The sequence below is a fragment of the Pseudomonas marginalis genome, assembly GCF_024169655.1.
Classification (GTDB): domain Bacteria; phylum Pseudomonadota; class Gammaproteobacteria; order Pseudomonadales; family Pseudomonadaceae; genus Aquipseudomonas; species Aquipseudomonas paraveronii.
The window spans coordinates 693,505-918,256 of record NZ_JALJWV010000001.1; the positions used below are offsets into that span (position 1 = coordinate 693,505).

Consider the following 224,752-nt stretch of genomic DNA (forward strand, 5'->3'; position numbering starts at 1 on the left):
TTGAAATCTTAAAATTCAGCAGAGGTTTGTGTGGGCTCAGTTTTCACGTAGCGACGTACAGAAAAGGTGTTTTCATCAGTCACTATTGGGACAGTTCGGGCAAAGCGACTTTTTCAACAGAATCGGCCGATTTCTGCCGGTCATGCCCACGAATCGTACTGGTCAAATCCGATGCAAATGACTGGTCCGGTCGAATGCAAATAGGTGGGCAAGTCCGTGCACTAACCCAGCTCAGCAATGATCGCCGTTATTTTTGCAGCATGGCCGGATAGGGGGAGACAGAGGTGAACAGCCAGAAACAAGAAAGCCCGCACTAGGCGGGCTTCTTGAGGTGATTCATAGACTGCTGTAGACGTCTATGGATCGGTACTTGGTGGTACACAGTCATTTGAACTGGCCTTGTAGCGCTCTGTATTTAAAGGGTTTTGTATTGTGTCTGTCAGTTAGGCATACATGTAGGCATACACGCTGCTTGCTTCTGCCTACGGATGTAGTGGTATTCCCGCTAGGTAAAGCACCACCAGGTGGTAGGTGATGTGTAGCCATTCGGCCAGGTAGTCACTTCTTTGCCCGACCTTCTGCCGACAGTGAGGCGAGGGCAAGGGTGATGAATCCTGCATTCCCATCCAGGGTTTCTAGTGCGCCTCGGATGTTCTGTGCCACTTCTGTAGATCCTCTTTGCTCAACCCAGTTTGACAGTTCCTCGATAGCTGCACCCAGCGCCAGTTGGTTTTCATTCATGCGCTTGAGTAATGACGCAAGCAAAGGGGTGTCTTCCATGATGTTCTCCCGCCGTGTTGTCAGGTAATCAATCTACCTCGAGCCAGTGGCATTGCATATCAGATGTCCTCACCACCTGGTGATCGGAAATCACTCTGGTCATCTGGATTCCCTAGGTGCGTAGTTGCATGGACTTGACCACCCATTTGCATTCGACTTGACCAGTCGATTGCATCGGATTTGACCAGCACACTGGGTGGCCTTGATCGGCAAAAAACGGCCAACAAATGACGATCCTGTGATGCATTGATAGTCTGTATACGCGCTCAGCCGGCTAGGCCTTTTCCGCTTAAACTAAATCAGGCTCAACACCCAAAACCGAACGCATGACACAAGGATATCCCGATGACCCTAGCTGACTTGCAACGGCTATCAGTATCTCAAAGCGAACTGGTTCTTCCTTATCCTCACGCGATCACAGCTTTGCAACTCCTGGAGGCAACCGGCGCCATCCTGATGGGGTGGGAGGGATGGTTACGCTATCCAGACGGCAGGTTGGGACATTCAGACATGCACCAAGGCACCACTGACACTTCAGCGCTTTCTTCATCAGAGGCGTATAGCTGGACCAAAGCCTCCATGACCCTGGCGCAAAATGAACACGAACTCCAAAACGAAACTACCGATATCAAGCTGCTTTTTTGCATCGTGGTGTAGGGCCAATTTGGAAAGGTAGTGTGAGAGCACATATCCAGCCCCCCTCCAAAACTGGTGTAACCGGTGTTACGAGTGTAACGCCCTTCACCAAACGCCCGGATTCATTGGCCTTCATGCCTGTTACACAGTTGAGCGACATAGCGTACCCCCGATGTAACGCTGCCCCTGCGTGTAACGCTAAAGTCAGCATCCGGGTGTTGTGGGCAGGCGCTTTGTGCTCGAGCCTACCAAGCGAATTTCGCTGGATTCGCCTTTCGATGAGAGGAAATCACGCTGGGGACCCTGAGAGGTTTCGCGTTACACGGGGCATGAAACCCGCGGGATCGAGTTAGTGGGAGGTGCCGGAAGTTACTGAAATTTCAATCGTTGAAATTGAAAGGATCTTGAAGAAAAAGGGCCATCGTTACAGCTTCGGTAAAGGTGGCTGTATTTGTTGCGGATAGTGAACACCTTCATTGCGTCAACCATGGTGATGGGTGTCAACCACGTCAACCTGTCAACCAACTTAAAAAATCCAGCCGCTAACACGAACGCGCGGGTTCTTTGCCCCGTGCGTTAACGACATGGCCAGGGGCCCCATGAGATCCAGATTCATGGGGCTTGATTTTGGCTTCGGATAGACCGGGCTATGACCTTTATCGCTGAGGGTTTATCCACTCAAGGGGCTAGGGGCTCATAGTGAGTATCACAGGGGATACATGTATTGCGTTGAAATTTATCCTATTGATTTATATGGATTTTAATCAATTCTTGTTCGCTATTTTCTTATGAGGTCTTGCGTTCAACTGCATACTTGAAAGAATGGCAGTTCGATATTACGTTTCCGTTGAGACAACGAGCTTTTAACGATGTCGAACGTATGCTGTGTTTAGATCTGAAAAGCAGAATCGCTAAAGGCCGGGTGAGGACCGCTGATTTAAGAGCTTAGCGTGTGTGGCAACGGTCTCACCCCATCACCCTGAGGCGGCTGAGGTGATCAAGAAATGCGGGGGGCTGGGGGCATTGTGGTAGAATTTGCCCTAAGGTGAAAAGAATTGGTCTGTATGTATACAGTTCTACACGAGCCAATCTGGAGAATGAACATGTTTGGACTGCTTTTTAAGGCTAGCAAGCAAGAGAAGGAGATCCTTGACTCGCTGCGCGAGCTGAAGACGTTGCGCGTCACCGATCGCGGTGGAATGTCAATCGACTCCAGAGAAATTTTGATGAATGAGCGATTCATTGAAGCTAGCAAAAAAGCTAAGAAAACCGTGGCTAATGGCTGATGGGGCTTCTTCTCATTCTGCCAATTTTGGTTAGCGGATATCTATTCTGCAACGGAAGTATTTATCGTCAGGCCACCATGAGCCGTTACGACGGTCAGCTTTTGTATATGCTTATCGCTAAGACTGGCGTTATCATTTTTGCCTTTGCTTGTCTTGCGAGCTTTGGGCTGATGTACGCGAGTAAGTATAAGTTACTTCTGCCTGTGCTTGGCGAGTACAGTGATTACATAAAGTACGTTAAAGGCTTTCTCACACATAACGAGATAACTGATGCTAAAGGGGCTCCAGTATGGGCCTTTCTTGCACAAGCATCCGTACTTTCATTTTTACTGGCTTGGTTATTCCCGCGTTTATTCACTCTGCTGCTCATGCTGCGGTATCTCGCGCCGGCGACATCCATCAGGGGGCTAATTTTAGCTTCAAAGGTTCCCTCTCGGCCGCTGACGCGTCAACTTATGAAATCTATGCGAGATGAAGACAATCTCTATATGTTTTCAATGGATGATCGTAAGGTGTACGTCGGACGTGTATCTGATATTGGCGATCTGCATGAAGCAGGTGGGATGGATGAGGATTTTGAAATTGTACCAACTATGAGTGGGTATAGAGACAAGGATACCCTCAAAGTGACATACACTACGGACTATTCCGCAGTGATTGAGGATATGATGTTAAAAAACCGAGAAATCGGGTTTACGATTGTGCTGTCTCAGAAAAATATTGTTTCGATGAGCCGGTTTGAAGACGAGATTTGGAATCAGTTTAAAGTTCGCCAAGAACTCACTGATAAGCAGGGTGAGAAGCAGCAAGATGGATTTTTAGAGCGGCTTTCTAAATTCCTAGAAAGACTTTGAGTATATGTTTCAGCAAACAGTCTAGTCCCGTCTATAAAATCCTCCATTACAGAACAGTTTGTTGCCAGAGCGACTTCAGTTTGGTTACTGTACGAAATCAATCTAGCAGCTTAAATTTGTAAATAGGCGCATGCCTTTCGGTTTTGCCCCAATTAGACCACCCGGTTAAATTTGCGAATCAATCTAGGCTCTTCAGTGGCGGACAAGTCAGCGATGGCCTGAAGACATCCTGTCGGCATTCCCCAATTGATTATGTTCATCGTCGTCCTGAATATTACGATGCATTTAGAGACGAGTCTGATGGGCCCGGGAGAGCGCTTCGATTTGACGAAGCGCCCGCGGCATGTATGACAAAGTGATTTCAGCTCATCAAGAAGTACTACATCAAGTTTCTCTTTGAGTAATATTCTGACGACATCATAGAAACTTCAACCTCGTAAAATCTATCGTTCATTATCCATTTGGCGAACCCTAAAAAATCTTCAGTACAATTTACTTCAAAGAGACGCTCTAGTTTAGAACGTCGAATGCAATTCACTTGAAATTCTGCATGTTCGAAATAATGGCTCATCACTACAAAAAAATAATAGGCGCCTATTTTGAAACTGACTGTAGGAATGGGAAGAGGTGTCATCATAAAGCCGTGTTTACTGTCATACAAAGAGTGAGCTTTTAGGCCATGAGAAACAGAATAATTTAGTAAATTTTCTTTAATTCGCCCCGCATCAACGGTTTTAAAAATTTGCTCAGCGGACAATATGTATACATCAAGTTCAGGTTTTTTACTCGTATCTAGCAAATACGCACGCGCCCTCTGCTCCATTCCCCCATAGCTTTGAGCGAACTCGTCCTGGGCAGTACTTTTCAATCTTTCCGTTGAGACTATTAGACGCCATGCCACTGAAACTGCAAAATAATAGACCTCGTCCGTAAACTGCTCCACCTTCTTACGACGGTAGTAACGTTTGTAGTAGTTGTCTGTGAAGTGCTTCTCGAAAAGAGAAACCTTATCCTCGCAGGCCGTACACATAATTTTGAGCGCAGGCGTATCTGAAACTTTGAGCAAAGGATCATTGTTTAAAAAGAATTCGTTCTTGTTGCTGGCTTTTTTTAGCCAGCGCATGACAAATTTAGGGATGATATGACCTTTTTCTTCTAATTCACCTGTACCACAGAGAAGACATTTATCTGGCATCCTCCCCTGTACAAATAAGGTGTCATAAATTCTGTTATTAGTAAATTTGCTCAAACGCTACCTCCTTCTTCAATGCATGTGCGCACTTCATAGAGTATGCACCGCGAACAGAATGGATTCGATCCGTTCTACGATGAAAGCTACTACTTTCCGAGTTTCTAGACTTTATTTACCTTAACAGTATCGCTCTTGCATCGTCAGATACCTGGGGATGTTACGCTAGCCACGCAAGGCCACCCAAATGTTGACCACTTCCGTTGATCTACTATGCAACCCCCTAAGGTCGCTCAGCGCGTCTAAAGCTCCCATAGCGGCTGAAAGATAAGCTTTGTGAGTCCACGTGTGTTTCACTCTCGGCCCGCCGTAGCTGTTGGCGAATTAGGTTGAGGAGAGGAACTGAGGTCAGGTACACAGAGTGTGCGCAATTTTTGATTCTAGATGTGAGAAAGAGCGGTATTCACCACCCTCGGAGAGAGGGCTGTAACGTCAATCTCTTGCCCTACGCCGCCAGTCTATGACGGTGATTGACTCCGACTCTGTCGTCATCGATGATTGGGCATTACAGACACATAAGGATGATGGGCATGTATTGGATCGAACGAGGCGCAGACGGTAGCTATCTCCATGATGGGCGAGAGTACCCCCTACTGACGGAAAACCTCGTAGGGCTTGATAGCTATGAGGTTGAGCGTTCAGAGAACGATTGGGTGAGGATAGTGTTTCCATTTGAGCTGGAAACTGAGCATGGATCATTTGCGTGGGACGTTGAGATCATTGAGTATCTGAAAATTGATGCGGCAAGCTTGATAGGTTTTATGATCAGCAGCTTCCCGACAGGCGTTATCCTCAAGGATGAAGTCGAGCTCCGCCTGCAGGATGGGTGGGCTTAGCAACACAAATTTGCTTTCCCCACTCGACATGACGCCGCGCATGATTAAAATGCGCCTCGCTTGAAAGAAGACAGTCCCGATGATCGATGCAGTAGACCTTTTCTGTGGTGCCGGTGGCCTAACCGCTGGCATGCTCAATGCCGGTATCTCAGTAAGGGCCGGTTACGACATTGAGACCCAGTGCGAATATGCTTACCGGGAGAACAATGGAGCCGCATTTATAGCCGGCGATGTCAAGGACGTTACAGCCGAGGAATTGCTGGCCTGGTACCGTCCGGAGCGCTATCGGTTGCTAGCTGGCTGCGCGCCTTGCCAGCCGTTCTCCACTTACAATCAGGGGCGTGATACCCGCACTGATCGAAAATGGCCGTTGCTCTACCATTTCGCTAGATTGATCGAAGAAACTGAGCCTCATCTTGTCACGATGGAAAATGTGCCTGATGTGACTAAGCACCAGGTCTATCGGGATTTTGTGAAAAGCATTGAGGATAAGGGTTACGAAATCTGGGACGGGCGAGTTTCTTGCGTGGATTATGGGCTGCCACAGAAGCGGCGGCGGCACGTTTTGCTGGCATCAAAGCTGGGCTTCCCAATCAGCCTTATTCCACCTACTCACAAGGACGCGCCTGTCACGGTTGATAGTGTCATCGGGCACTTGCCGCATATTGCCGCAGGGCAATGTGATCCTAACGATCCTCTTCATCGTTCTGCCACGCTTTCGCCGCTCAACTTGAAACGCATCATTCATTCAAGGCCAGGTGGAACTTGGAAGGACTGGCCAAAAGAGTTGGTCGCGGAGTGCCATCGTAAAGAGAGCGGCAAGACTTACGCTAATGTTTACGGCCGCATGCGTGCGGATGAGCCAAGCCCAACAATGACAACACTCTGCTTCGGTTTCGGTAATGGCCGTTTTGGCCATCCAGAACAGGCGAGGGCGCTATCATTGCGAGAGGCGGCAATTCTGCAGTCCTTTCCTGATGATTACGTTTTCATGGCGCCGGACCAGATTACTTTCAAGGCAGTAGGCCGCATGATCGGTAACGCTGTGCCTGTGCGATTGGGAGAGGTGATCGGTGAAAGCCTGATGAGCCACGTTAGGGAGTATGAGCTTCAGCGAGTTGCATGCCGAACTCAACTCTGAGGCGCGCCTCCAAGGTATCTAGGGCCCTCGTTTCGCACTCCCAAACAACTAATACTTTCCAGCCCAACTCTTGGAGTTGGGCTTCCTTTCGTTCATCGCGATTCATATTAGCCTCGAATTTTGAAAGCCAGAACTCTTGGCGTGTTTTGGGGGGGGTAGTGTATTCGCAGTTGGTATGCCGGTGCCAAAAGCAGCCATGTACAAAAATAGCAGTACGATATTTTGATAGCACTCTGTCTGGCGATCCTGGTAAGTCTCTTCTGTGGAGACGGAACCGCAATCCCAGTGCGTGCAGCCTTGATCGAACGATCAACTCAGGCTTGGTATTTTGTCTCCCGACGCGCCTCATGATGGCGGATCGGGAGAGTGAAACACTAGTTTCTTTAAATATTTTCAATGATCTCCCTAATGCGTCCGACCTTTTGTGATGCTTGTAAATAGTCCTCGTAAGCTGAATTGGCTTGCACAACTAGGTCTTTATATGTGGTGATACGGCCGCTCATGTTGCGAAGCCTTCCTCGATGTATCTCATGCAAAATTGGGGCTTTATCAACGATGAAAACCACATCAATTGATGGGGATTGACCCTGGATTGGTGAGGAGTCCGGATTCCTCTCAAAATAATCACTTAACGCCATTACATATTTTTCGCCCTGATCTAGTAAAGAGCTAGCCGAGACAGTCAAGCCGGGCTTCTTTAGCTCAATGACTATATATCTACCTGCGGTGGTCCTGTAACCAATGTCGAGCCTTGCGCCTTCGGTTGTGTCGGGGCAGGCTGCGCGGAGATGAGCAGTTAATCTAAGCTCCCAATCAGTTGCGCTCTCTTTGTATTCCCATTTTGAGTCAACGAGCCATAGATGGTTATATATGTGCTCCTGTACCACTACTTCACGTACTTTATTCTGCTGATCATCATCAAGCTTCTTTATTACCGCTAATCGCTGAGAAATAATATCTCTATGGAGCGAGGCTTCCAAATCCTCGACTGTAATCATTATTTCTCGAAACTCGGATACATTTCGCTCTACGTCAATATTAGCGATAGCGTCTAGGTTGTCCTGAAGTCTAAGTTTTTCAAAGGCTAAGACTTGTGCTTTAACCACTTCTCGTCTTTGGGTTTTCTGATATTCTTCTGTGCCATTGAAGCGTATGGTGTTAATTTTATTTATAAGCTGTTGAGCTTTTGACTTATGCCTCTTCGAAAGAGTGTCAAGCCACTCTTGGAGCTTTGGAAATTCTGCAACCATCTGGGCGCCACCAATCTCGCGTCGCCATGTGTCCCAATTGCCAGCAATATCACTTAGGCGTGATTTAATGTAGCCTATAAAATCTTGATAGCGTGGATCATCTTCTTGAACTCCTTGACGGCTACTTACCGCTATATCAGGACGATCATTCAAGTCAAGATCATTGACTTCTAGCTCGCCAACTAGATAGCTGTTAAAAACCTTTGAGTCATCAATACGTTTCTGTAAGTCTTCTTCGAATAGGCGTCCATTAGCTAAAAGTGTAATGGTGTTGTTGTTATCACCATCCTTCTTGAGCTGTTCGGGCTTAACTACACTGCCGATAAAGCCATCTACCGACATGCCGCCAGATGTCTTGCCCTCAAAGTGCCAATGGTATTTTTCTTTTAGGTTTCTACAAGCAGCTCTGGTTATTGCCGCTTTCTTTTCGTCGCCAAAGGTCCAAAGAAATTGAATGTCTGGATAGAACTCCCGATCTGCTAGTCCAATGGAAGTGTTGTTGACCTGTACGTTGAAGTTGTTAGTTGCACCTATAACACTGAACCGACGTGCAATTCTACGCCGCAAAAATGATTCGGTCCTATTTACTCTTTGTTGAAGATTGATAAGTTTGATTATTGTGCCGCTTGCTGGGATTTCATATTTGGAAAAATCCGAAACTCTCGTTGGTATATATTCTTTCTTGTCCTTAATCTTCTCTTTGAGATCTTCAACTGAGAAAATTAACCCATACGGGTTTGAGCCGGATTTCTTGGTGATAACGACAATATTTTTTGCTAGGGAGAACATGGCGAGCTTGCCAATTCCTTTCCTTCCCATGCACTGTCTACCACTGGGTGTTTGAGTTTCACCATAATCCCTCCTGGGGTAGCCCACAGTTAGGAATTTCGTCTTAAGATCAACATAGTCCATCCCGATGCCGTCATCGGTGATGGTAATCGTATTCAAACTGCTATCAATGACCACATCAACATTGTTGGCGTCCGCGTCCCATGCGTTCGCAACAATTTCCGTAAGAACTGCAGGCGTGTTACTGTATAGGTTAATGCCGAGATGATTTAAAACGTTCAAGTCAAGCTCTAACTTTAGCGGATGTTCTTCGTTGTCGTTTTCGTTGCTCATGGATCTTCATTCCCTTGTAAGATTTTTTATGCCGCTATTTCATGCCGCTAAAGGTGCTAAAAATTTTAAATTGGTGGTTCGCTTTTTTAGTTCCTTTTGAGGAGGTGAATATAGATTCTCTAAAACTTTGATTCGGTGAGCATTATGTTTTTTATGTGAAAGTAAGCTGTACGGCCACTTAGCCAGCAGTCGCTCAAAATTTAAATTTTCGCAAGATAACGTGAATGTCATCATGGTTTTGGGTAAGCCAGGGGTAAGAGAGTCGCTTTCAATAGTGCCTCCTACTACGAAAATTGAGGCGTCTTTCTGAAAGGCATAGAAAGTTCTCCTCCATACCGGGAGATTTATGCCTGGCAGTTCCAACCCTCCCCAGAGCTCCTCCATCAATAGAATCCTTCCGTTCGTGATGGAGCGGATAATGCCAGCCTTTTGGCATCAGCGACAACTGCCTGCCAACCTGCGCGTAGGGATTGAAATTGCACGGCATTTCTTTTGCCCAAAGAGTCCTTGGATCGTGATATGCGTGTTCACCCTAGCTTTTCTGGAAAAGCAGTTGCGGGTGTCATCAATCACCTCTAGTGAGTTCTCTGAGCGCTGTGCGTGGCCGATAGACCGAGGGGAAGGGGCAGAATAGGGTGAAACAGCCCGCGAGAGCGGGCTACTTCGGGGATTACGCGTCCAGTAATTCCTCTAGGGAGATGTTACGGGCGACCGCTGCCAAATCGGAGCGCTCAAGTCTCGAATGGAAGGGACCGAAGCGGGGCACCTCAAGCCCAGACAACGCATCACCCATTCCGCCTTTTTGATAGCTGACGGCAAGTATTCGTGCGCCTACAGCGAGCAGTTGCTCGGTCGCCGCGTTCCACTCCTCATCCAATGCAAACCCAACCGCGCTCAATGCTGCTGTCTTGGCTTCATCTCCATGTTGGCGTGCATTCGTGATTTGGATTTCGAGGGTATCAAGCTCGACTTGCAGAGCACCGAGAATCAGGTCTTGCCTTCTGACCTGCTCGTCCGTCGTTGTCAATTGCTTAGCCGCCTTTTGCATTTCGCTGCTTGCTGATTTTTCCCCTTCGGCATCGCCGCTTGCGAGGCTTTTAGCGTAGGACGTTGCCGCGTCACGCTCGGCCTGTTGCGCTTTTTCCAGGGCTTGATCGGCTTCCGATTGAATAGTCTGAAACCGCTCACTCAGGTGCGCTTTTTTTCGTTCAAGCGCTTCGATTTCAACGGTTACATCGGTCATTGCTTGAATAGCGTCAGCTTTGATCTGATCAATTTTTTCCAAGCGCTCCAGGTGTTGGATCTTCCGATCAATTGTTGCGAGTTCGCCTGGAATTGCATGTATGCGGGCTTTGACGCTTGATGATTTTTCCATAGCCTCGCGGCTCTCAGGGCTTCCAATTACGTTGCCATTAGCACTGTATCCGCTTGGTGCATTGCGCCACTCGGCCTCCAGTTGCGGCAGGCTTTCTTCCAGGGTTTCCAGTTCTTGAATCAAGGCGACTTGTTGCTGTTTTAGCTGGTTCATGATGGGATCCTAAAGGCGAAAGGTTGATTGGTTTTTTTCGCTGGCGGGCCAGGCCAAGGTGAGCCTGCATTCCTCATGGCATGGCCGTTGTTAGGCCGCCTGGGCGCCGTGATCACCTTGTTCTGGCACTGCGACAACTACATAGCAGCGCTGCAAGCCCAGCCCCGGTAGTCGCACTGCGGTCGAAGCTTTGCCATCCCTTCCTGGCTCTAAAACGCCTCGTCGCAGGAGCTCTTTGTTAACCGCACTCAGGTTCATGCCTCGGAAGATTTCGGAGCGCCACGCTTCGGGCAACACGTAGTAGGTGTTGGTGGTGTGCAGGGCGTCGCCCATGCCATGTTCCATCGTCTTGCGAAAGCCCAACCGATCAATCGTGCGTGGGCCGTGTTCATCGATCTTGGCGGCGGCAGATTCCCAACGGGTAAAGCGGCTTTCTCCAAATCGCTCGATGACTTGGCGTAGCCGGGCCAAGATCGCGTCACCCTCGAAGTTACCGGCGCCGCCGCGTTCGGCCAGCCACGCATGCAGGCACACACGTGCGGCGGTCGTGGCCGTACCGTCCGGCCAGCCGGTGACGCCGAAGGCGGTAGCCAACTCTCCGGCTGCTGCCGCGAGGCCGAAGCGAAGCGCGGCGCGCTGGGCTTGTCCGCTGGCCGAGGCGGGCAGGTTTTGGGTGATGAACTGCTCCACCGTATGGCGAACGATCACCGACCACCTGAGCATTTCGCCAGGCGCACACAGTGCGTGCAGGAAGGCAGCAAGGGGCGTGCCGTAGTATTTGGCTACACGCGCCTTGAGCGCATCGGAGAGGGCGGCAGCGTCCTCAAAACCGTTCAGCACATCGAACATGCCGAGACCTTTACTCGCATCCGCAGGTACTGCGAGCATGCGCACCTCCATACCCGCTTTCAGCTCCTTGTTGGCATCCGCCATGTGCTGCGCCAACGTCTTCTCGCCGGTCGAGAGAAACAGCAAGCGCCATTCCTGCACCTGTCGGCCCGCTTGTCCTCGGTCATTCGCCCGGGCTTTGCCGGTGCCATTGCCGAGCATGTACACCGTTTCGCCAATGATGCGCGGGTCACACATACCGATTTCATCAAGCACCAGGAGGCCGTCTGAGTGTGCGGCGGCAATGGACTCCAGGGCGTTATCCGTGGAGCGCCACGAACGCACCAGACGCGGCCCGCCATAGACCGAGGCAGCGACCTGCAAGTGGGTGGTCTTGCCGCCGGAGCTGTCGCCGTAGAGGTGGAAGCCGCCCGACTCATGCCCAAGCAGGTTCAGCAGAGGCCCCGCAAAGGCCACAGAGACGACAAACGCCAATCGGTGGTTGCCAACGCACAACGCGCCGATTTGCTGCTGCCATTGCTCCAGAGATCCTGCCTCGCTGATCGGTGGCAACTGGGCACCGGCTTCATAAAAATGCAGGTGTTCGGCGTGTGAGCCGATCTGTTGTTCGGGCAATAGAAACGCGTTGTCGTGCCAGCCCAAACGCGTTACCAAGCGTGCGCGCTGGGCGCTGTCGAAGCCGCCGAGATAGCTTTGCAGGTCATTGCGGGCATTGCGCCCTGATCGACTTCCGGCAAGGCGCAGGCCCATGTCTACCAGTGGACCAAGTACGTCCTTACCGAAGTCGCCGGTCATGGTTCGGGCCGGAATGTTCCAGCGTTTTTTGGCGCCGTCCGGGTCATCAAACTCGACCAACAAACCCCAGTTGTGGCCCTTGTCGTCGCGAGTGCGAGCGATGATTTCGAGAGGCGAACACACGGGGCGCGCCTCACCATCATCGCCGGAATAAAACACCCCTTCAGGCGTCAGCCGAAAGCCGCCCGGCAACAGATCATTTTTCGATTTCGCAGGGCGTTTGGCGGGGACCTTGGTCTTTGGTTCTTGAGGCTCAGTGGGCTCAGCAACACTGCCGAAAAACTCGCCGTTGTGCACCAGCTCGGCGACGTGGCCAGCGGTCCAGCCTTTGGCTAACGCATCCGCTGCATCGTCTCCGTCCGCCCATTTTCCACCCTTGATGAGCGTCGGTTTGCCGCCTTTGCTGCTTGGCTTGAGCTTGAACACGTCGAGCGAGATTCGTTGCATTGAAGCGGCGCCCAGCTCAGTCAGCTTGAGCTCGATGGAGTCCATGCAGGTCTTGCCGCTGGCATCGTTATCCGGCCACAGCACCACAGCGCGCCCTTTGAGGGGCGTCAGATCGGCCTTGTGCCAGGAGTTCGAGCCGTTCGGCCAGCAGGTGGCTACGTGGTTGGGCATCAGTTCAGCGGCGGCGTCAGCAGCCTTTTCGCCTTCACATAACACCACTGGCGCATCGGCCCGCTGTGCCAGTTCATGCAGGCGCAGCAATGGCCGAGGCTCCGGCAACCCTTGCCAGCGCCATTGTGTGGTTTGCCCATCGGAGCGCTTGCACCAGGTCAACGGCGCAAAGACCTTTCGCGGCTTGCCGTCTTCATCTGGGTCCAGGTCGAAGCGATACAGCGCCATGACCGGCTGGCCCTGGGCATCACGATAGATCCACACCTTGGACGGAACACCGTGTTGCCGGTGTTTGGCAGGGCACTTGTTCATGGCCTCGGCCGGGATCGGTTGAATCGCAATCCACTCCGGCGTTGCGCTCTTGGCTGGTGTGCTTTTGGTGGTTGCAGATCCTGCGGAAACGCTGAGCAGATCTGCCAGTTTTTTACAGGCATCAACGTCCGTGCCGCCGTCGATGTAACGCACCAGGTCGATCAGGTCGCCGCCCTTATCGCCGGTGGCAAAATCCGCCCAGGTGCCTTTGCTCAAATTGATCTTGAGCGAGCCAGCGCGCTTGTCTGAACGCGTCGGATTAGGTGCGGTGTATTCCTTGCCTCCATCAACGCGTTTGCCGTTCGGCAGCCAGTGAGCAAGCACACGGTCGATGTTCTTCAGTGCGGCACTTTTTACGTCGGCAAAGCTCGGACGTTTTGAGGTGTTGCCGGTGCGCTGATTCATGGTGCGGTCCTCGACTCAAGCAGCGCCTCGTTCACGTCGTCGATCAGCGCCTTGGCCATCTCGCCGAGGTAGAACGCAGGCCAGCTAAAACGCTCGCCCGCATCGCTGATGGCGGCATCGAGGATCAGTTGATTGGCGTGGTGCAGAATCTGGGAGACGGCTTCAAGTGCGTCCTCCAGCGGGATACCGGCATTTACCCGAAACAGGTTTTGGCCGTTACCGTTGGCAGGGGAAAACTCGGAGCGTCCACGCGTGCTGGAGTGGGTCATAGCGCACCGCCTTTCTGGTCCATCGGCACAGAAGAGGCATCACCGTACATGGTGAGTGTTTTGATCAAACCCAAGGTGCCGCGAACGTCCCAAATAACAGACGACAGCACGCGGTTGGATAGCAGGGGTTTATCGCCGTCCAAGTGATCTTCCAACAGCATGAGAACTGAATCGGCACGGTCGAGCGCACAGGTGATGGCGTCGATAGGCAGACCGGCTTCGGCGTCTTGGCTGACGCAGAGCAGATCCTCGGGTAGTGCAAAGCCTGGGAGCATGCTCATTGGGCACCCCCTGCGGCTTCCAGGGCGCGAGCCTTGGACATATGGGCGTTGTAACGGGAAAGGCGTGTAGCGAGGCTGGAGTTGGCGTGTAAAGCCGCGAGAGCCATTGCTCGATGAGCGGCTGCGCGAATTTTGGACGGATTGAGGGCGTGCATGTGGTGTAGCTCCTTTTCTGTGTAGGAGCTGCCACTGATCGTCGCCAAACGAATTAGGGTGGCAGCTGTGCGCAGGTTGGCGAACCGGGGAAAAGGAACCCGGCAGACCCGAAGGTCTCCCACGCACAGCCACCATAAAATAGGAATGCGGGCACAAAAAAAGCGCCTGCAATCGGTATGGGGGCGCCTGTGCGCCTTTTCTATCCGGGTCGCCAAACCCGGTCGCTGAATTTGCAGCGACAGCCAGAGAGTAACGCCCGGTTTTTGAAAGTGCAACTGTGCGGATCACTTGCGGATTTTTTCGATGCGGCATAAATTGATCAGGCATGTAGATTTACCTCAACGCCTCCGGTTGCCGCCGGGGGCGTTTTCATTTCAGGCATGGATTTCCCAGCTCAGGGAAACAAAGGGCAAGAAGTCGCTATCGAGGCAAGCGCGTGCATCCTCGTAGGCGTATATCTGTTGGCCTTCGTCGACGATGATTGCTTGCGGGGCTTGGCAAGGAACTGACAATACGCACCAGATGCCGTCTGCCCAGCGCATCACCAAAACGTCCCGGCTCAGGCGTTTTTGCTCTGTACGGTAGCGTTCGAAGCGTTGCATCCACCGAGGGGTAAATCCGACTGTTCTGAGTACAGAAAAGGGCTGCAAGATGGCCCTATTGGCGACACGATTTTTCATGCCGCCACCCTGTCTCGAGCTGCGATTCGTGCACGCGTCCAATCTAAAACTTCAGCCAGTACCCATGCGACGGGAGCGCTACGGGCGCTACTACCGCTTAGTTTTACTGGAAGTGGGAAGCCGCTATCCGCTTGCTGCATAAGTTTGTAAATCGTTGGACGTGCTAACCCGACTATGCCCATTACTTCCGGCATACGGATCAAAATCGCTGAAGGATCTGCAGCAGGATGACTGGTTCGCTTGGCGCTCAGATTGCTCGTTTCGTAAGAGCGGATTTCGGTGGGATTTGCGTACTTGCGGGTGTGGTCTTTCATGGATAACCCCTGGTTATGGATACAGGGGTATCTATCTATACATTTATCTAGACGAAGAAAACCACTTTTCCCCTAGACCGATCAATGTGTAGTCAATATGGGGGCAACGCAGGGTGAACGCGGCGGTTTAGTAATTGCGCAGCTAGCACTGGTCGATCAGGTGGCAGGCGTCAGCGACCTGTCCACGGCAGAGATCATAGAGCGGTTGCGCTGAGAGAGATTTGAGCAGGCCGCTGCTTCGCGCCGAATGCAGTACGGTTTGGCGATCAGTCATTGCCAAGTGTCTCAGGCGCGGTGTAACCGAAAGTCCCACGCCCTGCGCTTGAAGGGCGGAGCCAGCGAAGGTCGCTTGGTAGGCTCGGGCGAAAAACGCCTGCCCGCAGCACCTGAGCGCTGACTTTTGCGTTACACGTTGGGGTAGCGTTACATCGGATGTACGCTATGTCGCTCAACTGTGTAACGGGCGTGAAAGCCAATGAATCCGGGCACTTGGCGAATGGCGTTACACGAGTAACACGCGTTACACCGGATTTAGAGGGGGGCATGGTAAGTGCTCTCACACTGCCTTCCCAAATTGACCCTGCACTACATTCCCGGCTTCTAGGGAATCGAGATGATCGGCGTACCACTGCATCATCTGTGTGCGTTGCTCAAGGTACTGAGCCTTGTTGTAAATCCCTCGAACGCCTTGTGCCTTGTGGCTGAGTTGGGCCTCGATATGGTCAGCTGGATATCCGTGCTCGTTGAGGATCGTGCTGGCGATGTGGCGGAAGCCATGGCCGGTCTGGCGGCCCTCGTAACCAAGGCGTCTGAGTGCCATTAGGAATACGGTATCGCTGCGGGGTTTAGTGCGGTCGCTTCTACCTGGAAACAGGAGTGGGTAAGCGCCGGTTATTTGCCGAAGCTCTACTAGTGCTTCCACTGCTTGAGTGCATAGTGGCACCAGGTGCTCACGACCTTTCTTGCGACCCTTGCGCTCGACTGGAACGGTCCACAGCCTCTTGTCGAAATCGAACTCTACCCAATGTGCTTCTCGGAGTTCGCTGGGGCGTACAGCCATCAGGGTCAACAGCCTTAGGCCAAGCTGAACATCTTTGGCGTGGGGATAGGAGCGTATCGCTCGGAGTAACCCTGGAAGCTCATCGGGGGAGACGTGTGCGTAGTTCTCTGCCTTTCCCGAGGACAGAAATTTATGCACACCCTCCAAAGGATTGTTGACGGCTCTGCCCGTCACGCGAGCCAGGTCATAAATATCTTTGCAGTAAGCCCTCACACGGCTCATCTGTTCCAGAATCCCCTGACGTTCAAGACCTCTCAATAGCTCCATCCACTCCATTGACATGATTGAGGTGTAGGGACGTTTACCGAGCGAGGGGAATACATGGCGTTCGAGTGCGCCAAGTATCCTTTTGGCCGTACCAGCATCCCAGCCGCTCAGGCGAGACGTGTGCCACTCCCTTGCCATTGCTTCAAAGGTGTCGTTGGCCGCATCGATCTCGGCGGCTTGGCGAGCTTTCTTGGAGGTGATCGGGTTCTTACCTTCCGATGCGTCTGCGCGTAGATCAGCTGCTTTCTGTCGAGCGAAAGCGCCGCCCACTTCTGGGTAGCCACCAAGACCAAGCCATGACCATTTTCCGTCCGGCTTCTTGTAGCGTAACTCCCAGGACTTTTGGCCGTTTGGCTTGACCCTGAAATACAGCCCTGGGCTGTCTAGTTCGCGGTATGCCCCGGCCTCAGGCTCCAGGCTGGAAAGTGTAGTGTCAGCGAGAGGGCGCCGCTTGATGTCGGTGCGTTTCATCCTTGTATGCCTTCAGTTCAATTATTTATGAATCATACACGTGGGCATACACGGTGGGGAAGGATAGGGGTAGATAGAGGTGGACAGCCAGAAACAAGAAAGCCCGCACGAGGCGGGCTTCTTGAGGTGATTCATAGACTGCTGTAGACATCTATGGATCGGTACTTGGTGGCTACACAGGGACTTGAACCCCGGACCCCAGCATTATGAATGCTATGCTCTAACCAACTGAGCTATGTAGCCAAGTGGCGCGCATTATTCGCGGAGAACGACAAAGCGTCAAGCGTTTTTATTGAATTTTTATCTACGCTTTCAACTGTTTAACGAAAAGCCCCGGCTGGGCCGACGGGTGGCGGGGGATTTGCAGGTCTCCCGCAGTTGATCGGCGTTGACGGTCAGGACGTGCGGGGCATGCAGTCGATGGAGCGGTCGACCACGGTTTTGGCCATTTCCAGCAGGTGCCACACGGCGTGGATTTTGGCGCGGTCGTGGGGGGGCAGGTGGTCGCCGCAGTCCAGCACGGTGGCCGAGGCGCTGTGGATCAGGTGGGCGATGTAGAGCTGGGCGTCTTCGAAGCTGAGGTGTTCGTTGACGGCGAGGCAGTCGATGGGCGGATCGGGGAGTGCTTTGGTCATGGTGTAACTCCTATTGAACGAGAGAGCGACCCCCCACGCTGCTAAACGAGGGGTGGTAGCTGTACGCGGGTTAGCAGACCGGTCAATAGGAAAACCAGCGCACCCGAAGGTGCCCCACGCACAGCCACCATAAGCGGTGACATGAACCGTGCGTCTATTGAAACGGGCTGCTAAACCCGATCACTGATTCCAGTGACGGATCGAAGACTAGCCAGCGGTTTCCACAGGCACAAGGCGCCGGGGATTGTCTAGGAAACGTCCTTCAAATTAAAGCGATCCACCCTGCTGGCCTTTTACAAAGCATGACCGCAACCTCGTTAGCTCCCTAACGGGATAGCCTTGCTGCGTGTAAAAGTGGCACATTGTCGCACCTGCACCTGTGCATTCCCCCGCTGTACGGAACCCTCTTATGGCTCTTGGCAATTCCCCCGCCGCCGGGCAAACCAGCCCGCTGGTCATGCGGATCATCGGCGCGGTGGCGCTGGCGCATTTGATCAATGACTTGATCCAGTCAGTGCTGCCCTCGATCTATCCGATGCTCAAGGCCAGCTATGGCCTGACGTTCACCCAGGTCGGGCTGATTACCCTGACGTTCCAGCTCACCGCTTCGCTGTTGCAGCCGTGGGTGGGTTATTACACCGATCGGCATCCCCAGCCGTTTCTGTTGCCGTGCGGGATGGTCTGCACCCTGGTGGGGATTGTGATGATGTCCCAGGTCGGCAGCTTCCCGCTGATTTTGCTGGCGGCGGCGTTGATCGGGATCGGTTCGTCGACCTTTCACCCGGAGGCGTCCCGCGTGGCGCGGCTGGCGTCGGGCGGGCGCTATGGCCTGGCACAGTCGACGTTCCAGGTCGGCGGCAACGCGGGCTCGGCGTTCGGCCCGTTGCTGGCGGCGGCGATCATCATTCCGTTCGGCCAGGGCAATGTGGCCTGGTTCGGTCTGTTCGCGGTCTTTGCGCTGGTGCTGCTGTATGCGATCAGCCGTTGGTATCGCACGCACTTGAGCCTGTTCAAGCTCAAGGCCGGTCAGGCGGCGACCCATGGGCTGTCGAAGCAACGCGTGATGGCGGCGCTGGTGGTGCTGGGGCTGCTGGTGTTTTCCAAGTACTTCTACATGGCGAGCATCACCAGTTACTTCACGTTTTACCTGATCGAGAAGTTCGACCTGTCGGTGGCCAGTTCGCAGTTGCACCTGTTCCTGTTCCTCGGCGCGGTGGCGGCGGGGACGTTCTTTGGCGGGCCGATTGGCGACCGGATCGGGCGTAAGGCGGTGATCTGGTTTTCGATCCTTGGCGCGGCGCCGTTCACGTTGTTGATGCCCCATGTGGACCTGTTCTGGACCAGCGTGCTCAGCGTGATCATCGGCTTCGTGCTGGCCTCGGCGTTCTCGGCGATTGTGGTGTACGCGCAGGAGTTGGTGCCGGGCAATGTGGGAATGATCGCCGGGGTGTTCTTCGGGCTGATGTTCGGTTTTGGCGGGATCGGTGCGGCGCTGCTGGGGCACCTGGCGGATAGTCGCGGCATCGAGTACGTGTACCGGCTATGCGCGTTCTTGCCGCTGTTCGGGCTGCTGGCGATCTTGCTGCCGCGCACGAAAAAGGTCTGATACGGTTGGGCAGATATCCCTCTCGCCCAACGGTTGCCAGCTAGGCTGGGCTACGGTTGCAACGGGGTGCGCGTGGCGCGCTTAAGGTGTTCGCGCGCCCGTGACAGGCGTGAGCGCACGGTGCCGATGGGGATGTCCAGTGCATCGGCGGTGTCTTGATAGCTGCCGTCGGTTTCCAGCGAGGCGTACAGCGTTTTACGCATCTCGGTGGGCAGGTCCTTGATGGCGACCAGGGTTTTTTCCAGGCGGCGGTTGACCTCGAATTCCCAATCCAGATTCTGGCTGTCTTCCTGGCCGTGCCACAGCGCTTCATCGAATTCGCAATGTACCGGTTTGGCGTACATGCGCCGGAAGTGGTTGCGGATCAGGTTCTGCGCAATGCCGCACATCCAGGTGCTAAGGGTTGCCTGGCCACTGAAACGCTCTCTGTTGCGCCAGGCCTCCAGGTACGTCAACTGCAGAATATCGTCCGCATCTTCCGGGTTGAGCACGCGCTTGTGTATGAAACGCCGGAGCTTCTTTTGCTGGTCGTCCGTCAGGTGGAGCATGAATTGAGGCGAGCCGCCAACAAGGTGAGCTAAAGCACCAATAGGGATATCCATGATTTTTTCCTCAGGGTGGACGCGATCGAAATGGTTTCGACGGGAACCCCTTTTGCACCGGCTGTGCCAACCAGAAAAAAATCACAAGACGTTGATTTATATAAATAAATATTTTTTATTCAGAGAATTCTGTGCGGTTTTTTGCAAAAGCCCAGGCGGGTTTGTGCCGGTAATTTCAAAATACCGCAGAGGGGAAATTTGTTGGAACCGTAAAGCCTGCGTTTGCCACATAGGGACACAAACTCTACGTCCTGGCCCGCCCCATGAAAGTCGAATCGCTCAACGATGTGCAACAGCTCCAACGCGTGGACCCACCCCGCGTCAGCCCTGACAAAACAGCGGCCACGGCGACAGGTTTCGATGACATTGCGCAGGTTTTCAATCAAGAGGTCGCGCTCAATAATCAGGCGCTGAGCCGGCGCTCGATGGGCCTGACGGTACCTGCCGTCGAGCAGCTCGTGCGGCTCTATGATCAGCTCGGCCATCCGGCCCAGGAGCCCCTCGCGTCAATGGCGCGCCGGGTGCGTTCGCAACTGGCGCACAACGTCAGCACGGACAAGTGGCTGGCGCTGACCGGCGGCGACTCGGCCCGCGCGTTCGTGGTGCTCAAGTATGTGGCAGCGCAAGCCGAGGCACACGCCACCGAGGTGGCCTTGGCGCAAGAGGCGATCGATCGGTTGCAGGTGCGCTACAGGGGCGAGATCCAGGCCGGCCTGAACATTGCCTCCGCGCTGGAGCAGGCCGCCGGCGACCCGCAAGAGCGCCAGGCCGTGCGAGGGCTGTATTACGCCAGTGTGGTCACGCGCCAATCCTTGGCAACGATGATGCAATCGTTGTTGGGCCTGTTCGGCGGTGACCGCTTCGCTGACGGCCTCAAAGTGATGCGCCGCGCCCTGGCCGATGACATCGCCGCGCATTCGCCCTCGGTGCCCACGGCGCGTTTGCGCACGTTGCTGCTGGGGCTGCAAAGCTGCGCTCAGTTGGGCGGGGTGTTAGCCAATTGCCAGGCATTGCTGGAGCGCCTGAGCACCGATGAGGATTCGGTGAGTCTGTTGCAGCGCCTGTTGGGATATACCTCCACGGGTGTCGATTCGGGCGAGGTCTTGCGCCTGGCCGAAGACCTCGGTGGCGAGCTGGCGAGCGGCCAACTGGTGTCCCTCAACGGCCTGTACCCGGTGATCCAGCGCCTGCCTCAGACCTTGTGGCGTGACAGCCGCGGGCGCCAGGAGGCCTTGCACAAATTCTTGTTGGTGATGGACGAGTTCACACGAGTGGAGCGGGGCAACACCCACATTGCCAGCGAATTGAGGGGCAGCGCATGAAGGTGCTGGCGACCATCAACGCTGTGCTGCTCAAGGTGGCGCGGCGTGCCGAAGTATTGGGCGCGGTGGTGGTCATGGCCATTGTGTTCATCTTCATCGTGCCGTTGCCGACCTGGCTGGTGGATATTCTGATTGCGCTGAATATCTGTATTTCCTGCCTGTTGATCGTGCTGGCGCTGTATTTGCCCGGGCCGTTGGCGTTCTCTTCCTTCCCCTCGATTTTGCTGCTGACCACCATGTTTCGTCTGGCGCTGTCGATTGCCACCACGCGTTTGATCCTGTTGGAGCAGGACGCGGGCGACATCGTGGAAGCGTTCGGCAACTTCGTGGTGGGCGGTAACCTGGCGGTGGGGCTGGTGATTTTCATGATCCTGACGCTCGTCAACTTCCTGGTGATTACCAAGGGCTCGGAGCGGGTGGCCGAAGTGGCGGCGCGCTTCAGTCTCGATGCGATGCCGGGCAAGCAGATGTCCATCGACAGCGACCTGCGTGCCGGTTTGATCGACGGCGGCCAGGCGCGTGACAAGCGTGAGCAGTTGGGTCGCGAGAGCCAGTTGTTCGGCGCAATGGACGGCGCGATGAAGTTCGTTAAAGGCGATGCGATTGCCGGGCTGGTCATTGTGGTGATCAACCTGTTGGGCGGTTTTTCCACCGGGATGTTCCAGCACGGCATGAGCGCTGGCGACTCGATGGCGTTGTATTCGGTGCTGACCATCGGTGACGGCCTGATTGCGCAAATTCCCGCGCTGCTGATCTCGCTGACCGCCGGCATGATCATCACCCGTGCGGCGCCGGATGGGCGCAAGGGTGCCAATAACATGGGCGCGGAAATTGCCCGGCAGATGACCAGCGAACCCAAGAGCTGGATGATCGCGTCGGTGGGCATGCTGGCTTTTGCCGCCTTGCCTGGCATGCCTACGTTGGTATTCATCCTCATTTCGATGATGACGGGCAGCCTCGGTTATTACCTGGCGCGTCAACGCCAGCGCGAGGAAGAGCCGCAAGCGGAAGCCACCGATGTGGTTCGCCCTGAAGACAACGGCGAGGAAGATTTGCGCGGGTTCGATCCGTCGCGTCCCTACCTGTTGCAGTTTTCACCGGTTCTGCAAGGCTCCCCCGAGGTCACGGAACTCATCCACGGGATTCGCCAGGCGCGCAATGCGATGGTCGCCAACATTGGCCTGACGCTGCCGCCGTTCGAAGTCGAACTCGATGCTTCGCTGGCCGACGATGAGATGCGTTTTTGCGTCCACGAAGTGCCGATGATCAAGGCGTCGGTGGTCATGCTGGTGGCGGTGGAACGCAAGGCGCTGGCAGACGAGCCGGCCCACGCGGTGCAGGGGTTGGCCGAGCGCGACGAGCAGGACTGGCTGTGGCTGCCGCCCGACGATCCGCTGCTGGATGACCCGCAGTTGGAACGCTTCAGCGCGACCAGCCTGATCATCGACCGCATGAAGCAGGCCATGATGCTCAGCGGCCCGCAGTTTCTTGGGATTCAGGAGAGCAAGGCGATCCTCGGCTGGCTTGAGCACAACCAGCCGGAGCTGGTGCAGGAGCTGCAGCGGATCATGCCGCTGTCGCGCTTCTCGGCGGTGCTGCAGCGCCTCGCGGGTGAAGGTGTGCCGTTGCGTGCCGTGCGCCTGATCGTCGAGTCGTTGATCGAGTACGGCCAGCATGAACGTGAGCCGGACGCCTTGGCGGACTACGCGCGCATTGCGCTTAAATCGCAGATTTTCCACCAGTACAGCGAGGCGGACGGCCTGCATGCCTGGCTGTTGTCGCCGCAGACCGAAAACGTGCTGCGCGAGGCGCTGCGCCAGACCCAGACCGGGGTGTTCTTCGCCCTCGATAGCGACAGCGGCGCTTCGTTGGTCAACCTGCTTAACCAAGCGTTTTCCGTGCGGCCCAAAAGCAAGAGTGTGATGTTGGTGGCCCAGGACCTGCGCAGCCCCTTGCGCACGTTACTGATTGAAGAGTTCAGCCATGTGCCGGTGCTGTCGTTTGCTGAGCTGGGGAGCGCCTCCAAGGTCAAGGTGCTGGGGCGCTTTGACCTTGGCCAGGAAGAGCTGATGCGAGGAGCGGCGGCATGAGCGCAACCTATATAACCGCGCCGGGGAGGACGTGCTGATGTTTGAGCTGCGCGTGCTGGAAGGTTTGAATCAGGGCGCTGCGTTGCCGTTGTTTGGCGAGCAGTGGAGCCTGGGTTGCCACGCTGACGCGGATCTGCTGCTGACCGACGCGGGAGTGGTCGAGTATCACGCGCAGTTGCGGCTGACCGACGGGTTCTGGTCGGTGCAGGCTGAAGCCGGGCTGTTGCAAAGCAGCAGCGGGCAGGCGCTGGCACAGATCGCCGACCTGGCGCTCAATACGCCGTTTTCGCTGGGCAGCATTCGCCTGTGCGTCGCCTTGGCCGATCAGCCTTGGCCCCGGGCAGCGGCCCCGCAGGCCCCCCCGGCAGCCGAGCCGCGCCGCGAGGTGCCGGCAACGCTGGTGTTGTCGGCCATCCCGCCGTTTCAGCAGAAGCGCCTGATCAGCCTGGTGCTGGCGTGCGCGGTCATCATCGTGGCGGTCGGCATGGCGTCCACCGGCGAGCATGAGGCCCAGGCATCGCTGATGCCCGTCGTGCCGCAAAAGCCCAACCTCGCTTCGCCGTTCGAGGTGCGCCAGCAGTTGCTCAAGATGCTCGGCGAGCGCGAGCTGGACCATCGGATCAGCTTGCAGGTGATCAATGGGCAGATCGCCCTCAATGGCGATGTGTCCCAGGAGGAGGTGGAGCTCGTCGCGCGCATGCTCAGCCGGTTTGGTGAACAGTTCGACACCGCCGTGCCGGTGATCAGCCGTGTGCGGGTGCGTGACAACGTCCTGCCGTTCAAGATTTTGCAGATCGTCGGCGGGCCGAGCGGCCATGTGGTGCTGGAACACGGCGATCGTTTGTTCGTCGGCGATGAAGTGGATGGCCTGCGGTTGGTGTTGATCGACAACAGCAAGGTGGTGTTCGACGGCACGCAACGCTTTGAGGTGAGCTGGTGAGCGGCACGGTGCAGGAGCGTCTCGACGCGTGGCAATTGATTCAGTCCCAGGGGCTGGCCCGTTTTGCGCCGGTGTCGATGCGCGGTCGTATCCAGCGCGTCAACGGCATGCTGCTGCAGTGCCGGCTGCCACAGGCGCGTATCGGTGATCTGTGCCAGGTCGAAAAGAACCCCGGCGATTACATGCTGGCCGAAATCATCGGGTTTGATCAGCAGGATGCGGTGCTCAGTGCCCTGGGCAATCTGGAGGGCGTGCGCGTCGGCGCCGCCGTGGAGCGCCTGGGGGTGCCGCACCGGGTGCGGGTCAGTGATGAACTGTTGGGCCAGGTGCTGGATGGTTTTGGTCGCCCGATCGCAGGCGAGGGCCCGAGTGCGTTTGTCGAAGCGGATACGCCCGACGCGACTGCAGTGTTGTGCGAGGCGCCATTGCCCACGGAGCGCCCGCGCATCAGCCGCGCGTTGGCCACTGGCGTGCGCTCGATCGATGGTCTGCTGACGTTGGGCGAGGGTCAGCGCGTCGGGCTGTTTGCCGGCGCCGGTTGCGGCAAAACCACGTTGTTGGCCGAGATCGCCCGTAACGTGGAGTGCGATGTGATTGTGTTCGGCTTGATCGGTGAGCGGGGCCGTGAATTGCGCGAGTTCCTCGATCACGAACTGGATGACCAATTGCGCGCCAAGGCCGTGCTGGTGTGCGCCACGTCCGACCGCTCCAGCATGGAACGGGCGCGGGCCGCGTTCACGGCGACCGCACTGGCCGAAGGTTTCCGGCGCAAGGGCAAGCGCGTGTTGTTGCTGATCGACTCCTTGACCCGTTTCGCCAGGGCCCAGCGCGAAATCGGCCTGGCCGCTGGCGAACCCTTGGGCCGCGGTGGTTTGCCGCCCTCGGTGTACAGCTTGTTGCCGCGCTTGGTGGAGCGCGCCGGGTTAACGCGCGAAGGCGTGATCACCGCGATCTACACCGTGCTGATCGAGCAGGACTCGATGAGCGATCCGGTGGCCGATGAAGTTCGTTCGCTGCTCGACGGCCATATCGTGCTGTCCCGCAAGCTGGCCGAGCGTGGCCACTACCCGGCGGTGGATGTGTTGGCCAGCCTTTCGCGAATTTTGAGCAACGTTGCCGAGCCTGGGCACATCCAGGCCGGTACGGCGTTGCGTCGTCTGTTGTCGGCTTACCAGCAGATCGAGCTGATGCTCAAGTTGGGCGAGTACCAGCCCGGTAACGATGAGCTGACCGATCTGGCCGTGGACAGCCGCCAGGCGGTGGATGGTTTCTTGCGCCAGGACTTACGTGAGCCCTCGCCGATCGCCACGACCCTGGATCACTTGATGGAGCTGACTGCCTATGTCCCTTTCTGAAGTCTTGTCGGGTGAAATCGACACCTTGCGGCGTTTGCGTCGCTACCGCGCAGACCGCGCCGAACGTGCGCTGCGCGAGGCCAAGCGAGCGCAGCAAGCGCTGGTCGCGCATATCCAGCAGGCCCAGGCGACGCTTGAGCAAACGCGCCTGGAAGAGGCCCGACAATGCGCGCAGTTGTTGAGTGAACACCAGGGGCAGGTGGTGACCTTCAAGGCGCTGAAAACCTGGAGCGCCAAGGAACACCACTTGTCGGCCGGCACCCGCCGCGAAGAAAGCCAGTTGAAGGACCTGCAAGGGCAGCGCGAAGAGCAGGCGGCGCAGGTCGGCAGTGCGCAAAAACAGGTGACGTTGTGTCTGCGCCAGGTGGAAAAAATCCAGGAGCTCTCCCATTTGCTGACGCAGGAACCGCTATGAACCCCGTTTCCGCCATCTCGCCTGAACGCCTGAACCTGCGTGAGTTTCGGCTAGATCGTGTACCGGTGATCGACGCCTTGGTGCCGTGGGAGGACCGGCGACTGTTTGCCCAGTTGTTGAATGATGACAGCCACGACGCAGGTCAATGGCCGTCCCTGGCCGGAATCAAGGCTTCAGGCGATATCTCCCTGGTCGATGCGTTGAGCGAGCGCCTGGTTTCGCGGATTGACGGCGCTTCGCAGTGGCCGCTGACGGCGGTCTTGTACTTGCCGCACCTGGGGCGGATCGACAGCAGCATCGGTCGAGAGCAGGGCGCCTGGACGATTGAGTTGCAGGCCGAGCGCGAGAGCACGACGCGCTGGCTCAGCGGGGTACGGCAGCAGTGTGAGCAAAGGCTTGCCGAGAGCCTCGCGCGGCCTGTCAGCCTGCGCTTAACCCCCACGGCGCGGGCATGATGATGCCCGCTCTGGCGTTGCCCTCGGTCAAGGGCGATGTGGCGGCGGCCCGTCTGCGGTTGGGGCGCGGATTGCGTATGCCGTATCAGGTGGGCGAGCTGCGTGGCGAGTTACGGCTGGAGCCCGGCGCTGCCCCCGTGGGCATCCAGCCGCTGTGTTTCGAAACCGCCTGCGGCGTATTGGGGTTCAGTGAGCCGGGGCCGCAATTCAGCTTGCTGGGTGAATGCCCGGTGACGTTGGCACAGGCGGGCAACGATCCGGACTCCTGGTTCTGGGCCTTGTTTCAGCATCATTTGAGCGCCCAGGTGCGGGCGCTGTTGGGGCATTTGCGGCTACTGCCCTCTGCGCGGCCATTGAACTTCGGTTGCCGGCTGTGCGTGACGCTCGGCGCGTCCCACGTCGTGGGTTACCTGTGGCTGTCGGCGCAGAGCTTTCTGGCGTTGTGCGAGGCCGGGGCGTGGCGCCGCATGGCCAGCCCGATGCCGGCGCGTTTTCAGTTGGCGCTGCCCGTGACGATCGGGCGCCTGCGCGTCCCCCTCAGCCAATTGCGCGGTCTGCGGGCCGGCGACGTGCTGGTGTTCGAACAGGCGTTTTTCCAAGCCCATGGCGAGGGTCATGTGCAGGTCGGCGGGCACCGTCTGTGTGTGTTTATTGATGATGAATCCGGGCCTATCTGCCTGACCCTTACTTCGATCGAGGAAGCGCCTTTGGACGACGATTTTGCAACACCGCCCTACTCGGGACATGAAGACGACACGCCGGTGATGGATGTCTTTGGGCATGAGCCGTTCGATGAACTGAGCATGGCGCTCAATGTGCGATGCGGCACGCTCAACCTGACCCTCGGCGAGCTGCGCAACCTGGCGCCCGGCGCGGTGCTGGGCATTTCCGGGTATGCACCGGGCATGGCCGGGTTGTATTACGGCGACCGCCCGCTGGGCGTGGGGCAATTGGTGGAAGTGGACGGGCGCTTGGGGTTGCAGATGTCTCGTGTGATCTTTTCCCGATGAGTTTTCAAGGGATAGACCCGATTGTTCTGGCCATGTTCGTGGGCGCATTGTCGTTGATGCCCATGCTGTTGATCGTCTGCACCGCGTTCTTGAAGATCGTGATTGTGCTGATGATCACCCGCAACGCGATCGGTGTGCAGCAGGTGCCGCCGAGCATGGCCATCAACGGCATCGCGTTGGCGGCGACCCTGTTCATCATGGCGCCCGTGGGGTATGAGATCGCGGAGGTCGTCAAGGTGACGCCCCTGGACTTGAGCAGTGTGAGCACGCTGCAACAGACCGGGCTTGAAGCGGTGCAGCCGTTGCGGGCTTTTATGGTGCGTAACAGTGACCCGGACATCCTCACCCACCTGCTGGAAAACACCGCGCGCATGTGGCCGCCGGCCATGGCGCAGGAGGTCCAGCGTGAAGACCTGATCCTGCTGGTCCCGGCGTATGTGTTGTCGCAGTTGCAGGCGGGGTTCGAGATCGGGTTCCTGATCTACATCCCCTTTATCGTGATTGACCTGATTGTCTCCAACCTGCTGCTGGCGCTGGGTATGCAAATGGTCTCGCCCATGACCATTTCGCTGCCGCTCAAATTACTGCTGTTTGTGATGGTGTCCGGCTGGTCGCGGCTGCTGGACAGCCTGTTCCTTTCCTATCTCTGAGCTGCCTATGGAACCGATCGTACTGTTCAAGCAGGGCATGCTGCTGGTGGTGGTGCTGACGGCGCCGCCGCTGATTGTCGCGGTGATCGTGGGCGTCCTGACGTCGCTGATCCAGGCGTTGATGCAGATACAAGACCAGACGCTGCCCTTCGGTATCAAGCTGGTCGCCGTTGGCATCACGCTGGTGGTGACCGGGCGCTGGATTGGCCTGGAGTTGGTCCAGTTGATCAACCTGACGTTCGACATGATCGCCCGTTCGGCTTTGAATTGAGGCGTGCCCATGCTGCTCTATCTTGATTTTATGCCGAGCCTGCTGATTGGCATGGCTCGCATTTACCCCTGCGCTTTTCTCGTCGCGGCGTTCTGTTTCCAGCACATCCGCGGCATGCCCAGGCACGCCGTGGTGATGGTCATGGCATTGATGCCGGCGCCGGGTATTCACGCGGCGCTGGCGGGCCAGGAGCTCTCCGCGATGATGTTGGGCGCGCTGGTGTTCAAGGAGGCGATCCTCGGCTTTTTGCTGGGCGTGTTGCTATCGATGCCGTTCTGGATGTTCGAGTCGGTCGGGGCGCTGCTGGATAACCAGCGGGGGGCTTTGGCCGGTGGGCAGCTCAACCCGTCGCTGGGTCCCGACGCAACGCCGATAGGGCACATGTTCAAGCAACTGGCGATTTTTTTATTGATGGTCAGCCTGGGCCTGGGCGCGCTGACTCAGGTGATCTGGGACAGCTACCTGATCTGGCCGCCTACGGTGTGGTTTCCATTGCCGGCGGCCAATGGCTTCAGTGTGTTTGTCGAGCTGGTCGGCGACACCTTCACCCACATGATGCTGTACGCCGCGCCCTTTATCGCCGTGCTGCTGTTGCTCGAGTTCGGCGTCGCGCTACTGGGGATCTACAGCCCGCAACTGCAGGTGAGTACGCTGGCCCCGCCGATCAAGTGCCTGGCCGGCATCGGTATTTTGCTGCTGTATTTCGCGCTGCTGCAGGACTTGATCGTCGGACGCATGGCGCTGCTCGGTGACCTCAAGCACTTCCTGGGCCTGCTGTTCAAGGGGCCTTGGACATGAGTGACTCGGGGGAAAAAAAACACCCCGCCAGTGCCAAGAAACTGCGTGACCAGCGCAAGAAAGGCCAGGTCGCGCAGAGCCAGGACGTGCCCAAGTTGCTGGTGCTGACGGCCTTGAGCGAGATCGCCTTGTTCACGGCCGACACCAGCATGCAGCGCTTCCAGCAGATGATGGCGCTGCCGATAGCGCGAATCGGGCAACCGTTTGTGCGTGCCCTGGAAGAGGTGCTGACGGAGGCGTTGGTGTTGTTTTTCTCCTTCGGCCTGATGATGGTCGGGGTCGCGATCGGGGTGAAGTTGATCAGCAGTTGGATGCAGTTCGGGCTGCTGTTCGCCCCCGAGTCCCTGAAGCTGGACTTCAATCGCGTGAACCCGCTTACCCAGCTCAAGCAGATGTTCTCCGCCCAGTCCCTGATGAACTTGTTGATGGGCATCGGCAAGTCATTGCTCCTGGGCTTGATACTCTACGTGGTGATTGGCCCGTCACTGGGGCCCCTGATCAACCTTGCCAACAGCGATCTGCAAACCTACATCCTCGCGCTGATCACACTCTTTCGGCACTTGTTGCATGCGTGTCTGGGGGTGCTGTTGGTGCTGGCGCTGATCGACCTGACGTTGCAGAAATACTTTTTTGCCAAGCGCATGCGTATGACCCAGGTCGAGGTGGTCAAAGAGTACAAAGACATGGAGGGCGACCCCCACGTCAAAGGCCAACGGCGCTCGTTGGCCTATCAATTGGCCCAGGAAGAACCCAAGAAAAAGCTGCCCAAGCTGGAGGAGTCGGACATGCTGGTGGTCAACCCGACGCACTTTGCCGTCGCGTTGTATTACCGCCCCGGCCAAACGCCGCTGCCGAAATTGGTGGCCAAGGGCACGGACGCGAATGCGCGTAAGCTGATCGATCGAGCCAAGGCGGCGGATGTCCCGGTGATTCAATGCGTATGGTTGGCCCGCACGCTGTACGAGGCAAAACTGGGGGCGAGCATTCCGCGCGAGACCTTGCACGCGGTGGCGTTGATCTACCGGACCTTGCGCGACCTTGACGATGAGGCCAAGCGTGAAACCCTTGAGTTGCCGGAGTTGGAGCAGCGCTGATCAGCGGCTGGCGAACCCATCCAAGGCTTCAAGGTCGGCCAGCGACAGCATCCGGCTGAGGATTTGATCCACGGCCTCACGCTGGGCAGGCAGGGCGTGCCAGATGAGCAGTGCGCCCTGGGTATCGAGGCAGATATAGCAGCCGTCAAACGCCATTGCCTGATCGAAGCGGCGCTCCAGCACGCGTTGCAGTTGCCCGGCGCGCAAGGCCGCCTGGGTGATTTTCAAGGCCAACCCCGGGCGGGCGTTGGCATGCTGTGTGTGCAGGGAGATGCCCTGGCACAACGGCAGATGAGCGGCATCGCCGCTCACCAGGCTATCGAAGAATGCCCGCCGATGCCGCTCATCGTCAGGCACCCTCCCGGTGTTCATCGCTCCAGCGACACCGTTTGATAGTCCGAACGCTCCCCGGACGGGCCGGGTTCGACGCGCATCTGTGGCGGCCACCAGATCACCATCTTATCGCTGGTCGATTGTGGGCGTGAGCAGGAGTCCCCTTTGCAGGTCGGGGTGCAACCGCTGATGAACAACACGGCAGTCATCAGGGTGGCGCACAACAGTCTTGGGTTCATGGCGTGGTCTTCCGGGTTGGCGTGAGCAGGGATGGGCGCGGCACATTCAGGTGTTCATCCTTCACCACGGGGCGCATGGCGATAAACACTTCGGCTTCTTCACCCGGCCTGAGCCAGGCGCGCGGCCAAACGGTGACCGCCAGGGTCTGGCTGTTGCTGCATTCCTTTTCATCGATGCGCACATTGCGCTTGTACTGATTGCGCAGCACCACGACGGCCACATTGAACTGCGGCCCGGTGTACCACTGGCTGCGCTCGCTATTGAGCGCCAACAGCTCGCGAGGGGCACACAACGTGTTCAACGCCAGCGGCATCGCTGCGGCCTTGAAGGCCTTGGGCACTTGGCCGCTGACCAGGTGCGCCAGGGTGCTGGTGATTTCGTTGCGGTTGATCACCGGCTGATGCGGCTCCAGGCGTCGTGCCAAGGGTTTTAGCGCGGCTTGCAACTCGCGTTGGTCGGCTTGAGGCAAATAACGTGACGGGTCGGACTGATCGCCGATCACGCGTGGGGTGAGAATGAACAACCGTTCGCGCCGGTTGTTCTGGCGCTCCGTCGAGGAGAACAGCGCTTTGCCCAGCAACGGAATATCCCCCAGCAAGGGGATCTTGTTTTGCCTGTCCGCACTATTCGTCACATGGAACCCGCCCACCACCAGTGAGCGTTTTTCCGCCATGACGGCCTGGGTGCTGATCTTGCCTCGACGCACATCGGGGCCGAAGCGTTCGGGGTTGGACTCGTCGAAGTTACCGTCTTCGATATCCACCGCCAGATGGATCTGATGGCCGCCGCGGCTGGTGATGACGCGGGGCACGACCTGGAAACTGGTGCCGACGGTGATGGGCAAGATGGTCGCGTTTTCGGTGCCGGCCGTCAGGTATTGGGTGCGGTTGAAATCAATCACCGCCGGTTGGTTTTCCAGGGTGAGCACTGACGGGTTGGAAACCATGGTTGCCAGCCCGCGAGCTTCCAGGGCGCGCACGTCGGCGTAAAAACGCTCGCGATTTTCGATCGACAATTGTGATGAGGTGCCGGGTGCCATGTTGACGGCGCCGCGGAAGCGACTGTTTTGAAACCCCCAGTTGACGCCGAATTCGCTTAATTGCGAGCGTTCGATGTCGAGGATGATTGCGTCGATTTCCACCAGCTTGCGCGCCACATCGAGCTGACTGATCAGGTCGCGGTACATCCCCTGACGCTCCGGCAGGTCATAAATCAGAACCGCGTTGTTGCGCACGTCGGCCTCGACGCGGATTCGGCTGGGGTTGACCGGCGCCCGGGAAGTCACCGATATGCCGGCGTCCACCGGCCCGGTGGGCGCGGGTGTGCTGAGCATTTGCCCCAGCAGCGGGTTGCTCAGGCGCGGGAACGCAGGCGCCAGCGGCGCGGGCTGGGACTGCGCGGCGGAGCGTTGAGCCATGCCCGTGAGCATCGTGGGATTACGCGGGTCCAGCAGCCCGCGCAGCATGGTGGCGACGCCTGGGAGGGTGATTCTTTCGTTGCGGTATTCAATTTGGCGGTCTGCGGCATTGGCGAACTTGAGCGGGTAGCTCAACACGCTCTGCTTTTCGTCCGGGGAGCGGCGCTGGCTGCTGAACTGCTTGATCTGTTCGATATAGCGCCGGGGACCGGAGACCAGGACGACGCCGTCCTCCGGCAATTCACCCCAGCCAAAACGACTGTCGAGCAGGCCGATATCGGTCAGTGCTTGCTTGAGGTCGGCAATGGTTTCGGACGACACCTCCAGGCGTGCGGACTCCTGCTGATCAAGGGTGCTGATGTGCAGGGTGTTGTTGTAGAGATACCACTGGAAGCGGTGTTCTACGCCAAGCCTGTCGAGCAGCGACTGCGGGGTATTGGCGCGTATCTTGCCATTGACGTTGCCCTCCAGCAGGCCCTCGATCTGGAGTTGGGTGCCAAATGTCTGGGCAAAATCCTCGAGGACTTCACGCAGTGGCTTGTACTGGGCTTCATAGGCGTATGCCGTGTTCTTCCATTCTGCGGGGATGGCGGCGAGGGCGTCTTGCGCCGGGGCCAGCAAACAGGTCAGGGCGATCAGGTACCGCCAATCGGCTCGTCGTGATGAAGTTTCAGGCGGGTCAATGCGCAAGCTGTCGCGCTTGTGGATCTTGTTGTGCATAGAGGCTTCTCTGATTAGTACAGCAACGAACGTAGGGAGGTGGGGTTGCGTTGAGGCGCCGCTCTGTGAAGGCGCGCGACGGTGGCGCGCCAGGTATCGCGTTGGTTGAGCAGGGACTCGAGACAGCGCTGCAGCAGCTGTTCGTCGTGCTTGTCATGCAGGCAATGCAGCAGCCAGAGCGCGCCACTGGCTGGCGCCTGAGCGAGAGCGCCCTGAAAGTGATCCAGGCTGACCTCGCCCAGTCGCAGCCAGGTCATCAGCAGTGATTTATCTGGGCGAAGTGGGGTCAGCTGAACACTTAGCAGCAGGCTGTTCGAACAATGACGCAGGACAATTTCGTCATTGTTTTCGAATAACCTTAACTCTCCAGTGCCGCGTCTCAAGCACTCGGCCAGCAGCGCTTTCAATTTACTGTCCGCTGTCCAGGCCGGACTTCAGGAGCATATGTTTTACGCGGGTGTGTTCGTTGAAGACGTATTCGGATGTTCGATGCTTGGCGACGAGATCGAAAAAAAACGCCATGTCTTCGTCCGCCCCGGAATTGCTTTCTGCTGCTTGGGTGAGGTCTCTTTTAACCACCCGTGCGTCGTTTAGAAGCCGATTGGTATAACCGTCGTAATAGTTCATGGATTCACTCCGTTGGGATGTTCTCCTTTTTGGTTTGTATGTCGAATTGGTTCCATGTGTGGCAATTTATATTTCATTAAGTGTGTTTAAAGCCCATCGTTTGAATGGCTGTCGTCAGGCTTCAGGAATAGGTTGACCAAGGACGTCCAGTCGATCCGAAAGTCCCCCTCTTCGGTATTCAATATGAGCGATTGCGGTTTGATCGTATTGTCCGCGCGCAGTGTCCAGTGCGTACTGCCGCGGTTGGCCAGGCAGGCCCGCACGGCCTCCAATTCGAGCGGATGGCAAACCAGTGCGGCCTTGACCGCTGGCACATGGCTCGCCAGCAACTGCTTGATCAGGGCAGCCATGCGTTGGGGGGCGGGGGTGTCTTCAAGCAGCAGGTGAATGGCCTGGTTGGCGATGGCGGTGGCGTATCGTTCAAGGTTGTCACACAAGGCCTGACGCTCGACTTCCCAGCGTTTGAGTTGCGCGTTGGCACGTTGCCATACTTCCAGGCTGGCTTTTTCGAGCAGCTCTTCGCGCTGGGCGTGTGCCGCCTTCAGCAATTGCCTGGCCTCGGCCTTTGCCTGATCCACCACACTGCTGGCCTGTGTGTAGCTCGCCAGTGTTTCGCAAGAGATCATGCTCCCCGGCAGGGGCGGCGCGCCGCCTGGCGAGTTGATTTTATATCGACATAACATCGTTAATCTCCGTGCTCCTTTGAGGCAGCAGCACTACCGTTCCTGTTCATTGCGCCAATACGCCACACCACCGCATGCCAAAGGGTGTCGAGGCGGCTATGGGAGTCACCGAGCGAAAGCGCCTTTTCTTCCAGATCCAAAATGCGCCGGCGGGGAAAGCGCAACCTGATGCGCTGCCAGGTGGCCGGTGTGACCCAGGCGCAGAGCAATTGCAGCGGGTCATTGTCGGGCTGCACCATATCCAGAGGCAGGGCCTTGGACAGCCTGTTGCACCACTGTCGATGGTTGTCATCGAGTGTTGTTGCATAGGCGGGACGGCAGATGCCGTCAATCAGTGCGAGCCCCAGGTCGAGTTGATTCGCTGAGGCGAGTGCCAGTTGCAGGAGTGCGGGATCGGGCATTGGCGGCAGGCACGGGGCAACACCATAAGGTGCGCCCGCGACGACCTGCCGGCTGCGATGCAGCTCAGTTAGCGCGGCGTGTTGATCGGGGGTTTTCCAGTCTTCGTGGGCACACAACCAAGGCGTGGCCCACCATTGGGCCCATGAGAGATTACTCATTGCGTGCATGGACAGGCGCATCCAGGGATGGGCCGTCCGGCAGCGCGTCTGCGGCTCTTTGTGTGCGTCTATGCCAGAACACGCCCCCAGCAACCATCAGCACCAAGGCGATCAGTGCGAATATCACGCTGGCCCGCCAAAAACCGATGTCATCTCCGGGCACCAGGAAAGGCCCGAAGTAAGCCAGTTTTTGCTGCTCCAAATAGGCGGTCGCAGGTACGAAGACGACGGTCAGTTTTTGCGGGTTTTCCACTGCGGCGGTCATCCCCGGGATACTGCTCGCAACCATCCTGCGCACACGGGCCCTGATGTTGTCGGGGTCGAGTCGGGGATCATGTTTGATGAACACCGAGGCGGACGCCGGTTGTACGGGTTCTCCCGGAGCGACGCGCTCGGGCAGCACCACGTGTACGCGAGCGACGATGACGCCATCGATGTTCGATAACGTGGTTTCCAGCTCTTGGGACAAGGCATAGATGTAGCGTGCGCGTTCTTCAAGCGGCGTAGAGATCACGCCTTCTTTGCGAAAGGTGTCGCCCAGCGTCGCGCGCGCGACCCGAGGGAGGCCGGCGGCCTCCAGCGTTCGCACGGCGCGGCCGATATCGGTGGCGTTGACCACCACGACAACGCCATCTTTCGCGGGAACTTTGGTGGCGCGGATATGTTTGTCTGCCAGTTCGGCAACGACCTCATTGGCCTCCTGTTCGGTTAACTGACGATGAAGTTCGACACGATCACTGCAGGCATTGAGCAAGAATGAGAGCGACAGGATTACCAGGATAAGCAGCGGGCGAGTCATGTTGGCCTACTGCAGGTTGCTGATTTTATCGATGCACTGCGCGGTTTTACCGACGCTCTTCGATAACATATGCGTCAGCAGGAGGGCATCGGAAAGTTGGCCGGGATATTTTCGCGCCTCGTCCAGTTTGTTCTTGCTGCTTAATGCACGCAGGCTTTTGGTCATACGCTCAGTCACGGAATTCAGCTTGCCTGCGGCCTCGGAAAGCATGCTCTGTGGCATCGCATGATTGATCGCCGTACTCGGGAGTGAGGACGGCGTGAGAGTTGAGTTGAAAAAGTTTACATCGGTGGCCGAGGTGGATGCCTCCTGTGTTCCGGAGGCGCCAGGGAGTTGATTGGTTTCAGTCGAGCGGATGCTTCCTATCATCATGTTGCCCCTGTTAGATAAGGGTTAGAAGATGAGCGTGTTTAGGGTTGTTGCTGACAACGCTCGTGGCGGCGTGACCTTCCCGGCATAGCCTGTCGGGAAGGTCAGCAAAGGTTCAGCTATTACAGACGGAGCATGTCAGCAGCTGCTTTAATACCGTTGGTATTAGCGTTCTCTGCTGCTTTAAATGCGTTTTTTACGCCGTCTATGCGCTTCTTTGATTCTGCAGCCTCCATACCTGCATCTGCCTCTTCAGCAGACATGTCGCCACCCATAGATGAAGCTGCATTGGCCATAGCTGAATAGCCCCCACCGATCGCACCAATAGTCATGTTTTTTTCTCCATGCTTAATGTTAGTTCACTGGGTTCAGCGATGCATCAAACGACGCGATTGCACACTTGCACCGCTGTTCCATAACTTATGTGGTTGATGTTTTTTATGCGTTCCATGGATGGCGGGTGGGTATGTTTCAAAAAGTGTATTTACGTTCGGCAAGGTTGTCATGTCTCAGCTTAGTGATATTCCCAAATGCTTTATTCGGTGGTAGAGCGTTCGCTTGGCGACGCCTAACGCTATTGCCACACTGTCCACACAGTGGTCGTGTTGACGAAGCGACTCTTCAATCAGCGATTTCTCCATCTGTTGCAGTCGCGTCTTCAGGTTCATTTCAAGTTCATGTCGGGTTATCACCGCCGTTGATAACGGCGGCAGGCCCAACACGAAGCGCTTGGCCGTCGAGCGCAGTTCGCGCACATTGCCCTTCCACGGGTGGCACAGCAGTTGTTGTAATAGCTGCTTGCCGGGGGGCGAAGGTGCGGCGAGCCGGAAGTGCTCGGCCTCTTGCTCAATCATGCTCAGGAACAAGGGAATGATCCGCTCTCGCCGATCCCGCAAGGCTGGCAGGTGGATATTGACGACATTCAGACGGAAGTAGAGGTCGCGTCGGAAAGTGCCTTGCTCGACCATTTCGTGCAAGGCGTGCTGGGCCGAGGCGATCACGCGCATGTCTACCGGGATAAAGCGTGTGGAACCCAGGCGTTCGACCCCGCGCGATTCCAATACACGTAACAGCTTGGCTTGCAGTGACAGCGGCATGCTGTCGATTTCGTCGAGGTACAGGGTGCCCAGATGGGCGGCTTCGACAAACCCCGCCCGCGATTGCATGGCGCCCGTATAGGCGCCGCTGTTGACGCCGAACAATTGGCTTTCCGCAAGGGTTTCCGGGATGGCAGCACAGTTAACTGCAACGAAGTTTCCTTTGCGACGGGACAGGTGGTGTATGCGTTGCGCCAACGTATCTTTACCTGTGCCGGTTTCTCCCAATAGCAGAATGTCGATATCGAGAACGGCCGTGTTGTTGACCGTCATTTCGATGACCGGGCAATCGCTAAAGGCCATGTCCGTTATAGGACCGTTTTCGCAGAGCGTCGACATAGTGTTGTGCTCCGATACTGTTGCCACTTCAGGGGGGCAATTAACCTATGGTCCGGCGCGCAGTTAAACAGGAAACCTTAGTGTTGTCATGATGCGCTGCTTGAGCTGTAGAGACGCTCGGGTATTTGAACCGCAAGAACTATAAAGTTGCAAGTGCTGCTTGGGCTAGTTGCCCGTGGTTAGTGTAAGACAAATCTTAGAGTGATGAAGAATAGTTGGGGAGTCTGATGAGGGGGCAGATATGTTGCGGTGTGTGTTCTAGAATGCCTGTTATTTTATAATGTGTGGCGATGTTTCACTCTCTTGATGCATCGCCCTTTTATCGTGCGGCTTCTACCGCAATCTACGTTTGCACGTTAAATGAGCCGGCTAGACAGCCCACTACCCGCACAAAAAGCCGCCAGGGTTGCCCCCCTCACTCCGCACATTGATAGCCATTAAAAAAAGCAGCCCTTTGGCACCGATAACATCGTTTCTCGGGCGCACGGGTTTTCAATATATTGGCCGCCAGATCCGATTAATGACTCAACATTCACCACACTCAGTGCGAGTAGTCTTAATGAATAATAAACCTGACAGCACAAGGCTTGATAACGCCGGAGCGGGGACCCGAGCGGTCTGGGGTGGGGAGCAAGTCAGGCACCCCTACAATGCCACTCAAACACCTATCGTGGTCAGTGCCGCTTACGGTTACGACGACATCGACGTCTGGTACGACGTTGCTCTGGGCAACGCTCCGGGCTTTATCTACAGCCGCATGAGCAACCCGACGGTCGAGACCCTCGAAGCAAAAATCCGCGAGTTGGAAAATGCCGAGTCCGCCGTGGCCTTCAGCAGTGGCATGGCGGCGATCAGCAGTGTGCTTTACACCTTCCTGGCCCACGGTAATCGTGTGGTGTCCACTAAGGACAGCTATGGCGGCACCAACAAGATTTTCGAAGAGTTCCTGCCGCGCATGGGTGTGGAGGTGAGCTTGTGCGAGACGTTCGATCACGAGGAGATCGAGCGTGAAATCGCCAAAGGCTGCCAGTTGGTGTACCTGGAAACACCGACCAACCCGACCCTGAAAATCCTCGATATCCAGCGTCTGGTGGCTGCGGCCAAGCGCGTCGGTGCCGTGGTGGTGGCGGATAACACCTTCGCCACGCCGCTGAATCAAAACCCGCTGGCGCTGGGCGTGGACGTGGTCATCCACAGCGCGACCAAGTTTCTCAGTGGTCATGGCGATGTGCTCGGCGGCCTGGTATGCGGCAGCGAATCGTTGATGGAAAAGGTGCGGCATTACCGCGAAATCAACGGTGCGACGCTCGATCCCTTCTCGGCCTACATGATCATCCGCGGCATGAAGACGCTGGTGCTGCGTCTGCGTCAGCAGCAACACAGTGCCCGCGCCCTGGCAGAGTTTCTCTGCACCGAACCGTTGGTGGCGTCGGTGAATTATCCCGGCTTGACCAGTCACCCGAACCACGCGGTGGCGTGTGCGCAAATGTCCGGTTTCGGCGCCATCGTCAGTTTTGTTCTGGTCGGTGGCATGGACACGGTCAAGGTGCTGTTGCCGCGCCTGCGCTTTGCTCACTGCGCGGGCAATCTTGGCGCGGTGGAAACCATTTACGGGCCGGCTCGGACCACCAGCCATGTGGAAAACACGCTGGAGGAACGTCTGGCCCTGGGTATCTCCGAAGGGCTGGTACGCGTCTCCGTCGGCATCGAAGACACCGATGATTTGCTCGACGATCTGCAGCAGGCGTTTGCCTTTGTCAGGCATTCACGGGGTGAACAGCTACCCGCAAGCAAACAGCCCTCAATCAATCAAACGTGCACTGAGGTAGCCAGTTGAAGTTTTAACGTTACTCCCTCACGACAGGGCCGTTAGTGAGGCGTTCATGAAGCGGAATAATAATAAAACCCAGTGGCGACATTTTTTGACTCTGCCCAATCACTCAGCGCAGACGTTAATGCGTGCCCCGCCAACTTTCATGAGAACAACCATGTCCATACAAGAACAGCAACTCAACCCGCGTGCCGGTTTCAAACAGGAAATGCAGACGCGCCATATTGTCATGTTGGCATTGGGCGGCGTGATTGGTACCGGGCTGTTTCTCACGTCCGGATACACCGTTAACCAGGCCGGTCCGTTAGGTGCGGTCATTGCTTACATCATCGGCGCGCTCATGGTCTACATGGTCATGATGTGCCTGGGCGAGTTGGCGGTGCAGATGCCGGAAACCGGCTCCTTCAGCACCTACGCCACGCGCTTTCTCGGCCCGGGTACCGGCTACACCGTGGCCTGGCTGTATTGGCTGACGTGGACCGTGGCCATCGGCTCGGAATTCACCGCCGCCGGTATCCTCATGGTGCGCTGGTTCCCGGACACGCCGGTGTGGATCTGGAGTGCGCTGTTCGCTGGCGTGGTGTTCCTGACCAACGTGATCTCGGTGCGTTTGTTTGCCGAGACCGAGTTCTGGTTGTCCTTGATCAAAGTAGTGACGGTGGTGGTGTTCCTGATAATCGGCGGCGCGGCGATTCTTGGCCTGTTGCATATCGATCAGGCGCACAGTGCCGGCCTGGGTAACTTCACCCGCGAGGGCTTGTTCCCCACCGGTTTCATGTCGATTGCCATGACCCTGTTGGCGGTGTCCTTCGCCTTCTCCGGTACGGAGTTGATCGGTATCGCTGCCGGTGAAACCAAGGACCCTCAGCGCAATGTGCCACGGGCCATTCGCACGACTGTGTTGCGTCTGGCGATCTTTTTCGTCGGCACCATTTTTGTCCTGGCGACGCTGTTGCCCCGCGAGCAGGCCGGGTTGGTGGAGAGTCCGTTTGTCACTGTGTTCAGCTACATCGGCATTCCTTACTCCGCCGACATCATGAACTTCGTGATCATCACGGCGCTGTTGTCTGCGGCCAACTCCGGGTTGTACGCGGCCTCGCGGATGCTCTGGACCTTAAGCGACCAGGGACACCTGCCTAAGCAGTTCTCTAACCTGACCCGCACGGGGACGCCGTTGAATGCCATCGTATTGAGCATGTTCGGCGGCGGCGCCTCGTTGCTCAGTAGTGTGTTTGCCGCTGACACCGTCTACCTGGCGCTGGTGTCGATTTCCGGGCTGGCGGTCGTGGTGGTGTGGATGAGCATCGCTGCGAGCCAGATCGCATTCCGCCGTCACTATGTGGCCAATGGCGGTGATGTCCGCGACCTCAAATTCCGCGTCCGGGGTTATCCGTGGGTGCCTCTGGGAGCGCTGGCCTGCTGCAGCCTGGCCTGCGTCGGGATCGCTTTCGACCCCGAGCAGCGGGTGGCGCTGTACTTCGGTTTGCCATTCATCGCCTGGTGCTACTTCGTGTATTACATTACCCGCAAGAGCCGCGAGCGACGCTTGTCGCTTGCCCCCTTGGCACAACCGTCCGATGCATTCTAGACAGGGTGGGCAAGCGTGCTCGGTGCGGGGGGCGTCAATGAGGTCCAGACCATGAAGCAAAAGCCGTTACCCCCATTGAACTGGCTGCGGGCATTCGAGGTGTCTGCCCGCTGTCTGAACTTTACCCACGCCGCCGAGGAACTGTTTTTGACCCAGGGCGCGGTCAGCCAGCAGATCCGCCAATTGGAAAGCCATCTGGGGGTGGCGCTGTTCAAGCGCTTGCCCCGTGGCTTGGGGCTGACCGAGGAAGGCCAAGCCTATCTGCCGGTGGTGCAGGATGCGATCACTCGGCTGGCGGTGGGGACCAACGAGATTTTTGGCCAGCACAAACGCCGGCCGATCAAGGTGCGTGGCAGCCTGGCGTTTTTCGTCCATTGGCTGGCGCCCAAACTGGTCGACTTTCGTCAGGCCCATCCCCATGTCTACATCCGCTATATCAGCAACATTTGGGTCAAGGAGCTGGATGGCGAAGACGATATGGAAATTCGTTGGGGGCATGGTCAATGGCCCGGCCTGGTCTCGCAACGGCTGACCTGGGACACCTTGTTTCCGGTCTGCTCGCCCGCCCTGATGGCGCGCTCGCCGCTGAAGGTCGCAGCCGATGTGGCCCACCATCCGTTGCTGCATGTTCTGGGTTACGAAGAGGGCTGGGGTTACTGGTTGAACATGGTCGGAGCGGACACTGTCGATTCGTCGACCGGCATGCAGTTCGACACGCTGATCTGCACCTTGCGCATGGCCGAGTTGGGGCAGGGGATTGCCCTGGCCCGCTCCTCGATGGTCGACGAAATGCTCCAGGACGGGCGTCTGGTTGAACCCTTCGCCCAGCGCATCGAAGCCAGCGAATCGTTTTATCTGGTCCGCGGTTCGGGGGCCGACCAGCATCCCGACGCGGTCATGTTTTCTACCTGGCTGGTCGAGCAGGCACATCGTTACAAATGAATGGCCGGGGTCAACCATGCACTATGTGAGTACACGAAGTTCGGCCATCCAGGTCGATTTCGAAAAAGTCGTGTTATCCGGCATTGCCGAGGACGGCGGACTGTTCGTGCCCTTCGAGTTACCGCTGTTCGAACCCCAGGACATGGCCAATTGGTCGATCTTGCCGTATGACGAACTGGCCTATCGGGTCATGAGTCCGTTTGTGGGTGGGGCCATCCCTGAGGTGGATCTCAAACGCATGCTCAAAGAGGCGAGCCGCCGCTTCAGTCATCGCTCCGTGGCGCCCTTGCATCAGGTCGACCGCAACGAGTGGGTGCTGGAGCTGTTCCACGGACCTACCCGTTCCTCGAAGGATTTTGCCGCCCAGTTGCAGGCGCAGTTGGTGCAGTATTTTCTGCACAAACGCCAGCGACGCGCGGTGCTGCTCGGCGCTACCAACGGTGATACCGGGCTGGCGGCCATCGAGGCGTTCAAGCACTGTGACGACGCCGTCGTGGTGGTGTTCTATCCGGCGTCCGGCGTACCACAGCATCAGTTGCAGCATCTGCAGGCGGTGGCTCACCCGAATGTCCACACGTTCGCGGTCAACGGTAGCTTCGATGAGTGCCAGACCATCGTGAACCGGCTGTTCCGGCAGTGGCCATGCACGCAGCACGAGGCAGTCAGTTTCAACTCCAGCAACTGGGTCAGTGTGTTGGCGCAACTGGTGTTTTATTTCCACGCCGTGCTGCAACTGGGAGGCGCTCAGCGTCTGATTGGTTTCAGCGTGCCCGCCGCGAGTTTTGCCGAGGTCTATGCCGGTTACATTGCGCAGAAAATGGGCCTGCCGATCACCCAGATGATCGTTGCGACCAATCAGAACGACGCATTGCATCAGTTGTTTCTGAAGAACCACTACTCCAGGTTGCGAACCAACAAGACGCTGTCGCCGGCCATGGACCTGTCGATTTTTTCCAACCTTGAACGTTTCCTCTGGGAGCTCTACGGGCATGACGATCAGGCGGTGAGCGCGCTGATGGCCGCGTTCGAATCCAGCGGCGAGATGACCATCGCCAACGAGTGCTGGTTGCAGGCGCGGATGATCATCGACTCCTACGCGGTCAGCGATGACGAAACCCTGCAGGAAATGACCTCGCTGTACCGTGACACCGGTTACGTCATTGATCCTCACACCGCCACCGGCGTCCTGGCAGCTCGACTGTACCGGCGCAGCCTGGTCGCGCCGATGGTCACCCTGGGGGAAATCTCACCGGCCAAATCGGCCGTGCTGCTCGGCGAACTGGGGATCGGTGCGCCGGCGCCACACAGCCCGCTCGCAGAGCCGCGACCGGCACAGCATTACCGAATTCAACCGGACGACCTCGACACCCTCCATCAGCTGCTCGGCGCGCTGTGACGGCGTTGCAATAGGAGGTCACGTGAAGCGCATTCTGGACCCGCTCGATGAACGTATCATCGCCGAGCTGCGGCTCAATGCCCGGGCGGCCCACGCCGAGCTGGCGACCAAGGTCAATCTGTCGCGCAATGCCGTGCGCCAACGGATCGAACGGCTCGAGCGCGACGGTGCGATACAGGGGTATACGGTGCGCACGGGGGAGGGGCGACAAGCCTCTTCGAGCATCAATGCGGTGATTTTTGTCTATCGCTACGACCGCATGCGCGGCGCGGATGTGCTGCAGGCTTTGCGGGCAATACCGGAAGTCATCGCGTGCGATGTCATGAGCGGCGAGTTTGACCTGATGCTGCGCGTCGGCGCTGCGAGCCCGGAGCGGGTGCATAAGGTCTGGAATGAAATCTCCGCGCTGCCGGGAGTGGAAAACACGGTGACTTCATTCGTTTTATCGTCTGTCGTCTAGCCGGTTTTTTGCTGTGAAAAAGTCAACCTCGGTTGGCTTTTTTTATGCCCGGACGCTTTGCCCAGGCACTGGTCAAAACGCCCATGAAATAGAGCAAATTGGCATATTTCACTGCCCAGGACGCGTCCCTAATCTAGTGCCCAACAACCCATCACTCAGATCAAGGGCAATAAAAATATGACTGAATACAAACTGGCGCTGGTCGGCTTCGGTGGTGTCAACCGGGCGTTGGCTCAGCTGATTGCCGAGCGTAACGAAAGCTGGAAAAACGAACTGGGTTTTACCCTGAAAATCGTCGGCGTCACTGATCTGTTCCTCGGTTCGGTGATCGGTCTCGACGGCTTGGATGCGGCGTTGCTGGCCCATCTTCCGGCGGTCAAGGGTGCCTTTGCGCAACTGCCGGGTGGCGAAGCCGTAGCCCTCAACGAAGCGGTGATCAAAGCGTCCGGTGCGGACATCATTGCCGAAGCGACCTTTACCAACCCGGTGGATGGCGAGCCGGCGACTTCGTTCTGCCGCTGGGCGCTGGAGAACGGCAAACATGTGGTCACCACCAACAAGGGGCCGATTGCCCTGCACGGTGGCGAGCTGAAAGACCTGGCCCAGCGCAATAACGTCGCCTTTGAATACGAAGGTTCGGTGATGAGCGGCACACCAGTGATCCGCCTCGCCAGGCAGTTGCTGGCGGGCAGTTCGGTTGTCGGTTTCGAGGGGATTCTCAACGGCACGTCCAACTTCGTCCTGACCCGCATGGAAGGCGGCCTGGGTTTCGCCGAGGCGGTCAGTGAGGCACAGGCATTGGGGTATGCCGAAGCCGACCCAACGGCGGATGTCGAGGGGCATGATGTCCGTCTGAAGGTGGTAATTCTGGCCAACGAACTGCTGGACGCCAAGCTGAACGTCAACGATGTCAGTTGCCGCGGTATTGCCTCACTCGGCCTTGGTGACATCGAAAAAGCCCGGCAGGACGGGGCACGCTGGAAGCTGATCGGCGCGGTCACGCGGCATGCCGATGGTTCGGTCAGTGCCAGTGTCGAGCCGCGCCTGTTGAACCATGATCATCCGCTGGCCGGTATCTGCGGCGCCACCAATGCTGTGTCGTTCGCCACCGATCTGCTCGGTGCGGTGACGGTTTCGGGGCCGGGAGCTGGGCGCACGGAAACAGCGTTTGCGTTGCTGTCGGACATCATCAGCATCCATCAGTCTGTTGCGCACAACTAGGAGAACGCCTGTGAAACGATCGAGTCTTGCGCTGGCTGCCGTGGCGCCGCACATCGAAGTCTTCAACCCCTTTGACGGGACTGTTATCGGGACCGTCGCGGATGTCTGTGCATCGCAGGTGCCGCAGTTGCTGGTGCGGGGTCGCAGCGGTGCGCAAGCCTGCGCCGAACTGCCGCGTCATCGTCGGGCACGCATTCTCGAACAGGCCGCCTTGCACATCGAACGCGATGCCCCGGCATTTGCCCGGCTGATTGTCGAAGAAGCCGGCAAGCCCCTTAAACAGGCGGAAAAAGAGGTCAAGCGCTGCGTCAACACCCTCAAGCTTTCTGCCGAAGAGGCCAGGCGCAATGCCGGGGAAGTGGTGCCGTTCGATGCCTATGAGGGCTCCGAGTCGCGCCAGGGCTGGTTCTCCCGCGAGCCGCTGGGCCTGATCGTGGCGATCACCCCGTACAACGATCCATTGAATCTGGTGGCGCACAAGCTCGGTCCGGCCATTGCCGGCGGCAACGCGGTGATTCTCAAACCGTCTGAGCTGGCGCCGTTGTCGGCGATCAAATTGGTCTCGTATCTGGTTGAGGCCGGGTTGCCCGAGTCGGTGGTCACTGTCGCCACCGGCGGCGCGGAACTGGGCAAGGCCTTGGTCGCCTGCCGTGAGGTGCGGATGATTTCCTTTACTGGCGGCTTCGTCACCGGCGAGCAAATTGCCCGCACGGCCGGCCTGAAGAAGCTCGCCATGGACTTGGGCGGCAATGCGCCGGTGATCGTCATGGCGGACTGCAACCTTGCGGCCGCCGTCGACAGTTGCCTGTCCGGGGCCTTCTGGGCGGCGGGACAGAACTGCATCGGCACTCAGCGCCTGCTGATCCAGGCCTCGATCTACGAGCTGTTCCGCGAGCACTTCGTCAGCCTGGCGCAGAAACTGGTGACCGGCGACCCATGGCTTGCCAGCACCGACATCGGCCCGATGATTACCCCCCAAGCGGCGCAGAACGCCGAGCAGGTGGTAAACGAAGCGTTGAAGGACGGTGCCCGGTTACTTTGCGGCCACCGGCGCCAGGGTTCGTGCTACGCCGCGACCGTGCTGGAAAACGTCGATCATGCCAGCCGCCTGTGGCGCAACGAAGTGTTTGCCCCAGTGGTGGTGTTGCAGCCTTTCGAAACCTTCGACGAGGCCATCTCGTTGGCCAATGAACCCGAATACAGCCTGCACGCGGGGATCTTCACCAATGATCTGGCGACGGCGATGAGTGCGGCGCGGCGGATCGAGGCGGGTGGCGTGATGATCAACGACTCGTCCGACTATCGTTTCGATGCGATGCCGTTTGGCGGCTCCAAGTACGGCAGCCTCGGCCGGGAAGGGGTGCGCTTTGCCTATGAGGAAATGACCCAGCCCAAAGTGGTGTGTCTGAACACCCTGGGTTAAGCGATTCAAGGCAAATAAAACCAGGTCGTTTGGCATTGGGAAGGTCTGGTCACCCGCCCAATGCTCTTTTCTAGCATCAGCCGTGCATTATCTGCCGCGTCGCACAGGCACCTCCCGGTGGTTCTTGTTATCCTGACCGGCCTCTTTCATGGACGAATACCGAGACAAGCCATGGCTAACCTCACCCCGTCACGCCTCGGGACGATGCTTCAGGGGCTGCTCTTTGCCCTGATTGGTATCGTCTTGTTGGGCATTGCCGTCAATCTCACGCTTGAACGACGCGAATTCCTCGCCCACGCACAGACCGCCGATGGCATCGTCAGCCGCTTGAATGCCGGTGGTTCGCATCCCGAGATCGCCTTCACCACCCGCAGTGGTGAAAAGATTTCCTACCCCCAGGGCGGCTTTATTTTTGGCTATCAGCAGGGTCAGCCGGTGCGGGTGTATTACCTGCCCGAGCAGCCGGCCAGTAGCGCCGTGGTCGATACCCCTGCCGCACTGTGGGCCACTCCCGGGTTACTCGGTTGTATGGGGCTGTTGTTCACCCTTGCCGGCCTGTTAAGGGGCATCGGTCAGCGCGGTCGCGGCGCAGTTCATTCACATAAAGGACTTTGAACGATGAGCTACAACATCCCGATCCCGCTCAATGCCAGTCGCTGGCAGTATCAGACCGCCAGCGGTGGCGGTCTGACCATCGCCCTGGTGGCGGGCAGTGGCGGTTCGATCATCCTGCGTTCGCCCCAGGGCGAGAACGTCAGCTACCGCTACGGCGGCGTCGGGGTGGGGCTCGGATTTGGCGCGCGCCTGCCGCGTTTCGGCAAGATCAATATTCAAGTCAAGGGTAAGAGCGTAGGGGCAGCCGGTGCGGCGGAGGCTTTTCCTAGCACTGGCATGGTGTTTGTCAGCGACGCCCTGGTCGGCCGTGACCTGACCAGTGACGACATCACCGGGCCTTGCCTGTATACCGAAGTGGGGGCGGGGCTGGTGGTCGGCGGTTCGGCCATGGCGCTTTTGTTCGGGCTTGATCCCAAGCTGCTGGCGTTGGCGGCGGTTCTAAGCGCCAACCCGGCGACCTCGCTCATTGCCTCCGCCACGGTCAACCGGCAGTTGCTGCAGTCGGCCAAGGGCGCGGTGGTCATGGCCGGCATGAACGCTGGCGTGCAGGCCGGTGGTGGCGCCGTGATCAGCATGGGCTATCTGTTCTAGTCGTGCAGAGCGGGTCGATATAGCGCCCACAAAAAAGCCGCGAATAAACGCGGCTTCTTTGATTCCGACAACGCTTACACGTTGAAGCGGAAGTGCATCACATCGCCATCTTTGACGATATATTCCTTACCTTCCAGGCGCCATTTACCGGCCTCTTTCGCACCGGCTTCACCCTTGTACTGGATGAAGTCGTTGTAGGCGATCACTTCGGCGCGGATAAAGCCTTTTTCGAAGTCGGTGTGGATCACGCCGGCAGCCTGTGGCGCGGTGGCGCCGACCTTGACGGTCCAGGCGCGGACTTCTTCGACACCGGCGGTGAAGTAGGTCTGCAGGCTGAGCATTTCGTAACCGGCGCGGATCACGCGATTCAGGCCAGGCTCTTCCAGGCCCAGGGCCTCGAGGAACATGTCCTTTTCTTCGCCGTCATCGAGCTCGGCGATTTCCGCTTCGATCTTGTTGCACACCGGAACCACGATCGCGCCTTCTTCGTCGGCGATGGCCTTGACCACGTCGAGCAGCGGGTTGTTCTCGAAGCCGTCTTCGGCGACGTTGGCGATGTACATCACCGGCTTGGTGGTCAGCAGGTGGAAGCCCTTGACCGCGGCCTTCTCGTCAGCGCTCATGGTCTTCATCAGGCTGCGTGCCGGCTTGCCCACGGTGAAGTGAGCGATCAGTTGCTCCAGCAGGCCTTTCTGGACCACGGCGTCCTTGTCACCACCCTTGGCGTTACGCGCAACTTTCTGCAGTTGCTTCTCGCAGCTGTCGAGGTCGGCGAAGATCAGTTCCAGGTCGATGATCTCGATGTCGCGTTTCGGGTCGACGCTGTTGGAGACGTGAATCACGTTCTCGTCTTCAAAGCAGCGGACCACGTGGGCGATGGCATCGGTTTCGCGGATGTTGGCCAGGAACTTGTTACCCAGGCCTTCACCTTTCGACGCACCGGCCACCAGGCCGGCGATGTCGACGAACTCCATGGTGGTCGGCAGGATGCGCTTGGGGTTGACGATCAGCGCCAGTGCATCCAGGCGCGTGTCCGGCATCGGCACGATACCCGTGTTGGGTTCGATGGTGCAGAAGGGGAAGTTCTCCGCCGCAATACCGGACTTGGTCAGCGCGTTGAACAGGGTGGATTTGCCGACGTTGGGCAGGCCGACGATGCCGCAATTGAATCCCATGGTGTTTCCCCTCGGAAAAGAGTCAGGCCTTCTGGCTGTGCAGGTTTTTCATCGCACGGTTCCATTCCCCGGCGAGGATATCCGGCAGCACGCCGAGGGCAAAGTCGATGCAGGCATCGAGTTTTTCCTGTTCGGCGCGTGGCGCACGACCCAGGACGAAATTTGAAACCATACTGGCAACGCCTGGGTGGCCAATGCCGAGCCGCAGACGGTAAAAGGTATTCTGATTGCCCAACTGCGCGATGATGTCGCGCAGGCCATTGTGCCCGCCATGCCCGCCGCCTTGCTTGAGCTTGGCAACGCCGGGTGGCAGGTCCAGTTCGTCATGGGCCACCAGGATTTCTTCGGGTTTGATCCGGAAGAACCCCGCAAGCGCCGCGACAGCCTGGCCGCTGCGGTTCATGTAGGTGGTGGGAATCAACAGACGAACATCCTGACCCTGATGCGAAAAGCGTCCGGTCAGGCCAAAATACTTGCGATCGGCCACCAGGTTTACACCTTGGGCGTGGGCGATGCGCTCAACAAAAAGGGCCCCCGCGTTATGCCGGGTCTGTTCGTATTCGGCGCCTGGATTTCCCAGGCCAACGATCAGTTTAATGGCAGTCACGACAGGGGCCCTTCCTTTGGAGTTGTGGATAACATTGCCGACCTGAGTGCGGCGAAAGTGGACGACAAGAGATCATTTACCCAAGAGTAAACGCCGCGTTATCGCCCGCTTTCTCGCTACGTTTCGGTCCGCGATGTTTCCTCAAGCTCCGGCAATACAGAGTGAATTACTCTGCAGCGCCTTCTTCAGCTTCTGGAGCAACGCGTGGAGCGTGAACGTTGGCAACCGCTTTGTCATCACCGTGAACCAGTGCGACAAACTCAACGCCTTTAGGGGCTTTGAGGTCGGACAGGTGGATGATTTCGCCGATTTCCATGGCCGACAGGTCGACTTCGATGAACTCAGGCAGGTCTTTCGGCAGGCAGGTCACTTCGATCTCGGCAACAACGTGCGAAACTTCGCCGCCTTTCTTGATCGGAGCTTCTTCACCAACAAAGTGCACAGGCACGATGGCGGTCAGTTTCTGGCCGGCAACGACGCGAACGAAGTCAGCGTGCAGCACGTGGCCTTTAGCTGGGTGACGTTGCAGCGCCTTGATGATGACGTTCTGCTTGGTGCCGCCGATGTTCAGCGAGATGATGTGGCTGTAGGCCGCATCGTTTTCCAGCAGTTTGGCAACTTCTTTAGCCAGCATGCTGATGGATTCAGGGGCTTTTTCGCCACCGTAAACTACAGCTGGAACCAGGCTTGCGAGACGACGCAGGCGGCGGCTCGCACCTTTCCCCAGGTCGGAACGCACTTCAGCATTCAGAATAAATTCGTTCATGTTGTATCTCCAAAATAACCACATTCGCCCCAGCGTTTGCGACCAGCGCTAAAGGCGATATGGGCAAAAAAGCCCCGCCCCAACAATATGCTGGGGCGGGGCGCTTTTCGTCAGTGAGGTGATCCGTTGGTTTGACCCTTAACGGAACATCGCGCTGATCGATTCTTCGTTACTGATGCGGCGAACCGCTTCGGCAACTACCGGTGCGATATCCAGTTGACGGATACGCGAACAGGCTTGAGCTGCAGCGGACAACGGGATGGTGTTGGTCACCACCAGTTCGTCCAGCATTGAGTTCTCGATGTTCTCGATCGCTCGGCCCGACAGCACAGGGTGTGTGCAGTAGGCGAAGACTTTTGCCGCACCGTGCTCTTTCAAGGCTTTAGCCGCGTGGCACAGGGTGCCGGCGGTGTCGACCATGTCATCAACCAGAATACAGGTACGCCCTTCGACATCACCGATGATATGCATCACTTCAGAGTGATTGGCTTTCTCGCGGCGTTTGTCGATGATCCCGAGATCAACGCCCAGGGATTTGGCAACAGCCCGTGCACGCACGACGCCACCAATGTCCGGGGACACGATCATCAGGTTTTCAAAGCGCTGGTCTTCGATGTCATCCACCAATACGGGGGAGCCGTAGATGTTATCTACCGGAATATCGAAGAACCCCTGGATTTGGTCAGCGTGCAGGTCAACCGTGAGAACACGGTCGATGCCTACCACGGTGAGCATGTCAGCCACGACTTTCGCGCTGATAGCTACACGTGCGGAACGCGGACGGCGATCCTGACGGGCATAACCAAAGTAAGGGATTACAGCTGTGATTCGAGTCGCTGAGGAGCGGCGGAAGGCATCAGCCATCACGACGAGTTCCATCAGGTTATCGTTGGTCGGAGCGCAGGTCGGCTGAATAATGAAGACGTCTTTACCGCGAACGTTTTCATTGATCTCGGCGGTAATTTCGCCGTCGGAAAATTTCCCGACAGAGATGTCACCGAGAGGGATATGCAGCTGACGAACGACACGTCGAGCCAGATCGGGGTTGGCGTTCCCCGTAAAGACCATCATCTTGGACACGCGCAGTACCTAGAGGCTGAGGGTAACCTGGATGAGTAAAGGAAAATGGCAGGGGCGGCTGGATTCGAACCAACGCATGGCAGGATCAAAACCTGCTGCCTTACCGCTTGGCGACGCCCCTGTATCTGTTGCAACGAGTACCCAGTACTCGGTTCCTTTTAGAGCAGACTTTGCAGCTTGCGATGCAACATCGAAACGTTGCTTCCCTTTGCTACAAACCCTGTAAGGGTCTCTGTAAGAAGGGCCGAGACTTTATCAGCTTCAGCTTTGTTTGGGAAGCCCCCAAACACACAACTTCCAGTGCCGGTTAATTTTGCTTCGGTAAATTTACCTAACAAATTCAAAGCGTTACGTACTTCTGGGTAACGCCTTGCTACAACCGGTAAGCAGTCATTTCGACTGTTTCCCTTGGGAACGGGGCGCACTTTAATGGGAGGAGAGTTACGTGTCAACAGTGGATCTGAAAAAATTTCTGCTGTACTTACAGATACTTGCGGGACAAGCACGACATACCACGGCTCTTCCGGGTATTCAGGGGTGAGTTTTTCCCCCACACCCTCGGCAAAAGCAGCGTGTCCGCGCACGAAAACCGGGACGTCGGCACCCAGGGTCAGGCCCAGCGTGGCCAGGCGATCGAGGTCCCAGCCGAGCTTCCACAAGTGGTTCAGACCCAGCAGTGTGGTCGCGGCATTCGAGCTGCCGCCACCGATGCCGCCGCCCATGGGCAGGACTTTATCGATCCAGATGTCGATGCCGAGCGTGCAGCCGGATTGTGCCTGAAGTTTTTTCGCGGCCTTCACGATCAGGTTGCTGTCGTGGGGCACGCCTTCGAGTTCGGTGTGCAGTCGGATCACGCCATCGTCGCGTATGGCGAACGTCAGTTCATCGCCGTAGTCGAGAAATTGAAACAGCGTCTGCAACTCGTGGTAGCCGTCTTCACGGCGACCCAGAATGTGCAGCATCAGATTGAGTTTGGCCGGGGAGGGCAGGGTCAGTTTCTCTACGCTCACGTTATTGCCCCAGCTTGCGCGGTTGCCAGTCCTTGATCACCAGCGTGACGTCAAGGTCGGTGCCGTGCAGTTTGATCCGCTCAGGCAGCCAATAACCGCTCTGTTGCACGTAGCTCAGGTATTCGACCTTCCAGCCGTCCTGTTCCAGGGACGCCAGGCGGCTATCGCCATTGAGGCTCAGGCGGCTTTTGCTGTCAGGTGCGGGCAAACCGCGTACCCACCAGACCAGGTGCGACACCGGCAACTTCCAGCCGATCTGTTCTTCCAGCAGCGCCTCCGGGGAGGCGGCTTCGTAGCGACCCTGGTTGGCCACTTCGAGGCTGACTTGCCCCGGTCGGCCGGTCAGGCGGGCGGCGCCTCGACCCAGCGGGCCGGACAGGCGGATATCGTAGTAATCCTGGCGTTGCAGCCAGAACAAGGTGCCGCTGCCGGAATCTTTCGGCGCGCGTACCCCGACTTTGCCTTCGATCTGCCAGCCATCAATGCTGCTGAGCTGTGCCTTGTGCTGTTTCCATTGCGCCGGGCTGCCCTGGCCTTCAACGGATTCGCGGGCGCCAAAGCCCGCACAACCGGCGAGCAAGGCGATGAAGCTGAAAACAATAAAGTGGCGCAAGAACATAAACTTAAAGGGTCTCGGAACCGGTCAGGCGCTTGATGGTGCTGCGCAGGATGGGGCTTTCGGGTTGTTCCTTGAGGAACTTTTCCCAGATTTGTCGGGCTTCGCGCTGTTTGCCGTTGGCCCAGAGCACTTCGCCCAGGTGTGCAGCGACTTCCTGGTCGGGGAAGCGCTCCAGCGCCATGCGCAGCAGGCGCTCAGCCTCGTCCAGGTTGCCCAGGCGGTAATTCACCCAGCCCAGGCTGTCGAGTACGGCCGGGTCTTCCGGGTTGAGCGTGTGGGCCTGTTCGATCAGCACCTTGGCTTCGGCGTAACGCGTGGTGCGGTCGGACAAGGTGTAACCCAGGGCATTGAGCGCCATGGCGTTTTCCGGGTCGCGCTTGATGATCAGGCGCAGGTCTTTTTCCATCTGTGCCAGGTCATTGCGTTTTTCCGCCTGCATCGCGCGGGTGTAGAGCAGGTTCAGATCGTCGGGGTATTGCAGCAAGGCTTGTTGCAAGACTTTCCAGGCGCGCTCGCCCTGATTGTTGGCCGACAAGGTCTCGGCCTGGATCAGGTACAACTGGATCGCGTAGTCCGGCTCAGCCTCGCGGGCCGCGGCCAGGCGTTTTTCCGCCTCGTCGGTGCGCCCGTTGCTCATCAGGATGTCGGCCTGGCGCAACTGGGCGGGTAGGTAATCGTTGCCGGGACCGACCTGGGCGTATTCGAGCAGGGCGGCCTGGGGGTCGTTGTTTTCTTCGGCGATGCGGCCGAGGTTCAGGTGCGCCGAGTCCACGTGGCTTTCGCGCTCGATCAGCTCTTCCAGGTAGCCCTTGGCCTCGTCCCAGGCCTTGGCTTCCAGGCACACCAGCGCCAGGGAGTAGCGCAATTCGTCATCGTCCGGGTATTGCTGGACCAGGTTGGCGAACTGCACTTTGGCGTCCTCCATGCGGTCCTGCTCCACCAACATACGCGCGTAAGTCAGGCGCAGACGCTTGTCGTCCGGGTATTTCTTGATGCTTTTTTCCAGCAGCGGAATCGCTTCCTTGCCGCGATTGAGGTTCTGCAACAGGCGGGCGCGCAGCAGGATCGGCGCAATCTCGCCTTCTTCCGGCGGGTTCTGTTCGAGCAGCTTCAGCGCGGCTTCGGCTTCGTCGTCCTGTTGCAGCAGTAAGGCCTTGCCGAACACGAGCTGGCTGTTCTTCGGGTGTTTTTGCAGCAGGCGGTCGAAACTCTTCATCAGTCCGTTGCGCGTGTCCGGGTCGGTGTCGGCCGCCGACAGCGCAAGAAAGTCGAAATGCGTGTCGCCCTTGCCCTGCAGGACTTTCTCCATATAGGCCATGGAGTCGTCGTAGCGCCCGGAGCGCGCCAATTGAATGGCCGCCGCCCGTTGGGCTTCCAGATCGTCCGGCGCGTTTTTCGCCCAGATCAGCGAGGTGTCCAGCGCAGCCTGGTCGGCCCCCAGGTACTCGGCGATGCGAAACGCCCGCTCCGAGATGCCCGGATCTTGCGTATTGATGGCCTGGGTCACGTAATTATCCAGCGCAATATCGAAACGATTGCGCTGGCCGGCCAGTTCTGCGGTCAGCAGGCTGTACACCGTTTCTTCGCTGAACGAGGAGTAAACCTTGGGCTTTTCAGGGGCTGGGGTGCTCTCTTCCACCGGCGGTGTACCGTCCGGCGACACGGGGGCCATGGCCTGGCAGCCGTTGAGGAAGACAAAAGCAAGGAGCAACGCGGAGGATCTATTCATATAGGAAGAGGACGACTAACCTGCGGTCGGATCATCATGACACAAGCCTTCGGCCAAACATAACCGAGTCTCAATGGATGCCTTTATAGGCACAACGCATAGGGACAATAGACGACGGTGGTTGTTCTGAATCTATCGAAGTAGGACAATTGTCGGCTTTCCGACATCATCAGCGATATTGAATGGCCTTCCTTGCACTCGGTATTAACCACAAAACTGCCTCCGTAGACGTGCGCGAGCGCGTGGCGTTTACGCCTGAGCAGTTGGTTGAGGCCTTGCAGCAGCTCTGCCGACTCACCGACAGCCGCGAAGCTGCGATCCTTTCGACCTGTAATCGCAGCGAGCTTTATATAGAGCAGGAGCATCTTTCAGCGGATGCCGTACTGCGCTGGCTGGCCGATTACCACCATTTGGACGTCAACGACCTGCGCGCGAGCGCCTATGTGCATGAGGACGATGCGGCAGTTCGTCACATGATGCGTGTGGCGTCCGGTCTCGATTCGCTGGTATTGGGCGAGCCGCAGATCCTCGGCCAGATGAAGTCCGCCTACGCCGTGGCGCGTGAGGCGGGCACTGTGGGGCCGCTGCTGGGGCGCCTGTTCCAGGCCACGTTCAATTCCGCCAAGCAGGTGCGTACCGACACTGCCATCGGGGAAAACCCGGTGTCCGTGGCATTTGCCGCCGTCAGCCTGGCCAAGCAGATTTTCAGCGACTTGCAGCGCAGCCAGGCCTTGCTGATCGGTGCCGGTGAGACCATCACCCTGGTCGCCCGTCACCTGCACGACCTCGGCGTGAAGCGTATTGTCGTCGCCAACCGTACCCTGGAGCGTGCCAGCATCCTGGCCGAACAGTTCGGCGCCCACGCTGTGCTGTTGGCGGATATCCCGGCCGAACTGGTGCGCAGCGACATCGTCATCAGTTCTACCGCCAGCCAGTTGCCGATCCTGGGTAAGGGCGCGGTGGAAAGCGCGCTGAAGCTGCGCAAGCACAAGCCGATCTTCATGGTAGATATTGCCGTTCCGCGCGATATCGAGCCGGAAGTCGGCGAGTTGGACGACGTTTACCTGTATAGCGTCGACGATCTGCACGAAGTGGTCGCCGAAAACCTCAAGAGTCGCCAGGGCGCGGCCCAGGCCGCCGAGGAAATGGTCAGCGTCGGCGCCGAAGATTTCATGGTGCGCCTGCGCGAACTGGCAGCGGTGGACGTGCTCAAGGCGTATCGTCAACAAGGCGAACGCCTGCGCGACGAGGAGTTGAGCAAGGCCCAGCGTTTGTTGGCCAATGGTGGCAACGCCGAAGACGTGCTGATGCAACTGGCCCGTGGCTTGACCAACAAATTGCTGCACGCCCCCAGCGTACAACTGAAAAAACTCACTGCCGAAGGCCGCCTCGATGCGCTGGCCATGGCGCAGGAACTCTTTGCCCTCGGTGAGGGCGCGTCAGATAGCTCTTCGGATAAAAAACCGCAATGAAAGCGTCACTGCTCAACAAACTGGACGTGCTCCAGGACCGTTTCGAAGAACTGACCGCCTTGCTCGGCGACGGCGAGGTCATCTCCGATCAGGCCAAGTTCCGTGCTTATTCCAAGGAATACGCCGAAGTTGAGCCCATTGTGGTCACCTACCAGAACCTGTTGAAAGTACAGGCCGACCTGGAGGGCGCCCAGGCGCTGCTCAAGGACAGCGACCCGGACATGCGTGAAATGGCCGTGGAAGAAGTCCGTGAAGCCAAAGACAAACTGGCCGAACTCGAAGGCGACCTGCAACGCATGCTGCTGCCCAAGGACCCCAACGACGGGCGTAACGTCTTCCTCGAAATCCGCGCCGGCACTGGCGGCGACGAGGCGGCGATTTTCTCCGGCGACCTGTTCCGCATGTATTCGCGCTATGCCGAACGTCGCGGCTGGCGCGTCGAGATCCTGTCCGAGAACGAGGGCGAACACGGTGGCTATAAAGAAGTCATCGCCCGCGTCGAAGGCGACAACGTGTACGGCAAGCTGAAATTCGAATCCGGCGCGCATCGCGTACAGCGGGTGCCGGCCACCGAATCCCAAGGCCGTATCCACACCTCGGCATGTACCGTGGCGGTGTTGCCCGAGCCGGACGAGCAGGAAGCCATCGAGATCAACCCGGCGGACCTGCGCGTCGACACCTACCGTTCATCCGGTGCCGGCGGTCAGCACATCAACAAGACCGACTCGGCGATCCGCATCACGCACTTGCCGTCGGGCATCGTGGTGGAGTGCCAGGAAGAGCGTTCCCAGCACAAGAACCGGGCGCGGGCCATGTCCTGGCTGTCGGCCAAGCTGAATGACCAGCAGACCAGCGCCGCCGCCAACGCGATTGCCAGTGAGCGCAAACTGCTGGTGGGTTCGGGCGACCGTTCCGAGCGCATCCGCACCTACAACTTTGCCCAGGGCCGGGTCACCGACCACCGGGTCAACCTCACGCTCTACTCCCTGGACGAGATTCTCGCCGGTGGCATCGACGCGGTGATCGAGCCATTGCTCGTCGAATACCAGGCCGACCAATTGGCGGCGATAGGTGAATAAATGACCATCATCGCCAGCCTGCTCCGCGCCGCCGAGCTGCCCGACTCGCCCACCGCACGCCTGGACGTGGAGCTGTTGCTCGCGGCTGCCCTGGGCAAGTCCCGCAGTTACCTGCACACCTGGCCGGAAAAAATCGTCAGCAGCGAAGCTGCGCTGACCTTCGCCGATTACCTGCAACGCCGCCGCGCCGGTGAGCCGGTGGCCTACATCCTCGGCCAGCAAGGCTTCTGGAAGCTGGACCTGGAGGTCGCGCCCCACACGCTGATTCCGCGCCCGGACACCGAACTGCTGGTCGAGGCGGCCCTGGAATTGTTACCCGCAACGCCGGCCAAGGTGCTCGACCTCGGCACTGGCAGCGGTGCCATCGCCCTGGCCCTGGCCAGTGAACGCCCGGCCTGGCACGTCACCGCCGTCGACCGCGTACTCGAAGCCGTGGCCCTGGCCGAACGCAATCGCCAACGCCTGAACCTGCACAACGCCAGCGTGCTCAACAGCCATTGGTTCAGCGCGTTGCAGGGTCACACCTACGATCTGATCATCAGCAACCCGCCCTACATCGCCGCCAACGACCCGCATCTGGTGGCTGGCGATGTGCGCTTTGAACCGGCCAGCGCGCTGGTCGCCGGTCATGATGGGTTGGACGACCTGCGCCTGATCATCGCCGAAGCGTCAGCGCACCTCGTTGCTGGCGGTTGGTTGTTGCTGGAACACGGTTACGACCAGGCCGCGGCGGTGCGTGACCTGTTGCTGAGCCAAGGCTTTGAAGGCGTACACAGCCGCATCGACCTCGGCGGCCACGAACGCATCAGCCTGGGACACCGGCCGTGCTGACCGATCAGGAGCTGTTGCGCTATAGCCGACAGATTCTGTTGCAGCAGGTCGACATCGACGGCCAATTGCGCCTGAAAAACGCCCGCGCCTTGATCGTCGGCCTCGGCGGCCTGGGCGCGCCTGTGGCGCTGTACCTGGCGGCGGCCGGTGTCGGCGAGTTGCACCTGGCGGATTTCGACACCGTCGACCTGACCAACCTGCAACGCCAGATCATCCATGACACGGACAGCGTCGGCCTGAGCAAGGTCGATTCGGCCATCCGTCGTCTGAGCGCGATCAACCCTGAGGTCAAACTGCTCACTCACCGGACTGCGCTGGATGCCGATTCCCTGGCGGCGGCAGTGGCGGCGGTGGATGTAGTGCTCGATTGCAGCGACAATTTTTCCACCCGCGAAGCGGTCAACGCCGCCTGCGTGGCCGCCGACAAACCGTTGGTCAGCGGCGCGGCGATCCGCCTGGACGGGCAACTGTCGGTGTTCGACCCGCGCCGCGCCGACAGCCCGTGTTACCACTGTTTATACGGGCACGGCAGCGACACCGAACTGACCTGCAGCGAAGCCGGCGTGGTCGGCCCGCTGGTCGGTCTGGTGGGCAGCTTACAGGCGCTTGAAGCGTTGAAATTGCTCGCCGGTTTCGGCGAGCCCTTGGTCGGACGCTTGTTGCTGATCGATGGCTTGACCACACGTTTCCGTGAGTTGCGCGTCAAACGCGACCCCGGTTGCAGCGTGTGTGGGACACACCATGGTTAAGGATGCACCGATCGGTGTGTTCGACTCCGGCATCGGCGGGTTGACGGTGCTGGAGGAAATCCAGCAACTGTTGCCCCATGAGTCGCTGCTGTACGTCGCCGATTGCGGGCATATCCCCTACGGCGAGAAAACCCCTGCCTTTATTTACGAGCGTTCGCACCGGGTCGCCGAGTTTTTCCGCGAGCAGGGCGCCAAGGCCTTTGTGATTGCCTGCAACACGGCGACCGTCGCCGCCGTGGCTGATTTGCGCCAGGACTACCCCGACTGGCCGCTGGTGGGCATGGAGCCCGCCGTCAAACCCGCCGCCGCCGCGACCCGCAGTGGCGTGGTCGGTGTGCTCGCCACCACCGGCACCCTGCAAAGCGCCAAGTTCGCCGCGTTACTCGACCGTTTTGCCACCGATGTGCGGGTGATTACCCAGCCGTGCCCGGGCCTGGTAGAACTGATTGAAACCGGCGACCTGGGCAGCCCGACCCTGCGCCAGCTATTGCAAGGCTATATCGACCCGCTGCTCAGCGCCGGCTGCGACACTATTATCCTCGGCTGCACCCACTACCCCTTCCTCAAGCCGCTCCTGGCGCAGATGCTGCCCCCCAGCATCAGCCTGATCGACACCGGCGCCGCCGTGGCCCGCCAACTCAAGCGCCTGCTGGGCGAACGCGATCTGCTGGCCACCGGCAATCCGGATCCTGCCCAGTTCTGGACCAGCGGCGACGTGTATCACCTAAGAAATATCTTACCGACACTATGGAAACATCCTGGAGTTGTGAGAAGCTTCGGCTCGTGAAAATTTCGTGAATTTTCGCCGTTAGACGCTGAACGTCTGACACTGCGTTGGCTTCTATAGGCGAGATTGTTTGTGTAAAACCCGATAACTTCGTTCGGAAGGGATGTTTCTTATGAAGCGCTTGTTCTGTTTGACCGCGATTGCGGCCGTTGTGGTGGGACACTCTTTTTCGGCGCAGGCCGCCGGCCTTGAGTTTGGCCTGGGGGCCACCAGTGATTCGACGCTCACCTATCGATTGGGACTGACGTCGGATTGGGACAAGAGCTGGATGCAGAGCGACGTCGGTCGCCTGACCGGCTATTGGAGTGGCGCTTACACCTATTGGGAAGGTGATCACCGTGCAGGCGCGAGCAGCCTGTCGTTCTCGCCGGTGTTTGTGTACGAGTTCGCTGGGGAATCGGTAAAACCTTACATCGAGGCCGGGATCGGGGTGGCGGCGTTTTCCCGCACGCGCCTGGAAGACAACAACCTCGGCCAGGCCTTCCAGTTCGAAGACCGCCTGGGCTTCGGTTTGCGCTTTAACGGCGGGCATGAAGTGGGCATTCGGGCGTTGCATTATTCCAACGCCGGGCTCAGCGACCATAACGACGGCGTAGAAAGCTACTCGTTGCACTACACGATGCCGCTGTAACTTCAGAACCCTGCAAAACCCTGTGGGAGGGGGCTTGCCCCCGATAGCGCAGTGTCAGTCGCAGAATTTGCCAACTGACCCACTGCTATCGGGGGCAAGCCCCCTCCCACATTGAGATATTCGTCGGCCTGAGATCAGCGGTAAGCGGTCGCGAATCCCTTCGCGTTCGGTGGCATCGAAAACTACTCGTTGCCCTGCAAAACCCTGTGGGAGGGGGCTTGCTCCCGATAGCGCAGTGTCAGTCGCAGAATTTGCCAACTGACCCACTGCTATCGGGGGCAAGCTCCCTCCCACATTGAGATCAGCGGTAAGCGGTCGCAATCCCTTCGCGTTCGGTCAGGCATTCCGGCGCGCCCATCTCGAACTCTCGGCAGATCAGCGGCCGACGCGTATAAATCGTACACATCATCGTGTCCCGGTCCAGCGCCGCGCACCAGCCGTCGTCCAGGCGCAGCATGACTTCACCGCCCCAATCGTCGGTGTCGATATAGCGCTCGGGCACGCCCGTGTCGGTGATCAGCATGACTTCCAGCTGGCAGCAGCAGGCCGCGCACGTCGAGCAGGTGACGGCGGGGGTGGTGATTTGGGTGTGGGGGATGTTGGTCATAGGCGCGCAGTGTAAGGCAAGCGGGTGATACAGGTGTGAAAGGGCTGACAGACGTTAGCGTACCAGCCGCATTGGTTAAGCACTGAAACGCCCGAGCAACGGCGGGTTGATGGCTGCCGGCTTGGCCAGCAGTAACTGCGCGGTGCCGATGGTGCGCTCCATAAAGCCGCCTTCGCAGTAGCACAGGTAAAACTCCCACAACCGCAGGAAGTATTCGTCGTAGCCCAATTCCATGAGGCGGCCGTGGGCACGGCGAAAGTTCTCATGCCACAAGCGCAGGGTTCGCGCGTAATGCAGGCCGAAATCTTCCATGTGCAGCAGGTTCATATCGGTGTCGCGGCTGATGATCTGCAGCATGTTCTGCACACAGGGCAGGGCGCCGCCGGGGAAGATATAGCGCTGGATGAAGTCGACGCTGTTCTTGGCCTGTTCAAAGCGTTGCTCGCGGATGGTGATGGCTTGCAGCAGCATCAGGCCATCGCTCTTGAGCAGGTGGGCGCACTGTTTGAAGTAGATCGGCAGGAAGCGATGGCCCACCGCTTCGATCATTTCGATGGACACCAGCTTGTCGTATTGGCCGCTCAGGTCGCGGTAGTCCTGCAACAGCAGCGTCACCTGGTCTTGCAGCCCCATGGCGGCGATGCGTTGCTGGGTGTAGGCAAACTGTTCCCTGGACAAGGTCGTCGTGGTGACTTTGCAGCCATAGTGCCGCGCCGCGTACAACGCCATGCTGCCCCAGCCGGTGCCGATCTCCAGCAGATGGTCGGTGGGTTTAAGCGCGAGTTTCTGGCAGATGCGCTCCAGTTTGTTCAGTTGCGCCTGTTCCAGGGTGTCTTCGGCGCTCAGGAACTGCGCCGCCGAATACATCATGGTCGGGTCGAGGAATTCTTCGAACAGATCGTTGCCCAGGTCATAGTGAGCGGCGATGTTTTTCTGCGAGCCCTTGCGTGTATTGCGGTTGAGCCAATGCAAGCCTTGGGTGAACGGCCGCGCCAGTTTGGCCAGGCCACCCTCCAGTGCGTCGAGCACCTCCAGGTTGCTGACCATTACACGCACCACCGCAGTCAGGTCCGGGCTGCTCCAATACCCGTGGATAAACGCTTCGCCCGCACCGATTGAACCGTTGGCCGCCACCAGCCCCCACACCGCCGAATCGAGGATCTGGATTTCCCCCAGCAGGTGCGCTTCGCGGGCGCCGAACACTTGGCGTTCGCCGTCCTCGATCAGCACCAACTGACCGTGGCGCAATTGGCTGAGTTGACGCAACACGGCCTTGCGCAGCAGTGCGGTGGTCACGCCGTTGACGTTCAGGCGGTTGGCCTTGACCGATAAGTTAGGGGATTTCATGGCGGCGATCCTTGGTGTACCCGACTGCAGTGCGAGAGGCGCCATCGGCGGCCTGATGGGGAAAAATCGGTGTGCGTTTGAGCAACAGGCGCAGGGCCTGCCAATAAATCGCCAGGCAGGTCTTGGCGGTCATCCAGGGGAAGCGCCACAGGTAACGGTGCAGGGCGGCGCGGTTGAGCGTTTCCTTGTGCAGGCTCAAGGTGGCGTCGAAGACTTTTTGATCGCCCTGCCAATCGGCCATGTGTACGCCAAGCCTGGCTGCGGGCGGGCTGAAGCTCATGCGGTATTCCAAGTCGCGCGGCAGAAACGGCGACACATGAAACGCCTTGGTCACGGCGAAATGCTGATGCTCGTCGGCGCCTTGCGTCAGGGCCGGCAGCACATAGTGATAGCGTTCGCGCCATGGGGTGTTGGTCACTTCACACAGGATCGCGGCCAATTGTCCGTCGGCCTCGAAGCAGTAGAAGAAACTCACCGGGTTAAAAGCCAGGCCCCAACTGCGGGCCTGGGTCAGTAGGCAGATAACGCCCTGGGGTGTGCGCCCCAGCGCCTTGCCGACTTCCTGGCGCACGGCATCGGTCAAGCTCATACCGTGGCGCGTGAATTCACGCAGGTAATCCTGCTGGCGAAAGCCGAAGGCGGCCAGGCGACCGGCGCCGGCCAGGGGCGAGAGCCCGAGCACTTCGTCCTGTTCGCTTAAGTCCAGGTACAGCAAGCCGATGCGGTAGCGAAAGGCATGGGCCTTGGGCGCAAACCGTCTATGGGCGATCCAGCCGCTGTACAGCGCGCTGTTCACAGGGCTTCTCCAAACGCTCGGGCCACGCGCAAGGCGCTGACCACGCCGTCTTCATGGAAACCGTTGGCCCAATAGGCGCCGCAATAGTAGGTGTGCTGCGCACCGCACAACTCTTCCCAGCGCGCTTGCGCGGCCACGGCCGCCAGGCTGTATTGCGGATGGGCGTAGGTGTAGCGGGCGAGGATCTTCAGCGGGTTGATCATTGACGTCTGGTTGAGGCTGACGCAAAAGGTCGTGGCGCTGTCGATGCCTTGCAGGATGTTCATGTCATAGGTCACCGCCGCCTGGGTCTGCGGGTTGCCGCTGAGCCGGTAGTTCCAGCTGGCCCAGGCCCGTTGGCGGTCGGGCAGCAGGCGCGTGTCGGTGTGCAGCACCACGTCGTTGTCGGCGTAGGGCAGGGCGCCGAGGATCTGCTGCTCGGCACTGCTCGGGTCGCCCAGCAGTGCCAGCGCCTGGTCGCTGTGGCAGGCGAACACGACTTTGTCGAAGGCTTCGGTGCCGGCGGCGCTGTGGATAATCACGCCGTCTGCGGCGCGCTCGACCCGATGCACGGGGCAGTCGAGGCGAATCTGTTCACGAAAGCCGCGGGTCAACGGTTCGATATAGCTGCTTGAGCCGCCCTCGATCACGCACCATTGCGGGCGGTTGCTCACCGACAGCAAACCGTGGTTCTTGAAGAAGCGCACAAAGAACTGCAAGGGGAAACCGAGCATGTCCGCCAGGGACATCGACCAGATCGCCGCGCCCATCGGCACGATGTAATGCCGGATGAATCGCGGGCCGTAGCCGCCGGCGTCGAGGTAGTCGCCCAGGGTCATGTCGGCGCTGATGCGTTGCGCTTGCAGGTCCGCCGGCGCCTCGCGGTTGAAGCGCAGAATATCGCGCAACATGCCCCAGAACCCTGGCGACAGCAGATTGCGCCGCTGGGCAAACAGGCTGTTGAGGGTGTTGCCGTTGTACTCGAACCCGCTGCTGCGGTCGCACACCGAAAAACTCATCTCGGTGGGTTTGAACGTCACGCCGATCTGCCCCAGCAGGCGGATGAAGTTGGGGTAGGTCCAGTCGTTGAACACGATAAAGCCGGTGTCCACCGCATAGCGTTTACCCTCGACGGTCACGTTGACCGTGTGGGTGTGCCCGCCGATGCGGTCGCCCGCTTCGAACAGGGTGATGTCGTGGCGACGGTTGAGCAGGTAGGCGCTGGTCAGTCCGGCAATGCCGCTGCCGATAATGGCGATCTTCACAGGTCGTCCTTTTTCGGCGGCGGGCTGCGCAGCATGCGTTTGCCGATGATCAGTTGCGCGCGATTCGGCAGCTTCGACAGCGGCCACAGGGTGGCGATGAGCATCGCCGGGAAGGCGATCTCCAGCGGACGCTTGTTCAGCTTGGCGAAGATATACCGTGCCGCCTTGTCGGCAGACCAGCTCATGGGCATCGGGAAGTCATTGCGCTCGGTCAGCGGCGTGTCGACAAAACCCGGGCTGATCACGGTGACGTCGATGTTTTCCGGCGACAGGCTGATGCGCAGGGAGTCGAACAGGTAGCGCAAGCCGGCCTTGGACGCGCCATAGGCTTCGGCGCGCGGCATCGGCAGGTAGGTCACGGCGCTGGCCACGCCCACCAGGTGCGGCGTGCGCCCGGCGCGCAACAGCGGCAGCGCGGCTTCGATGCAATAACTGCTGGCGAGCAGGTTGGTGCGTACCACGTGCTCGATGATCGACGCGTCGAATTGCTTGGCATCGACATATTCACAGGTGCCAGCGTTGAGGATCACCGTGTCCAGTGCCCCCCAGACCTGGGCGATGTGTTCGCCGATTTCGCGCACGGTCTGGCTGTTGGTCAAGTCGCCCGCCACGACCAGTACTTGGCCGGGAAAGCGTTGGGCGAGCGCTTGCAGCGGGCCTTTGGTGCGCGAGCTGAGGGCCACGTGGGCGCCGCTGTTGAGCAGTTCCACGGCGAGGGAGGCACCGATGCCACTGCTGGCGCCGGTCAGCCAATAACGACGGGCTGGTGTGAGGCTCATCCGATTCTCCTTTTCAGCCAACTGACCACACGGCCGACGACGGGCAAGTGTTCGTAAAGCATCGCGCCGGCATCGAAATAATCCCGATGGCGGTACACCTTGTCGCGCCACATCAGGTGCGAGCAGCCTTCCACCCGGATGACCTTGCCCTTGGCCAGGCGCGGGTGGCAAAAGCTCATTTTCCAGCGCAGGTAACCTTCGCCTTCGGCCACCTGGTCGAAGCCGTGGAAGTCGAAGCGCAACTGGCTGACATTACCGTATAGCTGCGCGAAATAGTGGTGCAGCGCCGTGAGCCCATGCACTTCGTGCAGCGGGTCGGTGAAGGCGATGTCCTTGCTGTACAGGCTGTCGAGCAGGTGCAGGTTGTGCTTGTCCAGAGAGGCAAAGGCCTGGGCGAAGCGGCGCAGGAAGTCACTCATATTCGGCTCCCACTGCCTGGCGCGACGGCAGGCTGCGGAATGCCGCCAATGCCCGTTCGCGGGAGTGTTTCAGGTCGACAATCGAACGCGGGTAATCGGCCACGCCGAACAAGCCGCCGGCAGCCTGCGGGTCGTGTACGTCCTTTTTATTCAGCGCCGCCAGTTGCGGCAGCCAGTGCTTGATGAACACGCCGTCGCCGTCGAATTTTTGCGACTGGCTCAGCGGGCTGAAAATCCGGAAATACGGCGCCGAATCGGTGCCGGTGGACGAACTCCACTGCCAGCCGCCGTTGTTGGCCGCCAGGTCGCCGTCGATCAGGTGGCGCATGAAGAAGCGCTCGCCTTCGCGCCAGTCGATCAACAGGTTCTTGGTCAGGAACATCGCCACCACCATGCGCAGGCGGTTGTGCATCCAGCCGGTGTCCAGCAGTTGGCGCATGGCGGCGTCGATGATCGGCAAACCGGTGCGTGCCTGCTGCCAGGCGGCGAGGTCCTCGGGCGCGTTGCGCCAGGCCACCGCCTCGGTTTCGGGGCGGAAGGCGCGGTGACGGGACACGCGCGGGTAGCCCACCAGGATGTGCTTGTAGAACTCACGCCAGAGCAGTTCGTTGATCCAGGTGATTGTGCCGATGTCGCCGCTTTCGAACTCGCCCTGGTTGCCCTGCAACGCAGCATGCAGGCACTGGCGCGGCGAAACCACGCCCGCCGCGAGGTACGCGGAAAGCTGGCTGGTGCCGGGCTTGGCCGGGAAGTCGCGCTCGTCCTTGTAATAGCTGATCTGCTGCTCGGCGAACGTGTCGAGGCGGCGGTGCGCTTCGTCTTCACCGGCGGGCCAGAGGGCGCGCAGCGTCTCACTCGGCGCTTCGAAACCGTCGACCTGTTGCGGCACCGGGTCGCTGTTCAGCGCGAGGGCCGCTTGAGCCTTGGGCGTGGCCACCCGGCGCGGCAGGGCGCTGTGCAGGCGGGCATAGCAGACCTTGCGGAACTGGCTGAATACCTGGAAGTAGGTGCCGGTCTTGGTCAGCACGCTGCCGGGCTGGAAAAGCAATTGGTCCAGGTAACGGTGCAAGCTCACGCCTTCGGCTTCCAGGGCCTTGGCCACCGCCGCATCGCGACGGCTTTCGTGGATGCCGTATTCCTCGTTGACGTGTACCGACTCGACCGACAGCTCCCGACACAACTGACCGAGCACGGCCGGCGCCTGGTCCCAGGTCGCGGCAGAGCGGATCAGCAAGGGAATATTCAGTGCGCCGAGGGCCTGGCTCAAGTGCTGCAGGTTGCGCAGCCAGAAGTCGACCTTGCACGGTGCGTCGTCGTGGGCCAGCCATTGCTGCGGGGTAATCAGGTATACGGCCGCCACCGGGCCGCGCTGGCTCGCAGCGAGCAGGGCGGTGTTGTCATGCAGGCGCAGGTCGGTGCGCAGCCAGATCAAATGCATTTAAAGAAGTCCACGCTGGATCAGTATCTGGTGAGCCGACAATGGGTCTTCGGCGACGAACAATTCAGGGATTTCGCCGGTCAATACCGTCAACTCGGCCTGGTGGATGCATACCGTTGGCCCGACGATCAACTTTGGGCAAGCGATGCCGCCCAGAAGTTTGGCGAGTGCCGACAAATGGAGTGCCTGGCTCGAATACAGCAGCACCGCCCTTGGTTGCAGGTGTTCCACCGCCAGCGCCAGTTCGCCGGCTGGCAGCGGCCAGTCGAAGACTTCCACCGGGCAATCGGCGCTGCTGGCCAGCCACGCGCTGAGCCACAGGTGCGGCTCCAGCGGCAGGTCGGAATGATTCACCAGCAGCAGCGGCGCACCGTGCAGTTGGCGATTGTTGTGATAGATCCGCGCGCCGAACTTGCTGCGCAACCAGGACAGGAAGAACACCCGTTCCATCTGCGCGCCGAATTGGCCCTGCCAGCGTTGCTCCAGTTCGCGGAGCAGCGGCAGCAGCAGTTGTTCGCACAGGGTGCGCGGCGGGTAGAGCGCCATGGCCTGGTTGAAGGCATCGTCGACCCGGCGTTCGGCCAGTTCGCTGATGGCCTGCACCAGGGTCTGGCGCAGGGTCTGCCATTCGTTTTCGATGGCGTCGGGGGCGACGTGCGCGGAGTCGATCAGGTTTTTCACCTGACTGACCGGCACGCCGCGATTGAGCCAGGTGAGGATGGTGTGGATGCGTTGCACATGGTCGTGGCTGAACAGCCGGTGGCCCTTGGGCGTGCGCTGCGGCACGATCAGGCCATAGCGGCGTTCCCAGGCGCGCAGGGTCACGGCGTTGACGCCGGTCTGGCGCGCCACTTCACGAATCGGCAGCCAGCCGTCTTCGAGGGCTTGGACGAGATCTTCGCCGGGGTCGTCTTGCAAGGCTGCTGTCGTGAGGCTTTTCATGGTTCAGATCGCATTACGCAGGCTGAGATTTTCCGGGTGCGGCTGCAAGTAGGCCTGCTGCGCGATGTAGCGGTCCGGGTGGAGGCGAAAGTGGTGCTTGAGCAAGGTCAGCGGCACCACCAGCGGCACGATGCCTTGGCGGTATTGGCCGATCACGGTTTGCATTTCCTGCTTATCGTCGGCGCTGATGGCCTGCTTGAGGTAACCGCTGATGTGTTGCAGCACATTGGTGTGCGTGCCGCGGGTGGCGCACTTTTTCAGCCCGCTCATCAGCGCGCTGAAATAGTCGGCGCCCAACGCGTCGAGGTCTTCGCCCCTGGCCATGCTGCCGAGCAGGTTGCCGAGGCTTTTGTAATGCGCCGGGCTGTGGGCCATCAGCAGGTATTTGTAGCGCGCGTGAAAGGCCAGCAGGCGATGGCGGGTCAGGCCTTCGCCGAGCAATTGTTGCCAACTGGCGTAGACGAAGACGCGGGTCAGGAAGTTTTCCCGCAGCACCGGGTCATTCAGGCGACCGTCTTCTTCCACGGGCAGGTTGGGGTGGCGTGCGCAAAAGGCCTGGGCATAGATGCCGCGCCCGCCGCCGTCCACCGGTGCGCCGTTTTCACGGTAGACCTTGACCCGTTCCAGGCCGCAGGACGGCGATTTCTGCATAAAGATGTAGCCGCTCAGGTCGGTGTGCTCGGCGGCCATTTTTTGGCCGTATTCGCCCAGCGGCGCGGTGACATTCAGTTCGCGATGCACGGTGCCGACGGCTTGAGGGGCTGCGGCATCGCCCACCAGGCGAATGGTTTCCCGAGGAATACCCAGGCCGATCGCCACTTCCGGACACAGCGGCAAAAAGTCGAAGTACTCGGCGAGCACTTCGCTGCAGAGTTGCGATTGCTTATGGCCGCCGTTAAAACGCACGTTTTCGCCCAGCAGGCAGGCGCTGATACCAATCTTCGGCTTGATGGACGTGGTGCTGGACATGGCCAACCCTCTGCAAGATTCCTGTACAAATGAATAATCGTGTACAGCTAAATCTCATCATAGAGCTGATGCTGTACAAGTCAAATATTCTGTACAAGTATTTGCGTGAGGGCTATTTCCAGCCGATTCGCCAGTCCTCGGCGTTTTGCAGGGTTTGCCAGGGCAGGCGTTCACCGCGCTGGGTCATGACAGCTTGTAGCTCGATGTCGAGCACGGTGCCTTCTTCATCACAAAACAGTTCGGTGACCAGGAAGTGTTTTTCCTTGTTGCGAGGGTGTGCTGCTGTCCACTTCGACAGCAGCAATTTGGTCGGGTTGATGCGGTTCATTGCAGGTGCTCGATCAAGCGCCGCGCGGCTTCCTGGCCGCTGAGCCAGGCACCTTCGACCCGGCCCGACAGGCACCAGTCGCCACAGACGTACAGGCCCAGGTCGGCGTCGGCCAGCACGCCGAATTCATGCGCGCTGGACGGTCGTGCGTAAAGCCAGCGGTGCGCCAGGCTGAACGAAGGCGCGGGCATGGCGCTGTGCAGCAGTTCGGCGAAGGCGCCGTGCAGGTGCTCGATCACCGCTTCCTTGGACAGGTCCAGGTGCTCCTTGCTCCAGGCGCTGGTCGCGTGCAGCACCCAGGTGTCGAGGGAGGCATCGCGCCCCGGTTTGCTGCGGTTGCGCGCCAGCCAATCGAGCGGGCTGTCTTGCACGAAGCAGCCTTCCATCGGGGTTTCCAGCGGCTTGTCAAAGGCCAGGGCGATGGCCCAGGTCGGGTCCATCTTCACGCCGGCAGCGGCACTTGCCAGTTTCGGTGCGGCGGCCAGCAGGGCGGTTGCTTGCGGGGCGGGCGTGGCGATGATGACGTGGCTGAACGGGCCGTGGTTGCCGCCGTCGGCGTCCAGCAGGTTCCAGTGGTGTTTGCCTTGGAACACTTCGGTGATACGGCAGCCGAACTGCACCGGCAGGTCGTCGAGCAGGGCGCGGGTGATGGCGCTCATGCGCGGCGTGCCGACCCAGCGAATCTGTTCATCGGGGGAGGGCGTGAGTTGGCCGGACTTGAAGTTATACAGCTGCGGCTTCCATTGCTCGGCCCAGCCGTTGCTTTGCCAGCGTTGCACTTCGTTGACGAAGCGCCGGTCGCGGGCGGTGAAGTACTGGGCGCCCATGTCCAGTGCGCCGGCGTCGCTGCGCTGGCTGGACATGCGGCCACCACTGCCGCGGCTTTTATCGAAGAGTTGTACAACGTGCCCGGCGTCTCGTAACGCTCGGGCGGCGGAGAGACCGGCGATGCCGGTGCCAATGATCGCGATGGGGACAGTCATGGGAGGCCTCGTTTTACCGTTGGGTACAGACTACGCCGACACCAATAGCTGTACAATATTGTTTTTTGGTATAAGTTTTGGCGTACCTGATCGTTTGGCATGACCTATGGTTAAAGCTGAGGCTTAAATCAATGTCACGCCCGATTGCAAATGATCCCTGCTTATAAAATAGACCAGTGATCGGTGGCGAACGTTACATGAGGAAGATCCCATGCACATTTTGCTGACCGGCGGTACCGGCCTGATCGGCCGTCAACTTTGCCAACATTGGCTGGCGCAAGGGCATCGCCTGACGGTGTGGAGCCGTCACCCTGAACAGGTCGCCAGGTTGTGTGGCGATGCGGTGCGCGGTGTTGCCAGCCTGCAAGAGGTTATCGGCCCGGTGGACGCGGTCATTAATCTGGCCGGCGCGCCGATCGCCGATCGCCCCTGGACGCATAAACGCAAGGCGCTGCTGTGGAGCAGCCGCATCAGCCTGACCGAAACCCTGCTGGTATGGCTGGAAAGCCTGGCGGAGAAACCGGCGGTGTTGATTTCCGGTTCTGCCGTGGGCTGGTACGGCGACGGCGGCGAGCGCGAACTGACCGAAGCCAGCGGCCCGGTGCAGGACGATTTTCCCAGCCAGTTGTGCGTCGCCTGGGAAGAAACCGCCCAGCGCGCCGAAGCCCTGGGCATTCGCGTGGTGCTGGTGCGTACCGGGCTGGTGCTGGCGGCCGAGGGCGGCTTTTTGTCGCGGCTGTTGCTGCCGTTCAAGCTGGCACTGGGCGGGCCGATCGGTAATGGTCGGCAGTGGATGCCGTGGGTGCATATCAATGATCAAATCGCGCTGATAGATTTTCTTCTGCACCAGCGCGACGCCAGCGGTCCCTATAATGCCTGCGCGCCGCACCCGGTGCGTAACCGCGAGTTTGCCAAGACGTTGGGCGAGGTGCTGCACCGCCCGGCGTTCATGCCCATGCCGGCCTTCGTGTTGAAGGTTGGGTTGGGTGAGTTGTCCGGCTTGTTGCTGGGCGGCCAGAAGGCTTTGCCCGAGCGCCTGTTGGCGGCCGGTTTCACTTTCCAGTTCACTGAGTTGAAGGCGGCCTTGGACGACTTGTCCGGCCGCCTCTAGAGATAGGATGTTGCATGACGGATCACGCGTTGTTACTGGTCAACCTGGGGTCACCGGCGTCTACTTCGGTGGCCGATGTGCGCAGCTACCTCAATCAGTTCCTGATGGACCCTTACGTGATCGACCTGCCGTGGCCGGTGCGGCGTTTGTTGGTGTCGCTGATCCTGATCAAGCGCCCCGAGCAGTCGGCCCATGCCTATGCCTCGATCTGGTGGGAAGAGGGCTCGCCGCTGGTGGTGCTCAGCCAGCGCCTGCAGCAGCAAATGACCGCGCAGTGGACCCAGGGTCCGGTGGAGCTGGCGATGCGTTACGGCGAGCCATCCCTTGAAACGACCCTGGTGCGCCTGGCCGCCCAGGGCATTCAGAAAATCACCCTGGCGCCGTTGTACCCGCAGTTCGCCGACAGCACCGTGACCACGGTGATTGAAGAAGCCAAGCGGGTGGTGCGCGACAAGAAGCTCAAGGTGCAGTTCTCGATCCTGCAACCGTTCTACGATCAGCCGGAATACCTCGATGCGCTGGTGGCGAGCGTGCGGCCCTATGTGGCGCAGGACTACGATCACCTGCTCCTGAGTTTCCACGGCCTGCCCGAGCGCCATCTGACCAAGCTCGATCCTACGGGCGCGCATTGCTTCAAGGATGTCGATTGCTGCAAGAAGGCCTCGCCGGAGGTGCTTGCCACCTGCTATCGCGCGCAATGCTTCAGCGTCGCGCGCAATTTTGCCGAGCGCATGGGCCTGCCGGAGGGCAAATGGTCGGTGGCGTTCCAGTCGCGCCTGGGCCGGGCGAAGTGGATCGAACCCTACACCGAGGCGCGCCTGGACGCGCTGGCCAAGCAAGGCGTGAAAAAGCTGCTGGTGATGTGCCCGGCGTTCGTCGCCGACTGCATTGAGACGCTGGAAGAGATCGGCGATCGCGGCCGCGAGCAATTTCGCGCAGCGGGCGGCGAGGAGTTGGTGCTGGTGCCGTGCTTGAATGACAGCGAGCAGTGGGCGGCGGCGCTTAACACCCTGTGCGAGCGGGCGCCCGTGGCACTGTGATGTGGGAGGGGGCAAGCCCCCTCCCACAGGTGTGACCGTGTTACAGGTTGAGGGTCAAGTTGACCGTGAGGTTGCGCGGTTCACCGGGGCTGACCCAGTAATTGCTGTAGGAGCGTTCGTAGTACTTTTCATCAAACAGGTTGTTAAGGTTCAAACCCACGGTGACGTTGTCCGTGGCCTTGTAATGTGTCAGCAGGTCCACGGTGTGATAGGCGGGCAGTTCGAAGCTGCCGCCGGCTTCACCGGAGCGATCACCGACATAGGTGAACGCCACGCCCACGTCTGAACCGCGCAACGCGCCGTCCTGGAATTCATACACCCCCAACAGGCTGCCGCTGCGCTTGGCCACGCCGAGAATGCGGCTGCCGGTGGGGATGGCTTTATCGCCCTTGGTCACTTCGGCGTCGATGTAGGCGAACGCGCCGATCATGCGCACCGCCTCGCTCAGTTGCCCGCTCAGTTGCAGGTCAGCCCCTCGGCTGCGTGCCTTGCCCATGGCGCGTTGGGTGTCGGTGGCCGGGTCCACGGCCAGCACGTTTTCCTTCTCGATGTGGAACGCGGCGAGCGTGGCGCTGAGGCGCTCGTCGAACAGCTCGCTCTTGATCCCCACTTCATACCCCACGCCTTCTTCAGGCTTGAAGGATTTGCCGCCAGCGTCCAGGCCGTTGTTCGGCTTGAATGAGGTCGAGGCGTTGGCGAACACCCCGACTTCAGGTGTGAGCTGGTAGAGCAGGCCGGCGCGTTGCGTCAGGGCGTCGTGGGTCTGGCGGTGCTTGGCGTGGTGGCGGGTGAAGTCGTCGGTGCGTTGTTCGAAGTGCTCGACGCGCGCGCCGAGCATGCCGCGCAGGCGCTCGGTGAAGATGATCTGGTCTTGCAGGTTCAGTGCCTGGCTTTTTACCTGTTCGGAGAAATCGGTGCCGGAGCGCTCGCCATTGGGTTTGGGCTGGCCGTAGACCGGGTTGTAGATGTCGATCGCGTAGGGGCTGCCGGCGATGGCGGTCACGCGCTCCTTCTTGCGGTAGTCCTCGTACTCGGTGCCGATCAGCAACTCGTGTTGCCAACGGCCGATGTCGAACAGGCCGCGCAGTTCCAGCTGGGTGATGCTGTCGTGCCAACCCATGGAGCGTTCGCGGTAGCGGCGGTCGACGGTGTGGCCGTCGCTGTTCAGCGCGCGGTTTTCCGACGCGTCGCCCCACAGGCTGCCTTGTTTGTAATGGCTGGCCAGGCGCAGTGCCCACGTGTCGTTGAGGTGATGCTCAAGGGTGGCCTGGAGGCGGTTGTTGTGGTTGTTGATGTCGCCGTCGTTGGGCTCGCCGAGGAAGGTAGCGCGCGACATGCCGCGAGGCGCGACGATGCCACGGTCGAAGGTGGAGCGGTGACGCACGAATTCGCTTTCCACCAGCAGGTGCGTGTCGGGGGCCAGTTGCCAACTGAAGGATGGCGCGACGAACACTCGCTTGGCGTCTACGTGATCGCGGAAACTATGGTTGTCTTCCACCGCCAGATTGACCCGTGTCAGCACCTGCCCTTCGCTGTCCAGCGGGGTGTTCACGTCCAGCGCGGTGCGATAGCGGTCCCAACTGCCGGCGCTGGTTTGCAGGGTGGTGAATGCGTCGGGCTGGGGTTTTTTGGTGACGATATTCACCGTGCCGCCCGGATCGCCGCGCCCGTACAGGCTGGCGGCGGGGCCTTTGAGCACTTCGATGCGTTCGAGATTGGCGGCGTCCGGCGTGCTCGGGTAACCGCGGTTGGCGCTGAAGCCGTCCTGGTAGAACTCCGACGTGGTGAAGCCGCGCACGCTGTATTCGTAGAGGGTGAGGCCGCCAAAATTGTTCTGCTTGGAGACGCCGCCGGCAAATTCCAGGGCGCGTTCCACGTCGGTGCTGCCCAGGTCCTTGAGCACGCTGGCGGGAATCACGCTGATGGATTGGGGGATGTCGCGCAGCGCGGTGTCGGTCTTGGTTGCGCTGGCAGAGCGGGTGGCGCGATAGCCATTGACCGGGCCAGTGGCGGATTCGTAGGCGTCGGTGGTGACGCTGATGGTGTCCAGTTCTATGCGAGTGTCTTCGGCGTAGGCGGGGTCCAGCAGCAAACCCAGGGCCAGGCCGGCCAAGGGGGGAAACGTGCGAGGCGGCATGATAGAGCGTTCCAATAGCGGTATTGAAACAATATAACATGTCGTTATGTGGGCGGTTCGGTTCTGAAATATATGCTTACAGGTGCCCGCGAACGGGCACCTGGGGCGCGGGTCATTCCTCTTCCTTCACCGGCGCAGGCGGTGGGCGCAGGCCGATTTCCGCCGACAGATTGAGCTCTTTACCGTTGCGCATCACCTGGATCGTGACCTTGTCGGTCGGCTTGATCCGCGCCACCTGGTTCATCGACTTGCGGCCATCACCGGCCGGTTCGCCGTCGATGTTGAGGATCACATCCCCCAATTGCAGGCCGGCCTTCTGTGCCGGGCCATCGCGGAAGATCCCGGCGACCACGATGCCCGGGCGCCCGGTCAGGCCAAACGACTCGGCCAGTTCCTTGCTCAGCGGCTGCACTTCGATCCCCAGCCAGCCGCGGATCACCTGGCCGTGCTCGACGATCGACTTCATCACTTCCATCGCCAGCTTGACCGGGATCGCAAAACCGATGCCTTGGGAGCCGCCGGACTTGGAGAAAATCGCCGTGTTGATGCCGGTCAGGTTGCCGTTGGCATCCACCAGCGCACCGCCGGAGTTGCCGGGGTTGATCGCGGCGTCGGTCTGGATGAAGTCTTCGTAGCTGTTGAGGCCCAACTGGTTACGCCCGGTGGCGCTGATGATGCCCATGGTGACTGTCTGGCCGACGCCGAACGGGTTGCCGATGGCCAGCGCGACATCGCCGACCCGCAGTCCTTCGGAGCGGCCGATGGTGATGGCGGGCAGGCTTTTCAGGTCGATCTTCAACACGGCGAGGTCGGTTTCCGGGTCGCTGCCGACCACGCGGGCCAAGGTTTCGCGGCCGTCGCGCAGGGCCACTACAATCTGGTCGGCACCGGTGGTCACGTGGTTGTTGGTGAGGATGTAGCCTTCCGGGCTCATGATCACCCCGGACCCCAGGCTCGATTCCATGCGCCGCTGCTTGGGGCTGTTGTCGCCGAAATAGCGGCGGAACTGCGGGTCTTCGAACAGCGGGTGCGCCGGCTTGTTGATGACCTTGGTGGTGTACAGGTTGACCACCGCAGGGGCGGCGATGACCACGGCGTCGGCATAGGTCACCGGGCCTTGCACCATCGTGTTGGTTTGCGGGGCCTGTTGCAGGTTCACATCAAGGCTCGGTAAGCCCACCCACTGGGGGAAACGCTGAATAATCAACATCGCGATCAGCACGCCAGCCAGCAATGGCCATCCAAAAAAACGCAGTGCCTTGAGCATCAAGTAAGTCCTGACAGGTTGCAGGGGGCGGGAGAGCGCCCATAATGTCGCGCATTATACGAGGCTGCGAGCGCCTCGGAACGGGATATTTAGGAGTCTTTTATGGCCGTTGCTTTGAGCACTCTCGTCGAGGAAGCGGACCGCTACCTTGGCAGCGCAAAAATTGCCGATTACTGCCCCAACGGCCTGCAGGTCGAGGGGCGCCCGCAGGTGATGCGCATCGTCAGCGGCGTCACCGCCAGCCAGGCATTGCTGGACGCCGCCGTTGAAGCCCAGGCCGATCTGGTGCTGGTCCACCACGGTTATTTCTGGAAGGGCGAAAACCCGTGCATCACTGGCATGAAGCAGCGCCGCCTGAAGACCCTGCTCAAGCACGACATCAGCCTGCTGGCCTACCACTTGCCGCTGGACCTGCACGCCGAGGTCGGCAACAACGTCCAGCTGGCGCGGCAGTTGGATATCACTGTCGAAGGCCCGCTGGACCCGGCCGACCTCAAGATCGTCGGCCTGGTCGGCTCCCTCGCCGAACCGCTGTCGCCGCGTGACTTCGCCCACCGCGTGCAGAGCGTCTTGGGGCGCGAGCCGCTGTTGATCGAAGGCAGCGAGATGATCCGCCGCGTCGGCTGGTGTACCGGCGGTGGCCAGGGCTACATCGACCAGGCGATTGCGGCCGGCGTCGACCTCTACCTGAGCGGCGAAGCCTCCGAGCAGACCTTCCACAGCGCCCGCGAAAACGACATCAGCTTTATCGCCGCCGGCCATCACGCCACCGAGCGTTACGGTGTGCAGGCATTGGGGGACTACCTGGCGCGGCGTTTCGCCCTGGAGCATTTGTTCATCGATTGTCCCAACCCGATCTAACGCACACCACCCTCCCACATTTGGGAGGGTTCGGCCGGCCATCGCCGCCAAACCTCGGGGCATATCCATATACCGTTTCGATCTAGCTGGCGCCCTGAATAGAAGCAGGTGCTGTGCTAGCATGCCTCGCTCGAACACGGCCCGCTGGCCGTCCATAAGATCGTTTTTCCGTGAGTAGCCATGGTCGACAAACTGACGCATCTGAAACAGCTGGAGGCGGAAAGCATCCACATCATCCGCGAGGTCGCCGCCGAGTTCGACAACCCGGTGATGCTCTACTCGATCGGTAAAGACTCCGCCGTGATGCTGCACCTGGCACGCAAGGCGTTCTTCCCGGGCAAGCTGCCGTTCCCGGTGATGCACGTCGACACCCAGTGGAAATTCCAGGAGATGTACACGTTCCGCGACCGCATGGTTGAAGAACTGGGCCTGGACCTGATCACCCACGTCAACCCGGACGGTGTGGCACAGGGCATCAACCCGTTCACCCACGGCAGCGCCAAGCACACCGACATCATGAAGACCGAAGGCCTCAAGCAGGCCTTGGACAAGTATGGTTTCGACGCCGCGTTTGGTGGTGCCCGTCGCGATGAAGAAAAGTCCCGCGCCAAAGAGCGCGTGTACTCGTTCCGCGACAGCAAGCACCGCTGGGACCCGAAAAACCAGCGCCCGGAGCTGTGGAACGTCTACAACGGCAACGTCAACAAGGGTGAGTCGATCCGTGTGTTCCCGCTGTCCAACTGGACCGAGCTGGACATCTGGCAGTACATCTACCTGGAAGGCATCCCGATCGTACCGCTGTACTTCGCCGCCGAGCGCGATGTGATCGAGAAGAACGGCACGTTGATCATGATCGACGACGACCGCATCCTCGAGCACCTGTCCGACGAAGACAAAGCCCGAATCGTCAAAAAGAAAGTACGTTTCCGTACCCTTGGCTGCTACCCGTTGACGGGCGCGGTGGAGTCCGAAGCCGAGACGCTGACGGACATCATTCAGGAAATGCTCCTGACGCGAACTTCCGAGCGCCAGGGCCGGGTCATCGACCACGATGGTGCCGGCTCGATGGAAGATAAAAAACGTCAAGGCTATTTCTAAGGGGCTGTCATGTCGCATCAATCTGATTTGATCAGCGAGGACATCCTCGCCTACCTGGGCCAGCACGAGCGCAAGGAAATGTTGCGCTTCCTGACCTGTGGCAACGTCGACGACGGCAAGAGCACCCTGATCGGGCGCCTGCTGCACGACTCCAAGATGATCTACGAAGATCACCTGGAAGCCATTACCCGCGATTCGAAGAAAGTCGGCACCACCGGTGACGACATCGACCTGGCGTTGCTGGTCGACGGCCTGCAGGCCGAGCGTGAGCAGGGCATCACCATCGATGTCGCCTACCGCTACTTCTCCACCGCCAAGCGTAAATTCATCATCGCCGATACCCCTGGCCATGAGCAGTACACCCGCAACATGGCCACCGGTGCCTCTACCTGTGACCTGGCGATCATCCTGGTCGACGCACGCTACGGCGTGCAGACCCAGACCCGTCGCCACAGCTTCATTGCCTCGTTGCTGGGCATCAAGCACATCGTCGTCGCCATCAACAAGATGGACCTCAACGGTTTCGACGAAGGTGTGTTCGAGCAGATCAAGGCCGACTACCTGAAGTTCGCCGACGGTATCGCCTTCAAGCCGAGCACCATGGCGTTTGTGCCGATGTCGGCGCTCAAGGGCGACAACGTGGTGAACAAAAGCGAGCGTTCGCCGTGGTACACCGGCCAGTCGCTGATGGAGATCCTCGAAACCGTCGAGATCGCCAACGACCGCAACTACACCGACCTGCGTTTCCCGGTGCAGTACGTCAACCGTCCGAACCTGAACTTCCGCGGTTTTGCCGGCACCCTGGCCAGCGGCATCGTGCACAAGGGCGACGAAGTCGTGGTGTTGCCGTCGGGCAAGAGCAGCCGCGTCAAATCCATCGTCACCTTCGACGGTGAACTGGAGCACGCTGGCCCAGGCCAGGCCGTGACCCTGACCATGGAAGACGAGATCGACATCTCCCGTGGCGACCTGCTGGTGCATGCCGATAGCGTGCCGCAAGTGACCGACGCCTTCGACGCCATGCTGGTGTGGATGGCCGAAGAACCGATGCTGCCGGGCAAGAAATACGACATCAAACGCGCCACCAGCTACGTGCCGGGTTCCATCACCAGCATCGTGCATCGCGTGGACGTGAACACCCTGGCCGAAGGCCCGGCGAGTTCGCTGCAGTTGAACGAGATCGGCCGGGTCAAGGTCAGCCTCGACGCCGCCATCGCCCTGGACGGTTACGCGAGCAACCGCACCACCGGCGCGTTCATCGTCATCGACCGCTTGACCAATGGCACCGTGGCCGCGGGCATGATCATCGCGCCGCCGGTTGTCCACGGCAGCGCCGCGCAGCACGGCAAGTTGGCCCATGTGGCCACCGAAGAGCGTGCCCAGCGTTTCGGCCAGCAGCCGGCAACCGTGTTGTTCAGCGGCCTGTCGGGCGCCGGTAAAAGCACCTTGGCCTACGCGGTTGAGCGCAAGCTGTTCGACATGGGCCGCGCGGTGTTTGTGCTGGATGGCCAGAACCTGCGCCACGACCTGAACAAAGGCTTGCCGCAGGACCGTGTCGGGCGTACCGAGAACTGGCGTCGTGCGGCTCACGTCGCGCGCCAGTTCAACGAAGCCGGCCTGCTGACCCTGGCCGCGTTTGTTGCGCCGGATGCCGAAGGGCGTGAACAGGCCAAGGCGCTGATCGGTGCTGATCGCTTGCTGACGGTCTACGTGCAGGCTTCGCCGCTGGTGTGCGCCGAGCGTGATCCGCAAGGCCTGTACGCGGCCGGTGGGGATAACATCCCTGGCGAGTCCTTCCCCTACGACGTGCCGTTGAATGCCGATCTGGTGATCGACACCCAGGCCCTGTCGCTGGAAGACAGCGTCAAGCAAGTGCTGGAGCTGTTGCGTCAGCGCGGCGCGATCTAAACCTCGCCGCTACAAAAAGCCCGCCACCGAGTGATCGGTGGCGGGCTTTTTACATTCTCAAGATCGGGCTCGGTTAAATGTGGGAGGGGGCTTGCCCCCGATTGCAGAGTGTCAGTCAGAGCATCGGGTGGCTGAACCACCGCTATCGGGGGCAAGCCCCCTCCCACATTTTGTATCAGTGGCGGTCTGGATAATCTGTGTGAAGTTGGCTGAGCAGCGCATCCTTGTCTTCCCACAACCGATTGATCCAGCCCTGGAACGCCAGCCGATACTCGCCATCCTGCTCGTAATTCTTGCCAATGAACTCAGGCGGGATCGGCACTTCTTCGAACCGCACCACCACGTCCTGCACATTCCCGCACAACAAGTCCCAGTAGCCGGGGCGCCCGGCGGGGTAGTGGATGGTCACATTGACCAATGACTTCAACTGCTCACCCATGGCATCCAACACAAACGCAATACCGCCGGCCTTGGGCTTGAGCAAGTAGCGAAAGGGCGAGTGCTGCTGCGCATGCTTGCCCGGCGTAAAGCGCGTGCCTTCGGCAAAGTTGAAAATCCCCACCGGGTTGGCGCGAAACTTCGCGCAGGTCTTGCGGGTGGTTTCCAGGTCCTTGCCTTTCTTCTCCGGGTGTTTTTCCAGGTAGGCCTTGGAGTAGCGCTTCATGAACGGAAAGCCCAATGCCCACCAGGCCAGGCCAATCACCGGTACCCAGATCAATTCCTGCTTGAGAAAGAACTTCAGCGGGCGAATCCGTCGATTGAGCACGTATTGCAGCACCATGATGTCGACCCAGCTCTGGTGGTTGCTGGTCACCAGATAAGAGTGCTGGTAGTCCAGCCCTTCCAGGCCTTTAAGGTGCCAGCGGGTGCGCCGCACCAGGTTCATCCACGCCTTGTTGTTGCTGATCCAGGCTTCATGGGTGTGGTTCATCAGCCATTCGCTGAAGCGCTTGGCGAACGGCAGTGCCTTGAACAGCGCGACGATGAACAGGAACGAACACAGCAGGATCGTGTTCAGCGCCAGCAGCAACGACGCGATCACCCCGCGCACGGCGGCAGGTAGAAAATCCAGCATTTAGATCTCCATAGGTCGGTTGGCGGCTTGAATCGCGGTCAGCGCGATGGTGTACACAATGTCGTCGACCTGGGCGCCGCGCGGCAGGTCGTTCACCGGTTTGCGCAGGCCCTGGAGCATCGGCCCGAGGCTGACGCAATCGGCGCTGCGTTGTACCGCCTTGTGGGTGGTATTGCCGGTGTTCAGGTCGGGGAACACGAAGACCGTGGCCTTGCCCGCCACCAGGCTGTTGGGCGCCAGTTGCCGGGCGACGGTTTCGTTGGCGGCGGCATCGTATTGCAACGGGCCGTCGATCAGCAGCGAGCTTTGTTGTTCATGGGCGAGCAGGGTGGCTTCGCGGACTTTTTCCACTTCTTCGCCGCTGGCCGATTCACCGCTGGAATAGCTGATCATCGCCACCCGTGGCGTGATGCCGAACGCAGCCGCCGAGTCGGCGCTTTGCAAGGCGATTTCCGCCAGCTCGGCGGCGCTCGGGTGCGGGTTCATCACACAGTCGCCGTACACCAACACCTGTTCGGGGAACAACATGAAGAACACCGACGACACCAAGGTGCAGCCCGGCGCGGTCTTGATCAGTTGCAGGGCCGGGCGGATGGTATTCGCGGTGGAGTGGATAACCCCGGAGACCAGGCCGTCGACTTCATCGAGCGCGAGCATCATGGTGGCGATCACCACGGTGTCTTCGAGCTGCTGTTCGGCCATCGGCGCGTTGAGGCTCTTGCTCTTGCGCAATGCGACCATTGGTTCGACATAGCGCTCGCGAATCAGGTCCGGGTCGAGAATTTCCAGGCCTTCGGGCAATTCGATGCCGTGGGCGCGGGCGACCGCTTCCACGTCCGCCGGCTTGGCCAGCAACACACAACGGGCAATGCCGCGGGCCTGGCAGATCGCGGCGGCTTGCACGGTCAACGGCTCGCTGCCTTCGGGCAGGACGATGCGCTTGTTGGCGGCCTGGGCGCGCTGGATCAACTGGTAGCGGAACACCGCTGGCGACAGGCGCATCTCCCGTGGCGTGCCGCAGCGTTGGTGCAGCCAGCGCGCATCGAGGTGGCTGGCGACGAAATCGGTGATGATCTCGGCGCGCTCGCGGTCATCGATGGGGATTTCCTTGTTCAGGCTGTTGAGCAGGTTCGCTGTCTCGTAGGAGCCGGTACTTACCGACAGCACCGGCAGCCCGGCCTGAAAGGCGCCTCGGCAGAGGTCCATGATGCGCGGGTCGGGCAGGGTGTCGCTGGTCAGCAGCAGGCCGGCCAGGGGCACGCCGTTGATCGCGGCCAGGCTGACGGCGAGGATGATGTCGTCGCGGTCCCCCGGCGTCACCACCAGCACGCCCGGCTTGAGCAGTTCCACGGTGTTGCGCATGGTGCGGGCGCAGATGATGATTTTGGACATGCGCCGGGTTTCATAATCGCCGGCGTTGAGGATCTGCGCGCCCATCAGGTCGGCGACGTCGCGGGTACGTGGCGCGTTGAGTTCGGGCTGGAAAGGAATGCAGCCGAGCAGGCGGAAATCCCCGCTGCGCAGCAACGGCGAATGCTCCTTGAGGCGCGCCGAGAAGGCTTCCATGCTTTCATCGGTGCGCACCTTGTTGAGGATCACACCGAGCACTTTCGGGTCTTTCGGGCCGCCGAACAACTGGGCCTGCAATTCCACGCGGCCGGAGAGTTCGGTGAGCACTTCGTTTTCCGGCGCCGAAACCAGGATCACTTCCGCGTCCAGGCTCTTGGCCAGGTGCAGGTTGACCCGCGCTGCATAGCTGGCGCTGCGGGTCGGCACCATGCCTTCGACGATCAGCACGTCCTTGCCCACGGCGGCCTGTTGATACAGGGTGATGATTTCTTCGAGCAATTCGTCGAGCTGGCCGTCGCCGAGCATCCGCTCGACATGGGCCAGGCCCAGAGGCTGCGGCGGTTTGAGGCCGTGGGTGCGAGCGACCAGCTCGGTGGAACGTTCGGGGCCGGTGTCGCCGGGGTGCGGCTGGGCAATCGGTTTGAAGAAGCCGACTTTCAACCCGGCACGTTCAAGGGTGCGCACCAGCCCAAGGCTGATGGAGGTCAGACCCACACCAAAATCGGTGGGCGCGATAAAAAAAGTCTGCATGCGAATTCTCTGGAGGTGCATGGCTTCGGTGGCGCTCTATGGTTGAGTGCCTACCGGGAATCAGGCGCCAAGGTTATCGTTATTCGCGCTCCTGCGCACACCAGCCGCAGGCAAAGGGCTGGCCTATTTTTTCCAGGCGCTGTGCGGGGTCGAGTACCCAGGCGCGCGATTGCCAGGGCGGCTGGTGGCGCAGGTGTTGGGTGTGGCCGCAGGACAGCTCGGCAACCCAGTGCCGGTCGTCGTCCTGGTGGAATCCGAGGATGACGGCGACCGTTGATCGACCCCGTCCGTCCGGGTTCTGTTCGCTTTCGGGCAAATCCTTGTTTAGACTTGTCCGTTCTTCATTCTTATGCAAAAGGTCTCGCCCCATGACGATCGCCGCTAACAAGGCTGTCTCCATCGACTATACCCTGACCAACGACGCTGGTGAGGTCATCGACAGCTCAGCCGGCGGCGCGCCGCTGGTCTACCTGCAAGGCGCAGGCAACATTATCCCGGGCCTGGAAAACGCCCTGGTCGGCAAGAGCGTCGGTGATGAACTGACCGTTGTCGTAGAGCCTGAAAATGCTTACGGCGAATACTCCGCCGAACTGGTCAGCACCCTGAGCCGCAGCATGTTCGAAGGTGTCGACGAACTGGAAGTGGGCATGCAGTTCCACGCTTCCGCGCCGGACGGCCAAATGCAGATCGTCACCATCCGTGATCTGGACGGCGACGACGTCACCGTCGACGGTAACCACCCTCTGGCAGGCCAGCGCCTGAACTTCCAAGTGAAGATCGTGGCCATCCGCGACGCTTCCCAGGAAGAAGTCGCTCACGGCCACGTGCACGGTGAAGGCGGTCATCACCATTGATCGATGTTTTGATCAGGTGGTAGTAAAAACGCCCCGACTGGTTCGGGGCGTTTTTTTGTGCGTGCAATAAAGATTTATGGCGCCCAAACAAAAATGCCCCGGACCTTTCGGTACGGGGCATTTCTTAACTGTTACGCAGGTAAACCTGCGTGGCAGTTTATCGCTTAGGCTGCAGCAGCAAGGTTCAGAGCCTTGATGTGGCCATTCAGACGACCTTTATGGCGAGCAGCTTTGTTCTTGTGGATGATGCCTTTATCGGCCATACGGTCGATAACTGGCACAGCCAGAACGTAAGCAGCTTGAGCTTTTTCAGCGTCTTTTGCGTCAATGGCCTTAACTACATTCTTGATGTAGGTACGAACCATGGAACGCAGGCTGGCGTTGTGGCTGCGACGCTTCTCAGCCTGTTTTGCACGTTTTTTGGCGGAAGGTGTGTTGGCCACCGTCGAGCTCCTCGAAAGACTTTTTAGGAAATAGCAAACAAAATAGGCCGCGAATCATGCCGATGAGTTGATGGGTTGTCAAGGGCGGTTGATGCGAACTGCTGAGTGGTCGATCTGAAGAGGCGGGTGATTTATTTCCGGCGCTTGACCTGTAAACTCGCGAGCTTTGGCGCTGTGCTGTTGCAGGCGCGCAGTATCGCATAAGTAGGCGCGTAGTTCGCCTGCTCTTTATCTATAGGCGCAAACTCTTTCAATGAATCTGCTCAAATCGTTGGCTGCCGTCAGCTCGATCACGATGATCTCCCGGGTTTTGGGGTTTGTACGTGACACCCTGTTGGCGCGCATTTTTGGCGCCAGCATGGCCACGGACGCGTTCTTTATTGCCTTTAAATTGCCCAACCTGTTGCGGCGGATCTTCGCCGAGGGCGCGTTTTCCCAGGCGTTCGTGCCGATTCTGGCGGAATACAAGACGCAGCAGGGCGAGGAGGCGACCCGCACATTCATTGCCTATGTCTCGGGCTTGCTGACCCTGGTGCTGATGCTGGTGACTGTGATCGGCATGCTCGCCGCGCCGTGGGTGATCTGGGCCACGGCGCCCGGGTTTGCCAATACGCCGGAAAAATTCGCGCTGACCACTGATCTGCTGCGGGTGACTTTCCCCTACATATTGCTGATCTCCCTGTCATCCCTGGCCGGCGCCATCCTCAATACCTGGAACCGTTTCTCGGTGCCGGCATTCGTGCCGACCCTGCTTAACGTCAGCATGATTATTTTCGCGCTGTTCCTCACGCCCTACTTCGATCCGCCGGTCATGGCCCTGGGCTGGGCGGTATTGGCCGGTGGCCTGGCGCAATTGCTCTACCAACTGCCGCACCTGAAAAAGATCGGCATGCTCGTGTTGCCGCGCCTGAACCTCAAGGACACCGGCGTCTGGCGCGTGATGCGCAATATGCTGCCGGCGATCCTCGGGGTGTCGGTCAGCCAGATTTCCCTGATCATCAACACAGCGTTTGCGTCGCTGCTGGTGTCCGGTTCGGTGTCGTGGATGTACTACGCCGATCGCTTGATGGAGCTGCCGTCCGGCGTCCTCGGCGTGGCCCTGGGCACGATTTTGCTGCCGACGCTGGCGCGTACCTACGCGAGCAAGGACCGCCATGAATACTCGCGCATTCTCGATTGGGGTTTGCGCCTGTGCTTCGTGCTGGTGTTGCCGTGTTCCCTGGCGCTGGGAATCCTGGCTGAGCCACTGACGGTGTCACTATTCCAGTACGGGCAATTCAGCGCGCACGATGCCTTGATGACCCAGCATGCGCTGATCGCCTACTCCGTCGGTCTGCTCGGCATCATCGTGATCAAAGTGCTGGCGCCGGGTTTCTACGCCCAGCAAAACATCCGCACGCCGGTGAAGATCGCGATCTTCACGCTGATCGTCACGCAATTGCTCAACTTGGTGTTTATCGGTCCGCTGGCTCACGCCGGCCTGGCTTTGGCCATCAGCGCCGGTGCCTGCATCAATGCCGGCCTGCTGTTTTACCAACTGCGCAAACAGCAGATGTTCCAGCCGCAGCCTGGCTGGGGGATGTTTGCCCTCAAGCTGCTGGTGGCGGTGGCGATGATGTCGGCGGTATTGCTGGGCCTGATGCACTTCATGCCGGCCTGGGATCAAGGCCATATGCTCGAGCGTTTCCTGCGCCTGGGCGTGCTGGTGGTGGCGGGCGTGGTGGTGTACTTCGGCATGTTGCTGCTGCAAGGTTTCCGCCTGCGGGATTTCAATCGCAAGACGCTGGGTTAGAGGGTTTGCCGCGATAAAACCGGTGTTTTATCGATTCCATCCGTTTTGCCCTGCGCTGTTGCCTGTGATCCGGGGCCGGGTGTGGTTATAATCGACCACTTTATGAGCAAGAAGCGCGTTATGCAGCTGGTTCGAGGTCTCCACAACCTGCGCCCCCAGCATCGGGGCTGCGTCGCCACTATTGGCAACTTTGACGGTGTACACCGTGGCCACCAGGCTATCCTGGCCCGGCTGCGCGAGCGTGCGGTCGAGTTGGGCGTGCCCAGCTGCGTGGTGATTTTTGAGCCACAGCCGCGGGAATTCTTTACCCCGGAAACGGCACCGGCGCGCCTGGCCCGGTTGCGCGACAAGCTGCAACTGTTGGCGGAGGAGGGTGTGGACCGTGTGCTGTGCCTGGCCTTCAACCAGCGTTTGCGCAGCCTCAGCGCCGCCGAGTTCGTCGACCGTATCCTGGTGGATGGCTTGGGCGTGCAGCATCTGGAGGTCGGCGACGACTTCCGTTTTGGGTGTGACCGGGTCGGCGATTTCGATTTTCTGCAACACGCTGGCGTGACCCAGGGTTTTACCGTCGAAGCCGCGCAAACCGTCGAACTGGACGGCCTGCGCGTGAGCAGTACCCAGGTGCGTAATGCCTTGGCTGCCGCCGACTTCGCCTTGGCCGAGCGTTTGCTCGGTCGTCCGTTCCGCATTGCCGGACGGGTATTGCACGGCCAGAAGCTGGCGCGCCAACTGGGCACGCCAACCGCTAACGTGCAGCTCAAGCGCCGTCGTGTGCCGCTGACCGGGGTTTACCTGGTGAGTGTCGACATCGACGGCCAATCGTGGCCGGGAGTCGCCAATATAGGCGTCAGGCCCACGGTTGCAGGTGATGGCAAGGCCCACCTGGAAGTTCACCTTTTGGATTTTGCCGGTGATCTGTATGACCGGCGTTTGACGGTGGTTTTCCACCAAAAGCTGCGTGAAGAGCAGCGTTTCGCCTCCCTTGAGGCGTTGAAAACGGCGATCAATGCGGATGTCGCCGCCGCCCGTGCCCTAGCCGCACCTAGCGCCCATCGCTAACCGAAGAGCCTTAAATGACCGACTATAAAGCCACGCTAAACCTTCCGGACACCGCCTTCCCAATGAAGGCCGGCCTGCCACAGCGCGAACCGCAGATCCTGCAGCGCTGGGACAGTATTGGCCTGTACGGAAAGTTGCGCGAGATTGGCAAGGATCGTCCGAAATTCGTCCTGCACGACGGCCCTCCTTATGCCAACGGCACGATTCACATCGGTCATGCGCTGAACAAGATTCTCAAGGACATGATCGTCCGCTCGAAGACCCTGTCGGGTTTCGACGCGCCGTATGTCCCGGGTTGGGATTGCCACGGCCTGCCGATCGAACACAAAGTCGAAGTGACCCACGGCAAGAACCTGGGCGCCGATAAAACCCGCGAACTGTGCCGTGCCTACGCCACCGAGCAGATCGAAGGGCAGAAGTCCGAGTTCATCCGCCTGGGCGTCCTGGGCGACTGGGCCAACCCGTACAAAACCATGGACTTCAAGAACGAGGCCGGTGAAATCCGCGCCTTGGCCGAAATCGTCAAGGGCGGTTTCGTGTTCAAGGGCCTCAAACCCGTGAACTGGTGCTTCGACTGCGGTTCGGCCCTGGCTGAGGCGGAAGTCGAGTACGAAGACAAGAAGTCCTCGACCATCGACGTGGCCTTCCCGATCGCCGACGACGCCAAGCTGGCCGCGGCCTTTGGCCTGGCAAGCCTGGCCAAGCCGGCCGCCATCGTGATCTGGACCACCACCCCGTGGACCATCCCCGCCAACCAGGCGCTGAACGTCCACCCGGAATTCACCTACGCCCTGGTGGATGTTGGTGATCGCCTGCTGGTGCTGGCCGAAGAGATGGTCGAAGCCTGCCTGGCGCGTTACGCGCTGGAAGGTTCGGTGATCGCCACCACCACCGGTACCGCGCTGGAACTGATCAACTTCCGTCACCCGTTCTACGACCGCCTGTCGCCGGTGTACCTGGCTGACTACGTTGAACTGGGCGCCGGTACCGGCATCGTTCACTCCGCTCCTGCTTACGGCGTAGACGACTTCGTGACCTGCAAAGCCTATGGCATGGTCAACGACGACATCTTGAACCCGGTGCAGAGCAACGGTGTTTATGCGCCGTCTCTGGAGTTCTTCGGCGGCCAGTTCATCTTCAAGGCCAACCAGCCGATCATCGACAAGCTGTCGGAAGTCGGCGCGCTGTTGCACACCGAGACCATCAGCCACAGCTACATGCACTGCTGGCGCCACAAGACCCCGCTGATCTACCGCGCCACCGCGCAGTGGTTCATCGGTATGGATAAAGAACCGGCCAGTGGCGAAACGCTGCGTAACCGCGCGATCAAAGCCATCGAGGACACCAAGTTCGTCCCGGCCTGGGGCCAGGCGCGCCTGCACTCGATGATCGCCAACCGTCCGGACTGGTGCATCTCCCGCCAGCGCAACTGGGGCGTGCCGATCCCGTTCTTCCTTAACAAGGAAAGCGGCGAGCTGCACCCGCGTACCGTCGAACTGATGGAAGTCGTGGCCCAGCGCGTTGAGCAGGAAGGCATCGAAGCCTGGTTCAAGCTGGACGCCGCCGAGCTGCTGGGCGACGAAGCGCCGCTGTACGACAAGATCAGCGACACCCTTGATGTGTGGTTCGACTCCGGCACCACCCATTGGCACGTGCTGCGCGGTTCGCACCCGATGGGTCACGAAACCGGCCCGCGCGCCGACCTGTACCTGGAAGGTTCGGACCAGCACCGTGGCTGGTTCCACTCGTCGCTTTTGACCGGTTGCGCCATCGACGACCACGCACCGTACCGCGAACTGCTGACCCACGGTTTCACCGTCGACGAAAACGGCCGCAAGATGTCCAAGTCCCTGGGCAACGTGATCGCGCCGCAAAAGGTCAACGACACCCTGGGCGCCGACATCATGCGCCTGTGGGTCGCCTCGACCGATTATTCGGGCGAGATGGCCGTGTCGGAGCAGATCCTGCAGCGCAGCGCCGATGCCTACCGTCGTATCCGTAATACCGCACGCTTCATGCTGTCGAACCTGACCGGTTTCAACCCGGCCACCGACATCCTCCCGGCCGAGGACATGCTCGCCCTGGACCGTTGGGCCGTGGACCGTACCCTGTTGCTGCAACGCGAATTGCAGGAGCACTACGGTGAATACCGCTTCTGGAACGTCTATTCGAAGATTCACAACTTCTGCGTGCAGGAGCTGGGCGGTTTCTACCTCGACATCATCAAGGACCGCCAGTACACCACCGGCGCCAACAGCAAGGCGCGCCGCTCGGCGCAGACCGCGCTGTATCACATCTCCGAAGCGTTGGTGCGCTGGATCGCGCCGATCCTGGCCTTCACCGCCGACGAACTGTGGGAATACCTGCCGGGCGAGCGCAACGAGTCCGTGATGCTCAACACCTGGTACGAAGGCCTGACCGAACTGCCGGCCGACTTCGAACTGGGCCGCGCATACTGGGAAGGCGTGATGGCGGTGAAAGTGGCCGTGAACAAGGAGCTGGAAGTCCAGCGTGCGGCCAAGGCCGTCGGTGGCAACCTGCAAGCCGAAGTCACCCTGTTTGCCGAGGAAGGCCTGAGCGCCGACCTGGCCAAGCTGAGCAACGAACTGCGCTTCGTGCTGATCACCTCCACCGCGAGCCTGGCGCCATTCGCCCAGGCCCCGGCGGACGCCGTGGCCACCGAGGTGCCTGGCCTCAAGCTCAAAGTCGTCAAGTCGGCCTTCCCTAAGTGCGCCCGTTGCTGGCACTGCCGTGAAGATGTTGGCGTGAACCCTGAGCATCCGGAAATCTGCGGTCGTTGCGTCGACAACATCAGCGGTGCCGGTGAGGTTCGTCACTATGCCTAATGCCAGTCGTTTCGGACGTCTTGGCTGGCTCGTATTGAGCGTGCTGGTCCTGGTCATCGACCAGGTCAGCAAGGCTCACTTCGAGGGCACCCTGGAGATGTTCCAGCAAATCGTGGTGATCCCGGATTACTTCAGTTGGACCCTGGCCTATAACACCGGCGCGGCGTTCAGCTTCCTTGCCGATGGCGGCGGCTGGCAGCGCTGGTTGTTCGCCCTGATCGCCGTGGTGGTCAGTGCGGTGCTGGTGGTCTGGCTCAAGCGCCTGGGGCGCGATGACACCTGGCTGGCCATCGCCTTGGCACTGGTGCTGGGCGGCGCGCTGGGCAACCTGTACGACCGCATCGCCTTGGGCCATGTGATCGATTTCATTCTGGTGCATTGGCAGAATCGCCATTACTTCCCGGCGTTCAATTTTGCTGACAGCGCCATCACCGTCGGTGCAATCATGCTGGCACTCGATATGTTCAAAAGTAAGAAAACCGGAGAGACCGTTCATGACTGATCAGGTATTGGCTGAACAACGCATCGGCCAGAACACGGAAGTCACCTTGCATTTCGCATTGCGCCTGGAGAATGGCGACACGGTCGACAGCACGTTCGACAAATCCCCGGCAACCTTCAAGGTGGGCGACGGCAACCTGCTGCCGGGTTTTGAAGCGGCCCTGTTCGGCTTCAAGGCGGGCGACAAGCGCACCCTGCAGATCCTGCCGGAAAACGCCTTTGGCCAGCCCAACCCGCAGAACGTACAGATCATCCCGCGTTCACAGTTCCAGGACATGGACCTGTCGGAAGGCCTGCTGGTGATTTTTAACGATGCGGCGAATACCGAGCTGCCGGGTGTGGTCAAAGCCTTCGATGATGCGCAAGTGACCATCGACTTCAACCACCCGTTGTCCGGTAAAACCTTGACGTTTGACGTAGAAATCTTCGACGTTAAAGCGCTCTAACTGACAGAACCGGCTCCTGCGGGCGCTGGCTTGTGTGGGAGCTGGCTTGCCTGCGATGGCATCACCTCGGTGTACCTGATACACCGAGTCGACCGCATCGCAGGCAAGCCAGCTCCCACAAAGACACGAGGCACAGCATGCAAATCAAACTCGCCAACCCCCGTGGCTTCTGCGCCGGCGTGGACCGGGCGATCGAAATCGTCAACCGCGCCCTGGAAGTCTTCGGGCCGCCGATTTACGTGCGCCATGAAGTCGTCCACAACAAATTCGTGGTCGAAGACTTGCGCGCTCGCGGCGCCATCTTTGTCGAAGAACTCGACCAGGTGCCGGACGACGTCATCGTAATCTTCAGTGCCCATGGTGTATCCCAGGCTGTACGTACCGAAGCGGCAGGCCGTGGCCTGAAAGTGTTCGATGCCACCTGCCCGTTGGTCACCAAGGTGCATATCGAGGTCGCGCGCTACAGCCGCGATGGCCGTGAATGCATCCTGATCGGCCACGCCGGCCACCCGGAAGTCGAAGGCACCATGGGCCAGTACGACGGCGGCAACGGTGGCGCGATCTACCTGGTGGAAGACGAGAAAGACGTCGCCAACTTGCAGGTACACAACCCGGAGCGTTTGGCCTTCGTCACCCAGACCACCTTGTCCATGGATGACACCAGCCGGGTGATCGATGCCCTGCGCACACGCTTCCCAGCGATTGGCGGCCCGCGCAAGGACGACATCTGCTACGCCACGCAAAACCGCCAGGATGCGGTCAAGCAACTGGCCGATGAATGTGATGTGGTGCTGGTCGTCGGCAGCCCTAACAGCTCCAACTCCAACCGCCTGCGTGAACTGGCTGAACGCATGGCCACGCCGGCGTACCTGATCGACGGCGCCGAGGACATGCAGCGCAGCTGGTTCGATGGCGTCGAGCGTATCGGCATCACGGCGGGCGCCTCGGCGCCGGAAGTCCTGGTGCGCGGTGTGATCCAACAGTTGCAGGCCTGGGGTGCCACAGGTGCCGATGAGTTGGCCGGTCGTGAGGAGAACATCACTTTCTCCATGCCCAAGGAGCTGCGGGTTCGTTCGCTGCTCTGAGTCCCAGGGTGTTGAGCGAGCCTCGGCATAATGCCTGCTCGGTTTTATCTCGGCGCAGGCTGATGCGCCCGCTGGGGGCCAGCACCACTTGAAACAGGCTTTGTGCCTGGTCCGTGGCGCATACATGCACGGTGCCAGCACGAAAGCCCCCGCCAGCAAAGACCGGCTCGCCCAGCCCGCTGAAGCGTACCTGGCTCCTGACCGGTCCATTGCCCACGATCTGCACGCGCCCATTGTCCTGGTGCTCCAGCAGCACGGGATTATCGTCGTCCAGATGGCCGTGCCCGTTCAGATCCACGATCACCCGCCAGCCCCGGCTCCAATCATCGTCCACGGCATGCATGACTACCGCCCGGTTGCGCGCGATGGCTTCGGTGCGCGCATAGCGCAGGCCGCCAGCCAACGACTGGGCAGCGCTTTGTCGCTGCTGGGATTCCAGCAAACCCTTGAAACTGGGTACCGCCAGTTGCGCAAGGATGCCGCTCAGGATAAGCCCGAGCAGTAGTTCGATCAGGGTGAAACCTCGCTGTGTCATGTGCCGTCCCTCCGTGGACGTGATGGATACTCAGATGGCATGCCTAGGTATAGCGTCCGGCTCGTGGTGTTGAATGCTGGCCTTTATGTCCAAAGTATTTCCCTTTGTTCCGGGAGCAGCGCAGGCCAAAAACCGGCGCTAGTCTTGGGCCGCACAGCAGGGTTTTCCTGCTTTTTTCCGGCCTTCGACAGGGATGACGACGGTAATGCTTGCTTGCCCGACTGCCTTTTTTCGACCTTTAACTTTCCGCCACCAAACCGGCATGACCCTGATCGAGGTGGTGGTGGCGGTGCTGATTCTCGTGATCGGCCTGTTGGGGGTCGCGGTGGTCCAGCTCAATGCACTCAAGTACACCGACAGCTCGCGGATGACCAGCCAGGCGAGCTTTATCGCCTACGACATGCTGGACCGCATTCGCGCCAACTCCGGCGCCGACTACTCGTGGGCGCGAAGCGAGCGCGCACCACCGTTCACGTCGACGGCCAGTGTGCGTGACCTCGACCTGCACGATTTCGAGGCCAACATCCTCGGTTTCGCCGGTGACAGCGGCAGTGGCTCGGTGGTCGTTCGTGCCAATGAAGTGATCGTCAGCATCAGTTGGGATGACGCCAGGGGGGCAAAAAACGCTGGGGCGAGGGAAATATTCACACTCACCAGTCGCGTCGCCGACGAATCGCAGGTGGTGCAATGAAGCGACGGGAGCAGGGTTTCAGCTTGCTGGAGTTGCTGCTGGCATTGACGCTTGGGCTGGTGCTGAGCCTCGGGGTCAGCCAAGTCGCCATCAGCGCTCGAACGACCCATGCCAGCCAGCAGGCCGCCATGCTGCTGCAGGATGATGCGCGGTTTGCGCTCGGCAAACTGATTCAGGACATTCGTCTGGCGGGCATGTTGGGTTGCCTGGATACGGCATTGATCGAAGGTGCGCCGTTGGCCTTCGAACGGCCCATCAGTTGGAGTGTCGCGGATGCTTCAATGTCTCTGACCCTGGTTAGCGCAGAGGTCGGCGCGGACGGCGGCAAGCCGGATTGGACTGTGTTGTCCGACTGCACCGGTTCTGCCCACGCTTATGCTGGCATCCCACCCCCTGCTGCGCCGGGGCAGATACGCTTTGCGATACGTCAGCTTACCTACACCTTCGAGGCCGGCCAGTTGAAAGTCAGCACCCCGGCAGCCCCGGCCAAGACAGTACTGGTGGACAACGTGCAGGCGTTCGAGATCAGTTTCGGCGTGGCGGCCAAGCCTGATTCGACACATGTGGTGCGCTATGACCCTGGCCCTGCCGACGAATCGCTGATACGCAGTGTGCGCATCCTGTTGACGCTGCAAGACCCGGCAGGGTTGGTGAAGGCGCAAACCTGGAGCGTGGTTGCGGCGCTGCGTAACCGGCTGGGGTAGAGCGATCATGACGCTGTTTCGCATTGTTGAACGACGGCAGGCGGGCATGGTGCTGCTGATCAGTCTGGTGTTCCTGTTGTTGCTATCGATGATCGGATTGTCTTCGATGCAAGGTGCGGTGTCCCAGCAGAAGGTCGCCAGCAGTGTCTGGCACCGTAACCAGTCGCTGCAAAGTGCCGAAAGTGGCCTGAGGCTGGGGGAGGCGAGTGTGCGTCAGGCCGGTGGTGCGCGGCCTGTGTGCTCGTCGATCATCACCTGTGCGCCGCCGCGCGAATCGTCTTCGGTGATAAGTCCTGGAACCCATCCCGTTTCGACGGTGAACTGGGTTGCCATGAGCGGCGGTCTCTACGCTGTTCAAGCGCTCGGGCCGGCGGTGGGGCTGGTTCACTTGCCCCCGCAGATGCCGGCAATGGTGTATCGGGTCACGGCGGTGGGGTTCAGTGGCCAGTCGCGCACGGTGCTGGAGGCCATGTATGCACGGGTGGACGAAGGCGGGCGCTCGCGGTTTCGGCGAGTGATGTGGCGACAACTTTATTAAGGAGCAGTGCAATGGGCATGGATAGCCAGGGTTTTACGTTGATTGAATTACTGATCGCCGTAGCGATCATCGCTGTGCTGGCCGGTATCGCTTATCCGGGGTATGTCGGCCATGTAAACAGGGCCTACCGCGCGGAAATTGTCGTGCTGTTGACCGAGCACGCTCAGCATCTGGAGCGGTATTACACGAAGAACGGCAGTTTTATTGATGCAAGCGGCGTCAGCGTTGGCAATGATCGCTATAGAATCGCTGCAGTATTGAACCCTCAGGATTTCAGCCTGCTGGCCACACCTGGCGTCGACTCTGTCATGGCGGGCGACGCTTGCGGGGCATTCAGCCTGACCAGTTCCGGTGTGCGAACCAATCCGGGAGCGGCGCCGGGAATGTCACGCAAGGCGTGCTGGGGGCAGTGATGGGTGTGCTGAATGAGTGGGCGCCGAGTGCGCTTTTCCCTTTTTATCGGCTGGATCAAATGATGGCTAAGCAACAGCGAGTGGTGGTTGTCGGTGGCGGAGTAATCGGCTTGTTGACGGCGTTCAATCTGGCGACCCAGGGGCAGGCGGTCGTACTGCTGGAGCGCTCGGGGCTTGGGCAGGAGTCCTCGTGGGCAGGTGGCGGCATTGTCTCGCCCCTGTATCCGTGGCGCTACAGCCCGGCGGTCACGGCTTTGGCCCATTGGTCCCAGGACTTTTATCCACAACTGGCCGAGCGCTTGTTTGCTGATACCGGCGTTGACCCGCAGGTTCACACCACCGGCCTCTACTGGCTGGACCTGGAAGATGAAGCCGACGCGCTGGCCTGGGCCGCGCGCGAAGGGCGACCGTTGAGCAAGGTGGCTGTGTCGGCCGTCCATGATGCGGTTCCGGTGCTCGGCGGTGGGTACTCCCAGGCGATCTACATGGAAAATGTGGCGAATGTGCGCAACCCGCGCCTGATCAAATCTCTCAAGGCGGCGCTGTTGGCGCTCCCTGGCGTGACGGTTCACGAGCAGTGCGAAGTTGACGGGTTTGTGTTGGACGGCGACAACGTCGTCGGGGTGAATACGCCCACTGGGCCGGTTCTTGGTGATCAGGTCGTGCTTGCGGCGGGTGCCTGGAGTGGAGAATTGCTGGGCAAACTGGGATTGTCACTGCCGGTTGAGCCGGTCAAAGGCCAGATGATTCTGTACAAATGCGCCTCGGATTTTCTGTCGAGCATGGTCCTGGCCAAGGGGCGTTATGCGATCCCCCGGCGTGACGGGCACATTCTGATTGGCAGTACCCTGGAACATGAAGGGTTCGACAAGACGCCGACCGAGTCGGCGCTGGAGAGCCTGAAGGCTTCGGCCGTGGAGTTGATTCCCGCCTTGGCGGATGCCGAGGTGGTGGGCCATTGGGCGGGCCTGCGGCCAGGCTCGCCGGAAGGTATTCCCTACATCGGCCCGGTCCCTGGTTTCAACGGGCTGTGGCTCAATTGCGGGCATTATCGCAACGGCCTCGTGCTGGCACCGGCGTCCTGCCAGTTATTCGCCGATTTGCTGCTGGAGTGCACGCCGATCATCGACCCGGCACCCTATGCGCCGGCAGGTCGGATCAACGTTGGATAGCTTTCGGCCCTTGTTCCAGGTGCGCCTGGGTGCAATACCATTCTTGCCGTGAGCTCAGTGCCCGGTCCTGCGGCAGATGCACGCCGCAGTGAGCGCAGCGCACCATCGGCGTGGCGTCGGGTTCGCCGGAGCGCTGCTGTTTGATGGCCGGGTTTTTGAATTTGCGCCAGAACCATACCGCGGCAGCAATGACGGCAATCCAGAACAGTAGACGAACCATGATGGGTAGTTTCTCGACAAGGAATGCGCCAGTTTAGCCAAGGACGTGGCAGGCGCACAGCGCAATAATGCTTGCGCATAAAAAAGGGAGCCCCGAAGGGCTCCCTTTTTACGTTGCGTCGAATGATCAGTCGAACACGCCGAAGGTCATGTAGCTGAACCACGAGCGGTCCTGGTTGTTGCCCAGGGCTTGCGGCGCTTCCTCTTCGATCACATCGCCATTTTCATCATGGGGCTTGAGGTCCGCAGGGATGGCTTCCTTGGCGTCCTGGAACTGCTTGACCACGTCCTGGTTGGCGCGGGTTTCTCCCGGCGGCAGCGGTGGACGGGACTCGATCAGGCCCAGGGTGTACTTGCTCAGCCACGAACGGTTGTCGGCTTCGGCAACCTGAGGCACGAACTGGCCGTCTTTCAGGCTAGGGTGGTCCGGGTAGTTGAGCTTCAGGGTTTCCAGGCTGGTGGTCGCCAGGGCGTCCAGGTGCAGGCGCTGGTAAGCCTCGGTCATCACCGCCAGGCCGTCACCCACGGAAGGGGTTTCCTGGAAGTTTTCCACGACATAACGGCCGCGGTTGGCAGCGGCCACGTAGGCCTGACGGGTCAGGTAGTAATGGGCTACGTGGATTTCGTAGGCGGCCAGCAGGTTGCGCAGGTAGATCATGCGCTGCTTGGCGTCCGGCGCGTAGCGGCTGTTGGGGTAGCGGCTGGTCAACTGGGCGAACTCGTTGTAGGAGTCGCGGGCAGCGCCCGGGTCACGCTTGGTCATGTCCAGCGGCAGGAAGCGCGCCAGCAGGCCCACGTCCTGGTCGAACGAGGTCAGGCCCTTGAGGTAGTAGGCGTAGTCCACGTTCGGGTGCTGCGGGTGCAGGCGGATAAAACGCTCGGCGGCGGACTTGGCAGCTTCCGGCTCGGCGTTCTTGTAGTTGGCGTAGATCAGCTCGAGCTGGGCCTGGTCGGCATAGCGCCCGAACGGATAGCGCGACTCCAGGGCCTTCAGCTTGGCTGTGGCGCTGGTGTAGCTATTATTGTCCAAGTCTTTTTGAGCTTGTTGATACAGCTCGACTTCGCTCAGGTTTTCGTCGACGACTTCCTTTGTTGACGAGCAAGCAGCAGTCATGGCGAGGATGGCGATCAGCAGCAGGTGTTTCACTTGCATGGCGGCTTGCGTCCCTATGACGGCCGCTGTCTTGGGCGGGGCCGTCCTGTTATGATGAGCGCCCCGTTGAAAGCATCGGGGCAAAAGACGCCGTATTTAACCACAAGCGCGCAGCCGAAACCAAAGGCTGTGCCACGCCTAGTCTGAGCATGTCCGATAAAATTGAACTTCGCGCAGAGGTGCCGTCCGAATTGGGCGGCCAACGCCTCGATCAAGTCGCCGCACAATTATTCGCTGAGCACTCGCGCTCGCGCCTTTCCGCCTGGATCAAAGACGGCCGCCTGACTGTGGATGGAGCGGTTATCCGCCCGCGAGACATAGTCCATGGCGGTGCGATTCTTGAGCTGACTGCCGAGCAGGAAGCCCAGGGAGAATGGGTCGCCCAGGACATCGAGCTGGACATCGTCTATGAAGACGACGACATCCTGGTCATCAACAAACCCGCAGGCCTGGTGGTACACCCGGCGGCCGGGCACGCTGATGGCACCTTGCTCAATGCCCTGTTGCACCACGTGCCGGACATCATCAATGTCCCGCGCTGCGGCATCGTACACCGCCTGGACAAGGACACGACCGGCTTGATGGTGGTGGCCAAGACCATTCAAGCCCAGACGCAGCTGGTTACACAGTTGCAGAGCCGCAGCGTCAGCCGGATCTACGAGTGCATCGTGATCGGCGTCGTGGTGGCGGGTGGCAAAATCAACGCGCCTATCGGCCGGCACGGCCAGCAGCGCCAGCGTATGGCGGTGATGGAAGGCGGCAAACAGGCCGTTAGCCACTACCGTGTGCTGGAGCGTTTCCGCTCCCACACCCATGTGCGGGTCAAGCTGGAAACCGGCCGTACCCACCAGATTCGCGTACACATGGCGCACATCAACTTCCCGTTGGTCGGAGATCCTGCCTACGGTGGTCGCTTCCGTATTCCGCCAGCGGCCAGTGCCACCATGGTTGAATCGCTGAAATCCTTCCCGCGCCAGGCGCTGCATGCGCGTTTCCTGGAGCTGGATCATCCGACGAGCGGTAAGCGGATGAGCTGGGAATCGCCTCTGCCGGACGATCTGGTCTGGTTGCTGTCGCTGCTCAAGCAGGATCGCGAGGCATTTGTCGGGTGAGTGACTGGCTGATTCCTGACTGGCCCGCGCCGGCTCAGGTCAAGGCCTGCGTCACTACCCGTGCGGGCGGCGTCAGCCTGGCGCCGTTCGACAGCCTCAACCTGGGCGATCACGTCGAGGACAGCCCTGAGGCTGTGCTTGAGAATCGCCGTCGCCTCACCGAAGCCTTTCATATCCAGCCGGCCTGGCTGCGCCAAGTCCACGGAGTAAGCGTGGTCGAAGCCGACCCCGGGCGTATTGCCGAAGCCGATGGCAGTTGGACCAGTACGCCGGGCATCGCCTGCACCTCCATGACTGCTGATTGCTTGCCTGCGCTGTTCTGCAACCGCGCCGGCACGCGCGTCGCCGCTGCTCATGCGGGTTGGCGTGGCTTGGCCGCAGGCGTGCTCGAAGCCGCAGTCGAAAGCCTGGAAACCGAGCCTGCTGACGTATTGGTCTGGTTGGGCCCGGCCATTGGCCCGCAAGCCTTCGAAGTCGGCCCGGAAGTGCGGGAAGCATTCGTGCAGCAACTGCCGAGCACCGCCCAAGCCTTTGTGCCCAGCCGCAATCCCGGCAAGTTCATGGCCGACATCTACCAACTGGCTCGTCTGCGCCTGGCCGCACGCGGTATCACCGCCGTTTACGGCGGCGGGTACTGCACCGTGAGCGATCCGCGCTTTTTTTCTTACCGTCGCAGTCCACGCACGGGTCGGTTCGCCTCCCTTATTTGGCTGGAGCGCTAGACTCTTCTGATCTACGTCAACTGTCCGACGCTTGAATCTCCCAGAATCGACCACATCTATAGGGCTATCTGGCAGGTTTCTTCATTTAGGATGTGTTTGTAGCTCCGGCCTGCTCAAAAGGAAGGTGACTAATGCGTATTGATCGTTTAACCAGTAAATTGCAATTGGCCTTATCTGACTCCCAATCCCTGGCGGTCGGCCTCGACCACCCGGCCATTGAGCCTGCACACTTGATGCAGGCGCTCCTGGAACAGCAAGGTGGTTCTATCAAGCCCTTGCTGATGCAGGTGGGCTTCGACGTCAACAGCCTGCGCAAGGAGTTGAGCAAAGAGCTCGACCAACTGCCGAAAATCCAGAATCCTACCGGCGACGTGAATATGTCCCAGGATTTGGCGCGCCTGCTCAATCAAGCGGACCGTCTGGCCCAGCAGAAGGGCGACCAGTTCATCTCCAGCGAGCTGGTGCTGCTCGCCGCCATGGACGAAAACAGCAAGCTCGGCAAATTGTTGCTGGGCCAGGGCGTGAGCAAAAAAGCCCTGGAAAACGCCATCAACAACCTGCGTGGCGGCGAAGCGGTGAACGACCCCAACCACGAGGAGTCGCGCCAGGCCCTGGATAAATACACTGTCGACCTGACCAAGCGTGCCGAAGAAGGCAAGCTTGACCCGGTGATCGGCCGTGACGACGAAATTCGTCGCACCATCCAGGTTCTGCAGCGTCGCACCAAGAACAACCCCGTGCTGATCGGTGAGCCAGGCGTGGGTAAAACCGCGATCGCAGAGGGCTTGGCCCAGCGCATCATCAACGGTGAAGTACCGGACGGCCTGAAAGGCAAGCGTTTGCTGTCGCTGGACATGGGATCGCTGATCGCCGGCGCCAAATTCCGTGGCGAGTTCGAAGAGCGCCTCAAGTCCCTGCTTAACGAGCTGTCGAAGCAGGAAGGGCAGATCATTCTGTTTATCGACGAGCTGCACACCATGGTCGGCGCCGGTAAAGGCGAAGGCTCGATGGACGCTGGCAACATGCTCAAGCCTGCCTTGGCGCGGGGCGAGTTGCACTGTGTGGGTGCAACTACGCTCAACGAATACCGCCAGTACATCGAGAAGGATGCGGCCCTAGAGCGGCGTTTCCAGAAAGTGTTGGTGGAAGAGCCGAGCGAAGAAGACACCATCGCGATCCTGCGGGGCCTGAAAGAACGCTATGAGGTCCACCATAAGGTGGCGATCACTGACGGCGCGATCATTGCGGCGGCCAAATTGAGCCATCGCTATATCACCGACCGGCAACTGCCCGACAAAGCCATCGACCTGATCGACGAAGCGGCCAGCCGTATCCGTATGGAGATCGATTCCAAGCCGGAAGTGCTCGACCGTCTGGATCGGCGCCTGATTCAACTGAAAGTCGAATCCCAGGCACTGAAAAAAGAAGAGGACGAAGCGGCGAAAAAACGCCTGGAAAAACTCCAGGAAGAAATCCTTCGTCTGGAACGCGAGTATTCGGACCTCGAAGAAATCTGGAACGCGGAAAAAGCCGAAGTGCAGGGTTCGGCGCAGATCCAGCAAAAGATCGAGCAGTCGCGCCAGGAGCTGGAAGCCGCACGCCGTAAGGGCGACCTGAACCGCATGGCCGAGTTGCAGTACGGGGTGATCCCGGACCTGGAGCGCAGCCTGCAGATGGTCGACCAGCATGGTCACAGCGAGAACCAATTGCTGCGCAGCAAGGTGACCGAGGAAGAAATTGCCGAGGTCGTCTCGAAGTGGACCGGTATCCCTGTGTCGAAAATGCTCGAAGGTGAGCGCGACAAGCTGATGAAGATGGAAAGCCTGTTGCACCAGCGCGTGATCGGCCAGGAAGAGGCGGTGGTGGCAGTGTCCAACGCGGTGCGGCGTTCCCGTGCCGGGTTGTCCGATCCGAATCGTCCGAGTGGCTCGTTCATGTTCCTCGGCCCGACCGGTGTGGGTAAGACCGAGCTGTGCAAGGCCTTGGCCGAGTTCCTCTTCGATACCGAAGAGGCCATGGTACGGATCGATATGTCCGAGTTCATGGAGAAACATTCCGTGGCTCGCCTGATCGGGGCGCCACCGGGCTACGTAGGCTACGAGGAAGGCGGTTACCTGACCGAAGCGGTACGGCGCAAGCCTTACTCGGTGATCCTGCTGGATGAGGTCGAGAAGGCCCACCCGGATGTGTTCAACATCTTGCTGCAGGTGCTGGAAGACGGCCGGTTGACGGACAGCCACGGGCGTACTGTGGATTTCCGCAACACGGTGATCGTGATGACCTCCAACCTGGGGTCGGTGCAGATCCAGGAACTGGTGGGCGATCGTGAAGCGCAGCGCGCCGCGGTGATGGATGCGCTGACCACGCACTTCCGCCCGGAATTCATCAACCGGGTCGATGAAGTGGTGATCTTCGAGCCGTTGGCACGGGATCAGATTGCGGGTATCACCGAGATCCAGTTGGGCCGCCTGCGCAGCCGTCTGGCCGAGCGCGAGCTGTCGCTGGAGCTGAGCCGCGAGGCGTTGGACAAGCTGATCGCAGTCGGTTACGACCCGGTGTATGGCGCACGGCCATTGAAGCGTGCGATTCAGCGCTGGATCGAAAACCCGCTGGCCCAGTTGATTCTGTCGGGCAGCTTTATGCCAGGCACCAGCGTCAAGGCCACGGTGGAGAACGACGAAATCGTCTTCCACTGAGTCCAGTCAGTAGGGCTATAAAGTGAAGGCCTCGCATTGCGAGGCCTTTTTTTTCGATAGGGCGTTGAACTGTAAGGCAAAGGCTTGTAAAGTGCGCCCCGCAGCAACGTCAGCCCACGGGTTTCTTCTCCCCAAGAAGAAATCAGAAAGAAGCGCAAATCATTGTCTTAAAAGCAATTTAAGGGGTTGACAGGGGTTTTTAAGATTGTAGAATAGCGCGCCTCAGAGACGCTAACGTAGCGATACGGAAGGGTCGAAGAGAAGGTTACATCGCAGTAAAAGTTGTACATTTGAAATGTGTAGTTCCGTGATAGCTCAGTCGGTAGAGCAAATGACTGTTAATCATTGGGTCCCAGGTTCGAGTCCTGGTCACGGAGCCAATTTCAAAACCGGGGTATAGCGCAGTCCGGTAGCGCGCCTGCTTTGGGAGCAGGATGTCAGGAGTTCGAATCCCCTTACCCCGACCATTTTTGGGTCGTTAGCTCAGTTGGTAGAGCAGTTGGCTTTTAACCAATTGGTCGTAGGTTCGAATCCCACACGACCCACCATTTTTGAAACCAGTTAACGCTGGAATCAGATCTTAAGATCAGCGGCCAAAAGCTCTGATCGAAGAAGGCGGCTGAGAGGTCGCCTTTTTTTACCGGGGTATAGCGCAGTCCGGTAGCGCGCCTGCTTTGGGAGCAGGATGTCAGGAGTTCGAATCCCCTTACCCCGACCATATTAAAAATCCTCGTATCGAAAGATACGGGGATTTTTTTTGTGCCCAAAACGTGAGAGCACTGAAAATAAAATGTGGGAGGGGACTTGCCCCCGATAGCGGTGGGTCAGTCAAAGATGCTCCAACTGCTCCGCTTTCGGGAGCAAGCCCCCTCCCACATGGACTGCGTGTTTAGTGAAGTTTGAGCCGCGGCTCAGTTCCGCGCCCAATCCTGCTGCCCAGCATCAGCATCGCCGTGCGGAAGACGCCATACAGCGCCATTTGGTGCATGCGGTACAGCGACACATAGAACATCCGCGCCAGCCAGCCCTCCAGCATCACGCTGCCTGTCAGGTTGCCCATCAAGTTACCCACCGCCGAGAAACGCGACAGCGAGATCAGCGAGCCATAGTCGGTGTACTTGTACGACGGCAGGTCCTTGCCGTCGATCCGCAGCTTCAACGATTTGGCCAGCAATGAAGCCTGCTGGTGCGCAGCCTGGGCCCGTGGCGGTACGTTGCGGTCGGTGCCGGGTTGCGGGCAGGCGGCGCAGTCACCGAAGGCGAAGATGTTTTCATCGCGGGTGGTTTGCAGCGTCGGCAGCACCTGCAGTTGATTGATGCGGTTGGTTTCCAGACCGTCGATGTCCTTGAGGAAGCCTGGTGCGCGGATGCCGGCGGCCCACACTTTCAGGCTGGCCGGGATCACTTGGCCGCTGCTGGTGATCAATGCGTCGGCCGTCACTTCGCTGACCGCGGAGTTGGTCAGCACCGTCACGCCGAGCTTCTCGAGGGTTTTATGCACAGGCCCGCCGATCCGCTCCGGCAGGGCAGGCAAGACCCGTGGGCCGGCTTCGATCAGGGTGATGTGCATGTTTTCCGGTTTGATCCGGTCCAGGCCATAGGCCGCCAGTTCATGGGCGGCGTTATGCAGTTCGGCCGCCAGCTCAACCCCGGTGGCGCCGGCACCGACGATGGCGACGCTGATTTTTTCCACCGCGTCGGTTTGCCCGGCATGGGCGCGCAGATAGTGATTGAGCAGTTGCTGATGGAAGCGCTCCGCCTGTTTGCGCGTGTCGAGGAACAGGCAGTGTTGTGCCGCGCCTTCGGTGCCGAAATCGTTGGTGGTACTGCCGACTGCGATCACCAGGCTGTCGTAGTCGAGCACGCGTGCAGGCACTAGCTCGCGGCCTTCTTCGTCGAGGGTCGCGGCCAGTTGGATTTTCTTCTGTTCCCGGTCGAGCCCGCTCATGCGCCCCAGTTGGAACTCGAAGTGGTTCCATTTCGCCTGGGCGACATAATTGAGTTCGTCTTCCGAAGAGTTCAGCGAACCGGCGGCCACTTCGTGTAGCAGCGGTTTCCAGATATGGGTCAGGTTGGTGTCCACCAGCGTGATGCTGGCGCTGCCGCGCTTGCCCAGAGTGTTACCCAGGCGGGTAGCCAACTCCAGGCCGCCGGCACCGCCGCCGACGACAATAATACGATGGGTCATGGGGATATCTCGCAAGGCTAAAAAAAATCGGAGCAGTTACCCCCGCGAGCGCCAGGCAGCTCATAGCGTCAGGTAACTCAAAAGGCGGCTCAGCAGGCCGAGCCCGATCACCACCACCAGCACCAGGCCAAGGAGCAGCCACGGCCGGAAAGGCTTGCGCTCGACTCGGTTCTGGGAGAGTTGCAGGTACTCTTCGACATGCTGTTGGTCGTCGGGGTTCAGGCGGCTGGTCATATAAGGCCTCGTCAGGTAGACGTTGCAAAAGGGCGCCACATTACAGTCAGGCGGTTGGCGATATCGCCATAAGCGTAGCCTGTGCCCGAGTCATAGGCTGATGCCTACGTCGAACACGATGCTGCGCCCCAGATTGTTGCGCAAGAAATCCGGCGCGTCCGGGTGGGCGAACAGCACCCGGGCAAACGTCGGCCCCACCAGCGACAGCGAGCGCCAGCCCTGGCGCAGGTATTCAGTGGGCGGCGGGAAATGACTGTTGAGGTCCAACACCTCGCGTTTAAGGCTGGCGAAGGCGACGATATCCAGTTCGCCCAAGTCCATCCCGCGTTCCTTGTAGTTGTGCGCTTTTTTGCGCAGGGTCGGCGCCAGGCGCAGCAGGAATTCATGGGCCGGAATCCGTCGTGGCTTGGCTTCGCGCCTGACCAGTTGGCTGAGGGAGAACGCACTGCGTCGGCGCAGCAATTCGTCGCGCCATTCATCGTTCAGGCGGCGTCCCTCGTCCAGCACGAAAAACACCTCGAAACTGGCGTCACGAAACAGCACGTCCGGCGGTTCTTGCCCGGCGGCATGAAACTCTTCGGCGCGGTACGGCACGTTCAGGCCTTGCAGCAGGCGCTGGCAGACCCAGCGCTCACGCTCCCATTTGCGGGCATTGGACAGGAACGCATTGGCTTGTTCGGCTGCTACGGTGAGCAGGCGCAAATAATCTGAGTCATCCATGCGTGCAGCTTAGCGCCCAAATGTGATCTTAAAAACAAACTCTATCGCGAAAGGAGAAAGTCTACTGGTCGCCATTTTGTATCCTGTTGTCATGGGAAACAATCATGCTAAGCTGATGCACGAATTTCAGAGCGCGCGCTCCTATCAACGTCAGCGGTGTTCTCTAGATCCCATCATTGTTTGGCAGGATGCCCTGATGAGTTTTGAGTCGGCCCACTTCGTCCAGGTGCCTCCAGAGAAATTGCGCGGCTTCTTCGCGGCGGCCGGACTCGATGAGGTCGAGCAGATGGATGTGTTCCTGACATTGCGTCACAAGGCGACTGCGATCGATATTCGCTTTGTAGCCCATGAAGCGCCGGAGCTGGTTCTGCTGGCGCAGGGCATCAATGAAAAAGACATTCCCCGAGCACTGCACGATCAGTTCGTGAAACTGGGCGCCGATCTGGAACAGTTGGGCACGGGACAGCGTGTTGATCCCCCCATCAATCAGGGCCTGTTGCTGCTGCCTGGCGCTGGCAAACGCGGCTTGGTTTACCTGATAGCCGGGTTCGAGCAGGGCGGCCGGCTCGATAGCCATGCGAAAGCGGTAGCTCTGGATGTGAGCCTTCGTGTTATGCACGAAGTCTTTGAGCTCCCATCCTTGCCCCGGTTTGCGCTCCACCATGGCTTCGCCAGCCAGTCTGTTCAACACCTTGAGCAATTGCCCTCGGGGCACTTCGTAACGCCGCAACAGCTGCGCTTCGAAAAAGTGGCTAGGTATTTCGCCAGCCAAAATGTCGTCGACTACGCGAAGATAAAAGTCTTCGAAAGGGTCGCTGGCGAGAGGGAATGCGGATGCCTGGATCTCCCCGGCGTCTTGTTTCAGAAAGTAGCCGCGATTGGGCTCTTGGGTCGCAAGATTCCACTCGGCAAGCAAGGCAAACACTCGTCGGATAGGCGAGCGCGAAACACCCAGCGCTTGCGCGAACGTCTGCTCGCGCAAGGGCTCACCGGCCCGCATCGACCGGGCGCGAACCATGTCGATGACCTGCGGCGCCAACTGCAAGGCAAGGTCTTTCTTGATCACAGGCTCTCTCTCGAATGGTCGGTGTCAGTCTGTTCCTATCGGGGCCGGCCCCCCAATCGAACTGGGGTGGGAAAATACCATACCAAGCAGCGCCGAGTGTCTGCGCCAAAGGCGCAGGCACGTGTTGAACAACCTTTTGAAGCTCCTTTCCAGGACGGATACCTGCCCTATGCTTAAATTCAACGCTCACCTTGGCTTTCAATTCAATGAATTGCCATTCCTGCAACGCATCGAAGCCGCCGCCGCTGCTGGTTTTCGCGCGGTTGAATTCCCGTCGCCTTATGCGTTCGACGCGAGCCTGCTTGCAGATCATTTGGCGCAACACAACCTGCCGTTGATTCAATTTGCTGCGCCGACCGGCGTGACCAAAGGCATCGCGGCGTTGCATGGCAAGGAAGATGATTTTCGCAGCGGCTTGCTCCAGGCCGCCAGCTATGCAAAGGCACTGGCGTGTTCGGACGTCCACATCATGTCGGGCGTTACCACTCAGGATGACGCGGCGCTCGTGTACGGCGGAAACCTGGAATACGCGGTGAAATACCTTGAAGACCAGGGTTTGCGTCCACTGATCGAAGTCATCTGCGTGCAGGAAATGCCGGGCTATTACATGTCCGACTTCAGCAAGGCGCAGCTAGTCCTGGAGACTTTCCCGAGTGTCGGGCTGATTCTTGATCTGTACCACGCCCAGCTCCTGACGGGAGACGCGGCTGATGTCCTGGCTCGTTTTTACGAACGAACCGTTCATGTGCAAATCGCCGACTGTCCGGGTCGTCACCAGCCGGGGACGGGGAGCATGGACGTCTGCGCCTTGTTCACTGCACTAGAGCAACGCGGTTATCAGGGATGGATCGGCTGTGAATACCGGCCTACCGGCCTCACGGTTGAAAGCCTGGATTGGATCAAGCGGTTCAGTGCTTAGTTAGCGATGCGTGGAAGACGCGACTAAAGGCGGCGAGTGTGTCCTCTTGCCGCCTGCGTTGTCGTTTTATCGGAATGCGCTGATCGAGTTTTCCACGCCAGATATCTCCGGGCGGGCAGATTTTTGGGCCGTCATCATTGAACATATAGTGACTGCTACCGTTTTCCCACATCCATTCAGGCCGTAGAAAGTCCCTGCGCTAAAGCCCGGTGTAGACTGTCGACTCGACTTTCTCCCAAGCATGAGGTGTGCAGTGAAGTTTTTCGCAGTGCTGTTGTTGAGCCTGTTGCCCGTGTGGGCCCAGGCGGTAGAAGTGGGTGAGCGTGTGGCACCCTGGACGCTGCTGGATCAGTTCGACCAGGCTTACACCCTGGATGACCAGGCACAGATCCTGTTGGTGGCCCGCGGCATGGATGCCGCCAAGCTGGTGGACGCGGCCCTGCAGGGCCAGCCCAAAGGCTATCTTGAAGCGCGGCATGGGGTGTTTGTCGCGGATATCCAGCGTATGCCTCGGCTGGTCGCCAAGCTGTTCGCGGTGCCGGCCATGCAGTCCTACAACTACCGAGTCATGCTGGACCGGGACGCACGCATCGCTCCGCGATATCCCGCGCCGGTGGATAAGGTGCTGTGGCTGCAATTGGATAACGGCAAACTGACAGCACGCCACGAGTACGGCTCTGCTGCTGAGCTGCGTGAGGCACTGGAGCAGGTGAAACCGTGATCAGTGCGGCGGTGCTGGCGCCGCAAACCCTCAGCATCGGCTGGCTGTTGTACGCGCCAGTGCTGCTATGGGCGATCCTGCGTTCGCCATGGGTCGAGCTGTTTGCTGACCGGCGGCGTCAGCACTTGCTGTTCGGTACGGTGTTTGCGTTATTCATGTTGTGGTTGGTGAGGCGCGACTTCGATACGGGGGTCTCCTACCACTTTATCGGTATGACGGCCGTGACCCTGCTGCTCGACTGGCCGCTGGCAATCGTCGGCGGTTTTGCCGCGCAACTGGGCTTGCTGTTACTGGGCCGCCAGGACCTGGCTGCGATGGGTATCAACGGTCTGCTGTTGATCGTGCTGCCGGTGCTGGTCACTGAAACCTGCGCGGTGTTTGTCGAGCGGGCACAACCGCGCAACCCTTTCGTCTACATCTTCTGTTCCGGTTTTTTCGCCGCCGCATTGTCGGCGTTGCTCTGCCTGTTGGCTGGGCTGGGGTTGCTGTGGTTCGACGGGCGTTTCGCGATGCCGGAATGGCTCGAGGATTTTGTCGGCTACCTGTGGCTGATCATCTTTCCCGAGGCCTTCATCAACGGCATGGTGATCAGCGCCCTGGTGGTGTTTTGCCCGGAATGGCTGGAGACATTCAACCGCACTCGCTACCTCTCGGCGCCCTGGAAAGATGACGATTCGCAGACTTGACCCAGATCAAATCGCGCCCAGCTTGGCTGGCCCATGCTTTGTGAAACTTTTCCTGAGCAAGGCGGGAGCGCGGATCATGAGTGTGTATGAATGGGCACGTCAGGAGTTGCACAGAAGCCAGGACGCGGCACAAGAAATCGGTTTTGACCCAGGCTTGACCTTGCGCGCGATGCTCAGCGCGGTGGTGCAGCAGAGCAAGGGTGTGCGCAGTTTCGAAGACCTGGCCGACGAGCTGCAATACCTTGCAGAGAACCTCGACGACCAGCAGGAATATGCCTTTATGCGGCCTTAATGGCGCGGTGGCAGTTCTTCGGAAAACAGCTCGTCTTCGGCGTCCTGAGTCACGGGGATCTTATGTTCCTCCGCGGCCCAGGCCCCCAGGTCGATGAGTTTGCAACGGTCCGAGCAGAACGGCCGGTTGAGGTTGGTCGCTTTCCATTCCACGGGTGCGCCGCAGGTTGGGCATTCGACGGTCAAGGGTTGGCTCATGATCGGCCTCCACGCAAAGTAAGGTAAAAGTGGTGCAGTCGCTCGACCTCGCTGTGCAACCAGGCGAGGTCGCGGTCATTGACCAGCACGTCATCGGCATGGCTCAGGCGGTCTTCGCGGCTGGACTGGGCCTTGAGTATCGCCTGCACCTGTTGTTCGCTGATGCCGTCGCGCTGCAGGGTACGCTGAATCTGCACGGATTGCGGCACGTCGATCACCAGGATGCGCTGGGTCATGCGGTACTGGCCGGATTCGATCAGCAGCGGCGACACCAGGATCGCGTAAGGCGAGCGCGCTCGCGCCAGGTGGTTGCGAATCTCCTCGCCAATCAACGGGTGCAGCAAGGCTTCCAGCCAGCGGCGCTCTTGCGGCACTTCAAAGATCAGCTTGCGCAATGCGGCGCGGTCCAACTGGCCGTCGGGCTGCAGCACGCCGGCACCGAAGTGTTCGACAATACTGGCGAGTGCCGGCCGGCCAGGCTCGACCACCCAGCGGGCGGCGTGATCGGCATCTACCAGGTCTACGCCGAGGTCGCTGAAGTGCTGGGCCGCAGCGCTTTTGCCGCTGCCGATGCCGCCCGTAAGGCCAAGAATCCAGGGTGTTGCAACAGGAGTGGTCATCTGAAACCGACAGACTGCAAATAGAAGTCGGTTATTTGACCACCCCAGAGCACGGCAATCCAGCCGGCAATTGCCAGATAGGGACCAAACGGCATCGGCGCGGAGGTCTGGGTCTTGCTCCGGCGCAGCAGGATCAGCCCGCCGCACACGCCCACCAGCGATGAGATCAGCAACGTCATCGGCAGGATTTGCCAGCCGCCCCAGGCGCCGAGCAGCGCCAACAACTTGAAGTCGCCGTAGCCCATGCCGTCCTTGCCGGTGGCCAGCTTGAACAGCCAGAACACCGTCCACAGGCTCATGTACCCGATCACCGCGCCCCACAGTGCGTCGGGCAGGGGCACCAGCAACCCGATACTGTTAAGCATCAGCCCCAGCCACAACAGCGGCAGGACCAGCACGTCGGGCAGCAGTTGGTGGTCCACGTCGATCAAGCTCATTGCCAGTAAGCCCCAGCTCAACAGCATCACCGCGCCGGCTTGCCAGCCAAAGCCGAAATGCCAGGCCACCACGGCCGAGATCACTGCGCACGCCAGTTCGGTAAAGGGATAACGCACGCTGATCGCTTCGCGGCAATGCGTACAACGGCCCCGGAGCATCAGGTAGCTGAGCAGCGGGATGTTTTCCCAGGGCCGAATCGGCTGATTGCAGTGTGGGCAGCAGGAATTGGGCTGCATCAGGTTGTATCTCGGCCCGACGGGATCGCCGGGCAAACCGAGCACCTCATGGGCCTGCGCGCGCCATTCGCGTTCGAGCATTTTCGGCAGGCGCCACACCAGCACGTTGAGGAAGCTGCCCACGATCAGGCCCAGCACCAGAGCCATGACGACAAAGGCCCACGGCTGCTGGCTCAGCAGCAGGTTCAAAATGCCGTACCGAGTTGGAAGACCGGCAGGTACAGGGCGATTACCAAGGCGCCGACAATCCCTCCGAGCACCACCATGATCAGCGGTTCCATCAGGCTGGTGAGGTGGTCGACCAGGTTGTCGACGTCAGACTCGTAGTGGCTCGCGACCTTTTCCAGCATGTGCTCCAGGGTGCCGGATTCTTCGCCAATCGCCGTCATCTGGATCGCCATGCCGGGAAACAGGCCGCTGGAGGCCATGGATCGGTTCAACGGCATGCCTGTGGATACATCGTGACGCATATGCTCGATAGCCTGTTTGAATAGCTGGTTGCCGGCAGCGGCGGCCACTGAGTCCAGGGCCTGCACCAACGGCACTCCGGCCGCGAACGTAGTCGAAAGCGTGCGGGCGTAGCGGGCGACTGCCGACTTTTTCAGCAGTGTGCCTGCCAGGGGCGCTTTCAACAAACCGGCATCCAGCCAATGGCGAAAACCGGGCGATGCGCGATAGGCCTGGCGCACCCCGAAACCTCCCGCACCGAGGCTGAGCGCCAGCATCCACCAGGCTTGTTGCAGGAACTCGGACAAGGCAATCACATGCAGGGTAAAACCGGGCAGCTTGCTGTCGACTCCGGCGAACAGGTTCTGGAACTGCGGCACCACATGGATCAGCAAGAGACTGCTGACAAGGCTGGCGACGGCGATGACGGCGATGGGGTAGGTCATGGCTTTCTTGATCCTGGCCTTGAGCCGTTCGCTCTTTTCCAGGTGAACCGCCACTCGCTCCAACAGGGTTTCCAGGGCACCGGCCTGCTCACCCGCGGCCACCAGGTTGCAGTACAAGTCATTGAAGTAACGCGGCTGTTTGCGCAATGCCGACGCCAGGTTATTGCCGGCGCCGATCTCCTGTTTCAAGCCATTTACCAGCTTGCACATGTGGCGGTTGTCGAAGCCTTCGCTGATGACGTCGAAGGCTTGCAGTAACGGAATGCCGGCCTTCAGCAGCGTCGCCAACTGGCGGGTGAACAGGGCAATATCCGCCGGTTTGATCGGTGGAGTGAGGCTCGGCAGGCCGCGAGATTGCTTGCGCACGCAGCCTGGGCAAATCCCTTGCTGACGCAGTTGTGCCTTGATCAGCGCGAGGTCGTGGCCGATGGCTTGCCCGCTCACCCTGCGTCCCTGGCGGTTGATGCCTTCCCAGGCGTATGTCGTGGAAGCGTTGTTCATGTCTCTGTTCCGCACACAGGTTGTCGAATCTTTATAGCGTAGTCAGGTGACGGATTCGGACTGCTCGGCGTTCAACGATAAAATGTCAGATTGTGCGTCTTGTACGCGATTGGCCGCTCGCGGGTGAGTACACTGGCGCGGCTGCACAATACGGGGCGCAGGACGCGCCTTGTCATGGGTTTTATTCTGGAGAGCAATGTGATGCGTCAGAAAGGTTTTACTTTGATCGAGTTGTTGATCGTCGTGGCAATCATCGGCATTTTGGCCACCATTGGCTTGCCCATGTACACCACGCACCAGGCCAAGGCCAAGTTCACGGCGGGGCTGGCTGAAATCACGGCGTTGAAAGCCGGCTATGAGGATGTATTCAACCAAGGCACGCCGCCTACCGTGCCATTGATCGGTGGCACCAGCCCGACGGCCAACTGCAAAATCGATGTGACTGGGGATGTCGCCACCGGCGCCGGTTCCATCGGTTGCGAAATACTCGACGCCCCGGCACCGGTACTGGGCAAGACCATCACCCTGACGCGCAGCGCCACCACCGGCTGGAAATGCACCACGACGGCAGAGGCCAAGTACGCCGCCAAAGGGTGTGGCGCCGACGGGGCATGACTGCCAAACCCTCCACACGGACGTAAAGGTGGCTGATGTCGTTATCCCCGCAGCAGCGCGACACTATTTTCCTGGTGATTGCGGCGTGCTTGCTCACGCTGGGTATCTGCGCACCGTTCAGCGGGCATGATTGGCAGCGCGCGATGCAGGTGGCCATGGGCCTGTGCGCGGTGGTGTATGGGCTGACGGTCGTTCCCGTCGAGCGTCTGGTGGACCGGCCGACGGCGCTGGGCCTGGCGCTGATCGTTGTGCTGGGCCTGGTGTCATCGGCACTGGCCCATCAGCCGCTCTGGGCCTTCACCGAGGTTGCGCTGTTCATCAGTTGTGGGGCGATCGCCGTCGCGGTTGCCCTGCTGCGCCGGCACGCGGGTGAGCCTTTGGACCGCGTGCTGATCCTGATTGTGCTGCTGCTGTGCCTGATCAAGTCGATCCAATACCTGTACGCAGGCGCGCTCGCCTTCACCAGTGGCGCGCGGGTTGTTGATCCGGATGCGCTGCTGTCCGGGTTTTCCAACAAGCGTTTCTACGGTCAATTCCAGACCTTCACCCTGCCGTTGCTGGCGCTGCCCTTGCTGATGCCCAAGGTCTCCCGCTCGGTGCGCGGCGCTGCGTTTGCGTTGCTGTGTATCTGGTGGTTGATTGCGATCAGCGGCGGTACTCGTGGTACCTGGCTCGGCATGGCGGTGGCGGGTGTGGCGTTGGCACTGCTCGGGCCCTGGGGGCGACGCTGGTTGGCGTGGCAATTGGCCGCGGTGTGCGGCGGCTTGTTGCTGTATGGGACGTTTTTCACGTTGTTGGCGGGCGTGCTGGGCGTTGAGGTCGGGAGTGGCGTCAGCGATCGCCTCACCACTTCGCTGTCGGGGCGTGGCCCGATCTGGTTGCAGGCCTGGCACATGATCGTCGAGCGTCCGTGGCTGGGGTTTGGGCCGATGCACTTCGCGGATATCGCCAACCCGATCGCCGCGCATCCGCACCAGGCGATCCTGCAATGGGCCAGCGAGTGGGGTGTCCCATCGGCCCTGTGCGTGGCTGTTTTGGCGTGGCGCGGCGGCTGGGCCACCCTCGGCGTACTGCGGGCGCGTGCCTGTTCCACAGAGCGTGCGGACGTGCTGCGTGGGTGCCTGTTCGCGGCGTTGCTCGGTGCGCTCACGCAAGCGATGGTCGACGGCGTCATCGTGATGCCCAACTCGCAGGTCTGGTTGGCGCTGGTGGTGGGCTGGTTGATGGCACTGCACGTGTGGCGCGCCGCACCTGGCGCGTCGCTGCCATGGGCCTGGCGAGGGTGGCGAGTGGCGGGTGTGCTGTCCGTTGGGTTGCTGGTGTGGGTCGTGATGCGTGATGCGCCGCACATCGAGCAAGCCCAGCAAGATTATCTTGAGGACGGCAACCAGCACCTGCAGCCGCGCTTCTGGGCTCAAGGGGTGATTGCCCTGCGACGTCAGTGAGTTGCCGGACGCCCGATGCGGTGCTAGCTTTAGCCCACCGCCCGTGTAGCTCAGCCGGTAGAGCAGCGCACTCGTAACGCGAAGGTCGCAGGTTCGATTCCTGTCTCGGGCACCAAGGCAACACCGTTTTCAGATGATCCCAGAATGGTTCTGAAGGCCAGGCGAGTCGGCATTCGTGCCCGCTCTTTTGTATCTGCGCAACCTTGATGACCCAGATGCATCCCCATTCCTAGATCTAAGAGAACAACATGACCACGACTGAAATGACCCAAGAAGTTCGGCACCAAGCAGCCCTCGACAAATACCTCGGGGAATCGTCGCAACTTAAAGAAGAGATCAAGGACCTGAGCGCTGACGATCAGCGCGACCAGATTCAGTGGGCATTTGAGGACGAGGCCGAGAGTCAGGGCCTTCAGCCATGGGAGCTGACCCTCAAGTACACCTCGACCGCGGACGAGTTCGAAGCCGCACGGCTGGTCTTGCACAAAGAGGCGGCTGAAGTGCTCGGCGTCGAATGGGAAGAGTATTGCGAGATGAATAACCTGGTGGTCTGAACGGCTGTTGCGGGAGCCGGCAACCCGGCTCCTGCAACGAGCTTCAGAGGCTGAGGCGCATCGACAAGTCCACCGCCTTCACATCCTTGGTCATCGCGCCGATGGAGATGTAGTCCACCCCGGTTTCAGCGATGGGCAGCAGGGTTTTTTCGTTGATCCCGCCGCTGGCTTCCAGCTTGGCCTTGCCGCCGTTCAGGCGCACGGCTTCACGCATGTCGTCCAGGCTCAGTTCGTCGAGCATGATGATATCGGCGCCCGCCGCCAACGCTTCGCGTAATTCGTCCAGGCTTTCCACTTCGACTTCCACCGGCTTGCCCGGGGCGATCTTGTGCGCGGCCGAAATCGCCTGGGCAATGCCACCACAGGCGGCGATATGGTTTTCCTTGATCAGGAACGCGTCATACAAACCGATGCGATGGTTGTGGCAACCGCCGCAGGTCACGGCGTATTTCTGCGCCAGGCGCAGGCCCGGTAGTGTCTTGCGTGTGTCCAGCAGCTTGACCTGAGTGCTCGCGACGAAATCCGCCAGGTACTGGGCGCGCGTGGCCACGCCGGAGAGCATCTGCAGAAAGTTCAGTGCGCTGCGTTCGCCGCTGAGCAGCGAACGTGCCGGGCCTTCGAGGTGAAACAGTGCCTGGTTGGGGCTGACGCGTTCACCGTCGGCCACCTGCCAATGCACTGCGACTTGTGGGTCCAGTTGGCGGAACACCGCGTCCACCCAGGCCGTGCCGGCGATCACAGCCGCATCGCGGGTAATGATCGTGGCCTTGGCCAGCCGTTCGGCCGGGATCAATTGCGCGGTGATGTCGCCGCTGCCGATGTCTTCCAGCAGTGCGCGGCGCACGTTGGCTTCGATTTCGGCGGTGAGGTCGGCAAGACGGAGATTCGGCATAACAGGCTCCACAAACAAAGTGCGGCGATTATAGGGGCAGTGTGCGTTTGAACCCAGTGGCCTGCTCATTTACATCGTTATGACAGAGTTCACTGGCGCAACTCCCCTCATTTGCAAGATAATCTCGCGCCTTGCAATTGGCGTCATAGCTTTGACGTCCTGGTGAACACCGGGTATACGCAGTGCCCAGAGGGGCCTGTCGCCGATCTTTGCCCAACCCACACCGCGGTTTCAGGAGGCCAGGATGCACAATGATGGAAAGGTGGTGCCGATCAATAAGGCACAGACCGCGCCATCGCCGCTCGCGCGGCTGCCGGTGGTGTTGCTGCAGGTTCGCGACAAGGCTGCGCAGCAACTGCAACAAGGTCTGCAGGAGCTGTTCGATAACGCTGACGACAGCCTGTTCGAAATGGCCGACAAGGCTCGTAACAACGTCGACCATCCTATTTTCTTTGAAGCCATGCGCGACCTGCGGCTCAAGCGCAAGAATTTCGAACGCGTGTTCATGGAGCAGCTCTTCAAGGCCTTCGCTAACCTGGGCGTGGCGCGGTGCAGTGAGCTGCAGATGGTGCCGGTGGTGTCCTACGAGGCGGTCTCGGGCACTTCACGTGATGATCTGGAAAAAAAACTGGCGCTGGACGCCATGCTCGGGCGGGTACGGCAACGCGACGGCCTGGCCCTGGAGCAACTGACTGCTCGTCTGAGTGCCTTGCTGGGCAGGTACATGGATGACCGTGAGAACCCCCTGGGCCCGGCGCGGTTGTGCGAATTCTTTCTGCGCGCGGGACGCAGCCTGGGCGTGGAGATTCGCGTCAAACTGATCATGCTCAAACTTTTTGAGAAATACGTGCTCAGCGACGCCGACCACCTGTACGCAGACGCCAATCAGTTGCTGGTCGCTACGGGCGTACTGCCTGAACTCAAGGTGGTGCCGGCCCGCCGCCCCGGTGGGCGCGTGGCGCGCGAGCATCAGCGTTCAGAGCGCTTGCCGGCGGCGGATCAACCGGTCGATGAAAACGGCCAGCACGCCTTTGCCGAACTGCGGGAACTGCTGGCGGCTGTGCGGGGCAGCGTAGCGCCCACCCTGGAAGCCAGCGCCGAGCTCCAGCCCATCGCCACCCGCGACCTACTGCGCCTGCTGTCCCATTTGCAGCAATACGTGCCGGAGCCGGGCGTCGAGGATGACTTCGATCTGCGCAACCAACTGAAGCAACTGCTGACGCGTGTCAGCGTCAAGAGCGGCAAATCCAGAATCGTGGAAGCGTGCGACGAAGACGTGATCAATCTGGTCGCGCTGTTGTTCGAATTTATCCTCCATGACCACGCCGTCCCGCACGCCTTCAAGGCCTTGATCGCCCGCCTGCAGATCCCGATGCTGAAATTGGCGGTGCTGGACAAGAGCCTTTTCAGCCGCGCCAGCCATCCGGCGCGGCGGCTGCTCAACGAAATCGGCAGCGCCGCCATCGGTTGGAGCCCGGCTGAGGATTATTCGCGTGACGGCGTGTACCTGCGCATCGAGCAGGTGGTGCAGCGTCTGCTGAATGACTTTGCCGAAGATCCGGCGATTTTTTCCGAACTGCTGTCGGAGTTCTCCGCGTTTACCGCTGACGAGCGCCGGCGCAGTGCGTTGCTCGAACAGCACACCCGCGACGCCGAGGCCGCACGCCTGCGTACCGACGCTGCCCGCCAGCGCGTGGCCGACGTGCTGAACCGGCGCTTGCTGGGCAAGGTCCTGCCACGGGCGGTGGTGCAGTTTGTGCAGCAGGCCTGGAGCCAGGTGCTGTTGCTGGCCAGTCTCAAGCACGGCGAGCAATCGGTGCAGTGGCAGACGGAGCTGCGCACCCTCGACGAGTTGATCTGGAGCGTGAGCCTGCGGGACGACACTGAGGCCGGACGGCATTTGCTGGCGCAGTTGCCGGGTTTGCTCAAGGCGTTGCGCAACGGTTTGACCGGCGCGGCGTTCGATCCCTTCAGCACCCGTGAGTTCTTTGTTCGGTTGCAGGCCCTGCATGTTCAGGCGTTCGCAGGTATCGAGACGTTGATCGAGGTGCGCGAGCCCTTCGTATTTGACCCAGGCTTGCCCGATGCTGCGCAAGACCTGGCGGCGGATGACCCGGACTTGCTCAAAGCGCGCCAATTGCGCATCGGCGTTTGGCTGGAGTTAGAGGAATCCCCGGAAACCATCCTGCGCTGCAAACTGAACACGATCATGGCGCCGGCCGATCGCTATGTTTTCGTCAACCGCAGCGGGCTCAAGGTGCTTGAGCACAGCGCCGGCCAACTGGCCCTGGCGTTCAAGCGTGGCGCGCTGCGTATCCTGGACGATGCCCCGCTGTTCGAGCGTGCGCTGGCGACGGTGACGGGTAACCTGAGTCAATTCAATCGCGGCAAGTGATCGCAACCACAGGGCCGAACGCGGCATACTGGCCACAATTGGTCACACTCAAGGAACCTGTATGCAGTTGGACCCCGTCAGCGGTTGGTGCCAGGGTGTTCGTCATTGCCCTTCGCCCAACTTCAACGAGCGACCCGCAGGCGAAGTTTCGCTGTTGGTGGTGCATAACATCAGCCTGCCGCCGGCGCAGTTCGCCACCGGCAAGGTGCAGGAATTTTTCCAGAATCGCCTGGATGTCACGGAACATCCTTACTATGAAGGGATTGTTGACCTACGCGTGTCAGCGCATTTTCTGATTGAGCGCGACGGAGCGGTGACGCAGTTTGTGTCCTGCCTCGACCGCGCCTGGCACGCCGGGGTTTCCAGCTTCGAGGGGCGCGAAACGTGCAATGACTTTTCCCTGGGGATCGAACTGGAAGGCACGGATGACCTGCCATTTACCGATGCCCAATATGCGTCACTGATCGACCTGACACGTCAGTTGCTGGCGACTTACCCGGGCATCACCCGTCAGCGCATTTGTGGTCACAGCGATATCGCCCCGGGGCGCAAGACCGATCCCGGGCCCGCTTTTGATTGGGTGCGCTTTCGCAGCGCCCTGCAGGATGGAGAACACGCACAATGAGTTTCCTGGTATTGGTGCTGGCGGTCTGGATCGAGAAGTTCTCGGCCTTGCGCCAAAAATTGCAGCGCGACGGCGGATGGCTGCGCGAACTGGCGAGATTGGAATCGAGCCCGCGCCTCGGCAAACAGCCCTGGTTGATTCTGGCGCTGCTGGTGTTGCTGCCGGTGGCCGTGCTGGCTTTGTTGCTGCTGGTGCTGGAACCCGTGGCATACGGCCTGTTGGCGCTGCCGGTACACCTGCTGGTGCTGATCTACAGCCTGGGGCGCGGTGATCTGCTGGCGGGGCTCGGCCCATTCCGCGATGCCTGGCGGCGCGGCGACCTGCAAGCCGCCGAGCATGTGGCCGAGCGTGACCTGAAGGTCGGTGCCGACAGTGGCGAGCAATTGCTGGCGCGTGTTCAGGGGCATCTCTTGTGGCAAGCCTTCCAGAGCTTTTTTGCGGTGATTTTCTGGTATTTCCTGTTGGGCCCGGTCGCGGCCTTGGCCTATCGCCTGCTGGCGTTGGCCAGTGAACACAGCCAGAACCCTCTGGTGGTCGAGCGTGCCGGGCAACTGCGGCATGCCTTTGACTGGTTGCCGGTGCGCTTGCTGGCGGCCAGTTTTGCCTTGGTGGGCAACTTTGTCGCGGTCAGCCGTGTGATGCTCCACGAGTTGTTGAGCTGGGACATCAGTGCCGCGCAACTGGTGGAAAAAGTCGGCTTGGTGGCCGCTGAAATCCCGCCACCGGTGGTGGGTGCCGACGGCATCAACAGCCTGGATCGCCTGTGGGAACTGCTGCTGCGCGCGGCGGTGCTGTGGTATGCCGGTTTCGCCATCTGGACCGTGTTGCCCTAGCGCTCACGGTCAATCCCTGTGGGAGCAAGCCTGCTCCCACAGCTCGTTAACTTTACGTTACAAAACTCCCTTTCGATTTGAGCTATACAAGCAGAGCGCCAAATAGTGGCTATCTGCCGCCGCCCTGCGCCTCAAATAAAAATAATAGGAAGGGAGTTCACCTGTGAAGAGCTTGCTCTATCCCGCCGTCGCGCTGATGAACCGCCTGAGCTTCGGCATGAAGTTCAGTTTGATCAGCGTGTTGTTCCTGCTGCCGATGCTGGCGACCAACTATTTCCTGGTGCGCGACTCCTGGCGTGAGTTCCAGGGCACTCGCATCGAACTGCAAAGCCTGGATTTGCTCGGCAGCAGCCTGGCCTTGCGCCGTGACCTGGAAACCCTCAACAACCAGGTGCAGATCAACGCGACCCTCGGCCAAGCCGGCAAGGCGGGCGATCTGGAAAGCAGCATCAATACCCTGGAACACAGCGTGCTGGCGCGCCTGCAAGACCTGCGCGCGATGGCCACCGACCCCGAACAAGTCGCCGCGTTCGACGCCAAGCGCGACGAGCTGGTCGCCGCCTTCAAGGCCCAGCAACAGGAGTCGTCGCTGCTGAGCAAAAGTGCGCTGATCGGCAAGTTGCTGAACAAGGCGCAGATGCTCAGCCAGATCATCGCCAGCCAATCCGGCTTGAGCCGCGACCCGCAGAGCGATCTACGCCAGCTCAGCGAGCTGATCACCAGCGTCACCCCGCAGGTCACTCAGACCTTGGGCGAAGGGCGCGCAATGGGCGCGTACTCCCTCGGCCAGGGTTTTCTCAACTCGTCCTCCAGCACGCGTTTCGACGAGCTGTTGCAGCAGTTGGAAAAACTCCAGGCCGAATACGGCTTGAAGCTGCAGGACGCCCTGGGTTCCAGCAAACCTGCCCACGCGGCGCTCGACAGCCTGGCCAAGGCCAGCAACGCGAGCCTCAAACAAGGCAGTGAACTGTTTGAAGAGCAGGTGGTGATGGCCGAGACCCTCGACGCACCGTGGCAGCGCTTCTACGAAGACGTGAGTCAGTTGATGGCCCAGACCTACCAGCTCAATGAGGCCACCCTGGGTTTTCTCGGACAGCAGTTGGAACAACGGCTGACGCAAAACCGCACGCACATGCTGATGCTGGTGTCGGCCCTGGCGGCGGTGTTTTTGCTGATTTTTTATCTGTACGCCGGTTTCTATGCCTCGACGCGCACGACGTTGCGGCGCCTGGGGGCGATGATGGACAAGGTGGCGGCGGGCGATATGACGGTCACGTTTGTCGCCCAAAGCCGCGACGAGTTGGGCGACCTGGGCCAAGTGTTCAATGGCACCGTGGCCAAGATCCACGACCTGATCGAGCGCGTCGGGCACACTGTCAGCCAGGTCGAATTGCAGGCCGGCCAGGTCGAGGCAGTCTCGGCCCGAAGCAACCAGGCGGTATCCGGGCAGCGCAGCCAGATCGAACAGGTGGCGACGGCCATGAACCAGATGTCCTCCACCGCCCAGGAAGTCGCACGCAGCGCGGCGGCGGCGGTCAGCAGCGCCCATAGCGTCAACGATGAAACCGTCAGCGGCCGTGGCCTGGTACAGTCCCAGCAAGGCAGCATTGCGCGGTTGGCGTCGGAGATCGACGAGTCGGTACGCGTGATCAATCAACTGGCCACCGACAGCCAATCCATCAGCAGTGTGCTGGAAGTGATCAAGAGCATCGCCGAGCAAACCAACCTGCTGGCGCTCAACGCTGCGATCGAAGCAGCCCGCGCCGGGGAGCAGGGCCGGGGGTTTGCGGTGGTGGCCGATGAAGTGCGCACGTTGGCCCGGCGCACCCAGCACTCCACCGAAGAGATCGAGCAGATGATCAGTCGACTGCACAGCGGTGTGGGCGCGGCGGTCAAGGCCATGGGCACCAGCCATGCCATGGCTGAAGGCACGGTGGGCCAGTCGGAAAAGGTCCAGCAGGCCCTGGAAAATATTCTCGGCGCCGTCGGCATGATCGTGGATCAGAACCAGCAGATTGCCGCCGCCGTGGAGCAGCAAACCGCTGTCGCCCACGATATCGACCGCAACATCGTCGAAATCAACCGCGCCGGCGAACATGCGGCCGACGGCGCGCACCAGACCGAAGCGGCCAGCCGGCAGTTGTCGCAGCAGGTGATCGAGCTGAAGCAACTGATCGGCGCGTTTCGGGTGTAGGGCTGATTAGTAGGATTTTTCCTCTATTGTCGTAGCGTTTGTCTTTATTTTGCGACGTATCTTTTCTCGCGGCGTGAATGGGTGAAAATTTGTTTCATCTGGTCACAGTCCCAAGGAGGCACGGCGATGATCGCTGCATTCGGTATCAGAGGGCACTGCGCCCGATGCGACATGACGTTTGAACTCAAGCCTTGGCAGTTGAACGCGATTGCCATCGACGAACCGTTCGAGTGCGCGTATTGCCAGTCGGGCCTGCAGTTGCGGTGTCGCAAACAGCAGCGTCAATTTCGCGCCCTGGACCAGTGGGCGCTGGTGCGCCCGAGCATGATCATCCTGACCTGCGCGACCTTGCTGGTGGCACTGGTGGCAGAGTGGGTGGGTTTGCTCAGTATGATCGAGCAGCTCAACCTTTCGCTGGTGGCGGTGCTGATCCATTTCCTGGTGTTGCGCTATGCCCGCCATCGGCAACGCATGACCCTGGACCTGCAGGCCGTCAGCCCGCTACCAATTGAACAGCTCGCACGCGTTGCGTGTACTCGCCTGCGCCAGCGATAACGGGCTCAGGCCCATGTGCTCGGCCAGCGCGGCGCAGATCTCGGGCAGGTGTTCCGGGCTGTTGCGCTGGCCGGGGTGCATGACGGGCGCCATGTCCGGCGCATCGGTTTCCAGCACCACGGCCTCCAGAGGCAATTGCGCGAGTACTTTGTGCATGCGCAGCGCTTGCGGCCAGGTAGCGGCGCCACCCAGGCCCAACTTGAAACCCAGCTTGATGTACTCACGCGCTTCTTCGCGGCTGCCGGCGAAGGCATGGATGATGCCGCCCCGTGGCAGGCGGATGCGCTTGAGGGTGGCGATCACGGCGGCATGGCTGCGGCGCACATGCAGCAGGGCCGGCAGTTGGAAATCCACGGCCAGCTTGAGTTGGGCTTCGAACAGTTGCTGCTGGCGTTCGCGGTCGAGGTGTTCGAGGAAGTAATCCAGGCCGATCTCGCCCACCGCGCACAATTGCCGGTGGCCCCGCAGGCGGGTCAGCCAGTCGCCCAGGGCCGTCAGGTCGGCGGGGCGATGCTCGTCGAGGTACACCGGGTGCAGGCCGAAAGCTGCGAACAAGCCTTCATCGTCTTGCACCAGATCCCACAGCCGTTGCCAATTTTGCTGATACACCCCCAACACCACCATGCGCTGCACGCCGAGTTGGCGGCTGTGCGCGAGGACTTGCCGGCGATCATTGTCGAAGTCCGGGAAGTCCAGGTGGGTGTGGGTGTCGATCAGCTCCACGCTCACACCTCGTGAATACGCTGCTTGAAGGTTCGGCCGATGGCGTTTACGCCGGGTTGATACTGCTGTTCTTCAATTGCGGCGAGGGCCAGGCGCAGCGCGGTGTCGGCGATCAGTTGATGTTGCTGGGCCATCGCATTGACCGGCAGCGGCAGGAAATCCAGCAACTGGGTATCGCCGAACGTGCCCAGGCGCAGCGGCCGCGACTTGAGCGGGAAGTCGTGCAGTGCGTCGAACACGCCTTGCAGCAGCACGTAGGACGTGGTCACCAGTGCGTCAGGCAAATGCCCCAGGCGCTGCAGCAATTGCTCCATCAGTTGCCGGCCGCAGTCGCGGCTGAACGCTTCGCCGTGTTCAACGATCACTTCACCGCCAAACCCTTGCAGCGCTTCACGGAAACCGGCGGCGCGCGCTTGGCTGATGCTCAGCTCGGGCCGCGCACCGATCAGCGCGATCTGCTTGGGCAACGGTTGCAGCAGGCTGCTGGTCAGTTGCTGGCAGGCCTGGCGGTCGTCGCTGACCACCGAGCAGAATTGCGCGGGGTCCATCTCGCGGTCGATGGCGATGACCGGCAAACCCTTGGCTTGCAGCTCGCGATAACTGTCATCGCTGGCCGGCAGGCAACTGGCAACGAACAGCGCGTCGCAGCGTCGGGCGCGGAACAGTTGCAGCAACTGGCGCTCGCTATTGGCGTCGTCGTCGGAGCTGGCGATCAGCAATTGATAGCCGCGCGCGCGCGCGCCCTGTTCCAACAACTTGGCAATCCGTGCGTAACTGGGGTTTTCCAGGTCCGGCAGGATGAAACCCAAGGTGCGCGTATGCCGACTGCGCAGCCCGGCAGCCTGAGGGTTGGGGGTGAAGCCATGGGCTTGGACCACCGCACGCACACGCTCGACGGTTGCGCTGCTGATGCGTTGCTGTTCGGCTTTGCCATTGATGACATAGCTGGCGGTGGTCACGGACACACCGGCGAGACGGGCGATATCACTGAGTTTCAAACCGGGATTTCCTTGTTTTTTAGAGCTTGCCCCGACAGTTTGTCCAATCGTAACCGATTACTGCAGACGACCAATGTCTCAGCTCAGGTGCCGAGAGGGTCTTCAAGGATGCGCAATTAACGCGTAATCTGCCATGCATTCTAGATTAAACGTTTCAGCAAGCGTATTTTTGCGATGTTCGCCACTGAGTGATTACTGCCAAGCGACTGCTCAGTCAGTTTATGCGTGAACGACTTTAGACTGATTTATTCAAAACAATACCTAGTGCGCCCGCCGCACTAACTAGGAGAACGGCATGCTTGAGCTCACCATAGAGCAGATATCCATGGGCCAGACGGCTGTGGATAAATCTGCTGCCTTGCACCTGCTCGCTGACAAACTGGTGGCCGGCGGCCTGGTCGCAGAGGGTTATCTCAGCGGCTTGCAAGGCCGTGAAGCCCAAGGCTCGACCTTTCTCGGCCAAGGTATTGCGATCCCCCACGGCACGCCCGAAACCCGCGACCAGGTGTTTTCCACCGGCGTGCGCCTGCTGCAGTTCCCCGAAGGGGTGGACTGGGGCGATGGCCAGATCGTCTACCTGGCGATCGGTATTGCCGCCAAATCCGATGAGCACCTGCGCCTGCTGCAACTGCTGACCCGCGCCCTCGGTGAAACCGACCTGGGCCAGGCGCTGCGCCGCGCCGCTTCCGCCGAAGCGTTGCTGAAACTGCTGCAGGGCGCGCCGCAGGAATTGGCGCTGGACGCGCAAATGATTGGGCTCGGTGTGTCCGCCGATGACTTTGAAGAACTGGTGTGGCGCGGCGCCCGCCTGCTGCGCCAGGCCGATTGTGTGAGCAATGGTTTTGCCGCCGTGTTGCAGCAGGTCGATGCGCTGCCCCTGGGCGATGGCCTGTGGTGGTTGCACAGCGAGCAGACCGTCAAGCGCCCGGGGCTGGCGTTTGTCACCCCGGACAAACCCATGCGTTACCTCGGCCAGCCGCTCAACGGCCTGTTCTGCCTGGCCAGCCTCGGCGAAGCGCACCAGACCTTGCTCGAACGCCTGTGTGCGTTGTTGATTGAAGGGCGTGGCCAGGAACTCGGCCGCGCCACCAGCAGCCGCGCGGTGCTTGAAGTGTTGGGCGGCGAGTTGCCGCCCGACTGGCCCAGCGCACGCATCGCCCTGGCCAACGCCCACGGCCTGCACGCACGGCCGGCGAAGATCCTCGCGCAACTGGCGAAGAGTTTTGACGGCGATATTCGCGTGCGCATCGTCGATGGCGCAGTGGGCGCCGTGTCGGTGAAAAGCCTGAGCAAGCTGCTCAGCCTCGGCGCCCGGCGTGGCCAGGTGTTGGAGTTTGTCGCGGAGCCGGCGATTGCCGGCGATGCGCTGCTCGCGTTATTGGCGGCGGTGCAAGAGGGGCTCGGCGAAGAGGTCGAGCCGCTGCCTGCCACGAGTGCGCAAGCCGTCGTCGTGGACCTCGAACCGGCGCTCAGCGCGCCGCTGGCCGGCAGCCAGATCCAGGCCATCGCCGCCGCCCCCGGCATCGCCATCGGCCCGGCGCATATCCAGGTGCTGCAACCGTTTGACTATCCGCTGCGGGGCGAGTCCTCGAGCATCGAACGCCAGCGCCTGCACGCCTCACTGGCGGACGTGCGCCGCGATATCCAGGGCTTGATCGAACGCAGCCAGGCCAAGGCGATCCGCGAGATTTTCATCACCCACCAAGAGATGCTCGACGACCCGGAACTGACCGACGACGTCGACACCCGCCTCAAACAGGGTGAAAGCGCCGAAGCCGCCTGGATGAGCGTGATCGAAGCCGCCGCCAAACAGCAGGAGTCGTTGCAGGACGCCCTGCTCGCCGAGCGCGCCGCCGACCTGCGCGACATCGGTCGCCGCGTGCTGGCGCAGTTGTGCGGTGTTGAAACCGCCCAGGAACCGAGCGAACCCTACATTTTGGTGATGGACGAAGTCGGCCCGTCGGATGTCGCACGCCTCGACCCGGCTCGCGTCGCTGGCATTCTCACCGCCCGTGGCGGCGCCACGGCCCACAGCGCCATCGTCGCCCGCGCCCTGGGCATTCCCGCGTTGGTGGGCGCCGGCCCGGCCGTGTTGCTGCTGGCCGCCGGTACGCCGTTGTTGCTCGACGGCCAGCGTGGCCGCCTGCATGTCGACGCCGACGCCGCGACCCTGCAACGCGCTACCGTCGAACGCGACACCCGTGAACAACGCCTGCAAGCCGCCTCGGCGCAGCGCCATCAGCCGGCCCTGACCCGCGATGGTCACGCCGTGGAAGTGTTCGCCAATATCGGCGAAAGCGCCGGCGTGGCGAGCGCGGTGGAGCAGGGCGCCGAAGGCATTGGCCTGCTGCGCACCGAACTGATTTTCATGGCCCACCCCCAGGCGCCGGACGAAGCGACCCAGGAAGCCGAATACCGCCGCGTACTCGACGGCCTCGGCGGTCGCCCGTTGGTGGTCCGCACCCTGGATGTGGGCGGCGACAAACCGCTGCCGTATTGGCCGATCGCCAAGGAAGAAAACCCCTTCCTCGGTGTGCGCGGCATTCGCCTCACGCTGCAACGCCCGCAGATCATGGAAGCGCAGTTGCGCGCGCTGCTGCGCTCGGCGGATAACCGGGCGCTGCGCATCATGTTCCCCATGGTCGGCAGCGTCGATGAGTGGCGCGCGGCACGGGACATGACGGAGCGCTTGCGCCTGGAAATCCCGGTGGCCGACCTGCAACTGGGGATCATGATCGAAGTGCCGTCCGCCGCATTGCTCGCGCCGGTGCTGGCCAAGGAAGTCGATTTCTTCAGCGTCGGCACCAACGACCTGACCCAGTACACCCTGGCCATCGACCGTGGCCACCCGACGCTGTCGGCCCAGGCCGATGGCCTGCACCCGGCGGTGTTGCAACTGATCGACATCACCGTGCGCGCCGCCCATGCCCATGGTAAATGGGTCGGCGTGTGCGGTGAGCTGGCCGCCGACCCGCTGGCGGTGCCGGTGCTGATCGGCCTCGGCGTGGATGAGTTGAGCGTGTCGGCCCGCAGCATTCCCGAGGTGAAGGCGCGGGTGCGTGAATTCAGTCTGAGCGAGGCCCAGAGCCTGGCCCAACAAGCACTCGCGGTGGGTTCGCCCGCCGAAGTGCGAGCCCTTGTGGAGGCCGTGTAGATGGCAAGGATTTTGACCCTGACGCTGAACCCGGCGTTGGACCTCACGGTACGCCTGGCGCGCCTGGAACCCGGTGAAGTCAATCGTAGCGAGGCGATGCTGACCCACGCCGCCGGCAAGGGCGTGAATGTCGCCCAAGTGCTGGCTGACCTCGGTCATCACGTCACCGTCGGCGGTTTTCTCGGCGCGGACAACCCCCAGGCCTTTGAGGCGCTGATCGCTCGCCGTGGGTTTGTCGATGCGTTCATCCGCGTGCCCGGCGAGACCCGTAGCAATATCAAGATTGCCGAACAGGGTGGCCGCGTCACCGACATCAATGCGCCGGGGCCGCAGGTCAGCGAGCAGGCACAGCAAGCGTTGCTCAATCAACTCACGTTGATTGCCCCGGGGCACGATGCGGTGGTGGTCGCCGGTAGTTTGCCGCGCGGCGTCAGCCCGCTGTGGTTCCAAGGCTTATTGGAACAACTGAAAAACCTCGGCTTGAAGGTCGCCCTGGACACCAGCGGCGAAGCCCTGCGCGCCGGGTTGAAGGCCAGCCCGTGGTTGATCAAGCCCAATACCGAAGAACTCGCCGAGGCCCTGGATTGCCCGACGGACTCCGTCGACCAACAGGCCCAGGCCGCCGAGCGTTTGCATGCCGAGGGCATCGAGCATGTGGTGATTTCCCACGGTGCCGACGGCGTGAACTGGTTCAGCCCCGGCACGGCGCTGCACGCCACGCCGCCGAAGGTCAGCGTCGCCAGCACCGTCGGCGCAGGTGATTCGCTGCTGGCCGGGATGCTCCACGGTTTGCTCGGTTTCGATGTGCCCGAAACGACCTTGCGCCGCGCCACGGCAATTGCCGCGATGGCCGTCACGCAGATCGGTTTTGGCATCAGCGATGACGCGCAGTTGGCGCGTCTCGAAAGCGGCGTCCATGTGCGCCCGCTGACAGAACAATAAGAGGGTTTGTGATGAATTTAGCCATTGTTACCGCCTGCCCGAACGGCATGGTCACCAGTGTGCTCTGTGCCCGTTTGCTTGACGCCGCCGCGCAGCGCCAGGGCTGGAGCACCAGCGTCGAAGTGGTGGACGTGCAGCACCCGGAACGCCAGCTGTCCCAGGCCACGCTCGATGCCGCCGAGTGGGTGTTGCTGGTCAGCAGCACGCCGGTGGAGATGCAGCGGTTTGTCGGCAAGCGCGTGTTCCAGAGCACCCCGGCCCAGGCCTTGCAGGACGTCGAGGCCGTGTTGCGCCGTGGCGCCGAAGAGGCCCAGGTGTATGTCGCCAGCCAAGCCCCGGCGGCAACGAAACAGGCCCCGCGGATTGTCGCGATTACCGCCTGCCCGACTGGCGTAGCCCACACCTTCATGGCCGCCGAAGCGTTGCAGCAGACCGCCAAGCGCCTGGGCTATGACTTGCAGGTGGAAACCCAGGGTTCGGTCGGCGCACGCACACCGTTGAGCCCGCAAGCGATTGCCGAGGCCGACGTGGTGTTGCTGGCGGCGGATATCGAAGTCGCCACCGAGCGCTTCGCCGGCAAGAAGATCTACCGCTGCGGCACCGGCATTGCCCTCAAGCAAGCCGAAGCGACTCTCAACAAGGCCCTGGCCGAAGGCGTCGTGGAAAGCGCGGCGAGCGGGGCGGTGGCCAAGTCGGAAAAAACCGGGGTCTACAAACACCTGTTGACCGGCGTGTCGTTCATGTTGCCGATGGTGGTGGCGGGCGGTTTGTTGATCGCCTTGTCGTTCGTGTTCGGCATCCATGCCTTTGAAGAAAAAGGCACCCTGGCGGCGGCGCTGAAAACCGTCGGTGACCAGGCCTTCATGCTGATGGTGCCGCTGCTCGCTGGCTATATCGCCTACTCGATTGCCGACCGCCCTGGCCTGGCGCCCGGCATGATCGGCGGGTTGTTGGCCGGTACGTTGGGCGCGGGCTTTATCGGCGGGATTGTTGCCGGTTTCCTTGCCGGTTACTGCGTCAAGCTGATCACCCGCGCGGTGCGCCTGCCGCAAAGCCTGGAGCCGCTCAAGCCGATCCTGATCATCCCATTGCTGGCGAGCCTGTTCACGGGCCTGGCGATGATCTATCTGGTGGGCCCGCCGGTGGCGCGGCTGCTCACCGGCCTGACCGACTTCCTCAGCACGATGGGCACCACCAATGCCGTGCTGCTTGGCATCCTGCTCGGCGGCATGATGTGCGTTGACCTGGGCGGGCCGATCAACAAGGCCGCGTATGCGTTCTCCGTCGGCTTGCTGGCGGCGTCCAGCGGTGCGCCGATGGCCGCCACCATGGCGGCCGGTATGGTGCCGCCGATTGGGATGGGCATCGCGACCTTCCTGGCCCGGCGCAAGTTTGCCCAGACCGAACGCGAGGCCGGCAAGGCCGCGATGATTCTGGGCCTGTGCTTTATCTCCGAAGGCGCGATTCCGTTTGCCGCCAAGGACCCGCTGCGGGTGATCCCGGCCAGCATCGCCGGCGGCGCGTTGACCGGTGCGCTGTCGATGTACTTCGGCTGCAAACTGGCGGCGCCCCATGGCGGCTTGTTTGTGCTGATCATTCCGAATGCGATGAACCATGCGCTGCTGTACTTGCTGGCGATAGTCGCCGGTAGCGTGTTGACGGGGCTGGTGTACGCGCTGATCAAACGCCCGGAAGCGGTGGAACTGGCGGTCACCGCAGTCAAGGCCTGACACTGTTGAAAATGTCGGAGGGGGCTTGCCCCCGATGGCGATGTGTCAGTCACCCATGAATTGACTGATCCACCGCCATCGGGGGTAAGCCCCCTCACACATTTAGATTTGTGAGGCCTTGAAGGCGGTGTCATATCGGCTTCATCCCCGCGTGTTCAAATTTCCCTTTTGATACTCAAGAGGGCACTTGTATGAGCCACTTCGATCTCAGCCGCCGCCGCGTGATGCAAGCCGTCGGCGCCGGTCTGTTGCTGCCGGGGCTGGCGCCGGCGGTGATCGCGTCGGTCAAGGACCGGCCGCAACTCACCGATGGCGTGCAGTCCGGCGACCTGCTCGGCGACCGCGCAATGATCTGGAGCCGCAGCGACCGCCCGGCGCGGATGGTGGTGGAGTGGGACACCCGCAGTGTGTTCAGCAACCCCCGTCGATTCGTCTCGCCGCTGGCCGACAACCGCAGCGACTTTACCGCCCGCGTCGAACTCACCGGGCTGCCCGCCGACCAGGCGATTTTCTACCGCGTGCAGTTCGAAGATGCCCAGACCGGCGTCGCCAGCGAGCCCTGGTTCGGCCACCTGCGCAGCGTGCCGCAACAGCGTCGTGACATTCGTTTTGTGTGGAGCGGCGACACCGTCGGCCAAGGTTTCGGCATCAACCCGGACATCGGCGGCATGCGCATCTACGAAGCCATGCGTCTGCGCCTGCCGGACTTTTTTATCCACAGCGGCGACACCATCTACGCTGACGGCCCGGTGCCGGCGCAACTGACCACCGAAGGCGGGCGCATCTGGCGCAACATCACCACCGAGGCCAAGAGCAAAGTCGCTGAAACCCTCGATGAGTATCGCGGCAATTACCGCTACAACCTGCTGGATGAAAACGTGCGGCGCTTCAACGCCGAAGTGCCGCAGATCTGGCAGTGGGACGACCACGAGGTGGTGAACAACTGGTCGCCGAGCAAGCAGCTCGATGAGCGTTACCAGACCCGGGACATCAACACCCTGGTCGGCCATGCGCGTCAGGCCTGGCTGGAATATTCACCCATGCGTCGGCAAAGCGCCGACGGCGGCGGGCGGATCTATCGCAAGCTCAGTTACGGCCCGCTGCTGGATGTGTTCGTGCTCGACATGCGCAGCTATCGCGGGCCCAACGATGACAACCTGGGCGGCGCAAAACCGTTCCTCGGCCGAGAGCAACTGGACTGGCTCAAGCGCGAACTCAAGGCCTCCCAGGCCCGATGGAAGGTGATCGCCGCCGACATGCCCATCGGCCTCGGCGTGCCCGACGGCGAAGTCAGCCCAGGCGTGCCGCGCTGGGAAGCGATCGCCAACAACGACCCCGGCCCGGCCCAGGGCCGCGAATTGGAAATCGCCGAGCTGCTCGGGTTTCTGCGCGCGCAGCAGGTGCGCAACCATGTGTGGTTGACGGCGGATGTGCATTACTGCGCGGCGCATCACTACCACCCGGATCGGGCGGCGTTCCAGGACTTCGAGCCGTTCTGGGAGTTTGTCGCAGGGCCGCTGAATGCGGGGAGCTTCGGGCCTAATCCGCTGGATAAAACCTTTGGCCCGCAGGTGGTGTTCGAGAAAGCACCGCCGGCGCAGAACACCTCGCCGTTTGCCGGGTTCCAGTTTTTTGGCGAAGTGCAGATCGATGGGCAGACGGCGGAGTTGACGGTGATGCTGCGTGATCTGGATGGGGTTTCAGTGTTCGAGCAAAAGCTGCAACCGGTCTGATTGAGGGTGCAGTAAAAAACTGATTGGAGTGCAGTCAAAAACTGACTTGGAATACAGTCAAAAACTGTGGGAGGGGGCTTGCCCCCTCCCACATGGGTTCTTCAGTGTTTGCAGGATCTCAGTAGACATCCCGGCGATAGCGGCCCTGTTCGATCAAGCGCTCCACCGCTTCACGGCCTAGGATATCAATCAACGCCTGATCCACCCCCGCAGCCATCCCCTGCAAACTGCCACACACGTAGATCGCCGCGCCGTCCGCCAGCCATCGCCGCAACACGTCCGCCGATTCGCGCAGGCGATCCTGTACGTAGATCTTTTCCTCCTGGTCGCGGGAAAACGCCAGGTCCAGCAGCGCCAGGTCACCGCTGGCCAACCAGCCTTGCAGTTCGTCCTGGCACAGGTAGTCGTGGGCGATTGTGCGTTCGCCGAACAGCAGCCAATTGCGCTGCTGGCCATCGGCAATGCGCGCCTTGAGCAAGCTGCGCAAACCGGCCAGGCCAGTGCCGTTGCCCAGCAGGATCAACGGCGCAGGTGCGTCCGGCAGGTGGAAAGCACTGTTGCGGCGCAAGCGCAGGGTGATGCTCGAACCGAGGGCCGCGTGTTCGGTCAGCCAGCCCGAGCCCAGGCCGAGTGTGCCGTCTGGATGACGTTCCTGGCGCACGATCAACTCCAGCACGCCGTCGCTGGGAATCGAGGCGATGGAGTATTCGCGCATGCCCAGGGGCGCCAGCGCGCTCACCAGCGCCTGGGCATGCAGGCCCACCAGATGGGCGCGGTTGTCCGGCAGTTGGCGGGTGGCCAGGGCCTGGTCGAGGGTGTGGGCCAGGCCGTCGATCAGCACGCTCTCGCGGCTGGCCAGGCCCAGGCCCTCGAGGAACTGCGTAATGGCCCCGGTGCCGTTGCGCGGCAGGATTTCCACCAGGTCGCCAGCGATCCAGCTTTGTGCCGATGGCACGGACAGTTCCAGCATGTAGACCGCCGAACCGGCACTGCCAGGATTGAGCAGGGTGCGCTGGTTCAAGCTGCAGTTTTCATACTGTGTACTCGGCCACGCTGCTGTCGGCGCATGCCCGGTGAGTTGGCCCAGTTGTTGTTGCCAGTGCTGCAGGGCGCGGGTGTCGCCGCTGTCGACTTCCACGGGGGCGAACAACGGGTTGCCGCCCTGGTTGGTCAGCCAGAAATGCAGACGCCGGGCAAAGCCGCAGAAGTGCGTGTACTGGCGATCGCCGAGGGCCAGTACCGAGTAGTTCAAGCCCTTGAGGGACAGGTCCTGGCCGAGCACGCTGCGCTCGAAGCCACGGGCGCTGTCGGGGGCTTCACCGTCGCCGAAGGTGCTGACCACGAACAGCGCGTTTTCTGACTGGCGCAGTTGGTCCTGGCTGACGCTGCCCAGCGGCTGCACGTTCACCGGCAAGCCGGCAGCCTGCAATTGCCCGGCGGTCTGCCAGGCCAGTTGTTCGGCAAAACCGCTCTGGCTGGCAAAGCCGATCAGCCAGGCCGGTGCATGGCTGTGGTTGGCACCGAGGCTATTGCGGGCATCGCGTACCTGGCGCTTTTTACGGCGACGGTCGAGGTACAGCAGCCAGCCGGTGATGAAGAACAGCGGCATGCACAGCGAGCTGACGGTGAGGATGATCCGCCCCACCAGGCCGAAGTAACTGCCGGTGTGCAGTGCATAAATGCTGGTCAGCAATTGAGCCTTGAGGCTTTTGCTGGCGTAGCGGTCGTGGGATTTCACCGTGCCGGTCGCAGGGTCCAGGTTGATCTGGTTCAGCGCGCGGTCGTGGGGCGAATCTTTCAGCAGGTAAAACACCGTGGCCGGCTGCCCGGCGACCGCCGGCATGCGGATGTTGTAGGCGCTCAAGCCTGGGCCGGCGCTGCTGTAGATGCTGCTCCAGATTGCCTCGTAGTTGGCCTCCGGCGCCGGGCCTTGCGGCGGCGGGCCGCGTTTGCGCATCCGTTCATTCTGCGGGGCGTCGGACAGCAGCTTGTTCAGACCCTGGTTGTACCATTCGTAGGACCAGGACAAGCCGGTCAGCGCCGCCAACAGATAGAACAGCAGGCACCAGGTGCCGAACACCGAGTGCAGGTCCCAATTGAAACTGCGGCCCTTTTTGCGCCAGTCCAGGGTCAGCCACGCGCGCCAGCTCGCCACCTGGCGCGGCCAGCGCAGGTACAAGCCGGAGAGACAGAAGAACAGCAGGATCAGCGTGCAGGCCCCGGTGATTTGCCGACCGGTGTCGCCCATCGCGAGGAAGCGGTGCAGTTGCAGGATAAACCCGAACACGTCCTGGCCGACGGCGTCGCCCATGTAGTTGCCGGTGTAGGGATCGAAGTAACGCATCTGGCCGCGCCGTTCGCCCGGCGGTGGGGTGAAGAACACGCGCGCGGCGCTGCCGCTGTCGGTTTCCACCCACAGCATCGACACGGTTTTGCCTTCGCTGGCTTCGAGCTTGCGCACCAGCTCGGCGGGCGGCAGTACCCCGGCCTCGCGTTTTTCCACGCTCAGTACGCTGGGGTTGAGCGCGCGCAATAGTTCATCCTGGAACGACACCGCCGCCCCGGTGATCCCCATCAAGGCCAGCACCAGCCCGGCAGTGATGCCGAAGAACCAGTGCAACTGGAACAGGGTTTTCTTCAACACGTCGGACCGCCTCGCTCATCTGGGTATCTGTAGCACGGCGCGCATTATGCCGTGGGTTGTCGAGAAACTTTGTTGTTTAGCACGCAAAAGCCCCACGCATCCGATGCGTGGGGCTTTGGCTTCTGGTTGACCGCTTAGAAGTGGAAGCTGGTGGTCAACAGTGCGGTGCGCCCCGCCGCCTGGTTGGCGAAGTGGGTCGAGAAGGCCTTGTCGTAGTAGGTCTTGTCGGTCAGGTTCTGCACGTTCAGTTGCAGGTCGACGTTCTTGGTCAGCTTGTAGCTGGCCATGGCGTCGTAGCGGGTGTAGGAGGGTACATACACGGTGTTGCCAACATCGCCGTAGACCTCGTCGACATAGAACGCACCGCCGCCGATGGTCAGTTTCGACGTGATGTCGTAGGTGGTCCACAGGCTGAAGGAATTCTTCGGCGTATTGGGCATTTGGTTGCCCTCGTTGGAACCGGCGCTGACCACCCCGTTGCGCCCGTTGCGCCCGGCTTTGACCAGCTCGCTGTCGAGGTAGCTGTAGCCGGCGAACACTTGCCATTGATCCGTGAGTTTGCCGCTGGCCGAGAGTTCGATGCCGTCGACTTGGGATTCGCCGGCGTTCTGGTAGGTCAGGGCATCGACCAGAATGCGGGTGTTCTTCTTCTCGGTGCGGAATACCGCAGCCGTCAGCGAAAGGCGGTTGTGGAACAGATCCCACTTGGTGCCCAGCTCGTAGTTGACGGTTTCTTCCGGTTGCAGGTCGCTGGTGGCGGCGCCGGCGGACAGGGGGTTGCCGTCGGAGCCTTCACCCACCAGGCCACCGGCTGGGGTCGCCGAGGTGGCGTAGGACGCATAGATGCTGGCGTTCTCCACCGGTTTCCAGACCAGGCCGCCCTGCCAGTTGAAGAATTGGCTGTCTTCCTTGATCTTGGTGCGCCCGGCGGTGGCGTTGGTGTTGGCCACGGTGTCGAAGGTGTCGTAGCGCAGGCCGACGTTCAGCAGCCATTTCGGGTCCAGTTCGATGGTGTCGAACACGTAGGCGCCGCGGCTGGTGGCTTTGGTGTTGGTGCCGTTGTAGTTGCGCGCGATGCTGCCGGTCCAGGCGTCGTCCGGGTTCGGGTTGCTCAGCGAGGTGCATTGGCCGCCCAGGCTGCCTTTGGCCACGGTGCAGATCGGGTTGGCGTTGGGGCTGATGGTGTAGCTGCTGACACGGGTTTCTTCGCCGGTGAATTCGAGGCCGGTGGAGTAGGTGTTCTTGAAGCCCAGCGCCTGGAAACTGCCGAACAGGTCGGTCTGGTTGGTGGTGGTCTCGGTGGTCGACACGCGGCTGTTGGCGCGGCGCCAGACGGTGCCGAACTTGTTGACGTTGAGTTTGCTGTCGTCCGGCTGCGTGAGGATATAGTCCTGGCCGGTGTTGCCATGGCGCAGGGTGTTTTTCAGCGTCATGTTGTCGTTCAGGTCATGTTCGACGGACACCGTGCTGATATCGGCGCGGGTCTTGCGGAAGTCGCGGCTCTTGAGGCCGTAGAAGTTATTGCTGTCGCCGCCGTCGTTGGGTTTGTCATGCCTGTGGGCGGTGGCGGTCGCGGAGCCGTAGCCGTAGGGAATCCCCGAGTCCGGCAGGTCGTCGCTTTCCATGTGGTAGTAGCTGACGTTGACGCGGGTCGGCGTGCCCAGGCCGAAGGTCAGCGACGGCGCCACGCCCCAGCGGTCGTAGTTCACCGCGTCGCGGCCAGCCACGTTCTGCTCGTGGCTCATCAGGTTCAGGCGGAACGCGGCGCTGTCGTCGAGGAATTGGCGGTTGACGTCGAGCACGTAGCGGCGGGTCTGGTCGGAACCGTAGGTGAAGCCGCCGTTGGTGAAGTCCCGCGCCTGGGGCGTCTTGCTCACCAGGTTGAGGCTGCCACCGGCCGAGCCACGCCCGCCGAACGAGGAGTTCGGGCCTTTGCTGACTTCGATCGATTCAATGTCGAAGATCTCACGGCTCTGGCCGCCGGTATCGCGCACGCCGTCCAGGTAGGTGTCGCCCTGGGCGTCAAAACCGCGGATGAACGGGCGGTCGCCCTGGGGGTTGCCGCCTTCACCGGCGCCAAAGGTAATGCCGGGCACGGTGCGCAAGGCATCCTGCAGCGAGGTGGCAGCGGTGTCCTTGAGCACTTGCTGCGGCACCACGGTGACCGAGCGCGGCGTGTCCACCAGCGGCGCGGTGTATTTTTGCGAAGAGGCTTTCTCGACCTGATAGGAGGTGGCGTCCTGTTCTTCCCCGGTGATGCTGGTGGCGCCCAGGGAGATGCTGTTGCGCTGGCCTTTCTGTTCGGTGTCTTCGGCCGCTTGCGCCAGATGGGCGACGGAGCTGGCGCCGAGAGCAACGCCGATGGCCGAAGCCAGCAAGCGTGGTGAACTGGCAGGTGTTTTTAAGCAAGTGCGCGACATGACGTGTCCTTTCCCCAAGGATGTGAGGCCGCGGAATATAGATTGAACAAGACTTTGTATCAATTGCGATTCATTGCTATTCGTACTGAATTTACATTCTTTACACTTCCCCCTTACGGTTTTTACGATCTCGCTCGTCTATGTGTTTTACAGAGTGGATAAGAATCAATACCATTAACGTCTTTCCTCTCTCAGGTATTGACCATGTTGCTGCATATTCCCGGCCTGTTCTCTCGTGAGGAAGTGCAGCGCATCCGCCAAGCGCTGGAAGCCGCCGACTGGGCCGACGGTAAAATCACCGCCGGGTACCAGTCCGCCAAGGCCAAGCACAACCTGCAATTGCCCGAAGGCCACCCGCTGGCCAAGGAAATCGGCGCGGCGATGCTTGAGCGGTTGTGGCAAAACCCGCTGTTCATGTCGGCGGCGTTACCGCACAAAGTCTTCCCACCGCTGCTTAACTGCTACACCGCCGGGGGCAGTTTCGACTTCCACATCGACAATGCCGTGCGCCAGCCCAAGGGCAGCCATGAGCGGGTGCGCACCGACCTGTCGTCCACGCTGTTCTTCAGCGACCCGGAGGAATACGACGGCGGTGAACTGGAGATCCAGGACACCTTCGGCCTGCAACGGGTCAAACTGCCCGCCGGCGACATGGTGCTCTACCCCGGTTCCAGCCTGCACAAAGTCAACGCCGTGACCCGTGGCGCGCGCTACGCCTCGTTTTTCTGGACCCAAAGCCTGGTGCGCGAAGACAGCCAGCGCACCTTGCTGTTCGAGATGGACGGCGCGATCCAGCAACTGAGCGCGGATGTCCCCGACCACCCGGCGTTGATCCAGCTCACCGGCACTTACCACAACCTGTTGCGTCGCTGGGTCGAGGTCTGAGCATGGGGTTTTTATTGCGCCGTGAAGAAGTGCTCAACGTCGAACAGTTGCAGCGCATGCTCGACGACTCACCGGTGCGCGCCGCCCAGGCGATCCTGATCGCGGCCAAGGAGGGCGTGGTCGATGCCCAGGCCTTGCTCGGGCAGATCCTCTTGGAAGGGCGCGGCATCGAGCGCGATGAAGCGCTGGCACTGCGCTGGTTCCAGATCGCGGCGCAGGGCGGGCACCTGATGGCGCGCAATATGTTGGGGCGTTGCCGGGAGCATGGCTGGGGTTGCACCGCCGACGAAGCAGCGGCGGCGCGGGAATATCAGCTTGCGGCCGAAGCCGGGTTGGATTGGGGGCAGTACAACTACGCCAACCTGCTGGCCACCGGTCGCGGCGTCGCAGAGGATCAAGCACACGCGCTGAGGTGTTATCGCCAGGCGGCGGAGCAGGGCCACGCGAAGTCGATGAACCTGTTGGGGCGCTATCTGGAAGAGGGCCGGTTTTGCCCGAGGGATCTGGACGCTGCCGTGGCGTGGTATCGACGTTCGGCCGAAGCCGGGGATTTCCGTGGGCAGTTCAGTTATGCGGCGGTGCTGGCCGACAGCGGCCAGATCGAGGCGGCGCTGGCGTGGCTGCGCAAGGCGCTGGCAGGCGGCAATTTGAAGTTTTTGCGGGTGGCGCACAAGGCGCTGGCGGCAGCGAATGATCCGCGGATTCGGGCGATGGCCGATGCCTATGAGCAACGTGCTCTGACCTGTTTCTGAGCTATAAAAAACCCATGACAGGTCATGGGTTTTTTGTTTTAGGGCCGTCTTACACGTAGTACGACTTCAACGGTGGAAAGCCATTGAATTCAACCGCGCTGTAGCTGGTGGTGTACGCACCGGTCGACAACCAGTACATCCGATCACCGATTGCCAGGTTCAACGGCAGGCCGTATTTGTAGTTTTCGTACATGATGTCGGCGCTGTCGCAGGTAGGACCGGCGATCACCACTTCTTCCATCTCGCCTTTCTTCTCGGTCCAGATCGGGAACTTAATCGCTTCGTCCATGGTTTCGATCAGGCCGGAGAACTTGCCCACGTCGGTGTACACCCAACGCTCGACGGCGGTACGCGATTTACGTGCAACCAGTACCACTTCGCTGACCAGGATGCCGGCGTTGGCGATCAACGAACGGCCCGGCTCCAGGATGATTTCCGGCAGGTCGTCGCCGAAATCTTCCTTGAGGAAACGGATGATTTCTTCAGCGTAGGTTTCCAGGCTGTTGGTGCGGGTGATGTAGTTGGCCGGGAAGCCGCCGCCCATGTTGATCAGCTTGAGGTGGATGCCGTCTTCTTCCTTCAGGCGCTCGAAGATCACTTTGACCTTGGCGATCGCCGCGTCCCACACACTGATGTCGCGCTGTTGCGAGCCGACGTGGAACGAGAGGCCATACGGCACCAGGCCCAGGTCACGCGCCAGGATCAGCAGGTCCATGGCCATGTCGGTCTGGCAGCCGAATTTACGCGACAAAGGCCAGTCAGCCGTGGTCGAGCCTTCGGTGAGGATACGCACATAGATTTTCGAGCCCGGTGCGGCCTTGGCAATGTTGCGCAGGTCGGCTTCGGAGTCGGTGGAGAACAGACGCACGCCCTTATCATAGAAGTAGCGGATGTCCTTGGACTTCTTGATGGTGTTGCCGTAGCTGATACGGTCGGCGCTGACGCCGCGGTCCATCACTTTGTCGAGCTCGTAGATCGAGGCGATGTCGAAGCTCGAGCCCTTGTCTTTCAACAGGTCGATGATCTCGACGGCCGGGTTGGCCTTGACCGCGTAATAGATTTTGGCGAATTCGAAACCGGCGCGCAGGTCATCGTAGGCCTGGCTGATCATCGCGGTGTCGATCACCACGAACGGGGTTTCTTGCTTGTCGGCGAACGCCTTCATTTTGTCAAAAGTGGCGCGCGCGAAATAATCTTCGACGTTGATCGACATGCTTGGGGACTCCTAAGGGCAAACTGTATTAATCAATGGGTGCAAATGAACGTCCTCCGTATCCCCACTTTGGTTCGCCTACTTCCCAAGGCATGTCGCCGAAAGCAAAAAGGCCATGGGATCAACCGCTTCCCTTGGCCTTGCTGTCTCGTCGTCAGTACTTGAGCCGGATGGATCGTTTCCAGCATGGACGTTCGGCGCGAACTTTAGGACGTGAGGGGCTTGAGATCAACTAAAAATGTCGCGTTTTTGCACGCGTTCGTCGCGGGACCGCGTGCAGCTACTTATGTAACCGACAGGTGTGACGGATTGATGTTCCCCGCAGGCGGATAATTAGGGGGATTTCCCTGACACACCACAGGCCAAATGTGGGAGGGGGCTTGCCCCCGATGGCAGTGTGTCAGTCATGAATATAGTGACTGATACCCCGCGATCGGGGGCAAGCCCCCTCCCACAGTTTTAAGCGTGTTGTGTCAGGTCAGGCCAGGGCGGTCTCGGCAGGCGAAACGATACTGGTCTTGCCGCCACGCGACTTGCCGGAGCTCAGGTACTCGGCAATCGATTCCTGGGTCACTTCGCCCAAAAACACTCGCTCGGCATCCATCACCGGCAACCACGAGCGGTTGAACTCGTACATGCGCGACAACAGGATGCGCAAGTGCTCGTCATACGCCGCCGTGGCGTTGAACTCGAGCAGGTATTGACCGCAGGTGCCGGTCTGACGGTGCAGGTCGCGACGTCGCACATAACCCAGCGCCTTGTTCTCGGCGCAGGTAACCACCACATAGCGGCGGTCGAGTTCGTCCATCAGCTCCAGGGCGTCGGCCACCGGGGTTTCCGGGCTGACCGACGGGGCGTTGTCCGCTGCATCTTCGGCTTTTACCAGCAGCAGACGCTTGAGGGTGCTGTCCTGGCCGACGAAGTTGCTGACGAACTCGTCCACCGGGTGCGCCAGCAGGGTGTCCGGGTGGTCGATCTGCAGCAGCTTGCCGGCGCGGAAAATGGCGATCTTGTCACCCAGCTTGATGGCTTCGTCGATGTCGTGGCTGACCATGATCACGGTCTTGTTCAGCGCGCGCTGCATCTCGAAAAATTCGTTCTGGATCATTTCGCGGTTGATCGGGTCGACCGCGCCGAACGGCTCATCCATCAGCAGCAACGGCGCATCCGCCGCCAGCGCACGGATCACGCCGATGCGCTGTTGTTGGCCACCGGACAGTTCGCGCGGATAGCGGTGCAGGTACTGCTTGGGTTCCAGCTTGATCATGCTCATCAACTCGCGGGCGCGGTCGTGGCATTTCTGCTTGTCCCAGCCCAGCAGCTTGGGCACGACCACGATGTTTTCCTCGATGGTCATGTTCGGGAACAGGCCGATCTGCTGGATCACGTAGCCGATGTTGCGCCGCAGGGTCACTTCGTCCAGGTCGGTGGTGTCTTCGCCGTTGATCAGGATCTTGCCCGAGGTGGGCTTGATCAGGCGGTTGATCATTTTCAGCGTGGTGCTCTTGCCGCAGCCCGAAGGCCCCAGGAATACGCAAATCTCGCCTTCATTGACGGTCAGGCTTACGTCGTTCACGGCGGAGACAGTTTTGCCGTTGCTTTGAAAAGTCTTGGTCAGGTGTTGAAGTTCGATCATTTGAGCAGTCCTTTTGGAGTCAGCGAGCGTTGCAGCCATTGCAGAAGCAGGTCGGCGAAGATGGCCAGGAGACTGACCAGTACGGCGCCGACGATCAGCATCGACATGTCGCTGCGGCTGATGGAAGCCAGAATAAGTACACCCAGGCCGCCGGCGCCGATGGTGGCGGCGATGGTCATCACGCCGATGTTCATCACCACGGCGGTGCGCACCCCGGCGAGGATCACCGGCACGGCGATGGGCAGTTCGACCATGCGCAGGCGCTGGCCGAAGGTCATGCCGATGCCTTTGGCGGCTTCGCGGATGCCCGGTTCCACGCCGGTCAGGGCCAGGTAGGTGTTACGCATGATCGGCAGCAGGGAGTAGAGGAACACGGCGGTGATCGCCGGCATCGGCCCCAGGCCCTGGCCGAATTTGGAGTAGAACGGCAGCAGCAGGCCGAACAGGGCGATGGACGGCACGGTGAGCAGCACGGTGGCGCTGGCTTGCAGCGGGCCGGCCAGGCTCGGGAAACGGGTCATCAGCACGCCGAGGGGCACGCCGACGACAATCGCGAGGATCACGGCGATACCGACCAGGGTGATGTGCTGCCAGGTCAGGTGCAGGACTTGGGCCCAATCAAGATGGGAAAAGGCGTTTAAAAATTCCATGTCTTCTCCTTTTAGTTGATGGGGTGTTGGCGCAGGAAGTCGGCGGCAACAGCGGACGGGCTTTCATGGTCGACGTCGACCCGCGCGTTCAACTGGCGCATGGTTGTATCGTCGAACAATGCGGACAGTGGCTTCAGATCGGCGGCCAGTTGCGGATGAGCGTCCAGATACACCTGACGCACCACCGGCGCGGCGGTGTAGTCCGGGAAGTAATGCTTGTCGTCTTCGAGCAGCTTCAATTTGAAGGCATTCAGGCGACCGTCGGTGGTGTACACCAAGCCGGCAAACACCTGGCCGTTACGCAGCGCGGTGTAGACCAGGCCGGCGTCCATCTGCCGGGTGTTTTTGCGGGTCAGGTTCATGTCGTACAGCTTGACCATGCCGCCCATGCCGTCGGAACGGTTGGCGAATTCGGTGTCCAGGGCCACCAGGCGTGTGCCCTTGGTTTTTTCCGCCAAGGCCTGGGTCAGATCGCTGATCGTGTTGATCTGCGGGAATTCCTGGGCCACGTTCTCAGGCAAAGCCAGCGCGTAGGTGTTGCTGAATTTCGACGGAGACAGCCAGACCAGGCCTTTTTTCGCGTCGAGTTCTTTTACCCGAGCGTAGGACTGTGCGCTGTCGAGCTTCTCGTCCACATGGTTGTAGGCCACCAGCGACACGCCGGTGTATTCCCAGATCAGGTCCAGTTGCCCGCTTTCCTGGGCACTGCGCGCCAGGTTGCTGCCCAGGCCGCCGGTCACGCGGGTGTCGTAACCTTTGGTGCGCAAGTATTGGGAAGTGATTTCGGCGAGCAGGGTCTGTTCGGTGAACACCCGTGCGCCGATGCGGATCACTGGTTTTTCAGCGGCTTGCGCGAACCCTGCAAACAGCAGGACGCAGCTCAATATCAATGTCAGTTTTTTCATATCGGTTCCTTTGCCAAGCCTTAAGACGCGCGCACTCCGCGTTCCAGCCAGAGGCGGCTGGCCATGGTCACCAGGCCGTCGAGCAGCAAGGCCAACAGCGCGGTACACGCGGCGCCGAGCAGCAATTGCGGCTGATTGTTCAGGGCGATGCCGGGGAAAATCAGGCTACCCAGGCTGTTGGCGCCGATCAGGAAGGCCAGCGGCGCGGTGCCGACGTTGATCGCCAGGGCCACGCGCACGCCGCCGATGATGATCGGCACGGCGTTCGGCAACTCGACGCGAAACAGCACCTGGCGCGGGGTCATGCCGATGCCGGTGGCGGCTTCTTTCAGCGAACCCTGGACGTTTTTCAGGCCTTCGTAGGTGTTGCGCACGATGGGCAGCAAGGAGGCGAGGAACAGCGCGAAGATCGCCGGGCCGCTGCCGATGCCGAGGACGCCGAGGGCGATGGCCAGTACGGCCAGGGGAGGGACGGTGTTGCCGATGTTGAAGATCTGCATGAAGCGTTCGGCGCGCCCGACCATGTTCGGGCGGCTGAGCAGAATACCGGCGGGGATGCCCACAATCAGGGCCGCCAGCATGGAGACTAGGACGAGAATCAGGTGAGCTTGCAGGTAAAACAACAAATCGTCGCGGTACAGTTCGATCGTGTTGATGCCAATCCAGTGGACCAGCAGGGCCAGGAGAGCGACGACAACCGCTCCTCCTATCAGCCCTTTGCCATAGCGAATAGCCACAGGCGGACTCCTTTTTTCTTCTGTCGGCGAACACATTCCTTCGTGGCATGCCATGCCTGGCTGCCTTCAAATGTGGTCGCGAAAAGCAGCTCGCCCATGCCGGCAAAAGCGGCATAAGGTCAAGCCATGAGCGCAGCCTCGTCAGGCTAACTTGCTGATTTTTCAGCCCCTGTTTCGAGTGCGATAGCAGGGGAGTGGACGTCTCTACCTTTTAAAAGGTTCCATACTTGGCAGTATTTAGCCACCCCCAACCGGGTGAACGGTGGTCCGGCACCCTGGGTTTGCGCTATACTCGCCGCCCTTTTTTGACTCACCTGCCAGGCGATTTCCCATGACCCACCAGGCCGCCGAAGTCGCGAAACGCCGCACTTTCGCCATTATTTCCCACCCCGATGCCGGTAAAACCACCATCACCGAGAAGCTCTTGCTGATGGGCAAGGCAATCGCAGTGGCCGGCACGGTGAAATCCCGCAAATCCGACCGCCATGCCACCTCCGACTGGATGGAAATGGAAAAACAACGGGGTATTTCCATTACCACGTCGGTCATGCAGTTCCCGTATCGCGATCACATGATCAACCTGCTCGACACCCCGGGCCACGAAGACTTCTCCGAAGACACCTACCGCACCCTGACCGCGGTGGACTCGGCCTTGATGGTCCTCGACGGCGGTAAGGGCGTCGAGCCACGCACGATTGCGTTGATGGACGTCTGTCGTCTGCGCGACACGCCGATCGTCAGCTTTATCAACAAACTCGACCGCGACATCCGCGACCCGATCGAGTTGTTGGATGAAATCGAAGCCGTCCTGAAGATCAAGGCCGCGCCGATCACCTGGCCGATCGGTTGCTACCGCGACTTCAAGGGTGTGTACCACCTGGCCGACGACTACATCATTGTCTACACCGCCGGCCACGGTCACGAACGCACCGATGTGAAAATCATCGAGAAGCTTGACTCCGACGAAGCCCGCGCCCACCTGGGCGATGAGTACGAGCGTTTTGTCGACCAACTGGAACTGGTGCAGGGCGCCTGCCACGAATTCAACCAGCAGGAATTCCTCGACGGCCAACTGACCCCGGTGTTCTTCGGCACCGCGTTGGGCAACTTCGGTGTCGACCACGTGCTCGACGCTGTGGTGGACTGGGCTCCGCGCCCGCTGGCCCGGGTCGCCAACGAGCGTACCGTGGAGCCGGTGGAAGACAAATTCGCCGGCTTCGTGTTCAAGATCCAGGCGAACATGGACCCCAAACACCGCGACCGTATCGCCTTTATGCGCATCTGCTCCGGCAGATACGAAAAAGGCATGAAGATGCGCCACGTGCGTACCGGCAAGGACGTGCGCATCGGCGACGCCCTGACGTTCTTCTCCTCCGAGCGTGAACAGCTCGAAGAAGCCTACGCCGGCGACATCATCGGCCTGCACAACCACGGCACCATCCAGATCGGCGACACCTTCACCGAAGGCGAAACGCTGGGCTTCACCGGCATCCCGCACTTCGCCCCGGAACTGTTCCGCCGCGTGCGCCTGCGCGACCCGCTCAAATCCAAGCAACTGCGCCAAGGCTTGCAGCAACTGGCGGAAGAGGGCGCGACCCAGGTGTTCTTCCCCGAGCGCAGCAACGACATCATCCTCGGCGCCGTCGGTGTGCTGCAGTTCGATGTGGTCGCCAGCCGCTTGAAAGAGGAATACAAGGTCGAATGCTCCTACGAGCCAATCACCGTGTATTCGGCGCGTTGGATCGAGTGCAGCGATAAGAAGAAGTTGGAAGAGTTCTCCAACAAAGCCGTGGAAAACCTCGCGGTGGACGGCGGCGGTCACCTGACCTACCTGGCCCCGACCCGGGTCAATTTGGCACTGATGGAAGAGCGTTGGCCGGATGTGAAATTCCGGGCTACTCGCGAGCACCATTAAGGTCTGAGCGGTAAAGAAAAGGGCGAAGCTGTCATGGCTTCGCCCTTTTTCATGGGCACGACAAAACAATATATGGGAGGGGCGGTGCGACGATTCGACTTGCTCCTGATAGCGGTGGATCAGCCACTCTCTGTGCTGGCTGATCCACCGCTATCGGGAGCAAGCTCCCTCCCACATTTGTTGATATTCACCCGGTATGGGATTGGCGAGAACCCGGCATCGGGACTAGCGTCAACGCTGGCGGCACTAAACAGCCGTCGTGCGGGATTCACCTACTGACTGGAGGGGATCGACCATGAGTATTGTTCAACGCGTCGTGCTGTTGCTAAAGGTGCTGGTGCTGTTGTCGTTGGGAATGTCGACGGCCTGGGCACATAACCCGGTGCAGAGCGGGGCAGCGGTGTCTGCGGTTCAGAGTGGGCAGGGCAAGGGCCTGCAACTGGCCAAGTCTGAAGCGGAGCCCGGCGATGAAGACCAGGGCGGCAGCAAGGGCGATGACGACTCCACCACCGACGAGCCGGGCGATGACAACCCGGATGATGAAGGCGATAGCCAGACATAGATCCGGAGAAAAAAAGCCCCTCCCACCAGGCTGATGCGCAACCTGACGGGAAGGGCTGTAGAACGTTGTGTCACCGCGCTCCCCACACGGGAGCGCGGTGGTCGTTTCAGGCGACGAACTGCTCCGCATAGTGGCAAGCCACCTGGCGGTTATCCAACGGCCGCAACTGCGGCTCCTCGCTGCTGCAACGCTCGGTCGCATACGGGCAGCGTTTGTGGAAGGCGCAGCCGGATGGTGGGTTCAGTGGGTTGGGCAACTCGCCGACGATCTTGATCTTCGGCTTGTTCGGGTCCGGGTGAATGGTCGGGGTCGCCGACAGCAGTGCCTGGGTGTACGGGTGCAAGGGGCGGGCGTAGATGTCGTCCTTGGGGCCGACTTCCACCGGGCGGCCGAGGTACATCACCATCACGTCGTCGGCAACGTGTTGCACCACCGCGAGGTTGTGGGAAATGAACACGTAGGCGGTGTTGAATTCCTGCTGCAGGTCCATGAACAGGTTAAGCACCTGGGCCTGGATCGACACGTCCAATGCCGAGGTCGGTTCATCTGCCACCAGCACTTTGGGTTGCAGCATCATGGCGCGGGCCAATGCGATGCGCTGGCGCTGGCCGCCGGAGAACATGTGCGGGTAGCGCTGATAATGCTCAGGGCGCAGGCCCACTTGCTTCATCATCGCCTGGACCTTTTCGCGGCGCTCGGCAGCGGACAGGTTGGTGTTGATCAGCAGCGGTTCGCCGAGTTGATCGCCGACTTTCTGCCGTGGATTCAGCGAGGCATACGGGCTCTGGAACACCATCTGCACGTCTTTGCGCAGTTGCTTGCGCTGCGCCTTGTCGGCGCCGGTGACTTCCTGGCCGGCGATTTTCAACGAGCCTGAAGACGGTTCTTCAATCAGCGTCAGCGCACGGGCCAGGGTGGATTTGCCGCAACCCGACTCGCCTACAACCGCGAGGGTCTTGCCGGCTTCCAGCTCAAAGGACACGCCGTTGAGGGCGCGCACGGTGGCGTGGCCCTTGAACAGGCCACGGGACACTTCGTAGTGACGGGTCAGGTCGCGGGCGGTAAGAACGACGGCCATTACGCCACCTCCTGGTTCAAGGGGTAGAAGCAGCGCGCGAGGCTGTTCGATTTAGGGTCCAGGCCCGGGCGGGTCTGGCGGCAGCTGTCTTGCACGTAGGGGCAACGCGGCGACAACAGACAGCCTTGCGGGCGGTCATAACGGCCGGGCACGATGCCGGGCAGCGTGGCCAGGCGCGCGGCACCGAGGCTGTGCTCCGGGATCGCCTTGAGCAGCGCTTCGCTGTAGGGATGCGCCGGAATATCGAACAGTTGCGGCACCTGGCCGACTTCCACCGCTTGGCCGGCGTACATCACGCACACGCGCTGGGCGGTTTCCGCCACGACCGCGAGGTCGTGGGTGATCAGCACCAGGCCCATATTCTGCTCTTTTTGCAGGGCCAGCAGCAGGTCCATGATCTGCGCCTGGATGGTCACGTCGAGCGCGGTGGTCGGTTCGTCGGCGATCAGCAACTTCGGTTCGCCGGCAATCGCCATGGCGATGGCCACACGCTGGCTCATACCGCCGGACAGTTGGTGCGGGTAGGCGTCCATCCGGCTGGCAGCGCCAGGGATCTCGACTTTTTCCAGCAGTTCGATGGCGCGCTTGCGCGCTTGCTTGCTGGACATCTTCAGGTGCAGGCGCAGCACTTCTTCGATCTGGAAACCCACGGTGTAGCTGGGGTTCAGCGCGGTCATCGGGTCCTGGAAGACCATCGCCAGGTCTTTGCCGACGATTTGCCGACGCTGGCGGTTGCTCAGCTTGAGCATGTCCTTGCCGTCGAAGTTCAGGGCGTCGGCGGTGACGATGCCGGGGTGCTCGATCAGGCCCATCAGCGCCATCATGGTCACGGATTTACCCGAGCCCGACTCGCCCACGATCGCCAGGACTTCGCCTTTGTCGACGCTAATGTCGAGGCCGTCGACCACCGGTACGGCGGTCTTGTCGCCGAAGCGCACGTTGAGATTCTTGATTTCTAACAGTGACATGGGAATCTCCTCAGGCGGCGTTCTTGAGTTTCGGGTCCAGCGCATCGCGCAGGCCGTCGCCCATCAAGTTGATTGCCAGCACGCTGAGCAAAATGGTCAGACCCGGCAGGCTCACGACCCACCAGGCGCGTTCGATGTAGTCACGGGCCGACGCCAGCATGGTGCCCCACTCCGGCGTTGGCGGTTGCACGCCCAAGCCGAGGAAGCCCAGGGCGGCGGCATCGAGGATCGCCGAAGAGAAACTCAAGGTCGCCTGCACGATCAGCGGCGCCATGCAGTTGGGCAGCACGGTGATGAACATCAGGCGCGGCAGGCCGGCACCGGCCAGGCGGGCGGCGGTCACGTAGTCGCGGTTCAGTTCGCCCATCACCGCAGCGCGGGTCAAACGCACGTAGGACGGCAGCGACACGATGGCGATGGCGATCACGGTGTTGATCAGGCCAGGGCCGAGGATCGCGACAATGGCAACGGCCAGCAGCAGCGACGGCAGGGCCAGCATGATGTCCATCAGGCGCATGATGGTCGGGCCGAGCAGGCGCGGGAAGAACCCGGCGAACAGCCCGAGCAGGATGCCCGGAATCAGCGACATCACCACCGACGACAAGCCGATCAGCAGCGACAGGCGCGAGCCCTGGATCAGGCGCGAGAGCAAGTCACGGCCGAGTTCGTCGGTGCCGAGCAGGAACTGGATCTGCCCGCCTTCCAGCCACGACGGCGGGGTCAGCAGGAAGTCACGGTATTGCTCGCTGGGGTTGTGCGGCGCGACCCAGGGGGCGAAGAGCGCGCAGAACACAATCAGCAGCATAAACAGCAGGCCGGCCACTGCGCCTTTGTTTTGGGAGAAGGCTTGCCAGAATTCTTTGTACGGGGACGGGTACAGCAGGCTTTGATCGACTGCTGACACTGGAGTGGGTGTGGTCATGGTCATGATCTCAGCGCTGGTGACGGATGCGTGGGTTGGCGAAGCCGTAGAGGATATCCACCACGAAGTTCACCACGATCACCAGGCAGGCGATCAGCAGAATGCCGTTTTGCACCACCGGGTAGTCCCGCGCGCCAATGGCTTCGATCAGCCATTTGCCGATGCCGGGCCACGAGAAGATGGTTTCGGTCAATACCGCACCGGCCAGCAAGGTGCCGACCTGCAGGCCGACCACGGTGAGGACCGGGATCAGCGCGTTACGCAGGCCGTGGACGAAGACGACGCGCGCCGGCGACAGGCCTTTGGCCTTGGCGGTGCGGATGTAGTCTTCGCGCAGTACTTCGAGCATCGACGAGCGGGTCATCCGCGCAATCACCGCCAGCGGGATGGTGCCGAGCACGATAGCCGGCAGGATCAGGTGGTGCAGGGCGTCCCAGAACGCGTCCGGCTCGTTGGCCAGCAGGGTGTCGATAAGCATGAAACCGGTGCGTGGCTCAATGTCGTAGAGCAGGTCGATACGCCCGGAAACCGGGGTCCAGCCCAGGCTCACCGAGAAGAACATGATCAGGATCAGGCCCCACCAGAAGATCGGCATCGAATAGCCCGCGAGGGAGATGCCCATCACCCCGTGGTCGAACAGCGATCCTCGCTTCAAGGCCGCGATCACCCCGGCCAACAGGCCCAGGATACCGGCGAACAACAGGGCGGCCATGGACAGTTCCAGGGTCGCCGGGAAGAGTGCGGTGAACTCGGTCCACACGCTGGTGCGCGTGCGCAGGGATTCGCCAAGATCGCCCTGGGCGAGCTTGCCGACATAGTCCAGGTATTGCGCATACAGCGGCTTGTTAAGGCCAAGGCGTTCCATTGCCTGTGCGTGCATCTCGGGGTCGACGCGGCGCTCACCCATCATGACTTCGACGGGGTCGCCGGGAATCATGCGAATCAACGCAAAAGTCAGCAACGTGATGCCGAAGAATGTGGGGATCAATAGCCCCAATCGGCGGGCAATAAAACTAAACATCTTGTGGTGTACCTCAATCAGCCGGTTAGGCAGGTTCGGCACCGTCAACGTCGACGGTGCCGAGCGTTTTTCTTATTTACTTCACCTGGGTCCTGGCGAAGTTATTGGTCCCTAGAGGGCTTTGGGTAAAGCCTTCTACGTTCTTGCGCATGGCGGTGAACAGTTTCGGGTAAGCCATGGGAAGCCATGGTTGATCCTTGCCGAAAACGTCCTGTGCCTGTTCATAGAGCGCAGCCCGTGCTGCCGGTTCCTCGATTGCGCGGGCCTTGTCGATCAAGGCTTGAAACTCCTCGTTACACCAACGGGCGTAGTTTTCGCCGTTCTTGGCCGCATCGCAACTCAGGTTGGGCGTGAGGAAATTATCCGGGTCGCCGTTATCACCTACCCAGCCTGCGGAAACCATGTCGTGCTCACCCGCTTTGGCGCGCTTGAGCATCTCGCCCCACTCCATGACCTTGATGTTGACCTTCAGGCCAACCTGGGCCAGATCCGCCTGCATACGCTGGGCGCCCATCATTGGGTTGGGGTTGGTCGGGCCACCGTTGGCGCGAGTGAACAGGGTGAATTCGGTGCCTTCCGGTACGCCGGCTTCCTTGAGCAGGGCGCGGGCCTTGTCCAGGTCACGTGGCGGGTTTTTCAGTTTGTCGCTGAAGCCCAGCAGCGTTGGTGGATACGGGCCGGTGCCGACGACGGCGTTGCCTTCGCCAAACAGTGCTTTGGTATAGCCGGCCTTGTCGAATGCGATATTGATCGCGTGACGTACCCGCGGGTCGCTCATGTACTTGTGGGTGGTGTTCAGGGCGGTGTAGCTGGTGGTCATCGCCGCCAGTTCATCGATCTTCAGGTTCGGGTCTTTCTTGATGCTCGGGATGTCATCCGGCTTTGGATACAGCGCGATCTGACACTCATTGGCCTTGAGCTTCTGCAGGCGCACGTTGTTGTCGGTGGTGATCGCCAGGATCAGCGGGTCGGCCGGTGGCTTGCCGCGAAAGTAGTCCGGGTTGGCCTTGAAGCGCACCTGGGCGTCCTTAGCGTAGCGGGTGAAGATGAACGGGCCAGTGCCGATCGGCTTGGCGTTGAGGTCATCGGTCTTGCCGGACTTGAGCAACTGGTCGGCGTATTCGGCGGAGTGAATCGAGGAAAACGCCATGGCCAGGTCGGCCAGGAACGGTGCTTCACGGCGCGTCAGGGTAAAGACCACGGTGTGATCGTCGGTCTTCTCGACGCTTTTGAGCAGTTCCTTGAAGCCCATGCTTTCGAAGTACGGGTAGCCCACGTTGGACTTGGTGTGCCACGGGTGTTTCGGGTCCAACTGGCGCTGGAAGCTCCAAAGCACGTCGTCGGCGTTCAGGTTGCGCGTGGGTTTGAAGTAGTCGGTGGTGTGGAACTTGATGTCGTCACGCAGGTGGAAGGTGTAGGTCAGGCCGTCGGCGCTGATGTCCGGGAGGTCTTTGGCCAGCGCCGGGACCACTTCGGTGGTGCGGGGCTTGAAGTCGACCAGGCGGTTGAACACGGTTTCGGCGGCGGCGTCGGCGGTGACGGCCGTGGTGTACAGGGCCGGATCGAAACCTTCCGGGCTGGCTTCGGTGCAGACCACCAGCGGTTTGGCCGAAATGCCGACCGCCACGCTCAACAGCGCAGCGGCAATGGCAGCTTGTAACGGGAGCATGTTCATTCGGAGCCCTCTGCAATCGATGGGACCAGACAAGCGTAGACGGCGGGCTCGTCCTGAGCCCGCCGAGTACCTGGCGCTGATTAAAGAATGTTGAATGGGATGGTGGTGACCAAACGGAACTCTTTGATGCTGCCGTCGGACTGGAACTCGCTGCCGCGGTGCTCAACGTAGGTCGCACGAATGGCGGTGGCTTTGAGTGGGCCGCTCTGGATCGCGTAAGAGGCGCCTACACCGTATTCCTGGTGTTTTTCGCCGTCTTGCTTCTGGATGCCGTCGTAGGCGAACTTGGCCCGACCACCGTTGCCGGTGTAGTGGGTGCCGTCGATGTCCCAGCCGCGCGCCGAGTAAGCGTTGAACTTCAGGCCTGGCACGCCGTATTCGGCCATGTTGATGGCGTAGGCGATCTGGAAGGACTTCTCGTTCGGGCCGTTGAAGTCCGAGGTCAGGGAGTTGGCCAGGTAGATGCCGTTGGTTTCATGCAGGTAGTCGAAGTACTCGTTACCGTTCACTTGCTGATACGCGAAGGTCAGGCTGTGCGCCTGGTGGGTCAGGCCGAGCGACAGCGAGTAGGTGTCGTTGTCGATTTCGCCCATCAACTTTTTGCCTTCGTCGACGGTCTTGTAGTAGTTCAGGCCGGTGGTCAGGCCCAGTACCGAGCTGTCGCCCAGTTCATGGGTCGCGCCGAAGTAGTACTGGTTCCAGAAGTCTTTGACGTTGGCGGCGAAGATGCTGGTTTTCAGGCTTTTCAGCGGCTGGTAGTTCAGGCCCAGGGTCGACACCTTGTCGGTTTCAGCGCCGTTGCCGTATTCGCTGCGAAATTTCGACAGGCTCTGCTCGGTACGTGGCGAAACGCGGTCGAACACGCCGCCCTGGAACGACAGGTTGCTGAACTCTTCGCTGTTGAAACTCACGCCTTCGAAGCTCGAAGGCAGCGCACGGTTGCCGATGGTATCGACGATGCCGCTGCTGAAGTTCTGGCGACCGGCGGTCAGGGTCGTGTTGGAGACGCGGAACTGCACGTTGGCCAGGCCCAGCTTGCTCCACTGGTCGACTGCATCGCCGTTGGAGTCGGCCAGGGTACGGTTGGAGCCGCCCTTGATGTCACGTTTGCTGCGGTCCAGGACCAGCGCGTTGTAGACCGCCAATTCGGTCTTGACGCCCACGGTGCCCTGGGTGAAACCTGAGCTGGCGTTGAGGATGGTGCCCTGGACCCAGTTGGTGCGATTGCGGTCGGTGCGGGTTTCGCCATGCTTCTGGTATTCGAAGGTGCCCCCACGGTATTTGCTTTCATGGGAGTACCAGTTACGCGTGGTACCGCCCAGGCTGAAGTCCTCGATAAAACCCTTGGCTTCGCTTTGAGCGCTGGTGCCGGCCAGTGTGGTGGGAACGAAGTCCTGGCTCTGGGTTTGCGCGTAAGCGGTCGCCGTGATGCTGCTGATGGCCAGGGCCAGAAGCGCTTTGCTGCTCAGTTTCATGGATGAAGCTCCTTTGGTTCTCTTTTTTTATGCCGGTCTTTTAGGTGAACCGACTATTGGTGTGTAACTCGTAAGGCATTTGCAAACGTTTGCTGTAGGAAATTTCCCAATAAAAGGCTGCACGTTTGCCGAAGAGTGTTATCCACTCTCCGCAATCCGGTTATTTTCTTATGGGGTGATACTGACGCCCGAGAACACGTTGCGGCCGAAGGGGCTCACTTTGAAACCTTCGACTTTGGCGCTTAACGGCTGGTTGACCGTCGAGTGGGCGACGGGCGTGATCGGCACCTGCGCTTTGAGCAGTTGCTGTGCCTGTTTGTACAGAACAGTCCGTTGTTCGCGGTCGGTGACGACCTTGGCTTGCTTGATCAGCTTGTCGTATGCCGGGTCACACCACATGGAGTAGTTGTTCCCGCCGATGGCGTCGCAGCTGTAGAGGGTGCCCAACCAGTTGTCCGGGTCGCCGTTGTCGCCAGTCCAGCCGATCAGGCTGATGTCGTGCTCACCGTTCTTGGTGCGCTTGATGTACTCGCCCCACTCGTAGCTGACGATCTTGACCTTGAGACCGATCTTGGCCCAGTCGTTCTGCAGCATCTCGGCCATCAGCTTGGCATTGGGGTTGTACGGCCGTTGCACCGGCATCGCCCACAGGGTGATCTCGGTGCCTTCCTTCACGCCGGCGGCCTTGAGCAGTTCCTTGGCTTTTTCCGGGTTGTACGCGGCGTCTTTGATGCTGTCGTCATAAGACCACTGGGTCGGTGGCATGGCGTTGACCGCCAGTTGCCCCGCGCCCTGGTACACGGCGTTCAGGATGCTCTGCTTGTTCACCGCCATGTCCAGCGCCTGGCGCACTTCGAGCTGGTCGAATGGTTTATGGCGCACGTTGTAGGCGATATAGCCGAGGTTGAAGCCTGGCTTGGTCAACAGTTGCAGGTTCGGGTCGGCCTTGAGGGCGTCGACATCCGCCGGGCGCGGATGCAGGGTGATCTGGCATTCGCCGGCCTTGAGCTTTTGCACCCGTACCGACGCGTCGGTGTTGATGGCGAAGATCAGTTGGTCGAGCTTGACCCGGCTCGGGTCCCAGTACTGTGGGTTGCCTGCGTAGCGGATCTGCGAGTCTTTCTGGTAGCGCTGGAAGACGAACGGGCCGGTGCCGATCGGCTTCTGGTTGATGTCGCTGGGCTTGCCTTGCTTGAGCAACTGCTCGGCGTATTCGGCCGACAGAATCGAGGCAAAGCTCATGGCGATATTCTGCACGAACGCCGCGTCAACCGTGTTCAGGGTCATCACCACGGTGTACGGGCCGGTTTTCTCGACCTTGGCGATGTTCTTGTTCAGGCTCATCCCGTTGAAGTACGGAAACTCGGTGGGGTAGGCCCTGCGAAACGGATACTCGGGGTCAAGCATGCGGTTGAAGGTGAACAGCACGTCGTCGGCGTTGAAGTCCCGCGTGGGCTTGAACTCTTTATTGCTGTGGAATTTCACCCCTTCACGCAGGTGGAAGGTGTAGGTCAGGCCATCTGGCGAAATATCCCACTTGGTTGCCAGCCCCGGTACGACGTTGGTCTCGCCCTTTTCAAACTCAACCAGGCGGTTGTACAGCGGCTCGGCGGCATCGTTGTCGGTGGCGGTGGTGTACTGCGCGGTGTCAAAGCCTGCCGGGCTGCCTTCAGAGCAAAACACCAGGCTCTTTTTTTCGGCGGCGTGGCCCAGCGTGGCCACAGCCAGCAGGCTGGTGCCAAAAATTGCGGATAGAACGGTGGTATGGCGCATGACGATCCCGATCCTTGTTTGTAGTTGTCATCAGCGAGCAATCACCCCGGCATACGGCCAGGGGGACATCACTGATCCCACACACAGCAAGTGTCCATCAGATTGGAGCCTCTGCTGTCCTACGACGTTAGGGGTCGAGGACTTCGCAGTAAATGCGCAAAATCTGACTAACCTTGTAGGCAACGGAGCCGCGAATCGAAGTTCATTGCCGTAGGACGGCAGCGAGCGCGAATGTGGTCTGTTTCCTACTGGCTTGGCGGATGCAATAACGGCGACGTTTTGAAGCGTCGCCGCTATCGGTCCTTACTTGCCGCTTACGCCCACGCCGTAGAAGGAGTTCAGACCAAACGGGCTGATCTTGAAGTCCTGTACGGTGTTGCGCATGGGTTGATACACCGTCGAGTGCGCGATAGGTGTCATCGGGACTGCATCTTTGAGGAGATGTTGCGCCTGCTTATACAGCTCGGTGCGTTTGGCGACATCCGATGTGGCCTTGGCTTCTTTCACGATGCCGTCGAATTTCTTGTCGCACCACTTGGAGAAGTTGTTACCCGACAGCGAGTCGCAGCCGAACAGCACGTTCAGCCAGTTGTCCGGGTCCCCATTGTCGCCGCTCCAGCCAATGATCATGGCCTGGTTCTCGCCGCCTTTGGAACGCTTGATGTACTCGCCCCATTCGTAACTGACGATGTTGACCTTCAGGCCGATCTGTTTCCAGTCGTTCTGCAGCATCTCGGCCATCAGCTTGGCGTTCGGGTTGTACGGACGTTGTACCGGCATGGCCCACAGGGTGATCTCGGTGCCGTCCTTGATCCCGGCTTCTTTGAGCAGTTCCTTGGCTTTGGCCACGTCGTGCGGGGCATCTTTGATGGTGGTGTCGTAGGACCACTGGGTCGGCGGCATGGCGTTGACCGCCAATTGGCCAGCGCCCTGGTACACCGAGTCGATGATCTGCTGCTTGTTCACCGCCATGTCCAGCGCCTGGCGCACGCGCAGGTCGGACAGTGGGTTAGGCGCGGTCTGGCCCTTGAGCACCGGCATGACGTTGTAGGCGATGTAGCCCAGGTTGAAACCAGCCTGGTGCGGCAGTTTCAAATCCTTGTCGTCGCCCAGTGCCTTGAGGTCGGCCGGACGGGGGAACAGGGTGATCTGGCATTCGTTTTTCTTGAGCTTCTGGATACGTACCGACGGGTCGGTGGTGATGGCGAAGATCAGGTTGTCGATCTTCACGTCTTCAGGTTTCCAGTAGTCCTTGTTGCCGGTGTAGCGAATGTTCGAGTCTTTCTGGTAGCTCTTGAACACGAACGGACCGGTGCCGACAGGCTTCTGGTTGATGTCCTGTGGCGTACCGTTTTTCAGCAGTTGGGCGGCGTATTCGGCCGACTGGATCGACGCGAAGCTCATCGCCAGGTTCTGGATGAAGGCGGCGTCCACGGTGCCAAGGGTGAACTTGACCGTGTGGGCATCGACTTTCTCGATGTTCTTGATGTTGGTGTCCATCCCCATGTCCGTGAAGTACGGGAACTCGGTGGGGTAGGCCTTACGGAATGGATCGTCTTTGTTGATCATCCGGTTGAAGGTGAACAGTACGTCGTCAGCCGAGAATTCACGAGTGGGCTTGAAGTACGGGGTGGTGTGGAACTTGACGCCTTCGCGCAGGTGGAAGGTGTACGTCAGGCCATCCGGGGACACGTCCCAGCGGGTGGCCAGGCCAGGAACAACGGCGGTGCCGCCACGTTCGAACTGGCTCAGGCGGTTGAACATGGTTTCGGCCGAAGCATCGAAGTCTGTTCCGGTGGTGTACTGGCCTGGATCAAAACCGGCCGGGCTCCCTTCGGAGCAGAACACCAGGTTAGTCGCCGCTTGGGCGAAAGGCGCCGCGGCCATAAGGCCAGCGCTAACAAGTAACGGAATGACTGCGTGTTTAAGCATGTTGGCCTCATGATTTGTTGTCATTTTTGGTAGTGAGGGCGACCTCGTGAGTCGACCTGCGGATACTTATGCAGGGGCCATACCCATTGCAAGATGCTGAACGGTTGCAAGGGTGAAAGAGTGGTACGAACGTACAAGAATGTCGCAAATATGAAACTTCCGACACAAATGCGCACATTTTGAGGGTTTTTTAGGGGCGGAAGGGGCACCAAAAAGGCCCAACTGAGACGTCTGGCGCACTCAGTTGGGGCGCTGCTGTTACTTATCTAGACTCACGCCGTAGAACGGGGTCAGGCCAAAGGGGCTGATCTTGAAGTCCTGCACTTCCTTTCGAAGCGGCTGGAACACCGTCGAGTTCGCAATAGGCGTTATAGGTACCTGTTCTTTAAGTATTTTCTGCGCCTGCTGATACCACTCGATACGCTGCTCGCGGTCGCTGCTGACCTTGGCCTGCTGCACCAGTTTGTCGTAGGCGGGGTTACACCATTTGGCGTAGTTGCTGCCCTTCACTGCGGCACAACTGTAGAGCACGCCGAGCCAGTTATCCGGGTCGCCGTTATCGCCGGTCCAGCCGTAAATCATCGCATCGTGCTCGCCATTCTTGGCGCGCTTGATGTACTCGCCCCACTCATAGCTGACGATGTTGGCGTTGATGCCGATCTTTGCCCAATCCTGCTGGATCATTTGTGCCGACATTCGCGCATTCGGATTGGAGGCGCGCTGTACGGTCATCGCCCACAAATTGATGGTAGTACCGGGTGCAACCCCTGCTTCTTTTAGTAGCGCCCGCGCCTTGGTCGGGTCAAAGGGGGCATCCTTGATCGTCGGGTCATAAGACCACTGCGCGGGAGGCAATGCGTTCTGCGCCAATTGTCCGGCGCTCTGGTACACGGCCTTGATGATCGCGGGTTTATCGATGGCCATGTCCAAGGCCTGGCGCACCTTGAGTTGATCCAGCGGCGGATGCGTCACGTTGTAGGCCAGAAAGCCGAGGTTGAACCCCGCTTGTTGCAGCACACGCAGGTTGGGGTCTTGTTTCATCACTTCGATATCGGCGGGGCGCGGGTAACCGCTGACCTGGCATTCGCCGGCCTTGAGTTTCTGTAGGCGTGACGCGGCGTCCGGGGTGATCGCGAATACCAGGTTGTCGAGCTTCACATCCTCGGGTTTCCAATACTGTTTATTGGCGACATAGCGAATCTGCGAGTCCTTTTGGTAGCGCTTGAATACAAACGGCCCGGTGCCTACCGGTTTCTGGTTGATCTCTTCGGCCCGGCCTTCCTTTAATAGTTGGGCTGCGTATTCGGCGGATTGCACCGAGGCGAAGCTCATTGCCAGGTTCTGTACGAACGAGGCATCGACGTTGTTCAGGCTGAAACGCACGGTGTGCTCGTCCAGTTTGTCGACGCTTTTGATCGTGGTGTTCAAACCCATGTCGGTGAAGTAGGGCGACTCGGACGGATAGGCCTTGCGAAACGGGCTTTGGGCATCCAGCAGGCGGTTGAAGGTGAACAGCACGTCATCCGCGTTGAAGTCGCGGGTGGGCGTGAAGAAGTCGGTGGTGTGGAACTTGACGCCGTCACGCAGGTGGAAGGTGTACGCCAGGCCGTCCTTGGAGACCTCCCAACTGGTCGCCAGGCCGGGCTCGACTTCGGTGCCGCCGCGCTTGAACTGGGTCAAACGGTTGAACACGGTTTCGGCAGAGGCATCAAAATCGGTGCCGCTGGTGTACTGGCTGGGGTCGAAACCGGCGGGGCTGGCTTCGGAGCAGTAGACCAGGGTGCTGGCGGCCTGGGCCATTGGCATAAAGGCCAGCAGGCCGGCGGCGAGGAGCAGTGGTTTGACGGTGATTCTGTCCATGGAAGACCCCTGAGATGGCTGGCATATAACACTGCCCAAATGAAAAAACGGCGGTCACCGAGGTTACCGCCGTTCAGGGGGGAGCAGATAGTGGACGGGCGCTTATCAGTTCAGCGTCGGTGTGATTTCTATACGTGTAGGCGCCGAGGGTTCTATGACATAACCGTCGCTGCCAATTTCATTGCTGGCTCGTATCGTTATTGTCCTTGAGGCTTTTGCATGGATGTCAGTAATAGGTTCGAGTTCACCATCCTGTTCGTCTAGTTTGGTAACGATGAAATCGGATTTTGCGGTGACGGTGGTGACACCTTCTGCCGGGGCATAGTGGATGTAGTAATGTGGATCACGTCCGCTACCAAAGACGGTGCCTTTGAATCGAGAACTCTGAAATTCATCCGGGGCAGCGCCTAGCAGCCATTGATTGGCAACTTCAGACACTCGTGCTCTTAGTGCGGGATCAGGAATGACTCTTTCAAGGGCCTCGACATTTTTTTGTATGACTTCATTGAGTTCGTCGGTTGAGAATTTCTTGCCTGCTTCCTGCTGCTGCTTGGCGATGTCAATTTCCAGTGCGATGCCATCCGGTGTTTGTATTGTGAACTTGCTGCGATTGATATCTTTAATGAACTGCTCACTGTAATCGCTTGTGCCTAACGTCGAAGCGCTGGCTTTTGGGGGCCGTGTGGCCTTGGCTGGGTTCTCCTCGGTTGTCCAGGAAATTTGCGGTAGGGTGTTACCTTCATCGTTCACGACAATGCCGTAGGTATAACCGTGTTCATTAAGATTGAAGTATCTGTCCAGTATGTCGGCCCCCTTCATTTTCGAGCCATCCAGTTCCAGGAACTGGTCTGAAATCACTGGCGAGAACTTGGTTTCGGAACTTGGCGTCGGCGAAACCGAGCGTTGCCATGGCCACTTCACGCCGCCATCTGCCGGCGCCCTTACCCATTCGCCGTCACGACCAGGATGGACGCGCATTACCGCCCTGCCGGTCGCGGGGCTGATAATCGACGTTGCGCTATCCCCCATCCGGTAGCGGCTTTCGATCTCGAATACCTTGCTGCTACCGGTTTCATCGGTATGGCGGACAAAATTCCAGCGCTTGCCCTCGCTGTCGGTCACTCGATAAACACCCAGCGCATCGGGCGTGGTATTGGCGATGAATTGCTCGCCATTAGGCACGGCATGCTCACTCATTTTCACGAGGCCGGATGAAGGCGTCTGGAAGCGGTTGGCCGTAAAAGGCGCTGCATTCAGGGTGGGTGGGATGCCGGATCCACCCGCCTGCGGCACCTGGATTGGGTTTTCATCAATAGGCGGGACCGGTGCCTCTGGCGTCGGGAGTTTTTCTGGCGCAAGTTCAAACGGATCTTTCACCGCCCCGCTGGCGCCCGCTGAAAACAGCGTGTTAAGTGTGCCGTCGAAGGTTTTCCAGGCGCCATCTTTGCGTTCTGCCTGGGTATCGCCCGACCCGGCTTTTTCTGCGCCCAGCGCGACTTCCGTAATGCCGGTACCGACCGCAGCAGCGGCGAGCGGCCAGCCAAGGGGCGCCAGTTTGGCAAAGAGTTGCGCACCCACCGAAATGTCATGAAGCCAGGTATCCCGGTTGACCTCTTTGTTGGATTTGATTGCCGTATCGGCGTCGCTGGTCATGCGCGCTTTCGCCTCGTCCTTGAGGTGCGTAAAGACGTCGTTCTCGATTTTAATATCGCCGCGGTCGATGGTTTTGCCTTCCCAGTTCTCCCAGTCGCCGCTGGCGAGATGGGCCAGTGAAGAGTCCACGCCGTACTTGCCGAAAGCACCGCCGTCCTGACGGTTATAGGCGGAAAAGTGTGAGGCCAGAGCTGCACGTTTTTGCGGGTCCATGGCTTGATCGACCACCCAGTCGTCCATTTTCTTCAGCGAGTCGAAGCGTAAAAACGCTGGGGTGGCGCCCGCAAGCCAGAGTATTTGCCTGCCGTCTCGCCGGTTGTTCTCGTAGTTGTATTGGCCGTCATCCAGATCGGCAAATCGAATGATGTTGCTGGGATAACCGTTTATATCGAAAGCATGTGCTCGAAGTTTGCCTTTTGCCGGTGCCTCAGCGCGTAGTTGCTCAACGGTGATGGGGGTGTTTTCATCAACGGCAACATTAGAGACCGCCCCCATCACCAATTTATAGTCATCACGGCTGAATTTATGTTCGTCGGCCAACAGCGCCTGTTCGGTCGGGGACTTGGCCTCAAAGGCCTTCAACTGCTGGCGGGCCTGATTGACGAATTCGCCTTTTGCCACCGCACGAAAATCGCTTTCGTGAGTGTTCCAGAACTCGTCGATTTTTTTCGTGGCGATATCCTGGAAGTTGGCACTCCATACGCCGCGCATGAAGACGGAAGGGGAGAAGGGGAATTCGTTGTGCGCGCCGTAGCCGTTTTTCTTGCTCTGCCCTGGACCTTCGGTATAGATGCCGCCGTTGCTATCCAGCTCGCCGGGGTCCCAATCCTGTTCGGAGAAGTTACTCAGTACCGCCTCCGTCAGGGTTTTCGAGTTGTGAGGCTCCTCACCGGGGTGCTCCCAACCTGACCGTGCGCGCGCTTCCGTCACGCCGCCATGAAAGCGATGCAGGTACAGTTTGTCGGCGTCCAACGGTTCCAGTTTGGCCAGTTGGTCCTTGGGCAAATGCTCCCGGAGGATGTTCTCCGCCAGTTGTTTGGCCTGCGCGCGCAGGTTTGGCATCGCTTGCGCCACGCCTGTGGCGAGCTTGGTGTAGGCCAGTTTTTGAGGCGCCTGGGTATAAAACTGCTCGGCAGCGGCGCGCTGTGTTTCAAGCGCGCCTATGGATTGCTTTTCGTTTGGCGGGGCGTCGAAGGTTTTCTGGCGATTCAACTGGAGCACGCGCTGCTGGCTCTGGCCGACGTTGGCGGTATTGGGTTCGCCATAAAACGTCGCGATCGTCTTCATTGACGCGCCGATAGACCCTGCGCCGAAGCTCAGTCTCAGGGATTGTTTGGGGGCCGGCGCAATGACGCTGGCGGCGTCGAGCAAAGGCCCGGCGACTTGTCTCCAGCCCGAGGTGTCGGTGAGCGAAAACTGCTTTTCAACCCCGTCGACCTTGGCCGACATGGCGCCGGTGGATGGAATGATTTTCACCGTGGCAGGATCGATTTTCTGTTCGTGTAACCAGTTCTGCACCACCGGGCCTTCGAACACGTTGCGATAGTGCCCCAGCCATTGCCCTAGAACCGTCTGGGGCGGCACCGCAATCGGCCCCACCGGGAGGCCATCGATCTTTTTCTGCCATTCGCGGGTGAAACCTTCCACCAGTGCGGCGTCACCCGGTGCGGCAGGGTTGGCAGTGGCCTCATGGCGTTTGTAAATGTCGGCAACTGTGCGTTGCTGCTCTGATAGCGCCTGGTCCCCGCGTATGGAGGGGGAGCGGTAAGTGTCGGTTGGCGCGGGCGCGGCAAAGGCGTGGGTTCGTTCAAGCGTGTCTGTCGTGGCCTTTGTCAGGTCTGGCAAACCATAGAAATGCGCGACTTTGCCCAGCTCGAACGTATCGCGCAGGGCATCGTTATAGTGAACGGGGGCCGCGCCGCCACTGGCGATGACCGTGCTCGCCGACAATATGGGGCCTGCAACCGTTGACCAGCCGGAGTTATCGGTCAGGCTGAACGTGCGGCGCTGGCCGTGAATGGCGGCCGAAATTGCACCACTGTCGGGAAGAATGACGATGCTTGCGGGCGCAATGCCTTTGCTCTTTATCCAGCTTTGAAAGTCGGGGTTGTTTAGCGCGATGGCCAATTGGGTTCGCCACTGTCCCAGTGTGGAGTTTGGCGGGATTTGAATCGGGGCGGCGTATTCGCCTCTTGTGCTGTTGAGCGCACTGAGGAAGTTTTGCACCAATTGGCTATCGCCAGGGGCGCGCGGGGTAGAGGGCGTAGCGGAGTCGGATGAAGTACCCGAGGCGGCTGACGGGCTGGGGGTGAAGGTTTGGGTCGACGCTGGGTTTACGACGGAAAGTGTCATCGTTGGAGTTCTCGATAGTGATTTGGATACACGCCCGCAGATCACTCCTTGTTTGTCTGAGGGTATTGATGTGTGCCGAAATTCGAGAAAACGATTCCACCCTAGATGTCTACGAGGGTTACTGCTGATTGCCATCGATAAAAAAACGGCGCGAGCCTGAGGCCGCGCCGTTTTTTTGGGTTCGTGGGAGGGTTATTGAAGCACTTCGATGACCCCGTCCGCCGACATACTGACCTGGCTGGTGCCCGCTTCCACTTCCGGCGTCGAATCCATCTCTGCGGCTTTCATCATCATGGCGCCGCGCGCATAAGGCTGTGGATAACCATTGGTGTTGAAGTTCAGGTTGACGATCTTGTAACCCTTGCCGCCCAACGCATCGGTGGCCAGTTGCGCACGCGCCTTGAACGCGCTGACGGCGTCCTTGAGCAGCGCATCCTCGCTGGCCTTGCGGGTCGGGTTGGCGATGGCGAAGTCCATGCTGTTCATCTTCAGGTTGGTCAGCATTTCGCCAGTGAGCTTGGACAAAGCGGCAAAGTCCGAGCTTTCCATGCGCAGTTCGGCACGTTCGCGCCAGCCGGTGATTTTCTGGTTCTTGTTGTCGTAGATCGGGTAGCTGTTGCGGCTACCCTGGCGCAGGGTCACGCTTTTGACTTCGCGAGCCTGGGCCAGGGCCTTGTTCATGGTGGTGGTGATTTCCGCGGCGAGCTTGCCCGGGTCGGTGTTTTGGGATTCGGTGTAGAGGGTGACGATCATCTGGTCGCGCGCCACTTCCTGGCTGACCTCGGCCCGCAGGGAAATCTGGTTGTAATGCAGCTCATCGGCGGCGACGGCCGGAAGGCTGGCCAGGACCCCGGCGCTGAGGGTGAGAACGGCAGCATTGCGAATGAAACGGGACATGGAAGCTCCTTGGGATGTTCGTGTCGATATGACTGTAGACGGTGGTGTCGGGTTCTTCGGGTTTACACATTCGCTACACATTGTCGTGGCGCCGACGAACGGTAATTTACCGCGCCTGCGTCAAAGAGCCACACACGCCGTGTCAGCGTGTCTGCTTCGTTTATACTCCTGCCGATCCGCCTGCAGCGCTCACCGGGAGAGCTCATGCTCGCCGTCGTAAAACTGACTTCCGCCACCCGCCAGAACCTCTGGCGCCTGACGTTCATTCGCACCCTGGTGCTGGCCGCGCAGGCCGGTTCGGTCGGGCTTGCCTATTGGTTCGACCTGCTGCCGCTGCCATGGCTGCAACTGAGCGTGACCCTGGGCTTTTCCACCGTGCTGTGTGTGTTTACCGCCATCCGGTTGCGCACTACCTGGCCGGTGACCGAGCTGGAGTACGCCCTGCAGTTGGCCTGCGACCTGTTTATCCACAGTGTGTTGCTGTATTTCTCCGGCGGTTCCACCAATCCGTTTGTTTCGTATTACCTGGTGCCCCTGACCATCGCGGCCGTGACCTTGCCGTGGCGCTACTCGGTGGTGCTTTCCGGCATCGCCCTGACCCTTTACACCTTGTTGTTGGCGCAGTTCTACCCGTTGCAGACGTTCCCCATCGCCCGGGAAAACCTGCAGATCTACGGGATGTGGCTGAGCTTCGCGCTGTCCGCGGCGGTCATCACCTTTTTTGCCGCCCGTATGGCCGAAGAACTGCGCCGCCAGGAAGAGTTGCGTGCCATTCGCCGCGAAGAGGGCCTGCGCGACCAGCAACTGCTGGCCGTCGCCACCCAGGCCGCCGGTGCGGCCCATGAGTTGGGCACACCCCTGGCGACCATGAGCGTACTGCTCAACGAAATGACCCAGGACCATCACGACCCGGCACTGCAAGAAGACCTCGGCGTGCTGCGCGAACAGGTCAAGCAGTGCAAGCAAACCTTGCAGCAACTGGTGCGCGCCGCCGAAGCCAATCGCCGCCTGGCGGTGGAGATGCAGGACGTGACCCAGTGGCTCGATGAAGCCCTGAACCGCTGGCACCTGATGCGCCCCGAAGCCAGTTACCGTTTCCACCTGCTGGGGCAGGGCAACGTGCCGCGCATGGCGCCGCCGCCGGACCTGACCCAGGCCCTGCTCAACCTGCTGAACAATGCCGCCGACGCCTGCCCCGAAGGCCTCGAAGTGCAGTTGGACTGGAATACCGAAGACCTGACCATCAGCATTCGCGACCACGGCGCCGGCGTGCCGCTGGCCATCGCCGAGCAGATCGGCAAACCGTTCTTTACCACCAAGGGCAAAGGCTTCGGCCTCGGCCTGTTTTTGAGCAAGGCCAGCGTGACCCGCGCGGGCGGCTCAGTGAAGCTCTATAGTCATGAGGAAGGCGGCACGCTCACCGAGCTGCGCCTACCCCGTGTCGCACGAGGAGATATCGATGAGTGACGAGATCCAAGTCGAAGGCGAAGAACTGCCGCACCTGTTGCTGGTAGATGATGACGCTACCTTTACCCGCGTCATGGCGCGTGCCATGAGCCGTCGCGGTTTCCGCGTCAGCACGGCGGGCTCCGCAGAAGAAGGCCTGAGCATCGCCCAGGCCGACTTGCCGGACTACGCCGCGCTCGACTTGAAAATGGACGGCGACTCCGGCCTGGTGCTGCTGCCCAAGCTGCTCGAACTCGATCCGGAAATGCGCGTGGTAATCCTCACCGGTTATTCCAGCATCGCCACCGCCGTCGAAGCCATCAAGCGCGGCGCCTGCAACTACCTGTGCAAACCGGCGGACGCCGACGACGTGCTGGCCGCCTTGCTCTCCGAGCATGCCGACCTCGACACCCTGGTGCCGGAAAACCCGATGTCGGTGGACCGCCTGCAGTGGGAACACATCCAGCGCGTGCTGACCGAGCACGAAGGCAACATCTCCGCTACCGCCCGCGCCCTGGGCATGCACCGTCGCACCCTGCAACGCAAGTTGCAAAAACGCCCGGTACGGCGCTGAGCGCTGTCGGATCGATGTCCCTTAGGGGGCGGCCGGCTCAGCTGGCTGCGCCCGATCCTGTCGATGAGCGCAATGGCGGCTCAAAACGGCCGGGCGACAGTGCCGTCGAACAGGTTGTAGCGCAGCTTCGGTGTTTTTGTCGGAGCGTCAAGGTAGACATACAACACACCATCGCGTTCTTTCGCTGCGCGGACTTCCAACGATGTATTCGGCTCGACGGCGATATGGTCAGGCAGTGTATCGGTGGACAGGTTTTTCTTCGGAATCGACTCGTCGAACACATAAATAACCGGTTGCTTGTTTTGGGTCGGCAAGGTTTTTTGTGCCCAGGTTTCCCATTCCTTCGCGTTGAACGCTTGGGTGGAGGCCGACTGAACGCCGGGGTCTCTGAATACTTTACCCACACCGGCTTTTAGTGTGTCAGCGCCTCGCGAAGTGACGAACGCATAGCGGTAGCCCTTACCGCTGTAGTCGGCTTGTGCATCGAGGTCCGCCAGGAACCCTTGGGTGTTGGACGAGTATTTGCTCGGGTCCTTCGGGCTGCGCAGTTCGCTGTTTATTTCATCCGATCCGGCTTCGGTATATTCCTCGATGCTCGCATAGTTCTCGGCCTTGGACGCCCGGATCAAGCGTGTCATCTCATCGAGGGCGCGCTCGCGCTCTTCAGGGGACAATACGCGCTTATCTTTGTTTATATTGTCGATAGCGTCCTGGAGTTGTCTTTTGGCGGAAGGTCCGTTGCGTCCCCATGGGAGTGATATGCCTCCCGCTCCATTGTTCTGTACCCAATCGCCGTGCGCGGTGGAATGTACCGTAATCACTGGCTTTCTGGAGACAGGATCGATGATCTCAACGTAATCATCGCTCAACTTGAAGTTGGCTTTGATTTCATACGTTCTTTCGACAGCGGTACTGTCGGTGTACCGGATAAACCATCGGTCGATGTGGTTCGCGTCGGTGAGCTGATAAATATTTTTCGCGTTGCCTGGGGCGCGTCCGGTGAGTTGTTCGCTATCGGCAACGGCATAGGCGCTGATATTGCTCGACTCGCCAGGGCGCAAGCGATTGGCGGCTTCGGGCGTGTCCTGCGGCGTAGGGGTTTCGATTTCGCGGGCGGTTTCTGCCGGAATGGGCGCATCGAGGCTTTCCACGCCTTTGCTCAGCTTCGAGGCCGCGCCGGCGATCCCCGGTGCGGCATTGAGTACGCCAAACACGATTCGGTCGGTCCCGCTCGACTTACCGTGGGTCAGATCGTCAATGCCGATACCGGCCTCTGTCAGACCCGCTCCCACGTAAATGACATCCAGTGCCAAGCCAACCTCCGGCATTACAAACGCCAGGGGCGTCATCATCAGTGCTGCCGCCGTTGCGGTCTCGGTCAGTTTGAGCACTGCGGCTTTGGTGACGTCGCCGTCGGTGGTGATGTCGTGATCGGCGTCGGCATACGCGCGTTCTTTCTGACGTTGGGTGATGGTCTGGAATGGGTCGCCGGCGACCGCCTCCAGGGTGATGTAACGTTGCGGGTCCCACGCACTGAACGAGGTGAAACCCAGGGCGTTGGGCGTTTGTGAGGCTGTCCAGCCTCCCAGGCCTTTCAGGGAGTGCGCCACGCCATCGAAAAAAAACGTGTCGTCCTGATCGTTTTTCTTGAAATGCGTGACTAAGGCGGCTCGCTTGACCGGGTCTGCCGCCTGATCCGCCACCCATGTCTTCATGGCTTCAGGGCTGTCGAACCGATGGATCGGTGACGAGTTGCCGGGGATATGCAGCAGGGTGGTGTGTATTTTCTGACCGTTGGTATCACGTCGGGGTTGCTTGTCGATGACGTACATCAGGTCAGAGGAAGTGTTGCCGGTGACAGACAGCAGGCCAACTTCGAGGCTTGGGTCGTTGGCATAGGCGGCTTGCAGGTTTGCTACGTGCGTCTCCAGCCAGGGTTTGCCCGGCGGCAGCCCCGTTGCCCGCATGACCAACTGGGCATCTTCTTCGCTCAGGCTGCCCTCCTGGGTTTGTGTATAGGCCGCCTGGGCAAACGCTATCTTGCTCAGTTGTTTATAGCGGTGTTCGTTGGCTGCCCAAAAGTTATCCAGATACGTTTTGTACGGAGCAACCAGTGGTGTGTTCCAGACAAGGTCGCGGAACTGTTGCGGGGTGAGCGGGACGCTCGACGATAAATCCGGCGTGGCTGGCTTCGCGTGGGGTGTGCCGTGGACTACATATTCGAACGCCGGGGCGGGGTAGAGGGTTTGTCTGATTGCGCGATACAGCTGCAAGTGGTTGAGGTTATGCGTCAGTTGAAAGAGTTTTTTCAGTTCGGGAAGTGCCAGTTCGATATCGCTGTCTGCGTTGGGCGTGTCATCTTTTGTGTTGAGAGCACGCATGTTGCTCAGCGCGGCGTGGGTCAGGCTGATTTTGTTAAGGATCTTGCCGTATCGAGGCGTCGGTTTGGACGTGTCGTAGTTGGTGGTCACGATATAAGTCGTGTCGGGGTCGACCGTCAGGTTGAATTGTTTATGCAGCGCTTGTGCAATTATTTTTGAAGTTTCCTGGGCGGGCGTCAGCAGGGTCCGGGTATTGTTTTTTATATAGTGTTCGACGTCCTGGCTGTTGTGAGGGGCGGCCACCGTCGTATAAAACTCAGTGGGCCTGCCCGGTGAAGCGAGTGCCAAGTGTTGTGCCTCGACGGGTTGTTCTTGAGTGGTGGGGCCTTCAATGCGTGGCGAGGAGGGAGGGAGCCGAACGAATTGTACGGAAGTGAGTGCTGGCATGTTTTTTCATCGCTCTCGATAGCCGTCCTGGCTGTTTGATTAGTTGAGAGCACGTTGGTGGGTTTGTAATTTCCAGTTCCGAATGATGTATGTCGTGCATTGTCGGTCGGGTCAGGCACGTGCATGGCTGCGCGGTGGCAACGTTTTTGATCCCGCCGAAAAACTGGCGCGTGGATACTGAACGCTGACTGAACAAGCGACTCAGCCTCTATGGGGCCTTGAACCGATGCTCTATGATCGGTTCAAACGCGTGTCACCTATTTCCTATCGAGCCTGAACGATGAACCAGAACGCTGAGTATTCCGCGGTCAACGACGCGGTGCGTGGGCACTTTTTTCGCCGCACCTGGGCGATGATCACGCCCTATTGGCGCAGTGAAGAAAAGGGCAAGGCATGGTTGCTGTTGTTGGCGGTGATTGGTTTGTCGCTGTTCAGCGTCGCGATCTCCGTGTGGATCAACCACTGGTACAAGGATTTCTACAACGCCCTGGAACATAAAGACACAGCGGCCTTCTGGCAACTGATCGGCTATTTCGGCGGCATCGCTGCGGTGGCGATCCTCGGTGCGGTTTATCGCTTGTACCTGACCCAGATGCTGACCATCCGCTGGCGGGCCTGGTTGACCGAAAAATACTTTGCGCGCTGGCTCAGCGACAAAAACTACTACCAACTGGAGCAGGGCGGTTATACCGATAACCCGGACCAGCGGATCTCCGAAGACCTCAATAACTTCACCTCCAGCAGTTTGAGCCTCGGCCTGGGCCTGCTGCGTAATGTGGTCAGCCTGGTGTCGTTTTCGATCATCCTGTGGGGCGTGTCGGGCAGTATCGAAGTGTTTGGCTTCACCATCCCCGGCTATATGTTCTGGTGTGCATTGCTCTACGCCGCCGTGGGCAGTTGGCTGACGCACCTGATCGGGCGTCGCTTGATCGGGCTGAGCAATCAACAACAACGCTTCGAGGCGGATTTGCGCTTCTCGATGGTCCGGGTGCGCGAGAATGCCGAGAGCATCGCCTTGTACAACGGCGAGCCCAACGAAAATCGCCGTTTGAGCCAACGCTTCGGCCGGGTCTGGCATAACTTCTGGGACATCATGAAAGTGTCCAAGCGCCTGACCTTCTTCACCGCCGGCTACAGCCAGATCGCAATCATCTTCCCGTTCATCGTCGCCGCGCCGCGCTACTTCACCGGCAAGATCGAGCTGGGCGAGCTGATGCAAATCAACTCGGCGTTCGGCAACGTCCAGGAGAACTTCAGCTGGTTTATCAGCGCGTACACGGAGCTGGCCAGTTGGCGTGCGACCAGTGATCGTCTACTGAGTTTCCAGCAGGCCATGAGCGATAACGAGCAGCGCCCCGCAGCCATCGACGTGCGCCCGGAAGGCGAGCGCCTGGTGGTAGAGAAGCTCGGCATGGATCTGGCCGATGGCCGCCACTTGCTCGCCGGCGCCGACATGGTCGTCGAGCCGGGCCAGCGCCTGATGCTCAGCGGGCGTTCCGGCAGCGGTAAAAGTACGTTGCTGCGTGCCATGGGCCAACTGTGGCCGGCGGGCCACGGCAGCATTCGCCTGCCGGCGGCGCGCTACCTGTTCCTGCCGCAGAAGCCGTATCTGCCGATTGGCACGTTGAAGGCCGTGTTGAGTTATCCACAGGACGACGGTGTGTACCTGGACGAACGTTATGCACAGGTCCTGCAAACCTGCCGTTTGCCGCACCTGGTCGCTCGGCTGGAGGAAGCCAACCACTGGCAACGCATGCTCTCGCCGGGCGAGCAGCAGCGCCTGGCGTTTGCCCGCGCGCTGCTATTCGCGCCGCAGTGGCTGTACATGGACGAAGCGACCTCGGCCATGGACGAAGAGGATGAGGCGACGTTGTACCAGGCGTTGATCGACGAACTGCCGGGGCTGAGCATCGTCAGCGTCGGCCATCGCAGCAGTCTCAAGCGCTTCCATGGGCGGCATGTGCGGATCGAAAGCGGTCGCCTGCAAGAACAACCCGTCTCCTGAGGCCGGACTCGGTCAGTGTGGGAGGGCGCTTGCTCCCGATAGCAGTGTGTCAGTCAGCCTATGTATCAACTGATCCGCCGCTATCGGGAGCAAGCCCCCTCCCACAATGGCATCCCCGCTGGTCTGGAGATTGAGGCCCAACAAAAAGCCCGGCTGATCATCGATCAGCCGGGCTTTTTTTACAGCGCCTGAAAAGACTTACTTCTTCAAGCCGTAATGCTCATCCAGCATGCCTGGGGCGTTCGGCGTTTTTGGCGCGTAGTCCCGTGGCGGCTCCTGGTTTTCCCGTGGCGGGGTCAGGCGATCCCGTGGGGTTTGCGGTGCATCGGAGTGCAGCGCGGCCAGCAGGCGCTGACGGGTGATGTCGTCGAGCGCCAGGCGGTTGGCGCCATCGGCGAGGTGATCCTGTACTTCCTGGTAGCTCTGGGTGAGCTTCTTGACCAGGGTCGCGGTGCTGTTGAAGTGGGTAACAACCTCGTTCTGATAACTGTCAAAACGTTCCTGAATGTCATCCAACTGACGCTGCGTGCGGTTAGGCGCGGCATTCGGCAGCAAGCGAGCAACCAGGAATCCAATGGCGACACCGGCAACCAGGGCAAGAGTCGGCAACAACCAAACTAAGAGCGAGTGTTCCACGAGTCCTTCCTCTATAAACGGCTTTGCTTTACGTTAACGGCTCGGACCTGCGCTGTATACCGCGATTAAGCTCGCAATGATGCCATGCACAGACTTTTAGCTAGACGAGTCGACCCTTTGAGAGGTCACGGAGTTCATTCCTTGCTCATGCGTGAAACCCCTGTTTTGATCGATGGCCCGGTAGGCCAATTGGAAGCCCTGTACCTCGATAACCCCGAACCACGTGGGCTGGCGCTGATCTGCCATCCGAATCCGGTGCAGGGTGGGACGATGCTCAATAAAGTCGTTTCGACCCTGCAACGCACCGCGCGCGATGCCGGTTTGATCACGCTGCGTTTCAATTACCGTGGCGTCGGTGCCAGCGCTGGCACCCATGATATGGCCAGCGGTGAAGTGGACGATGCCGAAGCGGCCGCCACCTGGCTGCGCAAAAAACACCCCGACCTGCCCATCACCTTGCTCGGTTTTTCCTTTGGTGGCTATGTTGCCGCCAGCCTCGGCGGCCGTCTGGAAGCCAAGGGCGAAAAGCTCGCGCACCTGTTCATGGTCGCCGCTGCGGTGATGCGTCTGGGCGATACCGACGTGCTGCCCCAGAACTGCCCGCTGACCCTGATCCAGCCGGAAACCGACGAAGTCGTCGACCCGCAACGGGTCTATGACTGGTCCGCCGCCCTGAAACGCCCCCATGAGCTGCTGAAAGTGGCAGAATGCGGACACTTTTTTCATGGCAAGCTGACCGATCTGAAGGATCTGGTGCTGCCGCGCCTCTCGAATTGATAGCAGTCTGATAAGCGATTACCCATGACGACTCGTACCCGTATCCTCACCGGCATCACCACCACCGGCACGCCGCACCTGGGCAACTACGCCGGGGCGATCCGCCCGGCGATCCTGGCCAGTCAGGACGCCAATGCCGACTCCTTCTACTTCCTGGCCGACTACCACGCCCTGATCAAGTGCGATGACCCGCAGCGCATCCAGCGCTCGCGCATGGAAATCGCCGCGACCTGGCTGGCCGGTGGCCTGGATGTGAATCGGGTGACGTTCTATCGCCAGTCCGACATCCCCGAGATCCCCGAGCTGACCTGGCTGCTGACTTGCGTCGCCGCCAAGGGCCTGCTCAACCGCGCCCATGCCTACAAGGCGTCGGTGGACAAGAACGTGGAAAACGGCGAAGACCCGGATGCCGGCATCACCATGGGCCTGTACAGCTACCCGGTGCTGATGGCAGCGGACATTTTGATGTTCAACGCGCACAAGGTGCCGGTGGGTCGCGACCAGATCCAGCACGTGGAAATGGCCCGCGACATCGGCCAGCGCTTCAACCACCTGTTCGGCAACGGTAAAGAATTCTTCACCATGCCCGAGGCGTTGATCGAAGAAAGCGTCGCCACCTTGCCGGGCCTGGACGGTCGCAAGATGTCGAAGAGCTACGACAACACCATCCCGTTGTTCAGCAGCGCCAAGGACATGAAAGACGCGATCTCGCGGATCGTCACCGACTCCCGCGCGCCCGGTGAAGCCAAGGACCCGGACAATTCGCACCTGTTCACCCTGTACCAGGCGTTTGCCAGCAAGGCCCAGGAACAGGAATTCCGCGCCGAGTTGTTGCAAGGCCTGGGCTGGGGCGAGGCGAAGAACCGTCTGTTCCAACTGCTGGACGGTCAACTGGGTGAAGCCCGCGAGCGTTACCACCAATTGATGTCGCGCCCGGCGGACATGGAAGACCTGCTGCTGATCGGCGCCAAGAAAGCCCGCGCCGTGGCCGCGCCGTTCCTCGCCGAACTACGTGAGGCGGTGGGCCTGCGTTCGTTCGTCAACCAGGCTGCAGCGCCAGTCAGCACCAAGAAAAAGGCCGCCAAAGCTGCGCGCTTCGTGAGCTTTCGCGAAGACGACGGCAGCTTCCGCTTCCGCCTGTTGGCGGCCGATGGCGAGCAACTGCTGTTGTCGCGCAATTTTGCCGACGGCAAAGCGGCTGGCGCGGTGACCAAGCAATTGCAAAGCGGCGCCGCGCTGGACGTGCGCACTGATGCCCTGAGCTTCAGTGTATGGCTGGACGCCGCCGCAGTGGCCGACAGCGCTACGTTCGCCGATGCCGCGTCGCGTGATGCCGCCATTGAAGCCCTGCGCGTCGCGTTGACCCCCCTCGAGGATTAACCCGACCAAGGGTTGATTGCCATTATCCGGGGCCGTCGTTACAGTGACGGCCCGTTTTTGTTGCCTTGCTAACGAAATTATGACGCCCCTAGAACGATATCAAGCTGATCTGAAACGCCCTGAATTCTTCCACGATGCGGCCCAGGAAACGGCGGTGCGTCATTTGCAACGCCTGTACGAAGACCTGGTCGCGGCCTCGCAGAGCAAACCCGGGGTGTTCGGCAAGTTGTTTGGCAAGAAAGGCTACACGCCGGTCAAGGGCCTGTATTTCTGGGGCGGCGTCGGTCGCGGCAAGACCTACCTGGTGGACACCTTCTTCGAAGCGCTGCCGTTCAAGGAAAAGGTCCGCACGCACTTCCACCGCTTCATGAAGCGCGTCCACGAAGAGATGAAAACCCTGCCGGGCGAGAAAAACCCGCTGACCATCATCGCCAAGCGGTTCTCCGCAGAAGCGCGGGTGATCTGTTTCGATGAGTTCTTCGTCTCCGACATCACCGACGCCATGATCCTCGGCACCCTGATGGAAGAGCTGTTCAAGAACGGCGTGACCCTGGTTGCCACCTCGAACATCGTGCCCGATGGCCTGTACAAGGATGGCCTGCAACGCGCGCGCTTCCTGCCGGCCATTGCGCTGATCAAGCAGAACACCGAGATCGTCAACGTCGACAGTGGCGTCGATTACCGCCTGCGGCACCTGGAGCAAGCGGAGTTGTTCCACTTCCCGCTCAACGACGCGGCGCAAGAAAGCCTGCGCAAAAGTTTCCGCGCCCTCACGCCGGAATGTACCCAGGCGGTGGAAAACGACAAGTTGATCATCGAAAACCGCGAAATCATCGCCTTGCGCACCTGCGATGACGTGGCGTGGTTCGACTTCCGTGAACTGTGCGACGGCCCGCGCAGCCAGAACGACTACATCGAACTGGGCAAGATCTTCCACGCCGTGATCCTCAGTGGCGTGGAGCAGATGAGCGTCACCACCGACGACATCGCGCGCCGCTTTATCAACATGGTCGACGAGTTCTATGACCGCAACGTCAAGTTGATCATCTCGGCGGAAGTCGAGCTCAAGGACCTCTACACCGGCGGTCGCTTGAACTTCGAATTCCAGCGCACCCTGAGCCGCTTGCTGGAAATGCAATCCCACGAGTTCCTGTCGCGGGCGCACAAACCCTAAGCACGACGCAGTAAAAAGTGTGGGAGGGGGCTTGCCCCCGATAGCGGTGTATCAGTGCCAGATGTACTGACTGATACACGGCTATCGGGAGCAAGCTCCCTCCCACATTTGGTCCTAGTACAGCCCTGATTACGCGGCTTGCTGGAACTGCTGGCGGTACTGGTTCGGCGATAGCTCGGTGTGCTGCCTGAACAGCCGCGCAAAGAAGCTCGCATCGTCGTAACCCACCTCATAACTGATGGTCTTGATGCTCTTGCGGCTGCCCGAAAGCAGTCCTTTCGCCGTCTCGATCCGCAGCCGTTGCAGGTAATGCAGCGGTTTGTCGCCGGTGGCGGTCTGGAAGCGGCGCATGAAGTTGCGGATGCTCATGCCGTGTTCCCGGGCGACGTCCTCGAAGCGGAACTTGTCGGCGAAATGCTCTTCGAGCCAGTGTTGGATTTGCAGGATGATCACGTCCTGGTGCAGCTTCTGCCCACCGAAACCGATCCGTCCCGGCGAGTAGCTACGCTGCACTTCGTAAAGAATGTCGCGGGCCACGGCCTGGGCGATATTGGCGCCGCAGAAGCGTTCGATCAAATAAATGTAGAGGTCGCAGGCCGAGGTGGTACCGCCGGCGCAGTACAGGTTGTCGGCGTCGGTGAGGTGCTTGTCCTGGTTAAGTTGGACCTTGGGGAAGCGCTCGCTGAAAGCATTGAAGAAGCGCCAGTAGGTCGTCGCCTCCTTCCCATCGAGTAGCCCGGCTTCGGCCAGCCAGAACACCCCGTTGGCTACGCCGCAGACTACGGCGCCGCGGGCGTGCTGTTCACGCAGCCACGGCAGCACTTGCGGGTAACGCGTACACAGGGCGTCGAAGTCATCCCAGAAGGCCGGTAGCACGATGATGTCGGCGTCTTCCAGCCCGCCGTCCATCGGTATGATCACGTCACTGAAGCTGTGCGCCGATTGCCCGTCGGGGCTGACCAGGCGGGTTTCGAACGCGGGGGTCAGGCCCAGGCCTTGTTGTTTGCCGTAACGCAGGCTGGCGAGATGGAAGAAATCCTTGGCTTGCATGAGGGTGGACGCGAACACCCGATCAATGGCCAAAATGCTGACGCGCCGCAGGGGCGTGGAGATTTGGTTAGACATAATTTCATTTATTCTTATAGGGGAAAGTGGTCACCAGACGGCTGGATCGTCTTATTTTTTGTCGCATGTGTCCAGTGTCCCGTGACGTCGTCGGGGCATAGGCTCTGTGGTTCGTCTTTGTCCGACAATCCACGCAGGTGACCCATGATCCCCAGAACCTTGTTCAGCCCGGAACACGAGCTCTTCCGCCAGAGCGTGCGCACCTTCCTTGAAAAAGACGCCGCGCCGTTCCATGCGCAATGGGAGAAGCAGGGCTATATCGACCGCGCGCTGTGGAACAAGGCCGGCGAGGCGGGGATGTTGTGTTCCCATCTGCCGGAGGAGTACGGCGGCCTGGGCGCGGACTTTCTCTACAGCGCGGTGGTGATCGAAGAAATCAGCCGCCTGGGCCTGACCGGCATCGGTTTCTCCCTGCATTCGGACATTGTCGCGCCGTACATCCTGCATTACGGCAGTGAGGCGTTGAAGCACAAATACCTGCCCCAATTGATCTCCGGCGAGAAGGTCACGGCCATCGCCATGACCGAGCCGGGCGCCGGTTCCGACCTGCAAGGGGTCAAGACCACTGCGGTGCTGGACGGCGATGAGTATGTGATCAACGGCTCCAAGACCTTCATCACCAACGGCTTTCTCGCCGATCTGGTGATCGTGGTCGCCAAGACCGACCCCAAGGCCGGCGCCAAGGGCACCAGCCTGTTCCTGGTGGAGGCCGCCACGCCGGGCTTCGACAAGGGCAAGCGCCTGGAGAAAGTCGGCATGAAGGCCCAGGACACCTCTGAGTTGTTCTTCCAGGATGTCCGTGTACCCAAGGAAAACCTGCTGGGCCAGGCGGGCATGGGCTTTGCCTATTTGATGCAGGAGTTGCCTCAGGAGCGCCTGACCGTGGCGATTGGTGCGCTGTCGTCAGCCGAAGCGGCGTTGCAATGGACGCTCGACTACACCCGTGAGCGCAAGGCGTTTGGCAAGGCGATTGCCGATTTCCAGAACACCCGCTTCAAATTGGCGGAGATGGCCACCGAGATCCAGATCGGCCGCGTGTTCGTCGACAAATGCCTGGCGTTGCACCTGGAGGGCAAGCTCGACGTGCCCACCGCCGCGATGGCCAAGTACTGGGCCACGGACCTGCAATGCAAGGTGCTCGACGAGTGCGTGCAATTGCATGGCGGCTACGGCTTCATGTGGGAATACCCGATCGCCCGCGCCTGGGCGGATGCGCGGGTGCAGCGGATTTATGCGGGGACCAACGAGATCATGAAGGAGATTATTGCGCGGGCGCTTTGATTCCGGTGGTGTGGCTGAGGGCCTCATCGGGGGCAAGCCCCCTTCCACACTTAGACTTGTGAACTCGGTCAACTGTGGGAGGGGGCTTGCCCCCGATAGCGGTCTAGAGATCAATCAAGGTGCTGGATTAGGATGATCCTTCTGAATCGCCTCAATCCCCTCCAGCACCTCTTTCGACAGTTTCAGGTCAGCGCTGGCAAGGTTGCTGTCCAGTTGCTCAAGCGTCGTCGCACCAATGATGTTGCTGGTCACGAACGCCTGCTGCGTAACGAACGCCAACGCCATCTGCGCCGGGTCCAGGCCGTGTTCGCGGGCCAGTGCCACATAACGGCTGCACGCCGCTTCCGACTGCGGGTTGAAGTAGCGGCTGAAGCGGCTGTATTCCGTCAGGCGGGCTTTTGCCGGGCGTGCGCCGCCTTCGTATTTGCCGCTGAGCATGCCGAACGCCAGGGGCGAATAAGCCAGCAAGCCACACTGTTCGCGAATCGCGATTTCCGCCAGGCCCACTTCAAAGCTGCGGTTGAGCAGGTTGTAGGGGTTCTGGATCGACACTGCGCGGGTCCAGCCACGGGCTTCGGCCAGGGCGAGGAATTTCATGGTGCCCCATGGTGTTTCGTTGGACAGGCCGATGTGGCGGATCTTGCCGGCCTTCACTTGCGCGTCGAGCGCTTCGAGGGTTTCCTCCAGCGGCGTCAGGTCGTCTTCGTCCTTGTGCTTGTAGCCCAACTGGCCGAAGAAGTTGGTGCTGCGCTCCGGCCAATGCAACTGGTAGAGGTCGATCCAGTCGGTCTGCAGGCGCTTGAGGCTGGCATCCAGGGCGTCGACGATGTGCTTGCGGTTGTGGCGCGGGTGGCCGCCGCGGATGTAATCGATGGTATTGCCGGGGCCGGCGATCTTGCTGGCGAGAATCCAGTCGGCCCGGTCGCCGTGGCTTTTGAAGTAATTACCGATGTAACGCTCGGTGGTGGCATAGGTATCGGCCTTGGGCGGTACCGGATACATTTCTGCCGTGTCGAGGAAGTTGATCCCCGCGGCCTTGGCCCGTTCGATCTGTGCGAAGGCCTCTGCCTCGCTGTTCTGCTCGCCCCAGGTCATGGTGCCCAAGGCTATCGCGCTTACGTTCAGATCGGTACGGCCCAGCTGTCGATAATCCATCGGATGCTCCTTTGGGGAAAACAATCATAAAAGCAGGTTGAATTTTTTTTCGCAATCTGCATAATTGCCCACCTCTTTCTGCAGTGGAAGTGATGCGCCGCCTGCCGAAGAATCTTGCCGTTGAACGGACGCGCCGACCCGAGCCCCCGATAGCGTCTGTATCCGGCTGCCTTTGACTTGTCAAAGTACGCACTATTCAGTAAGATCCGCCGTCTAATTTACAGGGCGGCCCCTGAGGCTATTAAAGAATGACAACTTTTACTGCAAAACCGGAAACAGTTCAGCGCGACTGGTTTGTCGTCGACGCCGCTGGTCAGACTCTGGGTCGTCTGGCCACTGAAGTCGCCAGCCGTCTGCGTGGCAAGCACAAGCCTGAATACACCCCTCACGTTGACACCGGTGACTACATCGTGATCATCAACGCTGAGCAGGTACGTGTTACCGGCAACAAAGCGCAAGACAAAATGTACTACCGTCACTCCGGTTTCCCAGGCGGCATCAAGTCTTCTAATTTCGAAGGTCTGATCGCCAAGAAGCCTGAGGCCCCGATTGAAATCGCGGTTAAAGGCATGCTGCCGAAGGGCCCACTGGGTCGCGATATGTTTCGCAAGCTGAAAGTCTATGCGGGCGCTGCTCACCCTCATGCTGCTCAGCAGCCCCAAGAACTGAAGTTTTAACGGAATAGTTCATTATGTCGGCGACTCAAAATTACGGCACTGGCCGTCGCAAAACCGCAACCGCACGCGTTTTCCTGCGTCCGGGCACTGGTAATATCTCGATCAACAACCGCACTCTGGAAAATTTCTTCGGCCGCGAAACTGCCCGTATGGTAGTTCGTCAGCCGCTGGAACTGACCGAGACCGTTGAAAAGTTCGACATCTACGTCACCGTTATCGGTGGCGGTGTAAGTGGTCAAGCTGGCGCAATCCGCCACGGTATCACTCGCGCTCTGATGCAGTACGACGAAACCCTGCGTGGCGCTCTGCGCAAAGCTGGCTTCGTGACTCGTGATGCCCGTGAAGTTGAACGTAAGAAAGTCGGTCTGCGTAAAGCGCGTAAGCGTCCGCAGTACTCGAAGCGTTAATTCGCTTTACGTTCCACAAAAACGCCCAGCCTCCTCACGGAGCTGGGCGTTTTTTATTGCCTGCGATTTATGTATAAATTTCGGCGTGACAACTTGCCACAGCCGTAGACCCCCTATACTACAAGGCTTGGAGCTAGAGCTCCGGGTAATTCCCTTGTCAGGGGTGGGGCTTTTCATTACCATTCGGCAAAATTTTTATAAGTTCAGATTTAATACTTAGTAGACGCCTGATTTAACAGGCCAAAAAGCTGATGGGAGAGGACTGAATGAGCAATGACGGCGTGAATGCAGGCCGGCGTCGCTTCTTGGTAGCAGCCACATCCGTGGTGGGTGCTGCAGGAGCGGTGGGGGCTGCGGTCCCGTTCGTGGGGTCATGGTTTCCCAGTGCCAAGGCGAAAGCCGCAGGTGCACCGGTGAAAGTGAATATTGGCAAGATTGAACCAGGCCAGCAGATGATTGCTGAGTGGCGCGGTCAGCCGGTCTTCATTGTTCGTCGAACGGAGGAAATCCTGGGAAATCTGAAAAAGATCGAAGGCCAGTTGTCTGACCCAAAATCTGAGTTTTCCGACCAACCCGCCTACGCCAAAAACGAAGCACGTTCGATCAAGCCAGAGATTCTGCTGCTGGTCGGTCTGTGTACCCACTTGGGATGCTCACCTACTTTCCGCCCCGAAGTGGCGCCAGTCGACCTGGGCAAGGATTGGGTCGGCGGCTATTTCTGCCCCTGCCACGGTTCGCACTACGACCTGGCCGGCCGCGTCTACAAATCGCAACCTGCTCCACTGAACCTGCCCGTGCCTCCGCATAACTACGAATCTGACGACATCATTGTCATTGGCCTCGATAAGGAGAACGCGTGATGAGTAAGTTCATGGATTGGGTCGATGCGCGCTTCCCCGCCACCAAAATGTGGGAAGACCATCTCAGCAAGTATTACGCGCCAAAAAACTTCAACTTCTTCTACTTCTTCGGCTCCCTGGCACTGCTGGTGCTGGTCAATCAGATCGTCACTGGCGTCTGGCTGACCATGAGCTACACCCCGTCGGCGGAGGAGGCGTTCGCTTCCGTCGAATACATCATGCGTGACGTCGAGTACGGCTCGATCCTGCGCCTGCTGCACTCCACCGGCGCCTCGGCGTTCTTCATCGTGGTCTACCTGCATATGTTCCGTGGTTTGCTCTACGGTTCGTACCAGAAGCCGCGTGAGCTGGTGTGGGTGTTCGGCATGCTGATCTACCTGGCGCTGATGGCTGAAGCCTTCATGGGCTACCTGCTGCCTTGGGGCCAGATGTCGTACTGGGGCGCCCAGGTGATCATCTCGCTGTTCGGCGCGATCCCGGTGATCGGCAACGACCTGACCCAGTGGATTCGTGGTGACTACCTGATTTCGGGCATCACCCTGAACCGCTTCTTCGCCTTGCACGTGGTGGCCTTGCCGATCGTGATTCTCGGTTTGGTGGTGCTGCACATCCTGGCGCTGCACGAAGTGGGTTCGAACAACCCCGATGGTGTGGACATCAAGAAGCACAAGGACGAGAACGGCATCCCGCTGGATGGCATTCCGTTCCACCCGTACTACACCGTAAAAGATATCGTCGGTGTCGTCGTGTTCCTGTTCGTGTTCTGCTCGATCGTGTTCTTTTTCCCGGAGATGGGTGGTTATTTCCTGGAAAAACCTAACTTCGAACAGGCCAACGCCTTCAAGACGCCTGTGCATATTGCCCCGGTCTGGTACTTCACGCCGTTCTACGCGATCTTGCGGGCGATCCCCGACAAGCTCATGGGCGTGATCGCCATGGGCGCGGCCATCGCGGTGCTGTTCGTGCTGCCGTGGCTCGACCGAAGCCCGGTCAAGTCCATGCGCTACAAGGGCTGGCTGAGCAAGATCTGGCTGTGGGTGTTCTGCATTGCGTTCGTGATCCTGGGTGTACTGGGTGTACTGGCGCCGACTCCTGAGCGCACGTTGCTGTCGCAGGTCTGCACCTTCCTGTACTTCGCCTACTTCATTCTGATGCCGTTCTATACCCGGCTAGAGAAGACCAAACCGGTTCCGGAAAGGGTGACTGGCTGATGAAAAAATTATTCGTTGCATTGATGCTTGCGGCGCTGCCGCTACTGTCCTTCGCTTCCGAGCAAGGCCCCGAGTTGGAAAAAGTCGCTATCGACGTGTCTGACAAAGCGGCCATGCAGGACGGCGCTCGCACGTTTGCCAACTATTGCATGGGTTGCCACAGCGCCAAGTTCCAGCGTTACGAGCGTGTTGCCGATGACCTGGGCATCCCGCACGAGGTGATGCTCGACAAGCTGGTGTTCACCGGCGCCAAGATTGGCGACCACATGAACATCGGCATGCAAACGGCGGACGCCAAGGCCTGGTTCGGCGCTGCGCCGCCCGACCTGACCCTGGTGGCGCGGGTTCGCGGCACCGATTGGCTCTACGGCTATCTGAAATCCTTCTATGAAGACCCTGCACGTCCATGGGGCGTGAACAACGTGGTGTTCCCGAACGTCGGTATGCCTAACGTTCTGGTCGGCCTGCAGGGCCGCCAAGTGATAGGATGCAAGCAGGTTCAGGTAGTCGATGGCGGCAAGAAGCAATTTGACCCGTTGACCGGCACGCCGCTGACACATGAAGCGTGCGATCAACTGACCATCGTGCCCAAGTCCGGCGCGCTGAACGAAGAGCAGTTCGACGAGAAGGTCAAGAATCTCGTGACCTTCCTGGCCTACTCGGCCAACCCGGTCAAACTGCAGCACCAGCGCATTGGTACGTATGTCTTGCTGTACCTGGCTTTCTTCTTCGTATTCGCTTATCTGCTCAAGCGCGAATACTGGAAGGATGTGCATTGATCCAACCGTAAGCAATTGCTGTTAATCTTGCGCGCCCAGCGGCATCTCTAACCCGTAGCGACCTGGTCATCAGGTACTACTGAGATGCTCTCTGGGCGCGCTCGTTTTTGAGCTTTCGATAATTTCAACAAGCGAGGAGGACCGCCATGGGCGTGACCAATCGGTTGGCCTGTTACTCCGACCCCGCCGACCACTATTCCCACCGAGTACGCATCGTGCTCGCAGAGAAGGGTGTCAGCGCCGAGATCATCAGTGTGGAGGTGGGTCGTCACCCGCCGAAACTGATCGAAGTGAACCCTTACGGCAGCTTGCCCACCCTGGTCGATCGTGACCTGGCGTTGTGGGAGTCAACCGTGGTGATGGAATATCTGGATGAGCGTTACCCGCATCCGCCTTTGCTGCCGGTGTACCCGGTGGCGCGTGCCAACAGCCGCCTGCTGATCCATCGGATTCAGCGCGACTGGTGTGGGCTGGTGGATTTGATTCTGGATTCGCGCAGCAAAGAGGCGGCCCGTGTCGTGGCGCGCAAGGAATTGCGCGAGAGCCTGACGGGTGTTTCGCCACTGTTCGCCGACAAGCCTTTTTTCCTCAGCGAGGAACAAAGCTTGGTGGATTGCTGCCTATTACCCATACTCTGGCGCTTGCCGATTTTGGGCATTGAACTGCCGCGGCCGGCCAAGCCGCTGCTTGATTACATGGAGCGCCAGTTTGCGCGTGAGGCTTTCCAGACGAGTCTGTCTGGTGTCGAGCGCGATATGCGCTAAGGCTTAAGGAGCCGTTGATGAACTCCAGTCGACCCTACCTGGTTCGCGCGCTCTATGAGTGGATTGTGGACAACGATTGCACCCCGCACATGCTGGTCAATTCCGAGTTTCCTGCGGTTCAGGTTCCGCAGGGTTTTGCCAGTGACGGGCAGATTGTGCTGAACGTATCGCCGAGTGCGGTGCGCCACCTGCACATGGACAACGAAGCCGTCAGCTTCGAAGGGCGTTTCGGCGGTGTGCCGCATACGCTGTACGTGCCGATTGGCGCCATCCTCGGGATTTACGCCCGGGAAAATGGTCAAGGCATGGTGTTCGATCTGGAGTCGCCTTTCGAGGATGACGACGCGATCGAAGGGGAAGACGACGATGAAGTGCCACCACCGGATACCGAGCCACCGCGTCCAAGCGGCCGGCCCAGTCTGAAAGTGGTGAAGTAAGCGGCTGTTGCCTTCGGGCGAGCCTGAAAAATGCCTCGGCGGTTGCCGGGGCATTTTTTTGCCTGGTCGTCGTAGATGAAAGACATGCCGGGGACGGTGATCGTACAACCGCCATGGGCTATGATGCGTGTTCAGTTCACCGAGAAAGATGACCCAACATGGAAAACACCAACACCGCCCCGCGTTTTCCCCGCAAGCGCCGCAGCCTTGCCCAGGAATTGGTCACGGTGTTGTCCGAGCAGATCCGCGACGGCCAACTCAAGCGTGGCGACAAATTGCCCACCGAATCGGCGATCATGGAGGCCCATGGCGTCAGCCGCACGGTGGTGCGTGAAGCCATCTCGCGCTTGCAGGCGGCGGGGCAGGTGGAAACCCGCCACGGTATCGGCACCTTTGTGTTGGATACGCCAAGCCCCAGCGGCTTTCGCATCGACCCGGCCACCGTCGTGACCCTGCGTGACGTGCTGGCGATCCTGGAACTGCGTATCAGCCTGGAAGTGGAGTCTGCGGGCCTGGCCGCGTTGCGCCGCAGCGACGAACAACTGGCCGGCATGCGAGCCGCCCTCGACGCCTTGAATGAAAGCGCCGCCCATGCTGGCGATGCGGTAGCGTCGGACTTCCAGTTCCACCTGCAGATTGCCCTGTCCACCGGCAACCGCTACTTCACCGACATCATGACGCACCTGGGCACCAGCATCATTCCGCGAACCCGCCTGAACTCGGCGCGCCTGGCCCATGACGACCAGCAGCACTACATGAAGCGCTTGAGCCGCGAACACGAAGAAATCTATGAAGCGATCGCGCGCCAGGATTCGGATGCGGCGCGGGCGGCGATGCGCTTGCATCTGACCAACAGTCGCGAGCGGCTGCGCCATGCTCACGAAGAAGCAGAGGCGCAGCGGGGTTAAGAGTAGATCTCGACCTCGAGCACCACATCGGTGATGGGTTCGTCAAGATCGAACGGGACGCTGAGAAAGCGGTTAATCACCTCGTATTGGGTATCGGCACCTTCAAATTTGAGAATATCTCCCTTGTAAATCACGCCATCGAAGGTGATCTGCTTTTTTTGGCCGTCCGGCATGTTGAGGTCGTATTTCATGGCCTTTACACCTCAGTGTTGGAAGTTGGCGTTCTGATTGATCCGCTTTGACCGTCATACGGAAACTGCCGTGAGCGGCGTGTTTTGTGCCCACGACGAGAGCGATGCAGCCTGCGTCACGGCAAGACTTTTATGCTGAGCGGCTCAGAATAGGATCTCCCCGATTCGCCGCTTATCGCGTATCGCACCTCCACCGTTTGGTTGATGAATGTCTTCAAGCTGTCGGAAGAAATATCGACCGTGAGATTTCGTTCTTTCACGTAGTCTTCCGTGTCGGGGTCGTACTGTCCGGCGTTCTTTTTCTTGCCTTCGGCTTCCGGGGACTCGGGGTCCGGTCCGACGATGATAGATACCTGAGCGCTTGCGGGAACCTCATTGAGTTCGGGGATGGAAAACTCTATTCGTGCGCCGCTTGCCAGGCTGACTTGAGCGGTGCTAGAAGAGGCGCCGCCGGCAAGGCTCGGGGCTTCAATGGTCATGATTGAGTGCTCCTTTGCACGGAAACCAGAGAGCCTGGCTCCTTTGCAGCGTTATCCCCTTCGTTGAGCATCGGCATAACTGTTAAAAATAACAGTCACGATAAACGGTACGGCTCACGCGGGCGTATTGGGTTTGTGATCCTTCAGCAGCAAGTCCGAACGCCCCCCCGCCAATCACTTGTCCAGTACTGGTCATTTACGTCCTTGTGTCGCCTTCAGATCCGGCACCTACAACCGCGCCTTGAGGGTGGCCAAGGCCCGCACGGCACAGGTGCGCCGCATCCAGTGTGCTGATGGCCGATGAATTGCAGTTGACGAAATATTTTATAGTTGTACGATGACGTATGACATAAGCAAAACCAACAACAACCTTTCGCCAGAAAGTCTTTGCCCAGGGTGTTCGAATAATGAATCCACAAGAACTGAAGTCCATCCTCTCCCACGGTCTGCTGTCTTTCCCCGTGACCGATTTCAACGCCCAGGGTGATTTTCACCAGGCCGGCTATATCAAACGTCTGGAGTGGCTGGCCCCCTACGGTGCCACGGCGCTGTTCGCTGCCGGCGGCACCGGTGAGTTTTTCTCCCTGGCCGCCAGTGAATATTCCCAGGTTGTGAAGACGGCAGTGGATACCTGCGCCACCAGCGTGCCGATCCTCGCCGGTGTCGGCGGTTCGACCCGTCAGGCCATCGAATACGCTCAGGAAGCCGAGCGCCTCGGTGCCAAAGGCTTGCTGCTGCTGCCGCACTACCTGACCGAAGCCAGCCAGGACGGGGTTGCCGCCCACGTGGAAGCGGTGTGCAAGTCGGTCAAGATCGGCGTGGTTGTCTACAACCGCAACGTCTGCCGCCTGACTGCACCCTTGCTGGAGCGCCTGGCCGAACGTTGCCCGAACCTGATCGGCTACAAGGACGGCCTGGGTGACATCGAATTGATGGTGTCGATCCGCCGTCGTCTGGGCGACCGTTTCAGCTACCTGGGTGGCTTGCCGACTGCAGAGGTTTACGCCGCTGCCTACAAGGCCCTGGGCGTGCCGGTGTACTCCTCGGCGGTGTTCAACTTCATCCCGAAAACCGCGATGGACTTCTATCACGCCATCGCCCGTGACGATCACGCCACTGTTGGCAAGATCATCGATGACTTCTTCCTGCCGTACCTGGACATCCGCAACCGCAAGGCCGGCTATGCGGTGAGCATCGTCAAGGCCGGCGCCAAAATCGTCGGCTACGACGCAGGCCCGGTACGCACGCCTCTGACCGACCTGCTGCCGGAAGAATATGAAGCCCTGGCCGCGCTGATCGACAAGCAAGGTCCGCAATAACTTATCTATAAGGCCGCTGAGCAATCAGCGGCCTTTTGCGTCAGGAGAAGATTCGTGTCCCAAGCCAAACGTTTTGAGAACTACATCAACGGCCAATGGGTGGCCGGCGCTGATTATTGCGTCAACCTCAACCCGTCGGAGTTGTCCGATGTCGTCGGCGAATATGCCAAGGCGGATGTCGCCCAGGTCAACGCCGCTATCGATGCCGCCCGCGCCGCGTTCCCGGCCTGGTCGACTTCCGGCATCCAGGCCCGCCACGACGCGCTGGATAAAGTCGGCAGCGAAATCCTCGCCCGCCGCGAAGAGCTTGGCACGCTGCTGGCTCGGGAAGAGGGCAAGACCCTGCCTGAAGCCATTGGCGAAGTGACCCGCGCCGGGAATATTTTCAAGTTCTTCGCCGGTGAGTGCCTGCGCCTGTCCGGCGACTACGTGCCGTCGGTGCGACCGGGCGTCAATGTCGAAGTCACCCGCGAAGCCCTCGGCGTGGTCGGCCTGATCACCCCGTGGAACTTCCCGATTGCCATCCCCGCGTGGAAAATCGCCCCGGCCCTGGCCTACGGCAACTGCGTGGTGATCAAGCCGGCGGAGCTGGTGCCGGGCTGCGCCTGGGCCCTGGCGGAAATCATCTCCCGCGCCGGTTTCCCCGCCGGTGTGTTCAACCTGGTGATGGGCAGCGGGCGTGTGGTCGGCGAGGTGTTGGTCAACAGCCCGAAAGTCGACGGCATCAGCTTCACCGGCTCGGTCGGTGTGGGGCGTCAGATCGCGGTCAGCTGTGTCTCGCGCCAAGCCAAGGTGCAGTTGGAAATGGGCGGCAAGAACCCGCAGATCATTCTCGATGACGCCGACCTCAAACAGGCCGTCGAGTTATCGGTGCAGAGCGCGTTCTATTCCACCGGCCAACGTTGCACCGCCTCCAGCCGCTTGATCGTGACGGCCGGCATTCATGACCAGTTCGTCGCGGCCATGGCCGAGCGCATGCAGTCGATCAAGGTCGGCCACGCGTTGAAAAGCGGCACCGACATCGGCCCGGTCGTCTCCCAAGCCCAGTTGGATCAGGATTTGAAATACATCGACATCGGCCAGAGTGAAGGTGCGCGGCTGGTGAGTGGCGGCGGCCTGGTGACCTGCGACACCGAGGGCTACTACCTGGCGCCGACGCTGTTTGCCGACAGCGAAGCCGCCATGCGGATCAGCCGCGAAGAGATCTTCGGCCCGGTGGCCAACGTGGTGCGCGTGGCGGACTACGAGGCGGCGCTGGCCATGGCCAACGACACCGAGTTCGGTTTGTCGGCGGGCATCGCCACCACCTCGCTGAAATACGCCAACCACTTCAAGCGCCACTCCCAGGCCGGGATGGTGATGGTCAACCTGCCGACGGCTGGTGTGGACTATCACGTTCCGTTCGGCGGCCGTAAGGGCTCGTCCTATGGTTCGCGTGAGCAAGGTCGCTATGCGCAAGAGTTCTACACCGTGGTGAAAACCAGCTACATCGGCTCGTAACACTGTAGGAGCGAGCTTGCTCGCGAAAAATCTCAACGAATACGCAGGCATTCAGGGCGCGCGCGGTGCCTTTGAGTTTTTCGCGAGCAAGCTCGCTCCTACAGGGGCGGCGTCCGGCAACACATAAATATCACCCGCAAAAAAAAATAATTAGTGGGAGTACTTCTACATGCAAGCGACCAAGCCGACCCATGTCCGCTATTTGATCCTGCTCATGCTGTTCCTGGTGACTACGATCAATTACGCCGACCGGGCCACCATCGCGATCGCGGGTTCCAGCCTGCAAAAAGACCTCGGCATCGACGCGGTCACCCTCGGTTACATCTTCTCTGCATTCGGTTGGGCCTACGTGGCCGGGCAAATTCCCGGCGGCTGGCTGCTCGATCGGTTCGGCTCGAAAAAAATCTATGCCCTGAGCATTTTCACCTGGTCACTGTTCACCGTGCTGCAAGGCTACGTCGGTGAGTTCGGTATCTCCACGGCGGTCGTGGCGCTGTTTATGCTGCGCTTTATGGTCGGCCTGGCCGAAGCGCCGTCCTTCCCGGGCAATGCACGGATTGTGGCCGCCTGGTTCCCCACCGCCGAACGCGGTACGGCCTCGGCGATCTTCAACTCGGCGCAGTACTTCGCCACGGTGCTGTTCGCGCCGCTGATGGGCTGGATCGTCTACAGCTTCGGCTGGCAGCACGTGTTTATCGTGATGGGCGTGATCGGCGTTGTTTTCTCACTGATCTGGCTGAAAGTTATCCACAGCCCGCGCCAGCACCCGATGATCAACGAAGCCGAGTTCAATCACATCGCGGCCAACGGTGCGTTGGTCGATATGGATCAGGACAAGGGCAAGGGTAAGAAAACCGACGGCCCGAAGTGGGATTACATCCGCCAGTTGCTGACCAACCGCATGATGCTCGGCGTGTACCTGGGCCAGTACTGCATCAACGGCATCACGTACTTCTTCCTGACCTGGTTCCCGGTGTACCTAGTGCAGGACCGTGGCATGACCATTCTCAAGGCCGGTTTCATTGCCTCGTTGCCAGCGATCTGCGGGTTTATCGGCGGTGTGTTGGGCGGGGTGATATCCGACTACCTGCTGCGCAAAGGCCATTCCCTGACCTTCGCCCGCAAGGCGCCGATCATTGGCGGCCTGCTGATCTCCAGCAGCATCGTGGCCTGCAACTATGTGGATATCGAGTGGATGGTGGTGGGCTTCATGGCCTTGGCCTTCTTCGGCAAAGGCGTTGGCGCACTGGGTTGGGCGGTGGTGTCCGACACGTCGCCGAAACAAATCGCTGGCCTCAGTGGCGGCCTGTTCAACACCTTCGGTAACCTGGCGTCGATCACCACGCCGATTGTCATCGGCTACATCATCAGCACCACCGGTTCGTTCAAATGGGCGCTGGTGTTTGTCGGCGCGAATGCGCTGGTGGCGGTGTTCAGTTACCTGGTGATTGTCGGCCCGATCAAACGCGTGGTGCTCAAAGAGCCGCCAAGCCAAGGGCCTGAGTTGACCCACCTTACCCAAGCGCATTCCTGAAGGGGCCGTGTGATGCAGTTGATTGAACATGCCGACTCGCCGCGCTCGATTCGTTTGCACGAGCGCGACAACGTGGTGATCGTGGTCAATGACCAGGGTGTACCGGCCGGGACCGAGTTCCCGGACGGTCTGGTGACCGTGGATTTCATTCCGCAAAGCCACAAAGTGACCCTCGAAGATATCCCCGAAGGCGGCCGGATTATTCGCTACGGCCAAACCATCGGTTACGCCCTGGCGCCGATCCCACGCGGCAGTTGGGTGCAGGAAGATCAACTGCGCATGCCCACCGCGCCGCCGTTGGACAGCTTGCCGCTGTCTACCGAGGTGCCTGAGGCCCAGGCGCCGCTGGAAGGGTTTACCTTCGAGGGCTATCGCAATGCCGACGGTACGGTCGGCACGCGCAATATCCTCGGCATCACCACCACGGTGCAGTGCGTCGCCGGTGTGCTGGACCATGCGGTCAAGCGCATCAAGGACGAATTGCTGCCCAAGTACCCGCATGTCGATGACGTGGTGGCGCTGACCCACAGCTACGGCTGCGGGGTGGCGATCACCGCGACGGATGCGTATATCCCGATCCGCACCGTGCGCAACCTGGCGCGCAACCCGAACCTGGGGGGCGAAGCCCTGGTGATCAGCCTGGGCTGCGAGAAATTGCAGGCCGGGCAGGTGATGCACGACAACGACAGTTCCGTCGACCTGAGCGAGCCGTGGCTGTATCGGCTGCAGGATTCCAGCCACGGGTTTAGCGAGATGATCGAGCAGATCATGGCCCTGGCTGAGGTGCGCCTGAAGAAACTCGACCAGCGCCGCCGGGAAACCGTGCCGGCGTCCGAGCTGATCCTGGGCATGCAGTGTGGCGGCAGCGATGCGTTTTCCGGCATCACCGCCAACCCGGCGCTGGGCTTCGCCTCGGACTTGTTGTTGCGGGCGGGGGCGACGGTGATGTTTTCCGAAGTTACCGAGGTGCGTGATGCCATCTACCTGCTGACTTCTCGTGCGCAAACCAAGGAAGTCGCCGAGGAACTGGTACGGGAAATGGACTGGTACGACCGTTATCTGGCCAAGGGCGAGGCGGATCGCAGTGCCAACACCACGCCGGGGAACAAGAAGGGCGGGTTGTCGAATATTGTCGAGAAGTCTCTGGGCTCCATCGTCAAGTCCGGCAGCAGCGCGATCAACGGGGTGCTCGGCCCGGGTGAGCGCTTCAAGGGCAAAGGCCTGATCTTTTGCGCCACGCCCGCCAGCGACTTCGTGTGCGGCACCTTGCAACTGGCGGCGGGGATGAACCTGCATGTGTTCACCACCGGGCGCGGCACGCCTTACGGGCTGGCGATGGCGCCGGTGGTGAAGGTCTCGACCCGCACGGAGCTGGCGCAGCGCTGGCCGGACCTGATCGATATCGACGCCGGGCGCATCGCCACCGGGCGCGCGACCATTGAGGAGTTGGGGTGGGAGTTGTTTCACTTCTACCTGGATGTGGCCAGCGGCAGGAAGCAGACGTGGGCGGAGCAGCACAAGCTGCATAACGACATTACGTTGTTCAATCCGGCGCCGATTACCTGAGACCGAGTCGCCTTCATCGGGGGCAAGTCGAATCGTCGCACCGCCCCTCCCACACTGAGTCTGCGTCAGACACACAACGAATGATATGTGGGAGGGGGCTTGCCCCCGATAGCGGTCTATCAGGCGCCATTGGGCCGTATGGCTTATCATTAGCCCCCTAACGACGCCCACCAAGGTTCTCCCCGGCATGCTGGCTATCTTCCTCACCACCCTCACCATCACCGCGCCGGTGTTTGCCATGTTGTTCCTCGGTGTGCTGCTCAAGCGCATCAACTGGATCAACGACAGCTTTATCCACACCGCATCGTCCCTGGTGTTCAACGTCACCATGCCGGCGCTGCTGTTTCTCGGCATTCTGCATGCCGACCTGCATTCGGCGCTCAAGCCGGGTTTGCTGATCTATTTCGCCGTCGCCACGCTGTTGAGCTTTGCGCTGGCCTGGGGCTGGGCGATTTTCCGCTGCAAGCGTGAAGACCGGGGCATCTACACCCAGGGCGCGTTTCGCGGTAACAACGGGGTGATCGGCCTGGCACTGGCGGCCAGTATGTACGGTGATTACGGCATCTCCCTCGGCGCGATCCTCGCGGCGTTGGTGATCCTGTTCTACAACACGCTGTCGACCATTGTGCTGGCGGTGTACAGTCCGGTGATCAAATCCGACCCGTGGAGCATCTGCAAAAGTGTGCTGGCCAACCCGCTGATCATCAGCGTGATTGCGGCCGCGCCGTTCGCCTATTTCCAGATCGGCTTGCCGGGCTGGCTGGAAAAATCCGCGCAGTACCTGGCCGACATGACTTTACCGTTGGCGCTGATCTGCATCGGCGGCACCTTGTCGCTGGCGGCGTTGCGCAAGAGCGGCAACATGGCGTTGAGTGCGAGCTTGATGAAGATGATCTGGCTGCCGGTGGTCGCCACGCTGGGGGCGTGGTTGCTCGGGTTTCGTGGGCCGGAATTGGGGATTCTGTTCCTGTACTTCGGCGCACCGACAGCGGCCGCGAGCTTTGTGATGGCCAGGGCGGCCGAGGGCAATCATGAGCTGGCGGCGGCGATTATCGTGATCACCACCTTGATGGCGGCGGTGACCACGAATATCGGGATCTTCGTGTTGCAGGCGGGTGGCTGGATCTGAATCTTGCGATCGCTATCTGAGCGTCACGGCTTGTCTGCCTGATACGCCTCAATCACTTCCTGCGCCGCCCGAAACGCCTCGATTGCCGCCGGCACACCGGCATACACCGCGCAATGCAGCAGCGCCTCGCGGATTTCCTCCACGGTGCAGCCATTGTTCAGCGCGCCGCGCACGTGGCCTTTGAGTTCCTGCGGGCACTTGAGCGCGGTGAGGGCGGCGAGGGTGATCAGGCTGCGTGTCTTCAGCGGCAAGCCGTCGCGGTTCCACACGCTGCCCCAGGCATGTTCGTTGACGAAGTCCTGCAGCGGCTGGGTGAATTCGGTCGCGTTGCCCAAGGCGCGGTCGACGAACGCATCGCCCATCACCTGACGACGCATTTCTACCCCTGGCTTTTTCTGATCGGTCATTGCGATTCCCTCTTGTGTTGGCGGCGCCAGGCTCGCAGCGTGCTGAACAACAGGAAAGCCACCAGCACTGGCAGGACGTAATACAGCATCAGTTGTTCGAGTTTGTTGGCCAACGGCATGCCGGTGGTGAATGCCATCACATGCAGCCCATACGCGAGGTACAGCCCCAGCAGCACCAGGCCTTCGGCACGGGTCACGCGGTAGCCGGAATAAAACATCGGCAGGCACAGCACTACCACGCCGAGCATCACCGGCAGGTCGAAATCCAGGGCATTGGGCGACACCGACAGCGGCGAGGGCGCGAGCAGTGCGGTCAGCCCCAGGACGCCCAGCAGGTTGAACAGGTTGCTGCCGATCACGTTACCCACGGCGATTTCCCGCTGGCCGCGCAGGGCTGCGATCAGCGAGGTGGCCAGGCACGGCAGCGAAGTGCCGACGCCAATCAGCGTCAAGCCGATGATGCGCTCCGACAGGCCCAGATCGCCCGCCACATCCACCGCCGCCCCCAGCAACAAATGCCCGGCCAGCACCAGCACCAGCAAGCCGCCGAACATCAGCAATACGCTGCTCAGCCAGGGCGCCTTGGCCACGGTGTCCAGCGTGCGCGGGCGACGTGAATGGCGGGTCTGGTAGTGCAGCACGCCGAGGTAGGCCAGCAAGGCCACCAGCAGCAGCGAACCGTCGAGCGGCGTCAGTTCTTCATTGGCCGCCAGGGTAAATACCAGCAGGCCGGCGAGGATCATCACCGGGATATCCAGGCGCACCAGTTGCCGCGAGACCCGCAGCGGAACGATCAGCGCCGACAGGCCCAGGGTGACGAGGATGTTGAAAATGCTGCTGCCGATCACGCTGCCCACCGCAATGTCGGTGTTGCCGGCCAGGGTGGCTTGCAGGCTGACGGTCATCTGCGGCGCACTGCTGCCGAAGGCGACGATCGTCAGGCCAATGATCAACGGCCGGACCTTGAGGCTGGCAGCCAGGCGCACGGCGGCGCGCACCAGGATTTCGGCGCCGACGATCAGCAACACCAGGCCGCTGATCAATTCGATCAGGCTCCAGGGCGAGAGGGCGGTTAATCCGTAAATGGCCAGGGCTCCGTCTTCAATTGCTCAGGGCTTGCACGCGCACCCGTGCGGTGCCGCTGCTCAGCATGCCCAGTTGCGCGGCGGCCTGGCGTGACAGATCGATCAGTCGCCCACGGGTGTGCGGGCCGCGATCATTGATGCGCACCACCACGGATTTGTCGGTATCGAGATTGGTCACCTTGACCTGCGTGCCAAAGGGCAGGCGCCGATGGGCGGCGGTCAGGGCGTTCTGGTTGAAGGGTTCACCGCTGGCGGTTTTTTTGCCATGGTGTTTGGCGCCGTAATAGGAGGCGGTGCCGGTTTCGTCGTAGCCGTTGGGGTCGATGAGGCCGCTGGCGCAACCGGCCAGCAAAGAGAACAGGGCTAAAAGGCCAAGTAAGCGCTTCATTATCAAGGTGCCCTCATCACAAATGTGGGAGGGGGCTTGCCCCCGATAGCGGAGTGTCAGTCACTACTGTTTTGACTGAATCACCGCTATCGGAGACAAGCCCCCTCCCACAGGAGGTCCGAGTCGAGCATGAAATCTCACTCGGACCGCTCATCGCTATCAGCCTTCGAGCTTGCTTTTCAGCAGTTCGTTCACCTGTTGCGGGTTGGCCTTGCCCTTGGAGGCTTTCATGGCCTGGCCGACAAAGAAGCCGAACATCTTGCCGCGCTTGGCTTCGTCTGCCGCGCGGTATTGTTCGACCTGTTCCGCGTTGGCCGCGAGCATTTCATCGAGCACGGCCGAGATGGCGCCGCTGTCGGTGACTTGCTTGAGGCCGCGCTTGTCGATGATCTCATCGGCATTGCCTTCACCGCCGGCCATGGCTTCGAACACGGTCTTGGCAATTTTGCCAGAGATGGTGTTGTCTTTGATGCGCAGCAGCATGCCGCCCAACTGCTCGGCCGAGACTGGCGCTTCGTCGATTTCCAGGCCCTGTTTGTTCAACAGGCTGCCCAGCTCCACCATCACCCAGTTGGCCGCCAGCTTGGCGTCACCGGCGATGCTCACGACTTTTTCGAAGTAGTCGGCTTGCTCACGGCTCGAAGCCAAGACGCTGGCGTCGTAGACCGACAGGCCGAACTGCGCCTGGAAGCGCTCGCGTTTCTGCGGCGGCAACTCCGGCAGGGTGGCGCGCACGTCATCGAGGAACGAATCCTCGATGACCACCGGCAACAGGTCCGGGTCGGGGAAGTAACGGTAGTCGTTGGCTTCCTCTTTGCTGCGCATGGCGCGGGTTTCGTCTTTGTTCGGGTCGTACAGGCGGGTTTGCTGGATCACCTTGCCGCCGTCTTCGATCAGTTCGATCTGGCGACGCACTTCGGTGTTGATCGCCTTCTCGATGAAACGGAACGAGTTGACGTTCTTGATCTCGCAGCGGGTGCCGTACTCGACCTGGCCCTTTGGCCGGACCGACACGTTGCAGTCGCAGCGCAGCGAGCCTTCGGCCATGTTGCCGTCGCAAATGCCCAGGTAACGCACCAGCGCGTGGATCGTCTTGACGTAGGCCACGGCTTCCTTGGCGTTGCGCATGTCCGGCTCGGACACGATCTCCAGCAGCGGCGTGCCGGCGCGGTTCAGGTCGATACCGGTGGCACCGTTGAACTCTTCATGCAGGCTCTTGCCGGCGTCCTCTTCCAAGTGCGCGCGGGTCACACCGACACGCTTGATGGTGCCGTCTTCCAGCGGGATGTCCAGGTAGCCCTTGCCGACAATCGGCAATTCCATCTGGCTGATCTGGTAGCCCTTGGGCAGGTCCGGGTAGAAGTAGTTCTTGCGTGCGAACACGTTATGCTGGCCGATCTCGGCGTCAATCGCCAGGCCGAACATCACCGCCATGCGCACCGCTTCCTGGTTCAGCACCGGCAACACACCGGGCATGCCCAGGTCTACCAGGCTCGCCTGGGTGTTGGGTTCTGCGCCGAACGTGGTGGCACTACCGGAGAAAATCTTCGATTGGGTGGCGAGCTGGGTATGAATCTCCAGCCCGATCACAACTTCCCATTGCATAGTGTTCTCCTCAGAAGCCGGTAGGGGTGCGAGTGTGCCAGTCAGTGTTCAACTGGTACTGGTGCGCCACATTGAGCAGGCGGCCTTCCTGGAAATACGGGGCAAGCAATTGCACGCCGACCGGCAGGCCATCGACGAAACCGGCGGGCATGGACAAGCCCGGCAAGCCCGCGAGGTTGGCGGTGATGGTGTACAGGTCTTCCAGGTACTCGGCGATCGGGTCGCCGGTCTTGGCGCCGATCTTCCAGGCCGGGTTCGGCGTGGTCGGGCCGAGGATCACGTCGACTTCTTCAAAGGCCGCCATGAAGTCGTTCTTGATCAGGCGACGGATTTTTTGCGCCTTGAGGTAGTACGCGTCGTAGTAACCGGCCGACAGGGCGTAGGCACCGACCATGATCCGACGCTGCACTTCGACACCGAAGCCTTCGCCACGGGAGCGTTTGTACAGGTCGTTGAGGTCTTTCGGGTTTTCGCAGCGGTAACCGAAACGCACACCGTCGAACCGCGACAGGTTGGAGGACGCTTCGGCCGGGGCGATCACGTAGTACGCCGGAATCGCGTGCTGGTTGTTCGGCAGGCTGATGGGCTTGATCACGGCGCCGAGCTTTTCCAGCTCCTTGACGCTGTTGTGGACCAGTTCGGCGATACGCGGGTCGAGGCCGGCGCTGAAATATTCTTTTGGCACGCCGATGCGCAGGCCTTTGAGCGAGGTGTTGAGGCTGGCGCTGTAGTCCGGCACCGGCTCATCGATGCAGGTGGAGTCCTTTGCGTCGAAGCCTGCCATACCTTGTAACAATATTGCACAGTCTTCGGCGGTGCGTGCCAGTGTGCCGCCCTGATCGAGGCTGGAGGCATAGGCGATCATGCCCCAGCGGGATACGCGACCGTAGGTCGGCTTCAGCCCGGTGAGGTTGGTGAACGCGGCGGGCTGGCGGATCGAGCCGCCGGTGTCGGTGGCCGTGGCCGCCGGCAGGAAGCGCGCGGCAACCGCCGCCGCCGAACCGCCGGATGAACCGCCTGGCACGCAGTCCAGGTTCCACGGGTTCTTCACCGCGCCGTAGTAGCTCGACTCGTTGGCCGAGCCCATGGCGAATTCGTCCATGTTGGTCTTGCCCAGGGTCACGGCCCCGGCGGCGGCCAGCTTGGACACCACGGTGGCGTCGTAGGGCGCCTTGAAGTTGTCGAGCATCTTCGAGCCGCAACTGGTGCGAATGCCCTGGGTGCAGAACAAGTCCTTGTGGGCGATCGGTGCGCCCAGCAGCGCGCCGTTCTCACCGTTGGCGCGACGTGCGTCGGCGGCCTTGGCCTGGCTCAAGGCCAGCTCCTCGGTGAGGCTGATGAAGCTGTTGACCTTGGGGTCAAGCGCGGTGATGCGCGCGAGCAAGGTCTTGGTCAGCTCTTCGGATGAAAACTTTTTGTCGGCGAGACCGCGGGCGATCTCGGCCAGAGTCATGTGATGCATGAAAGGCTCTTTCCCTTTAGTCGATGACTTTCGGAACCAGATACAGGCCGTTTTCGACCGCTGGCGCGATGGACTGGTAGGCCTCGCGATGATTGACTTCGGTCACGACGTCTGCGCGCAGGCGCTGGCTGGCTTCCAGCGGGTGAGCCAGGGGCTCGATGCCGTCGGTATTTACGGCCTGCATTTGGTCAACCAGCCCGAGAATGCTGTTCAGGGCTGCGGTGGTCTGTGGAAGATCGGCATCATTCAGGCCAAGCGAGGCCAGATGTGCGATTTTTTCCACGTCGGAGCGTTCAAGCGCCATGGGATTCTCCAGTGGAAAACAGAACGGAGGGCGTCCGTGTGTTAGATTGTCGGAACACTACCGCATTTCTACGGTCATATGGCCGCGATTGTGGGGGTTGGTGCGTAGAAAGTCGGCCAATTTAGCACATTGGCGCCTTGCCCAAAATCCCTGTCGTTGTTAGAGTTTGCCGCACTTTTTTACCCACGCGTTGCCTAGGGTCCTTTCCCCATGTTCAAGAAACTGCGTGGCATGTTTTCCAGCGATCTTTCCATTGACCTGGGCACTGCCAACACCCTTATTTACGTGCGCGAGCGCGGTATCGTCCTGAATGAGCCATCGGTTGTGGCTATTCGGACCCATGGTAATCAGAAAAGTGTCGTTGCCGTTGGCACCGAGGCCAAGCGCATGCTCGGCCGAACACCAGGCAATATCGCTGCCATTCGTCCGATGAAAGACGGCGTGATCGCCGACTTCAGTGTCTGCGAGAAGATGCTGCAGTACTTCATCAACAAGGTTCACGAAAACAGCTTTCTGCAGCCCAGCCCTCGTGTGCTGATCTGCGTGCCGTGCAAGTCCACCCAGGTGGAGCGTCGTGCCATCCGTGAATCGGCGCTTGGTGCCGGTGCCCGTGAAGTGTTCCTGATCGAAGAGCCAATGGCTGCTGCGATCGGTGCCGGCCTGCCGGTTGAAGAAGCGCGCGGTTCGATGGTGGTGGATATCGGTGGTGGTACCACTGAAATCGCCCTGATTTCCCTGAACGGTGTGGTGTATGCCGAATCCGTCCGTGTTGGCGGCGACCGCTTCGACGAAGCGATCATCACTTATGTGCGTCGCAACTACGGCAGCCTGATCGGCGAATCCACCGCCGAACGCATCAAGCAGGAAATCGGCACCGCTTATCCGGGCGGCGAAGTGCGCGAAGTCGATGTTCGCGGTCGCAACCTGGCCGAAGGCGTGCCACGTGCTTTCACCCTGAACTCCAATGAAGTGCTGGAAGCTCTGCAAGAGTCCCTGGCCACCATCGTTCAGGCGGTGAAGAGCGCCCTGGAGCAATCGCCGCCGGAGCTGGCTTCCGATATCGCCGAGCGTGGCCTGGTACTGACCGGTGGTGGCGCCTTGCTGCGCGACCTCGACAAGTTGCTGGCCCAGGAAACCGGTCTGCCGGTGATCGTCGCCGAAGACCCGCTGACCTGCGTCGCCCGTGGCGGTGGCCGTGCACTGGAAATGATGGATAAACACACCATGGACCTGCTCTCCAGCGAATAAGTGGTTGCTGGTAAGCCCATGTTTCGCCCACAGGCAGCACTTTGCAGTGCTGCCTGTTGGCGTTTATCTTCTTCAATCTGCATCCAGGCCGGTTAGATGCCGTATGAATAGAGAGAACATTTGCCTGGGAGGAGCGGCCTATTAAACCGCTTTTCGCCAAAGGCCCCTCATTGGGCGTGCGCTTATTGGTGCTGGTCGTGCTTTCGGTCGCGCTGATGGTGGTCGATGCCCGCTTTGCACTGCTCAAGCCCGTGCGTAGCCAGATGTCGCTGGTGTTGATGCAGACTTACTGGATCACCGACCTGCCGCAACGTCTCTACCAGGGCGTGGCCAGCCAATTCGGCAGCCGCACCGAGCTGGTCGCCGAGAACGAAAAACTCAAGACTGAAAACCTGCTGCTGCAGGGGCGCATGCAAAAGCTGGCGGCCCTCACCGAGCAGAACGTTCGGCTGCGCGAGTTGCTCAACTCCTCCGCGCTGGTCAACGAGAAGGTCGAAGTCGCCGAGTTGATCGGCATGGACCCCAACCCCTTTACCCATCGCATCATCATCAACAAGGGTGAACGCGACGGTGTGGTCCTTGGGCAGCCGGTACTCGACGCCCGTGGCCTGATGGGCCAGGTGGTCGAGTTGATGCCCTACACCTCGCGGGTATTGCTGCTGACGGACACCACCCACAGCATTCCGGTGCAGGTCAACCGCAACGGCCTGCGTGCGATTGCCAGCGGTACGGGTAACCCGGAGCGGCTGGAACTGCGGCATGTGGCCGACACGGCGGATATCAAGGAAGGCGACCTGCTGGTCAGTTCCGGCCTGGGCCAACGCTTCCCGGCGGGTTATCCGGTGGCGACGGTCAAGGAAGTGATCCACGACTCCGGCCAGCCCTTCGCTATCGTCCGCGCCGTGCCGACTGCCGCGCTGAACCGCAGCCGCTACCTGCTGCTGGTGTTCAGCGACAACCGCACCCCGGAAGAACGTGCCAACGACGCCGCTCAGGCTCAGGAAGCGGAAGACAAGCGTAACGGCACCGCGCCGATCATCCCGGCGACCGTGCCAAAACCTGCGCCGGCTACACCGCCTGCAACTGCGCCGGCGGCGGCTGCGCCCGTGGCCACGCCAGCCAAGCCGGTCGCTCACAGCACTCGCCCGGTGAAACCGGCGGCGACCAAACCGCCGGCCGCCCAGCCTGCTACCACGCCGCCCGCAGCGAAGCCGCCGGCCGCCGCCCCGGCAACCACGCGGCAGAGGGAGGAATAATGGCCGGTACTCATTCGCACAATGGCTGGATCGTCTGGCTGACCTTTGCCCTCGGCTTGTTGCTCAGCGTTTCGCCGCTGCCGCAGTTCATGGAAATCCTGCGCCCGCTCTGGCTGGCTTTGCTGCTGGCATTCTGGTCGCTGAACCTGCCGCATCAAGTGGGCATGGTCACGGCGATGTTTCTGGGCTTGGCGGAAGATGTGCTCTATGGCACCTTGCTGGGGCAGAACGCGTTGATCCTGACCCTGATCACTTTCCTGGTGCTCTCGTTGCAGCAGCGTCTGCGCATGTTCCCCATGTGGCAACAGTGCCTGGTGATCCTGGTGATCTTCGGCTTGGCGCAGTTGGTGCAGCTGTGGCTCAGTGCCTTGACCGGTAACCGACAGCCGACCTTGGCGCTGGTGTTGCCGGCCCTGGTCAGTGCGTTGCTGTGGCCGTGGGTCAGTTTCGGTCTGCGTGGGTTACGTCGTCGCTATAAAATCAATTGAATGGATTGCGAGGCTCTGCCTGGTTATCGAACCCCACAGGGAGAGTCTGCAATGAATTCGCTTTATCTGGCCTCAGGCTCCCCAAGGCGGCGTGAACTGCTGACCCAGATCGGTGTGCCCTTCACCGTGGTCAGCGCCGCGATTGATGAAACGCCTCTTACAAACGAATCTCCTGTTTCCTACGTCGAGCGCCTGGCGCGTGCCAAGGCAGCGGCGGGTTTTGCTGCCCTCGGGGAAACCTCGGCGGCCTGTGTGCTGGGCGCCGACACGGCGGTGATCGTTGATGGCCAGATCCTTGGCAAGCCGCTGGATCAGGCCGACGGCCTGGCCATGTTGCTGGCTCTGGCAGGGCGTGAACATGAAGTGCTGACGGCCATTGCCCTCACGGACGGTCAGCGCTGTGCAACCCGATGCGTAAGCAGTCGGGTACTTTTTCGGGGGATTTCTGTCGAGGAGGCTACAACCTACTGGCACAGTGGAGAACCCCAGGACAAGGCCGGGGGCTATGCTATCCAGGGGCTGGGCTCGGTGTTCGTGGCCGGGCTCAATGGCAGTTATTCCGCCGTGGTAGGCCTGCCGGTGTGCGAAACCGCGCAGTTGCTTGGCCAATTCGGCATACCCTGTTGGCAAAACCTTACCGTGCGCTGAGCGCCATACACAGCGCCCAGCCCTAAGCGACCGGTCACTATTGTGAAAACGCCTGAACGAGACCCAGCCATGAGTGAAGAGATTCTGATCAATATCACGCCGATGGAATCGCGCGTGGCGGTGGTAGAGAACGGTGTTCTGCAGGAAGTTCACGTCGAGCGCACCCAGAAACGCGGGATCGTCGGCAACATCTATAAAGGCAAGGTCGTGCGTGTATTGCCGGGCATGCAGGCCGCCTTCGTCGACATCGGCCTGGACCGTGCCGCGTTTATCCATGCTTCGGAAATTTCCTTGCGTGAAGGCCCGGCGGTGGAAAGCATCAGCGCCCTGGTGCATGAAGGGCAGAGCCTGGTGGTGCAAGTCACCAAGGACCCCATCGGCTCCAAAGGTGCGCGGCTGACCACCCAGCTGTCGATTCCTTCGCGCTACCTGGTGTACATGCCGCGCACCGCGCATGTCGGCATTTCGCTGAAGATTGAGGACGAAGCCGAGCGCGAGCGTCTGAAAAAGGTGGTCAGCGACTGCGTTGCCGCCGAGGGCATCAAGGAAGCGGGTGGGTTTATCCTGCGCACCGCCGCTGAAGGCGCCGGTGCCGATGAAATCCTCATGGATATCCGCTATCTGCGGCGGTTGTGGGACCAGATCGGCGCACAGATCAAGACCGTCGGTGCCCCCAGTGTCATCTATGAAGACCTGGGCCTGGCCTTGCGTACCTTGCGTGACCTGGTCAGCCCCAAAATCGAGAAGATTCGCATCGACTCGCGGGAAACCTTCCAACGCACCACGCAGTTTGTTGCCGAACTGATGCCGGAAATTGCTGACCGCCTGGAGCATTACCCAGGCGAGCGGCCGATCTTCGACCTGTATGGCGTCGAAGACGAAATCCAGAAAGCCCTCGAACGCAAGGTGCCGCTCAAGTCCGGTGGCTACCTGGTGGTGGACCCGGCCGAAGCCATGACCACCATCGACGTCAACACCGGTGCGTTCGTAGGGCATCGCAACCTTGAAGAGACCATCTTCAAGACCAACCTCGAAGCGGCCACTGCGATTGCCCGCCAATTGCGCCTGCGCAACCTGGGCGGGATCATCATCATCGACTTCATCGACATGGAAGATGAAGAACACCAGCGTCAGGTGCTGCGCACCCTCGAAAAACAACTGGAGCGTGATCACGCCAAGACCAACATCATCGGCATCACCGAGTTGGGCCTGGTGCAGATGACCCGCAAGCGCACCCGCGAAAGTCTGGAGCAAGTGCTGTGCGAGCCGTGCAGCAGTTGCCAGGGACGCGGTAAATTGAAAACGCCTGAAACGGTTTGCTACGAGATTTTCCGGGAAATCCTACGAGAGGCGCGAGCCTACCAGGCTGAAGGTTATAGAGTGCTTGCCAACCAGAAAGTGGTCGACCGTCTGCTGGATGAAGAGTCCGGTAACGTGGCCGAACTGGAGGGGTTTATCGGTCGCACTATTCGGTTCCAAGTGGAAACCATGTATTCCCAGGAACAATACGACGTGGTGCTGCTCTGATCCTCATTCATTTGTTTTCCCTGATTCCGACAGACCTTGATCTGCGGTCCGACTACTGCCTTGAGGGTCGCCTGACATGGAGCGTCTGATACGCTTTTTTGCCGCTTTGACCCGCTGGGGCCTGGGCCTGTGCGCCTTGCTGCTGGTATTGGCGGCGGTGTACGTGAGCCTTGGGCGTGAATTGACCCCGTTGGTCGCCGAATACCGGGCCGAAATCGAAGCCAAGGCCCAGGCTGCGGTGGACATGCCGCTGCAGATCGGTCGTCTTGAAGGCCGCTGGAGCGGTTTCGCGCCTGTGTTGCTGGCCCACGACGTGATGGTGGGCGAGGGCAGCAATGCCTTGCGCCTGGACCAGGTCCAAGTGGTACCGGACATCTGGGCCAGCCTGATGGCGCGCGACGTGCGCATCGCCCACCTGGAAGTCAGCGGCCTGCAACTGAGCGCCAAGGAGGACAAGGACGGCCACTGGGCGCTGCAAGGCCTGCCGGTGCAGGACGACCAGCCGCTGGACCCGGAGCAGTTGCTCAAACGCATGCAGAGCGTTCAGCGGGTCTCGTTGCTGGATAGCCAGGTCACGTTGCAGCCATTCGACCAGACGCCGCTGACCCTCACGTATGTGGGCCTGAGCCTGCAAACCGGCACCACCCGCCAACGTCTGGACGCCCGCCTGACCCTGCCGGACGGCCAGCCCCTGGCCCTGAGCCTGCGCACGCAGATCCGCGCCAGCGCCTGGAAAGACGCTGAGGTTCAGGCCTACCTGAGCCTGCCCCAGAGCGATTGGGCCAAATGGGTTCCGGCCAGGTTGACCCAGCAATGGAAACTCACGCAGTTCAAGGCAGGCGGTGAATTCTGGCTGACCTGGGCGAAAGGCACCGTGCAAAGCGCGGTGGTGCGGCTCAACTCGCCGCAAGTGACGGGCAGCTACGCGGATCGCAAGCCGGTACACATTGAAAACCTCGCCCTGACCGCTTACCTGCAACGCAGTGAGAGCGGCCTCAAGGTGCTGTTCGATTCGTTGGCGATGAACCTCGGTGATACCCGTTGGGAATCGCGCCTGCAATTGCAGCAACGCCTGGCCACCGACAAGGAGCAGGAAGTCTGGAAGCTGCAGGCCGACCGCCTCGACCTGACCCCGCTCACCCCGCTGCTGAATGCCCTGGCGCCATTGCCGGAAGGATTCGCCAAGACGATCGAACACCTAAAAGCCACCGGCGTGCTGCGCAATGTGTTGGTGGATTTTCGCCCACAGGACACGACCGATCAGAAAGTCAGCTTTGCCGCCAACCTCCAGCGAGTGGGCTTTGACGCCTACTTCGGTGCCCCCGCTGCACGTAACATTTCCGGCAGCATCAACGGCGACCTGGGGCAGGGCGAGTTGCGCATGGACAGCAAGGATTTTTCCCTGCATCTCGACCCGATCTTCGCCAAGCCCTGGCAGTACATCCAGGCCAATGCGCGCCTGACCTGGAAGCTCGACCAGCAAGGCTTCACCTTGATCGCGCCATATATCAGGGTGCTGGGCGAGGAAGGCAAGGTCGCCGCCGACTTCCTGATTCGCCTGCATTTCGACCATAGCCAGGAAGACTACATGGACCTGCGGGTCGGCATGGTCGATGGCGACGGGCGTTTCACGCCTAAATACCTGCCGGCGGTGCTGAGCCCGGCGCTGGATGAATGGCTGCGTACCTCGATTCTCAAGGGCGCGGTCGATGAAGGCTTCTTCCAGTATCAAGGTTCGTTGAATCACGACGCGTTGCCCGCCTCGCGCAATATCAGCCTGTTTTTCAAAGTGCATGATGCTGAATTGGCGTTCCAGCCGGGTTGGCCCCATGTGAGCAAGGTCAACGGCGAGGTGTTTGTCGAGGAGAGTGGTGTCCGCATCCTGGCCAGCAAGGGCCAACTGCTCGACACCGGCGTCAAGGACGTCTACGTCAATATTCCTCACGCGCCCGCGGGCAAGGACAGCCACTTACTGCTCACCGGTGAGTTTGCCGGTGGCCTGGGTGATGGCCTGAAAATCCTCCAGGAAGCACCGATAGGCACCGCTTCGACCTTTGCCGGTTGGAAAGGCGAGGGCGATCTACAGGGCAAGCTGGATCTGGATGTCCCGTTGGCCAAGGGCACCGAGCCGAAGATCGTGGTGGATTTCCAGACCGACAAGGCGCGTCTGCAATTGGCCGAACCGACCCTGGACCTGAACCAGCTCAAGGGCGATTTCCGCTTCGACAGCGCCAAGGGCCTGAGCGGGCAGAACATCACGGCGCAAGCCTTCGATCGGCCGATCAGCGCGCAGATCTTTGCGGATGGCAAGCCGGGCAAGATCAGTACCCGCGTCACCGCCAGAGGCCAGGTCACGGTCAAGCGCCTGACGGACTGGTTGAAAGTCAGCCAGCCACTGCCGGTGTCCGGCGATATTCCGTACCAGTTGCAGCTCAATCTGGACGGTGCTGACAGCCAGTTGATGGTCAGCTCCAACCTCAAAGGTGTGGCGGTGGACCTGCCGGCGCCGTTTGGCATTCCGGCCAGCCAGGGCCGTGACAGCGTGTTCCGCATGACCTTGCAGGGCGCCGAACGCCGCTACTGGTTCGATTACGGCGATCTGGCGAACTTCACCTTTGCGGCGCCGCCGGACAAGTTCAGCGAAGGTCGCGGCGAGTTGTTTCTGGGTGATGGCGATGCGCTGCTGCCCGGTGGCAAAGGCCTGCGCATTCGCGGTGTGCTGTCGGAACTGGACATCGATCCGTGGAAGAAACTCGTCGATCGCTACGCGGGCAACGACCCGGGAGGCAGCGCGAAACAGCTATTGAGCGGTGCCGACTTCAAGGTGGGCAAGTTGACCGGCTTTGGGCAGCAGTTCGACCAGGTCAACCTCCAGCTGGACCGCAAACCCGCGGCCTGGGGCCTGCAGTTTGACAGCCAGCAGGCCAAGGGCACGGTCAACCTGTTGGACGCCAAAGGCGCGCCGATTGCGGTCAACCTGCAGTACGTGAAATTGCCGGCTGTGGACCCGACGGTACAGGCGGACGAGAATGCGCCGGACCCATTGGCCGACATCGATCCCAAGGATATTCCAGCGCTGGACATCAGCATCGATCAACTGTTCCAGGGGCCGGACTTGATCGGCGCCTGGTCGCTGAAGATCCGGCCGACTGCCAAGGGCCTGGCCTTCAACAACCTGGACCTGGGCCTCAAGGGCATGCAGCTCAAGGGGGCAGGCGGTTGGGAGGGGGCTGCGGGTGACAGCAGTAGTTGGTACAAAGGGCGCCTGGATGGCAAGAACATTGCCGATGTCCTCAAAGGGTGGGGTTATGCACCTACCGTGACCAGTGAAGACTTTCACCTGGATGTGGACGGCCGTTGGGCGGGCTCGCCCGCGTGGGTCGGACCCAAGCGTTTTTCCGGCAGCCTGGATGCAACGTTTCGCAAAGGTCAGTTCGTTGAAGTGGAAGGTGGCGCCCAGGCGTTGCGGGTGTTCGGCCTGCTTAACTTCAACTCGATCGGCCGCCGGCTGCGCCTGGACTTCTCCGACCTACTCGGCAAAGGCTTGAGCTATGACCGGGTCAAAGGGTTGCTCGCGGCCAGCAACGGGGTGTTCGTGACGCGCGAGCCGATCACCCTGACGGGGCCGTCGAGCAACCTGGAACTCAATGGCACCTTGGACCTGGCGGCTGATCGCGTAGATGCCAAACTGCTGGTGACATTGCCGGTGACCAATAACCTGCCGATCGCCGCGCTGATTGTCGGCGCGCCGGCCATTGGTGGCGCGCTGTTCCTGATCGACAAGTTGATCGGCGACCGTGTTTCGCGTTTTGCCAGCGTGCAGTACAAAGTGGAAGGGCCATGGAAAGACCCGAAAATCACCTTCGACAAGCCATTTGAAAAGCCAAACTGAGAGCCTGTGGAGTAGCATGGCCGCATGCCATTTATGGAGTGTCGGCCCATGTCCTTTGCGGTAATTCAAATGGTCAGCCAGAGCGATGTGCTGGCCAACCTGGTCCAGGCCCGGCGCCTGCTGGAGCAAGCGGCGGCCGAGGGCGCGCGGTTGGCGGTGCTGCCGGAAAACTTCGCCGCCATGGGCCGCCGTGATGTGGCTGACATCGGTCGCGCCGAGGCGCTGGGCGAAGGGCCGATCCTGCCATGGTTGAAACAGACCGCCCGCGACCTCACCTTATGGATAGTCGCCGGCACTTTGCCGCTGCCGCCCAAGGACCAACCGAACGCCAAGGCCAACGCCTGCTCGTTGTTGATCGATGAGCATGGCGAGATCGTCGCCCGCTACGACAAGCTGCATTTATTCGATGTCGACGTGGCGGATGCGCGCGGTCGCTATCGTGAATCCGATGACTATGCTTTCGGGAGCAACGTTGTCGTGGCGGATACACCGGTCGGCCGCTTGGGCCTGACAGTGTGTTACGACCTGCGCTTCCCGGAGTTGTACAGCGAGTTGCGCGCAGCGGGGGCTGAACTGATTACCGCGCCCTCGGCCTTCACCGCGGTGACCGGCGCCGCCCATTGGGATGTGCTGATTCGTGCGCGGGCCATCGAGACCCAGTGCTATCTGCTGGCGGCCGCCCAGGGCGGGGTTCATCCGGGGCCACGGGAAACCTATGGCCATGCGGCGATTGTCGATCCATGGGGCCGCGTGTTGACGCAACAGGATCAAGGCGAAGCGGTGTTGCTGGCCGAGCGCGACAGCAGTGAACAGGCGTCGATACGGGCGCGCATGCCGGTGGTCAACCACCGGCGTTTTTTCTCGCAGGGCGCGCAGCGGCCTGCTTCAGAACGATGAATTTAAGGCCAAACCTATGAGCGAGTTGTTGTCCTCAGTCAGTGAACACCTCCTGGCACCCGGTGGCGTGACCATCGAAAGCTTGCAAACCGTGCTGGGCGATCTCGCCGGGCCGGGCATCGACGCGGCCGACCTGTATTTCCAGGGGCAGATTTCCGAGTCGTGGGCCCTGGAAGACGGGATCGTCAAGGAAGGCAGTTTCAACCTCGACCAGGGCGTCGGCGTGCGTGCGCAATCCGGTGAAAAAACCGGTTTCGCCTACAGCAACGCGATCACCCTGGAAGCCCTGGGCCTGGCCGCCCGTGCCGCCCGTTCGATTTCCCGCGCCGGCCAGAACGGCACGGTGCAGGCATTCAGCACCCAGGACGTGGCCCAGTTGTACGCGCCGGATAACCCCCTGGAAGTGATCAGCCGCGCGGAAAAGGTCGATCTGCTCAAGCGTATCGACGCCGCGACCCGTGCCCTCGACCCGCGTATCCAGCAAGTCACCGTGAGCATGGCCGGGGTGTGGGAACGCATCCTGGTGGCGTCCACCGACGGCGGCCTGGCGGCGGATGTACGGCCGCTGGTGCGTTTCAACGTCAGCGTGATCGTCGAACAGAACGGCCGCCGCGAGCGCGGAGGGCACGGCGGCGGCGGGCGTACCGACTACCGTTATTTCCTCGCCGAAGACCGCGCCATGGGCTATGCCCGCGAAGCGCTGCGCCAGGCGCTGGTCAATCTGGAAGCCATCCCCGCACCGGCCGGCACCTTGCCGGTGGTGTTGGGTTCGGGCTGGTCCGGCGTATTGCTCCACGAAGCCGTGGGCCATGGCCTGGAAGGTGACTTCAACCGCAAGGGCAGTTCGGCCTACAGCGGACGCATGGGCGAGATGGTCGCCTCCAAGCTATGCACCATTGTCGATGACGGCACCCTGGCTGGTCGCCGTGGCTCGTTGAGCATCGACGACGAAGGCACCCCGACCGAATGCACCACACTGATCGAAAACGGTGTGCTCAAGGGCTACATGCAAGACAAGCTCAACGCCCGCCTGATGGGCGTGGCGCGTACCGGTAACGGCCGCCGCGAATCCTACGCGCACCTGCCGATGCCGCGCATGACCAACACTTACATGCTTGCTGGCGAAAGCGACCCGGCGGAAATCATCGCCTCGGTCAAACGCGGGATCTACTGCGCCAACCTCGGTGGCGGCCAGGTCGACATCACCAGCGGCAAGTTCGTGTTCTCCACCAGCGAGGCGTACCTGATCGAAGACGGCAAGATTACCGCGCCGGTCAAAGGGGCGACGTTGATTGGTAACGGGCCGGAAGCCATGAGCAAGGTGTCGATGGTCGGTAACGACCTGTCGCTGGACAGCGGCGTGGGCACGTGCGGTAAGGATGGGCAGTCGGTGCCGGTGGGCGTGGGTCAGCCAACCTTGAAAATTGATGCGATCACCGTGGGTGGCACGGGGTCGTAAGAGCGGGAGCTTCGGGTGGCGAAGACCGCCACCCGGGGAAGAGGATCAACGCAGGCCGCGTTGAGTCTCGTCCAGCTCACGGATGTACTTGAAGATTTTACGGCTGGTGGCCGGCGCCTTGTTTTGCGCCAGTTCGTGCTGGGCCTGACGGATCAGGGAGCGCAGTTGCTGGCGGTCCGCGTCCGGGTAGTCCAGTACGAATTTCTCCAGCACCGCGTCATCGCCCGAGATCAGGCGGTCACGCCAACGTTCCAGGTTATGGAAGCGTTCGTTGTACTGGCGAGTGGAGGCATCGAGTTGATCGAGCAGGGTCAGAATCGCGTCAGTGTCCTGATCGCGCATCAGCTTGCCGATAAACATGATGTGCCGTTTACGCGCGATATTCGCGGTGTGCTTGGGTGCATCTGCCAGAGCCCGGCGCATTTCGTCGGTCAGCGGCAGTTTTGCAATCAAGTCAGGCTTGAGCGTTGTAAGGCGCTCGCCGAGGTCAACCAGAGCATGCAGCTCGCGTTTGACCTGGGTTTTGCTTTTCTCCCCATCGAGGGAGTCGTCGTAAGAATCAACCATGGTGGCAGTCCGCAAAGAAACGCCGCCATGATAACCAGTCGGGGGCCGCTTGTCCGGCCCGGTCGCTCGATGGCCTTAACCGAAAGCAGAATTTGAGTGGAGAAAACCATGAGTGCAGCCCAAAGCGTCGGTCCGCAAGCGTTACCGGCACTGCAGGAACAAGTCGAGCAGATCCTTGCCGAGGCCAAGCGCCAGGGGGCCAGTGCCTGCGAGGTGGCTGTGTCCCTGGAGCAGGGGCTGTCGACGTCGGTGCGTCAGCGGGAAGTCGAAACCGTCGAATTCAACCGTGACCAGGGGTTTGGCATCACCTTGTATGTAGGCCAGCGCAAAGGCTCGGCCAGCACGTCGGCGAGTGGGCCGGAGGCGATTCGCGAGACGGTGGCCGCCGCCTTGGCGATTGCCAAGCACACGTCCGAGGATGAAAGCTCGGGTCTGGCCGACAAGGCGTTGATGGCCAAGGACCTGCAGGATTTCGACCTGTTCCATGCCTGGGACATCACCCCGGAACAAGCCATCGAACAGGCGCTGACCTGCGAAGCGGCGGCGTTTGATGCCGATCCCCGGATCAAGAACGCCGACGGCACCACCTTGAGCACCCATCAGGGCTGCCGCGTGTACGGTAACAGCCATGGCTTTATCGGCGGTTATGCCTCGACGCGCCACAGCCTGAGCTGCGTGATGATCGCCGAAGCCAACGGCCAGATGCAGCGCGATTACTGGTACGACGTGAACCGCCAGGGTGACTTGCTGGCCGACCCGGTCAGCATCGGCCGGCGTGCCGCGCAACGTGCCGCGAGCCGCCTGGGCGCACGCCCGGTGCCGACCTGTGAAGTGCCAGTGCTGTTCTCGGCCGAACTGGCCGGTGGCCTGTTCGGCAGTTTCCTGGGGGCGATTTCCGGCGGCAACCTGTACCGCAAATCGTCGTTCCTCGAAGGTGCGATTGGCCAGAAGCTGTTTCCGGAGTGGCTGACCATCGATGAACGTCCGCACCTGATGCGTGCCATGGGCAGCTCGTCGTTCGACGGCGATGGTCTGGCGACCTATGCCAAGCCGTTCGTCGAAAACGGTGAGTTGGTCTCCTACGTGCTGGGCACTTATGCCGGGCGAAAACTGGGCCTGCCGAGCACTGCGAACTCCGGCGGTGTGCACAACCTGTTCGTGACCCACGGCGAAGAAGACCAGGCGGCGCTGTTGCGGCGCATGGGGCGCGGCCTGCTGGTGACCGAATTGATGGGCCAGGGCTTGAATATGGTCACCGGGGATTATTCCCGCGGCGCCGCGGGTTTCTGGGTAGAAAACGGTGAGATCCAGTTTGCCGTCCAGGAAGTGACCATCGCCGGCAATATGCGCGACATGTTCAAGCAGATCGTTGCCGTGGGTAACGACCTGGAGCTGCGCAGCAACATCCGTACAGGTTCGGTCCTGATCGAGCGGATGACGGTCGCCGGTAGCTAATCCTTCCGACGCTTCACCAAAAGGCGCGCCATCTTGCGGATGGCGCGCCTTTTTTGTGGCTGCATTTCAGGTTGATTGGTTTGGCGCTCTTGTTTTGATTCTCAATATCAATTAATAATAAATATCATTATCAAGTGAGTGCGGATCATGAGTGCTGTCCTGCATGAGGACCCCTACCTGGAAAGCTGGCGTTGGATGAGTCGTCAGATTCGCTGCTGCCTCGATCCCAATGAGCCGCGCCTGATCGAACACTACCTCAATGAAGGTCGATACCTCGCGTGTTGCACCGCGACCCATCCGTGGACGATCGCTGAAACGGCCTTCCGCCTGCTGATCGACACCGCCACCGACATCGCCTTGCCGTGGCATTGGCGATCCCAGTGCCTGGACCAGGCCTGGCGCCCGCTGCGCGACCTGGAAAAACTCTCCCGCTGTGCCTGCCGCCTCAAGCGCTGGCAGAGCTTTGCCTGGCAATTGGCGACGTGCGAATTGCTGCCTTCGATTTCCGTTTCTGACTGGGTGCAAGGATCTTCCGATGAGTAATAGCCGTATCGAACGTGACAGCATGGGCGAACTGCAAGTCCCCGCCGAGGCCTTGTACGGCGCGCAAACCCAGCGCGCGGTGAACAACTTTCCGATCAGTCACCAGCGCATGCCGGCGCCATTCATTCGTGCGCTGATCCTGGCCAAAGTGGCAGCGGCCAAGGTCAACGTCGACCTCAAGCAAATCAGCGAAGGGCAGGGCAAGGCTATCGTCGATGCCGCTCAAGGCTTGCTGGAAGGCGATTTCATGCCGCACTTCCCGGTGGATATTTTCCAGACCGGTTCCGGCACCAGTTCCAATATGAACGCCAACGAAGTGATCGCGACCCTGGCCAGCCGTTTGCTCGGCGAGGCGGTCAACCCCAACGATCACGTGAACTGCGGCCAAAGCAGCAACGACGTCATCCCAACCACTATCCACGTCAGTGCGGCGCTGGTGCTGCATGAGCAAACGTTGCCGGCGTTGCAGCACCTGGTGCAGGTCATCGAACAGAAGGCCGAAGAGGTCCGCCCGTTCATCAAGACCGGCCGCACGCACCTGATGGACGCTATGCCGGTGCGCATGAGCCAGGTGCTCAATGGTTGGGCGCAGCAGCTCAAGGCCAATATCGCTCATCTGCAGGACCTGCTGCCGAGCCTGCAAGCTCTGGCCCAGGGCGGTACGGCTGTCGGCACTGGGATCAACGCGCACCCGGAGTTCGCGGCGCGTTTCAGCCAGCAACTGAGCAGCTTGACCGGCGTGCAATTCACCCCGGGCAAGAACCTGTTCGCGTTGATCGGCTCCCAGGACACCGCCGTCGCCGTCTCCGGCCAGTTGAAAGCTATCGCGGTGTCGTTGATGAAAATCGCCAACGACTTGCGCTGGATGAACTCCGGCCCGCTGGCAGGCCTGGGTGAAATCGAACTGGAAGGGCTGCAGCCCGGTTCTTCGATCATGCCCGGCAAGGTCAACCCGGTGATCCCGGAAGCGACTGCCATGGTTGCCGCGCAAGTCATCGGCAATGACACGGTGATCACCATTGCCGGCCAATCCGGCAACTTCGAACTGAACGTGATGCTGCCGATCATCGCCCAGAACCTGCTCAACAGCCTCGAACTGCTGGCCAATTCCAGCCGCCTGCTGGCGGACAAGGCCATCGACAGCTTCAAGGTCAATGAGGCAAAACTCAAGGAGGCGCTGTCGCGCAACCCGATTCTGGTCACCGCACTCAACCCGATCATTGGTTACCAAAAGGCCGCTGAAATCGCCAAGCAAGCCTATCAGCAAGGTCGTCCGGTGATTGATGTCGCCCTCGAACACACGAACTTGCCGCGCAGCCAACTGGAGGTCCTGCTGGACCCGGAAAAGCTCACAGCCGGCGGCGTGTAATCATCGACCCTGCTTTGGAGGCTCACCATGGAGCATTGGAAACGCACGATCGAACGGGCCAATCGCTGCTTTATGCAGGGCGAACTGGTCGACGCTCGCGAAGCCTATTTACAAGCCCTGGCCCTGGCTCAAGTGTTGTTCGAACGCTGGGCGAACGCCGACGAAGCAGTCGCCGCCTGTGTCATTTCCCATCACAACCTGGCGGACCTGCACTTGCGCCTGAACCAGCCGGAAGAAAGCGCGGAATACCTTTGCGCCATCCACCAGCGCCTGTTACAGACCCTGCAGGACCGGCGCCTGAGCCCGCAACTACGTGACGCGGCGCTGCGCCAGAGCAGCAAAACCTACGTCGAACTGTTGAACTTCATCAGCGATTACGGCGAATACCCCCGTACCCATCGCTTGCTGGGCGGTACTGCGGCGCAACCGACCCCTCCTCAATACGGAGCACACTGATATGTCCTACACCTTGCCTGCCTTGCCTTACGCCTACGATGCTCTGGAGCCGCATATCGATGCGCAAACCATGGAAATTCACTACACCAAGCACCACCAGACTTATATCAACAACCTCAATGCCGCCGTGGAGGGCACCGAGTTTGCGGGCTGGCCGGTAGAGAAGCTGGTATCGAGCGTCCAGCAACTGCCCGAAAAACTGCGCGCTGCGGTAATCAATCAAGGCGGTGGTCATGCCAACCACTCGTTGTTCTGGGCGGTAATGTCGCCCAAAGGTGGCGGCAAACCCGAGGGCGCGCTGGGCCAGGCGATCGATGAGCAACTGGACGGCTTCGACAGTTTCAAGGACGCCTTCACCAAAGCCGCGTTGACGCGCTTCGGCAGCGGTTGGGCCTGGCTTTGCGTCACCCCGCAAAAGACCTTAGTGGTGGAGAGCAGCGGCAACCAGGACAGCCCGCTCATGAACGGCAACACCCCGATCCTCGGCCTGGATGTGTGGGAACACGCCTACTACCTGCTGTACCAGAACCGTCGGCCTGAATACATCAATGCTTTCTACAGGGTTATCAACTGGCCGGAAGTTACCGCCCGCTACCAGGCCGCCCTGGCCTGATATCACCCTCTCTACCAAGACTTAAGGCTGACTATGGGCACTGAAACACTGGCGATCAGCAGCGGGCGAATGTTTCGTTATGCGTTTGGCTCGCTGCTGCTATTGGCAGGTACTGCATTGCTGGTGGCTCAAGGATTCGCCTGGCTGGACTTGGAGCCGCGTATCCTGCGGGCCTTGCAGGGCGGGGCGATCTGCGCGCTCGGCACCGCGTTGGGCGCCGTGCCTGTGTTGGTTATCCGGCGCATGCCGGCAGCGTTGAGCGATACCTTGCTGGGTTTTGGTGCCGGAGTGATGCTCGCGGCGACGGCGTTTTCACTGATCGTACCGGGCATTGCGGCGGCTGAAGGCCTGGGACTCACCCCGTGGGGCGCGAGTGGCTTGATCAGCGTTGGCATCCTGCTGGGGGCGTTCGGGTTGTACCTGGTCGACCGCAAGGTCTCCGGTGCCAGCCCGGAAATGCTGGTAGGCACGCCGGAGCACCCGGTGATCCCGCCACGCATCTGGCTGTTCGTATTTGCCATCATTGCGCACAACATCCCGGAGGGTATGGCCGTGGGCGTTTCGGCGGGCGGCGGTATGCCGGATGCCGACAGCCTGGCCATGGGCATTGCCTTGCAGGATGTGCCCGAAGGCCTGGTGATTGCGTTGGTGTTGGCCGGGGCAGGGATGTCGCGGGTCAAAGCGTTCCTGATCGGTGCGACCTCGGGACTGGTCGAGCCGATATTTGCCGTGCTCTGTGCCTGGTTGGTGAGCCTGGCAGAGGTGTTGCTGCCGCTAGGCTTGGCGTTGGCCGCCGGCGCGATGCTGCTGGTGGTCACTCACGAGGTGATCCCCGAATCGCGGCGCAATGGCCATGAACAGCTCGCCAGCCTGGGGCTGTGCATCGGGTTCTGTTTGATGATGGTGATGGATACCGCGTTAGGCTGAAGCTGTTGCGGCTTCAGCCTCTGGCTCAAAGGGTGGGCTTATTCACCCTCATCAAAGAAGTTATTGATCAGCTTGACCAGGGCGTCCATCGCCTCCTGCTCTTGCTCGCCTTCGGTCCTCAAATGAATCTTGGTGCCCTTGCCGGCGGCCAGCATCATCATCGCCATGATGCTTTTGCCGTCGACCATGGACTCTGGGGTGCGCCCAGCGCGGACCTGGCAGGGGAACTGCCCGGCGATGCCGACGAACTTGGCCGAGGCCCGGGCGTGCAGGCCCAGCTTGTTGATGATTTCAATTTCCAGAGCGGGCATCGCGGGGGTGTTCCTTTCAGCTAAGGTCGCGGTGGCGAACCTGGACGTTCTTGAGGGTTTGTTGCAGCGTCTGGCCCAGGCGTTCGGTCAGATAGACGGAACGGTGGTGGCCGCCGGTGCAGCCGATGGCAATGGTGACATAGGCCCGGTTGCTCGCGGCAAAGCGCGGCAACCATTTGAGCAGGTAGCTGGAGATGTCCTGGAACATTTCCTCGACATCCGGTTGCGCGGCCAGATAGTCCGCCACAGGCTGATCCAGCCCTGATTGATCACGCAACTCCGGCTTCCAGTAGGGATTGGGCAGGCAGCGCACATCGAATACCAGGTCGGCATCCACCGGCATACCGCGCTTGAAGCCAAACGACTCGACCAGAAAGGCCGTGCCGGGTTCGGGCTGGTTCAGCAGGCGTAGCTTGATGGCATCGCGTAGTTGGTACAGGTTGAGGCTGGTGGTGTTGATCTTGAGGTCGGCGAGGTCAATGATCGGCCCCAGCAGCTTGGTCTCGTCCTCGATGGCTTCGGCCAGCGAACGATGCGGGCTGCTGAGGGGGTGGCGTCGACGGGTCTCGGAGAAGCGTTTGAGCAGGGTTTCTTCGTCTGCGTCCAGGTACAGCACATCGCAATGAATGTGCTTGGCGCGTACTTCCTCGAGCAGTGCCGGGAAGCGCGAGAGGTGGCTGGGCAGGTTGCGGGCATCGATCGACACGGCGACCAGCGGCTGTGCCAGTTCGGTGTGGATCAGCGCGCGCTCCGCCAACTCCGGCAGCAGGCCGGCGGGCAGGTTGTCGATGCAATAGAAACCGTTGTCCTCAAGAACATTGAGGGCGGTGCTTTTACCTGAGCCGGAACGGCCGCTGACGATGATCAAACGCATGATTAATGCCCGTTTTGTTCATCCAGGACAACCTGATACAACGCCTCATTGCTGCTGGCGCTGCGCAGTTTGTCGCGTACTTCCTTGCGGTCGAGCATGCTGGCAATCTGCCGGAGCAGTTCCAGGTGTGCATCGGTGGCGGCTTGCGGGACCAGCAACACAAACAGCAGGTCGACCGGGGCACCGTCGATGGCGTCGAAATCGATGGGAGCTTTCAGGTGCAGCAGGGCGCTGACAGGTGTCTCGCAGCCTTTTAGGCGGCAGTGAGGAATGGCGATGCCGTTACCAAAACCGGTTGAACCGAGTTTTTCACGGGCAATCAGTGCCTCGTAGACGTCTTGCTTCACCAGTCCAGGCACTTCTCGGCTGATTAGGTCGGCAATCTCTTCGAGGGTTTTCTTCTTGCTGCCCCCCAGCGCGTTCACAAGGGAACGGCGGGGGGTCAGGATGGTTTCAAGTCGGATCATGGGTGGGGAGTGTTAGCGGCCGGTGCCCTGAAGAAGGCTCTGCTGCTTTTCCTTATGCTTTTTGATTTGGCGATCCAGCTTGTCGGTCAGATCGTCAATGGCGGCATACATATCAGAATGCTCAGCATTGGCGACGACTTCCCCGCCGGGTATACGCAAGGTGGCTTCGATTTTCTGCTTCAGCTTTTCGACGGTCATAATCACTTGCACGTTGGTGATCTTGTCGAAATGCCCCTCAATTCGTTTGAGTTTTTCGCCGATATAGGTGCGCAGCGCGTCGGTCACTTCCAGCTGGTGTCCACTGATATTGACTTGCATACAGCTTCTCCTTCGTTGCCAGTGCATAAAGCGGCGGGTCGGAATACCCGCCACTGGAACGCTATGGCCTGCCCGTCACATCAAACGCTTACGCTCGCTGGAAGGCGCGATCCCAAGGGACTCGCGGTACTTGGCGACGGTTCGACGGGCGACCTGAATGCCTTGTGCCTCCAGTAAACCAGCGATCTTGCTGTCACTCAACGGCTTTTTCTGATTTTCCGCGGCAACCAGTTTTTTGATGATCGCGCGGATCGCCGTGGACGAGCATTCGCCGCCTTCGGAGGTGCTGACGTGGCTGGAGAAAAAGTACTTCAACTCATATATACCCCGTGGGGTATGCATGAATTTTTGCGTCGTTACCCGGGAAATCGTCGATTCGTGCATGCCCACCGCTTCTGCGATGTCGTGCAGAACCAGGGGTTTCATCGCTTCGTCGCCGTATTCGAGGAAGCCGCGCTGGTGCTCGACGATCTGGGTGGCGACTTTCATCAGGGTTTCGTTGCGGCTTTGCAGGCTCTTGATGAACCAGCGCGCTTCCTGCAATTGGTTGCGCATGAAGGTGTTGTCGGCACTGGTGTCGGCACGACGCACGAAACCGGCATATTGCGGGTTGACCCGCAGGCGCGGCACCGATTCCTGGTTCAGTTCCACCAGCCAGCGCTCGTTGTCCTTGCGCACGATCACATCGGGGACGACGTATTCGGCTTCACTGGACTCGATCTGCGAGCCCGGACGCGGGTTGAGGCTTTGCACCAGCTCGATGACGTGGCGCAGGTCGTCTTCCTTGAGCTTCATGCGGCGCATCAGTTGGCTGTAGTCGCGGCTGCCCAGCAGGTCGATGTAGTCGGTGACCAGGCGTTGGGCTTCAGCGAGCCAAGGGGTCTTGGCGGGCAGTTGGCGCAATTGCAGCAACAGGCACTCGCTGAGGTTGCGTGCGCCAATGCCGGCGGGCTCGAACTGTTGGATGCGGTGCAGGACGGCTTCGATTTCGTCCAGCTCGATGTCCAGTTCCGGATCGAAGGCTTCGAGAATCTCTTCGAGCGTCTCGTCCAGATAACCCTGGTTATTGATGCAGTCGATCAGGGTCACGGCGATCAGGCGATCGGTGTCGGACATCGGTGCCAGGTTCAATTGCCACAGCAAGTGGCTCTGCAGGCTCTCGCCGGCAGAGGTGCGGGTGGTGAAATCCCACTCGTCGTCATCATTGCTCGGCAGGCTGCTGGCGCTGGTCTGGTAGACGTCCTCCCAGGCGGTGTCCACGGGAAGTTCGTTGGGAATGCGTTCGTTCCATTCGCCTTCCTCCAGGTTATCCACCGTAGGGGCGGTTTCCTGGTAAGAGGGTTCCTGCACGTCGGAATTGGGTTTTTGCTCGACGTTGTCGGCCAGTGGGTCTGCATTATCGAAGTCGTCGCCTTCTTCCTGGCGTTCGAGCATCGGATTGGACTCCAGGGCTTCCTGGATTTCCTGTTGCAGGTCCAGTGTCGACAATTGGAGCAGGCGGATGGCCTGTTGCAGCTGCGGTGTCATCGTCAGCTGCTGGCCCATTCTCAGGACTAGCGATGGTTTCATGGCAGGGGCTTAACACCTTATTCGCCGGCGCAATGCGCCATCCACGACAGGGCGCGTGAGCGCCAAACATAAGCAAATTATATGCCTGATATCGGGGGCTTTGCCTAGAGCGCGGTAACAATAAAAATCCGGAGGTTTTCATTGACTCCCGCGCACCTTGGCGAACGGCCTGCCACCGCCATTTTCTAAAGGCAGGCTTACAGGCGGAACTCGTGGCCCAGATACACTTCCTTGACCAGTTCGTTGGCCAGGATAGTGGCCGAATCGCCTTCTGCGATCAGTTGCCCATCGTTGACGATATATGCAGTTTCGCAGATATCGAGGGTCTCGCGGACATTGTGGTCGGTGATCAGTACACCGATGCCCTTGGCCTTGAGGTGATGGATGATCTGCTTGATGTCGCCAACCGAGATCGGGTCGACACCGGCAAAAGGTTCGTCCAGCAGGATGAACTTCGGCGCAGTGGCCAGTGCGCGGGCAATCTCCACGCGGCGACGTTCACCACCGGACAAACTCATGCCGAGGTTGTCGCGAATGTGGTTGATGTGGAACTCCTGCAGCAGGCTTTCCAGCTCCTTGCGGCGGCCGTCGCGGTCGAGTTCCTTACGGGTCTCGAGGATCGCCATGATGTTATCGGCGACCGACAGTTTGCGGAAGATCGACGCCTCCTGGGGGAGATAGCCGATACCGGCGCGCGCACGGCCGTGCATCGGCTGGTGGCTGACGTCCAGGTCGTCGATCAACACGCGACCCTGGTCTGCCTGAACCAGGCCGACGATCATATAGAAGCAAGTGGTCTTGCCGGCACCGTTGGGGCCAAGCAGGCCGACGATCTGGCCGCTCTCGATCGACAGGCTGACGTCGCGCACGACCTGACGGCCTTTATAGGCCTTGGCCAGATGCTGGGCTTTCAGGGTTGCCATTACTCGGCCTTCTTCTTCGGCTGGATAACCATGTCGATACGTGGGCGTGGTGCGGTGACCTTGGTGCCGTTGGCACGACCGGCGTTGGCGACCTGCTTCACGGTGTCATAGGTGATTTTCTCACCTTCCGTGGAGTTGCCGTCGGGGCTCAGTACCTTGGCCTGGTCGAGCAGCACGATGCGGTTTTGCTGGGCGTGATACTGGATGGTTTTACCGTAGCCCTTCATTGGTGCGGTATCGGCGGGCGCCTGCTTCTGTTCGAAGTAAGCCAGGTTGCCCACGGAAGTCACGACGTCGATGTCGCCAGCGGGGGTGCGAGTCAGCGTCACCGTGTTGCCGGTGATCTTCATCGAGCCCTGGGTAATGATCACACCGCCGGTGTAGGTCGCGACGCCTTGCTTGTCGTCGAGCTGTGCATCGTCGGCCGAAATGTGGATCGGTTGCTGGCTATCGTTCGGCAGAGCCCAGGCGCTCACGCTTCCCAGTGCTGCGCCCAGACCGAGCAAAATAGGGAGGGTTTTAACGAGCCTCATACTGTCCTCTTACGTTCGATAGCAGGTGTATCCTGCTTTCTTTCAAATACGCTTTCATTCCCTTGCCAGTCGATACGCCGCCAGCGCCGTCGATTCTAACGTCTTGCTCGGTCTGCGCATATTGCTTCTGTGGGAATACGGTCATGCGACTGCTGGTAATGATGGTGTCGCGGTTCTGCGCGTCAGTCCGTGCGACGCGCACCGAGTCGATCAGTTCCACTTCGGTGCCGTCCGGGTTGACTTCGCCACGCTTGCTGGTGACGTGCCAGGGGAATTCGGTGCCGCGGTACAGATTCAGGTCGGGGTTGGTCAGCAGGGTGACTTCGGATGCCTTCAAGTGTTCGACTTTGTCCGATGTCATTTCGTACTGCACTTTGCCGTCAGGTAGGAACTGCACGCTGTAGGCATTGGTGGCGTAATAGTCGATAGCGCCTTGGTCAACCTGCGCAACAGGCTGGTCGAGAAAGCGCTCCGGGCTGATATTCCAGTAGCCTACCGCCAGGAACAGCGCGGCGATGACCCCGAATAGCAGGAAGTTGCGAATCTTTTTGCTCAGCATAAAACGCTCTATAGGTAGGCGGCGTGGGCCGCTTCAAGGCTGCCCTGGGCACGCAGGATCAGCTCGCAGAACTCGCGTGCGGCGCCTTCGCCACCACGGGCGGTGGTGATGCCGTGGGCATGCTCGCGAACAAATGCCGCCGCATTGGCGACAGCCATGCCCAAGCCCACCCGGCGGATCACCGGCAGGTCGGGCAGATCGTCGCCCAGATAGGCAACCTGCTCATAGCTTAGGTTGAGTTGGCCAAGCAGCTCGTCCAGGACGACTAGTTTATCCTCCCGGCCCTGATACAGGTGAGGAATCCCCAGGTTTTGTGCGCGGCGTTCCACAACGGGGGTTTTTCGACCGCTGATAATCGCGGTTTGCACGCCCGCCGCCATGAGCATCTTGATGCCCTGGCCGTCGAGGGTGTTGAATGTCTTGAATTCGCTGCCGTCTTCGAGGAAGTACAGGCGGCCATCAGTCAGCACACCGTCAACGTCGAAAATCGCCAACTTGATGTGTTTGCCGCGTTGCAACAGGTCGCTGGTCATTTACATCACTCCCGCACGCAGCAAGTCGTGCATGTTCAGGGCGCCAATCGGGCGGTCGTCGCCATCGACCACCACCAGCGCGCCGATCTTATGGTCTTCCATGATCTTCAGGGCTTCGGCCGCGAGCATTTCCGCGCGTGCAGTCTTGCCGTGGGGGGTCATCACGGCATCGATGGTGGCGGTGTGGATATCGATAGTGCGGTCCAGGGTGCGGCGCAGGTCTCCGTCGGTGAAGACGCCGGCCAGGCGTCCGTCGGCTTCCAGGATCACGGTCATGCCCAGGCCCTTGCGGGTCATCTCCATGAGCGCGTCCTTCAGCAGTGTGCCGCGCTGTACCTGGGGCAGCTCATCGCCGGAATGCATGACGTTTTCCACTTTCAACAGCAGGCGTCGGCCCAGTGCGCCGCCCGGATGGGAAAATGCGAAGTCTTCCGCCGTAAACCCGCGTGCTTCCAGCAGCGCCACGGCCAAGGCATCGCCCATGACCAGCGCGGCGGTGGTGGAGGAGGTCGGTGCCAGGTTCAGCGGGCAGGCCTCAGCGGTCACGTGAACATTCAGGTTTACTTCGGCGGCCTTGGCCAGCGTCGACTCCGGGTTGCCGGTGATGCTGATCATCTGGATGCCCAGGCGTTTGATCAGCGGCAGCAGGGTCACGATTTCGTTGGTGGTGCCGGAGTTGGACAGTGCAAGGATGATGTCATCCTTGGTGATCATGCCCATGTCGCCATGGCTGGCTTCGGCCGGGTGGACGAAAAACGCTGTGGTCCCGGTGCTTGCCAGGGTAGCGGCGATCTTGCTGCCGACATGACCGGACTTGCCCATGCCGACCACGACAACGCGGCCTTTGCTGGCCAGAATCATCTCGCAGGCACGCACGAAATCTGCGTCGATATGGGCCAACAAGCCTTCTACGGCTTCAAGCTCGAGGCGGATGGTGCGTTGTGCGGATTGGATAAGGTCGCTGGATTGGCTCATGTCTGAAATCGTATAGCCTGACGAAAAGTCGACGATTATAACGGTAATGATCAATTCGCTCACGCAAGTTCGTCAGTCTTTAGTCGTCAGGCGCTTCAGACTCCTTCCTCGGTAACATAGCCGGCAACGGTTTTTCCCTGTCCCCAATCTGAACAAGCGCTGTTCCGGCCTTGGGGGCGCTGCACCAGCAGTGATATAGTTCGCCGCCAGTTCGGTCCACCCAGCCCATGTGGCTAACTATATTGCGCGACCGTTGCAAACGTTTGTCGCAAACGTGGTGTCTGAGTGAAAGGCTGCATTCCAAGGAGTTTAGATGAGTGCCGATAACGCCTACGCGGTCGAGCTGAAGGGCCTTACCTTCAAGCGCGGGACGCGCAGCATCTTCAATAACGTCGATATTCGCATTCCCCGTGGCAAGGTCACGGGCATCATGGGACCTTCCGGTTGCGGCAAGACCACCCTGTTGCGCCTGATGGGCATGCAATTGCGGCCCAACGCCGGCGAAGTATGGGTCAACGGCCAGAACCTGCCGACGCTGTCGCGCAGCGATCTGTTCGATGCGCGCAAGCACATGGGGGTCCTGTTCCAAAGCGGTGCGCTGTTCACCGACCTCGATGTGTTCGAAAACGTAGCGTTTCCGCTGCGGGTGCATACCCAGCTGTCCGATGAAATGATTCGTGACATCGTGCTGCTGAAACTGCAGGCCGTGGGCCTTCGCGGTGCCATCGACCTGATGCCGGACGAACTGTCTGGCGGTATGAAACGTCGTGTCGCCCTGGCGCGTGCCATTGCCCTCGATCCGCAGATTCTCATGTATGACGAGCCCTTCGTGGGACAGGACCCGATCGCCATGGGCGTGCTGGTGCGCCTGATCCGCCTGCTCAACGATGCGCTGGGGATCACCAGTATCGTGGTCTCCCACGACCTGGCCGAAACTGCGAGCATTGCCGACTACCTCTATGTGGTCGGTGATGGCCAGGTGCTGGGGCAGGGAACACCGGAAGAACTGATGAACGCTGACAACCCGCGCATTCGCCAATTCATGACCGGCGATCCCGATGGCCCGGTGCCTTTTCATTTTCCGGCAGCGGACTACCGCTCAGATCTTCTGGGGAAGCGCTGATGCGCAAGACATCTCTTATCGAGAAGGTGCGCCTTTTCGGTCGTTCCGGCATCGACATCATCGAAGTGCTCGGCCGCTCGACGATTTTCCTGTTCCACGCCTTGCTCGGCCGTGGTGGCATTGGCGGCAGCTTCGGCCTGCTGATCAAGCAACTGCACTCCGTTGGTGTGATGTCCCTGGTGATCATCGTGGTCTCCGGGCTCTTCATCGGCATGGTGCTGGCGTTGCAAGGCTTCAATATCCTGTCCAGCTACGGCTCGGAGCAGGCGGTGGGGCAGATGGTCGCCCTGACGCTGTTGCGTGAACTCGGCCCGGTCGTCACGGCCCTGTTGTTCGCCGGGCGTGCCGGTTCCGCGCTGACCGCCGAAATCGGCAACATGAAGTCCACCGAGCAGTTGTCCAGCCTCGAGATGATCGGCGTGGACCCGCTCAAGTACATTGTTGCCCCGCGCCTGTGGGCCGGCTTCATTTCCCTGCCGCTGCTGGCGATGATCTTCAGCGTGGTGGGTATCTGGGGCGGTTCGTGGGTGGCGGTGGACTGGCTGGGGGTCTATGAAGGCTCCTACTGGTCCAACATGCAAAACAGCGTGAACTTCAGCGGCGATGTGTTCAATGGCATCATTAAGAGCATTGTCTTCGCCTTTGTCGTGACCTGGATCGCCGTATTCCAAGGCTATGACTGTGAGCCCACTTCAGAAGGGATCAGTCGCGCCACCACCAAGACCGTTGTGTACGCCTCGCTGGCGGTACTGGGCCTTGACTTTATTTTGACCGCCTTGATGTTTGGAGATTTCTGATGCAAAACCGCACTGTGGAAATCGGTGTCGGCCTTTTCTTGCTGGCTGGCATCCTGGCTTTACTGTTGCTGGCCCTGCGAGTCAGTGGCCTTTCGGCCAGCCCCACCGCCGATACTTATAAACTTTACGCGTACTTCGACAATATCGCCGGTTTGACTGTCAGAGCTAAAGTGACCATGGCCGGTGTGACCATTGGCAAGGTCTCGGCAATCGATCTGGATCGCGACAGCTTCACCGGGCGAGTGACGATGCAGTTGGACAAAAAGGTAGATAACCTACCAACCGACTCCACCGCGTCTATCCTCACCGCGGGCTTGCTGGGCGAGAAGTACATCGGGATCAGCGTGGGTGGCGAAACAGCTCTGCTCAAGGATGGTTCCACCATCCACGACACACAGTCGTCGCTGGTGCTTGAGGACCTGATCGGTAAATTTCTGCTCAATACGGTCAATAAAGACGCCAAATGAGGACTCTGTTCATGATCTCTACCTTGCGACGTGGTCTGCTGGTACTGCTTGCAGCACTGCCGTTGATGGCCAACGCGGCGGGTTCTGCGCACGAACTGGTGCAGGACACGACCAGCAAAATGTTGGCTGACCTGACCGCCAATAAAGAACAGTACAAGCAAGACCCGACTAAGTTTTACGACTCGCTTAATACCATTGTCGGCCCGGTCGTGGACGCCGAAGGCATTTCGCGCAGCATCATGACGGTCAAGTATTCGCGCAAGGCCACGCCCGCGCAGATGCAGACATTCCAGGAGAACTTCAAAAAGGGCCTGTTCCAGTTCTACGGTAACGCCCTGCTCGAATACAACAACCAGGGGATCACTGTCGACGCCGCCAAGGATGAGTCGGGCGATCGCACCAGCGTCGGCATGGTCGTCAAGGGCACCAATGGCGCGGTCTATCCTGTGCAGTACACGCTGGAGAAGATCAGCGGCGAGTGGAAACTGCGTAACGTGATCATCAACGGCATCAACATTGGCAAGCTGTTCCGTGATCAGTTCGCTGACGCCATGCAGCGCAATGGCAACGACCTGGACAAGACCATCAATGGTTGGGCCGGTGAAGTGGCCAAGGCCAAGGAAGAAACCGATAAAGCCGCTGGGAAGCCCGCGCAATGACCGAGGCGGCTGTTCGTATCGGCGACGCTGGCGAGTTGTTCCTCAGCGGTGTGCTGGATTACCGCTCCGGGCCGGACTTGCGCAAGCAGGGGCAGGCGCTGATCAAGGCGAGCACCGCGCCGTCGCTGGTGCTCGATTGCTCGGCGGTGAGCAAGTCCAGCAGCGTCGGTTTGTCGTTACTGCTGTGCTTCATACGTGATGCCGAGGCAGCCAAAAAACCGGTCAGCATAAGTGCGCTGCCCGATGACATGCGTGAAATTGCCGAGGTTTACGGTCTGACCGAGCTGTTGGCGCATCCTTAATACACATTTTCAAGGAAGCCCCCCGTCAGAGTCCTGCTATGCGGGGTTCGCAGGCGCGGGGCTTTTTTGTATGATGTGCGACCCGTGCGCACTGGGCGCCGATAGAGGTTGAGCATGCAGGCCCTAGAAGTTAAGAGCTTCCTTGAAGGAAAGCTGCCGGAAACGAACGTAGAAGTTGAAGGCGAAGGCTGCAACTTCCAGCTGAATTTGATTAGCGATGAACTGGCGGCACTGAGCCCGGTCAAGCGTCAACAGCAGGTCTATGCCCATTTGAACCCGTGGATCACCGATGGCAGCATCCATGCGGTCACTATGAAATTTTTCAGCCGCGCGGCCTGGGCCGAGCGCACCTGAGCCCCCAAGGCGTCGAGATTCTTATGGATAAATTGATTATTACCGGCGGTGCCCGCCTTGATGGCGAGATCCGCATTTCCGGTGCGAAAAACTCCGCCTTGCCGATCCTGGCAGCGACCCTGCTGTGCGATGGCCCTGTGACCGTGGCCAACCTGCCGCACCTGCACGACATCACCACCATGATCGAGTTGTTCGGTCGCATGGGCATTGAGCCGGTGATCGACGAAAAACTGTCGGTTGAAATCGACCCGCGCACCATCAAGACCCTGATCGCCCCGTATGAGCTGGTGAAAACCATGCGTGCGTCGATCCTGGTGCTTGGCCCGATGGTCGCCCGTTTCGGCGAAGCCGAAGTCGCCCTGCCTGGCGGTTGCGCGATCGGTTCGCGTCCGGTGGACCTGCACATCCGTGGTCTTGAAGCCATGGGCGCCACCATTGACGTCGAAGGCGGCTACATCAAGGCCAAGGCGCCGGAAGGCGGCCTGCGTGGCGCCAGCTTCTTCTTTGATACCGTGAGCGTGACCGGTACCGAGAACATCATGATGGCCGCGGCCCTGGCTAACGGTCGCAGTGTGTTGCAAAACGCCGCGCGCGAACCGGAAGTGGTCGACCTGGCCAACTTCCTGATCGCCATGGGCGCCAACATCCGCGGCGCCGGCACCGACACC

Annotated in this window: 219 protein-coding genes, 7 tRNA genes and 1 pseudogene (2 of these 227 running past the window's edge); 121 read left to right on the forward strand and 106 right to left on the reverse strand. The window is 60.1% G+C overall.

What is annotated here, in order from left to right; translation table 11 throughout:
* Positions 1–272, forward strand: partial view of a hypothetical protein gene (locus J2Y83_RS02955; protein WP_253393272.1) — the 3' portion only. It extends 169 nt beyond the left edge of the window; the window shows 272 of its 441 coding nt (coding positions 170–441); its start codon lies beyond the left edge, outside the window; it ends in the stop codon at positions 270–272.
* A 286-nt stretch (positions 273–558) separates the two neighbouring features.
* On the opposite strand, the gene J2Y83_RS02960 is transcribed toward J2Y83_RS02955, so the two are convergent.
* Entirely contained in the window at positions 559–780 is a 222-nt protein-coding gene (locus J2Y83_RS02960; RefSeq protein ID WP_098465726.1) for a hypothetical protein, read from the reverse strand.
* Between the two features lie 345 nt (positions 781–1,125).
* On the opposite strand from J2Y83_RS02960, the gene J2Y83_RS02965 reads away from it, so the two are divergent.
* From J2Y83_RS02965 to J2Y83_RS02975, 3 genes are all read left to right on the forward strand, one after another.
* Positions 1,126–1,437, forward strand: coding sequence for a hypothetical protein (locus J2Y83_RS02965; RefSeq protein WP_098465727.1), 312 nt, complete (start codon positions 1,126–1,128; stop codon positions 1,435–1,437).
* A 1,082-nt stretch (positions 1,438–2,519) separates the two neighbouring features.
* Positions 2,520–2,702: a hypothetical protein gene (locus J2Y83_RS02970; RefSeq protein ID WP_253393273.1), complete on the forward strand. Its 183-nt coding sequence runs from the start codon at positions 2,520–2,522 to the stop codon at positions 2,700–2,702.
* Complete coding sequence (locus tag J2Y83_RS02975; protein WP_307513645.1) at positions 2,702–3,556, forward strand: hypothetical protein; 855 nt, start codon at positions 2,702–2,704, stop codon at positions 3,554–3,556. The genes J2Y83_RS02970 and J2Y83_RS02975 overlap by 1 nt, the downstream gene beginning before the upstream one ends.
* 379 nt (positions 3,557–3,935) lie before the next feature.
* On the opposite strand, the gene J2Y83_RS02980 is transcribed toward J2Y83_RS02975, so the two are convergent.
* Complete coding sequence (locus J2Y83_RS02980) at positions 3,936–4,805, reverse strand: hypothetical protein (RefSeq protein ID WP_253393275.1); 870 nt, start codon at positions 4,803–4,805, stop codon at positions 3,936–3,938.
* 530 nt (positions 4,806–5,335) lie between these two features.
* Between J2Y83_RS02980 and J2Y83_RS02985 the strand changes: the two genes are divergently transcribed.
* Together J2Y83_RS02985 and J2Y83_RS02990 are read left to right on the forward strand one after the other, a co-directional pair.
* The gene (locus J2Y83_RS02985) at positions 5,336–5,641 is read left to right on the forward strand and encodes a hypothetical protein (protein WP_253393276.1); all 306 of its coding nucleotides are present in this window, start codon (positions 5,336–5,338) and stop codon (positions 5,639–5,641) included.
* A gap of 79 nt (positions 5,642–5,720) precedes the next feature.
* On the forward strand, positions 5,721–6,782 hold the full coding sequence (locus tag J2Y83_RS02990) for a DNA cytosine methyltransferase (RefSeq protein ID WP_253393277.1): 1,062 nt from the start codon (positions 5,721–5,723) through the stop codon (positions 6,780–6,782).
* On the opposite strand, the gene J2Y83_RS02995 is transcribed toward J2Y83_RS02990, so the two are convergent.
* The 12 genes from J2Y83_RS02995 to J2Y83_RS03050 form a co-directional block, all read right to left on the reverse strand.
* On the reverse strand, positions 6,736–7,251 hold the full coding sequence (locus J2Y83_RS02995) for a very short patch repair endonuclease (RefSeq protein ID WP_437181027.1): 516 nt from the start codon (positions 7,249–7,251) through the stop codon (positions 6,736–6,738). The genes J2Y83_RS02990 and J2Y83_RS02995 overlap by 47 nt on opposite strands.
* Positions 7,166–9,154 carry a BbrUII/HgiDII family restriction enzyme gene (locus tag J2Y83_RS03000; RefSeq protein ID WP_253393278.1) on the reverse strand — a complete coding sequence of 663 codons (1,989 nt, stop codon included), beginning with the start codon at positions 9,152–9,154 and terminating at the stop codon, positions 7,166–7,168. The genes J2Y83_RS02995 and J2Y83_RS03000 overlap by 86 nt, the downstream gene beginning before the upstream one ends.
* Before the next feature lie 39 nt (positions 9,155–9,193).
* Entirely contained in the window at positions 9,194–9,538 is a 345-nt protein-coding gene (locus J2Y83_RS03005; RefSeq protein ID WP_253393279.1) for a hypothetical protein, read from the reverse strand.
* A 286-nt stretch (positions 9,539–9,824) separates the two neighbouring features.
* Positions 9,825–10,682, reverse strand: coding sequence for a hypothetical protein (locus J2Y83_RS03010; RefSeq protein ID WP_253393280.1), 858 nt, complete (start codon positions 10,680–10,682; stop codon positions 9,825–9,827).
* 90 nt (positions 10,683–10,772) lie between these two features.
* Positions 10,773–13,661, reverse strand: coding sequence for a DUF927 domain-containing protein (locus J2Y83_RS03015; protein WP_253393281.1), 2,889 nt, complete (start codon positions 13,659–13,661; stop codon positions 10,773–10,775).
* The gene (locus tag J2Y83_RS03020; protein WP_017478646.1) at positions 13,658–13,930 is read right to left on the reverse strand and encodes a DUF3077 domain-containing protein; all 273 of its coding nucleotides are present in this window, start codon (positions 13,928–13,930) and stop codon (positions 13,658–13,660) included. Before J2Y83_RS03020 ends, J2Y83_RS03015 begins: the two co-directional genes overlap by 4 nt.
* Complete coding sequence (locus J2Y83_RS03025) at positions 13,927–14,211, reverse strand: hypothetical protein (protein ID WP_253393282.1); 285 nt, start codon at positions 14,209–14,211, stop codon at positions 13,927–13,929. Before J2Y83_RS03025 ends, J2Y83_RS03020 begins: the two co-directional genes overlap by 4 nt.
* A 530-nt stretch (positions 14,212–14,741) precedes the next feature.
* On the reverse strand, positions 14,742–15,047 hold the full coding sequence (locus J2Y83_RS03030; protein WP_253393283.1) for a hypothetical protein: 306 nt from the start codon (positions 15,045–15,047) through the stop codon (positions 14,742–14,744).
* Positions 15,044–15,361, reverse strand: a complete 318-nt coding sequence (locus J2Y83_RS03035; RefSeq protein ID WP_253393284.1) for a helix-turn-helix transcriptional regulator — start codon at positions 15,359–15,361, stop codon at positions 15,044–15,046. Before J2Y83_RS03035 ends, J2Y83_RS03030 begins: the two co-directional genes overlap by 4 nt.
* Before the next feature lie 556 nt (positions 15,362–15,917).
* Positions 15,918–17,159 carry a tyrosine-type recombinase/integrase gene (locus tag J2Y83_RS03040; RefSeq protein WP_253393285.1) on the reverse strand — a complete coding sequence of 414 codons (1,242 nt, stop codon included), beginning with the start codon at positions 17,157–17,159 and terminating at the stop codon, positions 15,918–15,920.
* 166 nt (positions 17,160–17,325) lie between these two features.
* Positions 17,326–17,402, reverse strand: a tRNA-Met gene (locus J2Y83_RS03045).
* 152 nt (positions 17,403–17,554) lie between these two features.
* Positions 17,555–17,794 carry a hypothetical protein gene (locus J2Y83_RS03050; protein WP_247405696.1) on the reverse strand — a complete coding sequence of 80 codons (240 nt, stop codon included), beginning with the start codon at positions 17,792–17,794 and terminating at the stop codon, positions 17,555–17,557.
* A gap of 409 nt (positions 17,795–18,203) precedes the next feature.
* On the opposite strand from J2Y83_RS03050, the gene J2Y83_RS03055 reads away from it, so the two are divergent.
* Complete coding sequence (locus tag J2Y83_RS03055; RefSeq protein ID WP_253393286.1) at positions 18,204–19,400, forward strand: MFS transporter; 1,197 nt, start codon at positions 18,204–18,206, stop codon at positions 19,398–19,400.
* Positions 19,401–19,450: 50 nt separating this feature from the next.
* Here J2Y83_RS03055 and J2Y83_RS03060 read toward each other — a convergent pair whose 3' ends face one another.
* The gene (locus J2Y83_RS03060; protein WP_253393287.1) at positions 19,451–20,002 is read right to left on the reverse strand and encodes an RNA polymerase sigma factor; all 552 of its coding nucleotides are present in this window, start codon (positions 20,000–20,002) and stop codon (positions 19,451–19,453) included.
* Between the two features lie 263 nt (positions 20,003–20,265).
* Between J2Y83_RS03060 and J2Y83_RS03065 the strand changes: the two genes are divergently transcribed.
* Genes J2Y83_RS03065 through sctU form a run of 11 tightly spaced genes read left to right on the forward strand, consistent with a single transcriptional unit; the run spans position 20,266 to position 30,402 of the window.
* Complete coding sequence (locus J2Y83_RS03065) at positions 20,266–21,324, forward strand: TyeA family type III secretion system gatekeeper subunit (RefSeq protein WP_253393288.1); 1,059 nt, start codon at positions 20,266–20,268, stop codon at positions 21,322–21,324.
* Positions 21,321–23,414: a type III secretion system export apparatus subunit SctV gene (sctV, locus tag J2Y83_RS03070; protein WP_253393289.1), complete on the forward strand. Its 2,094-nt coding sequence runs from the start codon at positions 21,321–21,323 to the stop codon at positions 23,412–23,414. The genes J2Y83_RS03065 and sctV overlap by 4 nt, the downstream gene beginning before the upstream one ends.
* Before the next feature lie 37 nt (positions 23,415–23,451).
* Positions 23,452–24,354: an FHA domain-containing protein gene (locus tag J2Y83_RS03075; protein ID WP_253393290.1), complete on the forward strand. Its 903-nt coding sequence runs from the start codon at positions 23,452–23,454 to the stop codon at positions 24,352–24,354.
* Positions 24,351–25,709, forward strand: coding sequence for a FliI/YscN family ATPase (locus J2Y83_RS03080; protein WP_276196408.1), 1,359 nt, complete (start codon positions 24,351–24,353; stop codon positions 25,707–25,709). The genes J2Y83_RS03075 and J2Y83_RS03080 overlap by 4 nt, the downstream gene beginning before the upstream one ends.
* A complete protein-coding gene (gene sctO / locus J2Y83_RS03085; protein WP_253393291.1) occupies positions 25,696–26,124 on the forward strand; it encodes a type III secretion system stalk subunit SctO in 429 nt (142 codons plus the stop codon). Before J2Y83_RS03080 ends, sctO begins: the two co-directional genes overlap by 14 nt.
* The gene (locus tag J2Y83_RS03090; protein ID WP_253393292.1) at positions 26,121–26,579 is read left to right on the forward strand and encodes a type III secretion system HrpP C-terminal domain-containing protein; all 459 of its coding nucleotides are present in this window, start codon (positions 26,121–26,123) and stop codon (positions 26,577–26,579) included. Before sctO ends, J2Y83_RS03090 begins: the two co-directional genes overlap by 4 nt.
* Positions 26,576–27,589 (forward strand): FliM/FliN family flagellar motor switch protein, encoded by a 1,014-nt coding sequence (locus J2Y83_RS03095; protein ID WP_253393293.1) that lies wholly within the window; start codon positions 26,576–26,578, stop codon positions 27,587–27,589. Before J2Y83_RS03090 ends, J2Y83_RS03095 begins: the two co-directional genes overlap by 4 nt.
* Positions 27,586–28,239: a type III secretion system export apparatus subunit SctR gene (sctR, locus tag J2Y83_RS03100; RefSeq protein WP_253393294.1), complete on the forward strand. Its 654-nt coding sequence runs from the start codon at positions 27,586–27,588 to the stop codon at positions 28,237–28,239. Before J2Y83_RS03095 ends, sctR begins: the two co-directional genes overlap by 4 nt.
* Before the next feature lie 7 nt (positions 28,240–28,246).
* Positions 28,247–28,510, forward strand: coding sequence for a type III secretion system export apparatus subunit SctS (gene sctS, locus J2Y83_RS03105; protein ID WP_247406579.1), 264 nt, complete (start codon positions 28,247–28,249; stop codon positions 28,508–28,510).
* 9 nt (positions 28,511–28,519) lie between these two features.
* Positions 28,520–29,308, forward strand: coding sequence for a type III secretion system export apparatus subunit SctT (sctT, locus tag J2Y83_RS03110; RefSeq protein WP_253393295.1), 789 nt, complete (start codon positions 28,520–28,522; stop codon positions 29,306–29,308).
* The gene (gene sctU / locus J2Y83_RS03115) at positions 29,305–30,402 is read left to right on the forward strand and encodes a type III secretion system export apparatus subunit SctU (RefSeq protein ID WP_253393296.1); all 1,098 of its coding nucleotides are present in this window, start codon (positions 29,305–29,307) and stop codon (positions 30,400–30,402) included. The genes sctT and sctU overlap by 4 nt, the downstream gene beginning before the upstream one ends.
* Here sctU and J2Y83_RS03120 read toward each other — a convergent pair whose 3' ends face one another.
* The 11 genes from J2Y83_RS03120 to J2Y83_RS03170 all read right to left on the reverse strand — a co-directional run bounded on the left by J2Y83_RS03120 (position 30,403) and on the right by J2Y83_RS03170 (position 37,586).
* Positions 30,403–30,774 (reverse strand): transcriptional regulator, encoded by a 372-nt coding sequence (locus J2Y83_RS03120; RefSeq protein WP_253393297.1) that lies wholly within the window; start codon positions 30,772–30,774, stop codon positions 30,403–30,405.
* Positions 30,771–30,974 carry an HrpT family type III secretion system protein gene (gene hrpT / locus J2Y83_RS03125; protein ID WP_247406568.1) on the reverse strand — a complete coding sequence of 68 codons (204 nt, stop codon included), beginning with the start codon at positions 30,972–30,974 and terminating at the stop codon, positions 30,771–30,773. Before hrpT ends, J2Y83_RS03120 begins: the two co-directional genes overlap by 4 nt.
* The gene (sctC, locus tag J2Y83_RS03130) at positions 30,971–33,112 is read right to left on the reverse strand and encodes a type III secretion system outer membrane ring subunit SctC (protein WP_253393298.1); all 2,142 of its coding nucleotides are present in this window, start codon (positions 33,110–33,112) and stop codon (positions 30,971–30,973) included. Before sctC ends, hrpT begins: the two co-directional genes overlap by 4 nt.
* A gap of 14 nt (positions 33,113–33,126) precedes the next feature.
* Entirely contained in the window at positions 33,127–33,519 is a 393-nt protein-coding gene (locus J2Y83_RS03135) for a type III secretion protein (RefSeq protein WP_253393299.1), read from the reverse strand.
* A 1-nt stretch (position 33,520) separates the two neighbouring features.
* On the reverse strand, positions 33,521–33,739 hold the full coding sequence (locus J2Y83_RS03140) for a hypothetical protein (protein WP_247397449.1): 219 nt from the start codon (positions 33,737–33,739) through the stop codon (positions 33,521–33,523).
* A gap of 86 nt (positions 33,740–33,825) precedes the next feature.
* The gene (sctL, locus tag J2Y83_RS03145; RefSeq protein WP_253393300.1) at positions 33,826–34,422 is read right to left on the reverse strand and encodes a type III secretion system stator protein SctL; all 597 of its coding nucleotides are present in this window, start codon (positions 34,420–34,422) and stop codon (positions 33,826–33,828) included.
* A 2-nt stretch (positions 34,423–34,424) separates the two neighbouring features.
* Positions 34,425–34,991: a type III secretion protein gene (locus J2Y83_RS03150; RefSeq protein WP_253393301.1), complete on the reverse strand. Its 567-nt coding sequence runs from the start codon at positions 34,989–34,991 to the stop codon at positions 34,425–34,427.
* Positions 34,975–35,781, reverse strand: coding sequence for a type III secretion system inner membrane ring lipoprotein SctJ (gene sctJ / locus J2Y83_RS03155; RefSeq protein ID WP_253393302.1), 807 nt, complete (start codon positions 35,779–35,781; stop codon positions 34,975–34,977). The genes J2Y83_RS03150 and sctJ overlap by 17 nt, the downstream gene beginning before the upstream one ends.
* Positions 35,782–35,787: 6 nt before the next feature.
* Positions 35,788–36,153 (reverse strand): hypothetical protein, encoded by a 366-nt coding sequence (locus tag J2Y83_RS03160; protein WP_253393303.1) that lies wholly within the window; start codon positions 36,151–36,153, stop codon positions 35,788–35,790.
* 119 nt (positions 36,154–36,272) lie between these two features.
* Positions 36,273–36,482 (reverse strand): hypothetical protein, encoded by a 210-nt coding sequence (locus J2Y83_RS03165; RefSeq protein WP_253393304.1) that lies wholly within the window; start codon positions 36,480–36,482, stop codon positions 36,273–36,275.
* Positions 36,483–36,659: 177 nt separating this feature from the next.
* Positions 36,660–37,586: a sigma 54-interacting transcriptional regulator gene (locus tag J2Y83_RS03170; protein ID WP_301294880.1), complete on the reverse strand. Its 927-nt coding sequence runs from the start codon at positions 37,584–37,586 to the stop codon at positions 36,660–36,662.
* Positions 37,587–38,145: 559 nt separating this feature from the next.
* Between J2Y83_RS03170 and J2Y83_RS03175 the strand changes: the two genes are divergently transcribed.
* The 9 genes from J2Y83_RS03175 (at position 38,146) to J2Y83_RS03215 (ending at position 47,653) form a co-directional block, all read left to right on the forward strand.
* Positions 38,146–39,423, forward strand: a complete 1,278-nt coding sequence (locus J2Y83_RS03175; protein WP_253393305.1) for a cystathionine gamma-synthase family protein — start codon at positions 38,146–38,148, stop codon at positions 39,421–39,423.
* Between the two features lie 151 nt (positions 39,424–39,574).
* On the forward strand, positions 39,575–41,005 hold the full coding sequence (locus J2Y83_RS03180; protein ID WP_253393306.1) for an amino acid permease: 1,431 nt from the start codon (positions 39,575–39,577) through the stop codon (positions 41,003–41,005).
* Between the two features lie 51 nt (positions 41,006–41,056).
* Entirely contained in the window at positions 41,057–41,947 is an 891-nt protein-coding gene (locus tag J2Y83_RS03185; RefSeq protein WP_046384765.1) for a LysR substrate-binding domain-containing protein, read from the forward strand.
* 16 nt (positions 41,948–41,963) lie between these two features.
* The gene (thrC, locus tag J2Y83_RS03190; RefSeq protein ID WP_253393307.1) at positions 41,964–43,343 is read left to right on the forward strand and encodes a threonine synthase; all 1,380 of its coding nucleotides are present in this window, start codon (positions 41,964–41,966) and stop codon (positions 43,341–43,343) included.
* Between the two features lie 22 nt (positions 43,344–43,365).
* Positions 43,366–43,803, forward strand: a complete 438-nt coding sequence (locus J2Y83_RS03195; protein WP_247397475.1) for an Lrp/AsnC family transcriptional regulator — start codon at positions 43,366–43,368, stop codon at positions 43,801–43,803.
* A 177-nt stretch (positions 43,804–43,980) separates the two neighbouring features.
* Positions 43,981–45,024, forward strand: a complete 1,044-nt coding sequence (locus J2Y83_RS03200; protein WP_253393308.1) for a homoserine dehydrogenase — start codon at positions 43,981–43,983, stop codon at positions 45,022–45,024.
* Between the two features lie 10 nt (positions 45,025–45,034).
* Positions 45,035–46,447 carry an aldehyde dehydrogenase family protein gene (locus J2Y83_RS03205; RefSeq protein WP_253393309.1) on the forward strand — a complete coding sequence of 471 codons (1,413 nt, stop codon included), beginning with the start codon at positions 45,035–45,037 and terminating at the stop codon, positions 46,445–46,447.
* A gap of 171 nt (positions 46,448–46,618) precedes the next feature.
* Positions 46,619–47,062, forward strand: coding sequence for a DUF3592 domain-containing protein (locus tag J2Y83_RS03210; protein WP_253393310.1), 444 nt, complete (start codon positions 46,619–46,621; stop codon positions 47,060–47,062).
* Positions 47,063–47,065: 3 nt separating this feature from the next.
* Entirely contained in the window at positions 47,066–47,653 is a 588-nt protein-coding gene (locus J2Y83_RS03215; RefSeq protein WP_253393311.1) for a hypothetical protein, read from the forward strand.
* Between the two features lie 74 nt (positions 47,654–47,727).
* Here J2Y83_RS03215 and ychF read toward each other — a convergent pair whose 3' ends face one another.
* The 8 genes from ychF to J2Y83_RS03255 all read right to left on the reverse strand — a co-directional run bounded on the left by ychF (position 47,728) and on the right by J2Y83_RS03255 (position 54,639).
* Positions 47,728–48,828 carry a redox-regulated ATPase YchF gene (gene ychF, locus J2Y83_RS03220; RefSeq protein ID WP_253393312.1) on the reverse strand — a complete coding sequence of 367 codons (1,101 nt, stop codon included), beginning with the start codon at positions 48,826–48,828 and terminating at the stop codon, positions 47,728–47,730.
* A 22-nt stretch (positions 48,829–48,850) separates the two neighbouring features.
* Positions 48,851–49,435, reverse strand: coding sequence for an aminoacyl-tRNA hydrolase (gene pth, locus J2Y83_RS03225; protein WP_017844407.1), 585 nt, complete (start codon positions 49,433–49,435; stop codon positions 48,851–48,853).
* A 166-nt stretch (positions 49,436–49,601) separates the two neighbouring features.
* A complete protein-coding gene (locus J2Y83_RS03230; protein WP_247397494.1) occupies positions 49,602–50,201 on the reverse strand; it encodes a 50S ribosomal protein L25/general stress protein Ctc in 600 nt (199 codons plus the stop codon).
* Positions 50,202–50,339: 138 nt separating this feature from the next.
* Positions 50,340–51,281, reverse strand: coding sequence for a ribose-phosphate pyrophosphokinase (locus J2Y83_RS03235; RefSeq protein ID WP_003208392.1), 942 nt, complete (start codon positions 51,279–51,281; stop codon positions 50,340–50,342).
* Between the two features lie 46 nt (positions 51,282–51,327).
* A tRNA-Gln gene (locus J2Y83_RS03240) sits at positions 51,328–51,402 on the reverse strand.
* 37 nt (positions 51,403–51,439) lie between these two features.
* The gene (gene ispE / locus J2Y83_RS03245; RefSeq protein ID WP_253393313.1) at positions 51,440–52,291 is read right to left on the reverse strand and encodes a 4-(cytidine 5'-diphospho)-2-C-methyl-D-erythritol kinase; all 852 of its coding nucleotides are present in this window, start codon (positions 52,289–52,291) and stop codon (positions 51,440–51,442) included.
* Position 52,292: 1 nt separating this feature from the next.
* The gene (gene lolB / locus J2Y83_RS03250) at positions 52,293–52,910 is read right to left on the reverse strand and encodes a lipoprotein insertase outer membrane protein LolB (protein ID WP_247397500.1); all 618 of its coding nucleotides are present in this window, start codon (positions 52,908–52,910) and stop codon (positions 52,293–52,295) included.
* A 4-nt stretch (positions 52,911–52,914) separates the two neighbouring features.
* A complete protein-coding gene (locus tag J2Y83_RS03255; protein ID WP_253393314.1) occupies positions 52,915–54,639 on the reverse strand; it encodes a tetratricopeptide repeat protein in 1,725 nt (574 codons plus the stop codon).
* 182 nt (positions 54,640–54,821) lie between these two features.
* Here J2Y83_RS03255 and hemA point away from each other — a divergent pair, with 182 nt between their 5' ends.
* From hemA to J2Y83_RS03285, 6 genes are all read left to right on the forward strand, one after another.
* Positions 54,822–56,111 carry a glutamyl-tRNA reductase gene (hemA, locus tag J2Y83_RS03260; protein ID WP_253393315.1) on the forward strand — a complete coding sequence of 430 codons (1,290 nt, stop codon included), beginning with the start codon at positions 54,822–54,824 and terminating at the stop codon, positions 56,109–56,111.
* Positions 56,108–57,190 (forward strand): peptide chain release factor 1, encoded by a 1,083-nt coding sequence (gene prfA / locus J2Y83_RS03265; protein WP_253393316.1) that lies wholly within the window; start codon positions 56,108–56,110, stop codon positions 57,188–57,190. Before hemA ends, prfA begins: the two co-directional genes overlap by 4 nt.
* The gene (prmC, locus tag J2Y83_RS03270) at positions 57,191–58,021 is read left to right on the forward strand and encodes a peptide chain release factor N(5)-glutamine methyltransferase (protein ID WP_253393317.1); all 831 of its coding nucleotides are present in this window, start codon (positions 57,191–57,193) and stop codon (positions 58,019–58,021) included.
* The gene (locus tag J2Y83_RS03275) at positions 58,015–58,770 is read left to right on the forward strand and encodes a molybdopterin-synthase adenylyltransferase MoeB (protein WP_253393318.1); all 756 of its coding nucleotides are present in this window, start codon (positions 58,015–58,017) and stop codon (positions 58,768–58,770) included. The genes prmC and J2Y83_RS03275 overlap by 7 nt, the downstream gene beginning before the upstream one ends.
* Positions 58,763–59,557, forward strand: a complete 795-nt coding sequence (gene murI / locus J2Y83_RS03280; protein WP_253393319.1) for a glutamate racemase — start codon at positions 58,763–58,765, stop codon at positions 59,555–59,557. The genes J2Y83_RS03275 and murI overlap by 8 nt, the downstream gene beginning before the upstream one ends.
* A 112-nt stretch (positions 59,558–59,669) precedes the next feature.
* Positions 59,670–60,188 (forward strand): acyloxyacyl hydrolase, encoded by a 519-nt coding sequence (locus J2Y83_RS03285; RefSeq protein ID WP_253393320.1) that lies wholly within the window; start codon positions 59,670–59,672, stop codon positions 60,186–60,188.
* A 301-nt stretch (positions 60,189–60,489) separates the two neighbouring features.
* Here the strand turns inward: J2Y83_RS03285 and J2Y83_RS03290 are convergent, their stop codons facing one another.
* From J2Y83_RS03290 to J2Y83_RS03340, 11 genes are all read right to left on the reverse strand, one after another.
* Positions 60,490–60,795, reverse strand: a complete 306-nt coding sequence (locus tag J2Y83_RS03290) for a YkgJ family cysteine cluster protein (protein ID WP_026139835.1) — start codon at positions 60,793–60,795, stop codon at positions 60,490–60,492.
* 75 nt (positions 60,796–60,870) lie between these two features.
* A complete protein-coding gene (locus J2Y83_RS03295) occupies positions 60,871–62,142 on the reverse strand; it encodes an SAM-dependent methyltransferase (RefSeq protein ID WP_253393321.1) in 1,272 nt (423 codons plus the stop codon).
* Positions 62,129–62,938, reverse strand: coding sequence for a DUF1365 domain-containing protein (locus tag J2Y83_RS03300; RefSeq protein WP_253393322.1), 810 nt, complete (start codon positions 62,936–62,938; stop codon positions 62,129–62,131). The genes J2Y83_RS03295 and J2Y83_RS03300 overlap by 14 nt, the downstream gene beginning before the upstream one ends.
* Positions 62,935–64,182, reverse strand: a complete 1,248-nt coding sequence (locus J2Y83_RS03305) for an NAD(P)/FAD-dependent oxidoreductase (protein ID WP_253393323.1) — start codon at positions 64,180–64,182, stop codon at positions 62,935–62,937. The genes J2Y83_RS03300 and J2Y83_RS03305 overlap by 4 nt, the downstream gene beginning before the upstream one ends.
* Positions 64,179–64,961 carry an SDR family NAD(P)-dependent oxidoreductase gene (locus J2Y83_RS03310; RefSeq protein WP_253393324.1) on the reverse strand — a complete coding sequence of 261 codons (783 nt, stop codon included), beginning with the start codon at positions 64,959–64,961 and terminating at the stop codon, positions 64,179–64,181. Before J2Y83_RS03310 ends, J2Y83_RS03305 begins: the two co-directional genes overlap by 4 nt.
* Entirely contained in the window at positions 64,958–65,380 is a 423-nt protein-coding gene (locus J2Y83_RS03315) for a nuclear transport factor 2 family protein (RefSeq protein WP_253393325.1), read from the reverse strand. The genes J2Y83_RS03310 and J2Y83_RS03315 overlap by 4 nt, the downstream gene beginning before the upstream one ends.
* Positions 65,373–66,818: a deoxyribodipyrimidine photo-lyase gene (gene phrB, locus J2Y83_RS03320; RefSeq protein WP_253393326.1), complete on the reverse strand. Its 1,446-nt coding sequence runs from the start codon at positions 66,816–66,818 to the stop codon at positions 65,373–65,375. The genes J2Y83_RS03315 and phrB overlap by 8 nt, the downstream gene beginning before the upstream one ends.
* Positions 66,819–67,760: a MerR family transcriptional regulator gene (locus J2Y83_RS03325; RefSeq protein ID WP_253393327.1), complete on the reverse strand. Its 942-nt coding sequence runs from the start codon at positions 67,758–67,760 to the stop codon at positions 66,819–66,821. It abuts the gene before it with no gap.
* 3 nt (positions 67,761–67,763) lie between these two features.
* Entirely contained in the window at positions 67,764–68,729 is a 966-nt protein-coding gene (locus J2Y83_RS03330; protein WP_253393328.1) for a YbgA family protein, read from the reverse strand.
* A gap of 112 nt (positions 68,730–68,841) precedes the next feature.
* Positions 68,842–69,057, reverse strand: a complete 216-nt coding sequence (locus J2Y83_RS03335; protein WP_253393329.1) for a TIGR02450 family Trp-rich protein — start codon at positions 69,055–69,057, stop codon at positions 68,842–68,844.
* The gene (locus J2Y83_RS03340) at positions 69,054–70,040 is read right to left on the reverse strand and encodes an NAD(P)/FAD-dependent oxidoreductase (protein WP_253393330.1); all 987 of its coding nucleotides are present in this window, start codon (positions 70,038–70,040) and stop codon (positions 69,054–69,056) included. Before J2Y83_RS03340 ends, J2Y83_RS03335 begins: the two co-directional genes overlap by 4 nt.
* A 211-nt stretch (positions 70,041–70,251) precedes the next feature.
* Here J2Y83_RS03340 and J2Y83_RS03345 point away from each other — a divergent pair, with 211 nt between their 5' ends.
* Both J2Y83_RS03345 and hemH read left to right on the forward strand, forming a co-directional pair.
* Positions 70,252–71,151, forward strand: a complete 900-nt coding sequence (locus J2Y83_RS03345; RefSeq protein WP_253393331.1) for a TIGR01777 family oxidoreductase — start codon at positions 70,252–70,254, stop codon at positions 71,149–71,151.
* Positions 71,152–71,165: 14 nt separating this feature from the next.
* A complete protein-coding gene (gene hemH / locus J2Y83_RS03350) occupies positions 71,166–72,191 on the forward strand; it encodes a ferrochelatase (RefSeq protein ID WP_253393332.1) in 1,026 nt (341 codons plus the stop codon).
* Positions 72,192–72,231: 40 nt separating this feature from the next.
* Here the strand turns inward: hemH and J2Y83_RS03355 are convergent, their stop codons facing one another.
* Positions 72,232–74,328 (reverse strand): TonB-dependent siderophore receptor, encoded by a 2,097-nt coding sequence (locus tag J2Y83_RS03355; RefSeq protein WP_253393333.1) that lies wholly within the window; start codon positions 74,326–74,328, stop codon positions 72,232–72,234.
* Positions 74,329–74,440: 112 nt separating this feature from the next.
* Positions 74,441–75,595: a Do family serine endopeptidase AlgW gene (algW, locus tag J2Y83_RS03360; protein ID WP_253393334.1), complete on the reverse strand. Its 1,155-nt coding sequence runs from the start codon at positions 75,593–75,595 to the stop codon at positions 74,441–74,443.
* Positions 75,596–75,697: 102 nt separating this feature from the next.
* Between algW and J2Y83_RS03365 the strand changes: the two genes are divergently transcribed.
* The 3 genes from J2Y83_RS03365 (at position 75,698) to cysN (ending at position 79,462) form a co-directional block, all read left to right on the forward strand.
* The gene (locus J2Y83_RS03365; RefSeq protein ID WP_017845498.1) at positions 75,698–76,456 is read left to right on the forward strand and encodes a Nif3-like dinuclear metal center hexameric protein; all 759 of its coding nucleotides are present in this window, start codon (positions 75,698–75,700) and stop codon (positions 76,454–76,456) included.
* A gap of 180 nt (positions 76,457–76,636) precedes the next feature.
* Positions 76,637–77,554, forward strand: a complete 918-nt coding sequence (gene cysD / locus J2Y83_RS03370; RefSeq protein ID WP_010565604.1) for a sulfate adenylyltransferase subunit CysD — start codon at positions 76,637–76,639, stop codon at positions 77,552–77,554.
* A 9-nt stretch (positions 77,555–77,563) separates the two neighbouring features.
* Positions 77,564–79,462 carry a sulfate adenylyltransferase subunit CysN gene (gene cysN, locus J2Y83_RS03375; protein ID WP_253393335.1) on the forward strand — a complete coding sequence of 633 codons (1,899 nt, stop codon included), beginning with the start codon at positions 77,564–77,566 and terminating at the stop codon, positions 79,460–79,462.
* A gap of 175 nt (positions 79,463–79,637) precedes the next feature.
* Here the strand turns inward: cysN and J2Y83_RS03380 are convergent, their stop codons facing one another.
* The 3 genes from J2Y83_RS03380 to J2Y83_RS03390 form a co-directional block, all read right to left on the reverse strand.
* Positions 79,638–80,537 carry an acyltransferase gene (locus tag J2Y83_RS03380; protein WP_253393336.1) on the reverse strand — a complete coding sequence of 300 codons (900 nt, stop codon included), beginning with the start codon at positions 80,535–80,537 and terminating at the stop codon, positions 79,638–79,640.
* Positions 80,538–82,637, reverse strand: coding sequence for a phosphate acetyltransferase (gene pta / locus J2Y83_RS03385; protein ID WP_253393337.1), 2,100 nt, complete (start codon positions 82,635–82,637; stop codon positions 80,538–80,540).
* A 79-nt stretch (positions 82,638–82,716) separates the two neighbouring features.
* Positions 82,717–83,007 carry a DUF3565 domain-containing protein gene (locus J2Y83_RS03390; RefSeq protein WP_321862699.1) on the reverse strand — a complete coding sequence of 97 codons (291 nt, stop codon included), beginning with the start codon at positions 83,005–83,007 and terminating at the stop codon, positions 82,717–82,719.
* Between J2Y83_RS03390 and J2Y83_RS03395 the strand changes: the two genes are divergently transcribed.
* Positions 83,006–83,491 carry an FKBP-type peptidyl-prolyl cis-trans isomerase gene (locus tag J2Y83_RS03395; protein WP_017845493.1) on the forward strand — a complete coding sequence of 162 codons (486 nt, stop codon included), beginning with the start codon at positions 83,006–83,008 and terminating at the stop codon, positions 83,489–83,491. The two genes, J2Y83_RS03390 and J2Y83_RS03395, sit on opposite strands and share 2 nt — an antisense overlap.
* A gap of 164 nt (positions 83,492–83,655) precedes the next feature.
* On the opposite strand, the gene rpsT is transcribed toward J2Y83_RS03395, so the two are convergent.
* Complete coding sequence (gene rpsT / locus J2Y83_RS03400) at positions 83,656–83,934, reverse strand: 30S ribosomal protein S20 (protein WP_003215870.1); 279 nt, start codon at positions 83,932–83,934, stop codon at positions 83,656–83,658.
* A gap of 253 nt (positions 83,935–84,187) precedes the next feature.
* Here rpsT and murJ point away from each other — a divergent pair, with 253 nt between their 5' ends.
* From murJ to ispH, 6 genes are all read left to right on the forward strand, one after another.
* A complete protein-coding gene (gene murJ / locus J2Y83_RS03405) occupies positions 84,188–85,726 on the forward strand; it encodes a murein biosynthesis integral membrane protein MurJ (RefSeq protein WP_253393339.1) in 1,539 nt (512 codons plus the stop codon).
* Positions 85,727–85,846: 120 nt separating this feature from the next.
* Positions 85,847–86,785 carry a bifunctional riboflavin kinase/FAD synthetase gene (gene ribF / locus J2Y83_RS03410; protein WP_017845491.1) on the forward strand — a complete coding sequence of 313 codons (939 nt, stop codon included), beginning with the start codon at positions 85,847–85,849 and terminating at the stop codon, positions 86,783–86,785.
* 14 nt (positions 86,786–86,799) lie between these two features.
* Positions 86,800–89,631, forward strand: coding sequence for an isoleucine--tRNA ligase (ileS, locus tag J2Y83_RS03415; RefSeq protein ID WP_253393340.1), 2,832 nt, complete (start codon positions 86,800–86,802; stop codon positions 89,629–89,631).
* A complete protein-coding gene (lspA, locus tag J2Y83_RS03420) occupies positions 89,624–90,133 on the forward strand; it encodes a signal peptidase II (RefSeq protein WP_247396698.1) in 510 nt (169 codons plus the stop codon). The genes ileS and lspA overlap by 8 nt, the downstream gene beginning before the upstream one ends.
* 7 nt (positions 90,134–90,140) lie before the next feature.
* The gene (locus J2Y83_RS03425; protein WP_247396717.1) at positions 90,141–90,578 is read left to right on the forward strand and encodes an FKBP-type peptidyl-prolyl cis-trans isomerase; all 438 of its coding nucleotides are present in this window, start codon (positions 90,141–90,143) and stop codon (positions 90,576–90,578) included.
* A 137-nt stretch (positions 90,579–90,715) separates the two neighbouring features.
* Positions 90,716–91,663, forward strand: a complete 948-nt coding sequence (ispH, locus tag J2Y83_RS03430) for a 4-hydroxy-3-methylbut-2-enyl diphosphate reductase (protein WP_247396697.1) — start codon at positions 90,716–90,718, stop codon at positions 91,661–91,663.
* Here ispH and J2Y83_RS03435 read toward each other — a convergent pair.
* The gene (locus J2Y83_RS03435; RefSeq protein ID WP_253393341.1) at positions 91,617–92,198 is read right to left on the reverse strand and encodes a GspH/FimT family pseudopilin; all 582 of its coding nucleotides are present in this window, start codon (positions 92,196–92,198) and stop codon (positions 91,617–91,619) included. The genes ispH and J2Y83_RS03435 overlap by 47 nt on opposite strands.
* Before the next feature lie 205 nt (positions 92,199–92,403).
* On the opposite strand from J2Y83_RS03435, the gene pilV reads away from it, so the two are divergent.
* From pilV to thiO, 5 genes are all read left to right on the forward strand, one after another.
* Complete coding sequence (pilV, locus tag J2Y83_RS03440) at positions 92,404–92,889, forward strand: type IV pilus modification protein PilV (RefSeq protein ID WP_301294883.1); 486 nt, start codon at positions 92,404–92,406, stop codon at positions 92,887–92,889.
* Positions 92,886–93,593 carry a PilW family protein gene (locus J2Y83_RS03445; RefSeq protein WP_253393343.1) on the forward strand — a complete coding sequence of 236 codons (708 nt, stop codon included), beginning with the start codon at positions 92,886–92,888 and terminating at the stop codon, positions 93,591–93,593. Before pilV ends, J2Y83_RS03445 begins: the two co-directional genes overlap by 4 nt.
* Before the next feature lie 7 nt (positions 93,594–93,600).
* Positions 93,601–94,131, forward strand: a complete 531-nt coding sequence (locus J2Y83_RS03450) for a pilus assembly PilX family protein (RefSeq protein WP_253393344.1) — start codon at positions 93,601–93,603, stop codon at positions 94,129–94,131.
* An 11-nt stretch (positions 94,132–94,142) separates the two neighbouring features.
* The gene (locus tag J2Y83_RS03455; protein ID WP_301294884.1) at positions 94,143–94,544 is read left to right on the forward strand and encodes a type IV pilin protein; all 402 of its coding nucleotides are present in this window, start codon (positions 94,143–94,145) and stop codon (positions 94,542–94,544) included.
* 62 nt (positions 94,545–94,606) lie between these two features.
* The gene (gene thiO / locus J2Y83_RS03460) at positions 94,607–95,716 is read left to right on the forward strand and encodes a glycine oxidase ThiO (protein WP_253393345.1); all 1,110 of its coding nucleotides are present in this window, start codon (positions 94,607–94,609) and stop codon (positions 95,714–95,716) included.
* On the opposite strand, the gene J2Y83_RS03465 is transcribed toward thiO, so the two are convergent.
* Positions 95,703–95,936 (reverse strand): PP0621 family protein, encoded by a 234-nt coding sequence (locus J2Y83_RS03465; RefSeq protein ID WP_253393346.1) that lies wholly within the window; start codon positions 95,934–95,936, stop codon positions 95,703–95,705. The two genes, thiO and J2Y83_RS03465, sit on opposite strands and share 14 nt — an antisense overlap.
* 126 nt (positions 95,937–96,062) lie before the next feature.
* A complete protein-coding gene (locus J2Y83_RS03470) occupies positions 96,063–97,088 on the reverse strand; it encodes an outer membrane protein assembly factor BamD (RefSeq protein ID WP_247396683.1) in 1,026 nt (341 codons plus the stop codon).
* 149 nt (positions 97,089–97,237) lie between these two features.
* On the opposite strand from J2Y83_RS03470, the gene rluD reads away from it, so the two are divergent.
* The 7 genes from rluD to J2Y83_RS03505 all read left to right on the forward strand — a co-directional run bounded on the left by rluD (position 97,238) and on the right by J2Y83_RS03505 (position 102,336).
* Positions 97,238–98,200, forward strand: coding sequence for a 23S rRNA pseudouridine(1911/1915/1917) synthase RluD (gene rluD, locus J2Y83_RS03475; protein WP_253393347.1), 963 nt, complete (start codon positions 97,238–97,240; stop codon positions 98,198–98,200).
* Positions 98,197–98,922, forward strand: coding sequence for a peptidoglycan editing factor PgeF (pgeF, locus tag J2Y83_RS03480; RefSeq protein ID WP_253393348.1), 726 nt, complete (start codon positions 98,197–98,199; stop codon positions 98,920–98,922). The genes rluD and pgeF overlap by 4 nt, the downstream gene beginning before the upstream one ends.
* A gap of 131 nt (positions 98,923–99,053) precedes the next feature.
* Entirely contained in the window at positions 99,054–101,618 is a 2,565-nt protein-coding gene (clpB, locus tag J2Y83_RS03485; protein ID WP_253393349.1) for an ATP-dependent chaperone ClpB, read from the forward strand.
* A 304-nt stretch (positions 101,619–101,922) separates the two neighbouring features.
* Positions 101,923–101,998, forward strand: a tRNA-Asn gene (locus J2Y83_RS03490).
* Between the two features lie 10 nt (positions 101,999–102,008).
* Positions 102,009–102,085: transfer RNA gene (locus J2Y83_RS03495), tRNA-Pro, on the forward strand.
* Positions 102,086–102,090: 5 nt separating this feature from the next.
* A tRNA-Lys gene (locus J2Y83_RS03500) sits at positions 102,091–102,166 on the forward strand.
* A gap of 93 nt (positions 102,167–102,259) precedes the next feature.
* A tRNA-Pro gene (locus J2Y83_RS03505) sits at positions 102,260–102,336 on the forward strand.
* A 171-nt stretch (positions 102,337–102,507) separates the two neighbouring features.
* Here the strand turns inward: J2Y83_RS03505 and J2Y83_RS03510 are convergent.
* From J2Y83_RS03510 to J2Y83_RS03525, 4 genes are all read right to left on the reverse strand, one after another.
* Positions 102,508–103,806, reverse strand: a complete 1,299-nt coding sequence (locus J2Y83_RS03510; RefSeq protein WP_253393350.1) for an NAD(P)/FAD-dependent oxidoreductase — start codon at positions 103,804–103,806, stop codon at positions 102,508–102,510.
* A gap of 60 nt (positions 103,807–103,866) precedes the next feature.
* Positions 103,867–104,040 (reverse strand): DUF3094 family protein, encoded by a 174-nt coding sequence (locus J2Y83_RS03515; protein ID WP_247396670.1) that lies wholly within the window; start codon positions 104,038–104,040, stop codon positions 103,867–103,869.
* Positions 104,041–104,130: 90 nt separating this feature from the next.
* A complete protein-coding gene (locus J2Y83_RS03520; RefSeq protein ID WP_017845475.1) occupies positions 104,131–104,760 on the reverse strand; it encodes a DUF1780 domain-containing protein in 630 nt (209 codons plus the stop codon).
* 163 nt (positions 104,761–104,923) lie between these two features.
* Positions 104,924–105,826: a GntR family transcriptional regulator gene (locus J2Y83_RS03525; protein WP_253393351.1), complete on the reverse strand. Its 903-nt coding sequence runs from the start codon at positions 105,824–105,826 to the stop codon at positions 104,924–104,926.
* 169 nt (positions 105,827–105,995) lie between these two features.
* On the opposite strand from J2Y83_RS03525, the gene J2Y83_RS03530 reads away from it, so the two are divergent.
* The 4 genes from J2Y83_RS03530 (at position 105,996) to J2Y83_RS03545 (ending at position 108,444) form a co-directional block, all read left to right on the forward strand.
* On the forward strand, positions 105,996–106,745 hold the full coding sequence (locus J2Y83_RS03530) for a hydroxypyruvate isomerase family protein (RefSeq protein ID WP_253393352.1): 750 nt from the start codon (positions 105,996–105,998) through the stop codon (positions 106,743–106,745).
* A 253-nt stretch (positions 106,746–106,998) separates the two neighbouring features.
* Entirely contained in the window at positions 106,999–107,466 is a 468-nt protein-coding gene (locus J2Y83_RS03535) for an FAD/FMN-containing dehydrogenase (protein WP_253393353.1), read from the forward strand.
* Positions 107,463–108,152: an energy-coupling factor ABC transporter permease gene (locus J2Y83_RS03540; protein ID WP_253393354.1), complete on the forward strand. Its 690-nt coding sequence runs from the start codon at positions 107,463–107,465 to the stop codon at positions 108,150–108,152. The genes J2Y83_RS03535 and J2Y83_RS03540 overlap by 4 nt, the downstream gene beginning before the upstream one ends.
* Positions 108,153–108,228: 76 nt before the next feature.
* On the forward strand, positions 108,229–108,444 hold the full coding sequence (locus J2Y83_RS03545; protein ID WP_247396658.1) for a hypothetical protein: 216 nt from the start codon (positions 108,229–108,231) through the stop codon (positions 108,442–108,444).
* Here J2Y83_RS03545 and yacG read toward each other — a convergent pair.
* The 4 genes from yacG to J2Y83_RS03565 are packed head-to-tail and all read right to left on the reverse strand — an operon-like array spanning position 108,441 to position 111,329.
* Complete coding sequence (gene yacG, locus J2Y83_RS03550; protein WP_253393355.1) at positions 108,441–108,641, reverse strand: DNA gyrase inhibitor YacG; 201 nt, start codon at positions 108,639–108,641, stop codon at positions 108,441–108,443. The two genes, J2Y83_RS03545 and yacG, sit on opposite strands and share 4 nt — an antisense overlap.
* Entirely contained in the window at positions 108,638–109,261 is a 624-nt protein-coding gene (coaE, locus tag J2Y83_RS03555) for a dephospho-CoA kinase (protein ID WP_253393356.1), read from the reverse strand. The genes yacG and coaE overlap by 4 nt, the downstream gene beginning before the upstream one ends.
* On the reverse strand, positions 109,258–110,124 hold the full coding sequence (locus J2Y83_RS03560; RefSeq protein WP_253393357.1) for a prepilin peptidase: 867 nt from the start codon (positions 110,122–110,124) through the stop codon (positions 109,258–109,260). The genes coaE and J2Y83_RS03560 overlap by 4 nt, the downstream gene beginning before the upstream one ends.
* Positions 110,121–111,329, reverse strand: a complete 1,209-nt coding sequence (locus J2Y83_RS03565; protein ID WP_253393358.1) for a type II secretion system F family protein — start codon at positions 111,327–111,329, stop codon at positions 110,121–110,123. Before J2Y83_RS03565 ends, J2Y83_RS03560 begins: the two co-directional genes overlap by 4 nt.
* Positions 111,330–111,530: 201 nt before the next feature.
* Here J2Y83_RS03565 and J2Y83_RS03570 point away from each other — a divergent pair, with 201 nt between their 5' ends.
* The 4 genes from J2Y83_RS03570 to J2Y83_RS03585 all read left to right on the forward strand — a co-directional run bounded on the left by J2Y83_RS03570 (position 111,531) and on the right by J2Y83_RS03585 (position 113,943).
* Complete coding sequence (locus tag J2Y83_RS03570; protein WP_301295088.1) at positions 111,531–111,944, forward strand: pilin; 414 nt, start codon at positions 111,531–111,533, stop codon at positions 111,942–111,944.
* A 35-nt stretch (positions 111,945–111,979) separates the two neighbouring features.
* The gene (locus tag J2Y83_RS03575) at positions 111,980–113,389 is read left to right on the forward strand and encodes an O-antigen ligase family protein (RefSeq protein WP_253393359.1); all 1,410 of its coding nucleotides are present in this window, start codon (positions 111,980–111,982) and stop codon (positions 113,387–113,389) included.
* Positions 113,390–113,428: 39 nt separating this feature from the next.
* Positions 113,429–113,504 (forward strand) — tRNA-Thr (locus tag J2Y83_RS03580).
* 133 nt (positions 113,505–113,637) lie between these two features.
* Entirely contained in the window at positions 113,638–113,943 is a 306-nt protein-coding gene (locus J2Y83_RS03585) for a DUF6388 family protein (protein ID WP_253393360.1), read from the forward strand.
* Positions 113,944–113,986: 43 nt separating this feature from the next.
* Here the strand turns inward: J2Y83_RS03585 and nadC are convergent, their stop codons facing one another.
* Positions 113,987–114,835 (reverse strand): carboxylating nicotinate-nucleotide diphosphorylase, encoded by an 849-nt coding sequence (nadC, locus tag J2Y83_RS03590; RefSeq protein WP_253393361.1) that lies wholly within the window; start codon positions 114,833–114,835, stop codon positions 113,987–113,989.
* A gap of 244 nt (positions 114,836–115,079) precedes the next feature.
* Here nadC and J2Y83_RS03595 point away from each other — a divergent pair, with 244 nt between their 5' ends.
* The 6 genes and pseudogenes from J2Y83_RS03595 to J2Y83_RS03615 all read left to right on the forward strand — a co-directional run bounded on the left by J2Y83_RS03595 (position 115,080) and on the right by J2Y83_RS03615 (position 121,437).
* Complete coding sequence (locus J2Y83_RS03595) at positions 115,080–117,230, forward strand: DUF1631 domain-containing protein (RefSeq protein ID WP_253393362.1); 2,151 nt, start codon at positions 115,080–115,082, stop codon at positions 117,228–117,230.
* A 61-nt stretch (positions 117,231–117,291) separates the two neighbouring features.
* On the forward strand, positions 117,292–117,855 hold the full coding sequence (ampD, locus tag J2Y83_RS03600; RefSeq protein WP_253393363.1) for a 1,6-anhydro-N-acetylmuramyl-L-alanine amidase AmpD: 564 nt from the start codon (positions 117,292–117,294) through the stop codon (positions 117,853–117,855).
* The gene (gene ampE / locus J2Y83_RS03605; protein WP_253393364.1) at positions 117,852–118,688 is read left to right on the forward strand and encodes a regulatory signaling modulator protein AmpE; all 837 of its coding nucleotides are present in this window, start codon (positions 117,852–117,854) and stop codon (positions 118,686–118,688) included. Before ampD ends, ampE begins: the two co-directional genes overlap by 4 nt.
* A gap of 1,138 nt (positions 118,689–119,826) precedes the next feature.
* A pseudogene (locus tag J2Y83_RS29760) lies at positions 119,827–120,024 on the forward strand (HAMP domain-containing protein); the annotation flags it as partial.
* A 153-nt stretch (positions 120,025–120,177) separates the two neighbouring features.
* On the forward strand, positions 120,178–120,882 hold the full coding sequence (locus J2Y83_RS29765; protein ID WP_425262669.1) for a methyl-accepting chemotaxis protein: 705 nt from the start codon (positions 120,178–120,180) through the stop codon (positions 120,880–120,882).
* A 126-nt stretch (positions 120,883–121,008) separates the two neighbouring features.
* Positions 121,009–121,437, forward strand: a complete 429-nt coding sequence (locus tag J2Y83_RS03615; protein ID WP_253393366.1) for a hypothetical protein — start codon at positions 121,009–121,011, stop codon at positions 121,435–121,437.
* On the opposite strand, the gene J2Y83_RS03620 is transcribed toward J2Y83_RS03615, so the two are convergent.
* Both J2Y83_RS03620 and cra read right to left on the reverse strand, forming a co-directional pair.
* Positions 121,384–122,160, reverse strand: a complete 777-nt coding sequence (locus tag J2Y83_RS03620; RefSeq protein ID WP_253393367.1) for a TatD family hydrolase — start codon at positions 122,158–122,160, stop codon at positions 121,384–121,386. The two genes, J2Y83_RS03615 and J2Y83_RS03620, sit on opposite strands and share 54 nt — an antisense overlap.
* 2 nt (positions 122,161–122,162) lie before the next feature.
* Positions 122,163–123,158 (reverse strand): catabolite repressor/activator, encoded by a 996-nt coding sequence (gene cra, locus J2Y83_RS03625; protein WP_253393368.1) that lies wholly within the window; start codon positions 123,156–123,158, stop codon positions 122,163–122,165.
* Between the two features lie 295 nt (positions 123,159–123,453).
* On the opposite strand from cra, the gene ptsP reads away from it, so the two are divergent.
* The 4 genes from ptsP (at position 123,454) to J2Y83_RS03645 (ending at position 130,717) form a co-directional block, all read left to right on the forward strand.
* Positions 123,454–126,312, forward strand: coding sequence for a phosphoenolpyruvate--protein phosphotransferase (gene ptsP, locus J2Y83_RS03630; protein WP_253393369.1), 2,859 nt, complete (start codon positions 123,454–123,456; stop codon positions 126,310–126,312).
* Positions 126,313–127,254: a 1-phosphofructokinase gene (gene pfkB, locus J2Y83_RS03635; protein WP_253393370.1), complete on the forward strand. Its 942-nt coding sequence runs from the start codon at positions 126,313–126,315 to the stop codon at positions 127,252–127,254.
* 11 nt (positions 127,255–127,265) lie between these two features.
* On the forward strand, positions 127,266–128,984 hold the full coding sequence (locus J2Y83_RS03640; protein ID WP_253393371.1) for a PTS fructose-like transporter subunit IIB: 1,719 nt from the start codon (positions 127,266–127,268) through the stop codon (positions 128,982–128,984).
* A 191-nt stretch (positions 128,985–129,175) separates the two neighbouring features.
* Entirely contained in the window at positions 129,176–130,717 is a 1,542-nt protein-coding gene (locus J2Y83_RS03645; RefSeq protein ID WP_253393372.1) for an alkaline phosphatase D family protein, read from the forward strand.
* 118 nt (positions 130,718–130,835) lie between these two features.
* Here J2Y83_RS03645 and J2Y83_RS03650 read toward each other — a convergent pair whose 3' ends face one another.
* Together J2Y83_RS03650 and J2Y83_RS03655 are read right to left on the reverse strand one after the other, a co-directional pair.
* On the reverse strand, positions 130,836–133,361 hold the full coding sequence (locus J2Y83_RS03650; RefSeq protein ID WP_253393373.1) for a PepSY domain-containing protein: 2,526 nt from the start codon (positions 133,359–133,361) through the stop codon (positions 130,836–130,838).
* Positions 133,362–133,495: 134 nt separating this feature from the next.
* Positions 133,496–135,781 carry a TonB-dependent receptor gene (locus J2Y83_RS03655; protein ID WP_253393374.1) on the reverse strand — a complete coding sequence of 762 codons (2,286 nt, stop codon included), beginning with the start codon at positions 135,779–135,781 and terminating at the stop codon, positions 133,496–133,498.
* A gap of 204 nt (positions 135,782–135,985) precedes the next feature.
* Between J2Y83_RS03655 and J2Y83_RS03660 the strand changes: the two genes are divergently transcribed.
* Positions 135,986–136,666: a Fe2+-dependent dioxygenase gene (locus J2Y83_RS03660; protein ID WP_247395531.1), complete on the forward strand. Its 681-nt coding sequence runs from the start codon at positions 135,986–135,988 to the stop codon at positions 136,664–136,666.
* Positions 136,667–136,668: 2 nt separating this feature from the next.
* Positions 136,669–137,418, forward strand: coding sequence for a tetratricopeptide repeat protein (locus tag J2Y83_RS03665; RefSeq protein WP_253393375.1), 750 nt, complete (start codon positions 136,669–136,671; stop codon positions 137,416–137,418).
* 49 nt (positions 137,419–137,467) lie between these two features.
* Here the strand turns inward: J2Y83_RS03665 and J2Y83_RS03670 are convergent, their stop codons facing one another.
* From J2Y83_RS03670 to J2Y83_RS03690, 5 genes are all read right to left on the reverse strand, one after another.
* Positions 137,468–138,631: a type III PLP-dependent enzyme gene (locus J2Y83_RS03670; RefSeq protein WP_253393376.1), complete on the reverse strand. Its 1,164-nt coding sequence runs from the start codon at positions 138,629–138,631 to the stop codon at positions 137,468–137,470.
* Positions 138,632–139,109: 478 nt separating this feature from the next.
* The gene (locus J2Y83_RS03675) at positions 139,110–140,267 is read right to left on the reverse strand and encodes an osmoprotectant ABC transporter ATP-binding protein OsmV (protein WP_247395525.1); all 1,158 of its coding nucleotides are present in this window, start codon (positions 140,265–140,267) and stop codon (positions 139,110–139,112) included.
* The gene (locus J2Y83_RS03680) at positions 140,264–140,917 is read right to left on the reverse strand and encodes an ABC transporter permease (protein ID WP_017845447.1); all 654 of its coding nucleotides are present in this window, start codon (positions 140,915–140,917) and stop codon (positions 140,264–140,266) included. The genes J2Y83_RS03675 and J2Y83_RS03680 overlap by 4 nt, the downstream gene beginning before the upstream one ends.
* 11 nt (positions 140,918–140,928) lie before the next feature.
* A complete protein-coding gene (locus J2Y83_RS03685; RefSeq protein ID WP_253393377.1) occupies positions 140,929–141,822 on the reverse strand; it encodes a glycine betaine ABC transporter substrate-binding protein in 894 nt (297 codons plus the stop codon).
* Positions 141,823–141,842: 20 nt separating this feature from the next.
* A complete protein-coding gene (locus tag J2Y83_RS03690) occupies positions 141,843–142,559 on the reverse strand; it encodes an ABC transporter permease (protein WP_253393378.1) in 717 nt (238 codons plus the stop codon).
* Positions 142,560–142,890: 331 nt separating this feature from the next.
* Between J2Y83_RS03690 and J2Y83_RS03695 the strand changes: the two genes are divergently transcribed.
* Positions 142,891–144,474 carry a peptide chain release factor 3 gene (locus J2Y83_RS03695; RefSeq protein ID WP_253393379.1) on the forward strand — a complete coding sequence of 528 codons (1,584 nt, stop codon included), beginning with the start codon at positions 142,891–142,893 and terminating at the stop codon, positions 144,472–144,474.
* Positions 144,475–144,769: 295 nt separating this feature from the next.
* Positions 144,770–145,036 (forward strand): hypothetical protein, encoded by a 267-nt coding sequence (locus J2Y83_RS03700; protein WP_253393380.1) that lies wholly within the window; start codon positions 144,770–144,772, stop codon positions 145,034–145,036.
* Between the two features lie 106 nt (positions 145,037–145,142).
* Here the strand turns inward: J2Y83_RS03700 and J2Y83_RS03705 are convergent, their stop codons facing one another.
* The 11 genes from J2Y83_RS03705 to J2Y83_RS03755 all read right to left on the reverse strand — a co-directional run bounded on the left by J2Y83_RS03705 (position 145,143) and on the right by J2Y83_RS03755 (position 162,642).
* Positions 145,143–146,114, reverse strand: a complete 972-nt coding sequence (locus J2Y83_RS03705; protein WP_253393381.1) for a peptide ABC transporter ATP-binding protein — start codon at positions 146,112–146,114, stop codon at positions 145,143–145,145.
* Positions 146,114–147,082 carry an ABC transporter ATP-binding protein gene (locus J2Y83_RS03710; protein WP_102617145.1) on the reverse strand — a complete coding sequence of 323 codons (969 nt, stop codon included), beginning with the start codon at positions 147,080–147,082 and terminating at the stop codon, positions 146,114–146,116. Before J2Y83_RS03710 ends, J2Y83_RS03705 begins: the two co-directional genes overlap by 1 nt.
* 10 nt (positions 147,083–147,092) lie before the next feature.
* Positions 147,093–148,004, reverse strand: coding sequence for an ABC transporter permease subunit (locus J2Y83_RS03715; protein WP_247395517.1), 912 nt, complete (start codon positions 148,002–148,004; stop codon positions 147,093–147,095).
* A gap of 10 nt (positions 148,005–148,014) precedes the next feature.
* Positions 148,015–149,025, reverse strand: coding sequence for an ABC transporter permease subunit (locus J2Y83_RS03720; protein WP_247395514.1), 1,011 nt, complete (start codon positions 149,023–149,025; stop codon positions 148,015–148,017).
* 76 nt (positions 149,026–149,101) lie between these two features.
* Positions 149,102–150,700 (reverse strand): ABC transporter substrate-binding protein, encoded by a 1,599-nt coding sequence (locus J2Y83_RS03725; protein ID WP_253393382.1) that lies wholly within the window; start codon positions 150,698–150,700, stop codon positions 149,102–149,104.
* 80 nt (positions 150,701–150,780) lie between these two features.
* Positions 150,781–152,175 carry an OprD family outer membrane porin gene (locus J2Y83_RS03730; RefSeq protein WP_253393383.1) on the reverse strand — a complete coding sequence of 465 codons (1,395 nt, stop codon included), beginning with the start codon at positions 152,173–152,175 and terminating at the stop codon, positions 150,781–150,783.
* A 168-nt stretch (positions 152,176–152,343) separates the two neighbouring features.
* The gene (locus J2Y83_RS03735; RefSeq protein WP_253393384.1) at positions 152,344–153,948 is read right to left on the reverse strand and encodes an ABC transporter substrate-binding protein; all 1,605 of its coding nucleotides are present in this window, start codon (positions 153,946–153,948) and stop codon (positions 152,344–152,346) included.
* Between the two features lie 303 nt (positions 153,949–154,251).
* Positions 154,252–155,880 (reverse strand): ABC transporter substrate-binding protein, encoded by a 1,629-nt coding sequence (locus tag J2Y83_RS03740; RefSeq protein WP_253393385.1) that lies wholly within the window; start codon positions 155,878–155,880, stop codon positions 154,252–154,254.
* A 258-nt stretch (positions 155,881–156,138) separates the two neighbouring features.
* A complete protein-coding gene (locus J2Y83_RS03745) occupies positions 156,139–157,740 on the reverse strand; it encodes an ABC transporter substrate-binding protein (RefSeq protein ID WP_253393386.1) in 1,602 nt (533 codons plus the stop codon).
* Between the two features lie 105 nt (positions 157,741–157,845).
* Positions 157,846–161,745 (reverse strand): dermonecrotic toxin domain-containing protein, encoded by a 3,900-nt coding sequence (locus J2Y83_RS03750; protein ID WP_253393387.1) that lies wholly within the window; start codon positions 161,743–161,745, stop codon positions 157,846–157,848.
* 192 nt (positions 161,746–161,937) lie between these two features.
* Positions 161,938–162,642: an SIMPL domain-containing protein gene (locus J2Y83_RS03755; protein WP_253393388.1), complete on the reverse strand. Its 705-nt coding sequence runs from the start codon at positions 162,640–162,642 to the stop codon at positions 161,938–161,940.
* A 204-nt stretch (positions 162,643–162,846) separates the two neighbouring features.
* Here J2Y83_RS03755 and J2Y83_RS03760 point away from each other — a divergent pair, with 204 nt between their 5' ends.
* Both J2Y83_RS03760 and J2Y83_RS03765 read left to right on the forward strand, forming a co-directional pair.
* Entirely contained in the window at positions 162,847–164,109 is a 1,263-nt protein-coding gene (locus J2Y83_RS03760) for an ATP-binding protein (protein ID WP_253393389.1), read from the forward strand.
* Positions 164,102–164,662 carry a response regulator transcription factor gene (locus J2Y83_RS03765; protein WP_004372278.1) on the forward strand — a complete coding sequence of 187 codons (561 nt, stop codon included), beginning with the start codon at positions 164,102–164,104 and terminating at the stop codon, positions 164,660–164,662. Before J2Y83_RS03760 ends, J2Y83_RS03765 begins: the two co-directional genes overlap by 8 nt.
* Positions 164,663–164,742: 80 nt before the next feature.
* Here the strand turns inward: J2Y83_RS03765 and J2Y83_RS03770 are convergent, their stop codons facing one another.
* Positions 164,743–167,430, reverse strand: coding sequence for a dermonecrotic toxin domain-containing protein (locus J2Y83_RS03770; RefSeq protein ID WP_253393390.1), 2,688 nt, complete (start codon positions 167,428–167,430; stop codon positions 164,743–164,745).
* Positions 167,431–167,710: 280 nt separating this feature from the next.
* Between J2Y83_RS03770 and J2Y83_RS03775 the strand changes: the two genes are divergently transcribed.
* Positions 167,711–169,435: an ABC transporter ATP-binding protein/permease gene (locus tag J2Y83_RS03775; RefSeq protein WP_253393391.1), complete on the forward strand. Its 1,725-nt coding sequence runs from the start codon at positions 167,711–167,713 to the stop codon at positions 169,433–169,435.
* Positions 169,436–169,495: 60 nt separating this feature from the next.
* Positions 169,496–169,627: a hypothetical protein gene (locus J2Y83_RS29550; RefSeq protein ID WP_276196507.1), complete on the forward strand. Its 132-nt coding sequence runs from the start codon at positions 169,496–169,498 to the stop codon at positions 169,625–169,627.
* A 6-nt stretch (positions 169,628–169,633) separates the two neighbouring features.
* Here J2Y83_RS29550 and J2Y83_RS03780 read toward each other — a convergent pair whose 3' ends face one another.
* Complete coding sequence (locus J2Y83_RS03780; RefSeq protein ID WP_247395497.1) at positions 169,634–170,071, reverse strand: YhcB family protein; 438 nt, start codon at positions 170,069–170,071, stop codon at positions 169,634–169,636.
* A 147-nt stretch (positions 170,072–170,218) separates the two neighbouring features.
* Between J2Y83_RS03780 and J2Y83_RS03785 the strand changes: the two genes are divergently transcribed.
* The 3 genes from J2Y83_RS03785 to zapE all read left to right on the forward strand — a co-directional run bounded on the left by J2Y83_RS03785 (position 170,219) and on the right by zapE (position 173,402).
* Positions 170,219–170,848, forward strand: a complete 630-nt coding sequence (locus J2Y83_RS03785) for an alpha/beta hydrolase (RefSeq protein ID WP_247395537.1) — start codon at positions 170,219–170,221, stop codon at positions 170,846–170,848.
* A gap of 24 nt (positions 170,849–170,872) precedes the next feature.
* Positions 170,873–172,228 (forward strand): tryptophan--tRNA ligase, encoded by a 1,356-nt coding sequence (locus J2Y83_RS03790; RefSeq protein WP_253393392.1) that lies wholly within the window; start codon positions 170,873–170,875, stop codon positions 172,226–172,228.
* Positions 172,229–172,307: 79 nt separating this feature from the next.
* Entirely contained in the window at positions 172,308–173,402 is a 1,095-nt protein-coding gene (gene zapE / locus J2Y83_RS03795) for a cell division protein ZapE (RefSeq protein WP_253393393.1), read from the forward strand.
* 129 nt (positions 173,403–173,531) lie between these two features.
* On the opposite strand, the gene J2Y83_RS03800 is transcribed toward zapE, so the two are convergent.
* Positions 173,532–174,452 (reverse strand): GlxA family transcriptional regulator, encoded by a 921-nt coding sequence (locus J2Y83_RS03800; protein WP_253400340.1) that lies wholly within the window; start codon positions 174,450–174,452, stop codon positions 173,532–173,534.
* A 219-nt stretch (positions 174,453–174,671) separates the two neighbouring features.
* Between J2Y83_RS03800 and J2Y83_RS03805 the strand changes: the two genes are divergently transcribed.
* Entirely contained in the window at positions 174,672–175,808 is a 1,137-nt protein-coding gene (locus J2Y83_RS03805) for an acyl-CoA dehydrogenase family protein (protein WP_253393394.1), read from the forward strand.
* Positions 175,809–175,922: 114 nt separating this feature from the next.
* Here J2Y83_RS03805 and J2Y83_RS03810 read toward each other — a convergent pair whose 3' ends face one another.
* Positions 175,923–176,963, reverse strand: coding sequence for an NADP(H)-dependent aldo-keto reductase (locus tag J2Y83_RS03810; RefSeq protein ID WP_253393395.1), 1,041 nt, complete (start codon positions 176,961–176,963; stop codon positions 175,923–175,925).
* 248 nt (positions 176,964–177,211) lie between these two features.
* Here J2Y83_RS03810 and rplM point away from each other — a divergent pair, with 248 nt between their 5' ends.
* From rplM to J2Y83_RS03850, 8 genes are all read left to right on the forward strand, one after another.
* On the forward strand, positions 177,212–177,640 hold the full coding sequence (gene rplM, locus J2Y83_RS03815) for a 50S ribosomal protein L13 (protein WP_010568039.1): 429 nt from the start codon (positions 177,212–177,214) through the stop codon (positions 177,638–177,640).
* A gap of 14 nt (positions 177,641–177,654) precedes the next feature.
* Positions 177,655–178,047: a 30S ribosomal protein S9 gene (rpsI, locus tag J2Y83_RS03820; RefSeq protein WP_003216038.1), complete on the forward strand. Its 393-nt coding sequence runs from the start codon at positions 177,655–177,657 to the stop codon at positions 178,045–178,047.
* 266 nt (positions 178,048–178,313) lie between these two features.
* Entirely contained in the window at positions 178,314–178,907 is a 594-nt protein-coding gene (gene petA / locus J2Y83_RS03825; RefSeq protein WP_247395492.1) for a ubiquinol-cytochrome c reductase iron-sulfur subunit, read from the forward strand.
* The gene (locus J2Y83_RS03830) at positions 178,907–180,118 is read left to right on the forward strand and encodes a cytochrome b (RefSeq protein ID WP_017845421.1); all 1,212 of its coding nucleotides are present in this window, start codon (positions 178,907–178,909) and stop codon (positions 180,116–180,118) included. Before petA ends, J2Y83_RS03830 begins: the two co-directional genes overlap by 1 nt.
* A complete protein-coding gene (locus J2Y83_RS03835) occupies positions 180,118–180,897 on the forward strand; it encodes a cytochrome c1 (RefSeq protein WP_253393396.1) in 780 nt (259 codons plus the stop codon). The genes J2Y83_RS03830 and J2Y83_RS03835 overlap by 1 nt, the downstream gene beginning before the upstream one ends.
* 146 nt (positions 180,898–181,043) lie before the next feature.
* Positions 181,044–181,661 carry a glutathione S-transferase N-terminal domain-containing protein gene (locus J2Y83_RS03840; RefSeq protein WP_247395490.1) on the forward strand — a complete coding sequence of 206 codons (618 nt, stop codon included), beginning with the start codon at positions 181,044–181,046 and terminating at the stop codon, positions 181,659–181,661.
* A gap of 17 nt (positions 181,662–181,678) precedes the next feature.
* Positions 181,679–182,098 (forward strand): ClpXP protease specificity-enhancing factor, encoded by a 420-nt coding sequence (locus J2Y83_RS03845; protein ID WP_247395489.1) that lies wholly within the window; start codon positions 181,679–181,681, stop codon positions 182,096–182,098.
* A gap of 158 nt (positions 182,099–182,256) precedes the next feature.
* Positions 182,257–183,006: a FadR/GntR family transcriptional regulator gene (locus tag J2Y83_RS03850; protein ID WP_253393397.1), complete on the forward strand. Its 750-nt coding sequence runs from the start codon at positions 182,257–182,259 to the stop codon at positions 183,004–183,006.
* Here the strand turns inward: J2Y83_RS03850 and J2Y83_RS03855 are convergent.
* The gene (locus tag J2Y83_RS03855) at positions 183,003–183,197 is read right to left on the reverse strand and encodes a hypothetical protein (RefSeq protein WP_253393398.1); all 195 of its coding nucleotides are present in this window, start codon (positions 183,195–183,197) and stop codon (positions 183,003–183,005) included. The two genes, J2Y83_RS03850 and J2Y83_RS03855, sit on opposite strands and share 4 nt — an antisense overlap.
* Positions 183,198–183,313: 116 nt before the next feature.
* On the reverse strand, positions 183,314–183,676 hold the full coding sequence (locus J2Y83_RS03860) for a hypothetical protein (RefSeq protein ID WP_253393399.1): 363 nt from the start codon (positions 183,674–183,676) through the stop codon (positions 183,314–183,316).
* A 407-nt stretch (positions 183,677–184,083) separates the two neighbouring features.
* Here J2Y83_RS03860 and kdgD point away from each other — a divergent pair, with 407 nt between their 5' ends.
* The 5 genes from kdgD to J2Y83_RS03885 all read left to right on the forward strand — a co-directional run bounded on the left by kdgD (position 184,084) and on the right by J2Y83_RS03885 (position 190,724).
* Entirely contained in the window at positions 184,084–184,995 is a 912-nt protein-coding gene (gene kdgD, locus J2Y83_RS03865; protein ID WP_017845414.1) for a 5-dehydro-4-deoxyglucarate dehydratase, read from the forward strand.
* 54 nt (positions 184,996–185,049) lie between these two features.
* A complete protein-coding gene (locus J2Y83_RS03870) occupies positions 185,050–186,495 on the forward strand; it encodes an aldehyde dehydrogenase family protein (protein WP_253393400.1) in 1,446 nt (481 codons plus the stop codon).
* A gap of 169 nt (positions 186,496–186,664) precedes the next feature.
* Entirely contained in the window at positions 186,665–188,029 is a 1,365-nt protein-coding gene (locus J2Y83_RS03875) for an MFS transporter (protein WP_253393401.1), read from the forward strand.
* A 12-nt stretch (positions 188,030–188,041) separates the two neighbouring features.
* Positions 188,042–189,595 carry a galactarate dehydratase gene (gene garD / locus J2Y83_RS03880; protein WP_253393402.1) on the forward strand — a complete coding sequence of 518 codons (1,554 nt, stop codon included), beginning with the start codon at positions 188,042–188,044 and terminating at the stop codon, positions 189,593–189,595.
* A gap of 187 nt (positions 189,596–189,782) precedes the next feature.
* Positions 189,783–190,724 carry an AEC family transporter gene (locus J2Y83_RS03885; protein ID WP_253393403.1) on the forward strand — a complete coding sequence of 314 codons (942 nt, stop codon included), beginning with the start codon at positions 189,783–189,785 and terminating at the stop codon, positions 190,722–190,724.
* Between the two features lie 23 nt (positions 190,725–190,747).
* Here the strand turns inward: J2Y83_RS03885 and J2Y83_RS03890 are convergent, their stop codons facing one another.
* From J2Y83_RS03890 to gatC, 6 genes are all read right to left on the reverse strand, one after another.
* On the reverse strand, positions 190,748–191,131 hold the full coding sequence (locus tag J2Y83_RS03890; protein ID WP_253393404.1) for a carboxymuconolactone decarboxylase family protein: 384 nt from the start codon (positions 191,129–191,131) through the stop codon (positions 190,748–190,750).
* The gene (locus J2Y83_RS03895; RefSeq protein ID WP_253393405.1) at positions 191,128–192,174 is read right to left on the reverse strand and encodes a calcium/sodium antiporter; all 1,047 of its coding nucleotides are present in this window, start codon (positions 192,172–192,174) and stop codon (positions 191,128–191,130) included. The genes J2Y83_RS03890 and J2Y83_RS03895 overlap by 4 nt, the downstream gene beginning before the upstream one ends.
* A gap of 58 nt (positions 192,175–192,232) precedes the next feature.
* Entirely contained in the window at positions 192,233–192,604 is a 372-nt protein-coding gene (locus tag J2Y83_RS03900) for a septal ring lytic transglycosylase RlpA family protein (protein WP_253393406.1), read from the reverse strand.
* Between the two features lie 159 nt (positions 192,605–192,763).
* Positions 192,764–194,209, reverse strand: coding sequence for an Asp-tRNA(Asn)/Glu-tRNA(Gln) amidotransferase subunit GatB (gene gatB, locus J2Y83_RS03905; RefSeq protein WP_253393407.1), 1,446 nt, complete (start codon positions 194,207–194,209; stop codon positions 192,764–192,766).
* A gap of 10 nt (positions 194,210–194,219) precedes the next feature.
* Positions 194,220–195,671: an Asp-tRNA(Asn)/Glu-tRNA(Gln) amidotransferase subunit GatA gene (gene gatA, locus J2Y83_RS03910; protein ID WP_253393408.1), complete on the reverse strand. Its 1,452-nt coding sequence runs from the start codon at positions 195,669–195,671 to the stop codon at positions 194,220–194,222.
* Positions 195,672–195,687: 16 nt separating this feature from the next.
* Entirely contained in the window at positions 195,688–195,975 is a 288-nt protein-coding gene (gene gatC, locus J2Y83_RS03915) for an Asp-tRNA(Asn)/Glu-tRNA(Gln) amidotransferase subunit GatC (RefSeq protein ID WP_253393409.1), read from the reverse strand.
* 210 nt (positions 195,976–196,185) lie between these two features.
* On the opposite strand from gatC, the gene mreB reads away from it, so the two are divergent.
* The 8 genes from mreB to tldD all read left to right on the forward strand — a co-directional run bounded on the left by mreB (position 196,186) and on the right by tldD (position 207,390).
* Positions 196,186–197,223: a rod shape-determining protein MreB gene (gene mreB, locus J2Y83_RS03920; RefSeq protein ID WP_002555108.1), complete on the forward strand. Its 1,038-nt coding sequence runs from the start codon at positions 196,186–196,188 to the stop codon at positions 197,221–197,223.
* Between the two features lie 140 nt (positions 197,224–197,363).
* The gene (gene mreC, locus J2Y83_RS03925; protein ID WP_307513648.1) at positions 197,364–198,479 is read left to right on the forward strand and encodes a rod shape-determining protein MreC; all 1,116 of its coding nucleotides are present in this window, start codon (positions 197,364–197,366) and stop codon (positions 198,477–198,479) included.
* Complete coding sequence (gene mreD, locus J2Y83_RS03930; RefSeq protein WP_253393411.1) at positions 198,479–198,967, forward strand: rod shape-determining protein MreD; 489 nt, start codon at positions 198,479–198,481, stop codon at positions 198,965–198,967. The genes mreC and mreD overlap by 1 nt, the downstream gene beginning before the upstream one ends.
* Positions 198,968–199,018: 51 nt before the next feature.
* Positions 199,019–199,615 (forward strand): Maf family protein, encoded by a 597-nt coding sequence (locus J2Y83_RS03935; protein ID WP_253393412.1) that lies wholly within the window; start codon positions 199,019–199,021, stop codon positions 199,613–199,615.
* A 69-nt stretch (positions 199,616–199,684) separates the two neighbouring features.
* Entirely contained in the window at positions 199,685–201,142 is a 1,458-nt protein-coding gene (gene rng, locus J2Y83_RS03940) for a ribonuclease G (RefSeq protein ID WP_010567681.1), read from the forward strand.
* A gap of 76 nt (positions 201,143–201,218) precedes the next feature.
* Positions 201,219–205,034 carry a YhdP family protein gene (locus tag J2Y83_RS03945; protein ID WP_253393413.1) on the forward strand — a complete coding sequence of 1,272 codons (3,816 nt, stop codon included), beginning with the start codon at positions 201,219–201,221 and terminating at the stop codon, positions 205,032–205,034.
* A gap of 48 nt (positions 205,035–205,082) precedes the next feature.
* Positions 205,083–205,931: a carbon-nitrogen hydrolase family protein gene (locus J2Y83_RS03950; RefSeq protein WP_253393414.1), complete on the forward strand. Its 849-nt coding sequence runs from the start codon at positions 205,083–205,085 to the stop codon at positions 205,929–205,931.
* 16 nt (positions 205,932–205,947) lie between these two features.
* Entirely contained in the window at positions 205,948–207,390 is a 1,443-nt protein-coding gene (gene tldD / locus J2Y83_RS03955) for a metalloprotease TldD (RefSeq protein WP_253393415.1), read from the forward strand.
* Between the two features lie 45 nt (positions 207,391–207,435).
* On the opposite strand, the gene yjgA is transcribed toward tldD, so the two are convergent.
* A complete protein-coding gene (yjgA, locus tag J2Y83_RS03960; protein WP_010567685.1) occupies positions 207,436–207,957 on the reverse strand; it encodes a ribosome biogenesis factor YjgA in 522 nt (173 codons plus the stop codon).
* A 108-nt stretch (positions 207,958–208,065) separates the two neighbouring features.
* Here yjgA and pmbA point away from each other — a divergent pair, with 108 nt between their 5' ends.
* The 6 genes from pmbA to J2Y83_RS03990 all read left to right on the forward strand — a co-directional run bounded on the left by pmbA (position 208,066) and on the right by J2Y83_RS03990 (position 213,320).
* Positions 208,066–209,412: a metalloprotease PmbA gene (gene pmbA, locus J2Y83_RS03965; RefSeq protein ID WP_247396002.1), complete on the forward strand. Its 1,347-nt coding sequence runs from the start codon at positions 208,066–208,068 to the stop codon at positions 209,410–209,412.
* 147 nt (positions 209,413–209,559) lie between these two features.
* Complete coding sequence (locus tag J2Y83_RS03970) at positions 209,560–209,955, forward strand: FagA protein (RefSeq protein ID WP_253393416.1); 396 nt, start codon at positions 209,560–209,562, stop codon at positions 209,953–209,955.
* Positions 209,948–211,324, forward strand: a complete 1,377-nt coding sequence (locus tag J2Y83_RS03975; protein ID WP_253393417.1) for a class II fumarate hydratase — start codon at positions 209,948–209,950, stop codon at positions 211,322–211,324. The genes J2Y83_RS03970 and J2Y83_RS03975 overlap by 8 nt, the downstream gene beginning before the upstream one ends.
* 27 nt (positions 211,325–211,351) lie before the next feature.
* Positions 211,352–211,780, forward strand: a complete 429-nt coding sequence (locus J2Y83_RS03980; RefSeq protein ID WP_247395999.1) for a hypothetical protein — start codon at positions 211,352–211,354, stop codon at positions 211,778–211,780.
* 1 nt (position 211,781) lies between these two features.
* The gene (locus J2Y83_RS03985) at positions 211,782–212,393 is read left to right on the forward strand and encodes a superoxide dismutase (protein ID WP_253393418.1); all 612 of its coding nucleotides are present in this window, start codon (positions 211,782–211,784) and stop codon (positions 212,391–212,393) included.
* Between the two features lie 33 nt (positions 212,394–212,426).
* Positions 212,427–213,320, forward strand: coding sequence for a ZIP family metal transporter (locus J2Y83_RS03990; RefSeq protein ID WP_253393419.1), 894 nt, complete (start codon positions 212,427–212,429; stop codon positions 213,318–213,320).
* A gap of 38 nt (positions 213,321–213,358) precedes the next feature.
* On the opposite strand, the gene J2Y83_RS03995 is transcribed toward J2Y83_RS03990, so the two are convergent.
* The 10 genes from J2Y83_RS03995 to J2Y83_RS04040 form a co-directional block, all read right to left on the reverse strand.
* The gene (locus J2Y83_RS03995) at positions 213,359–213,631 is read right to left on the reverse strand and encodes an HPr family phosphocarrier protein (protein ID WP_247395996.1); all 273 of its coding nucleotides are present in this window, start codon (positions 213,629–213,631) and stop codon (positions 213,359–213,361) included.
* Positions 213,632–213,647: 16 nt separating this feature from the next.
* Positions 213,648–214,505 (reverse strand): RNase adapter RapZ, encoded by an 858-nt coding sequence (gene rapZ / locus J2Y83_RS04000; protein ID WP_253393420.1) that lies wholly within the window; start codon positions 214,503–214,505, stop codon positions 213,648–213,650.
* Between the two features lie 2 nt (positions 214,506–214,507).
* The gene (gene ptsN / locus J2Y83_RS04005; RefSeq protein WP_253393421.1) at positions 214,508–214,972 is read right to left on the reverse strand and encodes a PTS IIA-like nitrogen regulatory protein PtsN; all 465 of its coding nucleotides are present in this window, start codon (positions 214,970–214,972) and stop codon (positions 214,508–214,510) included.
* Positions 214,973–214,984: 12 nt separating this feature from the next.
* The gene (gene hpf, locus J2Y83_RS04010) at positions 214,985–215,290 is read right to left on the reverse strand and encodes a ribosome hibernation-promoting factor, HPF/YfiA family (RefSeq protein ID WP_017845983.1); all 306 of its coding nucleotides are present in this window, start codon (positions 215,288–215,290) and stop codon (positions 214,985–214,987) included.
* A 75-nt stretch (positions 215,291–215,365) separates the two neighbouring features.
* The gene (locus J2Y83_RS04015) at positions 215,366–216,859 is read right to left on the reverse strand and encodes an RNA polymerase factor sigma-54 (RefSeq protein ID WP_247395989.1); all 1,494 of its coding nucleotides are present in this window, start codon (positions 216,857–216,859) and stop codon (positions 215,366–215,368) included.
* Positions 216,860–217,056: 197 nt separating this feature from the next.
* Complete coding sequence (lptB, locus tag J2Y83_RS04020; protein WP_253393422.1) at positions 217,057–217,782, reverse strand: LPS export ABC transporter ATP-binding protein; 726 nt, start codon at positions 217,780–217,782, stop codon at positions 217,057–217,059.
* Positions 217,782–218,315: a lipopolysaccharide transport periplasmic protein LptA gene (gene lptA / locus J2Y83_RS04025; RefSeq protein ID WP_253393423.1), complete on the reverse strand. Its 534-nt coding sequence runs from the start codon at positions 218,313–218,315 to the stop codon at positions 217,782–217,784. Before lptA ends, lptB begins: the two co-directional genes overlap by 1 nt.
* Positions 218,302–218,874 (reverse strand): LPS export ABC transporter periplasmic protein LptC, encoded by a 573-nt coding sequence (gene lptC / locus J2Y83_RS04030; RefSeq protein ID WP_048723956.1) that lies wholly within the window; start codon positions 218,872–218,874, stop codon positions 218,302–218,304. Before lptC ends, lptA begins: the two co-directional genes overlap by 14 nt.
* A gap of 8 nt (positions 218,875–218,882) precedes the next feature.
* Positions 218,883–219,407 carry a KdsC family phosphatase gene (locus J2Y83_RS04035; RefSeq protein WP_017738753.1) on the reverse strand — a complete coding sequence of 175 codons (525 nt, stop codon included), beginning with the start codon at positions 219,405–219,407 and terminating at the stop codon, positions 218,883–218,885.
* Positions 219,408–220,382 carry a KpsF/GutQ family sugar-phosphate isomerase gene (locus tag J2Y83_RS04040; RefSeq protein ID WP_247395985.1) on the reverse strand — a complete coding sequence of 325 codons (975 nt, stop codon included), beginning with the start codon at positions 220,380–220,382 and terminating at the stop codon, positions 219,408–219,410.
* Between the two features lie 313 nt (positions 220,383–220,695).
* Between J2Y83_RS04040 and J2Y83_RS04045 the strand changes: the two genes are divergently transcribed.
* From J2Y83_RS04045 to murA, 7 genes are all read left to right on the forward strand, one after another.
* The gene (locus J2Y83_RS04045; protein WP_247395984.1) at positions 220,696–221,505 is read left to right on the forward strand and encodes an ATP-binding cassette domain-containing protein; all 810 of its coding nucleotides are present in this window, start codon (positions 220,696–220,698) and stop codon (positions 221,503–221,505) included.
* Positions 221,505–222,302: a lipid asymmetry maintenance ABC transporter permease subunit MlaE gene (gene mlaE, locus J2Y83_RS04050; RefSeq protein ID WP_253393424.1), complete on the forward strand. Its 798-nt coding sequence runs from the start codon at positions 221,505–221,507 to the stop codon at positions 222,300–222,302. Before J2Y83_RS04045 ends, mlaE begins: the two co-directional genes overlap by 1 nt.
* The gene (mlaD, locus tag J2Y83_RS04055; RefSeq protein ID WP_247395982.1) at positions 222,302–222,769 is read left to right on the forward strand and encodes an outer membrane lipid asymmetry maintenance protein MlaD; all 468 of its coding nucleotides are present in this window, start codon (positions 222,302–222,304) and stop codon (positions 222,767–222,769) included. Before mlaE ends, mlaD begins: the two co-directional genes overlap by 1 nt.
* A gap of 11 nt (positions 222,770–222,780) precedes the next feature.
* Complete coding sequence (locus J2Y83_RS04060) at positions 222,781–223,428, forward strand: MlaC/ttg2D family ABC transporter substrate-binding protein (RefSeq protein WP_253393425.1); 648 nt, start codon at positions 222,781–222,783, stop codon at positions 223,426–223,428.
* Complete coding sequence (locus J2Y83_RS04065; RefSeq protein ID WP_247395980.1) at positions 223,425–223,730, forward strand: STAS domain-containing protein; 306 nt, start codon at positions 223,425–223,427, stop codon at positions 223,728–223,730. Before J2Y83_RS04060 ends, J2Y83_RS04065 begins: the two co-directional genes overlap by 4 nt.
* A 114-nt stretch (positions 223,731–223,844) precedes the next feature.
* Positions 223,845–224,084 carry a BolA family protein gene (locus J2Y83_RS04070; RefSeq protein ID WP_247395979.1) on the forward strand — a complete coding sequence of 80 codons (240 nt, stop codon included), beginning with the start codon at positions 223,845–223,847 and terminating at the stop codon, positions 224,082–224,084.
* A 23-nt stretch (positions 224,085–224,107) separates the two neighbouring features.
* Positions 224,108–224,752, forward strand: partial view of a UDP-N-acetylglucosamine 1-carboxyvinyltransferase gene (murA, locus tag J2Y83_RS04075; RefSeq protein ID WP_247395978.1) — the 5' portion only. The gene runs 621 nt beyond the window's last position; only the first 645 of its 1,266 coding nucleotides appear in the window; it begins with the start codon at positions 224,108–224,110; the stop codon falls past the right edge of the window.

Bases quoted from the DNA above. Each gene is read 5' to 3' on its own strand.
- J2Y83_RS03945 (WP_253393413.1), top strand. From the start codon at position 201,219: ATGGAGCGTCTGATACGCTTTTTTGCCGCTTTGACCCGCTGGGGCCTG.
- J2Y83_RS04070 (WP_247395979.1), top strand. From the start codon at position 223,845: ATGCAGGCCCTAGAAGTTAAGAGCTTCCTTGAAGGAAAGCTGCCGGAA.
- J2Y83_RS03745 (WP_253393386.1), bottom strand. From the start codon at position 157,740: ATGGACAGAATCACCGTCAAACCACTGCTCCTCGCCGCCGGCCTGCTG.
- J2Y83_RS03035 (WP_253393284.1), bottom strand. From the start codon at position 15,361: ATGAAAGACCACACCCGCAAGTACGCAAATCCCACCGAAATCCGCTCT.
- gatC (WP_253393409.1), bottom strand. From the start codon at position 195,975: ATGGCGCTTGAACGCTCCGACGTGGAAAAAATCGCACATCTGGCCTCG.
- J2Y83_RS03770 (WP_253393390.1), bottom strand. From the start codon at position 167,430: ATGCCAGCACTCACTTCCGTACAATTCGTTCGGCTCCCTCCCTCCTCG.
- J2Y83_RS03180 (WP_253393306.1), top strand. From the start codon at position 39,575: ATGTCCATACAAGAACAGCAACTCAACCCGCGTGCCGGTTTCAAACAG.
- sctC (WP_253393298.1), bottom strand. From the start codon at position 33,112: ATGCACAACAAGATCCACAAGCGCGACAGCTTGCGCATTGACCCGCCT.
- J2Y83_RS03980 (WP_247395999.1), top strand. From the start codon at position 211,352: ATGGAGCATTGGAAACGCACGATCGAACGGGCCAATCGCTGCTTTATG.
- ileS (WP_253393340.1), top strand. From the start codon at position 86,800: ATGACCGACTATAAAGCCACGCTAAACCTTCCGGACACCGCCTTCCCA.
- J2Y83_RS29550 (WP_276196507.1), top strand. From the start codon at position 169,496: ATGTATCAACTGATCCGCCGCTATCGGGAGCAAGCCCCCTCCCACAAT.
- J2Y83_RS03075 (WP_253393290.1), top strand. From the start codon at position 23,452: ATGTTTGAGCTGCGCGTGCTGGAAGGTTTGAATCAGGGCGCTGCGTTG.
- J2Y83_RS03995 (WP_247395996.1), bottom strand. From the start codon at position 213,631: ATGCCCGCTCTGGAAATTGAAATCATCAACAAGCTGGGCCTGCACGCC.
- mreD (WP_253393411.1), top strand. From the start codon at position 198,479: ATGGCCGGTACTCATTCGCACAATGGCTGGATCGTCTGGCTGACCTTT.
- J2Y83_RS03325 (WP_253393327.1), bottom strand. From the start codon at position 67,760: ATGAAAAGCCTCACGACAGCAGCCTTGCAAGACGACCCCGGCGAAGAT.
- J2Y83_RS03595 (WP_253393362.1), top strand. From the start codon at position 115,080: ATGCACAATGATGGAAAGGTGGTGCCGATCAATAAGGCACAGACCGCG.
- J2Y83_RS03165 (WP_253393304.1), bottom strand. From the start codon at position 36,482: ATGACTATTGGTGCGATCGGTGGGGGCTATTCAGCTATGGCCAATGCA.
- J2Y83_RS03885 (WP_253393403.1), top strand. From the start codon at position 189,783: ATGCTGGCTATCTTCCTCACCACCCTCACCATCACCGCGCCGGTGTTT.
- petA (WP_247395492.1), top strand. From the start codon at position 178,314: ATGAGCAATGACGGCGTGAATGCAGGCCGGCGTCGCTTCTTGGTAGCA.
- J2Y83_RS03340 (WP_253393330.1), bottom strand. From the start codon at position 70,040: ATGACTGTCCCCATCGCGATCATTGGCACCGGCATCGCCGGTCTCTCC.
- lspA (WP_247396698.1), top strand. From the start codon at position 89,624: ATGCCTAATGCCAGTCGTTTCGGACGTCTTGGCTGGCTCGTATTGAGC.
- hemH (WP_253393332.1), top strand. From the start codon at position 71,166: ATGACGGATCACGCGTTGTTACTGGTCAACCTGGGGTCACCGGCGTCT.
- J2Y83_RS03835 (WP_253393396.1), top strand. From the start codon at position 180,118: ATGAAAAAATTATTCGTTGCATTGATGCTTGCGGCGCTGCCGCTACTG.
- J2Y83_RS03720 (WP_247395514.1), bottom strand. From the start codon at position 149,025: ATGTTTAGTTTTATTGCCCGCCGATTGGGGCTATTGATCCCCACATTC.
- hrpT (WP_247406568.1), bottom strand. From the start codon at position 30,974: ATGAACCCAAGACTGTTGTGCGCCACCCTGATGACTGCCGTGTTGTTC.
- J2Y83_RS03465 (WP_253393346.1), bottom strand. From the start codon at position 95,936: ATGGTTCGTCTACTGTTCTGGATTGCCGTCATTGCTGCCGCGGTATGG.
- J2Y83_RS03680 (WP_017845447.1), bottom strand. From the start codon at position 140,917: ATGGAATTTTTAAACGCCTTTTCCCATCTTGATTGGGCCCAAGTCCTG.
- rapZ (WP_253393420.1), bottom strand. From the start codon at position 214,505: ATGCGTTTGATCATCGTCAGCGGCCGTTCCGGCTCAGGTAAAAGCACC.
- sctV (WP_253393289.1), top strand. From the start codon at position 21,321: ATGAAGGTGCTGGCGACCATCAACGCTGTGCTGCTCAAGGTGGCGCGG.
- J2Y83_RS03140 (WP_247397449.1), bottom strand. From the start codon at position 33,739: ATGAACTATTACGACGGTTATACCAATCGGCTTCTAAACGACGCACGG.
- pilV (WP_301294883.1), top strand. From the start codon at position 92,404: ATGCTTGCTTGCCCGACTGCCTTTTTTCGACCTTTAACTTTCCGCCAC.
- J2Y83_RS03295 (WP_253393321.1), bottom strand. From the start codon at position 62,142: ATGAAATCCCCTAACTTATCGGTCAAGGCCAACCGCCTGAACGTCAAC.
- J2Y83_RS03200 (WP_253393308.1), top strand. From the start codon at position 43,981: ATGACTGAATACAAACTGGCGCTGGTCGGCTTCGGTGGTGTCAACCGG.
- J2Y83_RS03935 (WP_253393412.1), top strand. From the start codon at position 199,019: ATGAATTCGCTTTATCTGGCCTCAGGCTCCCCAAGGCGGCGTGAACTG.
- yjgA (WP_010567685.1), bottom strand. From the start codon at position 207,957: ATGGTTGATTCTTACGACGACTCCCTCGATGGGGAGAAAAGCAAAACC.
- lptC (WP_048723956.1), bottom strand. From the start codon at position 218,874: ATGCTGAGCAAAAAGATTCGCAACTTCCTGCTATTCGGGGTCATCGCC.
- rluD (WP_253393347.1), top strand. From the start codon at position 97,238: ATGTCCGATAAAATTGAACTTCGCGCAGAGGTGCCGTCCGAATTGGGC.
- J2Y83_RS03575 (WP_253393359.1), top strand. From the start codon at position 111,980: ATGTCGTTATCCCCGCAGCAGCGCGACACTATTTTCCTGGTGATTGCG.
- J2Y83_RS03005 (WP_253393279.1), bottom strand. From the start codon at position 9,538: ATGGAGGAGCTCTGGGGAGGGTTGGAACTGCCAGGCATAAATCTCCCG.
- J2Y83_RS02990 (WP_253393277.1), top strand. From the start codon at position 5,721: ATGATCGATGCAGTAGACCTTTTCTGTGGTGCCGGTGGCCTAACCGCT.
- J2Y83_RS03455 (WP_301294884.1), top strand. From the start codon at position 94,143: ATGGGCATGGATAGCCAGGGTTTTACGTTGATTGAATTACTGATCGCC.
- rng (WP_010567681.1), top strand. From the start codon at position 199,685: ATGAGTGAAGAGATTCTGATCAATATCACGCCGATGGAATCGCGCGTG.
- J2Y83_RS03845 (WP_247395489.1), top strand. From the start codon at position 181,679: ATGAACTCCAGTCGACCCTACCTGGTTCGCGCGCTCTATGAGTGGATT.
- J2Y83_RS03850 (WP_253393397.1), top strand. From the start codon at position 182,257: ATGGAAAACACCAACACCGCCCCGCGTTTTCCCCGCAAGCGCCGCAGC.
- J2Y83_RS04040 (WP_247395985.1), bottom strand. From the start codon at position 220,382: ATGAGCCAATCCAGCGACCTTATCCAATCCGCACAACGCACCATCCGC.
- phrB (WP_253393326.1), bottom strand. From the start codon at position 66,818: ATGCATTTGATCTGGCTGCGCACCGACCTGCGCCTGCATGACAACACC.
- J2Y83_RS03730 (WP_253393383.1), bottom strand. From the start codon at position 152,175: ATGAAACTGAGCAGCAAAGCGCTTCTGGCCCTGGCCATCAGCAGCATC.
- J2Y83_RS03615 (WP_253393366.1), top strand. From the start codon at position 121,009: ATGATCGCTGCATTCGGTATCAGAGGGCACTGCGCCCGATGCGACATG.
- J2Y83_RS04045 (WP_247395984.1), top strand. From the start codon at position 220,696: ATGAGTGCCGATAACGCCTACGCGGTCGAGCTGAAGGGCCTTACCTTC.
- mlaE (WP_253393424.1), top strand. From the start codon at position 221,505: ATGCGCAAGACATCTCTTATCGAGAAGGTGCGCCTTTTCGGTCGTTCC.
- rplM (WP_010568039.1), top strand. From the start codon at position 177,212: ATGACAACTTTTACTGCAAAACCGGAAACAGTTCAGCGCGACTGGTTT.
- J2Y83_RS03890 (WP_253393404.1), bottom strand. From the start codon at position 191,131: ATGACCGATCAGAAAAAGCCAGGGGTAGAAATGCGTCGTCAGGTGATG.
- J2Y83_RS03450 (WP_253393344.1), top strand. From the start codon at position 93,601: ATGACGCTGTTTCGCATTGTTGAACGACGGCAGGCGGGCATGGTGCTG.
- J2Y83_RS03735 (WP_253393384.1), bottom strand. From the start codon at position 153,948: ATGCGCCATACCACCGTTCTATCCGCAATTTTTGGCACCAGCCTGCTG.
- J2Y83_RS03355 (WP_253393333.1), bottom strand. From the start codon at position 74,328: ATGCCGCCTCGCACGTTTCCCCCCTTGGCCGGCCTGGCCCTGGGTTTG.
- J2Y83_RS29765 (WP_425262669.1), top strand. From the start codon at position 120,178: ATGTCCTCCACCGCCCAGGAAGTCGCACGCAGCGCGGCGGCGGCGGTC.
- J2Y83_RS03520 (WP_017845475.1), bottom strand. From the start codon at position 104,760: ATGGATGACTCAGATTATTTGCGCCTGCTCACCGTAGCAGCCGAACAA.
- sctR (WP_253393294.1), top strand. From the start codon at position 27,586: ATGAGTTTTCAAGGGATAGACCCGATTGTTCTGGCCATGTTCGTGGGC.
- J2Y83_RS03060 (WP_253393287.1), bottom strand. From the start codon at position 20,002: ATGGATATCCCTATTGGTGCTTTAGCTCACCTTGTTGGCGGCTCGCCT.
- J2Y83_RS03345 (WP_253393331.1), top strand. From the start codon at position 70,252: ATGCACATTTTGCTGACCGGCGGTACCGGCCTGATCGGCCGTCAACTT.
- murJ (WP_253393339.1), top strand. From the start codon at position 84,188: ATGAATCTGCTCAAATCGTTGGCTGCCGTCAGCTCGATCACGATGATC.
- coaE (WP_253393356.1), bottom strand. From the start codon at position 109,261: ATGACCACTCCTGTTGCAACACCCTGGATTCTTGGCCTTACGGGCGGC.
- gatA (WP_253393408.1), bottom strand. From the start codon at position 195,671: ATGCATCACATGACTCTGGCCGAGATCGCCCGCGGTCTCGCCGACAAA.
- ampD (WP_253393363.1), top strand. From the start codon at position 117,292: ATGCAGTTGGACCCCGTCAGCGGTTGGTGCCAGGGTGTTCGTCATTGC.
- J2Y83_RS03775 (WP_253393391.1), top strand. From the start codon at position 167,711: ATGAACCAGAACGCTGAGTATTCCGCGGTCAACGACGCGGTGCGTGGG.
- zapE (WP_253393393.1), top strand. From the start codon at position 172,308: ATGACGCCCCTAGAACGATATCAAGCTGATCTGAAACGCCCTGAATTC.
- J2Y83_RS04065 (WP_247395980.1), top strand. From the start codon at position 223,425: ATGACCGAGGCGGCTGTTCGTATCGGCGACGCTGGCGAGTTGTTCCTC.
- J2Y83_RS03950 (WP_253393414.1), top strand. From the start codon at position 205,083: ATGTCCTTTGCGGTAATTCAAATGGTCAGCCAGAGCGATGTGCTGGCC.
- kdgD (WP_017845414.1), top strand. From the start codon at position 184,084: ATGAATCCACAAGAACTGAAGTCCATCCTCTCCCACGGTCTGCTGTCT.
- J2Y83_RS03750 (WP_253393387.1), bottom strand. From the start codon at position 161,745: ATGACACTTTCCGTCGTAAACCCAGCGTCGACCCAAACCTTCACCCCC.
- J2Y83_RS03975 (WP_253393417.1), top strand. From the start codon at position 209,948: ATGAGTAATAGCCGTATCGAACGTGACAGCATGGGCGAACTGCAAGTC.
- sctJ (WP_253393302.1), bottom strand. From the start codon at position 35,781: ATGACTCGCCCGCTGCTTATCCTGGTAATCCTGTCGCTCTCATTCTTG.
- J2Y83_RS03120 (WP_253393297.1), bottom strand. From the start codon at position 30,774: ATGAACACCGGGAGGGTGCCTGACGATGAGCGGCATCGGCGGGCATTC.
- J2Y83_RS03255 (WP_253393314.1), bottom strand. From the start codon at position 54,639: ATGAATAGATCCTCCGCGTTGCTCCTTGCTTTTGTCTTCCTCAACGGC.
- J2Y83_RS03585 (WP_253393360.1), top strand. From the start codon at position 113,638: ATGACCACGACTGAAATGACCCAAGAAGTTCGGCACCAAGCAGCCCTC.
- J2Y83_RS03170 (WP_301294880.1), bottom strand. From the start codon at position 37,586: ATGTCGACGCTCTGCGAAAACGGTCCTATAACGGACATGGCCTTTAGC.
- J2Y83_RS03800 (WP_253400340.1), bottom strand. From the start codon at position 174,452: ATGCAAGCCAAGGATTTCTTCCATCTCGCCAGCCTGCGTTACGGCAAA.
- J2Y83_RS03310 (WP_253393324.1), bottom strand. From the start codon at position 64,961: ATGAGCCTCACACCAGCCCGTCGTTATTGGCTGACCGGCGCCAGCAGT.
- J2Y83_RS03395 (WP_017845493.1), top strand. From the start codon at position 83,006: ATGACGATCGCCGCTAACAAGGCTGTCTCCATCGACTATACCCTGACC.
- J2Y83_RS03755 (WP_253393388.1), bottom strand. From the start codon at position 162,642: ATGTCCCGTTTCATTCGCAATGCTGCCGTTCTCACCCTCAGCGCCGGG.
- J2Y83_RS03710 (WP_102617145.1), bottom strand. From the start codon at position 147,082: ATGTCACTGTTAGAAATCAAGAATCTCAACGTGCGCTTCGGCGACAAG.
- lptB (WP_253393422.1), bottom strand. From the start codon at position 217,782: ATGGCAACCCTGAAAGCCCAGCATCTGGCCAAGGCCTATAAAGGCCGT.
- prmC (WP_253393317.1), top strand. From the start codon at position 57,191: ATGACCATCATCGCCAGCCTGCTCCGCGCCGCCGAGCTGCCCGACTCG.
- J2Y83_RS03655 (WP_253393374.1), bottom strand. From the start codon at position 135,781: ATGTCGCGCACTTGCTTAAAAACACCTGCCAGTTCACCACGCTTGCTG.
- J2Y83_RS03010 (WP_253393280.1), bottom strand. From the start codon at position 10,682: ATGAACCAGCTAAAACAGCAACAAGTCGCCTTGATTCAAGAACTGGAA.
- J2Y83_RS03025 (WP_253393282.1), bottom strand. From the start codon at position 14,211: ATGAGCATGCTCCCAGGCTTTGCACTACCCGAGGATCTGCTCTGCGTC.
- yacG (WP_253393355.1), bottom strand. From the start codon at position 108,641: ATGAGCCAACCCTTGACCGTCGAATGCCCAACCTGCGGCGCACCCGTG.
- J2Y83_RS03055 (WP_253393286.1), top strand. From the start codon at position 18,204: ATGGCTCTTGGCAATTCCCCCGCCGCCGGGCAAACCAGCCCGCTGGTC.
- J2Y83_RS03330 (WP_253393328.1), bottom strand. From the start codon at position 68,729: ATGTCCAGCACCACGTCCATCAAGCCGAAGATTGGTATCAGCGCCTGC.
- J2Y83_RS03675 (WP_247395525.1), bottom strand. From the start codon at position 140,267: ATGATCGAACTTCAACACCTGACCAAGACTTTTCAAAGCAACGGCAAA.
- J2Y83_RS03665 (WP_253393375.1), top strand. From the start codon at position 136,669: ATGGGGTTTTTATTGCGCCGTGAAGAAGTGCTCAACGTCGAACAGTTG.
- J2Y83_RS03160 (WP_253393303.1), bottom strand. From the start codon at position 36,153: ATGATGATAGGAAGCATCCGCTCGACTGAAACCAATCAACTCCCTGGC.
- pfkB (WP_253393370.1), top strand. From the start codon at position 126,313: ATGGCAAGGATTTTGACCCTGACGCTGAACCCGGCGTTGGACCTCACG.
- J2Y83_RS03090 (WP_253393292.1), top strand. From the start codon at position 26,121: ATGAACCCCGTTTCCGCCATCTCGCCTGAACGCCTGAACCTGCGTGAG.
- J2Y83_RS03150 (WP_253393301.1), bottom strand. From the start codon at position 34,991: ATGCACGCAATGAGTAATCTCTCATGGGCCCAATGGTGGGCCACGCCT.
- J2Y83_RS03640 (WP_253393371.1), top strand. From the start codon at position 127,266: ATGAATTTAGCCATTGTTACCGCCTGCCCGAACGGCATGGTCACCAGT.
- J2Y83_RS03670 (WP_253393376.1), bottom strand. From the start codon at position 138,631: ATGTCGATCAACGTCGAAGATTATTTCGCGCGCGCCACTTTTGACAAA.
- J2Y83_RS03725 (WP_253393382.1), bottom strand. From the start codon at position 150,700: ATGAACATGCTCCCGTTACAAGCTGCCATTGCCGCTGCGCTGTTGAGC.
- mlaD (WP_247395982.1), top strand. From the start codon at position 222,302: ATGCAAAACCGCACTGTGGAAATCGGTGTCGGCCTTTTCTTGCTGGCT.
- clpB (WP_253393349.1), top strand. From the start codon at position 99,054: ATGCGTATTGATCGTTTAACCAGTAAATTGCAATTGGCCTTATCTGAC.
- J2Y83_RS03790 (WP_253393392.1), top strand. From the start codon at position 170,873: ATGACGACTCGTACCCGTATCCTCACCGGCATCACCACCACCGGCACG.
- J2Y83_RS03380 (WP_253393336.1), bottom strand. From the start codon at position 80,537: ATGCTGGATTTTCTACCTGCCGCCGTGCGCGGGGTGATCGCGTCGTTG.
- nadC (WP_253393361.1), bottom strand. From the start codon at position 114,835: ATGCCGAATCTCCGTCTTGCCGACCTCACCGCCGAAATCGAAGCCAAC.
- pta (WP_253393337.1), bottom strand. From the start codon at position 82,637: ATGCAGACTTTTTTTATCGCGCCCACCGATTTTGGTGTGGGTCTGACC.
- algW (WP_253393334.1), bottom strand. From the start codon at position 75,595: ATGCTCAAGGCACTGCGTTTTTTTGGATGGCCATTGCTGGCTGGCGTG.
- mreB (WP_002555108.1), top strand. From the start codon at position 196,186: ATGTTCAAGAAACTGCGTGGCATGTTTTCCAGCGATCTTTCCATTGAC.
- J2Y83_RS03805 (WP_253393394.1), top strand. From the start codon at position 174,672: ATGATCCCCAGAACCTTGTTCAGCCCGGAACACGAGCTCTTCCGCCAG.
- J2Y83_RS03565 (WP_253393358.1), bottom strand. From the start codon at position 111,329: ATGAACAACGCTTCCACGACATACGCCTGGGAAGGCATCAACCGCCAG.
- J2Y83_RS03175 (WP_253393305.1), top strand. From the start codon at position 38,146: ATGAATAATAAACCTGACAGCACAAGGCTTGATAACGCCGGAGCGGGG.
- J2Y83_RS03830 (WP_017845421.1), top strand. From the start codon at position 178,907: ATGAGTAAGTTCATGGATTGGGTCGATGCGCGCTTCCCCGCCACCAAA.
- J2Y83_RS03685 (WP_253393377.1), bottom strand. From the start codon at position 141,822: ATGAAAAAACTGACATTGATATTGAGCTGCGTCCTGCTGTTTGCAGGG.
- J2Y83_RS03020 (WP_017478646.1), bottom strand. From the start codon at position 13,930: ATGACCCACTCCAGCACGCGTGGACGCTCCGAGTTTTCCCCTGCCAAC.
- cysD (WP_010565604.1), top strand. From the start codon at position 76,637: ATGGTCGACAAACTGACGCATCTGAAACAGCTGGAGGCGGAAAGCATC.
- garD (WP_253393402.1), top strand. From the start codon at position 188,042: ATGCAGTTGATTGAACATGCCGACTCGCCGCGCTCGATTCGTTTGCAC.
- sctU (WP_253393296.1), top strand. From the start codon at position 29,305: ATGAGTGACTCGGGGGAAAAAAAACACCCCGCCAGTGCCAAGAAACTG.
- J2Y83_RS03285 (WP_253393320.1), top strand. From the start codon at position 59,670: ATGAAGCGCTTGTTCTGTTTGACCGCGATTGCGGCCGTTGTGGTGGGA.
- gatB (WP_253393407.1), bottom strand. From the start codon at position 194,209: ATGCAATGGGAAGTTGTGATCGGGCTGGAGATTCATACCCAGCTCGCC.
- J2Y83_RS03785 (WP_247395537.1), top strand. From the start codon at position 170,219: ATGCGTGAAACCCCTGTTTTGATCGATGGCCCGGTAGGCCAATTGGAA.
- J2Y83_RS03645 (WP_253393372.1), top strand. From the start codon at position 129,176: ATGAGCCACTTCGATCTCAGCCGCCGCCGCGTGATGCAAGCCGTCGGC.
- J2Y83_RS03900 (WP_253393406.1), bottom strand. From the start codon at position 192,604: ATGAAGCGCTTACTTGGCCTTTTAGCCCTGTTCTCTTTGCTGGCCGGT.
- J2Y83_RS04035 (WP_017738753.1), bottom strand. From the start codon at position 219,407: ATGACCAGCGACCTGTTGCAACGCGGCAAACACATCAAGTTGGCGATT.
- J2Y83_RS02970 (WP_253393273.1), top strand. From the start codon at position 2,520: ATGTTTGGACTGCTTTTTAAGGCTAGCAAGCAAGAGAAGGAGATCCTT.
- J2Y83_RS03230 (WP_247397494.1), bottom strand. From the start codon at position 50,201: ATGAACGAATTTATTCTGAATGCTGAAGTGCGTTCCGACCTGGGGAAA.
- J2Y83_RS03015 (WP_253393281.1), bottom strand. From the start codon at position 13,661: ATGAATCAGCGCACCGGCAACACCTCAAAACGTCCGAGCTTTGCCGAC.
- J2Y83_RS03760 (WP_253393389.1), top strand. From the start codon at position 162,847: ATGCTCGCCGTCGTAAAACTGACTTCCGCCACCCGCCAGAACCTCTGG.
- ispH (WP_247396697.1), top strand. From the start codon at position 90,716: ATGCAAATCAAACTCGCCAACCCCCGTGGCTTCTGCGCCGGCGTGGAC.
- J2Y83_RS03660 (WP_247395531.1), top strand. From the start codon at position 135,986: ATGTTGCTGCATATTCCCGGCCTGTTCTCTCGTGAGGAAGTGCAGCGC.
- J2Y83_RS02975 (WP_307513645.1), top strand. From the start codon at position 2,702: ATGGGGCTTCTTCTCATTCTGCCAATTTTGGTTAGCGGATATCTATTC.
- J2Y83_RS03810 (WP_253393395.1), bottom strand. From the start codon at position 176,963: ATGGATTATCGACAGCTGGGCCGTACCGATCTGAACGTAAGCGCGATA.
- J2Y83_RS03715 (WP_247395517.1), bottom strand. From the start codon at position 148,004: ATGACCACACCCACTCCAGTGTCAGCAGTCGATCAAAGCCTGCTGTAC.
- J2Y83_RS02960 (WP_098465726.1), bottom strand. From the start codon at position 780: ATGGAAGACACCCCTTTGCTTGCGTCATTACTCAAGCGCATGAATGAA.
- J2Y83_RS03530 (WP_253393352.1), top strand. From the start codon at position 105,996: ATGCTTAAATTCAACGCTCACCTTGGCTTTCAATTCAATGAATTGCCA.
- J2Y83_RS03510 (WP_253393350.1), bottom strand. From the start codon at position 103,806: ATGACCCATCGTATTATTGTCGTCGGCGGCGGTGCCGGCGGCCTGGAG.
- J2Y83_RS03030 (WP_253393283.1), bottom strand. From the start codon at position 15,047: ATGAAAAATCGTGTCGCCAATAGGGCCATCTTGCAGCCCTTTTCTGTA.
- thrC (WP_253393307.1), top strand. From the start codon at position 41,964: ATGCACTATGTGAGTACACGAAGTTCGGCCATCCAGGTCGATTTCGAA.
- J2Y83_RS03365 (WP_017845498.1), top strand. From the start codon at position 75,698: ATGGCCGTTGCTTTGAGCACTCTCGTCGAGGAAGCGGACCGCTACCTT.
- J2Y83_RS03335 (WP_253393329.1), bottom strand. From the start codon at position 69,057: ATGAACCGCATCAACCCGACCAAATTGCTGCTGTCGAAGTGGACAGCA.
- lolB (WP_247397500.1), bottom strand. From the start codon at position 52,910: ATGTTCTTGCGCCACTTTATTGTTTTCAGCTTCATCGCCTTGCTCGCC.
- J2Y83_RS04060 (WP_253393425.1), top strand. From the start codon at position 222,781: ATGATCTCTACCTTGCGACGTGGTCTGCTGGTACTGCTTGCAGCACTG.
- J2Y83_RS03545 (WP_247396658.1), top strand. From the start codon at position 108,229: ATGAGTGTGTATGAATGGGCACGTCAGGAGTTGCACAGAAGCCAGGAC.
- rpsI (WP_003216038.1), top strand. From the start codon at position 177,655: ATGTCGGCGACTCAAAATTACGGCACTGGCCGTCGCAAAACCGCAACC.
- J2Y83_RS03290 (WP_026139835.1), bottom strand. From the start codon at position 60,795: ATGACCAACATCCCCCACACCCAAATCACCACCCCCGCCGTCACCTGC.
- hpf (WP_017845983.1), bottom strand. From the start codon at position 215,290: ATGCAAGTCAATATCAGTGGACACCAGCTGGAAGTGACCGACGCGCTG.
- cysN (WP_253393335.1), top strand. From the start codon at position 77,564: ATGTCGCATCAATCTGATTTGATCAGCGAGGACATCCTCGCCTACCTG.
- thiO (WP_253393345.1), top strand. From the start codon at position 94,607: ATGGCTAAGCAACAGCGAGTGGTGGTTGTCGGTGGCGGAGTAATCGGC.
- J2Y83_RS03990 (WP_253393419.1), top strand. From the start codon at position 212,427: ATGGGCACTGAAACACTGGCGATCAGCAGCGGGCGAATGTTTCGTTAT.
- sctT (WP_253393295.1), top strand. From the start codon at position 28,520: ATGCTGCTCTATCTTGATTTTATGCCGAGCCTGCTGATTGGCATGGCT.
- ampE (WP_253393364.1), top strand. From the start codon at position 117,852: ATGAGTTTCCTGGTATTGGTGCTGGCGGTCTGGATCGAGAAGTTCTCG.
- J2Y83_RS03315 (WP_253393325.1), bottom strand. From the start codon at position 65,380: ATGAGTGACTTCCTGCGCCGCTTCGCCCAGGCCTTTGCCTCTCTGGAC.
- J2Y83_RS03515 (WP_247396670.1), bottom strand. From the start codon at position 104,040: ATGACCAGCCGCCTGAACCCCGACGACCAACAGCATGTCGAAGAGTAC.
- pmbA (WP_247396002.1), top strand. From the start codon at position 208,066: ATGAGTGCAGCCCAAAGCGTCGGTCCGCAAGCGTTACCGGCACTGCAG.
- ptsN (WP_253393421.1), bottom strand. From the start codon at position 214,972: ATGATCCGACTTGAAACCATCCTGACCCCCCGCCGTTCCCTTGTGAAC.
- J2Y83_RS03050 (WP_247405696.1), bottom strand. From the start codon at position 17,794: ATGACCAAAGCACTCCCCGATCCGCCCATCGACTGCCTCGCCGTCAAC.
- ychF (WP_253393312.1), bottom strand. From the start codon at position 48,828: ATGGGATTCAATTGCGGCATCGTCGGCCTGCCCAACGTCGGCAAATCC.
- sctO (WP_253393291.1), top strand. From the start codon at position 25,696: ATGTCCCTTTCTGAAGTCTTGTCGGGTGAAATCGACACCTTGCGGCGT.
- J2Y83_RS03700 (WP_253393380.1), top strand. From the start codon at position 144,770: ATGAGTATTGTTCAACGCGTCGTGCTGTTGCTAAAGGTGCTGGTGCTG.
- J2Y83_RS03435 (WP_253393341.1), bottom strand. From the start codon at position 92,198: ATGACACAGCGAGGTTTCACCCTGATCGAACTACTGCTCGGGCTTATC.
- J2Y83_RS03855 (WP_253393398.1), bottom strand. From the start codon at position 183,197: ATGAAATACGACCTCAACATGCCGGACGGCCAAAAAAAGCAGATCACC.
- J2Y83_RS03985 (WP_253393418.1), top strand. From the start codon at position 211,782: ATGTCCTACACCTTGCCTGCCTTGCCTTACGCCTACGATGCTCTGGAG.
- J2Y83_RS03695 (WP_253393379.1), top strand. From the start codon at position 142,891: ATGACCCACCAGGCCGCCGAAGTCGCGAAACGCCGCACTTTCGCCATT.
- sctL (WP_253393300.1), bottom strand. From the start codon at position 34,422: ATGTTATGTCGATATAAAATCAACTCGCCAGGCGGCGCGCCGCCCCTG.
- J2Y83_RS04015 (WP_247395989.1), bottom strand. From the start codon at position 216,859: ATGAAACCATCGCTAGTCCTGAGAATGGGCCAGCAGCTGACGATGACA.
- tldD (WP_253393415.1), top strand. From the start codon at position 205,948: ATGAGCGAGTTGTTGTCCTCAGTCAGTGAACACCTCCTGGCACCCGGT.
- J2Y83_RS02985 (WP_253393276.1), top strand. From the start codon at position 5,336: ATGTATTGGATCGAACGAGGCGCAGACGGTAGCTATCTCCATGATGGG.
- J2Y83_RS03875 (WP_253393401.1), top strand. From the start codon at position 186,665: ATGCAAGCGACCAAGCCGACCCATGTCCGCTATTTGATCCTGCTCATG.
- J2Y83_RS03570 (WP_301295088.1), top strand. From the start codon at position 111,531: ATGCGTCAGAAAGGTTTTACTTTGATCGAGTTGTTGATCGTCGTGGCA.
- J2Y83_RS03390 (WP_321862699.1), bottom strand. From the start codon at position 83,007: ATGGGGCGAGACCTTTTGCATAAGAATGAAGAACGGACAAGTCTAAAC.
- J2Y83_RS03705 (WP_253393381.1), bottom strand. From the start codon at position 146,114: ATGGCCGTCGTTCTTACCGCCCGCGACCTGACCCGTCACTACGAAGTG.
- J2Y83_RS03185 (WP_046384765.1), top strand. From the start codon at position 41,057: ATGAAGCAAAAGCCGTTACCCCCATTGAACTGGCTGCGGGCATTCGAG.
- J2Y83_RS03215 (WP_253393311.1), top strand. From the start codon at position 47,066: ATGAGCTACAACATCCCGATCCCGCTCAATGCCAGTCGCTGGCAGTAT.
- J2Y83_RS03210 (WP_253393310.1), top strand. From the start codon at position 46,619: ATGGCTAACCTCACCCCGTCACGCCTCGGGACGATGCTTCAGGGGCTG.
- prfA (WP_253393316.1), top strand. From the start codon at position 56,108: ATGAAAGCGTCACTGCTCAACAAACTGGACGTGCTCCAGGACCGTTTC.
- J2Y83_RS03840 (WP_247395490.1), top strand. From the start codon at position 181,044: ATGGGCGTGACCAATCGGTTGGCCTGTTACTCCGACCCCGCCGACCAC.
- J2Y83_RS03860 (WP_253393399.1), bottom strand. From the start codon at position 183,676: ATGACCATTGAAGCCCCGAGCCTTGCCGGCGGCGCCTCTTCTAGCACC.
- murI (WP_253393319.1), top strand. From the start codon at position 58,763: ATGGTTAAGGATGCACCGATCGGTGTGTTCGACTCCGGCATCGGCGGG.
- J2Y83_RS03000 (WP_253393278.1), bottom strand. From the start codon at position 9,154: ATGAGCAACGAAAACGACAACGAAGAACATCCGCTAAAGTTAGAGCTT.
- sctS (WP_247406579.1), top strand. From the start codon at position 28,247: ATGGAACCGATCGTACTGTTCAAGCAGGGCATGCTGCTGGTGGTGGTG.
- J2Y83_RS02965 (WP_098465727.1), top strand. From the start codon at position 1,126: ATGACCCTAGCTGACTTGCAACGGCTATCAGTATCTCAAAGCGAACTG.
- J2Y83_RS03445 (WP_253393343.1), top strand. From the start codon at position 92,886: ATGAAGCGACGGGAGCAGGGTTTCAGCTTGCTGGAGTTGCTGCTGGCA.
- J2Y83_RS03040 (WP_253393285.1), bottom strand. From the start codon at position 17,159: ATGAAACGCACCGACATCAAGCGGCGCCCTCTCGCTGACACTACACTT.
- J2Y83_RS03740 (WP_253393385.1), bottom strand. From the start codon at position 155,880: ATGCTTAAACACGCAGTCATTCCGTTACTTGTTAGCGCTGGCCTTATG.
- J2Y83_RS03765 (WP_004372278.1), top strand. From the start codon at position 164,102: ATGAGTGACGAGATCCAAGTCGAAGGCGAAGAACTGCCGCACCTGTTG.
- ptsP (WP_253393369.1), top strand. From the start codon at position 123,454: ATGCTTGAGCTCACCATAGAGCAGATATCCATGGGCCAGACGGCTGTG.
- hemA (WP_253393315.1), top strand. From the start codon at position 54,822: ATGGCCTTCCTTGCACTCGGTATTAACCACAAAACTGCCTCCGTAGAC.
- J2Y83_RS03095 (WP_253393293.1), top strand. From the start codon at position 26,576: ATGATGATGCCCGCTCTGGCGTTGCCCTCGGTCAAGGGCGATGTGGCG.
- ribF (WP_017845491.1), top strand. From the start codon at position 85,847: ATGCAGCTGGTTCGAGGTCTCCACAACCTGCGCCCCCAGCATCGGGGC.
- J2Y83_RS03065 (WP_253393288.1), top strand. From the start codon at position 20,266: ATGAAAGTCGAATCGCTCAACGATGTGCAACAGCTCCAACGCGTGGAC.
- J2Y83_RS03970 (WP_253393416.1), top strand. From the start codon at position 209,560: ATGAGTGCTGTCCTGCATGAGGACCCCTACCTGGAAAGCTGGCGTTGG.
- J2Y83_RS03470 (WP_247396683.1), bottom strand. From the start codon at position 97,088: ATGCAAGTGAAACACCTGCTGCTGATCGCCATCCTCGCCATGACTGCT.
- lptA (WP_253393423.1), bottom strand. From the start codon at position 218,315: ATGAGGCTCGTTAAAACCCTCCCTATTTTGCTCGGTCTGGGCGCAGCA.